We start from the raw sequence: 230,686 nt of genomic DNA on the forward strand, positions 1-230,686 counted from the left end.
TCAGATTTTGACAGTGCTCCGTGCATTGCGAACTGACCACGACATACGTCCGTAAGAACATTCGTGTTCGAAAGACGAAGTCCTATTTCTCATACCTCAGTGTGGCTTTCTTGGTGAGGTATAGGGAAGCGTGCGGCGCTAAAATGTCGCCACAATCATGTGCATGGTCCGCGAAAGCCAGATGGGAACAAACGCAAGAGACGACTTCAGTCAGCCGGTGAAGCAGATGCTCGCGGAGCGTGTCAACTTCCATTGCTCGGTCTGCGATGCGCCAACTCTGGGGCCGAAAACCGGGACGACGGACAAGAGGTTTTCGGTCGGCAAGGCGGCGCACATCAAGGCCGCTGCAAAGAACGGTCCGCGTTACGACAAGAATCAGACACCGGCCGAGCGCAAAGCCATTGAAAATGGTGTGTGGGCCTGCGCCACCTGCGCGGACATCATCGACCGCGACACCGATGCGTATTCGGTGGCAGACTTACTCCGCATCAAGGCGGACGCCGAGTGGGTGGCAAACATAAGAGCGGGAAAACCACCTGGCAGCGAGTTGTCTGCATTGACGAACCCCACTGCAATCATGCGAGCGGTGGACGTGTTTTGCAGTCGGGAGTCGGCGCGTCAGGAGCGAATTGACCCGCGCTTCAAGGTCGGCGTGCGTATGGGAGAGTCGGGTCCCATATACGAGGTCAAGGCAAAGGAGACAGTTGACGCCCAGCTCATAGTCACCGCCGAGGACAAAGAGCGCAAAGTCCAGGCCCTACGCGAATTTTTCAACTATGGCGGTCACTTGGTGCTGGATGGCGCGGACCTTCGGATGGAAGGCTCCCCGCTATTTGAGACGGATGAGGCAGCCGCCACTCGCTGGCAGCTATCGTCAACCCCACGTCCGGTCACGATGACAATTGTGCTAGCGGAGGAGGCAGGCTCGCCGCTGTACATCGAGTTTATCGGTAACGGCACCCAAGGCAACAAAGGCGCGAGGCTCCAAGGTGCGGCGTTCGGCGGAATGCTCACGGCAATCCTGACCGCCGACTACTCGGGCGCTTTAACCGATTTCACGTTTAACATCGATACCCGGCAGTGGGCGAGCAAGCCGGTTCGCCGGCTACCCCATTTCTCCCGTCTGCAGCAGATTGTCCAGCTTCTTGCAGCGCCGACTCAAGTTCGAATCCTATGCATGCATGAAGGCCTCGAGTCTGAATTCGGGACGGGACTTTTCGATGGAAGTGAAACATTTTGGCCACTGCGCGCGCTTTTCGATGAAATCGCGACTATTCGGCGACTTGATGATTTCTTCGACCTAAACCTCGCGTTGCCGGCCGACATCAGCGACGTACTGCTCCTCCAATGCGACATGGCCTGGCTACTCGACTTGATTAACCTCGAAACGTCCACGGAGACCGAAGTCAACTTTCTCGTGGCGTCGTCCAACCAAGCCGTGCCGCTAAAGGCTATTCTCGCAAATCAGGCGCCGCAGGCAATGACGCTCAAACACCGCATCGACCTGGAAATCTACGGCCGTAGCTATGGACCTTTTGGCCTGGAGGTGTCATGCCCAGCAGTCGGGATTCACGTGGTTGGACCGGCGAACATCGAGCAGGGAGTGTCAGTAGAACTGGCGATGCGTGCCGTCGAGGGTAACCACTGGACACCTCGCCTTGTCGATAAGCATCCGGAACCTACGACGGTAAAGCAAGCCCCAGCAGCTACGGGTAGCGTCGCGTAGAATCTCGGCGCTCTGGCGGCGGCTGCGATTTAAGGCTGCCATTGCGTGGGCTCTCAATGTCGGTTGGTCCAGCACAGCCACACCACGTCATGCCACATGCTCATGCTTTAATGAAAACCGAAAACGATTTCCGTTTGCCGGCATAGTCGGTCAATTACCGTAACCGCTGTCCCCGACCGGCGAGACAACCTAAATGTCCATCGCTCTCTTTTACCGGTTTTCCACGGCTGATTCGACCACAGCCCGGGTATCATGGGGGAAGGTTTCTGGCTAGCAAGCGTAGCGGTGGAACTTCCGACTTCAACCTATTAGACTGCACAGGCGTCGGTGAAATGGCCAGCCATACAATTACCGCTTTCGGCCCGGCTTCGAATCCGTGGACGCTAAGTCAGGAAGAATCCGCAAGGCAGGCGATTGCCTCGCTGCGAGGATATATCTATCAGCTTCATGCTTCGGTAGCGGCTTGGATGCGCCTGCCGCCCGATGGTGAGTTGCATCTCGAAGTCGCCGAAGACTACGCACAACTGCTAGCTTCTCCCGACAAGGCCGAGCAGATTCTAAGTGCTGTGCAGGTCAAAGACACTCGCGAGTCGGGCTCCGTCACCCTCAACTCGGCGGACGTCCTGAAAGCCATAGAAACACTATTTTCGCTCCAGGAAAGCAACACGGGGCGCCCCGTATTCTTGACATTCCTCACCACTTCGAAGATTGGCAGGGAACTCAAGGACCCGCTTCCGAGCGGCACCCCGGCACTGGAAGTCTGGTCCACCGGCGCAAAGGGCAGTGACGTTGCAGAACTGCACGATGCGCTTCGAGCACGATTTACCAATGGCAAACTCGCCGAATTTCTTAAAAACTGCTCGATGGAGGAGCTTCGAGGGCGTCTGCTGACTCGTTTGACGTTCGCGTGCGGCGAGCCACCGTGGGAGCAACTTGAAGAAGATGGACGGGACTATCTGGTCAGCATCCGGAGCGAGGTGCGCGCGGAGCCGAACGCTGCTCGAAGAGCATACGATGTATTGTTCGCCGCGCTATATCGACAGGCCCTCAAACCCCAGGCACGGAAGTTAGACCACCAAGCGTTCCTGGCGGCCTTCTGGGAAGCGACAGCCGTGTTGATTCCGTCCCAACAGTTCATAGACCTCACTGACAAGGCTCTCCGCTCGGACGCCGAAGCGGCACTATCCGCGCTACCGGTAACGTCCAGCTCGCTCGATTTCGCCTCGTTAGCCGAGGCCGCTCGAAAATTGCGCGATTACGGTCAGCCACCAACACTACTACCCCTCTTCCCTGACGTTTCATCCCAGGTGCGAGAAGCGCTGGAGAGCCTTTCCGACGTGGACCGATGGGTCGTCAGTCACACCGGTACCAACACGAAACATTCCGCACGACTTAGATTTTCAGAACTATTGCAGCAACGAGAGTTCCATCATCTCGTGTACGCAGGGCCGGGAGCTGGCAAGAGCCACACGCTCTCGTGCATAGCAACGAACCTACTCGGGCAGGTGAACGCGATGGATGCGCTCGCCGGAACATCCGTTAGCGATGGCGCTGGCTTGGAGGGTCGGGAGGCCATTACGAACTATGGTCCTGACGAGTTGATACCTCTTTTACTGCCTATTGGTGGCCTCAAAACCGCCGACGAAGTGCTAGTACAAATCCGGACGCTGCTGCCTGATACCAATCCGGAAGACGTACTACGAAGCCCGCGCATTTGCGTGTTGCTGGATGGCTGGTCGGAGTTCGCAACCGGGGAACATTTTGGCCAGCGCGCGGCTCTCCTTCGTTCACTGGCGGGGGTCCGGGTAATTGCCTGCGCCCGGCATCCCGACCCTAGTGACACATCGTTCAAATGCTGGACACTGGAGCGGCTCGCGTCTGAACAGATTCGCGTCGCCGTCGAGCAGGCTTTTGGCAGTCTTGGGATACTCAGCGATGACCTGGCGGACCTGCTTCGGCTCCCACTCATTTTGTCGCTCTATCTACTGCTTGGAGGGGCAACGTCTGCCCCGGGCGAACTCATCGCCCATTTCCATCGGCATCTCTCGATACACTTGCCAGAGCAATTCGAAGAAGCGCTTTCTGATGCAGTTTCGCTGCTTTCCCTTGCGAGAGAACGGTCGTACAACAAGTTTCTCGCAGCTCTGCGCAAAGCTGCTGCTGCGCGGAAGATAGCCGAACCCCAATCCGTCTTACGGCAACTAGGAACCATCACTCAACGCGGAAGCGTCACGGTCGCAATTCACGACTTGTACTGGAGTTGGCTCTCAGGCGTCGGCTTTCTACGTGCGTCACGGATTGACCAAGCAGCGCGTCAACTGGATACACGTGAGAGCTTAACCCTTGCTCTGCAGTCTGGAGAGTTCGTCGAGGCCACTGTCGTGGCTGAGACTGCGAATACCGACGCTGCCTTGGCCGCGACCTTCGACGCAAGTCTTGGCCGCGCTTCGATGGATTCGTCGCTCTCCGTGATGCTTGACCCGATGTTCCAGCATCCATATCCTGCCGTGCGATGCCGCGCAGCCATCGCTGGTATCCGCTCGAATAGAGCGACATATGTCGGGAAAGGGCTCGATGTTATAGATGAGATATCGGCTGCCAATCTTTACGTCCCCGACCTTGTCGAAGGGCTCGATTTACCGAGCCTGTTTACAAACAGGGCCACGCTTGGCAGTTGGCTCGGTGGTCCTGGTACCCAGACGGTAATCGAGGCGATTGCCACCAACGGTGACGAACGATGGCTGCCGTGGCTTGAGCAGATGGCCCATGGCGGTCGACTGGAGCCAACCGTCGCCCTGGCGGCGGCGTTAGCATGCGGCACGGAAATACCAACGTGGGGGGCTACACATCTGCCCAGCCTCCTTTCACAGTCGCCATGGCTCTTCAGATTTACGAGCGGCCGGGGGGCCAATAAGCAGCTCGCCCTTTGGCTATCGCGGAATTATCCACAATCGCCCGACACCCCATTCGGAGGGTGGTGGCAGAGCAATCGCGTACTTGTCTCCTGCGGCGACGACACGGTGTTCGAGGAGCTGCTTTTGCGCTTTCCTTCGATGACCAACCGCGCTCAGGAACTGCTGGGGATGGCTATACCGGAACTCGGCGACATTTGGGTCGCTCGATTTCAAAGGGTGGCCTTCGCCTCGCCAGGTGCGCAACATCATCATCGCCTCGCCGAGACCCTCAGCCTTGAAATTGACGATAAGACGGCACGTGAGTGGATTGCGCGAGGCTACTATCATACCGGATGGAGAGTCTTGGTTGCCCGGCATGGGACAGAAGTACTACCTGAGCTAATTGCAGAGCTGCCAACGTCTTTCGGGGGACAGTTGCGTTTGCCTGCCCTCGAAGCCATGGCTCTTCTTGGAGATTCACCTGCCACACTCCTAGACCAGCTAAACCTGAGGCTCTTTAACGAACTCAGTCAGCAACTGGGCATCAGACCGAAGGTCGGAGAGTCCCTTATCTTGGTGGCTGCAACGGTGAAACCCCTTGGAATTGCGTGGCTCATCGGTCAATGCCTACGTAACCCGAAGGTCTTCGGGGGATATCACGCAAAACTGGTTCTCGAAGAATACGTAAACTGGACGAAGGAAACCGGGCGGACGCTAACGCTGGGCCCGGAAATGGGGCAGATGTCCTTCGAGCGTTGGTATGCCTCAATACAGTTTGTAACCAATTGGGATAACTACAATTCACCTGAGGCACTTCGACTTGTTCCTGACGTCGCCGTTGAGGCGGTCCTTGGGCCATTCTGCAACGACGATGACAGAGCGGAGAAGATTCTCGGACGCCTCCCCGCTTTGCCGGCATATGACGAGGCACTCTTCGAGAGGATGTTTAAGTCCACGCGGTTGGTGCCTTTGATTCCCAAGGTATTCGCTGACGTATTGAACTTGTTTCCACAAAATCAGATGTTGCGCCTAGCCCAATCGGAGCATATGAAAGAAGACGAGCTGTTCCACTGGCTCAGTGTCGCAACTGACCCATCGTTTCGAGAGACGCATTTCCTTCTAGCAAAGCGAGTCATCTCTGCCCCGCTCAACCTGCACAACATCAGGTTCGTGGCAAACATGCTGCGAAGCTATGCGCGAGAAGTTCTGGTTTCGTTCTTTCAACCGATGCTCTCTCAAGACGGGGTGGCTGAAAGCGATAGCCTGCACTGGCTGCTCCGCGAAGCCGGCAACGCTCGAAGTGAGTTACTCATCGATGAACATGGTAAGTTGCTGCATTAACCGCCCAAGCGTCGTTAGCTACTGGTAGGCACAGTGGCAGGCACGAGCGCTTCGCTACTGCTGAAGGCGCTCTATGAGCTTTGACCAGTAGTACTCGGCAGCACCCGTTTCAGACAACTGGTCTGGAATTCCCCTGCTCATCATATTCATCATCGGCTTCAGGAAAAGCTTTTGGCTATCTTCGCCTACCGTCAGAGCCTCGTTGTAACTGTTCATGTGCGTAGAGACCTGGTCGGAATATGTAATTTCGCCGGAACTGCGCCCGAGCGCACCAAGAGAAATAGTGCACTGCGCGACCGCCTTACCGCCTTTGTAAATGCTAGAGGAGAAGCGGCGAGAGTCAATCCGGTCGAATCGTCCTTTGAAGTCGGGGTGCCGTTCTTCGAGAGCCTGAAGCGAACCTTCGAAGAAGCGGGAAATAAACTCAAATGTCCCGGTCACGAACGTATCACGGTCGAAATCGGAAAACTCCTTCTTAACTCTGAGATTGCTTGAGCGGGGTAGCTGCTCGCGAGTCGAGACGACCGTAGTTGCCGGCGCTACCGGGCGAGCGGAAGCGACGGATGATGCCGCAGTCACTGTCGTACGCCCTACAGCCTTCCGGATGGATTTGGTGATGTCGGCGAATGCTTCATCCTGATTCCCCCAGGAGGTTACTGGGCGTCCGTCAGTCGGCACGGCCATCAGCTTCCCAAACGGTGCGCTGTGCCAGTCACAGGCCCGCAGAATCACAGGGATTACTCTCGCTTCGCCATTCGCATGTCGCTCGAGCGCACGGTGCATCTCTCTTGAATAGCAGTAGTCGGACGCGATGAAGTTCGCGCTTACCAAAAGAAGAACAATGTCCGCTCGTTCCAACTGTTCGGAAATGCTGTCGTCAAGATTCGAACCTGCGACGATGCGGCGGTCATGCCAAGCCTCGATGAGGCCATCGCGCTTCAACATGGAGAGATGGACTTCCAACTGGTCACGAAGTGACTCGTCTACGTGCGAATAGGAGAAAAACAAAGAAGCCATTTCGATGTCCCTGCTTTAAGAGGTTGCGCCCGTGCGCCTATTTTGAGCCGGATTCAAAACATTGATGCGACCTTCGATACCCGAACATCTGTCGACTGTCCCATCACTCTTCGCCCACTTCCCGGACATTTGCTCCCCGCTCGCAAGGTCATTTTCCGATTGCATTCGGGCACGACGGTCGTCGCCCCTGTTCGTTAGTCACACGGCAACGGTCGCACCGCACGCTCGGTCCATGGCTATACCACGTTCATCGAGCGATTCGGAAGACCCGTCGGAGTCGAACGGTATAGCCTGCCCGAACGCATCCGACAGCCGCGCCCCAAGTTCGGGGTGCAGTCGAACCACCTTCGCAATCTTGCCACGCGTGCTCGCCACAGAGGGCATATTCGCCTGAGTTCCGGACGTCAACGCCTGTTTGACCTGATGCACCTGTGCTCTGATTCGGCGGCGCTCTTCCTTTGGCAGTGCCGGGTGAACATTCACTACAAGGCTATTAACCGTTACGCGATGGTTCCGCCGGAGCACCTTGTGCTTCGAGCGCTTTATCGAGTACCCGTATCCCTGAAAACAACCTATTGCTATCCGATTGATGTCGGTCAATTCTTTCTCTGACGTGTCGGCGGTCGTCGAAATGGTCATGTCATCGGTGAGACGGGAGTATCGCCACCCACGCTTTTCAAGCGTCTCAACCAGATTGTGTTCACGCTGCCAGAACACAAGATTGGCAAGGTAACTGCTAGTTCTCGCTCCTTGCGGAAGGAAGTCGTCCTTCGTGGTCAGGCACGTGAGTACTTCTGCAACGTCAGGCGCGAACCGGAAAAAATTCTTCCAAATGTCTCGGACAAGTTCGGCTCTCGTACTAGGAAAGAAGTCCGCGATGTCCAGAGTGATGGCAATGTGTGCACCGGCGTGAATCTCGGCGTTGCGTACGTAGTCTCTCGGATACGCTCTGTCGCGAATGCTTCCCTGGAGATAGAGCGGAAACAGGACCTTATGAAAGAACAACTGGTTAATCCGGCCTTGGACCGCCTTAAGTTGCTTATGCGCGTCCCATGTTACGCGCTCACTTCCATCTTTCTTCGCGACCGCGTTTCTGCGATACATGTTCCCGGCATTCGCAGCCAAGCGGTTCAACTGACGCTCGGTTAAGCCAAGCGCCAGCGCCAGCGTCTTCACGTCCTTAACCGGCGCGAAGTTATATGAGGGCTTGTTCGGGCGGCTGCTCATTTAGCAGTTGGAGAGCGGCGAAAGATAGCTTTTCCTGCAGGTCGACGGGCAAGCCGGAAAGCTCGGTCTGGTCTGCAGCGAGGAAAAACAGAATGCCCGAGGGAATGGCCAACGCTTCCGAGATTCGCTGGATGATGGAGAGGGTTGGGTCCTTCCGCTTGTTCTGCTCGAGCAGCGATAAATACGAAATCGAAATTTCGGCCTTTTCAGCAAGCTGCGCTTGATTGTATCCACGCTGCTTGCGGCAGAGTGCGATGGCGCGGCCTAGATTCATCTCATAGTCCTTTGGAAAAGGTGGTTTGCTGTGTCAACGGGAGTTGAAGAACAGGTGAGCGAGAGCAGCGAGATTAGTCACGATGCTGAGCGCTTGGGCAAGCATGGCTAATGCCCGCTGGCTCACGCGATGTGGTACCTCGACTTCGTCCGTCCTTTCTTGCAGGCAGTCCTCCATTTCTTCGACGACAGCCTTCAACTCTTCACTGACACTGGTGCCTAACTCTTGGTGCTTTTCCTGATGAAGCGCCTTGAGCGCATCGATGCAGGTTTTCAATTGGTCGTACTTCATTGGAGTGTTCTCCGAAAACGGGCACATGCCCAGCTTCCACAAGCAAATAGCCGAACGGAGAGAGTTAGACACCACAAACCACATCCCAACAAAACAGCTTCCTTCAATGCATTGCAAAACCGCGCAACGCTTGCATCGCAGCAAAGGCGCTCATGCGGTTAGCCACTCGCGAACCTCTACCTAACCAGCCAGCCGTAATGACCACGCCATTCGCACTCACGGACCGCGACGAGCGCATCGCGTCCACGGTTTCGGGGATGCAGTGCAGCCAGTACGGCTCGCTTCGGCGGTGACGTGGGAATTGCCCGCTATGCGGGTACCTCGTTCTAACGAACAAAGCAGCACTACCACGCTACAACTTGGGGGAGCGATGAAGTCGACCTGTTAAAGAGCACCGAGGGGCGATACGCCCCTCCAAGATGAAGAATACACCATAATCGTACGACCGCGTTGCATATTTTGACTGTCAGTCAAGTTTCAGCAATGCTGGTCGCTGCGCTGCCTGTTTTGACTCGCCGCCGAAAGCTGAGCGACAGCCAGGAAACAAGCGAGTTGGTGCCATTCGGCATTGTCTATAGGCAATGTCGTCGGGCTGTTGGCGAGAGCCAGGTGCTGAAAATCTCAGATAAGTCTGCGCAGCGTAGACAGGATTAACTGCTCAAAGCATCTTCATAGGAACGCGGACACGATGCAGCAGGCTATTCATAAAAGTTACGCGGTATGGGGCCACGGCATCGAGCAGCAGAATGTTGTTCTCACGCCCGCGAGATGCGCCGCGAGCGGGACGATTACCCAGGACAGGTAATTCACCGAGGTCTTCGGCGTGCCTGGCGTTTTTGACACCGAGGAAGAAGCGCGATATGTCGGGTTGTCGTGGGCCCGTGCATGGGTCGACTCGCAGAGATAGCCGTTTTCAGCGCACTTCATTCGTGCAGCGAAAAACAACACCTCAAGCCTAGTCGGCCTTTCGAGATTTTTAGCTGCCTTGACTCTTCGGCCTCATTCGGTCCGTATAACCCTCCTCGAAGTGCGGCAGCCGAAGCCGATTGCGGCGAGGTGCTGCAGCATTTCACCGGTACGGTGACATGCGGAGAAACAGCATTTAGTTTCTTCGGCCACGGTCGTCTCAATGAGCATATCCAGCGCATGCGGAAAATGCAGGGCCGAGTTGTATCGCGATGCGCTGTCCGTGGAAACCACGGACACGAACTCCCCAAAATCCGCTTCAACTTCCAGCCGGTTGTCGTATTATTTGTTGTCCGGACGGCACAGGACAGACTTCCCATCGATACAAGATGAGCCACGCGAACGCGTGAGAGAGAACCATACTGGGAGCAGAACGCGATGGACTTTGATTTGCGCAAAGCAATCAATGCGATTTCTGACGTAGTTATGAATAGGCCGCCGCCTCTTCGCGAGTTTGACCAAATCTATATGAAGGTTGCTGATATGGTCATTCAAGCGGAATACGTTGCGCGGGTTTTTCACGGCAAAAACGTGGTTTTTGTCGGCGACGGCGACGGAATAGCCCTGTCTGCCGCTCACTTAAAGGCTGCGAAGGTAATCCCGTACGGGCCGAAATCCATCACGTTGCTGGACTTTGATGAGCGTATAGTCAATTCCGTTCGACGATTTGGCGAGAAACTTGCGCCTGAGGTCGCGGTGAACGCATTTCTTTACAACGTGGCCGACCCCCTGCCGCCCGAGCACTTTGGCAAGTACGACGGATTCCACATCAACCCTCCCTGGGGCGCTAGCAATGGCGGCCAAAGCGTGACTGCGTTCTTGGAGCGGGGGAGCGAGGCGACCAGTGAAAAGAGCCTTGGCGTTGTGGTCATCGGGGACGACCCAGACCTTGCATGGACCCAACTTGTACTACGCGACACGCAGGCGCGTGCCCTTCAGCTGGGGTATGTGGTCAGCGAGCTGATGCCGCAACTCCACATGTATCACCTCGACGATGCACCTGACCTCCGTTCCTGCTCGCTGCTTTTCCGGCGCATTGAACCCGCATTAATGGCAAAACAATCTGAGGCGCTTTCGAGCGAGCGGCGCGCCAACTTCTACGGCAAGCTGTCGCCCTTGAAATATCAGTACGTCCGCGATGCTTCGACGTTGAACCGAGGCAAGGCACCTGACCATCTTTACCAGCTTGAGCTGGTTCCGGAGGCGAAGGATGAATGAAGTGCTAGGCGCTGGCGGCCTGATTTTCATGAAGGTAGGTCTCCACGCGCAAGAGACCATCGAAGACATCATCGCCCGTAAGCAGAAGGAATACGACCAAGCCGGCTCCATCTTCTGGGGATACGGTGGCTCGACATGTCATCCGGTATCGATGGTCCAGCCTTTCGGTAAGCAGGTGGAAGCCGCTGGCGGACAGTTGCTCATCGTTATGAATAAGATGAATTCGATGCACGCTGCACCACCCGAGGTGGCGAAAGAGTATTCGGACGACGGGGTTGACTGGAAGCCGGTTCCGAAGGGAATCGAAGTCCGCGGGTCGCGGTTCGCGCTCGTACTCGATGAACTTCGAATCGACGAGTTCGAAGTAGACCTTGGCGAGCTCGAAGTCGGGATTGGTCCGAGTCGGGGACGCAAGGCCACTGACTATATGCGGTTTCAGGTAGACAAAGGTTGCTTCAACTACGTGCCGCGTGAAAACCCCATTGCACCTGAAGAGCGCGTGGTAAAGGAGATTGGCCTAGTCGCACGCGTCAAGGCGCCGTACGCCGTCTTCGTTCGGAATTAAGCGCCGGCCGCCTTGCGCTCAGCGCTCTATGCGTCACCCATCGGGCGGCTTCCATAAGAGGCCGCCCGTTTTGTTGACCATATCGTTGATATACGACTTCAAGCCTTCCCTGACACTATCCGCCGAGGCTACATACGATTTCCCGAACACGTTCGCCAGCGATTTGTCCGCGCCTAAGTTGGCGCGAACCTTTGCCTGAACCGGCTCAACCTCTTGCGCGGTCATCACTTGGAACACCGACTCCAGCGCCATCACGCGACCCTGCAATTTGTCCGCGACCTCTGACTTCATCAAAGCCGAAATTGCGCGTTTGTCACCCGTAACGACAAGGGAGTCTGCATGCGTCGCTGCATAGGCAAAAAGCACTGCCTCTCCTGAATCCAACGATTGAATGCCGGCAAGGCCGTCTACGAGCTCCGGCGCAATCTTATCTTGCGAGATGATGACACACGCTTTCAGGAAGGCTTCGAGGCGGTCTGCAGTCTGTTCGTCTTTGCAGCGCAGTAGCCGATTCTTAGCTGGCAACAGCGAGTATTTTGCCGTCGCAAGAACAGAAACCTGGCTTGGGGCAACCTTGAGTGCATCCAGCGCCTCATCGATGAGGTCATAAGTGGCAAGTTTCAGAAGCACATCGTTGTCGAACAAAATCATTTTGCTCGGCTCACGAAATAGCACCGTTGCTACCAGTCACCCGGACGAGATACTCAAGGCTTTCGCGCGGCAAACGGCCAGCGTCCAAGTGCATCCACATCGCATCGTTGATGACGCTTTGTGCCGGTTCGCGATTGCCATGTAGCAGCTTGAGCGCTGCCATGCCAAGTCCCCAATCACCAGAGCGGTTTGCCAAGTTCAAGACAATGTGTCCTGGGTCCACCTTATTGGCGAGGCCCTCCGTATATGCCGTATCAGCTAGTTCGGCTGCGTTGGCAACCTGCGTTCCTAACGTGTAGGTCGCGTCAGGACGGCCGTTCAATAGTTCGAGAGCAAATCTATCGGCCGCTTGTTCATCATCGTCGGCGTCGGACAACGCATAAGAATCGCTGCCCAATTCTTGGTCAACGAGAATCTCATCTGGTTGGACGTGTCCCAGCGCACAATGCGCGATTTCGTGGGCCAAGATGAACAGTTGCCAGGACCAATATGGCGAATTCTTGGACATCAGGATGACCGGACGAGACTCTGTATGGACGACCATACCGTCCATTTTTGAGATGTCCGGTCCCAGCTCCGCCAGAAACACAACCGGGATGCCATGCGCCCAACTCGTCAAAAGAAGGTTGCGAAGACTGACGTACTTACCAGTGAAGCTCAAGACTTCAACTCTCATCTCTTCTGGAGACGCTGGAAACGGAGCGTGTTGAATCGGACATGCGTACGCGACCATCTCCGCAACGCTCACGGCAATCGATGTCGCGGCAGTGAGGTCCTTCGACTTCGCGCTTACCGACCGTTTGTACTTTGTGTCGAAGTGATGCAATTCTTCTACAGAAGGATTCTGCGAGAACAGGCTGCTGGTACGCAGGTTCAGGCGCTTCGCCAAGATGGTGGCGATTTCGGTCGAGACCGCCTCGTCCTGGAGGACATCCGGGGTCACCCATTCCGGCAGGAGCGAACGCTGAAACCTGACTGGATAACCAGCCGACTCTAGTGCGCCGAATATTCGTTGAATCCGAGGATGTTCAGCCATTGAGCGCTCCTGGGGATGATTTGTTAGTTACCTGCTTGAGATTTCGCAGTAGCTCGAGAAGAGCATCCGCCTGGATATCGCTGCCATCCCATACGTCGATTATGGCATCGCGAAGTTGACGCTCGTACGCAGATGTATGAACTTCGCGTTGTGGCAGCGTCAACCCATAGAATTTGCATAGCTTAGTGAATGACTTTCCCCATCGATACCGCTCTGCTCCGTGTTTGTAGCGTGACACTGATGGCTGGCTAACCCCAGCAGCCCGCGCAATAGCCGACTCACTCCTAGTGTCAGCACCTAGAAGTTGCTTAAGTTGAATAAAAATGTCATTAGGAGTAGCGGCAGCCATCTATTCATTATATTATCCATTTAACTTAAATGCATAGCTCCGTGGTATGATTGCACCCAACGAGGGGAATCGCAATATGGAACAACTACCGGGCAGTTTCTGTTGGACGAAGATGGGCGCCGAGTCAGGCGAGCAACTGCAGCTAATCATTCGACGCAAGGAGTGGGAGCGTTCACTCGGTAACGGACTGTTTTTCTGGGGAATCGGACAATCCTTAGGGGGGAATGCCGACTTGGCGATGCGCGCTGGCGAGACTCTGAAGGTTTTTTTCTCCCCGATGATTAGCAAGGCCAAAGCAATCGATTCTGCACCGGATGAAACCGTCGTCTGGACCGCATTCACGGATGCTTACGGCGAGGAGCACCCGCTACCCGAGCACGCTCTCATCACCAGTCGCGCGAGCCTTCCTTCCGGGAGGCGCAAGGAATTCCATTACGCGTTAGTCTGCCGCTCGCCGACTTCGTTGGCGACGCCGGGTCGACTGTCGGTAGACCCGACTTCAATCTGCAACTTTGCGACGAACAAGCCGCTCGGAGCCTCGCAAGTGACTGCTATCGTTCGAAACAGATGCGAACGAAAAGCCGCGGGTGGAAGAACGTATCCAATAAGCTTTTTTGCCGAACTTGTTCAGCCATATTTCGTTCGGCTATCCGCTCCGCGCGTACTCTCAAATGCCGAAAAGGCGCTCCTCGCGCGGACTACCGAGCGCGGCGCTGAACAAACCTGGCGCGACGTTGTCACTTCTATTCGACAGGCTGGCGTCATGCCGCGAGCGCGAAAGCCCAAAAATCTCGACCTGTTCGAAGCGGCGCTCTAATCGAGCCAGTCTAAATCCGGCAAACGAAGAGCACCTATATACTGTGTTTTTATACAGTATATAGGTGCTCTTTCACGTTGGCAAACTACCTCAGGCGGCTCAGGTTGCACCGAGACGCCTACTGGCTTGGAGCGCTGACTCCGATGCTGCGGCACTCCCGAGCGCCGCAGACCGACTCGCGGGCGCGGCAGCCGACGAGGTATTTCAAAGCGCAAGGCTCATCTGCTGGTTGCAGCCGTCGAGAGGCATCTTCGAGATTTCGGTGATTGCGACGTCTTTTATCTTGCCTGTGACGGCGTACAACCCCACAGTATGCAGCCGTCCACACACGGACGCCTGACGCGCCCAGGAGGTGTGGATGAGGTACCTGCGGAGCGCGGTGGCAGCGCTGAAGTGGGATTACGGCAGCCAGGCCGAGTGTGATGCGGCGTGGCAACCGCGCTGGAACGAAGTTACCCTTTTGCCGTCTTTCGAGAGTCCGGACATGCCTCGATATCTGGTTCCATCATCTGCATTTCAGCTTGCCCTCGAATTGGCGCGTGCGGTTGTTGACGGAAGCCTTCAATTACCGCAGGCCGAACGAGCATTGCGCGATTCCTATCCTGAAATGTCGCCTCGGGCGGCGATGGGCTACATCCGGAGCTACGTTGCAATGCGCCGCGGTGCGAAAAGCTTCGCGACGACTATCGCGGCAAACGCTTGGAAGCTCTATCTCGCGGACATTGCACAAGACGGCGCCGGTCCGCTCTCGGTCGCGTTGGACACGTTTCGGGCCCACGTCTTCTACATCCAGAGCAAAACAAAGGGCCCGGAAGCAGCACTGCACCAAGTGTACGATGAGTTTGTTGGAGTGTTGAAGGGGATGGCTGTCCACGAGACGGTCGTCGAGAATCTGGACGCGGCCGTCCAAAAGTCCTTGGAGTCTCCCGCGGATGAACGTAGAGCGCGTCTCGCCAGTGCGAACAGGCAGCCAGAGAAAGTTGTCGTACTGACCCGCGCATTCAGGCGCAATCCGGACGTCATTGCGGAAGTCCTGCTGCGAGCTGGTGGCACGTGCGAAGGATGCGGACTATCGGCGCCGTTCCAGCGCGTAGACGGGACGCCATACCTGGAGGTGCATCACCGCCTGCGCTTGTCCGGCGGGGGCGAAGATAGCGTCGAGAACGCGATTGCCCTTTGCCCGAACTGTCATCGCGAGCGGCACTGCGGAGTCAAATACGCCAGCGACGTCACGAAGTGAGCGCGAGGCTGCCACGTCGACGGTGGTGTGGCGGGAGAGGTGCTGCAGGGGAGCGAGGCTGAACCTGCGAGAGGAACGGCGTGGGAAAGGGTGAAACCGGGGCCGGAGCCCCGGGCGCCAACGGAGGGGAAGGTCTCCGCGCGTTGGCGGTGTATTTCAGGCGCTGCGGTTTAGTCCTATTAGTTGCCCTTACGCCCCGTCCCGCCTAGGTTTCCGGCTGGTCCGAGGGTCGTAAGGATAACTTTTGCGGCCCCGTTTAAGGATAACTATTAGAACTTGCCAATACACGGCTCGCGCCCCCTCCCCTCACTCCACCGTCACCGACTTAGCCAGATTCCGCGGCTTGTCCACATCCGTCCCTCTCGCACACGCCGTGTGATACGCCAGCAACTGCAGCGGCACCACATGAAGAATCGGCGACAGCAACCCATAATGCTCAGGCATCCGAATCACATGCAGACCTTCGTCATTGACGATCCGCGTATCCGCATCCGCGAACACATAAAGCTGACCACCGCGCGCCCGCACTTCCTGAATATTCGACTTTAGCTTTTCAAGCAGCGCGTCGTTCGGCGCCACCGTCACCACCGGCATTGCCTCGGTCACCAGCGCTAGCGGCCCATGCTTCAACTCACCTGCCGGATAAGCCTCAGCGTGAATATACGAAATCTCCTTGAGCTTCAGCGCACCCTCAAGCGCGATCGGATAGTGCAGCCCACGCCCGAGGAACAGCGCATTTTCCTTGCGTGAAAACTCCTCCGACCAGGCGATGATCTGCGGCTCAAGCGCCAGCACGCTATTGAGCGCCGCCGGCAAGTGACGCAACTGCTTGATGTAATCCGCTTCCTGCGACGCATTCACATGCCCGCGCAGTTTGCCCAGCGTAACCGCCAGCACAAACAACGCCACGAGTTGCGTAGTAAAAGCCTTGGTCGATGCCACACCAATCTCGCGTCCTGCATGCGTGAGGAACGAAAACTCCGTCTGCCGTACCATCGCACTCGTGCCGACGTTGCACACCGCCAGCGTATGCTGATGCCCAAGTGACTGCGCATGCTTCAACGCCGCGAGCGTATCCGCCGTTTCGCCCGACTGCGAGATCACCACCACCAGCGCCTTGGGATTCGGCACCGACTCGCGATAGCGATACTCGCTCGCAATCTCTACCTGGGTCGGAATCTTCGCCACCGATTCCAGCCAGTACTTCGCCGTCAGTCCCGAGTAATAGCTCGTGCCGCACGCGAGAATCAGCAGGCTGTCGATACCCTCAAACACCTTCTGCGCACCGTCACCAAACAGCGCTGCATCGAAGGTCTCAGCTTGAGGAATCGTGTCAGTAATCGCGCGCGGCTGCTCGAAGATTTCCTTCTGCATGAAATGCCGATACGGGCCAAGCTCGACCGCGCCACCATACGCCGCCACCTGACGCACTTCGCGCTGGACAATGTCGCCATCGCGGTCGGCAATTCGCACCTGTTCGAGCGCCAGTTCGCACACGTCGCCTTCCTCGAGGAAGATGAAGCGCTCAGTGCTGCCAGCAAGCGCCAGCGCATCCGAAGCAAGGAAGTTCTCACCATCGCCCAATCCAACGACCAGCGGCGAACCCTGACGCGCACCCACCACCGTATGCGGTTGATCCTTATGCAGCACGGCGATCGCATACGCGCCATGCAACTGCTTCACCGCGGAACGCACCGCAGCGAACAGATCACCCTGATACAGGCTATGCACCAGATGCGCGATCACTTCCGTATCGGTTTGCGAGACGAACTCGTAGCCCTTGCCGCGCAGCATTTCACGCAGTGCTTCATAGTTCTCGATGATGCCGTTGTGAACTAGCGCGAGCGCGTTTCGCGAGAAGATCGGATGAGCGTTGTCCGTGACCGGCGCGCCGTGCGTGGCCCAGCGTGTATGCGCGATCCCCGTGATCCCTTCAAGGTGAGTCTCGCGCACCTGATCGTCGAGATCCGCCACCCGGGCGACGCTACGCGCGCGCAGCGGTTCACCGTTGGCCAGCACGGCGACGCCGCACGAGTCGTAGCCGCGATATTCGAGACGACGCAATCCTTCGATCAGGACGGGGACGATATTACGTTGCGCAACCGCGCCGACAATGCCGCACATAGATTCTGAGTCCTTTGCAGGGGTTCGGTTTCAAGGCGTGCACTGCACGCACGCCGGGTGAGCTTCAGCTTTTCTTTTTGGTCGGGCGTACGAAACCCGTCTTGCTCGTCTGGGTCTTGTCGTTCAGCACCAGCACATTGTCCCCGACGTCTTTCCAGATCGTCGTGCCCGCGGCAATCGTCACGCCGCGGCCGACGCGTACCGGCGCGACAAACTGCGTATCCGAGCCGACAAACACATCGTCCTCGATGAACGTGCGGTGCTTGTTCGCACCGTCGTAATTGCAGGTGATGGTGCCCGCGCCGATGTTCACCCGCGCGCCGACATCCGCGTCGCCGATATAGGTGAGATGCCCCGCCTTCGAGCCATAGCCCAGCACGGCATTCTTCACTTCGACGAAGTTGCCCACATGCGATTCGTCCCGCAGCGTCGCCCCTGGCCGTAGCCGGGCATACGGTCCAAGCCCCACGTTCGCACCGATTTCGGCGCCTTCGATATGCGTGAACGCTTCGACGTGGCTACCCGCACCAATCGTGGCATCGCGGATTACGCAGTTGGGCCCGATCGTCACGTTGTCTGCGAGCGTCACATGCCCTTCGAACACGCAGTTCACGTCGATCGACACATCGCGCCCGCATTCGAGCGTGCCGCGCACGTCGATACGCGCCGGGTCGGCCAGGGTCACGCCCGCTACCAGCAGGGTTTCCGCGACGTTTTGCTGGTGAATCCGCTCCAGCTCGGCCAACTGTTGCTTGCTGTTGACGCCCAGCGTCTCCCACTCTTCATCGGGCTGGGCCGTGACAACCTCAAAACCGGCTTCGGTTGCGCGCTCGACCACATCGGTGAGGTAGTACTCGCCCTGCGCGTTGTCGTTCTTCAGCGCGGCGAGCCACATGCCGAGCTGCGCGGTCGGCGTCACGACAATGCCCGTATTGATTTCGGCGATACGCAGCTGTTCCGGCGTCGCATCCTTCTGCTCGACGATCCGCACCACGCAGCCGGTCTGGTCGCGCACGATGCGACCGTACCCAGTGGGATCGTCGAGCATCACCGTGAGGACGCCGTAGCAGCCCTCGGCGGCACTGTCGACGAGGCGCTTGAGCGTGCTCGCCCGCGTGAGCGGCACGTCACCGTACAGCACCAGCGTCGGCACGCCGGGATCGAGTAGCGGCAAAGCCTGCTTCACGGCGTGCCCTGTGCCGAGCTGCTGTTCCTGGACGGCGAACAGCACATCGGGTGCGGCTACCGCAGCGCGCACGGCTTCACCGCCATGGCCGATCACCACGACGAGGCGGCTGGGCTCGAGCGTACGAGCGGTGTCGATAACGTGAGACAGAAGTGGCCGGCCGGCCAGGGGATGCAGCACCTTGGGCAGCGCGGAACGCATGCGCTTACCGGTGCCTGCCGCCAAAATCACGATGTTCATGGCGTCGGCGAGGGGACGAGTTTGGAGCCGATGATTCTAGCATGCGGCCCATGACAGAGACGCTCGCGGGCGGATTTACTACGGAGGTTCGCAATCCCGGAAGCACGGGGCTTCCGGGGCGTTTAGAGCAACTTCAAAACAATGCGTACTGCTTCACAGATCGTCGAACTGCACGATCGAAATCGGCTTCGATCCGTTGAGCGTCGCGCCCTCGATGGAATCGGTCGAGCACGGCTCTTCGTCGAAGGCGATATCGCCGTGCGGATCGGCTTCGCCCGTCGCGCGCAGGCCGGCGAACGGGAACAGCTTGTGATCCATCAGATGCGACGGCACGATATTCGACAATGCATTGAACATATTCTCGACGCGGCCCGGGAAGCGCTTGTCCCAATCGCGGATCAGCGCCTTCATTTCCGCGCGCTTCAGGTTCGGCTGGCTGCCGCAGAGGTTGCACGGAATGATCGGAAATTCGCGCAACTCCGCGTATTTCTCCAGATCGGTTTCCTTCACGTAGGCGAGCGGCCGGATCACGATGTTCTTGCCGTCATCCGACTGCAGCTTCGGCGGCATGCCCTTCAACTTGCCGCCGTAGAACAGGTTCAGCAGCAGCGTCTGCAGGATGTCGTCACGATGGTGGCCAAGCGCGATCTTGGTGGCGCCCAGCTCACCGGCCACGCGGTACAGGATGCCGCGACGCAGCCGCGAACACAGCGAGCAGGTGGTCTTGCCTTCCGGCACTAGCCGCTTGACGATGCTGTAGGTGTCCTGATTCTCGATATGGAACGGGATGTCCAGCTGCTTCAGATACTCGGGCAGCACGTGTTCCGGGAAGCCCGGCTGCTTCTGGTCGAGATTCACCGCGACGATGTCGAAGTGGATCGGCGCGCGCTCGCGCAGGCGCATCAGCACGTCGAGCATGGCATAGCTGTCTTTGCCGCCCGACAAGCAGACCATCACCTTGTCGCCTTCCTCGATCATGTTGAAATCGCCGATCGCCTGACCGACGAGGCGCGCAAGCCGCTTGAACAGCTTGTTGTTCTCGTACGCCTCTTTCTGCTCGCGGCGCGTAAGCGCAGGCTTGGCTGACCGTTCGGCAGTCGCCGCGGCGCCCGTCGTTTCAGCCGGCGCTGCCTCGCGCGTCGTTTCGGCGCTCAGGATCTCAGGAGCGTTCATGACTCAATCCTCTTTGATGCGGAAGACTTCGATGCCGACGGCATCGCAGTCCGGATACACGTCCGGCTTTTCGGTGGACACGCGGGCCGCGCGCACCTGCGGATGGGCGAGCAGCGCGGTCAGCAGGTCGTCGCAAAGCGTTTCCTGCAGGTGAATGTGACCGCGTTCGACGCGGCGTGCGATGGTAGCGCGCATGAAGTCGTAGTCGACGACTTCGCGCAGTTTGTCCTCGACGGGGGTCGACAGCGCGAGCGGCACGTACAGTTCGACGTTGATCACGACGCGTTGCTCGCCGCGCTTTTCGAAGTCATGCACGCCGATGTTGATGTGCACTTCGTAGTTGCGCAGAAAAAGCCGGCGGCAATCGGCTAGCCGGGGATGCGAAAGAGCGGCAAACATGGTCGTTCCAGTCAAAAAAAGCGTGCAGTACACGCAAGGGGGCACTTCAACGCACCACGGCCCTCAATTAAAGTGTAGAGGTCGTGCGCATTCAGGCGCCCGTCAAAAACATCACGTCACGCGGGGACGGCACGAGGTGCTGACCGCCGTCGACAACCAGCGTCGTCCCGGTCACACCCGCCGCCTCGGCCAGATACAGCGCGGCGGCAACGATATCCTCGGGCCGCGACGCACGGCCGAGCGGGGTGACGCGATGAGCTTCGGCAAAACCTTCCGGCGTCTGATCGCCGGACTGCAGCGTCAGCCCGGGCGCGAGACCCACCACACGCAGTTTCGGCGCCAGCGCCTGGGCGAGCGCGACGGTAGCTGTCTGCAACGCCGCCTTGGACAGCGTGTAGGACAGGTAATCCGGATTCATGTTGTACAGCTTCTGGTCCAGCACATTGATGACGACCGCGCGCTGCGCCTCGTCGCTACGGGCGGCTTCGGGCGTGGCTTCATACAGCATACGCGCCAGCACGAGCGGCGCGCCGACATTCGCGGCCATATGGCTGAGCAGTTGGTCGTAGCCTATGCTCTGGGCGGTATCTTCGTCGAACTGGGACGCATTGTTGACGATACACACTGGCCGCCCAAACGCCGCCATACAGTCGGGCACGAGCCGGGCGACTTCCGCCTCGACGACCAGATCCGCCTGCAGCGCGACCGCCCGGCGGCCGAGCGCGACGATTTCGGCGACCACCTCGTCGGCTTCCGGCTTCGACTTCCCGTAATGGACGGCGACGTCCCAGCCCCGCCCAGCAAAGCCGAGCGCCAGTTCGCGGCCGATCCGCCGGGCAGCGCCGGTGATCAGGACAACACGCGGAACGGCGGACGGACGGCCGAGGACGGCGGAAGTGTCGGAAGGGACGGTCATTTACAATACGGGGATGAATCCGATAGCTCACCAACCCGATAGTTTACCTGCTCCCGGCCCGAGCGCGCTTGCGCAGTCCGAAGCGCTGTCCGCGCAGATCCGCTCGGCGATCGCCGCAGCGGATGGCTGGCTGCCGTTCGACCGCTACATGGAGCAGGCGCTATACGCGCCGGGACTGGGCTACTACGGCGGCGGATCGATCAAATTCGGCCGCCGTCCGGAGGATGGCAGCGACTTCGTGACGGCCCCGGAACTGTCACCGTTGTTCGCCGCGACGCTGGCGCGACCGGTCGCCCAGGCACTAGAGGCAAGCGGCACACGCCACGTGATGGAATTCGGCGCCGGGACGGGCAAACTGGCAGCCGGCCTGCTGAACGCGCTGGAGGAACTAGGCGCCGCCGTCGAAACCTACTCGATCGTGGACCTATCCGGCGAACTGCGTGAACGGCAACGCTCAATGATCGAAGCGCAAGCGCCTGCACTGGCAGCGCGGGTCCGCTGGCTGGATGCGTTACCAGAGCAGTTCGAGGGCGTGGTGATCGGCAACGAAGTGCTGGACGCGATGCCGGTACGGCTCTTCGTTCATACGGATGGCGTGTGGCACGAACGCGGCGTGACGTTACGCAACGACGAGTTCGCTTTCGCCGACCGGCCGGTGAGCGCACAGCAGGATCTCGAGTTTCTGACGGGCCTCGAAGTGGACGACGATTACATCGCAGAGACGCACGAGGCGGCGCGAGCGTTCACGCGGACGATCTGCACGATGCTGACGCGAGGCGCGGCGTTGCTGATCGACTATGGTTTTCCGCGACACGAGTACTACCATGCACAGCGTGCGCAGGGCACGTTGATGTGCCACTACCGGCACCGGGCGCACGGCGATCCGTTTTTGTATCCGGGTTTGCAGGACATCACGGCGCACGTAGAGTTTACGGGCATCGCCGAGGCGGGCGTGGATACGGGAGCTGACTTGCTGGGGTACACATCGCAGGCGCGGTTTCTTCTGAATGCCGGGATTACTGAGGTATTGGGGGAGATTGACCCAGCGGACACGACGCGGTTTTTGCCTGCGGCGAATGCGGTGCAGAAGTTATTGTCCGAGGCGGAGATGGGTGAGTTGTTCAAGGTGATTGCGTTTTCGCGGGGGATCGAGGAGACGCTCGATGCGTTTGCGAGTGGGGATCGGACGCATACTCTTTGACCGCGTTCGTGGTGAATTGCATTTCCGTTAGGGGCTCACGATGATCCGGTGGTTGTTGACTATGTTTATCGCCGTGGCGATTTTGTCGGGCTCCTGGCCGTGGCTCAGGAAGATTGGGATTGGGCGGATGCCCGGGGATGTGACGCTCAGGATGTTTGGGAAGGAGTATCCGTTTCCGTTTATGTCTACTTTGTTGTTGACTATGGTTTTGTCTTTGGTTGTTAAGGTTTTGTAGTGCCCGGGGGGGCTTATTTGCCTGCGCGGCGCTTGTCCTTGTTCTTGCTGCTTTGGCCTTTCCTTGCATTCTTTTTGGTTTGCTTGCGTTGCCCCTGTGCGGGGCGGCACTTACTTTCTTTGCCGCCGCAAAGAAAGTAAGCAAAGAAAGCGGGCTTCCAACCGCTAGCCTTTAGGTGTCCACCACTTAAGCTATCCCGAAGTGGTCCGCGCACGCACCGTGCCCTCGCACCTCCAAACCTAGTGACAAAGCAATCATCCACCCCACTCCGCACTACGTGCGTCGCGGATGGGCCTGCAAGGGAAAGCGTGGGTTGCGCGTGCGAGCTACCCTACATTTCGGAGAAGAGAAAGGTCGCGCAGTATAGTTAGAAATCCTATCTAGCCTCAGAGGTTTCCGCTTTAACCAGTGGAATGACAGACCGATATAGTTAGCATACCTACGAGCTTGCAGAAGGTGTTATGTGCCGCGGCGGGGCGCGCAGCGCGACGCTGGAACGGATGACTGCCTTGTCACAAGCGCGGGTGGTGCGAGGCCACATTGCGTGCGCGGACCACTCTGTGGTGGGCGGCAGTGGGAGACACCTACGAGCTAGCGGTGTGAAGCCCGCTTTCTTTGCTTACTTTCTTTGCGGCGGCAAAGAAAGTAAGTGCCGCCCCGCACAGGGGCGAAGCTAATAGACCACTAACAAAGCAAGGAAAGGCCAACACCATAGTAAAACCACCAAAGCGCCGCGCAGGCAAAAAAAACCCCTACTCCCCAAGAGCAACAGCCACAACCCGAACCCTCTCCCTCTGCACAGCCTCCCTAATAAGCTCAGTCCGATCCCCAACCCCCTTAGCAATAGCCCCAGCATCAACAGCCCGCGCAGCGACAAGAGCGACTCTTAAGCGTTCAGCCTGAGGATAACCCCGAGCCTCAAACCCAAGCCGCCCGCGGGCATCCGACTCACATGCCTGCAAAGCCTCAGCAAACCGCCCAGGTTTCCGAATCGCATCACACCGCTCGAGCAGCCGCACAACCCCAGCAGCACCCGTCTCCATGACCCGATGAATATTCCCATGCTCCCGGGCAACGAGAAGCGCCAGATCCCGACACTCATTCGGCACCCGCAACCGCTCGCACAACGGCTTAAGCAAATCCACACTCCGCCCTTCATGCCCAATATGCCGCGGCAAAACATCCTCAGGCGTCGTCGCCTTCCCCAGATCATGCGTCAACGCAGCAAACCGCACCGCCAACGCATACCCCTGCGCCGCGGCATGATCCACCACCATCATCACATGCACCCCCGTATCCACCTCAGGGTGATAATCCGCCCGCTGCGGCACGCCATACAACGCGTCGATCTCCGGCAAAATCCGGGCAAGCGCCCCGCATTCGCGCAACACCTCGAACATCCGCGATGGCCGCTTCTCCATCAGCCCGCGTGACACCTCCTGCCAGACCCGCTCGGCCACCAGCGCGTCCACCTCACCCGCCTCCACCATCTTGCGCATCAGCGTCATCGTTTCCGGCGCCACCGTGAAATCGGTGAAACGCGCCGCAAAGCGCGCCACCCGCAAGATCCGCACAGGGTCTTCCAGGAACGCATCGCTCACATGCCGAAACACGCGCGCCTGCAAATCCGCCTGACCGTTGAACGGGTCGATCACTGGTCCGGTCAGTACGCCGTCCGGGCGCACTTCGCGTGCCATCGCGTTGATCGTCAGATCGCGTCGCGCCAGGTCCTCTTCGAGCGTTACGTCCGGTGCGTAGAAAAACTGGAAACCGTGGTAGCCAGCCGCTGTCTTGCGTTCGGTGCGCGCAAGCGCGTACTCCTCGTGCGTCTGTGGATGCAGGAACACCGGGAAGTCCTTGCCGACCGGACGGTAGCCCTGCGACACCATCTGCTCCGGCGTCGCGCCCACCACCACGTAGTCGCGGTCCTGGACCGGCACGCCCAGCAACTCGTCGCGAATCGCACCGCCTACTGCGTAGATATTCATTCGGGTATTTCGTAAACAGGGATCACGTGGGTCTCGCGCTGCGCGTCTTCAATCCAGGCGCGCACCGCCGGCTGTTGCGTCACGCGCCGCGCGTACGCCGCCGCTGTGTCGGACAGCGCTGGCTGCCACGTGTTAAAGCGCATCACGACCGGCGCGTACATTGCGTCCGCAATGCCGAACTCGCCGAACAGAAACGGGCCGCCATGACGCTCGATGCAACTGCTCCAGATCGCGTCGACGCGCGCGATATCCGCCAGTGCACTCGGCGTCGCGCCCTTGCCAGCAAACGACGCGCGTATGTTCATCCACATGTTCGAGCGCAGATCGCCAAAGCCCGAATGCATCTCGGCGCTGATGCTGCGCGCCTCGGCACGCTGCGCCGCGTCGCGCGGCCACATCGCGTGCTGCGGAAAGCGCTCGGCGAGCGTCTCGGCAATCGCCAGCGAGTCCCACACCGACAGACCATCGTCGCCCACCAGACAAGGCACTCTGCCCGACGGCGAATGCTCGAGGATCGCCGCCCGCGCGCCGGCTTCAAACAACTCGATACACACCTCGTCGAATGGAATGCCGAAGTGCTTCAGCAACACCCACGGACGCATCGACCACGAGGAATAGTTCTTGTCACCGATCAGAAGTTTCATGCTTCAGGTAAAGGAACAAAAGAAACGTTTAACGCCCCGCGCTCGCGCGGAATGTGTTGAAGCGCGAGCGCAAGGACGCGTCCGTCAGATACACGGGCGCAATCGTCTCGATGGCAGCCGGTTCGATCCCCAACTCCGGCGCGAGCGGGCCGCTCAGCACGCTCGGCACTTTCATCGAATCGAGATTGTCGCGCGAGATCAGTGGCTCACCCGGCGCCATTTCGAAGCTCAACGCCTGCAGCCGCGCCAGCGCGCTCGGCAGCCGCATGATTCGCGCGTGGCGGCCGATCACATCGCCGCAATACTGCACCAGTTGCTCCAGCGTATAGACGGTCGGGCCACCGAGTTCATAAGTGCGGCCGGTGGCGGCATCGAGATCGAGCACGTTGAGAATCGCCTTCGCGACGTCGCCGACAAACACCGGCTGGAACTGCGCGTCCGGCGACGCCAGCGGAATCACCGGGAACACACGTTGCAGGAACGCGAACTGATTGAGGAACCTGTCCTCCGGACCGAATACCACAGAGGGCCGGAAAATCGTCGTCGCCAGCGTCGACGCATGCACCGCCTTTTCCCCGTCACCCTTGGAGCGCAGGTACATACTCGGCCCGTTCGGGTCCGCGCCTAGCGCACTGACATGAATCAGCCGGTGCGCACCCTTGCCTTCGCAGGCGGCTACGATTCTGGTCGGCAACTCGACGTGCATCCTCGCGAACTCGGGACCGTACGGTGTGCCGCGCCCGCCATGCAATGTGCCGACCAGGTTGATCACCGCGTCGGCGCCTTCCAGGAAGCGCGCAAGCTGCACCGGATCGAACACGTCGGCTTCGATCACGTCGATGGGCAACAGGGTGAGGTGACGGGCGTTGTAGCGTCGACGGGTGGCAATGCGCACGTCTTTGCCGAGCTCGACGAGCGCGTTGACAAGATGGCTGCCGATAAAACCGGAGCCACCGATAATCGCAATGGCTTGATGTCGCATTTCCGACTCCCTGGTGGAGCCGCGGCAACGGCTGGAGTGAGGCACCGCCGCGGGACGCGCGGCGGCACGACGCTTACGGCGCGATATAACCTAGACGCGCCTTCAGCGATTGCGGACGGCCTTCAAACAACGCCGCATAGTAGACCGTGTTGGACAGCACGTTCTTGACGTAGTCGCGCGTCTCGGTGAACGGAATCGTCTCCGCGAAGACCGCTCCTTCGACCGGATGCGACAGCCCTTCCCGCCACGCCTTTGGCCGGCCCGGCCCGGCGTTGTAGCCGGCGGTAGCGAGCACGGCGGATGCGTCGAACTGATTGTAGATCATCGAAAGGTAGTTGGTACCGAGCAGGATGTTCGTGTCGATATCGTTCATCTGCTCACGCGAAATCGGGCCCAGACCGATCTTCTTCGCCACCAGTTGCGCGGTGCCCGGCATCAGCTGCATCAGGCCGCTGGCGCCCACTTCGGAGCGCGCATTCATGATGAAGCGCGATTCCTGACGGATCAGACCATACGCCCACTCGACATCCAGACCGTTCGACTGGGCATCGCGCTCGACGATGTCGCGGAACGGCGACAGGTAGCGCAGCGAGAAATCGTGTTCGGTCTTGGTGCGATCCGCGGTGTTGACAGTGCGGTCATACAACTCGATGCGGCGCGCGTATTCCGCAACGGCAAGCAGTTGGCGATCGGACATGGTGCGCAGCGGCCAGTTCCATTCGCGGTTGCCTTCGAGGCGCAAATTGAGCTGATAGAAGCGTTGCGCGAGTGCCAGGCCCGGCGTATTCGCCGCCTGCTGCACTTCGGCGTCGCTCACCGCGGTCTTCGCCGGCACCGTGATCTTCTGGCCCAGTTCTTCCAGCGCGAGTTGCCCGTAGAAGTTATAGCCCGACGAGATCGTGGCGAATTCCTGGTTGGCCTGGTCTGTCTGACCCGCCTCCTTGAGCGCACGAGCGTGCCAGTACACCCACGACGGCTGGCTGCGCAGCGCAGCCGGCATCTGTTCGATCGACCAGCGCACCATCGTCCAGTCACCCGCCAGCAGCGCGCTGCGGGTGCGCCACTCGTAAGCCGGATTCGACAGCAGCGGCGCATTCGCCGACAGCCGGTACCAGTCCACCGCCGTCGACATCTGCTTGGCGGCCGCCTCGTAGGCAATCGTGCCCCAGCCGATCGCACGCTCCGGCGAACTCAGCGACGGCGCCACCGACGCGAAGGTGGCCGCGGCCATGGCCGGGTCGTTGCGCGCCATCCGCGTGATGGCCAGCAAGGCCAGCTGATGCGACTGCGGATCGGGCCCGACGCCGCGCGCCAGCAATAGCGGCGGCGCGCTCGACGCCTGATCGAACAGCGCCGGATCGGGGCGCTGGTTGCCGAGCGCATCGACCAGCTTGTTGCCGGTGTTGGGGTAGTTCTGTTCGTAAGCGAGACGAATCTGCTGCCAGACGTCGTCGGCGCTGAACTGCTGGTTCGTGGCGAGCGCCGTCACCAGGTCGACGCAGCCGTCGCCATACCACTTCGGGTCGACGAGCAGCGCGCGCGCCGCGTCCGCGACGTTCTCACCGTGCGCCGCGCGCGATTCGAGCGCGTAGCACTTGACCTGCGTGTCGTCGTTCAGCACGAAGCGCGCGTATTGCTGGTCGAAGTTGTTCCAGTCGTGGCGCGAACCGAGCACCACCAGGTAGTCGTTGCGCAGCCGGTCGGCGATCGCCTGGCCGTCGTACTTTTGCAGGAACGACAACACCTCGGCGTCCGGCACAGTGAGACTCGGATGTCCGCTCGAATCGAACAGTTGCGGCTTGAGCTGGAAGTACTCCACATAGCCCGGCGCCGGATAATCCGGAATCATCGCCGCCAGTTGCGCTGCGCGCGCAACATCGTTATTGCGCGCCGCTTCGCGCAACTGCACGAAAATCTGATCGTCGTTGGAGAGTTGCGATACCGGTACAGGCTTGACCGCGGAAGCAGTGCTGCACGCGACGAGTGCCGCCGCGGCCAGCGCAAGACCGACCGCGCGATATACTCGAAAGAGGCGTTTTGACATCGTTGTTTCTGGAGCGCGAATTGAGCCAAAGCATAGCACGCAACCCCCTGCCGGAATCGAAAAACGCGCTCCGTAAAATGTTGCTGAAAACACGGCTGGATGCGGCCCTCGAGCCTGCCGCCCAGGAGGCGTTGAGCCGCCGCATGCTCGATACATTGAAACACCATGAACCCGCGTGTGTCGGCTTTTACTGGCCGCTGCCGGGCGAGTTCGACGCGCGTGCGGCGATCGCTATCTGGCTCGTGCTCGGCGCGCATCGTCAGGCGAGCCTGCCCGTCATTACGAACCATGGCGAGGCGCTGCAGTTCCGGGCCTGGGCGCCGGACACACCGATGAAAGTCGGTCATCACCGGATCCCCGAGCCCGACACCGAGCGGGTCGTCACACCCGATCTGCTGTTCGTGCCGTGCGTCGGCTTCGACGTCGAAGGCTACCGGCTCGGCTATGGCGGCGGCTATTACGATCGCACGCTGGCGGCATGGCCCGGCGCGACGCGTCCGGTCACGGTCGGCATAGCCTTTGAAGCCTGCCGCACGGACGCGCTGCAGCACGAAGCCCACGACATCGCGCTGGACCTGATCATCACCGAAGCGACCTGCTATCCGCAGCAGCAACCCAACCCGGCTCAGTAAAAGTCAGATTGGGCAAACCGCCTGAAGCCAGTCAAAGATCGCTAAAGGCCGCCGATTCCAACCGGCCTCACAGCGAAGCCGCCGCCCGCGCCGCCGTGTCGTAAAGGCCCGAGGCGTTGCGCATCAATTGCGCAGCCTCGCCGATCTGCTCATTGGTCAAACCGCTCTCCCTGAGCGTGGCGATCAGGCAGCTTTCGCGCACCTCGCGGTACTTCATGCAGAGGGCACGCCCGGATTCCGTGGCGGAGAAGAACACTTCCTTGCCGGTCTTTTCGCTTTTTACATACCCTCTAGCTACCAGCTTCTTCAATGCGTAGGTGGCAACATGGGTGTCTTCGATGTTCAGCACGAAGCAGATGTCCGCGAGTTTCTTGCGCCGCTCGCGATGGCTCACGTGATGCAGCAGCGACACCTCGATGGCGGTCATATCCTTTTCTCCCGCCGCCGACATGCAACGCACCATCCAGCGGTTGAACGCGTTGCTCGCCATGATGAGCCCGTACTCCAGCTCAGACAACTCCGCGCTAGCTTCAGACACAAGGTGTTCCGAAGAGACGATTTTGGTCGGTTGACGCGACATGACGGGTGCTCTCGATACATGAAAGGAAGTGCTCGAAGTGTACGACGAGCGCCTCATCATGGGTGCCTGGCACAAACGCTTATTGATAAATTGTCGATATCTTATTGATAATGTAGCCTAGTTGTTATGGTTGATGCTCCTGGTGCCGTTATCCAGTCATAGGGCGGTGCGCTTTCACTGCTTCTACCGATTCCAATGTTGCAAGGCTTCCGCTCCAACCCGAATGAATCCGCAATGACGCAACCACGAATCTTCCAGTTCGGCGACGCCGCGCTAGTCTGCGAGGCCCACGCTCCCGCGACGCTCGATTGCCAGCAGCGCGTCTGGGCGGTGGCCGAGGCCGCACGCGGCTGGCCGCATGTGCTCGAGGTCGTACCCGGCATGAACAACCTGACCATCATGTTCGATCCGCTGGAAGCAGACCGCGCCGCACTCACCAGGTTGCTGGAAGCGGCCTGGGACGCCCCGGGTGAGGCGCCTTCCGCCGGCCGCGAGGTCGAGATTCCAGTGCAGTACGGCGGCGAATTCGGCCCTGACCTGCAGGCGGTGGCGAATCACACAGGGCTGTCGGCGAAAGAGGTGGTCGCGCGTCATACGGCCGGCGAATACGTGGTGTTTTTCCTCGGCTTCCAACCCGGCTTCGCCTATATGGGCGGTCTCGAGAAGGCGCTGCACACCCCGCGCCGCTCGTCGCCGCGGGTTGAGGTGCCGGCGGGGTCGGTGGGGATTGGCGGCGAGCAGACCGGCATCTATCCGGCTACATCGCCTGGCGGCTGGCAACTGATCGGCCGCACCTCCGTGCCCCTGTTCGATCCGGCGCGCTCGCCGCCCACCCTGCTGCAACCGGGCGACCGGGTGCGCTTCACCGTGGCGGGGATCACAGCATGATCGACGTGATTCGCGCGGGTCTTCTGACCACGGTTCAGGATCTCGGACGGCATGGCTACCGGCATCTCGGCGTGGCCATGGGCGGCGCGCTCGACCGGCTCTCGCTCGAAGTGGGCAACCGCCTCGTCGGCAACCGGCCCGACGCTGCAGGCCTCGAGGTCACCTTTGGACCGACCGTGCTACGCTTTCCGCGTGCCACCCGGGTCGCGATTACCGGTACCGAGTTCGGCGCCACGCTCGACGGCAAGCCCGTCTATTCATGGTGGAGCCTGCCAGTCCAGGCCGGTCAGGAATTGACGTTGCAAGCGGCCAGGCGCGGCATGCGCGGCTACGTCTGCATCGCCGGCGGAATCGACGTGCTGCCGATGCTTGGCTCGCGCAGCACCGACCTCGCCGGTCATTTCGGCGGCCTCGGTGGCCGCGCATTGCGCGACGGCGACCGGCTGCCGGTCGGCGTGCCCTCGTCACGCGCTGGCGCGAGCTTTAGTCCGCAAGCCCCCGAATTCGGCGTCAAGGCGCCCAGCTGGTGCAAATTCGTGCTGGTTCATGAACCTTTGCGTCGCGGCCGGCATCCATCTGGTGTGGCGTGGGCAGTACCGATTCGCGTGCTGCATGGACCCGAGTACGATCAATTTCCCGCCAGCGCTCACGAGGCGTTCTGGTCGGACGAATGGCTTGTGACGCCCAACAGCAATCGCATGGGCTACCGGCTTTCCGGCACCGAACTCCAGCGCGCGCACAAGACCGATCTGCTGTCGCATGCGGTGATGCCGGGGACGATCCAGGTGCCGCCGAACGGCCAGCCGATCGTGTTACTGAGCGATGCGCAGACCACCGGCGGTTATCCGAAGATCGGCGCGGTCATCCAGGCCGACCTGTGGAAGCTCGCCCAGGTGCGCCTGAACAGCGCGATCCGTTTCATCCCGACGACGCCTCAGGAGGCGCGTCACGCTTTACTCGAAGAACGGGCGTATCTGCGGCAGATCGATGCCGCGATCGCGATGCATGAGGAACGCTGCGCACGCCAGCCGGCGCTGGCAGTGTCGTGAGACCAAGTAGAGGAAATTATGGAAATCGATTTGAATGCCGATCTCGGCGAGGGCTGCGGCTCCGATGAGGCGCTGCTCGACCTCGTCAGTTCGGCCAATATTGCGTGCGGTTGGCACGCGGGCGGCGCCAATGCGATGCATGACTGCGTTCGGTGGGCCGTCGCGAAAGGCGTGTCGATTGGCGCGCATCCGAGCTTCAACGATCCGGAAAACTTCGGCCGCAAGGAAATGGACTTGCCCGCCAACGAGATCTACGCGGGCGTGCTGTACCAGCTCGGCGCGCTCTCGGCGATTGCTCAGGCCGAAGGTGGCCGCATCGCGCACGTCAAGCCGCACGGCGCGCTCTACAACCAGGCCGCGCGCGACCCGAAGATCGCCGACGCGATCGTCTCGGCGGTGCACGATTTCGATCCGTCCGTGGCCGTGTTCGCGCTTGCCAATAGCGGCCTCGTGACGGCCGCCCGCGAAGCAGGCCTCGTCGCCATTGAGGAAGTGTTCGCCGACCGCGGCTATCGCGCCGACGGCTCCCTCGTTCCGCGCAAGGAGCCAGGTGCGCTGCTCGATGACGAAGAGGAAGTGCTCGAACGCACCCTCACGATGGTGCGCGAGCAACGCGTGCAGGCCGTGGATGGCCACTGGGTACCGCTCAATGCACAGACCATCTGCCTGCACGGCGACGGTCCGCATGCGCTGGCGTTTGCGCGTCGCATCCGCAGCGCGCTCGAAAGCGCCGGCATCGAGGTTCACGCGGCCAACGCCGTACGCGCGTGAGCCCGAGCGGCTGAAGCCACAGCGACTGAAGAGTCCGTAACGCCCCGCCTCGTGCGGGGCGTTTGCCAGGCGCAGTACCCACAGCAGTAAATGACAGCAGCAAGTCAGTGACGCCGCCAGCCAGAGCGGCGCACAGCAAGACGGCGCAGGGGATATGCACGCGCCTCCCCACGTTAGCCGCGATCAGCGGCAAGGTTAGCAACCCCGTTTGGAGATCCTGATGCAGACAGCAGTCAACTTATGGCCGCTTATTGGCGTGGCCGTGATCATTGTCGGTTTTGTGTTGCGCTTTAATCCGATGCTGATCGTGGCCGCCGCCGCTATCGTCACCGCGCTGGCCGCGCACTTTCCACCCGAGAAAATCCTTGCCGCCATCGGCACGGGCTTTATCAAGACCCGCAATATCCCCGTGATCCTGCTGCTGCCGTTGGCGGTGATCGGCCTGCTCGAACGGCACGGTCTGCGCGAACGGGCGCAAACGTGGATCGCGGGCATCCGCGCGGCCACGGCCGGACGCCTGCTGATCGTCTATCTGCTGGTGCGCGAACTGACGGCGGCCGTCGGCCTGACCGGTCTCGGCGGTCATCCGCAGATGGTGCGTCCGCTGATCGCGCCGATGACCGAGGGCGCCGCCGAAACCCGCTACGGCAAGCTCACCGACGCAGTGCGCTACCGCCTGCGTGCGTTCGCGGCCGCCACCGACAACGTCGGCCTGTTTTTCGGCGAGGACGTCTTTGTTGCGTTCGGTGCGATCGTGCTGATGACCACTTTCCTGCGCGAGGCCGGCATCGAAGTCGCACCGATGCACGTTGCCGTATGGGGCATCCCCACCGCCATCTGCGCATTCCTGATTCACGGCTTCCGGCTGTATCTGCTCGATCGCAGCCTCGAGCGTGAACTGGGCCGCAACGCAGCGTCGAACGCCGCTGCGCAAACCCCGTCTGCGAAGGGAGACGAGGCATGACACTCACTATCAACTATCTGTTCTGGCTGGTCGGCATCGTGCTGCTGATCGTCGGCGGCATGATCCTCACCGACAAGGAACACCCGCGCCGTTTTAGCAGCGGCGGTTTCTGGATCCTGTACGCGCTGATCTTCCTGATTGGCGACCTGATTCCGCCGTCGATCGTCGGCGTGCTGGTGATCGTGATGGCGCTGGTCGCGGGGTTCGGTGGCGTGACGGCGGCCAAGCCCAAGGTGCTGTCGCCCGAAGCCCGTCAGGCCAGTGCCACGCGCCTCGGCAACAAGCTGTTCATTCCCGCGCTGACGATTCCGGTCGTCACCGTCGTGATCACGCTGGCGGCGAGCTATCTGATCTTCGGCGGCAAGCCCCTGATCGACCCGAAGAATGTCACGCTGATCGGCTTCGGTATTGGCTGCGTGATTGCCCTTGCAGTTGCATGCGTGATGACGCGCGATACGGTCGGCCAGTCGATGAAGGAAGCACGCCGCCTCGTCGATGCGCTCTCGTGGGCCGCGGTCCTGCCGCAGATGCTGGGCATGCTCGGCCTCGTGTTCTCCGACGCGGGCGTCGGCAAGGCCGTCGCGCATGTGACGACGGCCTATATCAACCTCGACTACCGCTTCGTCGCGGTGGCCGTGTACTGCATCGGCATGGCGGTGTTCACGATGGTGATGGGCAACGGCTTCGCCGCTTTCCCGGTGATGACCGGCGGAGTGGGCGTGCCGATTCTGGTCGGCGTGTTCCACGGCAATCCGGCGGTAATGGTTGCGATCGGCATGTTCTCGGGCTACTGCGGCACACTGATGACGCCGATGGCCGCGAACTTCAACATGGTGCCGGTCGCGTTGCTCGAACTGCCGGACAAGAACGCGGTGATCAAGGTGCAGGTGCCCACGGCATTGTCGCTGCTGGTGGTGAATATCCTGTTGCTGAACTACCTGATGTTTCTGTAGGACTCGCCGCGCCCGCGGCTAGGTGAGGTGACTCCGCAAGCGACCTGGCGCGGCAATTTTGCGACAGCAAGATGCCGCGCCAACCCTTGCCGGGACGCCCTGTCGCGGCAAATTAGGATGCGTCTGATCGAACCGGAAGAGCTTGAGACATAAGCTGGTCGATGTTCTCTCATCAACCAGCCGGCGCACGCAACATGCAGGCGCCGACGCTCTCAAGCAGGTTCTCATGGAACAGCATCTCCATCTGGGTGACGCGCGCCACGAAGCGGCTGCACCGACCTACATCGACGCTCTGCTCGCCGCCGCGCTCGATGCCCATCAGGCGGGTCATCTCGATCAGGCCGCACCGTTGTATCAGGAAGCGCTGACAATCAACCCGGTTCACGCCGGCGCGCTGCATTACTTCGGCGTCCTGCATCATCAACGGCGCGATCACGCAGCGGCGGCCGCACTGCTGGATCATGCGCTCGAAATCGAACCTGCCAATGCGGCGTGCTGGAGCAACCGCGGTCTCGTCGCCGCAGCGCTCGGTCGCTACGACGAGGCACAACGATGCTACTGGCAGGCACTGCAACTGCAGCCTGACTTCGCCGACGCACGCAATAACCTCGGCGTTACGCTGCAGGCGCAAGGCGAGCATGAAGCCGCGGTGCGTCAGTATCGCGAGGCCGTGGCGCTCAATCCGTCGCTGGTAGACGCTCACCTGAATCTTGGCACCGCGCTCGCCAAACTCGAGCACTATGACGAAGCGCTCGCATGCTACGAACAGGCCCTCGCGCTCGATCCGTATTCCGCCGACGCTCACTTCAATGCTGGCAACGCGCTGACCGCAAAGGGCAACAGCGCGGCAGCTATTGCGCGCTTTCGACGTGCGATCGAACTGCGACCCGCCTTTGCGCAGGCGCACGTGAATCTGGGCAGTGCGACCGGCAAGCTGGGGAACTACGCCGAGGCTGAGCAGCAGTACCGCCACGCGGTTGCTCTGCAGCCGAACCCGACCAATCTGGTGTGTCTCGGCGGATCGCTCGGTGCGCAAGGACGCCTCGACGAAGAGGAAGTGTTTTATCGCCACGCGCTCGCAATCGATCCCGGCTACGTCGACGCTCATCAGAATCTCGCATGGCTGCTGCTCAAGCGCGGCGACTACAAGCAAGGCTGGGTGGAATTCGCGAAACGTTGGCGCCCGCAAGATTACGCGGCGATCGCAGTGGGCGGCGTGCCGGAATGGCACGGTGAACCGCTCGATGGCCGTAGCGTGCTGCTGGTCGGCGACCAGGGCTTCGGCGATCAGCTGCAGTTTTTGCGTTTCGCGCGCGTGCTTGAAGAGCTTGGCGCCACAGTCGATGTTTGCGTGCGCGAACCGCTAGTGCCGCTTGCGGAGCGCGTGCCGGGAGTCCATCGCGCGTGGAGCGGCAAAGCCGGCGGGCGTTACGACTTCTGGGCGCCGCTGATGAGCGTGCCATCATGCGTTGGCACCGAGATCGCGACGATTCCCGCTGACATGCCGTATGTTTTCGCTGAGCAGACGAAGATCGAAGCGTGGCGTGAGCGCGTAGAAGCGGTGGCTGGCCCGCGTCGCAAGATCGGGCTGGTGTGGGCTGGCAGTCCGACCTTCGGCAATGATCGCTATCGGTCGATGCGCCTCGAAAATTTCGCGCCACTCGGTGAACTGAAGGACATCGCCTGGTTCTCGTTGCAGAAGGGACCGGCTGAAGCGCAGCTCGTCGACGCGCCGGAAACATTCCGGCCGCACAACGTCGCCGCTGACCTGCGCGATTTCACCGAAACCGCCGCGCTGATCATGAACCTGGATCAAGTGATCGCAGTCGATACCGGCGTCGCGCATCTGACGGGCGCATTGGGCAAACCGGTGTGGGTAATGCTGCCAGCGAACTCGGACTGGCGCTGGCTGGAAAATCGCAGCGACTCACCGTGGTATCCGTGCGCGCGGTTGTTCAGGCAAGCAGTGCTGGGGGACTGGACGCCGGTAACGGCAAGTGTGGTTGAAGCGCTGCGATAAACCAGACAAACGATCGCGTCACGTTCGCCTCCTCACCCCGCCTCCACCACAAACCCGTGCTGCCGCAACAACTGCAGCACGCCCTTCGGCCCACCCAGATGCAACGCCCCGATCGCCACGAACACCGGCTTGTTCGGTCCGGCAATCAACAACATCCTCGCAACGAAACGCCGGTTCCGTTCGTACACAATCCTGTTATCAATCGAATCGGACACGCGCTTGTCGCGCGCCAGCACTTCCGACTTGGCCGCCTGCCACGCGGCAATCGCGTCCGCATCGCCCACCTGCCAGAGCCTGTGTAACGTTTGCACATCGGCGAGATTTTCGGCCGGCGTCTGCACCAGGTCCTGCGCCAGCATCTCGCGCTGCTGCGCGGACGACAAACTGGTGAACGAGCGCATCTGTTCCCCAAGCGTCTCGAGACCGACAATCTTGCCGCGCGTGCGCAGATAGACGTTCTGCAACTGCGCCTCGGTACCGTATTCGGTCTGCAGCCCCGCACTCAGGGAATCGTAGGTTTCAACCAGCAGCGAAGCGAGCCACGGCCGCATTCTCTTGATCTCATCGAGCGCCGCCGGGTTGCCGCGCAAGCGGACTTCGAGCTTGTGCCAGAGCGATTCCGGCAAATACTTCGGCAGGCACGCGCTGCGGCACACACCGTACTTCGACACGTCATCCTGCGACACCAGCAGGTCGTCCGGCGACAACTCCAGCGCCAGCGTCGGGGAAGCGGCCAGCGCAGCCAGAATCTGCGGCCGGAACGGCTTGCCCGGCGGATAGTCAGCCGGGTCGCCGACGTGCAGTGTTCCGAGCAGATAGATCGTAGTGGAGCCACGCGTGGCGACGTAGAACGGCATGCGCGCCGGTTGCGCGCGGACCGCGCCGCCGGTCGTCGTACTGGATGCTGGCGGCGGATTAAAACCGGGCAGTGTCGCCCGCGGCTGCCCGGGCGAAGCAGGGGCTGCGGGGACCGGCAGGTTCGGCCGTCCGTTTTGCGCCGGGGAAGTCGCAGCCGCGCCCGCAGCAGATGCCGTGGCGGCCGGCCAAGCAGAAACGAGTGAGACGCCAGCAAGCGTGGCACAACCCAGCAGCCACGCTCGCCAGCGCCGCGCGAAAACGGCGTCACAGCCGCCTCCACGCAGACGGCGCGCAGGACGACGCGCCGCCAACGTTTCAGGCATCCACGTCCCCCACCTCCTCGGCCCGGTGACACGACACCTGACGCCCATCCACTTCGCGCAGCTTCGGTTCTTCACTGCGGCAACGCTCGATCGCATACGGGCAGCGTTGATGGAACGTGCAACCCGAGGGCGGATTGAGCGGCGACGGCATCTCACCTTGCAGCTTGATCTTGATCGTGCGATCCGCCTCGAAGATCGACGGCGTCGCCGACATCAGCGCCCGCGTATACGGATGACGCGGATTCGTAAAGACCCGTTTCTTGTCGCCCAGTTCGACCACGCCGCCGAAGTACATCACCATCACATCGTCGGCGATATGCTCCACCACCGACAGGTTGTGCGAAATAAACACATAGCTGGTCTTGAACTGCTCCTGCAGATCCATGAACAGATTGAGAATCTGCGCCTGGATCGAGACATCGAGCGCGGACACCGGTTCATCGGCCACGACGATCTGCGGATCGAGAATCATCGCGCGCGCAATCGCCACGCGCTGACGCTGGCCACCCGAGAACATATGCGGATAGCGTTTGGCGTGCTCCGGCCGCAGGCCCACCGTGCGCATCATCTGTGCAATACGCTCGGCGCGATCGCTCGCGCTCAACTGCGTATTGATGGCGAGCGGCTCGCCGAGCGTCTGCTCGACGGTCTTGCGCGGATTCAACGACGCAAACGGGTTCTGGAACACCATCTGCACGCGCCGGCGCAATGCCGCGACCTTCGCGTGATCGGCGCCGGCAACGTCTTCACCGTCGATCATCAGTCGGCCGGCGGTCGGTCCTTCGATCATCGTGAGCTGGCGCGCGAGCGTCGACTTGCCGCAACCGGACTCACCGACGACCGCCAGCGTCTTGCCGCGGTCGAGCGAAAACGACACGCCGTTCAACGCCTTCACCGTGCCGCGGCCGAACATGCCGCGCTTCACCGAGTAATGCCGCGCCAGCTGATCGGCAACCAGCACGTGATCGCCCGCCTGACCCGTCGGGCGGCGCGTTTCGGGTACTGCATTCATCGTGCGCCTCCGTGAGTGTGGATGTTGGCGTCGCCGGTGAGGTTCAACGGCTTGATACAGCGTACCCTGGTTACCTCTGTATGACCTTGCAACGGCCCAAGTGCCGGGCGCGCCTTGGTGCAATCGTCGACCACATACTTGCAGCGCGGTGCGAACAGACACCCTTTGGGCCGGTCGTCGCGGCCCGGCACCATTCCCGGCAACGCGGCCAGCCGCACCGCGCCGACATTGTGCTCGGGAATCGCCGCCAGCAGCGCTTCCGTATACGGATGATGAGGCGCGGCAAAAATATCGGGCACCTTGTTGGTCTCGATCACCTCGCCCGCGTACATCACCGCCACGCGCTGCGCGACTTCGGAGACCACAGCAAGATCGTGCGAAATGAGTACGAGCGCCATGCCGCGTTCCTTCTGCAGCTTCACCAGCAGTTCCATGATCTGCGCCTGGATCGTCACGTCGAGCGCGGTGGTCGGCTCGTCGGCGATCAGCAGCTTCGGATTGCAGGCGACCGCCATCGCGATCATCACGCGCTGATTCATCCCGCCCGACATCTGATGCGGAAACGAAGTGATGCGGTTTTTCGCATCGGGGATGCCAACCTGGTCGAGCAGTTCGATCGTCCGCTGATGCAGCGCGGCGCCGCGCAAGCCTTCATGTAGCTTCAGCACTTCCTTGATCTGATAGCCGACCGTGTAGCTCGGATTCAGACTGGTGAGCGCATCCTGGAACACCATCGCGATGTCTTTGCCGATGATCTTGCGGCGCTCCTTCGGCGAGGCATTCAGCAGATCCTTGCCGTCGAAGCGGATCTCGTCGGCGCTGACCTTGCCCGGTGCGTCGATCAGGCCCATCAGCGCCATCATCGTCACGCTCTTGCCCGAGCCCGATTCGCCCACGACGCCGACGACTTCGCCCGGCGCCACGTCCAGGTCGATCCGGTCGACAGCCGGGAGGCCGTTGAAGTTCACCGCGAGATTTCGGATGGTCAGTAAGTTACTCATTTAAGCCATCCGTTTCAGTTTGGGGTCGAGCGCGTCGCGCAGGCCGTCGCCGAGCAGATTGATCGCCAGCACCGAGATCACGATCGACAAGCCAGGCAAGGTCACGATCCACCACGCGTTATCGATGTAATCACGCGCCGACGCCAGCATCGCCCCCCACTCCGCCGCCGGCGGTTGCACGCCGAGGCCGAGAAAGCCGAGCGCGGCGGCATCGAGAATCGCCGACGAAAAGCCGAGTGTAGCCTGCACGATCAGCGGCGCAGTGCAGTTCGGGAGCACTTGCGAGAACATCAACCGGAAGGTGCCGGCGCCCGCCACGCGCGAAGCCGTCACGTACTCCTTCTGCAACTCGCCGAGCGCAGACGCCCGCGTCAGACGCACATAACCCGGCAACGCGACGATCGCGATAGCGAACATCGTATTGAGGAGCCCCGGACCGATGATCGCCACCACCGCCACCGCAAGCAGCAGCGACGGCAGCGCAAGCAGCACGTCCATGATGCGCATGATCGGCGTATCGGCCCATTTCTCGAAAAACGCGGCGATCAAGCCGAGCACGATACCCGGGATCAGCGCCAGCACGACCGAGACGAAGCCGATCCAGAACGACAGGCGCGCACCGTACATCAGGCGGGACAGGATGTCCCGGCCCGCTTCGTCGGTACCGAGAATGAACTTCCAGTTGCCGCCGTCGAGCCAGGCGGGTGGGATCTTCACGTAGTCGCGGTACTGCTCGATCGGGCTGTGCGGGGCGATCAACGGAGCGAAGATCGCCACGAAGATCAGCAACAGCACCACGACACCGGCCGATACCGCGCCGCGGTTGCGCGAAAAGTTTGCCCAGAACTCACGGGCGGCCAGCGCCCGGCCGCTTGGCGGGGTCACTGACTGGGGGACTGTGTTTTGAATGTCTGCCACGGTTTTACCTCGTATGGCGAATGCGCGGATTCAACACGCCGTACAACAGATCGACGATCAGATTCACGACGATCACGAGTGTGGCAATCAGGAGGATACCGCCCTGCACGACGGGATAGTCGCGCCGGCTGATTGCGTCGATCAGCCATTTGCCGATACCCGGCCAGGAGAACAGCGTCTCGGTCAGCACCGCGCCGGCTAGCAGCGTGCCCACCTGCAGGCCGATCACGGTCACCACCGGAATCAACGCATTACGCAGCGCATGCACGACGATCACGCGTCCCGGCGGCAAGCCCTTGGCGCGAGCGGTGCGAATATAGTCCTCGCGCAGCACTTCGAGCATCGACGAGCGCGTCATGCGCGCAACGACCGCCAAAGGAATCGTGCCGAGCACAATGGCCGGCAAAATCAGATGGCTCAACGCCGACTTGAACGAGCCTTCATCGGTGCCTGGCAGCAGTGAATCGATCAACATGAAGCCCGTCACGTGCGGAATGTCGAACTCCACCGCGATGCGGCCCGACACCGGCGTCCAGCCGAGCTTCACCGAAAACAGCATGATAAGAATCAAACCCCACCAGAAGATCGGCATCGAATAGCCGGTCAACGCGGTACCCATCACACCGTGATCGACGGCCGTACCGCGCTTCAGCGCAGCAAACACACCCGCCGGCAGCCCGACGATCAGCGCGAACAGCATGGCGCAGATCGACAGTTCAACGGTGGCGGGAAAGCGCGCGAGGAACTCGTCCATCACGCTGGTGTTGGTGATGATCGACATTCCCAGATCGCCGTGCAGCGCGCGCCCAAGATAGTGGATGTATTGCAGCGGCAAGGGTTCGTCGAGCCCCAGCCGATGCATGGCGGCCGCGTGCATGGCCGGGTCGACACCGCGTTCGCCCATCATTACTTCGATGGGATCGCCGGGTATCAGGTGAATGAGCGCAAACGCAAGGATCGTGATGCCGATGAACGTCGGAATCACCATGCCAATGCGGCGCAAAACGAAGCGGAACATGGTTCGTCCCTATGGTCTTGATGAACGGAAAAACACAACCGGCGACGAGGGCTTGTCACCCCGGTCGCCGGAACATTTCGACCAGTTTTCTAACCAGGCGAAAAGCGGACTGCGTCAGTTTTACAGCAAGCCCTGCGATTTACCTTACGGTTCGTCGCATGGCTCACCTAATAGCTCACGTTATAGCGCACCTTACGTCAAGACTCATTGCACGCCAACACCGTCGAAGCGCACGTAACCGAGCGGCTCGATGCGCATGTCGATCACCTTCTTGCTGACCGGCTGATACACCGTCGAGTGCGCGATCGGCGAGAACGGCAGTTGCTGCGCGAAAATCTGTTGTGCCTGCGTGTAGATCTTCGTGCGCTCGCCCTGATCGATCGTCGTGCGGCCCTTCTGGACCAGATCGTCGAACGGCTTGTAGCACCACTTGCCGAAGTTGTTGCCGTTAATCGCTTCGCAGCCGAGCAACGTGCCGAGCCAGTTGTCCGGATCGCCGTTGTCGCCGGTCCAGCCAATCAGCATCGTGTCGTCCTCACCCGCGTGAGCGCGCTTGATGTACTCGCCCCATTCGTACGTGACGATCTTCGCCCGCACGCCGATCTTGGCCCAGTCCGCCTGGATCATTTCCGACATCAGACGCGCGTTCGGGTTGTACGGACGCTGCACCGGCATCGCCCACAGCGTGATGTCGAAACCGCTCGAGAGACCTGCCTTGGCGAGCAGCGCCTTGGCCTTTTCCGGGTCATACGACTGGCTCGGCAGGTTCTTGTCGTACGACCATTGGGTCGGCGGCATCGGATTCGTGGCCGACTGGCCGGCGCCCTGGTAGACGGAATCGATGATCGCCTTCTTGTTGATCGCCATGTCGAGCGCCTCGCGCACTTCGACCTTGTCGAGCGGCTTGTGCTGAACGTTGTACGACAGGTAACCGAGATTGAAGCCCGGTTGCGACGGCATCGCGAGAGTGGCTTCCGTCTTCAGCGGCGCGATATCGGCCGGACGCGGATAGCTCATCACCTGGCATTCGTCACGCTTCAGTTTCTGCACGCGCACGCCGGCATCCGGCGTGATTGCGAAGATCAGCTTCGAAATCTTCACCTCGTTCGGCTTCCAGTAATCAGGATTGCCGTCGAAGCGAATCGTCGCGTCCTTCGTATAGCTGCGGAAAATGAACGGGCCCGTGCCAACCGGCTTCTGGTTGAGATCAGGGGCCTTGCCGGCCTTGAGCAGCGAATCAGCGTACTCAGCCGACTGGATCGATGCGAACTCCATTGCCATGTTCTGGATGAACGGGGCATTCACTTCCTTCAGCGTGAAACGTACGGTGTACGGATCGACCTTCTCGACCTTCGCGATCAGCTTGTCGAGGCCCATGTCCGTGAAGTACGGAAACTGTGCCGGATACGCCTTGTTGAACGGCATGGTCGGATCGAGCATGCGCGTGAACGTGAAGACGACGTCGTCCGCATTGAACTCGCGGCTCGGTTTGAAGTAAGTGGTGGTCTGGAACTTGACGCCGTGGCGCAGATGGAAGGTGTAGGTCTTGCCGTCGGGCGAGACATCCCAGCTTTCGGCGAGGCCCGGCTCGACCTTGGTGCCGCCGCGCTCGAACTCGACGAGGCGGTTGTAGACGGTGAACGTGTTGGCCGTGAAGTCAGTGCCCGTGGTGTATTGCGCTGGGTCAAAACCCGCAGGGCTGCCTTCTGAGCAGTAGACCAGGGTTTTATTCGGGATCTCGGCACGCGCGACATTGGCGCCCACCATCGATACCGCTGCAGCGGCGACGAGCGTGGTAATCCGCGCGGCGCGCAACAGGTTGTTTTGCTTCATGTTTCCTCCAGGTTCGGGGCTGGCTTACACCAGCGTAGCGCGATCTTACTTGAGCATGCCGTGCGGCAACAAGCGGAGGAAATTCCTTGTGTCCAGAAGCGGAAACACTTGTTAAGTAAAGATTGAGGCCCGTCAAATTCCTGGTCGACGGGCCTCGCGACGCCTCAAGCCGCGCCAAAGGGAAGCAAAAGCGTCTGTCTCCCCCTATTTCAGGCCGACTCCGAGGAATTGGGTCGGGCCGAACGGGTCGATCTTGAAGCCTGTCACGTCTTTCGAGATAGGTTGATAGACGGTGGAGTGGGCAATCGGCGTGAACGGCACCTGGTCCTTGAAGATGACCTGCGCCTCCATGTAGTCCTTGGTGCGCTGCGAGAGATCCGTCGTGCTACGGGCCGCGGTGATCAGGTCATCGAACGGTTTGTAGCACCACTTCGAGAAGTTGCTGCCCTTCACCGAGTCGCAACCCAGCAGGACGCCGAGCCAGTTATCCGGGTCGCCGTAGTCGCCGGTCCAGCCGATCAGGATTGCCTGGTGCTCACCAGCGTGAGCGCGACGGATGTATTCGCCCCACTCGAAGGTGACGATATTCACCTTTACGCCGATCTTCGCCCAGTCGGACTGCAGCATTTCCGCCATCAGGCGCGCGTTGGGGTTGTAGGGGCGTTGCACTGGCATCGCCCACAGCGTCAGGTCGAAGCCGTCCGGGTAGCCGGCCTGTTTGAGCAATGCCTTGGCTTTGTCGACGTCATACGGGGCGTCCTTGAGGCTCTTGTTGTAGCCCCACTGGGTGGGCGGCATCGGATTGGTCGCAATCTGGCCGGCGCCCTGGTACACCGATTCGATGATCGCCTTCTTGTTGATCGACATATCCAGCGCGCGGCGCACCTGCACGTCGTCGAGCGGCTTTTTGGTCGTGTTGTAGCCAAGAATGCCGAGATTGAAGCCCACTTCGCTCGGCATCGCCAGCGAGGAGTCGGCCTTGACTACCGGGATGTCGGCCGGACGCGGATAGGCCATCACCTGGCATTCGCCGCGCTTCAGCTTCTGCAGCCGCACCGCCGGGTCGACGGTGATCGCGAAGATCAGTTTGCTCACCTTCACGATACCGGGCTTCCAGTAGTCCGGATTGCCGTCGAAGCGAATGGTGTCGTCCTTGGTATAGCTGCGGAAGATGAATGGCCCGGTACCCACCGGAAACAGATTGATATCGGAGGCCTTGCCCGCCTTCAGCAGCTGATCGGTATATTCCGCCGACAAAATCGACGCGAACGGCATCGCAATCTGCTGCAGGAACGGCGCGTCCACCGTTTTAAGCGTGAAGCGTACCGTGTACGGGTCGAGCGCCTCGATCTTGTCGACGTTCTTGGCAAGCCCCAGATCGCTGAAGTACGGGAATGGCACCGGGTATGCCTTATGAAACGGCTGGTCAGGATCCAGCATGCGCTGGAAGGTAAACACGACATCGTCCGCGTTGAATTCTCGGGTCGGCTTGAAGAACGAGGTGGTCTGGAACTTCACCCCATGGCGCAGGTGAAACGTGTATTGCAGACCGTCAGCGGAAACGTCCCACTTCTCGGCAAGGCCCGGCTCGATGTCGGTGCCGCCCTGAACGAACTCGACCAGCCGGTTATAGACCGTGTAGGAGCCGGCTGTGAATTCGACGCTGGTGGTGTACTGAGCGGTGTCGAAGCCCGCGGGGCTGCCCTCCGAGCAGAACACGAGGGTTTTATCGGGCAAGGAGGCAGCGGGGGCGGTGAGCGGTGTGAAGCATGCCGTGGCAACGGCCAGGGTTGTCAGGGCGGGCAGGCAATACTGGCGAACTGCGAACAGCATGGATGACACTGTCATGACGTTCTCCGGACTGCAACCGGCTTGGCTGCGCCTCGATCATAGACAGCACAATATTCGGGTTCAATCCTGGGTTCTACCCGCGAGCGTGGGCGTTTAGCACGTGTCTGCGGCAACGCACCAAATGTGGCGGGAACGGACAGGTGAAGAAGGGGGACTGGCGGGAACAGGCGGGAATTGGACCGCGCAGCCAGCTGGCCGCGCGGTGTGAAGCTTGGGCAGTACTAAGCGCCCAGGCGGTCGCAGATGGCCTTGGTGGCCGCTGCGTTGTTGAGCGTGTAGAAATGCAGCCCCGGCACGCGCGCGTCGATCAGACGCTGACACAGGTCCGTGACCACATCGAGCCCGAACGCGCGAATCGCTTCGCGGTCGTCGCCGTAGCTCTCCAGCCGGCGCGCCACCCAGCGCGGCACTTCCGCTCCGCACATCTCGGAGAAGCGCATCAGTTGCGAAAAGTTCGTGATCGGCATGATGCCGGGCACAATCGGCACGTCGACGCCGAGCTTCCGCGCATCGTCCACAAAGCGGAAATACGCATCCGCGTTGAAGAAGTACTGCGTGATCGCCGAATTGGCGCCGGCCTTCACCTTGCGAGCGAAGTTTTCCAGATCGTGACGCGGCGAGCGCGCCTGCGGGTGGTACTCCGGATAACCGGCCACCTCGATCCAGAACCAGTCGCCGAACTCGGCGCGAATGAAACTCACCAGCTCCGACGCATAGCGAAACTCGCCGACCTCGCCCATACCGGACGGCAGGTCGCCGCGCAGCGCGACGATATGGCGAATGCCATGCGAACGGTACTCGGTGAGGATCGCGCGCAGGCTCTCTTTCGACGAGCCGATACACGACAGATGCGGTGCCGCTGCCAGCCCTTCCTTCGCCATATCGACGACGGTATCGAGCGTGCCGCGCTGTGTCGAGCCGCCGGCGCCGAAGGTGACCGAGACGAACTTCGGCTTGAGCGGCGCGAGCTGCGCGCGCGTGGCACGCAGCTTCTCGACACCGTCCGGCGTCTTCGGCGGGAAGAATTCGAATGAAAGTTCGAGCGGATTCATGACTCAGTCGCCGTTCTAGAAGTAAAGCTCACCTCAGCCGAAACTGCGGTTGCCGAGGATAAGCGCGGACAGCAGCCATGAAACGATGCTGTACAGGATCGAGCCGATAAACGCCGACCAGAAGCCCGACACCTCGAAGCCCTTCAGCAGCGATGCACACAGCCAGAAGCACAGTGCGTTGACCACCAGAATGAAGAGGCCGAGCGTGATGATCGTCACGGGCAGCGTCAGCAGGATCAGCACTGGGCGCAGCACGGTGTTGATCAACCCGAGCACCACGGCGACGATCAGCGCGGTGCCGAAGCTGCGGATGTGGATCGAAGGGACGAGGTAAGTGATGATCAGGAGCGCGAGCGCGTTGATCACCCAGGTCAGCAGCACGGTCATGTAGAGCTCCTTCTTGGCTGAAAATCCGGGTTGAGCGGAATGGAACTGGCCGGCCAGGCGATAAAGACGACTTGCCGGTCTGGCGCCGCCTTTACCGCGTGACGCCCGCCAGGTTGCCTGTACGGCGACCGGCGGACTCACGTGCTGTCTGACCTGCCTGTTGCGCTACCGTGCCTGCTTAGTACCGGTAGTGGTTCGGCTTGAACGGACCGTTCTTGTCGACACCGAGGTAGCCCGCCTGCTCGTCCGACAGCACGGTCAGGTTCGCGCCAATGCGCGCCAGATGCAGGCGTGCGACCTTCTCGTCCAGATGCTTCGGCAGCACGTACACCTTGTTCTCGTACTTGCCGCCCTGGGTGAACAGTTCGATCTGCGCGAGCGTCTGGTTGGTGAACGAGTTCGACATCACGAACGACGGGTGGCCGGTGGCACAACCGAGGTTCACGAGGCGGCCTTCAGCCAGCAGGATAACGCGCTTGCCGTCCGGGAAAATGATGTGGTCGACTTGCGGCTTGATGTTTTCCCACTGGTACTGACGGGTCGACGCAATGTCGATTTCCGAGTCGAAGTGGCCGATGTTGCACACGATCGCGTTGTGGCGCATCGCCTTCAGGTGGTCGTGGCCAATCACGTGGTAGTTACCGGTGGCCGTCACGAAGATGTCGGCCTTGTCGGCGGCGTATTCCATCGTCACGACACGGTAGCCTTCCATCGCCGCCTGCAGTGCACAGATCGGATCGATTTCCGTAACCCACACGGTCGCGCCCAGACCGCGCAGCGATTGCGCGCAGCCCTTGCCCACGTCGCCGTAACCTGCGACCAGCGCGATCTTGCCGGCGATCATCACGTCGGTGGCGCGCTTGATACCGTCGACCAGCGATTCGCGGCAGCCATACAGGTTGTCGAACTTCGACTTGGTGACCGAGTCGTTGACGTTGATCGCCGGGAACGGCAGACGGCCTTCCGTTTCCATCTGATACAGACGGTGCACGCCCGTGGTGGTTTCTTCCGTCACGCCCTTGATGTGCTTCAGGCGCGTGGAGTACCACGTCGGATCTGCGTCGAGGTGCGAAGCGATCGACTTGTACAGCGCGACTTCTTCCTCGTTGTTCGGCTTGGCGATGACCGAACGGTCCTTTTCAGCCTTCGAGCCGAGGATCAGCAGCAACGTGGCGTCGCCGCCGTCGTCGAGAATCATGTTGGCGAATTCGCCGTTCGGCCATTCGAAAATGCGGTGCGAGAACTCCCAGTATTCGTCGAGCGATTCGCCCTTGAGCGCGAACACCGGCGTGCCCGATTTGGCGATTGCCGCGGCAGCGTGATCCTGCGTCGAGAAGATGTTGCACGAAGCCCAGCGAACCTCGGCGCCGAGTGCCGTCAGCGTTTCGATCAGCACGGCCGTCTGGATGGTCATGTGCAGCGAACCGGCGATGCGCGCGCCCTTCAGCGGTTGCTGCGCCTTGTACTCTTCACGCGTTTGCATGAGACCGGGCATTTCGGTCTCGGCGATGTTCAGTTCCTTGCGGCCCCAGTCGGCAAGCGACAGGTCGGCAACGACGAATTCCTGGGAATTTTTGGAATCGATGACTGCGGCGTTCATCACGCCCTCCTTTCTAAGAAATTGACTAGAAATTTGACGTGAGCGCGGTTCGATGCGGCGGATGGAACGCGCAGCGCGCATTCAAGCCGTCCGATTGAAAGCCTCCGAGCCTGGCGGGCGGCCAGCGAATGCAGATTCGCGGTACCCGTCGCAACGCTCCTCGAAGACGAACGGCGATTGTAGCAAATAGAGATGGCTTCGGGGTGTCGGTCCGGAAAGCGCGTACGACACGAAGGCAGAGCCTAAGCCGGCGTACCGGCCGGGCCGCTCAGCGAGCGCAGTTGCGCGATGTTTGCTCTGGCGGCCTCGACGAACTGGCCGGACAGCCGGAACGACTCCTCGACATCGGCCGCGACTGGCGCCTGCATGCCAAAGCAAATGCGGAAATAGCGCTCCGCATGGATGCCCTGGTGGTAATGCATCCGCACGCGCCTGGCGTCGCCCAGGCGCCGGTTACCGAACAGTTCGCGCAGGGCCCATGAAAACGCGCCGTCTTCTCCGCCATTGCGGCGGAAAAAGGCGTCCATTGGAAAACCGCCCAGCGCCGCATAGACCGCCCGCCGGATGATCAGGCTGCTCGGCACCGTGTTGCTCAGCGTTGCGGCGTGCTCCGCGAAATCCGGATGCGCGGTGATTTCCGCCGGGAAGCCGGCGTATTCAACGTCGAGCCGGATCGAGGCTTCCGTGGGGTTCTGCTCCAGATAGCCGCTCGCGGCTGCCAACGCGCCGGGGAGATAGTCGTCGTCCGCGTCGATAAAGGCCAGCAAAGGTTGCGTGGCATGTAGCGCGGCCCAGTTGCGTGCCCGCGCGGCGCCGCCGTTCGCTGGCATCTGCAGCAGACCGATGCGCGGATCGCGCTCGCCGTAGTAGCGCGCGATCTCGATCGAGCGATCGGTCGAGCCGTCATCCACGACGATAATCTGCGCCGCTTCGGGCTGGATGACGCAGCTGTCGAGCGTACGGGCGAGGGTCGCCGCCGCGTTGTAGCAGGGAATGATGATCGAAATGGGCAGCATGGCGTTCGGAGAGGACGGCGCGAAGGGGCAAACACAAAGGGAGTTGATGATCATAGCGCCGTCTTGCGCCGATTCATCCTGAAAAGCGGCGGCCGTCCATGTAAGGAAAAACAACGGGGAAATCGCATGCTTATGGCGATTTCCAGCTGACTTCACACGAAAGCCCGCACTGATTGCACCGCAACATAAATATAATGACTCGCACTCGCCATACTCATTCCACATTGGAATTCTGGAGCCTGGAATCGTGGAACTTCGTGCCCTGCGCTATTTCGTCGAAGTCGTGCGCCAGCAAAGTTTTACCGTGGCCGCCGAGCAGATGTTCGTCACCCAGCCAACCATCAGCAAGATGGTGAAGTCGCTGGAAGACGAAATCGGCTCGCCGCTATTGCTGCGCGACGGCCGTCAGATGGTGCTCACTGACGCCGGTCGCATCGTCTATCAGCGCGGCCAGGATGTGCTCGCCGCGCACGCGCAGTTGCAGGCTGAACTCAACGACCTGGACACGCTGGGCCGTGGTGAACTAACTATCGGGATTCCGCCAATGGGCGGATCCCTCTTTACGCCCGCAATCGCCGCCTTCCGGCAGCAATATCCGAAGATCGAGCTGAAACTGTTCGAACAAGGTTCGCGGGCCATCGAAGCGGCACTGATCAATGGCGAGCTCGAACTGGGAGGCGTGCTGCAGCCGGTTGACCCCGAACACATCGACGTGCTTCCAATGACGCGCCAGTTGCTGTGGCTCGTCGCGCGCCGCGGCTCGCGCTGGGACGGCCTGCAACGGGTGCCACTCGCGGGCCTGGCGAGCGAGCCATTCGTCTTCTACGGCGAAAGCCTCGCGCTCAACGACGTCGTGCTGAACGCGTGCCGCGCAGCAGGCTTTGCGCCGACTATCGTCGGGCGCAGCGGCCACTGGGATTTCATGGCGGCGCTCGTGCTGGCAGGCGTCGGCATCGCGCTGTTGCCCGCGCCCTATTGCCGGCGCCTCGACGCGACGCAATTCACCTGCCGCCCAGTGGTCGACCCCGAGATTCCGTGGGAAATGGCGGTCGGCTGGCGGCGCAACGGCTACCTCTCGCACGCCGCGCGCGCATGGCTCGAAGTGGCGCGCGAAATCCTGCCCTCCCAGCCCGGCGACGATCTGATGCATTGGCCCGACATCGGCATCACCGGGCTTGCGCCGACCGACAGCGGGCCGGCCGGCGCCTAGGTTATGGCCTGGGTGATCGCTGGGGTGTCCCCCGGGGCGACCTCCGAGGTGGGTCCCGAGATGATTCCAAGGGTAATCGTCCGGGTTGATGCCAAGGCGAATGCCCGGTCAATACCGTACTTACTGCTGCGCCTCGACGAACTCAATCCGTCGATTCGCAAAGCGGCCACTCTCGGTGTCGTTGCTCGCCACCGGATGCGCATCGCCGTAGCCTTGCGCCGTTAGCGAGTCAGCCGGCACACCGGTCCTGACGAGGAATGCACGAACCGATTCAGCGCGTTTCTTCGACAGCAGCAGATTCTGCTGATCGCCGCCGACGTTGTCCGAATAGCCTGCCACTTCGAGCTTCGCGGCCTTGCCGTTTTGCGAGCAGGCCATCAGCACCTGGGCCGACTGACGCAGATCGTCGACCGCCGACGCCGGCACACGCGCGCTCGCGCTTGTAAAGTTGATCACCTGCAGGTTCAGCACCTTGACCACATCAGCGACGACGCACGAGCTATCCGGCGCGAGCAGATCTTTGATCGCACTACGGAACGATTGCGTTGCGTCGGCCACGGCCTGCTCCGCGTTGAATGCGCCAATCTGATACGACGCACCAAACAGAGACTTCAGGCGCTCGAGCCAGCCGAGCTTCGCGTTGGCTGCTGTGCCGCTCAGTTCGATACGCGCGCCGTCCAGCTTCACTTCCGCGCCGGGTAGCGCCATCAACGGCAGCAACGCGTCGAGATGTGAGAGCCAGTCGGCCGGCTTCGTGTCCGGATCGACAGTGATATTGGCGGCAACGTGGTCGGCGCCGAACTTCTTCGTCAATGCATCGATCAACGCCGCCTTTTCGGCTTCGCTGCCGACCGTCGCCGTCAACGTCGGCTTGCCGGCCGGATCGACCGTGAAGGTCAGTTGACTATCTTTGGTAGGTGCCGGAGCAGCGGCAGGCTGCGACGCCGCGCTTGCGCTCGCGGCGAGCTCCGCTGATGCGGCAGGCGCAGAAGCAGCAGGCGCAGAAGCAACGACATCCGAAGCAGCCACCGTCGACGCCGCGACATCGCTTGCAAGTGCCACAGCCGGAGCCGAGGCAGCGGCAACCACGGAAGCTGCCTGCGAGGTCGAGCCCGTGACGTCCAAAGTCTGCTCATGCTGGCAGCCGCGCAGGAACAGGAACGCCAGCACCGCGGCGAGCGCGGCGAGCAGCCACCACAGCCAACTGTGAGAGCGACGCTCCTCGCGCAAAACAGCGTCGACCGGTACGCGCGGCGCAGCCTGCGGGGCCTGCGTGGTGTGCACCGAAGGATTGACCGGCGCAGCAGGTGCAACCGGATGCTCGATATGCGCCGACACCGCCTTCAGTTGCGGCAGAACGCTGCCCATGAACGTTGCCACACCGCCGAGCCCGAGCGCCGACAACAGTCCGTCATTCAGAAACGGGGCGATAGCGGGCAACTGATGACCGAGCAGCGTCGGCAACTGCCCGACGCTGCCTTGCGCTTCGAGGAAATGACGCTTCAGGACGCCAAGCAGCGTGGCGCCGACGATACCCGTCAAAGCATGCGCAGACTGCGCCGGCACGCCGGTTTGTGCGGCGACTGTATCGCTCACGCCGTCGAGCCGGCGATCGGTCACGCGAGCCAGCAATTGACGGCCGGCACCTTCGAGCAGACTCAAGCCAGCCGTGCTCGCGAGCAATTGCGGCAGTTGTTCGCCGATATGCGCATTGACCTCCGGCGCCATGATCGTGGTGAACAACGAGCGTGCGCCTTCGAGCGTGGCGCCCTTATGCATCAATGCTGCGACGAGTGCAGGAGCAGCGGCGCCGATGACTTTGTCGGTGACGGCCGGTGGCAGCCCGAAGCGCTCCGACAGTTGCCGCACCACGCTGTCAGACAGCGCGGACTGAATCAGTTGAATTACGTTGATACTCATCGACTCGCTTCCTTGAGAGGGCGAACGCGCCACCTGACACGCTCTTTCGCGGCGAGAGTATAGAGGCCTGAAAATCTCAAAAACGAGGCGAGAAGATTAATTACATATCTTTGTAGAAATCCATCAATATTCCTAACTAGCAGTCTGATTTTAAGAGACTCGCCCCGTCATCCGGGCCGCCAGATATTCAGTGAGCGCGTGACGGCGGCGATTCAAACCACCGCCCCGGCGCAGACTCCAACCTGAGTCGACTGTGCGGTGCGGCGCGCGGTCGCGATGAGATCCGCGGCCCGCTCGCCGATCATCACGGTCGGCGCATTGGTGTTGCCGCCAATCAGCGTCGGCATCACCGAGGCGTCCACAATCCGCAATCCCGTCACGCCACGCACGCGCAGCTGCGGGTCGACCACCGAGCCGGCATCGCTGCCCATCCGGCAGGTAGCAACCGGGTGATAAATCGTATCGGCGTGCGCCGCGATGGTTTCAAGCAACTCGGCGCGCGTCTGCCCCACATGCGTGTACAACTCCTTGCCACCGTGCACCGCAAGCGAAGGCGCATCGAGAATCCGCCTCGCCATGTATGCGCCTTCCAGCAATAACTCCAGGTCGCGCGGGTCGCTCAGGAAACGCGGATCGATCACCGGTGCCTCACGCGCATCGGCGCTCGCGAGCGTCACCGTGCCGCGACTATGCGGACGCAGCACGCACACGTGCAGCGAATAGCCGTGCCCCCAGTGCATATGCCGGTTGTGATCGTCGACGAGCGCGGCGCAGAAGTGCAATTGCAGATCGGGACGCTCGAGCGTGGGCCGGCTCTTCAGGAAACCGCCCGCCTCGGCGACATTGCTCGACAGCATGCCCGTACCGTGCCGCATGAAGGTGACGAACTGCGGCAGCATCCGCGCGATGCCGCGCAGCGAAAAGCCGGTTGGCTCGATCGACGCCACGCGCTTGTTGATCGTAAAGTCGACATGGTCGATCAGGTTGCGGCCCACTTGCGGCGCGTCGTGAATCACTGGCACACCGAACGATTGCAGTTGCGCGGCCGGACCGATCCCCGAGCACATCAACAGTTGCGGCGAATTGAACGCGCCCGCTGCGAGCACCACCTCGCCACGCGCTTCGAGCGTCTCGGTACGTCCGCCGCGCACGATTTCCACACCGCTTGCGCGCTTGCCGTCCAAGGTCACGCGCAGCACGGTGGCATCAGCCAGCGTATGCAGATTGCTCCGGTTGCGACCGTAGATATACGCCCGCGCGACGCTGCAGCGTCTGCCGTCGCGCTGCGTGACCTGATAGAAACCGACGCCTTCCTGATCGGCGCCGTTGAAGTCGGTATTGAGCCGATGCCCTGCTTCCAGCGCCGCCTGCACGAAGCGTTGCGAGAACGGATTGCGATAGCGCAGATCGCTGACGGTGAGCGGGCCATCCGCGCCATGCCACGCATCGGCGCCGCGCTCGTTACCCTCCGCACGCCGGAAGTACGGCAGCACATCGTCCCACGCCCAGCCGTCGCAGCCGAGCCGCGCCCATTCGTCGTAATCGAGCGGGTGGCCACGCGTGTAGATCATGGCGTTGATTGCGCTCGAACCGCCGAAGCCGCGCCCGCGCGGTTGATAGCCGCGGCGTCCGGCGAGGGCCGGTTGCGGGGTGGTCTCGTAGCCATAGTTGGTCTTGAGCTTGTTGGGCACAACCGCAGCGACGCCGACCGGCATGTTGACGAACAGATTGCGCTCCGTATGCGGACCTGCTTCGATCAGCGCGATCGTGGCGTCGGGACAGGCGTCCGCGAGCCGTGCCGCCAGCGAACAGCCGCCCGAACCCGCCCCTACGATGATGTAGTCGTATTGCATGCGCTCCTCCTGATGTGGGCCGCGTGCTGCGCGAACCCAAGCAAAGCTGTCTCGTGCACACTTGTCTACGTGTGTTTCCTGCGCATTGTAGGGAGCGTTGCCACGGTGCGGCGGGTTCGCGCCAGAGCGATCCCTCTAAACGAAACGCGCACCGCGACCCTATGATGAAAGGTGCAGCGCCGTGGCGGCCAGGCAGCGCCGGCGGCCCTTGAAGGCCTGCGCTGCAAGTATCCGCGCGGTATTCAAACACCGCGTGATGCGCACTGCCCCACCGGCACGCGGCCCGCATACACTGATAAAACAGCGCCTCCTGATCGAACCCCGGCGCGCATCCGTCAAACGGAGACAGCAGATGGAACGGCATGGCCCCGGAACAACGCACGACGTCACGAATCAGGTTCCGCCGCTGGCGGACTACAACCTATTTACCAGCGATACCGCCCTCGCCGCCGCACTGGAACGCGATGGCGCGTCGTGGCATCACGATGCGCTGCAGCGGCACGGCGCAGCACTGACCACCCCGGATACGCTCGCGCTTGCCGAGCTGGCGAACCGCCACACGCCCGAGCTGCACACCTACAGCCCGCGTGGCGAGCGCATCGACGCGCTGGAATTTCATCCTGCGTGGCACACGCTACTGTCATTGCTGCGGCGTGAAGGACTGCACGCGCTGCCGTTTTCCGATCCACAGCGCGGCGCCATGGCGGCACGCTGCGCCGGCTATTTCCTGCATGCGCAGATCGAGTCCGGGTCGTTGTGTCCGATGACCATGACGTTCGCCAGCATTCCGGTGCTGCAGCGCGAACCCGCGCTGTTCGCGACGCTGCGCGACAAACTCTATGCGCGCGAACACGATCCGCGCGACCTGCCGCTCAGCCAGAAAACCTCGGCGATGATCGGCATGGGCATGACCGAGAAACAAGGCGGCTCGGACGTGCGCAGCAACCAGACGCGCGCTTACGCAACAGGCGGCGGCGCAGGCAGTGGGCGCGGCGGCGAATACCGGTTGGTCGGCCACAAGTGGTTCTTTTCCGCACCGCAATGCGACGCTCACCTGGTACTCGCCCGCACCGACGATCACGAAGGCCTGTCGTGTTTCTTCGTGCCGCGCTTCGCACCGGACGGCAGCAAGAACGCCGTGCAGATCCAGCGCCTGAAAGACAAGCTCGGTAACCGCTCGAACGCCAGCAGCGAAGTCGAATTCCTCGACGCGTACGGCATTCTGATCGGCGAAGAAGGACGGGGCGTACCGACCATCATCGAAATGGCCAACTACACGCGACTCGATTGCGTGATCGGCAGCGCCGCATTGATGCGCGCGGCGCTGGTGCAGGCCATCCACCATGCCCGGCATCGCAGCGCGTTCGGCCGGCATCTGACCGAGCAACCGCTGATGCAAAACGTGCTCGCCGATCTCGCACTGGAATCCGAAGCCGCGACGGTACTGTTCATGCGTTTAGCGCGCGCGTTCGAAGACGCCGCGAGCGCGCCGGAAGAGCGCGCGTGGCGGCGCATCGTCACGCCGGCCGCGAAGTACTGGGTCTGCAAGCGCACGCTGGAATTCACCGGCGAAGCCATGGAAGTCTGGGGCGGCAACGGTTATGTCGAAGAAGGGCCGATGGCACGCTTCTACCGTGAGGCGCCGGTCAATTCGATCTGGGAAGGCTCCGGCAACGTGATGTGCCTCGACGTGTTGCGCGCCATGGAACGCGAGGCCGACGCAGCACAAGCGCTCTTCGCCGCGTGGCACGCGACTGCGCAGGGACACCCGGCGCTCACCGCTGCGCTCGGACGTCTGGCAGCGACGCTCAAGAACGCGCCAGAAACGCGCGAAGCGTCGGCGCGGCGCATCGCCCAGCAGATCGTGCTGATCGCGCAGGCCACGCTGCTCGTGCAACACGCACCGGCGGCCGTGGCCGACGCGTTCATCGCGACACGCCTCGCCGACGGCTGCGGCGAAAGCGGTCGCGTGTACGGCACGCTGCCCGCCACGTTCGATCACGCGGCGATTATCGAGCGGGCGTTTGCCGCGTGATCTGCACACGACGATAACGAATAACCATAAAAGGGAGTGGACATGAAGAACGATCTGCCGGAGATTGCCGCGCTCGAAGCGCTGTTGCGCGAACAGCGCCAGGCGTATCTGCGCGCGCCCTATCCCTCATGGGAAACGCGCGCGGCGCATCTGAAGGCATTGCGGGCGATGCTGCTCGACAACCGCGACGCGCTCGCCGAAGCGATGAACGCGGACTTCGGCAACCGGGCCAAAGAGGAAATCCTGCTCGCGGAATTTCTGCTCCTGAAAGAGGAAATCGACGGCGCGCTGAGGCACGGCAAACGCTGGATGAGATCGCAACGGCGCAGCACCAACAAGTGGCTGTTGCCCGCGCGCGCCAAAGTGATTCCGCAACCGCTCGGCGTGGTCGGCATTATCGTGCCGTGGAACTATCCGATCCTGCTGGCAGGCGGCCCGCTCGTGAGCGCTCTCACAGCCGGCAACCGCGCCATCATCAAGATGTCCGAACTCACGCCGCGCACCTCGGCTTTGTTCGAACAACTGATCGCGCAGACCTTCGCGCATGACCACGTCACCGTGGTCAATGGTGACGCTACGCTCGCTGCCGCCTTCAGCGCGCAGCCGTTCGATCATCTGCTGTTCACCGGTTCGACCAAAGTAGGCCATGAAGTGATGCGCGCGGCCGCCGAGCATCTGACGCCGGTCACGCTCGAACTGGGCGGTAAATCACCCGCCATCGTCGGGCCGCATGCCCGCTTCGACAATGCGGTCGATAACCTCGTCGCCGGCAAGACGATGAATGCCGGACAAACCTGTATCGCGCCGGACTATGTGCTGGTGCCGCGCGGCAAGGAGCAGGCTTTCATCGAGCGGGCGCGGGCGCGCATGAGCGCGATGTATCCGGATTTCTCGCAAAATCGCGACTACACGTCCATCATTTCGGCGCGTCATTTCGAGCGTTTGCAGCGTCTTCTCGACGAAGCGAAAGCCAGCGGTGCGCAACTCCATGCGCTTGCCGACGGCGCCGCGGATCCACTCACACGCCGCTTCCCGCTGATCGCCGTGACGAACGCGCCGGATGAAACCGCGCTGATGCAGGAGGAGATTTTCGGGCCGCTGCTGCCGATCGTCCCGTACGACACGCTCGACGACGCCATCGCCTGGGTCAACGCCCGGCCGCGGCCCTTGGCGCTGTATCTTTACGACGAGGATGCAACGACGATCCGCCGCGTCGAGCAGGAAACCATCGCGGGCGGCATGGCGGTCAACGAAACGCTGATGCAGCTGGCTTGCGAAAGCCTTCCGTTCGGCGGCGTGGGTGCGAGCGGGATGGGCGCGTATCACGGCTACGAAGGCTTTGTGACCTTCTCGAAGATGAAGCCGGTGCTCACCCAGGCGCGCTGGAATACACGCGGGCTGATCGCGCCGCCGTACGGCAAGCGCGTCAATGCGCTGCTCAAGCTGATGCTGCGGCTTTAGCGGCCCTTGACTGCGACCGGCTCAAGCGTAGTGGACGGCTGCTCCGGCTCGTCCGCCACGCCGCTTTCCAGCCGGTGCAGCCACGCCAGCAACTCCGCCACCGCCTGATACAGCTGCGGCGGAATGCGCGAATCGAGATCGACCTGCATCAGCAGCGCCACCATCTCGGGCGCCTCGTGCACATACAGGCCCGCCTCCTTGGCGCGCTGCACGATCATTTCCGCGACGAGGCCGTAGCCCTTCGCGATCATGCGTGGCGCGTGGTCGCCGCCTTGGGCGTCATAGACGAGCGCAGCAGCGCTTTTGCGATTCCTGCGGCTCATCACATGTCCCAGTCGAAATCGGTGTCGGACGTCGTGGTCGGCCATTGCGCGCGTTCGGGACGAGTCTGTCGCGCACCGCGCTGAGGCCACTCCGACCGCTCGGGGCGCTGGGGCCGCTCGGCGGCCCTGGGCCCGCCGCGGCGTGGCGTACCCGCCGCGACCACCTCAGGATCGACGGCCGGCGCAGCACGCGCGTACGCGGAAGCCGCCGCCTGGGCGGCCGCGGCGGCTGCCGCGCCCGAGGCCGCACCCGGCACCCCGCCGCCGATCTCGCGAATCGCCAGCGCACTCAGTTCGATTCCGGCGGCAGCAAGCCGCTCGCGGAAGTTGTCACTTTGCTCGGCGAGCCGAGCCGCGCCCAGGGGGCTCGCCGCGACCCGCGCCGCCAGCCGGTTGCCGGTGAGCGTCAGTTCGGCATCCACCGTGCCGAGCAGCGGCAACGACAGCGTCAGACGCGTGCGCCACGGATAGTCCTCTTCCGCGCCGGCACCGCCGCCGCCGCGCTCCCACTCGTCGCCGTCCTGCTGGATGGTCCAGTCGATTTTCGCGCCCGGCCACGCTTCGCCGCTCCAGCGGAACTGGCCCGTGGCGAGCATATCGAGTTGCTGGCGCACCAGCGGGATGGTCGCCACGTTGACGGCGCCTGCCATCGATTGCGCGGTTTGCGTCGGCGTCTCGCCCAGCTGGGACGCAGCGGCATGCAGCGCAGCGTGCGCCGGTTGACCGGCCAGGTCGGAAAGCGAGTTCGCCAGCACTTCCCCGGCGGCGAAACGCGCGGCCTGTGGCGACTGGATCGACGCCGTGGCGCGCGCGGCGGCACTCGCCTCGGGGCCGTCATTGCCGCTCTGGGTTGCCTGCGTCGAACCGGGGCGGGCCTGCTGCGCCGCGCTCGAGCCCGGCGGCGCGCTTGCGTCGAGATCGGACGCCCAGTCGAGCGGTAATTGCGCGGCGCTATCGAGAAGACGGTTTTGCGGTTCGCTGGCGAGGTCGGCGGGCGAGAGCTGACCCGCCAGCCATTGCGCGAGGTGCGCCTCGTAAAAGAGGCCGCTACCGGCGACGGTCTGTTCGAGCGCCGCCGCGAGCGCTGCCACCGGGAGGTCCCCTGGGGCAACGCTAGTGGCGGCCGTCGTCGCGGAAGCGCTTGCCGGATTGGCGGTGCTGGTGGTGTTGGAGGTCGTGGCGGTGCTTGCCACATTCGCTGCGTTTGCCGCACTGGCCGGGTCGGCCACGCCGGCATCGGCCAATACAATAGCAACAACGGCATCCGCCGTCTGCGCGTCGAGTATTTCGAAGAGCGGCAGTTCGGTTATCTCGGGATCGAGCGCAGGCGCCGCGGGCCAGATCGGCGACTGGCCGAGAATCGCCGGGGTGGCTTCACCGCCGGACAGGACAATCGCGTTGAGAGTCAAAGCCACCGCGGACAGGACAGTCTGCGCAGAGGCAGGCGGCGGCGCCGGCACCTCGGGCGTACCCGGCGTCACCGGCGTATCCGTGCTCAGCGCAGACGCACCCGTTTGCGCTGCATTTGGCGCGCCGGGTGCGATATTGAGCAGACTGTCGACCCGGCTCGCGAGCAGCGAAGCGATGGCCGTGTCGATTCCGTTCATGCCGGTTCCTTTGGAGTACCTACTGGCTGCGCGCGGCTAACGCAGTCAATTTCGCAATCAATTTATCGCAGTCAAAAAAGTTCAGCGTGCGCCGTACAACTCCTTGAGCACGCGGGCCGGACGGCCGGCAAACAGCGCCGACAGCGTCGCCATACGGGGATTCGCGAGATCCCGGATGGCGGCGTCGTCCGCGAGAATCTGGCGGATCAGGTCGTATTTACGTGCGCGTTCCACTTCGTCGAGCTTCACCCCGGTTTCCGCGTCCTTCAACGCGTCGACCATATGCCGGTACTCTTCCTGCAACGGCATCAGATCGGTCCAAAGGGCGCGGCGCGCTGCGGTCAGCATACGTGCGGAGATCGCTGCGATGGCCTCGTAGCGGGCAAAATATTCTGTGTTCGAAGTCATCTCATGCTTTCCGCGGTTGGCTGTGTCGCCATCCGCGCGATCTCCGGGGCAATCCCCATCCAGGCTTCTTCGAGCGTGGCCAGCAAGCCGTCGACTTCGACCAGCATCGCCTCGCTCTTCTTCAAGTTAGCTTCGAACAACCGCCGTGCCATATAGCTGTACAACGCGTGCAGGCGTTGCGCGATCTCACCACCCGCTTCGACGTTAAGCGACTGCTGCAATCCGCCTTCGATAATCCGGATCGCCTTGCTGATCGCCACTCCCCGCTCCGCGATGTTTCCTTGCTGCAGATGCATACGCGCCTGAGAGATTGCCCGCCGGGCCCCCTGGTACAGCAGTACGATCAGACGGTGCGGGCTTGAACCCATCACTCCTGTCTCGACGCCGACACGTGCGTATGCGTTGGCTCCAGCGTGTCCTGGGGAAAACATCGGCGCTCCTCCTTTGCTACGGAAACGGAAAGTATCAGACGGCTGCACGGGGCACTTCGCCACTTGCGGATTGATGCCTGTACCTGGTTATCGGATCGGCAACCGAAAAGCTTTAGGACGCGGTAAGGAGGTTTAAGGCGAATGGCTGCAGGCTTGGGCAGGCACAGACGTAGCCGCGCGGCGCCACCAGCCACGGCCACGAACTTCCGCTCGCGGACCGGGTGCGGTGCAGCGTTTGCCAGACCAGCCGCTACGCTGTCAAACCGACATCTGCATGATGTCGTTGTAGGCGGACACCAGCTTGTTGCGCACCTGCAGGCCGAACTGCAGGCCAAGATTGGCCTTCTGCCCGTCGATCATCACATCGTTCAGCGATACATTGGGTGCGCCGACTTCGAACGCCTTCGCCTCGCCGGCCGCGGTTTTCTGATCGTCGCTGATCTTGTCGATCGACGCCTTGAGCGCCGACGCAAAACCGCCCGAGCTTGCCGCAGCGGGTTGATTCGCCACCGCCTCGGTGCCGCCGGCGGCCTGTGCGGCCATGGCCTGCATTTGCTGCAGCGCCGACGAGAGCGCGTTCACGGACATTGTCATGTTCTCTCCTGAGGAAGGTCGAACGGCATAGCAAATCCTACCGATCTGAGCGAGAGAATATCAGCGGGCCTGGTTCGAAAGCCTCGAAACTGGGGGGGAAACCCTGCTCTATTCGAGCAATCGGGTTCGCCGCGCCTGCGCATAATTCCAATCGTGAAAGTCTCTGTCCGTGCCCCTGCCGACCCCGGCGTGGCAGCGGCGGCAGGACCCAGGCATCCCCGGAGATACCCGACGCATGGATTCGTCAGCCAACTCGTTGATTAACCCCGACGCCCGTATGGGCCTCGCCGGCGCGCAACCGCCAGGCGGCGCCGCACCCGGCGCCAGCCAGCCCGGCGGCGCTGCGGACCTGGGCGGTGGGGGCCTCGGCGGTAACTTTAGCCAGCGCCTGTCCGGCCTGACGCAGATGCGCGGCAATCCGCGTGCACCGCTGATCTTCGCGGTCGCCGTGCTGGTTGCCGTCGTGGTCGGTCTGTGGCTCTGGTCGCGCGCTCCTGACTATAAGGTGCTGTATAGCAACCTGTCGGATCAGGACGGTGGCTCAATCATCACCGCGCTGCAGGCCGCCAACATCCCCTACAAGTTCTCCGACGGCGGTGGCGCGATTCTCGTGCCGTCCGACCAGGTGCATGAAATGCGTCTGCGTCTCGCCTCCCAGGGCCTGCCGAAGAGCGGCTCGGTCGGTTTCGAACTGATGGACAACGAGAAGTTCGGCATCAGCCAGTTTGCCGAGCAGGTCAACTATCAGCGCGCGCTGGAAGGTGAACTCGAACGCACCATCGAATCGGTTTCGAGCGTGAAAACGGCCCGCGTCCATCTGGCTATTCCGAAGCCTTCCGTATTCGTACGCGACAAGGAAGCACCCTCGGCCGCGGTGCTGGTGAATCTGTATCCGGGCCGTATGCTCGACGAAGGCCAGGTCAACGCGATCACCCATATGGTGGCCTCGGCGGTGCCCGAAATGCCGCCGCGCGGCGTGACGATCGTCGACCAGGACGGCAACCTGCTGACCCAGCCGCCTTCCGGCGCAGGTCTGGACGCCACCCAGCTCAAATATGTGCAGCAGATCGAACACAACACGCAGCAGCGCATCGACGCGATCCTGGCTCCGTTGTTCGGCGCCGGCAATGCTCACTCGCAGGTGAGCGCCGACGTCAATTTCTCGCAGGTCGAGCAGACCTCGGAAAACTACGGTCCGAACGCCAATCCGCAGCAGGCCGCGATTCGCAGCCAGCAGACCAGCACCGACACGGAAATGTCGCAAGGCGGCGCCTCCGGTGTGCCCGGCGCCTTGTCGAACCAGCCGCCGCAGCCGGCCTCCGCGCCGATCAACGCGCCGAATGGCGCGAGCGGTGTGACCACGACGCCGGTCAGCGACCGCAAGGATGCGACCACCAACTACGAACTCGACAAGACCGTGCGCCACGTCCAGCAGGCAATGGGCAACATCAAGCGGCTGTCGGTGGCGGTGGTGGTGAACTACCTGCCGGTGGTGGATGCGAAGGGCCACTCGACCATGCAGCCGCTCACCGCCGACAAGCTCGCCCAGGTCAACCAGCTGGTGAAGGATGCGATGGGCTTCGACGCTCAGCGCGGCGACTCGGTGAACGTGGTCAACAGCGCCTTCGAGACCGAGGTCGACCCGAACGCCAATCTGCCGTGGTGGCGCACGCCGGACATGATCGCGCTGGCCAAGCAGCTCGCGACGTACCTGGGCATCGGCGCTGTCGCCCTGTTCCTCTACTTCGTGATGGTCAAGCCGGCCCTGCGCCGCGCCTTCCCGCCGCCCACGCCGGTTACTGCCGCCTCACTGCCCTCGCCGGACGAGCCGATGCTGCTCGACGGCCTGCCGGCTAGCGAGCGCAGCGGCAGCAAGGCGAGCGACGACGACGGCGAATCCGACCTGATGTCGCTCGAGAGCGATAAACACAAATTCGAGCGGAACCTGGAATACGCCCGCAACATTGCGCGCCAGGATCCGAAGATCGTTGCAACCGTCGTTAAGAGCTGGGTGTCCGATGAGCGCTGAAGGCGTAGTGAAAAGCGCGCTCCTCCTGATGTCGATCGGTGAGGAAGAAGCGGCGCAGGTATTCAAGTTTCTGGGGCCGCGCGAGGTCCAGAAGATCGGTGTCGCCATGGCGGCGCTGAAGAACGTGACGCGCGAACAGGTCGACGAAGTGCTGCACGAGTTCGTCCGCGAGGCGGAGCAGCACACCGCACTGTCGCTCGACTCGAGCGACTACATCCGCTCGGTGCTGACCAAGGCGCTCGGCGACGACAAGGCCGGCGCGATCATCGACCGGATCCTGCAGGGCAGCGACACGAGCGGTATCGAAGGCCTCAAGTGGATGGATTCGTCGGCCGTGGCCGAGCTGATCAAGAACGAGCACCCGCAGATCATCGCGACCATCCTCGTCCACCTCGACCGCGATCAGGCTTCCGAAATCGTCGCCTGCTTCAGCGAACGTCTGCGTAACGATGTGCTGCTGCGGATCGCCACGCTCGACGGCATCCAGCCGGCCGCGCTGCGCGAACTGGACGATGTACTGACGGGCCTGCTGTCCGGCAGCGACAACCTCAAGCGCAGCCCGATGGGCGGCATTCGCACCGCAGCGGAAATTCTCAACTTCATGTCGAGCAACCACGAAGAAGGCGTGCTCGAAAACGTCCGCCAGTACGACGCGGAACTCGCGCAGAAGATCGTCGATCAGATGTTCGTGTTCGAGAACCTGCTCGACCTGGAAGACCGCGCGATCCAGTTGCTGCTGAAGGAAGTCGAGTCGGAAGCACTGATTATTTCGCTGAAGGGCGCGCCACCTGCGCTGCGCCAGAAGTTCCTCTCGAACATGTCGCAGCGTGCGGCCGAACTGCTCGCCGAAGACCTCGACGCCCGCGGTCCGGTTCGCGTCTCCGAAGTGGAGACGCAGCAACGCCGCATTTTGCAGATCGTGCGCAACCTGGCAGAAAGTGGTCAGATCGCGATAGGCGGCAAGGCGGAAGATGCATATGTCTGATCAGGATCCCGCGCGCAAAGGCAGCCTCTCGGCCTACCAGCGCTGGGAGATGGCCTCGTTCGACCCGGTGCCGCCGGCACCGCCCGAGGAGCCGGCCGACGACAGCGGCGCCTTCGAAGCGGAGCTGCAGCGCCTGCGCGACGCCGCGCATGCCCAGGGCCTCGCCTCCGGTCACGTGGCCGGGCAGGCGCTCGGCTACCAGGCAGGCTACGATCAGGGTCACGCGCAAGGCTTCACGCAGGGGCAAACCGAAGCGCGCGAAGAAGCCGCGCGCCTTGCCGCCCTGGCGGAAACCTTCAAGGTCGCACTGGACGGCGCGCAACACGAAATTTCGGAGAACCTGGTGGCGCTCGCGCTGGACATCGCGCAGCAGGTGGTACGCCAGCATGTGCAGCATGATCCGGCCGCACTGATTGCCGTAGCCCGCGAAGTCATCGCAGCGGAGCCGGCCTTGACCGGCGCGCCGCACCTGGTAGTGAGCCCGGCGGACCTGCCGGTGGTCGAAGCGTATCTGATGGAAGAACTACAGGCGCGCGGCTGGTCCGTGCGAACCGATCCGGCCGTGGAACGCGGCGGTTGCCGCGCCCACGCCAGCACCGGCGAAGTGGATGCCGGTATCGACACACGCTGGGAGCGGGTTGCTGCCGCCCTCGGCAAGGCAAGCACATGGTAAAGCCGACCATCGAGGAAATCCGCGCCAGCGACCTGACGCCGCTCGAACAGGAGCTGGCGCTGGCCTCGTTCGGCATGCACGCGCTGCCGCCCGAGCCGATGGAGTTGCCGAGTGCGCAGCCCGCGCCGCGGACGGCCGCCCCGCACGATCCTCGCCACGGTCACTCGGCCAGCGCGTTCGCCGCCGCGAGCCGCGATGCCGCGCCGTCTTCAGCGAAAGCCGCGGCTCGCCCTGCGCCGAACCCGGCGCTCGCCAACAACCCGCACATGAACGCCTGGCGTGACCATCTCGATGGACTGCGCGCCCGTAACGCGATTGCGCGGCCAATGCGCGCCTGCGGACGCCTGACACGGGCCGCGGGCCTCGTGCTCGAAGCGGTCGGGCTGCGCCTGTCGGTCGGCGCCGAAGTGATGATCGAACTGCCGCTGGGCAGCTCGCGGCCGATGGCGGAAGCCGAAGTCGTGGGCTTCGCCGGCGACAAGCTGTTCCTGATGCCGACCACCGAAGTGATCGGCCTCCTGCCTGGCGCACGCGTCTATCCGCTGGAAAGCGCACCGATCGCCGATCCGATGGCGGGCGCGAAGCGTCTGCCGGTGGGCTGGGAACTGCTCGGCCGCGTACTCGATGCCTCCGGCCGGCCGCTCGACGGGCTCGGTCCGCTCGGCACGAAAATGGACGCCCCGCTCTCCGCCCCGACCATCAATCCGCTTAACCGCGAGCCGATTCACAAGGTGCTCGACGTCGGCGTGCGCGCGATCAACGCGCTGCTGACGGTGGGCCGCGGCCAGCGCATGGGCCTGTTCGCCGGCTCCGGTGTCGGTAAATCGGTGCTGCTCGGCACGATGGCGCGCTACACCAGCGCCGAGGTAATCGTGATCGGCCTGATCGGCGAACGCGGCCGCGAAGTGAAGGAATTCATCGAACAGATTCTCGGTGAGGATGGCCTCGCGCGCTCGGTGGTGGTGGCCGCGCCAGCGGACGTCTCACCGCTTCTGCGGATGCAGGCCGCTGCCTACTCGACCTCGCTCGCCGAATACTTCCGCGATCAGGGCAAGCACGTGCTGCTGCTGATGGACTCGCTGACCCGCTACGCAATGGCCCAGCGCGAGATCGCCCTGGCGGTCGGCGAACCGCCGGCCACCAAGGGCTATCCGCCGTCCGTGTTCGCCAAGCTGCCGGCGCTCGTCGAGCGCACCGGCAATGGCCCGGCAGGCGGCGGATCGATTACGGCGTTCTACACGGTGCTGACCGAAGGCGACGACCAGCAGGACCCGATCGCCGACTCGGCGCGCGCGATTCTGGACGGCCACATCGTGCTGTCGCGTTCGCTGGCCGAAGCCGGGCACTATCCGGCAATCGACATCGAAGCCTCGATCAGCCGCGCGATGACTGCGCTGATCGACGAGCCGCACCTGGAGAAGACGCGGCTCTTCAAACAGATGCTGTCGCGTTACCAGCGTAACCGCGACCTGATCAATGTGGGCGCCTATTCGACGGGGCGCGACCAGTTACTCGATCGCGCGATCGCACTGTATCCGCGTATTGAAGCGTTTTTGCAACAAGGTTTCCGCGAATGTGCGGAATTTGACGCGAGTCTGAAGAGACTCGATGCGCTGTTTGCCCAAGGAGGCTGACGATGGCGAAACACTTTCCGATCAAGACGCTTATTGGCCTCGCCCAGGACGATGTGGACGCCGCCGCGCAGCGCCTTGGCCGAGCCCAACGTGAGGCAAGTGAAGTGCAGGCGCAGCTCGACGCCTTGGTGCGCTACCGCGACGAATACCACTCCCGCTTCACGACGACCGCCCAAAGCGGGATGCCGGCCGGCAACATGCGCAACTTCCAGGCTTTCATCGATACGCTCGACGCCGCCATCGAACAGCAGCGCAAGCTGTTGAACGCAGCGAACGCGCGCGTCGAAGCGGCGAAGCCGGAGTGGCAGCGTCACAAACAGAAGCTAGGCTCTTACGAAGTACTGCAGGCACGCGGCGAAGCAGCGGAAGCGCAGCAAACGGCGCGCCGTGAACAACGCGATGCAGATGAACACGCCGCGCGCATTCTCAGGATGCGCGCCGAGGGTGCATAACCCGCAAGCGAGCACGACAGCTCGACCGGGAGCAGCCGGAACTTGACCGGATTTACCGGATAGACAGGATCAACCATGTCGCCACTTTCATATATCAGTTCGCTATTCGGCTCGTCGAACAGCACGCCGGGCAGTTCGCCGTCGGACTCTGCGAGCGCGCAACTGTTCTCGCAGACCCTGCAACAGAGCATGGAGGCGCAGACCGAAGCCGCGCAGAACGCAAGCGACGCGCAGAACCAGCCGACGCCGACACCCCCGACACCCTATTCACCGCCGACGCCGTCGGACCCGTCGTATTCCGCGAGCACGCAGAGCGCCTCGCAGCCGGACGCCCAGGCACCGGACAGCGCGGATGACAGCAGCGACAGCACGAGCGACGCAAGCAACACCAGCAATAGTTCGAGCAGCGCCGGCAGCACCGCTAGCGCCGACGGTTCGAGCAGCACAAGCGGCGCCAGCGGTACGAGCGGCAGTTCCAGTACCAGCAATGCCAACGGTGCGAACGGTGCCAACAGCAGCGGCACTAACTCGGCGAGCTCCTCGAGCAACACGCAGCAGGCGAGCGGCAACGGCAACGCGAAGGGCACGACGGCACAGCAGGACAGCGACGGATCGAACGATGCCGCGAGCACGACGACAGCGTCGTCGGTACTGGCGCAGTTGCAGGCACAGCTTCAGGCCAGCGCCAACGCGAGCGCCGGCGGCACGAACACACAGACAACCGGCGACGCCGGCACGACGTTGACGGACGGCACGACCGCGCAGGGCGCGAAAGACAGCGACAAGGCGGACGGCACGCACCACGGCAAGCGCCTGGCCTCGGCAGACGGAAAGACGGCCAACGACGCGCTGCAGGCGGCGCTGGCAGCACTCAACGGCACGCAGGGTGCAGTGCCGGCCCAGGCCACGAACGCCGGCAATGCGACGACGGGCGCAGCGGGATCGAACGACGACACCGACCTGTCGGTGAGCGCCTCGAAGAGCGACAAGAACTCGGCAAGCAACACGCTTCTGGGCGATGCGAAGCTCAAGCAGGGCGACAAGACCGATCCGACTGCGGTCACGACGACGAGCCCGACGGACACAGCGGCCAGGGATGCAGCCGATGCGCTGGCATTGACGGGCATGGCGAACACACAGGACAGCCTGTCGAGTTTGAAGGGCACGGCGGACGCAGCGAACGCGGCGCTGGCCGCGAGCCAGGCTGCGGCGAGCGCATCGACGGCAACGACGGCCACTCAGGGCACGAACCCGGCAACGACCGCGGCGGCCGCGAGCACGTTGGGACCGGAGGTGGGCACGTCGGATTGGGAAGAAGCTTTGGGACAGAAGGTGGTGTTTTTGTCGAACGCACATCAACAGAGTGCTGAGTTGACACTGAACCCGAAGGACCTGGGACCACTTCAGGTGGTGTTGCAGGTTGCCGATAACCATGCACATGCGTTGTTTGTTTCGCAGCATCCGCAGGTACGGGAGGCCGTTGAGGCGGCGTTGCCGAAGTTGCGGGAGGCGATGGAGCAGAACGGTATAGGGTTGGGGAGTGCCTCCGTCACTGATGGGTTTGCCAGGCAGACTGGGCAGCAGGGGCAGTCGTCGGCCAATGGGGCGAGGAATGGCTCTGCCAGTGGGGTTGCCTCCGGCGGGGATGATGACGGAGATTCCACTGCTGTCGCTAATGTTGCCGTTCGGCGGACTGTGGGGCTTGTGGATACGTTTGCTTGATGTTTGGGGTTTGGGTTTGCCTGCGCGGCGCTTTGGTGGTTGTTCTTGCTGCTTTGGCCTTTCCTTGCATTCTTATTGGTCTATTAGCTTCGCCCCTGTGCGGGGCGGCACTTACTTTCTTTGCCGCCGCAAAGAAAGTAAGCAAAGAAAGCGGGCTTGCAACCGCCAGCCTGTAGGTGTCCACCACTGACATGAAGTCGTAGTGGTCCGCGCACGAAATGTGCGCTCGCACCACCCCCGTCAGTGACAAAGCATTCATCCACCCCACTCCGCACGACGTGCGTCGCGGATGGGTCTGCCTGGGAAGGCGGGGCAAGTACCACGGGTGTTGGTTTTTCGGCCGTGGCGGCGCAGTGCGCCTACCGCTGTGCCCCGCAGACGGAAGTTATGCCCGACGGCGGGCGCGTAGCGCAACGCTGGAGCGGATGAGTGCTGTGTCATTAACGGGGGTGGTGCGAGAGCGCAATGCGTGCGCGGACCACTCTGGCTTCATGCCAGCGGGGGACACCTACAGGCTAGCGGTTGCAAGCCCGCTTTCTTTGCTTACTTTCTTTGCGGCGGCAAAGAAAGTAAGTGCCGCCCCGCACAGGGGCATCGCTAATAGACCGATAAGACAGCAAGGAAAGGCCAAAGCAGCAAGAACAACCACCAAAGCGCCGCGCAGGCAAAAAAACACCGCAAAACCACAAACCGAAGGAATACCCCCCAAACCCCCTTCTTTTCGACCCATCGCGCGAAGCGCACCTGAACAACAATTCACCATACCAGCACTGAGGCAAGCAAGCACCCATGGCATCGACGACCGCAAACCAGCAAGGCACTGTTCAGCCGGCCACTCCTGGCCCGATGAAACGCATCATCCTGATCGTGCTGATCGCGCTTATCGCCGCAGGCGCGGCCGCCGGCGGCACATGGTTCTTCATGGCCCATCGGGAAGCCGCCCCCGCTCCAGCTCAAGCCGCCGCAGCGGCACCCGCGGCCCAGGCCGTGCCGGTGTTCTTCCCGCTCGAACCCATGACCGTCAACCTTCAATCAGATGACGGCCAGCAACACTATCTGCGCATCGGTCTCACGCTCAAGCTGAATGACCCCAAGGTCCAGCAACAGCTCACCGACCATATGCCGGAAGTCCGCAGCCGCGTCCTGCTCGCGCTGTCGAACAAACACCCGGACGATCTCGCGCCCCTCGAAGGCAAGCGCGCGCTCGCAACCGAACTCAAGACGCTGATCGAACAGCCGAACGATAAGGGCGCTGCGCCCATCTCGATCGATGACGTGCTGTTCACCGAATTCGTCGTGCAGTGACGCCGCGTAACGCTGCTGCCATCATCAACCGCCAAGGGACGCACGAGGAATAGGAATGGGCCACGAAGAGTTCATGTCCCAGGAGGAGGTCGATGCACTCCTCAAGGGCGTAACCGGCGAGTCCGACTCGGAAGCCGAGCAGTCAGATCGCTCAGGTGTCCGGCCGTACAACATCGCCACGCAGGAACGCATCGTCCGCGGCCGGATGCCCGGCCTCGAAATCATCAACGACCGCTTCGCGCGTCTGTTGCGCGTGGGTATCTTCAACTTCATGCGCCGTACCGCGGAAATTTCCGTCGGCCCGGTGAAGGTGGTGAAGTACAGCGAATTCACGCGCAATCTGCCGATCCCGACCAACCTGAACCTGGTCCACGTGAAGCCGTTGCGCGGCACCTCGCTCTTCGTGTTCGACCCGAATCTGGTGTTCTTCGTGGTCGACAACCTGTTCGGCGGTGACGGGCGCTTCCACACCCGCGTCGAAGGCCGCGATTTCACGGCCACCGAACAGCGCATCATCAGCAAGCTGCTCAACCTCGTGTTCGAGCACTACACGAATTCATGGAAGAGCGTTCGCCAGCTGCAGTTCGAGTTTGTGCGCTCCGAAATGCACACGCAGTTCGCCAACGTCGCGACGCCGAACGAAATCGTCATCGTCACGCAGTTCTCGATCGAGTTCGGCACCACCGGCGGCACGCTGCACATCTGCATGCCGTACTCGATGATCGAGCCGATCCGCGACGTCCTGTCGTCGCCGATCCAGGGTGAAGCTGTCGACGTCGACCGCCGCTGGGTGCGTGTGCTGTCGCAGCAGGTGCAAGCCGCGGAAGTCGAACTGAGTGCCGATCTCGCGCAGATCCCGATCACGTTCGAGCAGATCCTGAACATGCGCAAAGGCGATGTGCTGCCGATCAATATCCCCGAACACATCACCGCGAAGGTGGATGGAGTGCCGGTGATGGAATGCGGCTACGGTATTTTCAATGGTCAATATGCGTTGCGGGTCCAGAAAATGATCAGCGCAGCGGACACGATTAAGGATGGTGGATATGACTGAGCTGAATGCATCGCCGGAGAAGGAATTGCCGGCAAGCGAGGCGCAACTGGCGGGCATGGAAGCCGTCTCCGACGACAATGCGCTCGACGACTGGGCCAGCGCGCTCGCCGAGCAGAACGACAACAGCGCCGTCAACGCGACGACCGCCGGCGTGTTCCAGCCGCTCTCGAAAGTTGAACCGAACACGACGCGCAACGACATCGACATGATCCTGGACATTCCGGTCCAGATGACTGTCGAACTCGGCCGCACCAAGATCGCTATCCGCAACCTGCTGCAACTCGCGCAGGGCTCGGTGGTGGAGCTCGACGGCCTCGCCGGCGAGCCGATGGACGTGCTGGTGAACGGCTGTCTGATCGCGCAGGGTGAAGTCGTGGTCGTCAACGACAAGTTCGGCATCCGCCTGACCGACATCATCACGCCGTCCGAACGCATCCGGAAGCTGAATCGATGAAACGCCTTGCCGGGCGCAGTGCGCGCCTTAGTGGGCGCAACGGTGCGCACCGGCGGTCAGCCAGTCACGCCGGCAACGGCGTCGCGGCACTTGCAGCCGCTCGCGGCTTCGGAAACGCCGCAACTGCCCTCGCCTTTCTCCTGAGCACGCCGCTTGCCCTCGTTCCGGCGAGCGCCGCTGCCGCCGATATGAATGCGGTCAACCATCCCGCCCAGGTCGCCTCCGGCGTCGGCGCGGGCGCGGCGGTGCCGTCGCTCGGGGTCGGCGCGGTGCTGCAAACCGTTCTCGGCCTGCTGGTCGTAATCGGCCTGGTGTTTGCCTGTGCCTGGCTCGCACGCCGCTTCGGCCTGCAACCTGGCAGCCGCGGCGGTCTCGTGAAGACCATCGGCGGCGCCTCGCTGGGCGGCAAGGAGCGCGTCGCGGTCGTCGAGATCGGCGATACATGGCTCGTACTCGGCGCGGCACCCGGCAATGTGCGCCTGCTGCACACCATGCCGGCCGGCTCGGCTGCCGGTGCAGGTGTGGGTTTGAGCACGGCAGCCTCAGGCGATCCGCTGCAGCCAGGCGCTGGCGGCGCACTGCCGGGCACCTTCGGACAACGCTTTCGCGACGCCTTGAAAGGCGAAGTGGGCAAACGTTTCAACCGGCCGAACGGCGGGGATCAGTAAATGCAGTCCAGTCAACAGTCAGCGCGCCGCGAGCACGCAGCCTCGAGCCGCGCATCCGCTCCCAGCCAGCGCAGTTTCCTTTCGACGCTGTTCGCCACGCTGCGGCGCTGCTTCGCGCTCGCGATACCGGTGCTGCCGATCCTGCTGATCGCCATGCCGTCGCTCACCTGCGCGCAGACCGCCGGCCTGCCCGCCTTCAATACCAGCCCGGGGCCGAACGGCGGCACGACCTATTCGCTGAGTGTGCAGACGATGCTGCTGCTCACGATGCTGTCGTTCCTGCCGGCCATGGTGCTGATGATGACGAGCTTCACGCGCATCATCATCGTGCTGTCGCTGCTGCGCCAGGCACTCGGCACCACCACCACGCCGCCTAACCAGGTGCTGGTCGGACTCGCGCTGTTTCTTACGCTGTTCATCATGTCGCCGGTGCTGAACAAGGCCTACACCGACGGTTACAAGCCTTTCTCGGACGGCACGTTGCCGATGGATCAGGCGGTCAACCGCGGCCTCGCGCCGTTCAAGACCTTCATGCTGCGGCAGACGCGCGAATCCGATCTGGCGCTGTTCGCCCGCATTTCGCATGCACCGCCGATGCAGGGTCCCGAAGACGTGCCGTTGCCCCTGCTCGTGCCGGCGTTCGTGACGAGCGAGCTGAAAACCGGCTTCCAGATCGGCTTCACCATCTTCATTCCGTTCCTCATCATCGACATGGTGGTGGCTAGCGTGCTGATGTCGATGGGGATGATGATGGTGTCGCCCGCGACGATCTCGTTGCCGTTCAAGCTGATGCTGTTCGTGCTGGTCGACGGCTGGCAATTGCTGATCGGCTCGCTCGCGCAAAGCTTCAGCTAACCCGGCGCACCCGCCTAACCCTCACCGCTTACGGCCTATTCATCATGACACCCGAATCAGTCATGGCACTGGCGCACCAGGCGATGTACGTCGCCGTGCTGCTGGCCGCACCGCTCCTGCTCGTGGCGCTCGTCGTCGGTCTGGTGATCAGCCTGTTCCAGGCCGCCACGCAGATCAACGAAGCGACGCTGTCGTTCATTCCCAAGCTGCTGGCGATCGCCGTCACGCTCGTGATTGCCGGCCCGTGGATGCTGTCGACCATGCTCGACTATCTGCGCCAGATGCTGACCAACATCCCGACGCTCGCCAACTGAGCCTGCTGAGCCCACTGAACATCAGGCGTCCATCATGTTTTCCGTCACCTATGCGCAGCTGAACACGTGGATGGCCTCGTTTCTGTGGCCGCTCGTGCGCATTCTCGCGTTGGTGGCAACCGCGCCGGTGTTCGGTAACGCAGCGCTCTCGACGCCGGTGAAGATCGGCCTGTCGAGCTTTATCACACTTATCGTCGCGCCGACGCTCGCCCCGCTGCCGCAAGTCACCGTCTTCTCGGCGATGGGCGTGTGGATTATCGTGAACCAGTTCGTGATCGGCGCCGCCCTCGGCCTGACCATGCAGATCGTCTTCACCGCGATTCAAGCGACCGGCGAATTCGTCGGACTCGGCATGGGTCTCGGCTTCGCGACGTTCTTCGATCAGGAGGCGAGCGGCTCGAGCGCGGTGCTCTCGAGTTACATGAACGTCTTCTCGATGCTGGTGTTTTTGGTGCTCGATGGGCACCTGCAGATGATAAGCGCGCTGGTCGTCACCTTCCAGACACTGCCGATCTCAGCTGACCTGCTTGGCTCGGCTGGCTGGCGCACGCTGGCAGGATGGGGCGGGACGATCTTTTCGATGGGGCTGCTGTTGTCGCTGCCGGTGGTCGCTGCACTGCTGATCGCCAACCTCTCGCTCGGCATTCTCAACCGCGCGGCGCCGCAAATCGGCGTATTCCAGATCGGCTTTCCGCTGACGATGCTGGTCGGCATGCTGCTGCTGCAGTTGATGGTACCGAACATGATCCCGTTCTTCGCGCGGATGTTCGATCTGGGGATTGACCAGATGGGGCGGGTGGCGGCGGGGTTGCGGTAGGCGTGGTAGACCCGGTCGCAGGGACCGCGGGTTGTTGACCGGTCTTCTGGACAACTCACCACTATGTAGAAGGCGCGACCGGGTCGCGCCTTTTCTTTTTCGGCTTCGGGATTCTCAAGTCCGCTCTCACGATCGCAAACGACGACGGGATCGCGAACCCGCCTTTGCAAATTTTGACAGTTGCGTATCAACGCTGCCATACATTCACATCTCTTAACGATGGGGATTCTGTATGGCTACTCCTTTGCACCTTTGGTTGAAAGACGACGGCGGCGCGGACATCCGAGGATCCAGCGAAGTCCTCGGAAGGGAGGGAAGCATTGAAGTTCTAAGTCTGACGCACGGCATCCATACACCTTCGGATAGCCACACCGGAATGCTGATGGGCGCGCGTTCACATCATCCGCTGACAATCGAAAAGGAAATAGACCGTGCATCCATTTCGCACGCGTCACCCTGACCTGCCGGTGCCCGGTACCTCGATGCGCGCCTACGGCACGGTCGAAGTTCGATGAAACGGATAATCCTGCGTGTCGCATACGTCATCGCATTTATTGTTGCGTCGGTCTTCGGCGGTTTGTATTTGGGAAGGTTTGTCTTCCGAATGCCATTTTGGGTACCCGACTGGCTGTTTTACCCAGTTCAAGGCGCAGCGGAGACAATCGGCCTGATTCCGCCCGAGGACGGAGAAGATGCCGAAGCGATATGCGGCATCTTGGCACTGATAGCGTGTATTTCAGTGGTTGCGCTTACGTTGCGCCTTGCGTCGATCCTGATCGCGCGTCATGTCCGAAAACGGAGACCTTGAAGTTATGTGTCCCGTTGCGCGCTCACGGCACAGTGGAATACCGATGAAACGCTCAATCCTGCGTGCCACATACGCGGTTGCGCTTATCGCTGCTTCGCTCTACGGCGGTTGGTGGCTAGGCAAATTCATATCGTCGTTTCCATTCGAATTTCCGTTATGGCTTCTAGAGATGATTGAGGCAGGAATGCACGCCGCCGGAGCACCCGATCCACTCGACCCGGAAATCATCGAGATATTTGGCCTTATGACGCTGTTCGTTGCTTGCTGCATAGTCGTCGCAATCGCGCTCGGAATCGCTCTTTTCCTGTTGAGACGATATCTGAAAAAGCACCGTGCGTCGTGAATACAAGGCCGTGCAGAGATGCACGGCTTTTTATTGCCCCAAACAAAAAACGGGAGGCCGCCTAAGCGCCTCCCGCCTTTTACCGAATCGAATCCTTCGCCTACCGCTTACTGATTCAGATACTGGAACAACGACATCTGCTGAACCTGCACGAAAGCTTCCTGCGAGGCCTGCAGTGAGTACTGCGTCTGCGTGTACTTGCTGATAGTCGAAGGCATATCGATCGAAGTCAGGTCATCCAGCGAGTTCGTATTCGCCAGCGTCTGGTTCTGGTTCACAGCCTGCATCGCGGTAATCTGCTGCTCGCGGCCACCCACCGTCGCCTGTACCGACGTGACGTTGTTGATCGAGTTCTGCACCTGGCTCATCCCCGTTGCCAGCGTGTTCTGCAATGCCGCCAAAGCCGTCGTCGTATCCGCCGGCGTCTGCAGCGCCGTGATCATGTTCTGGATCGTCGAGAAGATGTTCGTGCCGCCCTGCGCGGCCGGCACCTGCGTAGCCGGCGCCACGTTGAACGTGTCACCGTCCGCGGGCGTGCCGCTGATAACCACACTCTCGCCGCCCGTTCCCAGCGCGATTGCCGAGCCCGACGTGTAAGGCTGTGCCGTACCCGTCGTCGTTCCCGTACTGTTGGTGTCCGTCACCGTATAGGTGGTCACGCCGCCCGTTACCTGGAAAGCGATCGAGTAAGTGTCGCCGTCCGCCGACGTCGGTCCATTGCTCGTGCTGATCGTGCCGAGCACTCCCGTACCGGTGTTCGCGGACGATGCGTAGGCCACCGGTGTCGCCGTTTCCGGCGTCACGCTCAGGAAAACCGATGCACCCGTGTCGCCGGTCGCGATCGACGTCGTCGACGAAATCTGCGCGCTCGACACCCCGTTGTCGCCGTTGTAGACCACTGCGCCCGCTGAATTCTGCGTGAACGGCTGCGTGGACGACTGGAAGCCGCCAAACAGATAGCCGCCCGATGGCGACGTCGTGTTCGAGAGCGTCACCAGCTGGTTGTTCAACTGCGTCAGCGTCGCGGCAATCCCGCTGCGATCCGTATCGTTGAGCGTGCCACCGCCGGCGCTTTCCAACTGCGTATTCACGCTTTGCAGGGCCTGGATGACGCTCGACAACGTGGAGTCCTCCGACTCCAGCGAGGTCTGCGCCGAACTCTGGTTGGTCGAGTACTGCGACAGGGTCGCGCCCTGCATGCTCAACTGCACGGCCTGAGCTGCGCCAAGCGGATTGGACGCCGGAGTCGTAAGCGCCTGGCCGCTCGAGATTTCCGCGTACAGCTGGGACAGCTCGCTCTGCTGATTGTCCATCGCCTGGACATTCATGCCGAGATATTGGGAAGTAGAGATGCGCATCGTTCAACGCCTCACTGGAAGATGCCGAGAATGGTCTGGAACAGCGTGTCAGCGGTCTGAATGACCTTGCTGTTAGCCTGGTACAGTTGCTGGTACTGCAACAGGTTCGCTGCTTCTTCGTTGATGTTCACACCGGATACCGACTGCTGCGCCGACGTAATCTGCGTCACGAGCGCCGTCTGCGTCGTATTCGAAGCGTTGACCTCATTGGTCGTGTTGCCGATCGTGTTGACGTAGCTCGCGTACGCGTCAGTCAGGGTAGTCGTGCCGCCGTTCAATACCTTTGCCGAAACGATATTCGACATCAGCGTGGCATTGCGGCCGTCGCTTTGCGCACCGACGTTCGACGCGATGGTAAAGGTGTCGAGGTCGCTCGGCGTGCCGCTCAACGTAACCGTGACGCCGTTCATCGAACCGCTGGGCGCCGGCGTGGTCGCGCTATTGATGGTCAGCGTCGCGCCGTCCGCCGGTGTGTACGGCACCACCGTGGAGGTCGACGTAATGTTGACCGTGCTGGGCGGCGTCGTGCCGATGGTCACGACCGAACCCGCCGGAAAGCCGGTCAGGCCGCCCGATGCGGAGCTATAGGTCAGTGTGGTGGTGGAACTGGGCAGCGAATAACCGGCCGCAACCGTTCCTTCCGTAATCGTCGCTGTGCCGGCATTGCTCGAAGTGGCCGTGGCGAGCACCGGCGAGGCCGCGGCAATCGCGGAACCGCTGGTCGTCGCAAGCGCAAAGCTGTCGAGCGCGCCACTGGTCGGCGACACCGAGAACGAATCGCCCGCGTTCATCGTGCCGGTCATCGAGAAGTTCAGGCCGTCGATCGGATTCGCCAGGCTCGAAGCCGTGGCAACGGTCGAACCCGTCGAGTTGTCGGTCAGCGTATAGGTGGAACCGTTATACGAAAGCGTGTAGTTGCCGGTGGTCGGTTGCGTCGCGTCGACAAACGAAACGCTGAGAGACGCGCCGCCCGTGTTGTTCGCATTGGGTGTCGCTTGCGGCGCCGCGACCGAGAACAGTGGCCCCCCGGCCGTGCCGGACAGGTTGAGACCGAGTTCGTTCTGATTGTTGACCTGCGCCGCGAAACTGGTTGCGATCGCACCCAGTTGCGCCTCTGAAGGATCGAGCGTCTGCGTGCGGAACTGGATCAGACCGCCGAGCGTGCCACCTGCATTCTGCATGGTGGTATTCGACAGGTACTGGGTGGTCGCGGCAGTGGGCGTCGTACCGGCAGCGCCCAGGTAGGTAATCGAGTCCTCGGACGAATCCGACGGCGAGGGTGCAGTGCCCAGGTTGTAACTGGTCGACCCGGTGACCAGCGCCTGACCGCTCGGCAGGAATATGCTTTCACCGTTGGAATTCGACACCACCTGCACGCCGACGAGCTGCGACAGGTTGGACACCGCCTCATCGCGCTGGTCGAGCAGCTGGTTAGGCGGCTGGCCGCCCGCGCTGGCAGCGGTGATCTCCTGATTGAGCGAAGCGATCTGCGCGGTGTAGGTGTTGATCTGCGACACCGTGGAGGACAACTGGGTGTTGACGCTCTGGCCCAACGCGTCGTACTCCTGACCGGCCTGGTTGATCTCGCTTGCGAGCGTCTGTGCATCGCTGATGGCAGTGCCCCGCGTAGCGGAGCTCGCTGCGCCGTTTGCGACATTCTGCAAACCGGTGAAAAAGCTGGTGATCGCCGTCGAGATACCCGAGGTCGGGCTGCCGATCATGTTGTTCAGCTGCGCGAGCATCGTGTAGTTGGCGGTCAGCGAGCCGCTGCCCGACTGCGCGTTGTTCAGCTGGGTCGTCAGATACTGGCTGTACGCGCGCGTGACCGTCGAGGTGGCCACGCCCTGCGGAAGATAGCCGGAGCCGGTGTATTCACCGGAGCTTTCCGCATAGACGGGACTTTCGACGTCATAGCCGGGCGTCGTCGAATTGCTGATGTTCTCACTGGTTGTCGTCAACCCCCATTGGGCTGCGTTGAGTCCACTGAGACCGATATTGATTAGGTTGCTGGACATGCGTCATCCTGAAGGGCTGGCAACGCGCCCACCGAGTTGCCAAGACTCTCTGTATATCGGCGCACTGGCGACAAAATTGAGGGGGCAACCCGCATTAAAACGCGTACCGCGAGAAGCGCGGCGGCACGCGAGAAAAATCAGGTTCGCACCAGCGAGCGACGCTTCATTTCAAGCTGGGTAATCAACCGTTGCAACGTGTTCTCGGCGCTGCCCGGCAGCGCCACAAAGCGCATTCCGAGCTGGTAACGCTGGGTGCCGTTCGGCAGGTCTACGGCGCGAAACGACACGAGTTGCAGATCCACCGAGAGCTTGCCCGGCGCACCGAGGCTCAGCTCGCAATCTTCCAGCACACAGCCCATGGGCAGATCCACCACGCGCGTGTCTGTGCTGCGCATGCCGACCCCGCCAAGCGACAGGTCATGCACTTCGAAACGGAAGCGCTCACCGTCGGGCAGCCGGCCCGTACACGTGTAGGGGTCGAGCACCGGCGCGTCGACGCGGAAATACTCGCGACGCTGCACGTAAAACAGCACTTCGGGGAAGTCGGCTTCAAACGCCGGCCGTCCCTCGAAACTGCTCTCGCGCGGCGTTCCTGTGACGAATTCGACGCGCACGCCATCGGGTTGAGCGTGGAAGAGGCAGCGGGGCGCAGCGATCAGGCCGCGGTTCTGGTCGGCGAGCGCGCCCCAGTCGAAGGTAAACGTCCGGCTGGGCACGTTCACGTCGAGAATCCGCGTGACGAGCTGGCCGCCCTTGTATTGCGCGGTCAGAAAATCGCCGCGGTTGACCAGATTGCGTAACTGGACACCGATCTCGAGCGGATTGCGGCGACCGAAATCGTTGCCGGTCTCTGAAGAGCCGTCCGTCTGGCCATTCGTCTCAGTGGTATCCATGGGCTTGCCGATATGCGGGTTCGTACGTGCCCGTGCCCGAGGTCCAGTGCCGGGGCCCGTGACACGTGCGTTGACCGGGAGAAACATGACCCCGGTATTAAGGTCTGACTGAATAGCGGCAGTCTGGACCCAAAGTTTAGGGTAACCGAGGGAAATATTTGGCGCAAACGTTAAACCGGTCACGTCCCACCCCCTTTAGCCACCCGCATCGCCCCGCATGCAGTTCGCATCAATCCGCAAGATCCACCGTGCGGTTCGGCCGGCGGCACTCGCGTACCGGCCGGCCCCACCGTCTTGTTTTGCGACATGGCCCCGTCGCCCTGCATTTCATCCTGCTTGTTACTTTCCAAAGCCGCCTGAACCGCTCAGGCCGCTCAGCTCATCCGGCTCATGATCGACATCAGTTTCTTCGCGTAATGCGGATCGGTCGCGTACCCCGCGCGCTGCATGCCGACGGCAAAACCCGCTGCGTCATGCGAGCCGTTCAGCACCTGCGCATAGCGCGGATTGCCCTTGAGCATTTGCGCATAGTCGGCCATCGCTTCGTCATACGAGTCGTAAGAGCGGAATTTTTCGACGACGCGCTCCGGCCGGCCGTTGCGGTATTCGGTCGTGACGGTGGACACGGTCTTGCCGGTCCAGTCCTTGGTCGCCTTGATGCCGAATACGTTGTGGCTGGTCTCGCCGTTCGCCTTCAGGATCTCGCGCTTGCCCCAGCCCGATTCAAGCGCCGCCTGGCCGATGATGAAACGCGCCGGCACGCCCGTGGTTTCGCTCGCGGCCTGCGCGGAGGCAGCAAGCTTGTCGACGAACGCGTCGACGTTGGTCGTGCCGTCACCGCGCAGCGGCGGCGTCAACGCGCTGTTGCGCGAATAACCGACGCCGCTCGCCAGCGACCCGTTTGCCTGCGCATTGCCGTACGCCTTGGCTAGCGCGTTCAGCGCGGCGCTATTGCCTTCGCCGGCTTCGCCCGTCTGCATGCCCGAGTTGTTCATCAACTGCTTGAGCATCGCGTCGGCCACGCCGATGCCCTTGTTCGACATCTGTTGCGCCATCTGCTCGTCCATCATCGAGGTGAACTGGGCGCCGTCGCGCGAGTCGAGCGGACCGTCCTGCGGCGTCGCATCGCGCATGCTTTTGAGCATCATCGTGATGAAGGTCGCGTCGAACTGCTTGGCGGCCATCTGGACACCCTGCTGCGGCGATGCGGCGGCCTTGGCGCGCAGGCCGTCGAACCCCTGGACGTCGAGCGCAAAGCGCTGCGTCAGATCGGGCGTTCCTGAGGTGGAATCCATCGTCATGGCGGCTCCTTAGATGATTTCAAGTTCGGCGCGCAAGGCCCCTGCTGCCTTCATCGCCTGCAGGATCGACATCAGATCGGCGGGTGTCGCACCCAGCGCGTTGAGCGCCTTTACGACATCGGCCAGATTGGCGCCGGCTTTGACGTATTTCAGCGCGCCGTCGTCCTGCTTCAACTGGATCTGGGACTGCTGGGCAACCACCGTGCGGCCATTCGAGAATGCGCCTGGCTGGCTGACCACGGGTTGTGTGTTGACCACCACCGAGAGATTGCCGTGTGCGACGGCGCAATTCTCGAGCGTCACCATCTGGTTCATCACGATCGAACCAGTGCGCGCATTCAGCACGACCTTCGCAGCGCCCGCCGCCGGCTTCACATCGAGGTCCTCGAGTTGCGCCATGAACGAGACCTGCTGGGCCGGATCGGCCGGAGCGCGCAACTGGATCGTGCGGCCATCGAGCGGTGTGGCGGTGCCCTGGCCAAACGCGTTGTTGACCGCCGACACGATGCGCTGGTTGGTGTCGTAATCCATGTCGTTCAGCTCGAGCTGCATGGTGCCGTCCTGCGTGATGCTGGTCTGCACCGCGCGCTCGACGATCCCGCCGGCGGCGATGCGTCCCGCTGCGAGCTGGTTCACCTGCACGCGGCTGCCGTTCGCGCTGGCGCCCGCGCCGCCCACCGCCAGGTTGCCCTGGGCAAGCGCATAGACGGAGCCGTCAGCGCCCTTCATCGGCGTGAGCAGCAGCGTGCCGCCGCGCAGGCTCTTGGCGTTACCGAGCGACGATACCGTCACGTCGATCGCCTCGCCCGGCCGGGCGAACGGCGGCAGCACCGCCGTCACCATCACCGCGGCGACGTTCTTCAACTGGATGCTGGTCAGTGCCGAGGTGCTGCTGTTCGACGAACCGGCCGACTGGTTGTTGATCGAGATGCCGAGGTTCGCGAGCATGTTCGCGAGCGTTTGCGTCGTGAAAGGAGTCTGGGTGGTCTGGTCGCCCGTACCGTCGAGACCTACGACGAGGCCGTAGCCGATCAGCGGGTTGTCGCGCACGCCCTGGATCGCGACCAGATCCTTCAGCCGTTCGGCGTGGGCCGCGGGTGTGACAGGCGGCAGTGCTCCGCACGCGAGCGCGAACACCAGACAGGCATGGCCAAAACGGCGGAGAGGTCCGAGTTTCATGATCACCACGGCGCCACGTTAAGGAAGAAGCGTTGTAGCCAACCCATGGTCTCTGCCTCGTCGATATAGCCCTTCGCCGAGTATTCGATCTTGGCGTCTGCCACCTGGGTCGAGTACACGGCATTCAGGCCGGAAATCGTATTCGGGTTGACCACGCCTGAGAAACGCACGAACTCGTTACCCTGGTTGATGAGCATCTGCTTTTCGCCGCTCACCTGGAGGTTGCCGTTGGGCAGCACATTGGTCACCGTGACGGTGATCACGCCGCTAAAAGTGTTCGAGGCGTTCGCGCCGCCGGTCCCCGAGAACGTATTGCCGCCCTGGGCACTGAGATTGGCCTTGCCGAACAGACCGGCGAGAAAACTGGCGCTCGTGGTCGAGAACTGGGTGGTCGAACTGCGGTTGGTGTTCGCGCCCGAGGACTTAGTTGCGTTGATGTTTTCCTGAATGACGATGGTCAGGATGTCGCCAATATTGCGCGGCCGCTGGTCTTCGAAAAGCGGCCGTCCGGCGTAGCCCGGATTGAAAATCGAACCCGGCGACTGCGTGTGCGGCGGCACCGGCGGCACCGCGGTCATCGGCTGCTGCACGATGGGCTGCTTCGGTATCTGCGCGCAGCCGGCCAGCGCCAGTGCAAGCACGCTGGCAGTAGCGACGAACGCGCTGCGCGCGTCGCTCTTGACCGGTTTGAGATTGGATTGCGACATCGTATTTGCCTACCGCCTCTGGTTCCGAACCCTTAAATCGACATCTGCGACAGGGTCTGCAACATCTGATCGGACGTGGTGACCGCCTTGCTGTTGATTTCGTACGCGCGCTGGGTCTGGATCATGTTGACCAGTTCCTGCACGACGTTCACGTTCGACGTTTCGACATAACCCTGTTCCAGCGAACCCGAACCGTTCGAACCCGGCGCGCTGATGTTCGGCGTACCCGAGGAACTGGTTTCCGAAAACAGGTTTTCGCCTTGCGCGTCGAGACCGGCCGGGTTGATGAAGGTGGCGAGCTGCATGGTGCCGATCTGCGTCGAGTTCGAGCTGTTGGGCTGCGTGATCGACACCGAACCGTCGCTGCCGATCGTGAGCGAGGTCGCGGTCACCGGCACCGTGATCGCCGGAATGACCGGATAGCCGCTCGAGGTCACCAGCTGGCCCTGCGCATTGGTCTGGAACGAGCCGTCGCGGGTATAGGCGGTCGTGCCGTCCGGCATCTGCACCTGGAAGAAACCGTTGCCGTTGATCGCCACGTCCTTCGAGTTGCCCGTTTGCTGCAGGTTGCCCTGCGTGTACAGACGTTCGGTCGCGACCTGCTGCACGCCGGTGCCGAGCTGGATGCCCGAGGGCACCTGGGTCTGCTGGGTCGAGTCGGCGCCCGGCTGACGCACGGTCTGATAAAGCAGATCTTCGAACACGGCGCGCGAGCCCTTGAAGCCATTGGTGCTGACGTTGGCAAGGTTGTTCGAGATCACGTCCATCTGGGACTGCTGCGCATTCATGCCGGTCGCAGCGATATAAAGTGAGCGGTTCACAGTGTTGGTTCTCCTGGGTGCACGTCTGGCGCGACGCCCGTTAGCTGAAGCTGAGCAACTGGTTGGCGGACTGATCGTTCTGATCGGCGTTTTGGATCATCTTCGTCTGCATGTCGAACTGCCGCGCATTGGTGATCATCGAAACCATTGCGTTGACCGGGCTCACGTTGCTGCCCTCGAGCGATTCGGGTGCCAGCGTGACAGTGGGATCGGCGTCGGCAGGGTTGCCGTCAGCAGTACGGAACATGCCGTCGTCGCCGCGCTTCAATGTGCCCGCTGCGGGCTTCACGAGCTTCAACTGGTCGATGACCGCGATCGCCGTGGCCGGGTCTCCCGGCGCAAGCGCCGAAACCGTGCCGTCCTTGCCGATCGTGATCTGCGAGCCAGGCGGCACCGAGATCGGACCGCCCGTGCCGACTACCGGCAGGTTGGTCGCATTCACCAGCTGGCCGTTCTGGTCGATATGCAGATTGCCGGCACGCGTATAGGCCTCGCCACCGTCGGCGGTCTGCACGCTCAACCAGCCGTCGCCCTGGATCGCGACGTCGAGCGGGTTGCCGGTCTGCTGGATCGGTCCGGGCGTTTCGTCCGCACCCGGTGTCGACGACAACACGAACGTGCGTGTCGTGCTGTCGTTGACTGAGCTGCCGTCGCCGAACGACATCGGTACCGCGCGAAACGTCTCGAGCTGGGCGCGAAACCCGGTGGTCGACGTGTTCGCGAGATTGTTCGCGACAATGGCCTGCTGCTCGAGCGCCTGGGTGGCGCCCGACATCGCGGTATAAATCAGACGGTCGGTCATTCGTTCGGCTCCTGTTGCCCTTACATGTTGATCAGGGTCTGGTCAACGGTCTGCTGCGTCTTGATCGTCTGCGCGTTCGCCTGATAGTCGCGTTGCGCCGTGATCAGGTTGACCAGTTCGTTGGTCAGGTCCACGTTCGAATCTTCCACCGCGCCGCCTTGCAGCGTGCCGTGGTTGGTGCTGCCCGGCGTCGAGATCTGCGCTGCGCCCGACGCGGCGGTCTGTGCGTACTCGTTGTTGCCGAGGTCGACGAGGCCGTTCGGATCGTTGAAGTTGGCGAGCACGACCTGGCCGAGCGAGGCCGTCTGACCGTTCGAATAGTTGCCGGTGAGAATGCCGGTCGTGCCGACCGTGAAGCTCGTCAGCTGGCCGGCGGCAAAGCCGTTCTGCTGCAGGTTGTTCACGCCGTCCGTGCTGCCGTACTGGGTCGTACCGGCAAGATCCAGCGTCAGCGCCTGCGGCGTGCCGGAACCGTCGGTGTTCGGAATCGTGAAGGCGATCGAGTCCGACGCGGTCGTAGACGCGACACTCGTGATGCCGGTCAGCGCGCCGGAGGTGTTGAAACTTGCCGTGCCGACCAGACTTGCCGTGCCGCCTGCGACGCCTGCGTAGACGTCCCATGCGCCGGAGCCGGTCTTGGCGAAGTACATGTTGACCGTCTGCGAGCCGCCCAGCGAGTCGTACACCTGGGTCGAAGTCGAGTAGTTGTAGGTCGACGAGTTGCTTGCGTCGAAAGTGGTTGGGGTCGGCGTAACCGCTACCGTGTCACCGGCTGCTGCCGTACCCGTCAGCGTGACCGTCTGGCCATTGCCCAGCGTAATGGCGGTGCCTGCCGTGTAGGTTCCGCTGCTGTCGTTAGCGGCGTTGTCGGCGTCGGTTACCGTGTACGCCGTCGGGCTCGTAAAGGTAATCGTGTAGTCGTCGTTATTCGATCCAGCCGAAGCGGTCGTAATCGTCGCACCGCTGCTCGCCAGCGTCCCGGTCGTGGTCACATTCACAGCCGGCGTGCCGAGCATCAGCGAATCCTGAGCGTCCAGGTTGAGCTGCGCCGTAATGGTGGTGGTCTGCGTCGGTGCGATGTTGGTAGTCGGCACGGTCAGCGGCACCGTTTGCGCGCTGTTGATGATGCCGCTGGAATTCGCGGCATAGCCCATCAGCTCGAGTCCTTGAGCGTTCACGATATTGCCCGTGTTGCTGAGCTGGAACACGCCGTTGCGCGAATACGTGAGCGAGCCGTTATTCGACATCTGGAAAAAGCCGTTGCCGTTGATGGCGACATCCAGTGCCTGGCCGGTCGTATTGATCGTGCCTTGCGAGAACTGCTGCTGCACTTCGGCGAGCTGCGTGCCGATACCGATCTGGTTGTTCACGGCCGTGGCAACCGAGTTCGCATACATATCGGCGAACACTGCCGTACCGCTCTTGAAGCCGATCGTATCCGAGTTGGCAATGTTGTTGCCGATCACGTCGAGATCGCTCGATGCAGCCCCGAGGCCGCTCAAACCCTGCTGATAACCCATGACGTATTCTCCGTTCCGGGAAATGTCTAAATCTGGTTGAACTGATTGCTTAGAGGACTGCCGCGACCGAAGTCAGGGCGACCGTATTGCCATTCGACAGCACGAGACTCGGTGCGCCGCCGGTACCCTGTACGACGCTTTCCACGGTACCCGGGGTCAGGGTCGTGCCAACGCCTGCAGCACCGTTGATCGTGCCGGTGGCGGTGATCGTGTAGGTGCCCGTCGGCAGTGCGGCACCCGTCGAATCGACCGGGGTCCACGTGACCGGCACGGTGCCGGCCGGTTGCGCGCCCAGATCGAGCGTGTTGACGATCTGGCCTGCCGAGTTCACGACGTTGACCTTCATGTCCGACGCCGCCGAGGCCAGCTGCACGCCGAATTCGGTCGCCTTGCCGGAGGTCACCGAAATGGAATTGCCTGGGGCCAGCACGCTGGAACCGATCAGCAGTGCAGCCTGCGAGGTCTGGCCTGCGTTGAGCTGCGTCGCCAGCGAGCTGAGCGACGTGTTCAACTGGCTGATGCCCGTCACGGTGTCGATCTGCGCGAGCTGCGAGGTCATCTGCGAGCTGTCCATCGGATTGGTCGGATCCTGGTTCTGCATCTGCGTAATCAGCAGCTGCAGGAAGGTGCTTTGCAGATTCGCACCCGAGGTCGCCGAGCTGCTCGAGCTGCTGCTCGACGCACTGCTCGCCGAGCCCGTGCCGTTCATGGTATCGAGCAGCGTCTGCGAGACCTGGGTCCCGCTGCCGCCGATGGTGGTTGAAGTAGTCAAGGAGGCGCTCCTCAGGTTCCGATCGTGAGTGTTTTCAGCATCAACTGCTTCGCTGTGTTCAAGGTTTCGACGTTCGCCTGGTAAGCGCGCGACGCCGAGATCATGTTGACCATTTCTTCCACCGGATCGACGTTCGGCATCGTGACGTAGCCGTTCGCGTCGGCCGCGGGGTTGCCCGGGTCGTAGGTCTGCTTCATCGGCGTCGGATCGTCGACCACGCCGGTCACCTGCACACCGCCCACCTGCTGGCCGGATGCGGTGCGCGCGCCGCCGATCGGGTTGACCGCGAACACGACCTGCTTGGCCTTGTACGGCTGGCCGTCAGGACCCGTCGTGCTGTCGGCGTTCGCCAGGTTCGACGCCGTCACGTTGAGCCGCTGCGATTCGGCCGACATGGCCGAACCGGCGACATTGAAAATATTCATCAGGGATGGCATAGCTTCTCCGACCTCTCCTGCCGGCAGGTTCCGGCTTGATTGTTTCCCGTGGGCGTGGTTTTTAGCGGTTACATCCAGCATGTGCGCCGGTCGTCGCACCGGACTCCATCAGGAGCCCGACGTGATCACCGACAGCATCGATTTGATCTGATTCGAAACTTCCGTCATGGCCGACTCGAAGTGCAGCGAGTTATCGGCGAACTGCACGCGTTCCGCGTCGAGGTCCACCGTGTTGCCGTCGAGCGAGGGTTGAGTCGGAATGCGGTACTGCAACTGGCCGTAGTCGTCACTCGGACCGCCGGTCGCAATCAGGCTGGCCTTGCCGGCCATGTGGCCCGGTTCGGTCGAGGCCATCGTCATGCCGCTCGTCACGCCGGCAGGTTGCGCCATCGCCAGCGTCGAGTTGTTCGATGCGCCGGTGCCGGTGCTGCTGCCGTCCGTCTTTCTCAGAGCGCCCGCGAGCGTCGACGAGAAATCGACGTCACGCGCCTTGTAGTTCGGCGTGTCGGCATTCGCAATGTTCGACGACAGCAGTTCCTGCCGGTAGGAGCGGACATCGAGCGCCTGACGGCCAAAGGCGAATTCGGCATCGAGTTTATCTAGCATGAAAAATCTCCGGATAACGTTCCCGCGTCTGGCGCTCGATCAGGGAGCACAACATCTGCGGCGACCCAAAAGGGCTTTTTGCATGAGATGCATCTTAGGCGGGGCAGGCAAGCGGCAATCTTCTGAATAACCGGGGAAGGTCGCCTCTATTCAACGTTTGCGCCAGGAGCCGCGTCACTAGAATGCAACTCGTACCCTTGCCTCACGCTGGAGATGCACGATGGCCCGATCCACTCCCGATGTGCTGCCGCCGCGGCGCCGCATCGTTGCACGACACACTGCCGCCTGGCTGGTGTGTGCCGTGGCGGGTGCGTGGTGTGCGTCTGCGGCATTGGCCCAGGAGGCCGGCGGCCCGATCGTGATTCCCGGTCCGGGCGAACAGAACCCCGCCGATCTCGCGCGCATGACCGCGCTGGCGACTTCCAGCAATGCCAGCCCGCGGACGATCAACCCGCAGCTCGCGGCGACGCTCGCACCGCCTGCACAGTCTTCGACGCCGCAATCGACCGACCGCTTTACCAGGCTGTCGAACGCGAGCGGTGCCATTGTGATTCCGGGTACCGATGAGGCATCCGCGCCCGGCGCGCCAGATGTTCCGGCGAACACGACGGTCATCCAGCAAGCCAGCCCGGCGAATACGGCCAGCCTTACCCGCGTCAATATGAATCCCGCGCTCGCCGCGAGCCAGGTCGTGCCGGTGGTCGTCACGTCGATGCCGGCGCGTGCGACGTACGGCGCCGCACTGCGGCCCGTGAATGCCGCCCCGGCTGCCGCACCTGTCGGCGTACCGGCCGTGGCACCCGCCGTGACCGCTGCGAGCAGCGTCGAAATCGACAGCCTCGCTTCGCGCGGCGAGCCGCCCGAACTGGGCGCAAGCGCGGCAGGCCGCAATCCGGCGCCTCACGTTGCTGCCGCGCCGGCTCAAACGACACTCCCCGTAAAGAATCAGGCGCAGGCGCTGGCGGAAGCCGCGCAGCGCGCGCAGGCAATTCAGGCGCTGCAACAGGCTCAGGCGGCTCAGGCCGTTCAGGCGCTGCAGCGAGCGCAGACTCCGCAACCGGCGCCCAAGCCGGTGGTGGCCGCCTCCAGGGTTCAACCGGTCCAGACTGCTGCCGCAATTCAGGCATCGCAGCCGGCTCAGGCCAGCCAGCCCGTGCCCGAAGGTCAGGAAGACGGCCAGCTGATCCACACCGCCGCGCTGGACTTTCTCAAACAGCAGGCCAATGGCCTGCCGGGCCAGGTCGAACTGAGCGTTGCCCAGGCTTTCCCGCGCGGGCTTGCCGCCTGCGACACGCTGCAGGCGTTCATGCCGCCCGGCGCGCGCCTGTGGGGCCGCACGACGGTGGCGGTGCGCTGCACGAGTGGCCACCCATGGACGGTCTGGCTGCAGGCGAAAGTCTCGATCCATGCGACTTACTACGTCGCCGCGCGGGCAATGATGCCTGGCGAGGTGATTTCCGACGCCGATCTGGTTCCTCGCGACGGCGACCTGACCCTGCTGCCGGCGTCGATCGTCACCGTGCCGTCACAGGCAGTCGGTTCGGTCACGTTGATGCGCGTGAGTATGGGCTTTCCGCTGCGTCAGGACATGCTGAAGAGCGCCGCCCAGGTGACGGCCGGACAGAGTGTGCGGGTGGTGGCGCAGGGCGACGGCTTCTCGATTTCGTCGGAAGGCAGCGCGCTCAGCAATGCGACGCCAGGGCAACCGGTCAGGGTGAAAACCTCAACCGGGCAGATCCTGATGGGAATCGTGAAGGACAGTTCGACGGTCCAGATCCAGATGTAGATACCCGGGATCTGAACCTGAAAATGGCGCCCGTGACAGTGGCGTTCAAAGGGTTTTGGGGGAAGAAGGCGGCCGGTGGGGCCGTTACAAACGGATACATCGATTGAGCTAAAGTTTGGTTTCTTGAATGCCGTTAAAGGAATCAAATAGTTCAGGAAGCCAATCGTGAAAATCGATTCCACCACCAATAGCATGCCGGACAGTCTGACGGGCAGCGCGGCAACGCGTACCCAGCAGGACAGCTCGGCCCCGGCGGCTTCGACCGCCCAAAGCGCGGCAGCCGCCGCGCAAGCCGCCACCGGCTCGGGTGGCGACGCGAATGTGAGCCTGTCGGGCCTGTCGTCCAGCCTGCGCAGCCTGGCGGCATCGGGTTCGGCAGACATCGACACCGCTCACGTCGAATCGATCAAGCAGGCCATCAAGAACGGCACGCTGACGATCGATCCGGGCAAGATTGCTGACGGCGTGCTCGACACGACGCGCAGTTTGTTGCAAACGAGAGCCCCGGCGACCGGCAATTGAGGTTGGACGCCGCGAGGCGTCACCTTGAAACCCGGCCCGCACGCTTTGTGCGGGCGCCGTGAGAGCGACTTGTGATGAAAGACGCGCTGCTTGCCACTGTGATCGATGAGTACTCGACCATCGAAGAATTCGCTTCTGTTCTGGCTATCGAGCAGAAAGCGCTAACCCAGGTGGAACCGGCCGAGATGTTGCGGCCGGTTGTCGAAAAGAAAACCGAACTGGTCGGCAAGCTGGCCTCGCTCGAGAAGATCCGCGACGCGCAGCTCGCCGAAATGGGTCTGCCGGCCGGATGGAACGGCATCGAGCTAGCCGCCGGGCGCGACCCGAAGCTCGCCGAGCAGTGGTCGTTGCTGCAGCAATCGGTAGAGCGCGCACGCCGCTCCAACAAGACCAACGGTGTGCTGATCCGCACCCGCATGGAATACAACCAGCGCGCCCTCGAGGTGCTGCAGGTGCGTCCGAAAAAGCCCTCGCTGTATGGGCCGGATGGACGAGTGCCAGGGTTCGGCGGCCTGTAATTCCGGACGCTCCCCCGCTCATCGAACTCCAATCCAGTCTGTCCTGAATGCTCGCTGAGTCGGTCTGACCGTTTTCAGACCAACTCAGCGCAGCCTGCCGTTTGGCGCCTGTCCGCCACCTGCGCTTGCCGCACTTTTCCTGCTTTCCTCTCAGCACAAAAAAAGCGCCGTCCCTTTACATCGGGACGGCGCTCATTGCGCTTGAATCATGAGCGGCGGGTAACGGCGGTGAACCGCCGGCCGCCGTGGTGTTACTCCGCTTCAGCCTTGGCCCAGGCCATCTCGCGCAGACGCGTGCGCAGCCGTGCAACCGCCTGGCTATGCAGCTGGCAAACCCGCGATTCGCTAACTTCCATCACCGCACCGATCTCGCGCAGATTCATGCCGCGTTCGTAGTAGAGCGACATCAACAGCTTTTCGCGTTCCGGCAGACGCTCGATCGCTTCGACCAGCGCCGAGCGCAGGCTTTCGTCGAGCAGTGCCGAGAGCGGGTCCGAATGATCGACGCAGTAGCGGTCGAGGAACGGCTCATCGTCGGCGGAGCGATCGAAGTCTTCGTAGTAGATCAGCTGGCTGCCATGCAGGTCCTGCAGCATCGCCTGATACTCGTCGAGCGGCATCTTGAGGTGACCGGCAATTTCCGTCTCGCTCGCCGAACGGCCGAGTGTCTGTTCGACCTGATGCACGGCCGTCTCCACCTCGCGCGAGGTGCGGCGCAGGCTGCGCGGCAGCCAGTCGTTGCTGCGCAACTCGTCGAGCATCGCGCCGCGGATCCGCTGGCTCGCATACGTTTCGAACTGCGCGCCCTGGTCTTCCTTGTAGCGACTCGCAGCATCCAGCAGGCCGATCATGCCGGCCTGAATCAGATCGTCGAGATCGACACTCGCCGGCATCTTCGCTACCAGCTGCAAGCCGAGCCGCCGCACCAGCGGTGCGTATTTGGTCAGAACCTCGGCTTGGGAAATCTTTCCCTGAGCGTTGTACATCGTGCTCCCCTTGTCCGCGCCCCGCCCTTCAGGCGTGCTGCACAGACGGTTGGTCGGCGTGTTGCGCCGCTGTTACTGCCGCCGGCGCCACCCATTGGTGACGTGACGACATCGCTGGCCGCATTGGCCAGTACTGCAATTCGGCGGCGAGGTGCCGATAGTCCCGCGCAGCAGGGGTCGACGGAAACGCGTCGACCACGCAGCGCGACAGTTCGAGCGCCCGGGCCATGCGCGGGTCGGCGGCGATACAGCCCGCGCCTTCCAGCGACACAGTCAGATAACGCCCCGCCACCCCCGCGAGGTTTTCAAAAGCGGTGTGCGCGTCGGTGACGCTATGCACATGGTTCACCAGCACCCGGAACTGCCCGATGCCGTGCGCGTAATGCAGCCGCTTCATGCAGGCATACGCATCGGTAATCGCCTGCGCAGCGACGCGCGTGACGATCAACAGGTCGTGCGCCTGCATCGCCAGCGCAGAGAGCTGGCCGAGCCGGTCGAGTTGCGCATCGATCAACACGATGTCCGCGGGACCGTCCAGCACCACACTCAGTTGCGCCGCCGTGTAGCCTTCGCGATTGCTGCGCGAGGCGCTCAGCACTGAAAAGCCCAGTGCATGACGCGCTACGGCGGCGTCGAGCGATATCTCGCCGCGTACCACGGCGGCGAAGTTGGCCGCCCCCTGTACGCCGCCGAGCATGGCGCCCACCGAGTAATCGCCAAGGCACTCGTCGATCACGAGTACATCCTTGCCCTGCTCCACGAGTGCCGCCGCCAGATTGACGACGGTCGTGGTACATCCGACGCTGGTCGAACCGCCCGTTACCGCCAGCACTCTTGAACCGCTGCGGGCCAGCAGGCGCCGCAGTCCTTCTGCCTGATCCGAGACGACCTTATCCAAAGCGGACCTCGTGCAGTTCGGCCGTCGAGCGTGCTGAGAGCGCCGAAAGCAAGGCCGGAATATCGTCGTCCTGCGGCACGAACGGCGAACTGTCGCGCGGAATGCAGAAAGCGCTTTTGATCAGGAATTTCTTGGTTGCGACGTACAGGTTCTCGGGCACCTTCTGCCCGGTCGAGACGTAATGCACCGGCAGCTTGTAGCGGATCACCGTGTCGAGTACGCCGCCCAGGTTGGTCGCTTCATCGAGCTTGGTGAGGATGCAGCCGGCGAGCGGCTGTTGATCCGGCCCGCGCTGATAGGCCTGCACGACTTCGTTGAGCGTGTCGCCATGGCACGTTGCGTTCAGCAGCAGCAGGCGCTGCACCGGTTGTCCGGCGCGGCACAGCATGGCGATCTGGTCGGAGACGAGGCGGTCGCGCTGGCTCATGCCGATCGTGTCGATCAGCACGATGTGCTTGTTGCGCAGCTCGGCGAGCGCCAGTTGCAGATCGGCGCCGTCCTTCACCGCGTGAACCGAAACGCCGAGGATCTTGCCGAAAATGCGCAGTTGCTCGTGACCGCCGATCCGGTAGCTGTCGGTCGTCAGGAGTGCCACCTTGCTGGCGCCGAAGCGCATCACGCAACGCGCGGCAAGCTTGGCCGTGGTCGTGGTCTTGCCGACACCCGTCGGGCCCATCAGGGCGAACACGCCGCCGCGCTCCATCAGCGCGTCTTCGTTTTCCATGATCGGCAGGTTCGACTCGAGCACGTTGCGCACCCAGTCCATCCCGCCTTCCATGTTGTCGATCTCGGGCGGCAGGTTGTCGACCATCATCTGCACCAGTTGCGCGGAGAAACCGGCGGCGAACAGGTGCTTGGTGAGCGAGGCGCGCGTCGGGCTGCGACGCTGGCGGTCGGCCCACAGGAGACCGGCGAAGTGTTCCTCCATCATGCCGCGCATCGAGGAGAGCTCGCTCATCACCGTTTCGTTGACGACCTGCTCCATGCGAGCCTTGATCGCTTCGGTGACGCTGGCGGTGGTGCCGGCTGCGGCACGTGCGTCGTCCGCCGGAGTGGCCGGGCTCGGCTTCCTGCTAGCGCGGCGCGCGGCGAGTTGTGCAGCTTCGCGGGCCCAGTCGGGCGTGTCGGCGAGGTTCGACGGCTGACGCGTGCCGACCTGGATGTCGACCGGTGCGCCGAGGCCCTTGGCCATCGCGGCGGCCGGTGTCATCGACGAAGGCCGTGCGCTGTAGGCGCCTTGCTGCTTGCCGGCGATATTGCGGGCGTGGTCGATCAGCCAGGGATTCGTTTCCGCTATCGTGCGCGGCGTGGCCGGCGAGAACGGCATAAACTGCGGCGCCGGGACGCCGGCGGCTTTCAGCACGTCGGCGCGGATGTCGTCGCCCGAGCGCGGCATCTGCGGCATCTGCGCCTGCGGTGCGGCTTGCATCGAAGGCGCGCTTTGCGCCGCGTGAGCGGCTTGAGCCTGCGGCGCGAGCGGTGCGGCCTGAGCCGACGAAGCGTACGGCGAGGCCGTGGCCGGCTCTTCCGTTACGGCTGCCTGTGCGGGTGCAGCGGCTTGTGCCGGCGCGTTGCTGGCCGACATGCTCTCCGTGCCGGCTTCCGGGCTTGCGCCGAACACCGACGAAAACACGTCCGGCATGCCGCTCGCGTACGGATTGGACTGCATCATCGGCGTGCTGCGCGGTGCCGGTGCTGCCGGGCTCATCGCAGGGGCCGCGCTGTTTGCGCTGCTGCCGTTATTCGCGCCGTTACGCGCCTTCGGAGCGATTGCCGCGAGCTCGCTATCGGCGAGCGCCACGATCTCGACGGTGCCGTCTTCGATCGTGCGGTTCGACAGCACGACCGCGTCGGGGCCCAACGCCTCACGAACGAGGCGTAGCGCGTCACGACTGGTAGCACCGACAAATTTACGAATGTTCAAGCTGGACCCCCGATGAGGTTGACGGACCGGCGACATACCGCTTTCCATTGAGATCGATTATTGCGAAAGATGTCGAGAGACCATCGCTTGATAAAGACAGGGAAAAGCAGGCAATTCGCGTGATGGGTAGTACGCCGGGGCCGCGCTGCAAGGGTCCCCAAATGAAAACCGGCGCCTGAAGCGCCGGTCTGAAGCGTGAGCGGGTTAGCCTTTCCCGCCTATCAGATTCACCACCTTGACGTTGCGGGTGTCGGGCACCTCCGCATACGACAGCACCTTCAGCTGCGGCAGGTTGCGGCGCAGGAAGCGCGCCAGCATCGGCCGCAACGCGTGCTGCACCAGCAGCACCGGCGCGAGCCCGAGGTTCTGCTGGCGCGTCATGGCCTGTTGCGTCTCGGTCATCAGCGTGTGCGCGAGACCCGGTTCGAGACCAGGGTTTGCCCCAGTCGAAAGCGCCTGCGAGAGCACGCGTTCGAGGTTCGAATCGAGGCCCATCACCTGCATGTCGCCGGTGCCGGGGAACCACTGTTGCGTGATCGCGCGGCCCAGCGCCAGACGCACGGCTGCCGTCAGCTCGTGCGCGTCGGTAACCTTCGGCGTGTGCTCGGACAGCGCTTCTAGGATCGTGCGCAGGTCGCGGATTGGCACACCTTCTTCCAGCAGGTTCTGCAGCACCTTCTGCAGCGTGGTGAGCGAAAGCGCCTTCGGAATCAGATCGTCGACCAGCGACGGCGTGTCCTTCTGCATGCGCTCGATCAGCGCCTGGATTTCGCGGCGGCCGAGCAGCTCGGAGGCGTGCGTGACCACCAGGTGATTCAGGTGCGTCGCGACCACGGTGCTCGAATCCACCACGGTATAGCCGTACACCTGGGCCTGCTCGCGCAGATTGGTGTCGATCCAGATGGCCGGCAGGCCGAACGCAGGATCCTGAGTCGGCGTGCCCGGCAGCGCCGCGCTCACCTGCCCCGGATTGATGGCCAGCCACTGGCCCGGATAGGCCTCGCCGACGCCGACCTCGACGCCCTTCAGCGCAATCCGGTAACCATTGGGGCGCAGTTCCAGGTTGTCGCGGATGTGGATCACCGGCGGCAGGAAGCCGATTTCCTGCGCGAACTTCTTGCGGATGCTCTTGATCCGCTTGAGCAGTTCGCCGTCCGAATTCTTGTCGACGAGCGGAATCAACCGGTAGCCGACTTCGAGACCGAGCGTGTCGATCATCGTCACGTCGTCCCAGCTTGCTTCGGTGTTTTCGGTCGGAGTCAGCGCAGCCGGCGCCACTGTGGCGAGGGCCGCGGTGCTCTTCGCTTCCGTCGCACGCTTCTTCATCATCCGGCCAAGCTGGATCAAACCACCGCCCAGCAGCAGGAAGGCGAAGTGCGGCATGCCCGGGATCAAGCCCATCAGCACCAGAATGCAGCCCGTGATGATCAGCACGCGCGGGTTCGTAAACAGCTGCCCCGTCAGCTGCGTGCCGATGTCTTCGTTGGTGGCCACGCGCGACACGATCACGCCGGCGGCGGTCGAGATCACCAGCGACGGGATCTGCGCGACGAGGCCGTCACCGATGGTCAGCAGCGTGTAGTTCTTGGCGGCGGCGGCGAAGTCCATGTTGTGCTGGACCACGCCGACGATCAGCCCGCCGATGATGTTGATCACCATGATCAGCAGGCCGGCGATCGCATCGCCTCGCACGAACTTGCTGGCGCCGTCCATCGAGCCGTAGAACTCGGCTTCCTGCGCGACTTCGAGGCGGCGGCGGCGCGCCGCGTCTTCGTTGATGATGCCGGCGTTCAGGTCGGCGTCGATCGCCATCTGCTTGCCGGGCATCGCGTCGAGTGTGAAGCGCGCGGACACTTCGGCGATCCGGCCCGCACCCTTGGTGATCACCATGAAGTTGATCACCATCAGGATGATGAACACCACGATCCCGACCGCGAAGTTGCCGCCGACCAGGAACTGGCCAAACGACTCGATCACCTGTCCAGCGGCAGCCGGGCCGGTGTGGCCTTCGAGCAGCACGACCCGGGTGGAGGCCACGTTCAGCGAGAGGCGCAGCAGCGTCGAGAACAGCAGCACGCTCGGGAATGCGGCAAAGTCGAGCGGCTTCATCGTGTACATGCTCACCAGCAACACCATCACGGACAGCGCGATGTTGAAGGTGAACAGCAGATCCAGCAGGAACGGCGGCAACGGCAGGATCATCATGCCGAGGATCATGCAGATCAGCACCGGCCCTGCGAGTGCCCGCAGGTTGGTGTTGCTCAGCGAGTCCGGCCGTCGGGACAGGAAACCGGCGCGTGCGTTCATGCGGAGGCTCCAGATGCCTTGTCGTCTTCGTTAAGCGCTTCGGCGGCTTCCTGATCCGCCTCTTCGTCGGATACCGGACCCTGGTCCAGATCGGCGGGAACTTCGAGTTCGGTCGGGGCAACCGGCACCACGCCGCCTTCGGTCTTGAAGCGGCGCAATTGATAGACCCATGCGAGCACTTCCGCGACCGCGCCATACAACTGGCCCGGAATTTCGCGGTCGAGATCGACGTTGTGATACAGCGCCCGCGCCAGTGGCGGGGCTTCGAGCAGCGGCACGTTGTTCTCCACAGCAAGCTGGCGAATCCGCGCGGCGACGAGGTTCACCCCTTTGGCGACGACGCGCGGCGCGCGCATCTCGCCGTCGCTGTACTGCAGCGCGACCGCGAAGTGCGTCGGGTTGGTTACCACCACGTCAGCCGTCGGTATCTTGGACATCATCCGGCGCCGCGCGGCTGCGCGCTGCTGCGCCCGGATGCGGGCCTTGAGTTGCGGATCGCCTTCGTTTTCGCGGTGTTCGCGCTTCACTTCTTCCTTCGTCATCCGGAGTTTCTTGTGGTAATTCCAGATCTGATACGGGACATCGAGCGCTGCCACGAGGAACATGCCGGCGACCGTCATGCCGCAGCACACGGCGATCAGGTGAGCCGCATTGGCGAGCGCCACGGTGAGCGGCTGGGTCGCGAGCGCGAGGATCTCCTCGCGGCGGTTCCAGACCGAGACGCCTCCGACCCCGCCCACGACGATGGTCTTGGCGAGCGACATGCCGAGCTGGATCGGCCCGTTGATCGAAAAGATCCGGCCAAGGCCGGCCATCGGATCGAGCCGGCTGAATTTGGGTTGGAGCGCTCCTGAGGAGACGTGCCAGCCGCCCAGCGCGAGCGGCGAGAGCAGCGCGGCGCCGCCGGTCAGGGCGAGGATCGGCACCAGCGCACGGAGCGCCTGCATGCCGTCGACACTTGCGCCGATCAGCATGCGCCGGGTTTCGAAGACGCTGTCGTGGTTGAACATGAGCGCGCCGCGCAGCATCGATCCGAGATGATCGCCGATGCTCCCCGACAACGCCCAGACGCCATAGAAACCGGCCGACAGCAAGGCAAACGAGACCAGTTCCCGCGAACGAACGATCTGCCCTTCCTCCCGTGCCTTCTCCAGGCGCCGGGGGGTGGCGTCTTCTGTTTTTTCGAGGTCGCTTTCCCCTGCCACGCAGCTCTCCAGACGGTCGAGGCACCATGCCCAATTCCAGTGAGAGCGATTATTCCTGCAGAACTCAAGCCATGATCGGCGGATAAGGACGGGGAAACGGGGGTATTTCGGGAGATGGAGCGGCGCGGGGGGCCGCTACGGGCGGGAGGGGGAGGGGCCGGGCGAGGAGCCGGGGGGCGCTGCCGCCGAGGGCCGCCCGTTCCGGGGCCGGGAGGCGTGGAACGGGCGGAACGGGGCGCCGTGGACCCTGGATCAGTAGCCGACGTAAGGTGCCTGGCCGCCGCTCGCGGTCTGGTCGATGCCGAAGTACATATAACGGCCGTAGAAGAACGGCAGGCCGATGTCGAAGCTACCCGAGGTGCCGATCTGGCCAGCGAGATCGTTGAAGGCGTAGTTGTTGCCGTTGCTGAACAACGTCGACGCGCTCAGGATCCCGACGTTAGCCGCAGCGGAGACGCCGTTCAGGCCAACCACGGTGACCGTGCGCGTCTGCGCCGTCGAAGGGCAATAGAAGCCGCTGAAATTGCTGCCGCACAACGCCAGGGTGCTGTCGGTGAAGAAGTAAGCGTTCGAGCCGGAATCGAAGAAGGCCGACAGCGTGCTGCCGTTGAACGTGCTGTTGTTAAGGTCACCGAAGGCATCGGTCGTGAAGGTCTTCGCCGCCGCGAGCGCGTTGTTCGACTGCGTGCCGATGCCGAACACCAGCGTACCGGTGGCTGATCCAGCTCCGTTGTTCGAAACGGGCGCCATCTCGACAATCACGCCGTTGTTGTCGGTGGGGAATTTCGTGACCGGGTTCGTCACCTGGTTGGCATTCGGCACCTGAGCGGTCGTGCAGCTCGAGCTTGAGGTCGTACACGCGTAATAGTTGCTGAACTGGGCAAAGGTCGTCGAACTCGCGCAGGTCGCGCCGCAATCGTAAGGTGCGTTGCCAATGCCAAGAATGCCATTGGCGCCAAGCGCGCTGGGAGTGTTCTCTTCGGAGCCGTTGGCACAGCCTGTCGGCACACTGTTGTTCAGGTCACCCAGCACCTGGACCGGAATGCCGGCGGTCGTGGTCTCGCCGCCAATTGTTACGGTTGCCGTGCGTACCGAGCCCCACGAAAAGCCATCCGCGAAATTCGTGCATTCAGCCAGCGTGCCGGACGCACCGCTGGGGATAGCAGCGTCAGGCAGCGCAACGCTCAACACGCCGCTGGCGATCCGCAGCCCATACGAACCGGTATCCACCTGCACATTTGGAATGGTCTGGCAGGTACTCGTCCCGGGCACGCAAACCGTGACGCTCACCGTCGGAATGTTGATGACGTTCGCCACGCCCGTGCTCACCGTGATCGCGGCGGTGTTGGCCGCAGTCGCCGCAACCGGCTGTGCGGTCGGGCTGGCCGGCAACGAGCCGTTATTCGCACTCGACGAACTGGAACTGTTGTTGCTGCCACCGCCTCCGCCACACGCGGCAACCAGCGACACCAACGCGACCGTCACCGCGACCTGCGCCCACCCTCTGAGCTTTGCTGCAAATTGCATGTCTCGTCTCCCGTCCGTCACTGTCAGTGGATGTCGGAACCGCTGACGCCGGCAGGCAGCGCCTGCGGCAGCCATGCATCACCCGAGAATGCGCCCATATGGCCACCGGAATGGACCACCAGGCCGCTCTGCTCGACCGCGACCGGACCGTGGCCGCCGCGCACCGCGCGCACGGCCTCGACACCGGCCAGGTATTGCGGGAAATAAGTACCGAGCAGATTGTTCAGATCAGGCATTTGCGGCCCGTTCCAGCCGAGGCCGAAGACGGTGCCGTCCGCGGCGAGATACTCGCGCACGACTGTGCCGCTGCCGTAGGTCGTCTGACGTACGGTGTATGAAGAACTGCTGCTGGCTGCGGAGGCGGCGCCGGATGCGGCGTGTAGAACGGCGACAGGGGAAACGGTCTGGGAACTGACGGACGCGCCGGCGGGCGGCGTCATCGGACTCCCGCCCAGCGCCGCATGAGCGGACTGAACGGCGGGCACCACGCAGGACAATCCGAGCGCTGTCATGACGACGGCGCGGCGTACACGACTCAGCATAGCCACACTCCTCCCGGTCAACTGCGATACGGCCCGTGCATCGCACGTGCGCTCGCATTTATCCAAGATCATACGGTACCGGGCCACTGCTCCGCAGGAAGGTTTCCTCCAGGGTGCCTGGCCGGGGTATCCGCTATGCGCGATGGCTAGCCGGCAAGAAACCTGCGCCCGGAGTGCGGGACGGTACACGGCGGCGCCGAACGCTGTGGAGCGGGGCGCGTGCCATGTTCGACCGCCGGGAGCCGGCGCGGTTCAGATGTGGAAAGCTGTTCGAAAGCCGTGTCAGAAGCCAAGGCTCGCCAGCAGATCGTCGACTTCGCCTTGATCCTGCATCACGTCGGCCTTGCCTTCCGGGTTGATCTGCGGCCCGTTCAGCAGGTTCTCCGGGCTGCCGGTCGACGAGGGTTCGGCCGCCAGCGCCGCTGCCGTTGCTGCGAACTGCTCGCGCCGTTCAAGCGCGATGTTCTCGATCAGCACGCCGAGCAGTTGCTGCTCGATCAGATACACGACCTCGGTGATCTTCTTGATGACCTGGCCGGTCAGATCCTGGAAGTCCTGCGCCAGCATGATCTCGAGCAGCTGCTGGTTGGTGGCCGTCGTCACCTCGGGCACGCCACGCAGAAAGGTCCGCGTGTCGTTCATCAACGCGCGCACTTCCTCGCGTTCGATCGGCGCCGCATACCATTGCTCCCAACGCGCGTCGAGCACCGCTGCGTCCTGCTGCAACTGCTCCTGCAACGGCTTGGCGACCTCGATCGAGCTCAGCACCTTTTCGGCTGCCTGCTCGGTCATGTTGGCAATGTACTTCAGACGGTCGCGCGCGTCGGGCACCGCTTCGGCGGCGCGCTCGACGTGCTTGTCGATGCCGAGCTCGCGCATCGAGTCGCGCAGTGTGCGCGTCAGTTGCCCGATGCGGGCAAGGATGCGATCGCTTGCAAGGTCGCCGCCGTCTTGCGCTTCGACGGCTGCCGCGTTGGTCGGCTGGTTCACGTCAGCTCCCGGCTTTCGCCATCTTCTCGAGAATCTTGTTGAGCTTCTCGTCGAGGGTTACCGCTGTGAACGGCTTGACCACATAACCGCTCGCGCCGGCCTGCGCCGCCGCGATGATGTTTTCCTTCTTCGACTCGGCCGTCACCATCAGCACCGGCAAATGCGTGAGGCTGGCATCCGCGCGGATCTCCTTGAGCATGGCCAGACCGTCGAGGTTCGGCATGTTCCAGTCGGAGATCACGAAGTCGTACTTGCCGCTACGCAGACGCGCGAGACCCGCCTGGCCATCTTCCGCCTCGTCGACGTTCGAATAGCCCAGCTCCTTCAACAGATTGCGGACGATCCGGCGCATCGTCGGAAAGTCATCTACGACCAGAATCTTCATTCCCTTATCCATTTCAATTCCCTTTCCCTAAACCCAGATGGTGCAGCGAGTGTGTCGACTGGAGTCCGCGTTTCAGCGCTGACTCAGGTCCCATGCAAGACGCCTGCGTTCTGACCCGGCGCGCATCATACCCGCTGGACGCGTTCACCCATTGACGAAAGACGCGCCATGACGCGCCGGCTCATCTCGGGCAGCGAGGTGATTTCGTCGGCAGCGCCGAGTGCGATCGCCTCGCGCGGCATGCCGAACACAATGCAACTCGCTTCGTCCTGCGCAAGCGTATACGCGCCTGCTTTTTTCATCTCCAGCAGTCCAGCCGCACCGTCGCGGCCCATTCCCGTGAGAATCACGCCCACCGCATTCTTGCCGGCGTGCTGCGCAGCGGAGCGGAACAACACGTCGACAGACGGACGGTGCCGATTTACCGGCGGGTCGTCGGAGAGGTGTGCAATATAGTTCGCGCCGCTACGTGCTAGCAACAGGTGAGCGTGACCGGGGGCAATATACGCGTGTCCCGGCAGCACACGTTCGCCGTGCTCTGCCTCTTTAACGGTAATTCTGCACAAGCCATTAAGGCGTTGAGCAAAAGATTTTGTAAACCCTGGCGGCATATGCTGTGCGATCAGCACCGCGGGGGCGTCTGGCGGCAGCGGCACGAGCACTTCGCGGATCGCTTCGGTGCCACCCGTCGAGGCGCCGACGATGATCAGCTTTTCCGTACTCAGCAGCGGGTTGTTGAAGTTCGGCGCCGGCGTCGCAGCCTGGGCACCCGCCGCGTGGCCGGCCGCCGTGCCGGCGTGATGCACCGGAGCGGCCTGGCGCACGCGGGCGCGCGCAGCGGCTCGGACCTTGTCGGCGAGCTTCTCCGAGTAGTCGAGCATGCCGTCGCGGATCCCGACCTTCGGCTTGGTCACGAAATCGACCGCGCCCAGTTCCAGCGCGCGCAGCGTGATTTCGTTGCCGCGCTCGGTCAGCGACGACACCATCACCACTGGCATCGGCCGCAGACGCATCAGCTTCTCGAGGAAGTCGAGACCGTCCATGCGCGGCATTTCAACGTCGAGCGTCAACACGTCCGGGTTGTGCTGCTTGATGAGTTCGCGCGCGACCAGCGGGTCGGGCGCGGTTGCGACGACGGTCATGTCCGGCTGGCCATTGATGATTTCGGTCATCAGGCTACGGATCAGCGCCGAATCGTCGACGCACAATACCTTGATCTTTTGCACAGCTCTCACGCCTCCTCGGCAGTTCTGGCGTTGTTTGAATTATTCGGACGCGGGCTCGCGCCAAATAGCTCGATGCGCGGCTTCGCAGCCGGGGCGCCCGTCCCTGAACCAGCAGCGGCCCTTGCACCAAACAGTTCGATCTTTGGCCGGCCGCCAGCCGGCGCGGCAAACAGTTCGACGCGTTCGCGGGCCTTTGCGAGACGCTCGGCGCGCTGCTCGGAGGTCTGCCGGGCAAGCGCCTGTTCGCGCTCGGCCACCCCGGCTTCCTGCTGCAGGCGCAGTTTTTTCACCATCACCTGGCCGGTGCGCGGCATGAAGGCGACCTTGCGCGGATGGCCGCCTTGCAGATCCTCGGCGGTGATGCGGATTTTTTCGAGCGCCAGATAACGGCGCACGAATTCCGAATTGCGATCGCCGATGTTCATCGTCGTCATGCCGGCCAGCACCGCGGCGCCGCCGAATACCTTGGCTTCGAAACGTTCGCGCCGGCCGCCCGCCTTGATGAGCTCGTTGATGAGCACTTCCATCGCATAGGCGCCGTAACGCATCGAATCCGAGGCGGCCTGGCCGACGTCAGCGCCGTCGTCCGGCAGCATGAAGTGATTCATGCCGCCGATGCCCGCCGTGTGGTCGCGGATGCAGGCGGCCACGCACGAGCCGAGCACGGTAACAAGCACCATGTCGTCGTGGGTCGTATAGAACTCGTTCGGCAACAACTTCACGCCGGGGCGCTGGAAGTGATTGTCGAAGTACAGATTGGTGGCGATCGGCAGGGCGCTACTCATACAGTCACCCCGCTAGTCGACGAGTGAGCCGGTTGGGTCTGGCTGCGTTGGCCGGCGCGCGCTGCGCCGCCGTCGCGGGTCAGTTCGTAAACAGTCTGGCCACGCAGGCGGAATGCCTGGGTCACGTAGGTGAAGTTCTCCGAGTGACCGGCGAACAGCAGGCCACCGCCCTTCATCAGCGGCTCGAAGCGCGACAGCACCTGCGACTGGGTCGGCTTGTCGAAGTAGATCATCACGTTGCGGCAGAAGATCGCATCGAACTGCGAGCGCAAACCGTAGTCGCGGTCGGTCAGGTTCAGCTGCTGGAAACGGATCATCGCGCGCACTTCCGGGCGCACTTTCACCATGCCCGCGTGCGCGCCGGTGCCCTTCAGGAAGAAACGCTTGAGCCGTTCCTGCGAGAGGTGCTTGACCTGATCGAACTGGTACATGCCTGCTTCACCCTTGGCGAGCACCTGGGTGTCGATGTCCGTGGCGAGCACCGTGGCCTGGCGCGCGGCGCTGTCGCCGAGCGCTTCGATTAGCGTCATCGCGATCGAATACGGCTCTTCACCGGTCGAAGCCGCCGAGCACCACACCGACACGGGTCCCTGACGGCGTGCGACGAATTCAGCGAGGATCGGGAAATGGTGCGCCTCGCGAAAGAACGCGGTCAGGTTGGTGGTCAACGCATTGGTGAACGCCTCCCACTCGGCCGGATCGTTCTCCGACTCGAGCAGATCGAGGTATTCGCGGAAGCTGTCGAGACCGCGCGCACGCAAACGACGCGCGAGCCGGCTATACGCCATGTCGCGCTTATGGTCCGACAGCGAAATGCCGGCGCCGCGGTGGATCAGTTCGCGAATGCGAGCGAAATCCGCCGAGGTGAATTCGAAATCACGTCCCGGGTCAGCGGCTTTTGCCGGTTCGACCTTGTCGGGACGAAGCTGTGCGCGCGTTACCATTATCAAAGTTCCTGCCTGCGATACGAAGCGTCGCTCGCGGCCTCAGGGGAATTCCCTGCGGGGCGAGTGATGTGCATCGCGGGGTCGCGCCTGCCCGCGAATGTTTCCTGACCGACGGCTCGAACCACGCCTTGCGAGCGTGCTTCAATGAATCGCCCGTACTGCGGCGAGGAGCCGAAAGCCTGCATAACTAACCATCTTCCCTTAGAACGTTTCCCAATCTGCATCCGGGCCTGCCGCGGATGCGCCTGTTGCGGCCGGCCGTGCTGCGGGCGCCGCGGCGCTGGCCGAGGTCTTCGGCCGGAGAGCGGGTTCGGTACGTGCCGGTGCGCTCGCGCGCGGTGCGTCGTGCTTGATGTCCTGCTTCGCGTCGTGCTTTGTATCGTGCTTCGCGTCGTGTCTGGCTGCCGCTGCCGGCGCATGGCCTGACGCTGCGGCCGCCTTCGGTGCGGCTGCCACAGGTTGAGCTGCCGCGCGCGGCGCGGCTTTGCTGCGTGCCGCAGCAGCGCCGGCGGCGCGTTGTCCGCCTTCCACGCGCCAGCCGCCCACCACGCTGCGCAATTGCCGCGTCTGCTCTTCGAGCGACGCCGCCGCTGCGGCCGCCTGTTCGACGAGCGCTGCATTCTGTTGCGTGACTTCGTCCATCTGCACCACGGCGCGGTTGACCTGTTCGATGCCGGTCGACTGCTCTTCCGACGCCGCGCTGATCTCGCCCATGATGTCGGTCACGCGACGCACGGCCTGGACGATCTCTTCCATCGTCGAGCCTGCGCGGCCCACCAGGGCCGAGCCGCTTTGCACCTTGTCGACCGAGTCGCCGATCAGTTCCTTGATTTCCTTGGCGGCGCTGGCGCTGCGCTGCGCGAGGTTGCGCACTTCGCCGGCCACCACTGCGAAGCCGCGGCCCTGCTCACCCGCGCGAGCTGCTTCCACAGCAGCGTTCAGCGCGAGGATGTTGGTCTGAAAGGCGATCCCTTCGATCACGCTGATGATGTCCACCACCTTGTTCGAGCTGGTGGCGATGTCCTGCATCGTATGCACGACCTGGCCCACTACGTCGCCGCCACGCGTCGCGATGTCCGACGCGTTGACCGCGAGCTGGCTCGCCTGGCGGGCGTTCTCGGCGTTCTGCCGCACGGTGCCCGTCAGTTGCTCCATGCTCGATGCGGTCTGCTGCAACGAAGCGGCCTGCTGCTCGGTGCGCTGCGACAGATCCGTGTTGCCCATGGCAATTTCGCGCGCACCGGTGTCGATCGATTCGGTGCTGCCGTGCACGCCTTTGAGCATCGTCGAGAGGCTGTCCTGCATCTGCTTGATGCCGCGGAACAGGCGTCCGATTTCGTTGGTGCTGGACACCGTTACCGCGTGCGTCAGGTCGCCTGCGGCGATCCGCTCGAAACACTCGGTGGCGTCCATGAGCGGCTGCACGATCAGGCCGCGCAGCGCGATGCGGATCACCACCACCAGCACCAGCGCGAACACGCCCACCGCGATGATCAGCGAGGTCATCAGCGTGACGTTCGACTGCGCCGCCGTCTGCTGATCGGCCGCGCGTTGCTGCAGTGCCTTCACAACCGCCGAGGCGGAGTTGTCGTAGGCGATAAAGAGCGGGCTGATTTTCGTATCGGCAATGGCGTGAAAGGCGGCCTGGTCGCCTGCGTGCAGCGCTGCGAACTCCGGCTCCACGCCGTCGTGCATCACGGTTGCGCGGCGCGCCAGCAGGTCGTCGAGCAAGGCCTGATCGATGCCGGATTTGGGCGCATCGAGAAACGTCTGCCAGCTCTCATTGCCCTTGCCGAGCAGCTCCTGGCCACGGTCCAGTACCTTTTTCGCTTCGTCGGCATTGCCGGCGGCAGTGAGCGTGTTGTACCGGTCGACCGCAACGCGCGAGCGCAACAGATACGACGAGGCATCGTCGAGTGCGTGAATAGCCACCAGATCGCCGCGCGCAATGCCGTCGAGCGACTGGCTGGCGCGGCTGAGCGCGGTCAGGCCGAGCGCGCCGACTACGAGCGTGAGCGCCACCAGAACGATCCCGACCACGGTCAACGAGGTTCGAATCGACCACCTGCTTAGCATCTTGATGCTCCCTAATGTCCCGTCACATGCATGCCGATCGCGGTTATCCGCCGATCGTTTCGATCAAAGCCATTTCGCGGCTGGTCATGAGCTTTTCGATGTCCATCAGGATCAGCATGCGGCCGTCGACCGTACCGAGACCCGTCAGGTATTCAGTGGTCAGCGTCGCGCCGAATTCGGGAGCCGGCATGATCTGGTCCACCTGCAACGTCAGCACGTCCGACACGCCGTCCACCACCATTCCGACCACGCGATGCGCGACGTTCAGGATGATCACCACCGTCTGGTGGTCGTACTCTACGCGGCCCAGATGAAACTTGATGCGCATGTCGACGATCGGCACGATGATGCCGCGCAGATTGATGACGCCCTTGATGAAGTCCGGTGCGTTCGCGATGCGCGTCACGCTGTCATAGCCACGAATTTCCTGCACCTTCAGGATGTCGATGCCGTACTCTTCGGCACCGAGCGTGAAGACGAGAAACTCCTGGCCGCCAGCGTCTGCCTGCAGCGCATCGCGGCGGCTGACGCTCGAATTGATGGATTGGACTTCTGCCACGTTAGCCCCCAAACGGTTGGGATGAAATAAGTTAAGTAAAAAGTTGCCCGAGGTTGCCCGAGGCCTATGCGAGACTCATTGCGCCGTGCGCGTTGCGCGTCTCGCGGTTCAGCGCCGCCACGTCCACGATCAGCGCGACACTGCCGTCGCCGAGAATGGTCGCGGCGGAAATGCCGTGCACCTTGCGGTAATTCGTTTCCAGATTCTTCACGACCACCTGTTGCTGGCCGACCAGTTCGTCGATCAGCATGGCGAAGCGCCGTCCTTCGGTCTGCATGATCGTGACGATGCCTTGGGTCGGCTCCTTCTTGGCGTCTTCCACCGAGAACACTTCGTGCAGCGCGACGAGCGGCAGGTATTCACCGCGCACGCGCACCACGCGTTCGCCGGCGGCCACCGTGTAAATGTCTTCTGCCTGCGGCTGCAGCGACTCCATCACGAAGTTCAGCGGCAGAATGAAAATCTCGTTGCCGACCTTCACCGACATGCCGTCGAGAATCGCCAGCGTGAGCGGCAACACGATGCGCGTGGTGCTGCCCTTGCCTGCCTGCGAGCTGATCTCGACGTGACCGCCCATCGCCTGGATGTTGCGCTTCACCACGTCCATGCCGACGCCGCGGCCCGACACATCGGTCACCTGTTCGGCGGTCGAGAAGCCCGGCAGGAAAATCAGGTTCCAGACTTCGTCGTCGGTCATGCTTTCGCTGACCTGCATGCCCTGCTTGGCCGCCTTGGCGAGAATCTTGTCGCGGCGCAGACCGGCGCCGTCGTCGCTCACTTCGATCACGATGTTGCCGCCGTGATGCGCGGCCGACAGCACCAGCTGGCCGGTCGAATCCTTGCCCGCCGCGCGCCGTGCTTCCACCGTTTCGATACCGTGATCGAGACTGTTGCGCACGAGGTGGGTCAACGGGTCGATGATCCGCTCGATGAGGCTCTTGTCGAGTTCGGTCGCCTGACCGAAGGTGACGAGTTCGACTTCCTTGCCGAGCTTCGCCGCCAGATCGCGCACCAGACGCGGGAAGCGGCTGAACACGTAATCCATCGGCATCATGCGGATGGACATCACCGCTTCCTGCAGATCGCGGGCATTGCGCTCCAGTTGCGCCATGCCGTTGAAGAGACGGTCGTGCAAGGCCGGATCGAAGGTGCTGGTGGTCTCGGCCAGCATGGCCTGGGTGATCACCAGTTCGCCGACCAGGTTGATCAACTGGTCGACCTTCTCGACGCCGACCCGGATCGAACTGCCTTCGGCCGCGGCCGCAGCCGCCGGACGCCCACTCTTGCGGTCGGATTCGCCTGCGCCCGCTGCTGCCGCGGCCGGTGCCGGCGCGGGAGCAGGGGCCGGTGCGACCGCCGCCGGCGTGGGCGCCGGAGCCGCAGCCGGTGCTGCCTGCGCCGGCGCTTCGAACAATCCGTGCGTCGGCGCTGCTGTGCTTGCCTGCGGCGCGGCAACCGGCGCGGGGGCCGGTGCCGGTGCAGGCGCCGGTGCATGCTCCGCAGCGGCAGGCGTTCCAGGTTCGCCTTGCTGCGATTCATCCACCGGTGCTGTGCCGCGGCCAATCGAGATCTGACTGTCGTCGATCACGAAACAGCACACGGCGATGATGTCGTCGGACGTGACATCGGTCTGCAGCCACAGCGTGAAATCGCCGCCCGCCTTGACCTGCCCAACGATATGCCCCAGGTTGCCGAGCTCTTCGGCCAGCAGTTCCTGGTCCTTCTCACCTACACCCCGTAGCGTGATTTTCAGATGCGGGCCGCTGTCTTCGGCGGCGGTCCCGGTTGTTGCTGTTGTTGCTGTTGTTGTTGCGCCGGTCTGGGCCGGTTCAATGCCTGATATCTCGCTCGCCACGTCGACGGCCTGATCGACCACGTGCGACGGCGGCGGGCCGTCATCGGCCTCGACGACTGCCGAAGCCGACACAGCCACTTCCGGTGCTGCCGCAGCGGCCGGTGCCGGCTCGCTCTCGCCGCGGATGCTTTCCGCGTAGAGATGTTCGAGCTTGGCGCAGATCGCTTTCGCCACCGCCGCGTCCGGCTCGGCGCTCGCGCGGTAGTCGGCGAGCTGGCCGGACAGCACGTCCTTGGTCTCGAGGAACGTGTCGATCATGTCCTTGCGCAGCACGAGTTCGTTGTTGCGCGCGCGATCGAGCAGCGATTCGAGGATGTGGGTCGTTTCGGTCAGTGCCGTAAAGCCGAAGGTCGCTGCGCCGCCCTTGATCGAGTGCGCCGCACGGAAAATCGCTGCGAGGTCTTCCGGATCCGGATGGCCAATGTCCAGATTGAGCAGCAACTGCTCCATCTGCGCGAGCAGTTCGTCCGCTTCGTCGAAGAACGTCTGATAGAACTGAGTGATATCGAGTGTCATGCCTGGGTCACCGCGAGAGATCCTGTCTGGGCTTTGGCAGCCGTGCCGCTTGTCTAAAGGCGCTGTTTAAAAAGTTGTGTGGCTCAGGCCTCGCCGGGCTCGGCAAGCGCCGCGACCAGCTCGGTCAACATGTCCGGGTCGAGCGGTTTTTCAATCCAGCCGGTCGCCCCCGCCGCTCGCGCCGCCTCCTTGAAAGGTTCGCCGGATTCCGTCGTAAGGACGAGGATCGGCGTCGCCTGGTAAGCCGGGTTGCCGCGCAGCGCGGCGATCAGATCGAGGCCGGTTCTGCGCGGCATATGCTGGTCCGTCAATACGAGGTCAAACGACATCGCGAGCGCATTCTCGAGGCCCTCTTCGCCGTCCGCGGCGAGCGTCACCTCATAGCCGGCCGTCGTCAGCGTGGCGGAGAGAATCTGCCGCATCGATGCCGAGTCGTCGATTGCCAGAATGTGCCTGATCATTAAATCCTCGCTGCGCTCACTATGAATCGCCTGACTGTGCCGCGGATGCGCGGCGGCACGGACAGGCCATCGTGTCTTTCAATGCGGCGCCACGGTGGGCGCCTTCGGTGCAACCGTCGGCGGTTGCGCAATCTGTTGCAGCAGGGGCGCCTGCCCCGAACCGGCGGCATCGTCCGACAAGGTGGTCGTGGTCGAGTCGTCGTGCATCATGGCGTCCTCGGACTTCTTGTTCAGAACCAGAATGCTGATCCGGCGGTTTTCGGGGTCGAGCGGATCGCTCTTGTTCAGGTTCTGCGACGACGCCATGCCGATCACGCGCATCACCTTCGCTTCGTCCATGCCGCCCGCGATCAGCTCGCGGCGCGAAGCGTTCGCACGGTCCGCCGACAACTCCCAGTTGCTGTAACCCTTCTCGCCGCCGGCGTACTGCACGGCGTCTGTGTGACCTTGCACGACGATGCGGTTCGGCACGTCGTTCAGCGTGTTGCCGATGGCGCGCAGGATGTCGCGCATATACGGCTGGACCTCGTCGCTGGCGGTGTCGAACATCGGCCGCTTCTGCGAGTCGACGATCTCGATGCGCAGCCCCGTCAAGGTCGAATCGATACGGATCTGCTGCTTGAACTGACGCAGCACCGGATTGGCTTCGATCGCGGCCATCAGCTTGACCTGCAGATCGTGCAGGCGGGCCTGCTCCTGGCGCTCGAGTTGCCCCTGCGCCTGGTTCACCGCTTCGTCGTCGCTATGCGCGACGGTATGCTGCGCGCGCGCGGTCGTGCCGTCGCTCTGACGCGTGATGCCCTGCGAGTCGGTCGAAATATCGCGGCCGCCGCCCTTCAGGACGCTCGAATCTTCGGCGCTGCGGTCACCGCCCCACAGCGTGATCTTCAGCGGCTGGTTGAAATAGTCCGCGATACCGCGCAACTGCACCGTGGTCGCCGAACTGAGCAGCCACATCAGCAGGAAGAACGCCATCATCGCGGTCATGAAGTCCGCGTAGGCGAGTTTCCAGGCGCCGCCGTGGTGCCCCGCCTTCTTCGGCGCGGAACGCTTGACGACAATTGCGCGGTCTTTATCCTTGCTCATCGAGTCAGCCCCTGGTCCGCGCGGTTACTTGGCTTTCACGCGGCGCACGTGCTCTTCCAGCTCACTGAACGACGGGCGTTCAGTCGAGAAGAGCACCTTGCGGCCGAATTCGACGGCGATCGCCGGCGCGTAGCCATTCAGGCTCGCGAGGATCGTCACCTTGATGCACTGGAACATCTTGGTCGACTCGGCGACGCGCTGTTCCGCGACGCTCGAGAGCGGCCCGATCAGACCGTACGAAAGCAGAATGCCGAGGAAGGTGCCGACCAGCGCCTGGGCAATCATCTCGCCGAGCACCGCAGGCGGTTTGTCGGCGGAGGCCATGGTGTGCACCACGCCCATCACCGCCGCGACGATGCCGAACGCCGGCATGGCGTCGCCGACCTTGGCAAGTGCATGCGCCGGGGCTTCGCCTTCGGTGTGATGGGTTTCGATTTCCTCGTCCATCAGGCTTTCGATTTCGAAGGCGTTCATGTTGCCGCCGACCATCAGACGCAGGTAGTCGGTCAGGAATTCGATGATGTGCTTGTCGGCGAGGATCTTCGGATACTGCGTGAAGATCGGGCTCTTCGACGGATCGTCGATATCGGCTTCAAGCGTCAGCGTGCCTTCCTTGCGCGCTTTCGCCAGCAGGACGTAGAGGAGCGCCATCAGCTCCATATAGACGTCCTTGTTGTATTTGGACCCCTTGAAGAGGGTCGGAAGCACGCCCAGCGTCGACTTGATGGTTTTCATCCCGTTGCCGAGAACGAACGCGCCGACGCCGGCGCCCCCGATCATCAGCAGTTCGACTGGCTGCATCAGCGCGCCCAAGTGTCCGCCTTCCAGCGCATAACCGCCGAAAACGGACAACAGCGTCACGAGTGTTCCCACGAAAATCAGCACAGCCGAGCCCTCACAAGGAAGCGACGGAGACCGTCGTTAGACTGGTTTACGGCAACCGGGCGGAAAACTTTGGTGGAAAAGCAAGTTGGCGAGGCGGTGTAAACCACAGGCGGGGGGCGCGAGCGCGAGGCGGACGCCTGGGCTGCGATGCAAGCGGGGCGGGCCTGCCCGCCCGCGCCTCAAACTTCCAGTTCAGCGTCCAGTTCGGCGAGCTGGTTCGCGCGTACTTTCGCTTCGGCAACTTTCTTTGTCTTACCGGCGCGGGACGGCGGCTGGCACAGTCCGCAGACAAATCCGTGCTGGGGATCGTGCGCATGGGCGACGAACTGGCCGCCGCAGCGGCAGCACGAGGTCATCTGCAGCATGCCGGAGTCGAAAAAGCGCACCAGAGTCCATGCGCGGGTCAGGCTGAGGACCGGCTCGTCGTCGTGCAGATGGACGTGTTCCTGATACAGCCGGTAGCTCTTGACGATCGACTGGATCGTCTCGCAACCGCCATGGTCCGCCATGAAGCGGTAGATGTTATAGAACAGCGAGGAATGAAAGTTCGGCTGCCAGGTCATGAACCAGTCCGTCGAGAACGGCAGCATGCCCTTGGGCGGCGAAACCCCCTTCAATTCCTTGTAAAGCTTGATCAGCCGGTCGCGTGACAGGCTGGTCTCGGCCTCGAGCAATTGCAGACGCGCGCCGAGTTCGATCAATTCGATCGCCAGGGTAATTTCCCTGACTTCGAGTACTACGCTTTTAGTGGCCATGCGCTGCGCTTCCCGCGTCCTGGTGTTGCTGGTCGGTTTTGCCGCCGTAGAATGCCGGCCTCAGCCGATCTGTTCCACGGGCTGGCTTGCCATCAAGATCGCGGTATGCGCCTGAGCAACGGCGCTGCTGGTCTTGCCCTTGTCCGCAAGTGCGGACAGGACGGCGTGATCGTCGAAGCGAAAGCGGCAGAGAACCTGGCTGGATGCAGCCAGCTTGACGGTCTGTGCCAGAGACAGATTGGCAATCACATCGGCCAACTGATCCGATATACCCATGCGGAACATCCCCATGGGCTTGTCCTCACGCAGCAGACGCTGAGCGAGCAGGAGATAGGAGAGGTTCACTTCTCGTATCTCATTGAGCATGTCACTAGTGGTGCTCATGATTCCCCCGAGTCGATCTGGCTGGTCAGGCCGTTACGGAAACGTTTGCTCGAACGCGCGCACCGCACACCGCACGAACGGCTCGTTTATGGTCTTGCAAGCATTGTGTCTAAATGTAACTGCGACTGAAATCGGACAGACACCCCGTCTGATTGCCGGAATGTTCCATAAATTGTGTAGGAATTTTTCCTACAAAACGCGTAGCGCGGATGGGATGAAAGGTGAGTGACAGCTTTTGGGGATCGATCGGTGCGCGACCCCGCGCGGTTTTTTGCACCGTTACAGGTGCGAGCAAATTATAGATCTTTTTCACGCTGCGGCAACAATCGCTCGCTATTCGCGACGCATCGCGCCGCCTTTCAGGCCGGGGCACAAGGCGCGGCACGGTGCTTGCTGAGGGGTGTCGTGCCGGCTATGCTGCACCCCGGTCTCACCTGTTACGCACGGTGTTTCGCGCTGTAACAACATTAAGCGTTTGAAAAATAACTCGAATTGCGCCGGTCGATCCCGATAATGGCCTTAAGGGATAACCCGATGCAGTGCCGGGTTGCCACCGGGCGGCGGCCTACCGCGTCCGTCCGTCCGAAAGGTATTCGCTCTTCGCCCGATCCGGGCAGATTTTGCGAACGCCGTTACGAACCGCAACTTATGTTGCATGGGCTGGAGTGTTTGCTCTTAAGGGCCGACTCCAGCCGTCACAGGAGAGTACGCATGCGAATCGCACAAATAGCGCCCCTATACGAAGCCGTCCCGCCCAAGTTCTATGGCGGCACTGAGCGCGTCGTGTCGTACCTGACCGAGGCTCTGGTCGAGCTCGGTCACGACGTGACGCTGTTCGCGAGCGGCGATTCGGTCACCTCCGCCAAACTCGAGGCCGCCTGGCCGCGCGCGCTGCGCCTCGACCCGACGGTGCGCGACGCCATGGCGCCGCACGTCCTGCTGATGGAACGGGTGCGCAGCATCGCCCATGAGTTCGACGTACTGCACTTCCACCTCGACTATCTGCCTTTCCCGCTGTTCTCGACGATGGACACGCCGTTCGTGACCACCCTGCACGGCCGTCTCGACCTGCCCGAACTGCAGCCGATCTTCGATACGTTCTCGCAGGCGCCGGTGGTGTCGATTTCGGACTCGCAGCGTCTGCCGCTCAAGCAGGCCAACTGGCTCAACACCATTTACCACGGTCTGCCGGAAAATCTGCTCACGCCGCAGACGCACAAGAAGCCCGAATATCTGGCGTTCCTCGGCCGTATCTGTCCGGAGAAGCGCGTCGATACAGCCATCAAGATCGCTGCACAAAGCGGTCTGCCGCTGAAGATCGCCGCCAAGGTGGATAAGGTCGACCAGGAATACTTCAAGACGGAAATCGAACCGCTGCTGTCGCAGGCACACGTCGAATTCGTCGGTGAGATCAACGAAGCGCAAAAGCCGGAGTTTCTGTCGGGCGCCAAGGCGCTGCTGTTCCCGATCGACTGGTCGGAGCCGTTTGGTCTCGTGATGATCGAATCAATGGCCTGCGGCACGCCGGTGATCGCCTTCAACCGCGGTTCGGTGCCGGAAGTGATCGACCACGGCGTAACCGGCTTCGTGGTTGAGGACGTGCAAGGTGCGGTCGCGGCGCTGCAGCGGCTGGGCGACCTGTCGCGTACGGAAATCCGCGCCCAGTTCGAACGCCGCTTTAGCGCGAAGACAATGGCGCAGAACTATCTCGACGGCTATACGGCGCTTATCGAAGCTGAACGCCGTCCGATGTTGCGCCAGGTAGCCGTAGGCTGAACGGCCTATGCATCTGATGCCGGCTAAATACGCGAAAAACACCGTGTGAATCGTTTGCGCGAGCGGAACCGCGTCGATTAGCCGCTCATCTTCATAAAAGCCGCCTCTCAAAGGCGGCTTTTTTACCGCCCAATTCCAGCACAAATCTGATACATATTTCGCCGCTTAAGCTTCCCGAATGCCATTAACCTTCAGGAAGCTTTCGCCGTGACAATTAACCGCCGCGACTAAACCTGTTCGATCAGAAAGCGTTCGCGATTCTTGCCGGAAATCCACTTGGGCGGCTTGCCTCGTCCGCTCCACGTATTACCGGACTTCGGATCCTGATACTTGGGCGGCAGCGGCGCCTTCTTGGGCGGGCGTCCGCGCCGGGCGGCAACCGCAAAACCCAGGTCCTGGGCAGTCAATCCATACTCGGCAATCTTGCCGCGGATCTCCTCGATTACATTGCCGAGTTCAGTGCGTCGTGCTTCGTCCGCCTGAGCCTGCAGTCTGGCGATCTGCGCCTTAAGTTCTGCATATTGCGACATTTCCCTACTCCCTTTTTGTAGAACTCATTGTGACGCAGACTAGCCGTAATTACCGAATTTCGCAATGGACAGTAATACTCACAATTGAGGTATCGTCTGATAATTATTAAAGAGCGATGAATTGTTAAATCGATTCGGACTTTATCGGTAAATAATCCAAACTGCCTACGGCGACATTGACAATTCTTGACACCCGATTCGCCGATATTTCCCTAGAATTTGGCGCTCGGAGGTGGGTACCCGAATACCCATGTACCGCCTCCAGCAAGTCAAACTTTTTAGGATTCCATATCATGCAGTTGTCAAAGCGCCTCGCTGCCGAGCTGTTCGGCACATTCTGGCTCGTCCTCGGGGGCTGCGGCAGCGCGGTCCTCGCCGCCAATTTCGCCGGTCCGGTCCATGGGCTGGGCATCGGCTTTGTCGGTGTCGCGTTTGCATTCGGCCTCACGGTGCTGACCATGGCCTACGCCATCGGCCATATCTCGGGCTGTCACCTGAATCCGGCGGTGAGCGTCGGCCTGACCGTGGCGGGCCGCTTTCCGGCACGTGACCTCGTACCGTATATCGTTGCCCAGGTGGTCGGCGCCGTACTCGGCGCCTTCGTGCTGTCGTTGATTGCCAGCGGCAAACCGGGCTTCGACCTCGTGTCGAGCGGCTTCGCCAGCAATGGCTACGGCGATCGCTCGCCCGGCCACTACTCGCTGATGGCGGCGTTTATCTGCGAAGTGGTCATGACTGGCTTCTTCCTGTTCGTGATTCTCGGCGCCACCGACAAGCGCGCGCCGGCTGGCTTCGCGCCGATCGCCATCGGACTGTGCCTGACGCTGATCCACCTGATCTCGATTCCAGTCACCAATACCTCGGTCAATCCGGCCCGCTCGACGGGTCCGGCGCTGTTCGTGGGTGGCGCAGCTGTCGACCAGCTCTGGTTGTTCTGGGTCGCGCCGATCCTCGGCGCTGTGATTGCCGGTCTCGTGTATCCGGTTGTCGCGGCAAGCCGTGCGCCGCTCGAGTCGCGCTCTGCGCTGGCGGATTGACGAATCCGTAGCGCCAAAGGGCGAATCTATCTGCAAAGCGGGCGCTGTGGCGCCCGCTTCTGCTTTACGGACGGCCTTACGCACAGGCGGCCCTCAGTGCGAGCGACGCGCGGCAAGGCGTAGCGCCACTGCTAGAATCGTCCGACTTTCACACGGCTCGCAAAGAGGCTCCCGATGAACCGTTCCCGTCGATTCCTGCAAGGCGTCGCATTCTGGCTCGCGGCCTCGTGTGGCACCGCCATGTTGCCCGTCACCGCGCATGCGGCCAGCAGCCAGGCGGCCGGCACCGCCGTTGAAACGCTGGTGTTTGTCCGTCACGGCGAGAAGCCCGCGCAAGGGCTCGGTCAGCTCAATTGCCAAGGTCTTAACCGGGCGCTAGCGTTGCCCGCGGTAATCGCCGCCAAGTTCGGCAAACCTGACGCGATCTTCGCGCCGGATCCGGGCGAGCAGAAAAACGACGGTGGCCATCCTTATTACTATGTGCGCCCGCTGGCCACCATCGAACCCACCGCCATCCAATTCCAGATGCCGGTGCAAACGCCTTATGGCCTGACGCAGATAGACCGGCTCGGCGCCACGCTGATCGATCCGGCATATCGCAACAAGCTGGTGGTGGTGGCATGGGAGCACAAACTGATCGAGAAGCTGGTGCGCCAGATGGTGAGCGCTCATGGCGGCAACGCCGCAGACGTGCCGAAGTGGCACAGCGACGATTTCGACAGTATTTATATCGTGAAGCTCGACTGGCAGGGCGGCTCGCCGCGTGCGAGCTTCCAGCATAGCGAAGAAGGGCTGAATGGGCGGTCTACGGATTGCCCATGCGCGGCGTTGGCGCCCGCGGCGGCTTCAGATGCAGTGCATTAGGCAAGCTCATCGTCCATGGCGAACAGCTTGCGCAGGTGACGAGCGACGCCTGCTTCGAAGTTGTTGCCGATTCGCGGCACGTTCGGCAAGCGTGTGATCAGATCCGGGTTGGCGTTTTTCATCATGAACGGATGGCCAGCGGTTTCGAGCAGGTCGATGTCGTTCATGTTGTCGCCGAAGGCGATACAGCGGCCGGTCTCTACGCCGAGGCGGTCGAGCACGAACTTCAGCGCGCGGCCCTTCGACACGTTCGATGTCATGACCTCAAGGCAATCGGGCAGCGAGTAGGTGACATAGAGGGTGTCGCCGAACTCGCGTTGCAGATTGGCCGCGACCGGTGCGAGATCGGCCGGCTCGCCAATATAGAGCGCCTTTGCAATGCCCTCGCCGTGATGCCGCCGCAGGTCGGTCACTTCGTAGCTAAAGCCCGAATCCTTATGTAGACGCAAAAGTTCTGGCGCGTCCCGGTCGATGAGCCAATCGTGATCTGCAAACAGATTGACGATCACCCGCCCATGCGCGCCCGCGATTTCCGGCTGCACGAGCCGGTGCACGGTGGCGGGCGGAAGATCGTCCCCGTAGATCATGGTGTCGTCCGGCGCATGCACGCGCGCGCCGTTTGACGTGACCAGGTACGGCCGGATGCCCAGCAGATCGCGGATGCCCGCCGCGTCGCGGTAATGGCGGCCGGTTGCAATGATGAATTGCAGGCCGTCCGCCTCCAGCCGCCGAACCGTGGCAACGGTGAATGGGTCGAGTTGATGGTCTCCGTCGAGCAGGGTGCCGTCGAGATCGGTGGCAATGACTTGGTACATGGTGTGAGCAGCCGGCAGCATCGAAGGCGCCATTTTATCGTTGCTTGCGACGCTTTCCCCGGATTAGCCCGCCAGATTCAAACCGAGCCGCGCGGCTTCCTGCTGCGCAAGCTGCCACGCACCGTGCGCCGAATCGCCCAGCGGCGCGCGCAGCCGGGCCTGTAAATGCTGCGGTACGTAGTCGCGCAACGGTTGGCCGAGGCCACCGCACAAGGCCACCGGCAGCTCTCCGGACGCGTCTAGCGCTGTAATCATCTTGCCAATTTCTTCTCCGGCCTCTTTGAGCAGGCGCGCGGCGAAGGGATGGCTGGCATGCGCGATGACGATGGGCGCGAGACTCGCGTAGGCGGTCTGATTGGCGTTGCAAAGCCAGACAATCAGGCCGTCGCGATCTTGCGCGCCCACCCGTTCGAGCAGTGCTTGGGCCAGTTCATCCAGCGGCGCGCGGCCATCCAGCGCCTGCTGCGCGTACACGACTATGCGCAAGCCGAGCCAGGCACCACTTGCCTCATCACCAGACGGGAAGCCGAAACCGCTGGCGATCCGGTACTCGCCGACACCATCTGCCGCGGCAGCCACGCTGCCTGTGCCAAGCGCCACGATGACACCGTGCGCCCCGCCGTGCGCGCCGAGCAGGGTCGTGTAGGCATCGTGTTCCACGGCGAGACCCGCTAGCTTCGGCGCCTGGGCGTGAAACGCAGCAAGCCAGTCGGGGTTGTTGAATCCCGCCAGTCCGCAGCCCAGTACGCAACGCTCCCATTGCGGGGCGACCCCGGCCTGCCGGAAAGCCTCGGTGCAACCTGCCAGGATGGCCTGCCAGGCACGCTCGATACCGAGGCCCAGGCCGGACGGGCCACTAGCCGCCAGAGCCAGTTCGCGGCCGTGGGCGTCACCGAGTACGACACGCGTGCCGCTGCCGCCGCCGTCGACGCCGATCAGAAAGAGGTCTGTATTCATCAAGTGAGTGTGGGTGAAAAGAGTTGCCGAACCGGAATGCCGCATAGCGTGGCAGACCAGCGTGAATCCGGCAACTGGCCGAACGGCCGGCTTGCGATGCGCGGGCGTTCCGCTATGCTGGCAAAGCCCGGACGCGCCGGGATTTCGACACATCAAATGCAGGAGCCGGAACGTGACACAGCGATGCAACTGGGTATCGAGCGAAGCGCTCGCACACTACCACGACATCGAGTGGGGTGTCCCTTCGCGCGACGATCAACATCTCTTTGAAATGCTGGTACTGGAGGGCGCGCAGGCCGGTCTGTCATGGTCCACGATCCTCAACAAACGCAGCGGCTACCGTCGGGGATTCGCCAACTTCGATATCGACAAGGTGGCCCGCTTCACGCCAAAGCATGTCGACGCGCTGGTCGCCGATGAATCGATCGTACGGCATCGCGGCAAGATCGAAGCGGCCATTACCAACGCGCGCGCCGTGCAACAGATCCAGGCGGAACACGGGTCGCTGGCGCAGTTCATCTGGTCTTTCGTTAATGACACGCCCATCCAGAACGAATGGACCTCGTACCAGCACGCGCCGGCCTCAACGGAGATTTCCGACGCGCTGAGCAAGGGACTCAAGCGCTACGGCTGCAAGTTCGTCGGTTCGACGATCTGCTATGCATTTATGCAGGCTGTCGGCATGGTGAACGACCATCAGACCGACTGCGATTGCTACGCCCGCTGCGCCGCCCTCGGCAAAAAGGGGCGCAAGCGGAAGGCCGGCTGAGGCGCATCCGCGAGTTCCGGGGCCGAAGGTACGCCAGGCGCGTCGCCGGTCTCGGATCTGCGCCCCGGCCTCGTGTGGTTTTCGCCACACTTCGGACGCAAAACCCAGCGTCTGCGGGAAAGTCCTGAGCGCGCCCGTGCCGCCCCCTCACAGCCTTACCCAGCTTGGCTTTGCGGGCACTCCACCACCTGCAGATCTCTCGAATCGTGTCAAAATTGCGGACTTGCGCGCTGCACCGCTACGTTTTTACCTGATTCAGTCGTTATAACGATTGAAGGGACAACAACTGCGCTTGAACCACCCATGAATGACCGCTGCGCGTAGACGCAGGGGGAGAACAACCATGAAAAATCCAAACTTCCTGACGTATCAGGAGATATTCGACAAAGCCGTCAGCCATCTTGACGGTCAGGGGCGCGCCGCACTTCTGCCGCGTGGCGGCGGAGCCTATCGGGGTTACTGCGGTGGCTGCCCGGTCGGCAGCTTTATCAAGCCGCGCGACTATATGACGGCAATGGAAGGCATTCCGGTGCGCTATATCGGCAAAACCCCGATCGAAGTGCCTGCCTATATGGATGTCGGAGTGGCCGCACTCAAGAAAGCGCTGCTGCGAGCCCATATCAATATCTTCGACCCCGCCACCATCGACCTGCTAAGTTGCCTACAAAACGTGCACGACGTATTCGGCACGTGGGAATGGCAGGAACGGCTGGTTTCGATTGCCCGTCAGTTCGGCTTGTCCACAGCGCAGCTGAAAACCGCCGCCTGAGCCGCCATAAGGCTTCCCAGAAACATCCTCGGAAGCCTCGCTGGAATTGCTCGCCCAAATACAAAACGGCGGTGTGGCTTCTTGCGAAGCTCACACCGCCGTTCGGCTGTGCTTGAAAAGCGTGCTTAGTGCAGCTTTTTCGGCAGTTGCTGGCTACGCAGGCGCTTGTGCAGGCGCTTCACAGCAGCGGCCTTCTTGCGCTTGCGAGCCGTCGTCGGCTTTTCGTACGATTGGCGTTCACGCAGTTCTGCGATCAGGCCATTCTTTTCGATTGCGCGACGAAAGCGGCGGATCGCCACTTCGAACGGCTCGTTTTCCTTCAGAAGAATCGTCGTCATGTAATTCCTAACTAAATCGCTGGATACGGGTAATTGCGCAGTGGTGTGTGCCACGTACGCGCCGGCCTCCGGTCATTTCGCAACATGGCCAATAACAGGCAAACGAAACCATGAACGAAACGAAAGGCAAAGCGGCCACGGAGGCCGGAAAAGAGAGGTGGGGAGTTCACCACGAAACAGGCAAAGATCTCAATTCACTCCCGATGATATCAGGAAAATACCGTGCCTACCACCATTTTAGCCATTCCGCCAGGCACTTGCGTCATCCAGCAGACGCATGTCCGAGCCGGTCAGCATCAGGTGGACTGACGCCGCAAGGCTCTCGAGTTGTTGCACGGAAGTCGCGCTGGCGATCGGCGCCGTCACGCTGGGACGGGCGATCAGCCATGCCAGCGCCACCGTGGCGGGCGTGGTGCCGTGCTGGTCGGCCACGGTATCGAGCGCATCGAGGATGCGCGTGCCGCGTTCGTTCAGATACTTTTTGATGCCGCCGCCACGCGCGCTTTTCGCCAGGTCCGCGGACGAACGGTACTTGCCCGACAGAAAGCCACTTGCAAGGCTGTAATACACGACCGCACTGAGGTGCTCTTCCAGAATGACCGGTTCGAGATCGGTTTCATAAGCCTCGCGGTCGTACAGATTATATTCGGGCTGAATAATCTGGTATTCCGGCAGACCGTGCTGCCGCGACACCGCCAGCGCCTCGCGGATACGCGCGCCGCTGTAGTTCGACGCCCCGATCACCCGCACCTTGCCGGCCTCGATCAGGCGCTGATAGGCGCCCAGCGTCTCGGCGAGCGGGGTATCGGCCGCGTCCTTATGCGAAAAATACACGTCGATGTAATCGGTTTGCAGACGCCGCAGCGAATCTTCAACGGCCGCCTGGATGTTGCCGGCGCTCAAACCCTTGCGCTCCGGGTGGTTGCCCACCTTCGTAGCCAGCACGATCTGGTCGCGCTTGCCGCTGCGGCGAAACCACTTGCCGAGAATTGTCTCCGACTCCCCGCCCCGATTGCCAGGCACCCAGGCGGAATAAACGTCGGCGGTGTCGATAAAGTCGAGACCGGCGTCGACGAAGGCATCGAGGATCGCGAACGAGGTCGCCTCATCGGCGGTCCAGCCAAATACATTGCCGCCGAACATGACCGGCGCCACCTGCAATTCCGAATTGCCAATCCTGCGTCTTTGCATGATTTCTCCAGGGAATGCGATTTGGAAAGAAAAAGAATACGCCGACTTTTCAACCTCCGTCGTCGGCGCCAACAGCCTGCCAACAGGCCGCTTAAACCGGCTTTCGACCGTCCGGCACCGTAATTCCTGGTAAGACAATTAGGTCCGAGTTGAACAAAGTCCCTCAAGTTTTTTTTTCTCACGCCGACATCCTGCTCAGAGGCGGCCAGCAATGAACGAGTGCACCGCCCATGTCAACGTGGCAGTAACTTTAGGGCAACAGCCTCTTGGGAGATTTTCATGCTCAGCATTAACAGTAATATCAGCTCGCTGGTGGCTCAGGAAAACCTGAACAGCTCGGGCGATGCGCTCCAGCAAGCTATTACTCGCCTCTCGTCGGGTAAGCGTATCAACAGCGCGGCAGATGACGCTGCTGGCCTGGCGATTTCTACAACGCTGCAAACGGCAATCAACGGCCTGAACCAAGGCGTGTCGAATGCAAACGACGGCGTGTCGATGGTGGAAACGGCTTCGACCGGTTTGAGCCAGATCACGCAAAGCCTGCAAACGATCCGCTCGCTCGCCAACGAGGCAGCAGGTGGCTCGCTGTCGTCGACCAACCAGGCAGCCCTGCAACAGGAAGTGGCGCAGCAAGTTGCTGAAGTGAACCGCCTGGCTTCGCAAACGACGTACAACGGTATCAACCTGCTGAACGGTTCGGCTGGCCTGATCAACGTTCAAGTCGGCTCCAACGTCGGGCAGACCGTTGCCCTCGACCTGAGCCAAGGTGTGTCGGCTGCTTCGCTGGGTGGTGGTTTCGTGCAAGCCGGCAACACGCTCGGCACGATCACGGGTCTCGACCTGACCTCGACCGGCGCAGAAAACACCAGCGGTGCTGCTGGCGCGATCACGCAAATCAACGTGGTGTCGAACGGCACGGGCGGCTTCACGTTCACGGACCAGAACAACCAGGCTTTGTCGAGCACGGCTGTTTCGAACCTGTTCGTGACCACGACGTCGAGCAGCGGTATTCAGTCGCTTTCGCTGGCAACCAGCGCCGCCGCAACCAACGGCCTGAGCCTGACCGGCGAAATGACCGGCATTCAGACTGCTGCGGCTGCTTCGTCGTCGACGACGGCGGCTGGCACGGTGTTCGGCACGATTTCGGGCATTGACGTCGATCCGGACACGGGCCTTGACGCTGCAGCTGGCACGGCTAACGCAATCACCTCGGTTACGGTCGAAGCAAACGGCAACGGCGGCATCGAGTTCGTCGACCAGAACGGCAACCAGTTGACGACGGGTGCGACGGCCGGCCTGTTCACCACCAGCGGCACGGGCATCTCGTTCGCCACCACGCCGACCAGCACGTTCGGCAGCACGGCTTCGGGTACGGGTGTCGGCGGCGGTCAAACGTCCGGTACGCTGCTGTACAGCGTCAACGTCAACAACGCACCGACGTCGGTTTCGGCGATCAACATCAGCACGACGCAAGGCGCCAACCTGGCGATGGAAACGGTCGACAACGCACTGGCTACCATCAGCAACATTCAGGCAACGCTGGGTGCAGCACAGAACCGCTTCACCGGCATCTCGACGTCGCAGCAAGATGAGTCCACCGACCTGTCGAGCGCACAATCGCAGATCACCGATGCGGACTTCGCGCAAGAAACGGCTAACCTGAGCAAGGCACAGGTGCTGCAACAAGCGGGTATCTCGGTGCTGGCACAAGCCAACTCCAACCCGCAGCAAGTTCTGAAGCTGCTGCAGTAATCGGTAAGTTAGCAATAGCGTGAGCAGTAGACGCGGGTGAGCCGGTCGTTACACCAACCGGCTCATCCGCGAAAGCATTTGAAACGGGAGGCTTGTCCTCCCGCCTCGCATACGGACCCGACACCTTAGACACGACACCAGTCGCGTGGTCCACGCCACGTACGGAGTTTATTCATGTCAACTATTTCGAGCGCGACGTCTAGCGCATCCGCCGCCGCCTCCGCGGCCCTGGCAGAAGCGGGACAGTCGCTCATTTCCGGTTCGACGGGCAATTCCTCGCTGGATGTCAACTCACTCGTGTCGACACTCGTCAACGCGAAGGTTGCGGGTCAGACAGCAGCGCTGGAAACCGAATCGGCAAACGACACAGCTCAGCTGTCCGCGATCGGATCGCTCTCGGCCGTGTTGTCGGAACTGCAGATCGGTCTCGCGCCGCTCTTCAACGGCTCGCTGCAGTCAAGCTTTACCGCGACCGCTAGCGGCACGGGCATCACGGCAACTGCCGGCACCGGCGCCGCGGCCGGCACATACACAATGATCGTGTCGCAGGTCGCAGCCTCGCAGAGCATGTCGTCAGGCGCCTTCAGCACCGACCAGGCAGCGGCCATGGGCACCGGGACGCTGGCCGTGTCGATCGGCGGCAAGTCGATGAACGTCAATATCACCTCATCGGACGATTCGTTGAGCGGCATCGCTGCCGCCATCAACAGTCAGGCCTCGACCTCGGGCGTCGCCGTCTCGGCCTCCGTCGTCACCGGCTCGAACGGTTCCCACCTGGTGCTCAGTTCGACGGCGACGGGCGCATCGAACGTCATCAACGTCAGCGTCAGCAACGTGTCCGGCGACAATGGGATATCGAGCCTCGGCGTCACGTCGACCGCGGGCAACGACTCGGGTACCTCGTCGTCGATCACCTCCGCGGGCAGCATCGCATGGACCCAGAACACATCAGCAGCAGACGCCGAGTTCACGATCAATGGGACCGCGGCCACTAGCGCCAGCAATTCGATCACGTCGGCCCTGTCCGGTGTGACGATCAATCTGACGGCCGCCGCAGCCGAGTCGGCTAACTCGACGCAAACAATCACCGTCGCAACGGACACGTCGACCCAGATAAGCGATATCGAGAACTTCGTCACGGAGTACAACAACGTCGTAAGCGCCATGTCGTCGCTGTCGTCGTTCTCGTCGGCCGGATCGAGCGCGAACGGGGCACTGGTGGGCGACTCGATGCTCACCACGATCCAGACCACGCTGGGCAATATCGTGAGCGGCACCACCGGGGGCTCGACGCTGGGCGCACTGGGCATTTCGCTGCAATCGGACGGCCAGTTGACGATCGACACGACCACGCTCACCAACGCGGTCACCAACGATCCCGCGCAGGTTGCGTCGGTTTTCAACGGGACGAACGGCATCGCCGAGCAGTTGAACACCAGCATCAACGCGTTCACGGGGACGAACGGCGTTATTGCCGACCGTTCGACCGAGCTCAGCGACGACATGACGAGCGTTCAGACCCAGCAGACGGCGTTGGCGGCTTACACGGCGCAATTGACCTCGCAGTACAACAACGAGTTCACCGCGCTGAACAACCTGATGGCGACGACCAACTCGGATTCGGAATACCTGACCCAGTTGTTCGGCGGTGCTAACAGCGCGGGCGCCATGGCGACCGCAAGCTCGGAGTAAAGGAGCCCTTAAATGACGGCAGAACGCAACGATATGGACCAGACCCAGCTCGTCGAGCGGGTCTACGAACTGACTCTCGCTATCGGCCATGCAGCGAGCCTCGCCGACTGGCAGGAAGCATCGCGTCTGGCCGACGTGCGCTCGCCGTTGTTGATGTCGATCCGCGCACAGCAGACCACGGCTTCGCTCGAACTGATCCGCCGGATCCAGTCTCTCGACAACGCACTGATGCAAGACGCCAGGTCATCGCGAGACGAAATGGAAACGGAATATCACGCGGCGATACAGCGCAGCCGTTCGGCGAGCCAGTATCAACGGATGGCGCTGCTGCGGAGATAGAACAGCCGCTGTTCCTTAGGGTTTTCCATCACAGAATAACAACAACACGCTGTCGTTCAGGCGTGCTCGTTCGCCTCAAGCCCGCTTCGCGCGGGCTTTTTTTCGTCCTCCGTCAGCACGGCTGAAACAGGCGGGACCAGGCGCGAAAAGCGGGCAAATCTGCCCTTTACTCGCCGGATCGCAGAAACCGAAGATCTCTAGACTCTCTACATCAAGATCGCCGTACGACTGTTCGGACGCGCCAGAAAGGGAAACAATGAGTACCGATGTCGACTTGCAGATAGCGGTGGTCCACCATCGAGCAGAGCAGTTCCCGGAAGCGGAACAGCTCTATCGCGCCATCCTCAAGACCCAGCCGAACCATCCGGAGGTGAACCATAACCTCGGGATTCTCGTCGTCCAGCTGAAGCGGCCCGCGGAGGGCCTGCGTTTCCTCGAAACCGCAGTTGCCCTGTGCCCTGAACGGCGCGACTACTGGGCCGCCTATGCCGATGCGCTGGTTCTCGCAGGACAACGCGAGCGGGCAGCTCAGGTGCTTGAATCGGCGCGGGAGCATGGTCTGGTATTCGACGCCATTGCCGCCGCCCCGGAGCAGTCTGGGGGTGAACCGGCCGCCGAACCGATGGATGCGGTCGCAAACGAATTCATTGCGACGCTCGAAACGCTTTCCGCAAAGGGACTCAACGACAGCTTCGAGCAACTCGCGCAACAGATGGTGCAGTTGCTGCCAGAGCACGGCTACGGCTGGAAAACGCTCGCTTATGCGCACCTGCGACGAGGCGATCTCGCCGGGGCACTGTTGCCGCTTACCAGAGCGACTTCCCTCCTGCCGTACGACGACGAACTCAAACGCTACCATCGGGCGGCCGCCGCGATGGAGGAAGGCCTGGCGCTCGACGCGAAGCGGGACTTCGTCAATGCCGGCAAATCCTTGCAGGAAGTACTCGCCGTCTATCCCGATCATCCGGATGCCAATCACAAGCTGGGCGTCATCGCCATCCGGCTGGGGCAAGCCGAGGCTGCTGTGCCTTACCTCGAGCGCGCGTTGGGAAGCGACCCGAACAAGATGCAGTATTGGGCCAATTACGTCGACGCCCTGGTGCAGGCCGGGCAGATGAAGGCGGCCTGGATGGCGTTGCAGATGGGACAGCAGCGAGGGCTGAGCGGCCCTGCAGTGGATCAGCTGATTGCGATCATGACGGCGATGTCGACGACGGGTTCCTACAAGATCCGGCCGACGCAGCCCTCCACGAATGCGGACACGGCTCCGGCTGCAGATGCCGCACCGGAATCCGGACCCACGCCCGAAGCCGCCTCGTCCTCAGCGCCGGAGGCTGTGCCAGACAGAAAAGAACTCGAGGGCTATGCCGCGCTCTACAACACCGGACGCACCGACGAAGCGCTCATCGCCGCGCGAGGACTCGTCAAACGCTATCCCAGCCACGGATTCGGCTGGAAGCTGCTGACCCTGATCCTGTACAGCCTCGGCAAGTACAACGAAACGATGGAATACATGCCCACGGCTCTCAAGCTGTGGCCAGACGACATCGATCTTCTGCAAGCGTCGGCCGCGATCCATGAGTCGAGAGGTAAGCACGTCGAAGCTGAAGCAGCATTGAGAAGCCTGTTAAAGCTGGACCCGAATCATCTGGAAGGGCTTCGCGTGCTGAGCATCGTGCTGATGTCTCTCTCGCGCGTGCTGGAAGCGGAAGAGGTCTGTCTCAAGGCGATGCAGGTAGCGCCGAAATCCGCGCTTGCCCATTGCACGCTCGGCGTGCTCTATATCAAGCTCGGTCGACTCGTCGAAGCGAGCGACTGTTTCCGCCGTGCCATCAAGCTCGATCCGGATCACGATCTTTCGTACAACAATCTGGCGTTCTGTTACACCGCGCGGGAAGATGTCACGCCTGCCGAAGTATTTGCCGAACACATCCGCTTCGGCGACCACTTCGAGCGGCCGCTCAAGCCTCATTGGCCACAGCACGACAATTCGAAAGACCCCGATCGGCAACTTCGGGTCGGCTTTATCTCCGGTGACTTCTGTCACCACGCGGTCGCCAATTTTATCGAGCCGTTACTGATACACCTTTCCAAAGACCCGAGTCTCTCGCTGTACGCGTACTCGAATACGCCGCGACGCGACCATGTCACGGAACGGATTTGCACACTCTTTGGCACCTGGTACGACCTCTTCGGTCAGAAAGACGATTACGTGACGGATCTGATTCGCGGGGATCAGATCGATATCCTTATCGATCTGTCCGGACACACGGCGAATAACAAGCTGCTCACGCTCGCACGCAAGCCAGCGCCCGTTCAGGTCTGCTGGATCGGCTATCCGGGCACAACGGGCCTGAGCGCGGTGGATTACTTCCTCGCCGACCGGTTCTGGGTACCCTCCGAGCAGTTCAGAAACCAGTTCACCGAGAAGATCGTGTATCTTCCCGCGGTCGCGCCGTTTCTGGCGGACCAGATGAGCCCGCCGCCCAACCTGCTGCCGGCGATGTACAAAGGGTATGTCACGTTCGGCAGCTTCAACCGTGTGGACAAGATTCGCCGCGAGGTGATCTCCCTGTGGTCCGAATTGCTTCACGCCGTACCCAACTCCCGGATGATGATCGGCGGTATGCCGGGCGACGGCAGCCGCGGCAAGTTCACCGAATGGTTCGCTGAGGACGGCATTGCGGCTGAGCGCGTCGAGTACCAGGCGCGTGCAAGTGTGCCGGTCTATCTTCAGCAGCATCATCATGTGGATATCTGTCTCGACAGCTTCCCGTACTCTGGCCTCACCACCGTCCTTCACTCGCTATGGATGGGTGTACCGACACTCACAATGCCCGGCCAGACCGTACCCGGTCGCAGCGGACTGACGGCAATGTCTCACGTCGGACTCGAAAACTTCATCGCGACCGACAAGCAGGACTATGTACGCCGCGGTGTCGCGCTGGCCTCGGATGTCGCGGCACTCGCCGTGCTGCGTTCGGGCCTGCGCGCGCGCTGCCAGCAATCGCCGATGTTCCAGCCGCAGATCATCGCCGAAAGTGCCACACGGGCACTGCGTGTGATGTGGCGGCGGTGGTGCGCCGGCCTGCCCGCGGAATCCTTCGACGTGTCCAACGTCTGACGCACGATGATCAAAGTCGCAATCACCGGCGCCACAGGATTTGTCGGCCGACACGTACTCACCGCACTCGCCGCGCATGACATCGAAGTCGTCGCGACAGTTCGAGGCGAGCGCCCGGATACGCCACAGATCCGCAACGTCAGATGGGTGACACTCGACGTCGCGTCGGCGCCGCCCAATGCATTTGAATTGCTTGGGAAGCCTGACGTATTGATTCACCTCGCGTGGGGCGGTCTGCCGAACTATCGCGCGCTGCGTCATTTCGAAGTGGAGCTCCCGGCGCACTATGCATTCCTTCGGCAACTGAGCGCGGCCGGCCTGAAGTCGTTGCTGGTTGCCGGCACGTGCCTCGAATATGGATTGCGCAGCGGCGCACTCAGCGAGACGGACCCGACATCGCCCATCACGCCGTATGGATTCGCCAAAGATGCGCTGCGTCGGCAGCTCGAATATCTGCAGCGCAATGGCGAGTCCAGCTTCGCGCTAACGTGGGCCCGTCTGTTCTTCATGCATGGCGAAGGGCAAGCCGCTACGTCCCTGCTTCCGCAACTCGAGAAAGCCGTTGCGCAAGGTGAAGCAAGCTTCAGGATGTCGGGTGGCGAACAGTTGCGCGACTACCTTCCCGTGAATGAGGTCGCGGCAAAACTGGTCGCACTGGCGCTCAGGCAGCAGAACGTCGGAATCGTCAACGTCTGTTCCGGCACACCGCGTTCCGTGCGCAGCCTCGTCGAGCAATTCCTGCAGGAGCGCCAAGCGAAGATTGCGCTCGAACTCGGCCACTATCCTTACCCTGACTACGAGCCCATGGCTTTCTGGGGCGCGCGAGACAAACTCGAGCGCGCACTGAAGGACTCAGGTACGGCTCAATCGTCATTCTCATCAAGCGAACCAACATGAAAGTCGTGATTCTCGCTGGCGGGCTCGGCTCGCGACTGTCCGAAGAGACGCAGTCCCGGCCCAAGCCGATGGTAACCGTCGGCGACCGGCCGATTCTCTGGCACATCATGAAGATCTACGCCTCACATGGCATGACGGACTTCATCATCTGCTGCGGCTACAAGGGCTATGTCATCAAGGAGTATTTCGCCAACTACTTCCTGCATTCGTCCGACGTCACCTTCGACCTTGCGAACAACAGCATGGAGGTACACCAGCGCTACGCCGAACCATGGCGCGTCACGCTGCTCGACACCGGCGAACACTCGATGACAGGCGGCCGTCTGAAACGCGCATCGCACCTGCTGCGGGACGAGCAGGCGTTCTGCTTTACATACGGCGACGGCGTAGGCGACGTCAACATCACCGAACTGGTGCAGTTCCACAAGCGCCACGGCCGTCTCGCGACCGTGACCGGCGTGCAACCGCCGGGACGTTATGGTGTCCTGCAGTTCGCAGAAGACGAAAACGCCGTAGTCGGCTTCGCGGAAAAGCCGCAGGATGGCTCTTCGTGGATCAACGGCGGCTACTTCGTGGTTTCGCCGCGCGTACTCGACTTCATCGAAGGCGACTCGATGCCCTGGGAAGACAAGCCGATGCAACAACTCGCCTCAGCGGGCGAACTGCAGACGTATCGGCACGACGGCTTCTGGCAACCGATGGATACGCTGCGCGACAAGATGCAACTCGACGCGATCTGGGCGACCGGCAACGCGCCATGGAAGACCTGGTGATGATGACGCCGAGTTTCTGGTCCGGACGCAGGGTCTTCGTGACCGGCCATACCGGATTCAAGGGAAGCTGGCTGTGCCTCTGGTTGCAGCGGCTTGGCGCGCAGGTGACCGGGTTCTCGCTCGATGCGCCGACGCAGCCGTCCCTGTTCGAAGAGGCCGAAGTCGCGCGTGAAATCCAACACATTGTGGGCGACGTGCGCGATGCGGCTGCGCTGCGCAACGCGATACAGCATGCGCGCCCTGAGGTCGTCTTCCACCTCGCCGCGCAGTCGCTGGTCCGGCAATCGTATGCGGACCCGGTCGAAACCTATTCGACGAATGTGATGGGCACCGTCCACGTGCTCGATGCCGCGCGTCATGTCGAGAGCGTGCGCGCCGTGGTCAACGTCACAACGGACAAATGCTACGAGAATCTCGAGACGCGCCGCGCGTATATTGAAAGCGACACGCTCGGCGGCCGCGATCCGTATAGCAACAGCAAGGCCTGCTCGGAACTCGTGACAGCGGCGTTCCGGCAATCGTTTTTCGCACACGGCCACGGCCACAGTGACGGCACTGCAACGCGCGCTGGAATCGCTAGTGCACGGGCCGGCAATGTCATCGGCGGCGGCGATTGGGCAGTCGACCGGCTGGTGCCGGATCTGCTGCGCGCGTTCGACCGTGGCGAACCGGCTATCGTGCGCCGCCCTCACGCAGTGAGGCCGTGGCAGCACGTGCTTGAACCGCTTGCAGGATATCTGGCGCTTGCCGAACGTCTGCATGCTCAGCCTGAGCACTACTCGGGCGCGTGGAATTTCGGGCCGCGTCCCGACGATATGCGAGCCGTCGACGAGATCGCCGAGGCATTGACCTCCGCGCTCGGCGAAGGCGCGAGTTTCGTCGTACAGCAAGAAGCCGACGCTCCGCACGAAGCCGGCCTCCTGCTGCTTGACGCCAGCAAGGCGCGCGGCGAGCTCGGTTGGGAGTCGCTGCTCAAACTGGAAGAAGCGCTCGTCTGGATTGCGCAGTGGCACCGCGCGCGGCAACGCGGCGAAAGCGTGCGACACATCACGCTCGAACAGATCGGGCAATACGAAGCCAGGATCGGCAGGATGACGGCCCATGGGGCCACGTTCGCTGCCGGGTAATTGCGAGGATTGAAGTCTTGAACTGCCGCCACTGTGGTCAACCCCTTACGTTCCCGTTTCTCGATCTCGGCTTCGCACCGCCTTCGAATGCCTATCTGACCGAGGCCGATCTGACGCGGCCGGAACGCTACTATCCGCTCAAGCTTTTTGTCTGCGATGCCTGCTGGCTCGTGCAGACGGAAGATTACGCCGCGCGCGAGGCGCTGTTCGATGCGGACTATGCGTACTTCTCTTCGGTATCGGAAAGCTGGCTGGCGCATGCGCGGCACTACGCTGCGTCGATCACCGAAGAGCTGTCGCTCGGCCGCGACTCGTTTGTGATCGAGGTGGCGTCGAACGACGGCTACCTGTTGCGCAATTTCGTCGCAGCGCAGATCCCTTGTCTGGGCATCGAACCGACCGCGAGTACAGCGGCACGCGCGGAGGAACTCGGCGTTCCGGTGCTACGCGAATTCTTTGGCGAGCAACTGTCGCGTACGTTGGTCGAACGTGGTCAACTGGCGGATCTGATCGTTGGCAACAACGTGTTCGCCCATGTGCCGGATGTCAACGACTTCACCAAGGGTCTGAAGACTGTGCTGAAACCCGGCGGCACCATCACGCTGGAGTTTCCGCATCTCGTCAACCTGATCGACGAAGTGCAGTTCGATACCGTTTATCACGAGCACTTTTCGTATTTTTCGCTGCAGGCCGTCGAACATATTTTCCACGCGGCGGGCCTGCGCGTCTGCCGCGCCGATCAGCTGAAAACGCACGGCGGAAGTCTGCGCGTATTCGGTTGTCATGCTGACGATCCACGCGTGGATGACGTTTCCGTCGAACGCATTCGCGCGCTCGAACAGGAGCGCGGCATCACGCGGCTCGACACCTATCGGGATTTCCAGCAACGCGTCGACGAAGCCAAGAACGGTCTGCTACGCTTTCTGCTCGACTGCAAGGATGCAGGGACCAAAGTCGGCGCCTATGGAGCAGCAGCGAAGGGCAACACGTTCCTCAACTATGCCGGCGTAAAACCGGATCTGCTGCCTTATGTGTGCGATGCGGCACCGTCCAAGCAGGGCAAATTCATGCCCGGCAGCCACATCCCGATCATCTCGCCGGCAGAACTCGCCCGTGCGAAACCGGAAGTGGTATTGATCCTGCCGTGGAATATCTCGGATGAGGTCGTCGCACAACAGAAGCCGGTGCTCGGTTCAGAGGTGCGATTCGCGGTAGCGTTGCCTCGCGTCAGGTATCTGTGACGCGAACGGTGCGGCGGCTTAGCCCGCCGCCTGACCGAATAACGTCTGCACCGTTGGCAGCGCGCGATCCCGATCCGACAGCAGCGTCACCTCGCGTGGCCATGCAATGGCGAGTTGAGGATCATCGAAGGCAACGCCCCGCTCGGCCGCCGGCTTGTAAAAGGCGGTGTGCAGATACAGCAGGCGGCTGTCGGGCTCGAGGCTCTGAAAGCCATGTGCGCATCCTTCCGGAATGAACACGGCCCGGCAATTCTCCGGGGACAATTCCACGGCTTCCCATTGCATAAACGTGGCGCTGTCGGGGCGGAGATCGACGATCACGTCCCACACGCGGCCTTCTACGCACCGAACCCACTTCGCATCCGCGTCGGCACCGTGCTGAAAATGCAATCCCCTCACCGTGCCGGCCAGGGCCGTGTGCGACCAGTTGATCTGTACGATCTGCCGCGCACCGTGAGCCTCTGCGAAATCGTTCGCACAGAATAGCCGCATGAAGCTGCCGCGGGCGTCGCCCCTCGGCGTGCTTTGGGCTACAAATGCGCCCGCTATGGACAGTGCGCTTAACGGGTTATCTGCCATACGTATGGTCTGAAAAAGTGGCCGGGGGTTCGTTCTATCTGTTTCAAGCCACGTGCATGGTGCGGCGATCGCCAGTCACCAGGTTGAGCTGGCCAATGAACTTCTGCTCCCAGACCTTTGCGTCGTAGGTCGCGGTGAGATGCTTCAACAGAAGGTAGCTACCTAGCCGTTCTGCGCAAAACGCCCAGGCGCGCGCCTGGTAACCCGGCCGCTTTCCAGGAAAGCGTGCGAAGCATGCCCGCACGACCGATTCGATCGACGTCATGGTGCGTACCCAGAAATCCATGGGAAAAACGCCCAGCTCGATGCCGCCTACGATGAACACCTCGCCATTAACGAACTTCGGCACATCGACCGGCTGCAGCACGCCGAGTTCCACCGCCTCTGCCGCAAAACGCAGGAAGTCCTGCACGAGGTGAAATTTGTTGTACTGGTTCAGGCATCCGCCTTCGAGCAACGCTGGCCTCACAAGGAGGAAGTCGCGCTCGCCGGGCGCCATGAGTTCGGCAAGCGGCACATCGTCAAGCGCGTGACAGTCCCAGCTATCGCCCACCTGAATAGCCTTGCCAGGTGTCGCGTCGATCCGCGTCGCAGTGACAAATTTCCGGTACTGGCAAATGCCGACATGCCGCGCCTGAATCTGATTTTCGACGATATAGTTTTTCAGCGCGAAGCTGCCGGCGACTCCGCCTAGTTGCGGGTGATACGGTTCCCACTCGGGCGCGAGATCGCGCAGATTGGTCTTACCTGGCCCCTGAGCTCCGCCCAGAGAAAACGTCGAAACATACGAAGGGTACTCAACCGGCTTCGCCACGTGAGTGAAGCAGACATACAGCATATCGTGCGAAGCCCGCAGCGGGGTTTCCAGAAACCCGTCCTTCGCCCGTGCCAGCCGTTTGCCCTCGCACACCTGCAGGACAGCCCCTCGAAGTGCGTAGAAACTGTCCAGCCGACTTTTCTCCGGTGCCGACTGATACTGCACCTTCAGATCGTTGAGAAACACCAGTTGATCGTCATAGGTCCGATAGACGGGATTCGACGAGGGCATCAGATTCGCGTCGTAGGCGCAAACCTTGATGTCTGGACACAATGTCAGCACAAGAGACGCGATCCGCTCGAGGAGCAGCACCTGCATCGCAACCTGCGGGCGATTCGGCACACGCGCACGGAATTGCGCGCGGAACGTGGCGTCGTCGCCTTCGAAAAGGTCGTAGAGCTTTTCCGTGAGCGCAAACCATGTCCGCCAAAAGGACGGCCTGGCGACGAAATAATTGAAATGCACCGTGGAGCGGGAATCCATCGACAGCGTTCGCAGATCAACGTCAAGGCCCACGGCCTGCAGATAGATTTCGGCCGCCTCGACGAGACCCGGGTAAAGACGATTACCCTGCTCGAACACATTCAGATAGCACGCGCTGTCCTGAAGGGATGGCGAAAAGGTGTACACCTCCCCATCAGGATTGCTGCTGATAAATTCATGCACGCCCTGTGCGGTGAGTCCGGTTTTATCGGCGAAGTCCGGCGAAAGGAAACCGTAGAGTTCGTTCTCATCTACGGCGCGGTTCAGGAAGAAATCGCGAATGGCCGAGTACTCGCGCCATTCCGGCTTGAGACTCGCGCTATTGTCCAGTTCGCTGAAACCATGATCCAGCCGTTGACGCTCAGACTCGTCATGGAAGACCTGAAAAATATTCGCGTTCATCTCCACCTGACCGTTCGTCGTCATTGTTGCTCCCCGCAACTCAATCAGCGACCGCTAACTGGAGCTTCCGCCCACGCGTCGCCAGCCCATACCAATCTGCATTCTCCGTAGTATGGCCGAGACCCAGGCGCTGCCAGTCGTCAAACTGACGGCAGATTTGGGTCTAATTTGGGCGATGAGACGAGAACGGGGGTGCTCTCCGATACGCCTTGCTGACGGGCGCAAATCATCGTGGTTCGAGGCCCAGTCGTGCCCGGTCTGGATGTGGCGTACCGGCCCGCGGCGCCCCCCCTACTGGAACGTGGCATTCAACGACAATTCCACGGAATTCCCCTTCGGCCGGTTGCTCACATTGAATTCATTCACCCAGCGCAGCGTCGCGCCGACCGGGGTTTTGCTGATCTTGCCGTTCCACGTGACCATCGGCCCGATGCCCACCGAATGCCCTTCGGCCCCGCCCACGAAGTCCGCGATCCCGCCGCTGTCGTGACCGAACTGCTGGATATAGCCACCCACCACGCCGACACCCCAGCCCGAACCGAAGCGCTTGAGCGCCAGCAGATCGAGCACGCTGATCGGTGCGTTGTGATATTGCGTCTGGTCATTGACGGTGTAGAACTCGACCCCGTAATTCAACGACAGCTCGATGTTCTCTTTCGGCAGCAACCTGGTGTACGCGAAGGTCGGCGTGAACGTCCACGTATTCTGCCCGGCGTTGGCGAGCCGGCTGGTGTTGTACGCCCCGGTGGGCGCATAGATCTGCACGCTCAACGCGATGTGGTCGGTCTTGGTCAGGTGATAACCAGCCACCACCGGAGTAAAGAAGATATCGGCAAACTGCGTGGCGTGGTCATCGGGCAAGCGGCCGTGAAAGGAAGAAACATCGGTGTACTGCAGCGGCACGCCAAACGACGACGCAAAATTCCACCCCCCTGCGGTGATCCCCCAGGTCTTGATCGCGTTCACGATGTTGTACGAGATGTGGTAGTCGAGGCCGGCCGTGACCTTCCCGGCGATCGGCAACGTCTTGCTCGCGCCAAGCGAGCCCTCGTAGTAGATCGAGGTGACCGAGATGATCCAGTCGTCCGTGGGTGGCACGATACCGGCATACGGCGCGATCTGCATGCCGGTGATGGGGCGTCCGACACCGCCTTCAGTCGCCAGCGCCCGCGGTGAAAAAGCCAGGCCGGCGGCGGCGACAGCAAACGCGCCAGCAGAAAACCGCGCGGCAAGATAACCACCGCGAAACACGAGACGACGCTTATTCATGGCGATCCTCACAAATTTCGCCTGACCTCCCGTGGCCAGGACAGTTGCCCGCATCGTTATTGTTTACTTCGTATCCCTTATGTCATTTCCAACTTAAACCCGATCTACTACTGTGCTTCGTGCACAACGCCGGGTGGCGTCCACGTGCCATCCAGCGCCGCCGGTTCCGGCCAATAGGCCCGCACGTAAAGCGAGAAATCTTCGTTGGCCGGCGCTGGCAGCCAGTTGCCTTCCTTGCCGGCGCCCGGCGTCGAACTCTGCACGTAGATCGTCAGCGAGCCGTCGTCGTTGTATTGCAGGTTCTTGTTCTTGGTGCCCAGTGAATAGCGCTTCTGATCGTTCGGCGAGAAGAAGTGATGCGCGTTGTACAGCGTCAAGGACCAGAAGCCCTTGACCGGCGGCAGTTGCCCCTTCGGGAAAGTGACCGTATAGCGCTGCGCGCCGTTGAGGCGCGCGCCGGATGCGTCGGAGTCGGCATAGAAGTATTTCGTCTCGTTGGGCTTGTTGACGAAAATGTTCGACTTCGCCACCGCCGTGCGCGTGAAATAGTCCGTACCGAATTCCGCACCGTTGCTGATGGTGTTCCAGTGCGCAGGCAAAGGCTTGCCGAACGTGTTGAAATTGAAGAGCGGCGCGACCAGCCTGGCGTCCGTCTGCGCAGCCTCGTCCACGATCGCGGACTTGATGGCAGGATCTTTCTGCGCGGCAGCCAGCAGCGCTTTCGCCTGGGCATACAACGCCTCCTCGCCAGGTTGCGGCGGGGTCTGCTCGAGCACCGTCGGCAGTTCGTCCCAGAACTTTGCAGGGTCGACCCATTTGATCTCTTCGGCACTCGCGTCACCCGAGCCGAAGCTCGGCAGCTTCGACCAGTCGGTCACCTTCATCTTGCCGTCGTACTCGCTCAGCGGGTACAGACCCACCTTGCTGATGACCGCCTGAACGGCCACCCGGTCTTCCGGTGTGTCGTCCATGAATACGCGCGGAATGAAGCTGCCCACCGCCGTGCCGGAGCGAAACACCTGGCGGATGCCCTTGGGCACCTGTCCATGCCAGTCAGGCCCGACGAACAGATAGAAGCCCGGCTTCGTACCGTACAGCTTGCCGAGACTGGCGAAGCCATCGGTACGCAAGTCAACGGCCTGATATACCCAGAAGCGCTCGCCGAAATCCGGTACCTGCACCACTACGGGCGTCTGGTTCAGATCGAAGATGGCCGAGCCGTACACCACATCCTGATTCGGACACGCGACGAAGCGCTCCTGCGGCTCGATATAGTCGTGCAGCATCGACAGGTGGTTAGGCGGCGCAACCGGCACGATTCCGCCATTCAGGCCCGACTGCGGCACCTTCTGCATGGCCAGCAGACGGTTGTAGACGTTGACCATCGGCCACGCCCAGAAGTAGGTCTGGCGCGCCACCAGCCGGGCGTAGGCCTCCGAGACGGCATAGCCTGGAACCGGGCCCGGAACTGAGAGCGCGCTTGCAGCCTGCGCCTGCGAACCGCTCGGCGCTCGCGCCAGGATCGGGCTAGCGAGCGACGCCAGCACCGCCGCGGTGACCCACGTTGCAGCTTTCTTATTCATGTCGGGCTCCGACTCGTCCATTTGAGTTCATCGCTTTTGCGGTGCCGGGAATTTCCAGGTACCGTCGAATACCGACGCGTCCGGTCCATAGATGCGCGCAATCACGTTGTAGGCACCCTCGGGAGCGGGCAACCAGTTGGACTCCTTATCAGCACCGGGCGTGGTGTGCTGGACGTAGATATCGAGCGAACCGTCGGGGTTGTATCTGATGCCCTTGGTACGGTCGCCGATCGAATAGCGGTTGATCGGGTTCGCCACCAGATGGCGCCCCGGCAGGTCGTACATCGTCATCGACCAGAAGAACTTCGCCGGCGGCAGGTCTTTCTTGTCGAAGTGGATAAGGTAAGGTTGCGAGCCCAGCAATTGCTCGTGATCGGCATTAACACGTGTGCCGACGTAGACCGCTTCTTCTTTCGTGTTGCCGTAAATGCCCATCCCGGCGGCTACCGCGCGTTTCATGTAATCGCCGTTCAGATCCTGCCGGCTGCCGAAGAGATCGTAAGAGCTGGTCGTGTGTTTCTCGGCGTCGGCCAGCGCCGCTTTGCCGTCGGCGACGCCCTGTTCGATGGCCTCGCGCGTCGCGGCAGGTAGCGCGGCGGGATCGAACGGCTCTCCCGGTGCGATGCCGATCTTCGCGAAGCGCTGCATCAGATCCACTTCAGATGGCGCCGTCGGCTGCGTGAACTGCAGCATGAAATTCAGGTACGAGATGAAATCGATCGAGGTCGCTTTCGCCTCATCCCACTTCGGGAACGTGACCTTCGGCGCGGGCGGCGGTGCGCTCGTATGTTCGAACGCGGAAAGCGGCGTGAGCTGGTATTGCTTCTGGATCGCCTGGACATTCTTCACATCGGCTGGGCCATTCAAGGCAGTGCGGCCCAGGGTGAGGATGATGTCAGTCTCCGAGCGGAACACCTTGTCGATGCCCTTCGGGGTATCGCCGTGCCAGTCGGGGCCTGCAAACAGGTAATGACCCGCGCCGTTGCCCGTGGCCCGCGAGCCGACATAGGCAAAGTTATACGTGAACAGGTCGATCCACTGGAACACATAGTAGCGGTCGTCCTTCACTGCCGGCACCGTCAGCACCCAGGGCTCGCGACGCAGATCGAGCCACGCCCACGAGTACGGCGTGTCGTTGTTCGGCGTGACGATCTCCTTGTTCTCGGGACCGTACGGATGGGAATAGTTGCGGAATTTACCGAAGCCGCCTACGTAAGACTTAGAACCGGGATCGAGTACCTGCTCGTACAGCGTCTGGTAGTTGAACAGCATCGGGTAGGCGTAGATGTACGCATCTTTGGCGATGCCGCGCGCCTCCTCGGGTGATGCGATTATCGTCGCTGCAGCGGTGCTCGCCTGAGCACCGGCGTACTGGTGCGACAGCGTCATGAGCGTCATCCCTGCCGATATCGCGCCAAGGCGCAGGAGCCTGGATATTTTCATGGATAGGCATCTCGCAGAGGAGGTTGGCTACTTGCCGAACGTCAGGTTGATTCCGGCAAAAATCGTCACTTGCGGCAGGCCCGCACCGGAATGGGCGACGGAATACTGCGGTTCGATGAACGCGTTGTAGATGGTCGAACCGCTCTTCCATGCCTTGCCCGCGCCAAGGCCGACGGGGATGTAGTACGTGCCGTGCTGCAGGTCGAAGCTCCAGATACCGGTGGAACGGATGTACCAGCCGCCGGGCAGGTTGAAGATGGCGAACGGCTGCGCAGTAAGCGACTGGGTAGTCGGCCGGCCGCTTTGACCGGCAAACGAGTGTTGCCACTGAACCAGCGCGCCGAGCAGATGCGCGGGGGTCGCATTGACGGCGACCGCTGCCAGACCGCCCTGCCACTTGCCGGTGCCGAGACTGGGGTCGGTGGCCGTGGGCGCGGTGATCAGTGGACCGACGCCAATCTGCACGTCCGATTGCGACAGCAGAAAGATGTCGAACAGGTTGATGTCGCCGAGGCCCGTGTTGTAGCCGCCGGTCGGGTCCGGGCGCGTGCTGATCGGCACCGTGGCGCGGAAAATCTCCGGCACTCCGATCGGTCCGAGCGGCCCCACCGGAACGGTCGGCCGCAGCAGCAGGTCGTTGGTGTGACCGCCGACGCCGAACAGGCTCGGGGTGTAGTAGTCCTGGATGTTGAATGAGGGCGCCAGATTCAGCGGGTTATTGCTCTTGTTGGCGTCGTCTGCCGAAGCCTGCGCATAAGCGCCTGACGAGAATGCCGCCGCCCACAACACCGTACTCGCTGCAAGACATCGCTTCGTGGTCATTGGATTTCCCGGCTTTACGGCAATGGACAAACGAGCGTATCCATTTGCATGACGCAAATAGAAGTCTGACTATTAAATCGGGTAATCGGTTAATGCTGGATCAAGCGCTGATGGCCCCTTCTCACTTGCGCGTGGGGGAATGGCCTGAAAGCCAAAGCACGCCCCGGACGAGTCTCGCGGGGGCCAAAAATAGATGCCATGAGTTGTAGTCAATCACTGTCATCGCCTGAAAATACTAGCAAACGTTTTCAAAAAATATGGAAATAAATTTGTAACACGAACGAAAGCCTGTCTTTCCAGTTTTTATTATGCTTAAAACGGTCAAAACAAATCTCCTTTTGAAATAGCGACATCAATTTCAAGGAATTGATTCGAATATAAAAACAATTTTTCCCGGAGCGTGTCGTGACCCGGCCAGGGCTGGCGAACCAAGGTCTGAACTCGGCGCACAGGTGTCCACCGCCCCCCGGCGCCGGCAAAATACGTGGCAAACCGTTAAATAAACGCGCCGGATGTGCTATCTAGTAGGCGCGAAAAGACTAGCGGCGCACCGAGCGCCGCACGACATCACATACTCACGAGGCTTTCATGATTGGCTTGATGCGCAGATCCTGGATCGGCTTGACCGTCGTCGTTCTCTGCGCGTGCACGACCACGCCCCACACGGGCGGGACGCAAGGGTCGCGTCCCGCCCGCGCGCCTTCCAGCAATTCGACCATGGCATCGTGGAACGATACGCCGGCGGAGCGTTCGATCATCGATTTCGTCACCCGCGTGACGACGCCCGAATCGAAGGATTTCGTGCCGCGCGCCGAGCGGATTGCAGTGTTCAATCTGGACGGCACGCTCTGGGTCGAACAGCCGGCCTCCGTGCAACTCGTCTTCACCTTGCAACAGGTGAAGACGCTTGCGCCGCATCACCCTGAGTGGAAGCGCCAGGAGCCGTTCCGGTCGATTCTGCGCGGTAATCTGAAACCGGTAGCAAGCAGCGGCAACGCCGGCGCGATGAAGCTGCTGGCTGCCACCCACGCGGGTATGACGACGGACAGTTTCGCCTCGATGGTGCACGACTGGTTCGACACCGCGAGCGACCCACGCTTCAACCGGCCCTATACGGCGCTCGCGTATCAGCCGATGGTCGAGTTGCTCGCTTACCTGCGAGCCAATGGCTTCCGAACGTACATCGTCTCGGCCGACAGTGTCGAATTCGTTCGCACGATCTCGCAGAGCATGTACGGCGTGCCGCCTGAAGACGTGATCGGCAGCACGGTTCGTTATCAGTACGGGCTGACGAACGGCACGGCGACACTGACACGGCTCGCGCAGGTCGACACGCTCAACGACGGTGCGATGAAAGCGCAGACCATTCAGGCCGTGATCGGGCGCCGGCCGCTAATGGCGTTCGGCAATGCCGACGGCGACCTGCCGATGCTCGAATGGACCACCTCCGGCAACGGTCCGCGTTTTGCGGCGCTGCTGCATCACACCGACGCGCAGCGCGAATACGCCTACGATCAGACGGCACGCAGCGGGAAGCTGGATAAGGGACTGCAGGAAGCGAATGTGAAGGGCTGGCTGCTGATCGATATGAAGGACGACTGGCGGACCATGTTCAAGGGCGATGCGGACGCGGCGGCAACGGGTAAATGAAGGGACGGTGATGGGCGGCGCCACGCGCCGTACCCTACGCGGTGCCGTACGCAGTGACGCACCGGCGCGCACGCGGCCTGACCTGCCCGCCGCCGCGCCGCGTGCCGGGCGGTTTTTCCAAAGCTCAGCCGCCCATCATCCGCGTTTCATGCGGAACGACCCACGAGCGGTCGAACTCACCTCTCGCGATAGATTGCAGGGCCGCAGCCTCCTTCTCCCCCTGCTTCTTCGCCCCAGCAATCACCGCCTCGACTTCGGCGACCGGGATCGCCAGCACACCGTCTTCATCGCCGACGATGATGTCGCCGGGATGCACGACCATGCCACCCACCGACACCGGCACATTGATCTCACCAGGCCCGTTCTTGTACGGACCGCGGTGTGTCACGCCACGCGCATACACGGGGAAATCGCCCTGCCGAAGCGCGCCGACGTCGCGAATGGCACCGTCGATCACCAGACCTTGAACCCCCAGGCTCTCGGCAAAGCTAGACATGATCTCGCCCATCAGCGCCTGCGAAAGGTCGCCGCCGCCGTCGATCACCAGCACATCGCCCGGCCGGCAAAAATCGAAAGCGCGATGAATCGCGAGGTTGTCGCCACCGCGCGTGCGGACCGTCACTGCGGTTCCAGCCATCGGCTTGGGCCGGTGATAGGGCTGCAGCCCGACTGTGCCGCTCGCGCGCGCCATGTTGTCGCTCAGCAGCGAAACGGCCAGGCCACGCAACGTCTCGAGAATCTGCGGGCTGGCTTGCGGCGCGGATTCGTTGTGGTGCCATCCAATGGGGTTCGTCACAGGAGTCTCCTTTCAGGAAAGCTGGCGTTCGAGTTGACTGGACAGGCGCCCATACACCGCGCGCGCGTTGTCCTCGAAGATGCGTTGCCGGTCCGCGGGCGTGAGCCACGGAATCGCGTCGATATAGCGCCGCGTGTCGTCGTAGTAGTGCCCCGTCTCGGGATCGATGCCCTGCACGGCTCCGATCGTCTCCGAGGCAAACAGGATGTTCCCGACCGGAATCACCTTGGCGAGAAGCTCGGCGCCTGGCTGGTGATAGACGCACGTGTCGAAGAACACGTTTTTCATCAGGTATTCGGTGAGAAGCGGCCGCTTCATGTCCTGAGCAAGGCCGCGATAGCGTCCCCAGTGATACGGAACCGCGCCGCCGCCGTGCGGGATGATGAAGCGCAGCGTCGGGAAATCGGCGAACAGATCGGCGCTCAGCAACTGCATGAAGACGGAGGTATCGCCATTGATGTAGTGCGCGCCCGTAGCGTGAAAATTCGGGTTGCACGATGACGACACGTGAATCATCGCCGGCACGTCGAGCTGAACCATCGCTTCATACAGCGGGTACCACGAGCGGTCGGTCATCGGTAAGCCGTTCCAGTGACCACCCGATGGATCGGGGTTGAGATTGCAGCCGATAAAGCCCAGTTCCTCCACACACCGACGCAACTCGGCGATGCAATTCGCCGGCGCTGCACCGACCGCTTGCGGCAACTGGCAGACACCGACAAAGTTGCGCGGAAACAATCCGCACACGCGATGGATCAGGTCGTTGCATTCCTGCGACCAGCGCGCATTCGCGTCTTCCGTGCCCAGATGGTGGCCCATCCCGGCTGCGCGCGGCGAGAAGATGGTGAGGTCCGTGCCACGTTCGCGCTGAACGCGCAGCTGTCCGCGCTCGATGCTCTCGCGAATCTGTTCATCCGTGATGACCGGACGGGGCGGCACCGACGTACCGTCCTTCAAGGCTGCGATCTGTTTGGCGCGCCATGCTTCGTGCTCGGGCGGCGAGGTGGTGTAATGGCCGTGGCAATCGATGATCATTGCGGTTTTAAGTGTTGCGGCTGATGGGGAGATTTTCGGGGTGCGTGTCGCTGGGCGGCACCGAATCCAGATCGCTTTCACGCGGCGTCACGCGCATCACCAACGCGATGATCGTGGCGATCACGAGAAACGCGGCAATCGTCAGGAGTGCGAGATCGAATTTGCCCGTCGCGTTTCGCACGAGCCCAATGCTCCACGGACCGACCAGGCCGCCGACCTGCGCTACGGTGTTGATCAGCGCGATCGTCGCGGCGCCCGCGGCGCCGGAGCGGAACGACGAGGCGAGACTCCAGAACAGCGGATTACCCGCGTAAATGAAGAGTCCGGTTACGCAAAGCAGTATGTAGGCAATCACCGGATTCGGCGCATAGGCACTGCCGGCGATGGCGAGCGCGCTCATTCCGTACACGAAGGCCAGATGCTTCTTCCGGTCGCCGGTGCGATCGGAGCTACGGCTAATGAGGAAAGTGCCCAGTACGCCAAGGAGCGGCGGGACGGCGGACAGAAAGCCGACTTCGATATTGCTCAGGTGTCCGAGGCTTTTGACGATCTGCGGCAACCACAGGAACAGGCCGTAAATTCCGACGAGCGCGCAGCCGAACAGGCATGCGAGACTCCAGACGCGGATATCCCCGGCCACACGCAGAAAGGAAAAATGCGTCTGTCCGCCGAGCGCTTCGCGCTCCGCTTCCAGCGTGGATTCGAGCCACTGTTTCTGTTCAGGTCTGAGCCACGCCGCCTCGGCGGGGCGCTCGGTCATGATGCGCAGCGTCAGCAGACCGAGCAGCATGGCTGGCACGCCCTCGAGAATGAACATCCACTGCCAGCCGTTGAGCCCGAGAATGCCGTTGCCGTAGGTCATCAGCGTGGTGGAGATGGGACCGCCCAGCACGGCAGAGAACGAGCCGGCAATGATGTATCCGCCCACCGCCCGGGCCCGGTAGCGCACCGGAAACCACTTGGTCAGATACACCGCCACTCCGGGCAGAAAGCCCGCCTCCATGACGCCCAGCAGGAAGCGCAGGATGTAAAAGCTGGAGTCGTTGAAAACAAATGCGGTGGCGGCCGCTACGGCGCCCCAGGTCAGCAGAATGCGCGCTATCCAGCGACGGGCGCCGACGCGATGCAGCAGCAGGTTGCTCGGAACCTCGAGCAGCATGTAGCCGAAGAAAAAGATGCTTCCGGCGAAACCGAACACGGCCGGGCTAAAGCCCAACTGCTTGTTCATGTCGAGCGCGGCGAAGCCGATATTGATCCGGTCCAGGTAGTTGAAGAACATCATCGCAAACAATAGGGGCATCAGCCGCCTATAGACTTTGCGCATGGTCTCCGCTTCGATCGCATCGGTCATCATCGTCTCCATCATGTTTCTGCGCGCCTGTTTATTCAGGCGTCGGTCGAACAACAGTACTACTTTGACGCGAGTCCAATCCCATCATAAGGAACCGGGCCAACGGGCGTCCAAGACGTGTTCCTTATTCTTGTATAAGTCTTTTCTTATAGTGCGACGTTTTCCTTGCTGTCGCACTCGGGCAGGCAATCGAGGAAAGCGCGCAGATGCGGCGAGGTGTCGTCCGTGCGAAAGCGTGCGGTGAGCGTGGTGATCTGCGACGAGACCGGCCCGTCAAGGTGACGATAGACCACGTCGGAGCGGCCATGCCGCGCGACGGATTCACCGATAAAGGTCACGCCGAGTCCTGCGGCAACGAGCGCGATGGCCGTCTGAATCTCGTACGCCCGATAGCCAACCGGCGGCGTAATGCCGGCGTCGCGGTACAACGATTCGACGAACCGCGAGAACTGCGCGTGCGGGTACTTCGGATACAGGATCAGCGGGGTGTCGGCGAGATCGGCGATGCGCACGGTTTCTGATGCGGCCAGCGGATGCTCGGGTGCAAGCGCGACCACTACGCGCTCATGCAGTAGCGGCAACGTTGTACATCCGGGGAGCACGGTGGCCTGTCTGCCGATTCCGATGTGAATCCTCTGATCGCGCAGCGCGTCGCCTTGCTCCTCGGTCAGCATTTCGAAGAGCTTGAGCTCGACCTGGGGATAGGCCTGGTGAAACGCTTTCAGCGCAGGCGGAAGCACGCTGTACATCGTCGAACGCGTGAAGCCGATGCTGAGCCAGCCACGCGACCCAAGGCCAATTTCGCGAGTGCCAAGCGCGACCTGCTCACAGGATGCGAGGATCTGCCGCGCCTCGGTGCATAGATAGCTGCCGGCTTCGGTCAGGCGTAGCGGCCGGCTGCCCCGGTCGACGAGCTGCGCGCCCAGTCGCTCCTCGAGGCTGCGAATCTGCTGGCTCAACGCGGGCTGTGCCACATGCAATCGCTCCGCCGCCCGGCTGAAATTCAACTCCTCCGCGAGGACGACAAAATATTGCAGGGCTCGGAGATTCATGGCGTAGGTATTCCTGTCCGGTTGGTCCGGCCCACGAACGCGGGTGAATGGTGCACCGCGCAACGGGCGGATGATTCTGGCCCAGTTTGGCATAGCGGCTCTTGAACGGTTTGGGCCGCTATGCCCAGAGCGGAGTTCAAATCACCGCCCTCTTGCAAAATGCTACTCTGCGACGTCCTATACCTGCGGCCACGGCTGAACAGGGCCGAACCGCTTCAGCAACTTTGACTACAGTGAAATTCGACACGACGACAGTCCGGCTGATCCTGGCCATCGCGGATGAAGGCAGCATTTCCCGGGCCGCCGACAAACTCAGCCTTGCGGTGGCTGCTGCGTCCCGGCGCGTGTCGGATCTCGAGGCGCAACTGGGCATCAAACTGTTCCAGCGCGTGCCGCATGGCGTTGAGATCACCGAGTCCGGTACCAAGCTGCTGGACTACATCCGGCAGATCGACAACCTCATCGACCGACTTGAAGGCGATGCAGGGGCACTCAACGAAGGGCTCGACGGACGCATTATCATCGGCGCGCCCAAGGCGGTCGTCATCCAGTTTCTTGCTCGTGAGATTGCTGCGATCCAGCGCAAATTCCCGCGCATCTCGCTGAAGGTTGTCGAAGAAAACAGCAAGATCGTGCAACAGCTGCTGCGCGACAAGGTGATCGACGTGGGGATCTACGAGAACAAAAGCGGGTTCCTGGATCTGCCGAAGTTTCCGTACCGGGAGGACCGGCTGGTTTTGGTCTATAGCCGCGCGCATTTCCGGTTTCGTGACGCGCCAGTTAGCATCGACGAGTTTCTCGATTTGCCCGTTGTGAGCCTCGGCAAGGGGTCCGCTGTGTTGTCCGCCGTGCAGCGCGCGTATCGCAGCCGCGGGCGCGAGTTTCCCAACAATTTCACCGTCACCGGCTTCGACACTATGCTGGCGCTTGTGCGCAACGGGCTCGGTGTGGGATTGATGCCACCTGACGTATTGCGCAGTTTTCATCCTGAAGAGGCGCTGGCGTCGGTGGAACTTGTCGGCGACTGGCATCAGCGCAACTACGTTCTGTCCTGTCTCGAAGGGCATGCGCAACAGCAAACCCTGCACAACGTCATGGACGAGCTTCTTCGCAAACCGGCGTAGTGCCACCTCTCCGGTTTCGCGAGGCGCGAAACCAGACATGATTCCCTCATCCTTGCGGCGGCTCCCCCGGTAGGCGACAGTGATCGCATAACGACTACCTGGAGACGAGATGCCATTGCGCGTCCTCATTGCGGCTATCGCCGCTGCCCAAACCTCTTTCTGATCCCTTATTGCAGCTGTGGCTGACGCTATGCGTGCCGCCGGGTTGCTGCTCTGCGCGGCTTTAACGCCGTACCTCCACTGAACTTTTTTCCGAGGAAACATGAGATGACGCAATCGACGCATCTACCGCTGCAAGGCATCCGCGTGCTGGACGTCAGCCAGGTCATGGCGGGACCGTTTTCCTGCATGCTGCTCGCGGACATGGGCGCTGACGTGATCAAGGTGGAACCCCTCGAAGGCGACCAGACGCGCGGCGCGATGGGCTTCAAGATGAAGGGGCCAGACAGCATGGGCTTCCTGAACATGAACCGCAACAAGCGCTCGCTGACGCTGGATCTCAAGAGCGACGAAGGACGCGAGTTCTTCTACGAGCTCGCCAAGACCGCCGACGTGATCGTGGAAAACTACCGGCCAGGTGTCGTGCAGCGGCTGCGCATCGACTACGAGACGATCAGGGAGATCAATCCCAAGATCGTGTACGCCAGCATTTCAGGCTTCGGTCAGAGCGGACCGTGGGCATCGCGACCGGGTTTCGATCTGATGGCGCAGGCCATGTCGGGCGTGATGAGCGTGACCGGCTACAAGGGTGAAAAACCGGTTAAGGCGGGCGTGCCGGTGGCGGACATCGGCTGTGCGCTGTTTGCTGTGTACGGGGTGCTTTCGGCGTACATAGGCGCTCAGAAGACGGGCGTGGGACAGCATATCGACGCCTCACTGTTCGATTCGGTAATGGCGTTCTCAATCTGGGACATGTCGGAATACTGGGGCACCGGTGTGCCGCCGACCCCGCTCGGCACCAGCAACAAGATGAGCGCCCCCTATCAGGCCGTGAAGGCACGCGACGACTACTTCGTGATGGGCGCGACCAACCAGAAACTGTGGAAGAAGCTGTGCGAGTTACTGGAGCGCCCTGATCTTGTCAGTCATCCTGACTATGCGAGCGTGTCGTTACGATTGAAGAATCGCGAGGCGTTGATCGAAGCGCTGGAGCAGGAATTCGGCAAGCGCGACAGCGCGGAGTGGGTCGACGTCATGCTTGCCGCCGGCATTCCGGCCGGCCCGATTCTGTCTTATCCAGAGGCGTTCGAGAGCGAGCACGCCGCGCATCGCCGCATGTGCATGGAGATCGATCATCCGAACGAAGGCAAGGTCAAGAACATCGGGTTTGCCGTCAAGATGCTCGGCACGCCACAGACGGTGCGTCGTCATCCGCCGCTGCTAGGCGAGCACAACGACGAGATCTACGCCGAAATCAACGGGACCAAGCCATGAACGAACCCGTCAGATTGACCGTCCATGAGTCGGGGGCGGCTGAGATTGTGATTGACCGGCCTGAACGGCATAACGCGATGACGATCGCGATGTACGAATCGCTGCTGGCGTTGGTCAGCGAGTGCGAAAGCGACGATGCCGTGCGCTGCATTCTGTTCCGTGGCGCGGGTGGCAAGTCGTTTATTTCGGGCACCGATATCTCGTACTTCAAGGACTTCCGCGATGGACGCGATGGCGTCGCTTATGAGGCGCTTGTCGAGCGGGTCATCGATGCGGTGGAGCGGATCCCGGTCCCTACGGTTGCTGTGATCGATGGGTGGGCCGTGGGCGGCGGCCTCGCGCTGGCGACGGCTTGCGACTTTCGCGTGTGCAGCGGTGCCTCGCGGTTTGGCGCGCCTATCGCCAAGACGCTTTCCAACACGCTGTCGTCGCGCAATATTGCGCGGTTGCACGCGGCTTTTGGCGTGCCCAGGGTCAAGAAGATGTTGATGCTCGCCGACTATCTCTCGGCTGAGGAAGCCTTGGCGTGCGGGTACGTCTATGACGTTTGCGGACAGGATGAACTGGGCAACGCTGCGCATGCGTTAGCGGAGCGGCTCATTGCGTTGTCGCCGGTTACGCAGAAAGCGGTAAAGGAGAGCCTGCGGCGCATTGTCGTCGAACAACGGCTCGATGATGAAGACCTGATCGAAGAGGTTTACGGCAGCGCCCGCTTCAGGGACGCCGTGGTCGCTTTCACCTCGGGCTCAAAGAAATAACGACACGGAAACGTGAGGAGACCGACATGAAACGATTCCAGCTCAAGGCGACCACCACCGTCCTTGTGATGCTGTGCCTGATGTACTTCATCACCTACGTCGACCGCGTCAACATAAGTACCGCTGCCGGGCAGTTCAAGTCTGAACTGGGGCTCAGCAACACGCAGTTGGGCTTCGTCTTTTCGGCGTTTGCGTATCCGTATGTGGTGTTTCAGTTTATCGGCGGGTGGGTTAGCGATCGGTTTGGGGCCAAGCGGACGTTGATCGCCTGCGCTTTGATCTGGGCTGTGGCGACAACGCTGACTGGATTGGCGGGTGGGTTCGGGACACTTGTTGCGGCGCGGTTGCTGTTGGGGCTCGGCGAAGGGGCTACGTTTCCGGCGTCTACGAGTGCGATGGCTTCGTGGGTGACGCGCGACAGACGCGGGTTGGCTCAAGGGATTACTCACTCGTCGGCGCGGTTAGGGAACGCGGTGGCGCCGATGCTCGTGCTCGCGTTGATGACCGCGTTTAACTGGAGGTTTTCGTTTTATCTGCTCGGTGCGCTTAGCGCTGGGTGGTTGGTGCTTTGGTATGTGACTTATACCGAGAAGCCTGGGGATCATCCGCGGATTACTGCGGAGGAAATTAGCAGCTTGCCGCCGCCGACGGTTCGGCCCGCGGAAGTACCAGGGACGTGGTTGCGGTTGTATCGGCGCTTGCTGCCGGTATCTGGGGTCTACTTTTGCTACAACTGGATTCTCTGGTTGATGCTCGACTGGATGCCGCTTTACTTCATGCATAGCTTCCATCTCAACATCAAGAAGGCGGTGCTGTTTACTTCCGGGGTGTTCGTTGCGGGGGTGTTTGGGGATCTGGTGGGTGGGTTGGTCAGCGACCGGTTGCTAAGGCGTACTGGAAATCTGAAGCTGGCGCGCAGTTATATGGTTTCGGTTTGTATGTCGTTGACGGGGTTGTCGTTGCTGCCCGTGCTGCTGATACACGATCCGATGTATTCGCTGGTTTTTCTCGCTGCGGCGATGTTCTTCAATGAGATGAATATCGGGCCTATGTGGGCTGTGCCGATGGATATCGCTTATGACCGGTCTGGGACAGCGAGCGGGATTATGAGTGGGACGGGGTTCACGGCGGCGATTGTTAGTCCGGTTGTGGCGGGGTATCTGGTTGATCGGTTGGGGAGCTGGGATGTGACTTTTTTGCTTTCTATCGGGGTGATGGTTTGTGGGGTGGGGATGACGTTTTTTATGCGGCCGGGGGTGGTGTTTGGGACGCAGCGCAGGAACGCGGGGCGAGTGGAGAGACGTGCTGCGCTGCCGCTTGTGGATGAGTAATGAGAGGGGGGCGATGTGAGTCGCCGCCTTGTTTGGCTGAACCCTGCATACGCTGAAAGGACTTAAAAAAACACTGTCGGGTTCTGAGCACTTGCGCCTGTCTCGCGGCTGTCTATCACGGATATCGCCCGCTCCTGCTATGCCTGAAAGGCATGTCCCCCTGCCCACAAGGTCTTTGTTGCGCCTTCTGCGGAAACCTATAGTCCTTGCACGGCCACCGGTTAAAGGTGGCGCTACAAAGCTCTTTGCCTGATTGCTGGAACCCTCGCAGACGAATGCCGTACTGCCGTCGACGTTTAAAGCGTACGAAGGTGGCTTTCGTCGATCGCTGCGATGGTGCGGAGCCAGGAAGATACTCGTTCTAAAAGTGCTCCGGGCAAAGATAACGGGCAATGAATCGTCAACCGAATCAGTGACGCGATGAATCGCGTACGGACTCCTTAGGAAATGACATGTCTAACTTAGCTCACAAAGTGGCCCTCGTTACCGGCGGTTCACGCGGTATTGGTGCGGCAATTGCGAAACGCCTCGCCGCGGATGGGGCGAGCGTGGCGCTCACATACGCGAAGGACGCGAACGCGGCTTCGGCCGTGGTCAAAGAGATCGAACTCAGCGGCGGGAAGGCTATTGCGATTCAGGCCGACGCTGCTGATGTTAACGCTGTCGAGGCTGCGGTTGAAAAGACCTTTACGACCTTCGGCCGGCTTGATGTGCTGGTGAACAATGCCGGTACAGCCATTCCGAAAACGTTCGAAGACACGACGCTGGAGGAGATGGATAAAGTGATCGACATCAACATCCGCGGCGTATTCGCTACGACCAAGGCTGCGCTGAAGCGTTTGAGTGACGGTGGTCGCATCATCATGATCGGTTCGGCGGTGGGCGAGCGGGCTATTACGCCTGGGTTGGTGCCTTACGCGGCTACCAAAGCGGCTGTCAGGATGTTCACTCAGGCGCTTTCTAGAGAGGTTGGGGGCCGGGGTATTACGGTCAACAACGTTCAACCGGGGCCGATTGATACGGACCTGAATCCCGCTTCGGGCGATTGGGCTGTGCCGCAGAAGGCTGCCACGGCGCTTGATCGATATGGGCGCGCTGAGGAGATTGCTGCGATGGTGGCGTTCGTTGCTGGGCCGGAGGGGTCGTACGTTACCGGGACGAATCTTACGGTCGATGGGGGGATGAATGCTTGAGGTGGGGTAAGTGTTCAATGTCCGGGTTTGGGCAGCGTGATGGCCGTGTGGGCGGGATGGCGAGTCGATGGACCAACGGAGTCGGCTCCTCTCGGCGAGCGACCGCCGACAACACAAGCGGTTATCGAATGCAGCAGCCATTGCAGGCTGCAGTCAACTTATGTGCAAGGCATATTCAGCCCATTGCCATCATTCGATTCGCCTGCGCACACCCGCCCTAAAAACTCTATGATTGTTTGCTCATGCAAGGTCGGCCGCGGCCTCTCGGGCAGAGGGGACGAGCGTGGCAGAATGAATCAGGCGTAATTGCCCGTTATCGACAGGTGTGCGGCGCATTGGCACTCGCGACGGGTTATATCGTTGCAAACGGGTTACGGAGATTACGCAGCACTGGGGAAAGGACGTGAAAGAGGATTCTGATCCATCGTTTTCCCAAGAACTTGCTGGCCTAGCCGAGTGGGATCGAGCTTTTTGGCTCTCGCGCGCGTTCCTCGAAGCGAGTCGATGCTTGTGCGAAAGCATGTCCGAAGGTGGTTTCAGTTCTCAGTATTCCTCGAGTCGAGTCATATTGCACCTAGCTCGCCAAGGCGTTGAGTTGTTCCTGAAAGGAGCGATTGCCGCTGTTTCTGGGCAAGGCTCAGCGCCGAAGACCCACGACTTAAGCAGACTCTTCCTCGACTATCGTCGCCTTTATCCCGAGTTAAGGTTTTCTTTCAAAGTCCCACCCCGCTTCAGCGTCAGCCTAAACTTCGACCTATTTCCGGACGATCAGGAGCGGTTCCATTCGACATTGGATCAGCGCCATAGATATCCCTCGGATCGAAAGGGCAACACGTTTGCCACCAGGGAGGTGTTTGATCCGATAGAGACGTTGAAGGAACTCGAAGAACTTGATCGCGAGTTGAAAGTCTTGGAGTGGGCACGCATTCGACCGCATTTACGTGGCGAACCCGAGATCAAGTAGGAATCGTGTTGCGCGGCCAGCGACTTTGGGTTAACAGGCGAGACGTCGCAGCCATGCGTATCGCAGGGCACAGTGCTGCCGCTGCGGATACGCGGACCGGCACTCTGGTCGTCTCAACACTGGCGTTCCCTGGACGAAAAAATCCCGCAACGCCTTCTCTGGCGGTGATTTTCAGGATTTGAGCGAATTTCAGCGGGAATCGAGATGGTGCGCCCGGCTGGGATCGAATCAGCAACCATTGCCTTCAGAGTTTTACCAGCGCACCACGATCCCCTATAAATCAATGTCTTGCGCAACTTGCAAACTGCAAAACCAAGGCTAAACAAGGTCAATCAAGGCCATCCAAGGCCGCCCCAACTGTATTTTCACTGTACAGACCGTTCGGCAATCAAGACCAGCAACCTGCCCGATCGCATCAAGGTAGCGCTTCACAACGTGTCTTTCGCGCACCCATTCCTGATATCCTTGCGCTATCAACGCACGTTTAACGCAGGCTGGGCCACTTCGATGGGCATCATCTATAAGAATCCGTCTCTCGTGGAAGTGATATGCGAGCTTCATTGGGAACTTACGCCCGTCGCGATTCCGCCTAACATGGGCGTGGACCCGTTCCTAGATGTGATCCGAGCCGACCTGACCCCACGCTTAAATGCGGCAGGATTCGTGAATTCGCAGGAATTGGCGCACCCGCAAGTGCCCCGGCAATTTCTGGCGTGGCAACCGATAGTGCGCTTCGCGCCAGCGCCGGATACATGGCCCAAAATCCAGCTCGGACCAGGCATCTTCACCGTTAACATGGCCGGCCCGAACTACACGGGTTGGCCGGACTTTCAGCCAGCAGTCGATTCAGCCGTCGGAGCACTGATTGAATCGTTCCCCACGCCAGAGAAATTTCTGCGACTCAAATCGTTGCAGCTTAAATATCTCAATGCATTCACTAACAAGCATGACTACCAAACTTACGCACAATTTGCGTCTACATATTTGGGATTGAAATCCGTATTGCCTAGTGCTTTTATTGAACGAATTGGTGTGACGGCGGCTGAAATTTCGACAAACTCGCAAACTAAGCTGCCTATCTCAACGCCAAGTGATTCTTATATAACAGTTCAAGTTTCAGAAGGATTGGTCAATCAAACGCCTGGATGCGTATTGCAGCTCGCAGTCGAGAAGACTTCCAAAACAGAGCCGAAGCAAATAATGCCTTGGTTCCGCGAAGCCAACATTGCTGCGCGCGAAGCATTTCAATCCCTTGCGACACCTCGCCTAATTGAGTTGATGCGCCCTGAGGAGAAGAGATGACTGCGACCACATATAATTCCACGTTTCACCAGACCCGCGCCATCACGTGGCCGTTTTCGTCGTCGACGGATACGACATTAGAAGGATTTCCGGTCATTGAGATAGAGCGACAACCTTCCTCTGCTTACAGTATGCCGATGGGTACTGTGATAGGTGGTTCAATTTTTTCAATGAAAATCGATATTACAAGCTCCGCGACAGGTGCTGAAATAATCGTGGAAACTCGTCCTGCAGACAGAGCGCGCGAGAAACTACTCCTCGAACGACAGATCCTCACTTTCCTCAATCTTGACGGCCTTGAGGACGAGGAAGCGAAGAATCTGCTAACCCAAGCTGTCCCAGAGGCACTCGTGTTCATAGGGGAGCTTCCGCAAGAGATACCGCTACCGAAGGCTACTATCGCTTTCGACGGCATCGTCACGCTGGAATGGCAAGACGGCTTAAAGAGAGCTGCCGCAATGTTCGAAGGTGACGACGATTATGGATACGCATACTTCCGTAACGGAACATACGTTCCTGGAAAGTCCGTTGCGGTCGCAGGAAACGGGATTCCCGAAGACTTGACGAGTTATCTTACTGCCTAATTTTCAAGCGATGGCTGACACTAATACCGAGCATAAGCCGGATGACTCAGAAATTTCGCCCGGGGAGGTTTTCGACGAAGAAGATATCCTCTTAGCAGCGGTGGAGCCAATGAATTGGCAGGATGGCGTATTCAACGGCCAGGCGTTTCAAAAGAAATATCTAAAAGCACGCCAACAATCGGTAGCGAGGCAATGTTATTCGTCGCCCGCGCGGCTGAAATTTTTTGTTTTTGACCAACTTCTTCTTAATAAGCCCGAGCGTAAAGTCAAGGGCACGCAACGCTTCAATAGTCGAGCGCTTAGAGATTTGAAATCGGATGACGGCACGAAACAATTTGTAGTCATCGATGCGCCCCTTGCGGTGAGAAACAAAATCGACTTCGCCCACGCTCACATCGGGTTTACTGATAAAGTCAACCGAGGCGGGAACAGTGCCCAAGCCGCGGCAATCCTAAATCTGCGTGACCTGCTCAAGCGGAGCGGTGGCGTTAAATGGGTATGGTTACAATTTCCGCCGCCACCGCTCATTTATCTGCGTCCGTCCGAGTTTCGACTGGCGCGACACCGGTTGCGCCTTCGGAGAGAAGGCATAGATAAGGAATTTCTGAAAGCAGAGGCAGAACGCCAAAAAGCGGCAGAGGACTCCACAAAGGCGCGTACCTAAGTATTTGCGTTGGCCGGCGTCGAAGTGCGTCTAAACGCATCACTCCTTCGGGCGACGAACCAAGTTGCTAATCGGCGCCGCAAGGCGCTTGTCGCCACGTGGCCCGATGCATTAAAACCACCCAGCCAAGCGATGCCCGCAGGCGCGGAGGGGACTGCAAAAAAGCAGAGCTATTTTTGAGCGATGGTGGCCGGACCCTTCGGACCAACGATACGGTCACGAGCCCTTGAGCGCTACGCCGATCCAGCAACACCGATCACCTTGGTCATCCGACCTCCAGCCAACTTGATGGAGCCAAAGGCCGCAGTGCCTCAAAAACGTCCCCTCCGCTCCCGACGAGGTGACGGGCCGAAATAGGTAGGCTACGGCGCTTCACATTCCGCAGCAGCTGGCGCTTTTTTGGAGAGTTGCAATCCGCGAATGCCGCGACTATCGTGGCCTTGTCTCCTCTCCATATCGCCTGCTGATATGGAATTGCCCGTCCTTGAGGCGGGCGTTTTTTTACAGGCTTTCGTCTGCACCGTCGGGATCCGTTAGAGGGCGCGTGCACAAGTCGCTAACGGTTGTAAGAAAGAGCGCCACGGCCACTGGCTTCTTTAAGCAGAGATCCCAGCCGGGCTGGAGAAAATCCGGTGGTGGCGTGGCTGACTGTCCGAGAATCGGGATATGTGCGAGATCGGGTCGAGCCCGAATCGCGTGGCTTAGGGTCAGCCCGTCCATCAATGGCATTATCCAGTCGGTGACAATGAGGTCGGGCACGTCGTGTTTGAGGCATTCGAGCGCCTCGATGCCATTGCTCGCGCAAGTCACCCTGTATCCTTCGTTGACAAGGATCAGTGACCAGACGGTGAGAAGCTGCGGCTCATCATCCACGAGCAAGATAGAGTACATCTGTGGCCACCGATTGGTCAGTTTTCGTTTTTCGCTGCCGCCACGTTGCGCAAGAAACGGTCCCAAGGAGCGCTCGCCGCCACAGCGTTTGTTTGTCTTCTCGCGAGTACCTTTATGCGAGACGCGTGCAAACATAGGTGCTTACTTTGGGACGCTCGGCACGTGGTAGGGTCGCGAGCGATCAATCGACCAATTCATGCCCTCGCCAGGGGCCCAGGCTCAAGGCAGCATTTTCTCGATGATTGGAAGCAGCATGTCGAGTGAGAGAGGCTTGCGGCAATAGGCGATCACGGGATTGGGCTGTCGCGGTATGTCAACGGCTGCGCTGCAAAGGATTATCGGGATTGACCGCAGGTCCGGATCTGCGAAGAGGGCAGCGCATAGCTCTGGGCCGGACATGACTGGCATCATGCAGTCACTGAGAATGAGGTCCGGCCGGGCCTTGCGGATCAGCTCAAGCGCGACCGCACCGTCGGGCGCTGTCATGACGGCATAGCCGACCTGTTCGAGCAGCAGGCTCCAGATAGTCAGAAGATCGAACTCATCATCCACGACCATGATCGTTTTCATGGCGCGTCAACTGTCGAGCCGGCCAACAATCCCTGCGGCGGCCCCGCGGCCACCGAGCAAACTCGCCGCACCCGGAAAAGCGTCGACAACATCGAGTCCTTTCTCGGTAATGACGAGCTCCCGAAGCGAAGAATCGTGCGCGCTTTCGCGCTGTTTGACCACGGAGATCATTCGATGCAGACCAGTGTCGGTTTCCGCATAGCGCAGCAAAATGAGATTTTCAGTCATGGCCGAGAGACGCATCCCGCGCATAACGGAGGGATCGGAATTGAACGGCACTTCTTCTGTGAGAAGCGTTGTCACCCCTGCGGCGCGTAACTGATGAGTCAATGCGTTGAGGAACAGACCAAACCGGCCAGTGCGCATTGCTGAATCACGAAACCCGTCGATACCGTCAAGCACAAGGCGCGTCGCGCCGGTCTGCTTTACCGTAGCGAGAGCGGTAGCTGCCAGTTCGTCTATTGCCAGTTCAATGGCCGGTTGCCACTGGACGGTCAGCCGCCCGTCGTCGCACGCCGCCTGCAACGGAATTGAAACGGATTCAGCCTTGCCGATGAGCCGTTGCGGCGACTCGTAAAAGCCAAGATAGACGGACTTTTCGCCGCGTTGCGCACCGGCCGATAGAAACTGCAGCCCAAGCAGCGTCTTGCCGATTCCTGATGCGCCCATCAGCGTGGTCGTGGAGCCCTTTATAAACCCTCCGCCGAGCAACTCATCAAGACGTGGAATACCCGATCCGAGGCGCGCCTTGAGATCGGCCGGTCCAGGCTGCTCCGCACATCGTGCTTCCAGCCGTGGAAACATGACATGGCCGCTGTCCGTTATACGAAAAAAATGCTTGCCGAGCATGTGATCGCGAGCACGCATCTTGTGGACTTCAATTTCGCGTGTGCGGCGCATGCCATCGCTGTAACGGTTGAGCTCAATCAGGCCGTCGACGAGCGTATGTTCGGGATGCGGCTCATTACCCGACAAAGGAGCCAGCAGCAACGTCGTACAGTTCATGGCAGCAACCAGCGCGTTCAACTCATGGATGAACTTGGACAGCGAGAGGTCCGTTTCACTGAACTCGCGTGCGCTGCGAAAGCCATCGACGATGAGCAGACCCGGGCGGTACTGGTGGAGGCTCAAGGCAACCTGCTTGAGGAAGCCATCAAGTCCGCCCTGCATAAGCGCGTGATAGCCCGAGACGAAAAACATTTTCTCCGCGACCGCTTTCTCGTCAAAGAAGCTGAGTGCGCTCAAATGCCCGAGGAGTTTGTCGTGCGATTCAGCGATCAAGGTCATATACAGCACCTTCTCGCCCTGGAGGACACGATGGAAGCCGATCTGGCTCGACAGAATTGTCTTGCCCGCGCCAGCCATGCCTTCTATCAGGTACAAAGCGCCGCCGACCAGACCTCCGCCGAGAATGGTATCGAGGCCCGGTACACCCGTTTCGACGTTCGAATGGCGCGACGCTGGAGATGTGTGAGTTGTCATTTTTTGAATCGTCTGCGAAGGTTCAAACAAGGGGCCGCCGCGGAATCAGCAAATCCCCCAATAGAAAGCAAACCGTGTACCTGACTCGCCGCGCCGACAGGAAAGCGCACCCGACAAGGTGCAACGAAATTTTACCTTCTCGGTATCGTTTGTGATGGTCGAAGCATGGAGAGATGGAGCCCGAGTCGTTGGCCCACTGGTGCGTTTTGCGCGCGCAGGTCGAGCATCACGACCGCTTTACATCAAAGCGTGACGGTTGCCTGGACCGACTCAGGGATGGGAAAGGTCGATCAGCTTCAAGGTCGCGGTAACGGTTCGATACGACGCTGGGATTATCGATCGCTTCCGAGCAAGCGGGGACGGCTGGCAAACGCGGATGAATGACGGGCTGTGCGACTGGCTCAAGACGCACCGCGTATGACGCACACCCCACGCCATACGTCAGCGAGTGGGTGTAATTTAGGCGTGGTTCAGGAAAGCAGAAACAGGCAAATTCGCGAGAACCCCTGTCAAAGTTGGTGCGCCCGGCTGGGATCGAACCAGCAACCCCTGCCTTCGGAGGGCAGTACTCTATCCATTGAGCTACGGGCGCATTGACACGAAAAGCGCCGTAAAACCGTGAAACCGGCACCAAATCGAGACCGAGAGGATACCCGGTTTCAGCCGACCCGTCCACCGACCGCCCGGCGCACGCCACGGGCGATCCAGCCCATATCCCCCAGCCCAAACCGCCGATAGGGGTAAACGCCCGCTGAATACCCCCCGCCAGCCCTCGCCGCCGCTGAAACCTTCCGTCTATAATCGCCAGTGGCTATAAAGAATAAGGTCGTTGGCGTCACGCTGTACCGCTCACAATACCCACGGGAGACGAGACAAGCATGAGCGAAGCACCAAATCACGAAGCCCCGATCAAGACACCCGGGCAGCTCATTGCCGCCATCATTGCCGGTTTTGCTATTCCGGTCGTCATCATCGTCCTGCTCGCGATCTACGCGGACAACTGGACGCGCACCGGCGCCGGTACCGACAGTCTCTCCGACGCCGAGGTCAGCGCCCGCATCGCGCCGCTAGCCCAGGTCGACATTCGCGACGCCAACGCGCCGCGCGTCTACAAGACCGGCGAGGAAGTCTACAAGGCGGTCTGCTCGGCCTGTCACGCCACCGGAGCGGCAGGCGCACCGAAGTTCACCAACACCACGGACTGGGCACCGCGCATCGCGCAAGGCTACGACACGCTCGTGCACACCGCCTTGACCGGCACGGGCGCCATGCCCCCCCGCGGCGGCACCAGCCCAGACGACTATAGCGATTTCGAGATTGCCCGCGCCGTCGTCTATATGGCGAACAATTCCGGCGGCAATTTTGCCCAACCGGCGGCCCCGACAGCAGCGCAAGCGGCCTCAGGCGCTGCCGCGGCGGCTGCACCCGCGTCCGGCGCCCCGGCTGACGCCAGCGCAGCAGCGGCGTCCCAGGCAGCGGCCGCGCTTGCCTCGATCGCCAGCGCACCCGCAGCCGCGCCTGGCGGAGACGCGGCGCAAAGCGCGGACGCCTCGCAGGCCGGCAAAGCGCTCTATACGCAGGTTTGCCAGGCGTGTCACGCCGCTGGCGTGCTGAATGCCCCGAAGTTCGGCGACAAAGCGGCATGGGCACCGCGTCTCAAGGACCCGATGGACACGATTTACAACTACGCGCTGCACGGCAAGGGGGCGATGCCGCCTAAGGGCGGATCGAACGCGTCCGATGCCGACGTGAAGGCCGCCGTCGACTACATGGTCAGCGCAGCGAAGTAAGCGGTAACCGGTGCGCGGGCCAGGCGCCAGCTAAACAGCAAGACCCAAAAGAAAAATCCCTGCACCGTGGCAACACGAGCAGAGATTTTTTACGTTCAGGCGCTGACTAGCGCTAAGGCACCGGACGCCATAGGGGCAAAAGCCACGCCTCAAGGCTTCTGCAACAACGCCTTCAAACTCGCCAACCTGTCCTTCGGCGTCATCGGGGCTTCCTCCGCCGTCGGCGGCGGCGCCTCGTCCAGTCCCATCTCTGGAATAAACCGCGACGGCTCGCACACCACCGTCTCCCGCGCGCGCTTTCTCTTCTTGCACCAGTTCAGATGCAAGCTGCGCTGCGCCCGCGTAATCGCCACGTACATCAGCCGGCGCTCTTCCTCGATGCGCGCGTCGTCGATTGGCGCGTCGTCCGAGCCGCCGCGGTGCGGCATGATGCCTTCCTCGACGCCCACCAGAAACACGTGCGGATACTCGAGCCCCTTCGACGCGTGCACCGTCGAAAGCCGCACCGCGTCCGGATCTTCCTCTTTACCTTCGAGCATCGACATCAGCGCCACCGTCTGGATCAGGCCCAGCAGGTTCTTGCCGGTATCCGCGAGACCGTCCGCGTTGTCGTAGCCGGTCGCCTCGGAGCCCGCTTCCGGCTCGGGCTTGGTGCCCTTGCGCTTCAACCACTCCACGAACTCCAGCACGTTCTGCCATTTCGACTGAGCCTGGCGCTCGTCGAACGCGTCGTAAAGGTAGGCCTCGTAGTGGATCGCGTCCATCAGGTCGTTGAGCACCTCGGTGGCCGGATCTTTTTCAGCGCGGTCGGTGAGGCGCTGCATGAAATCGCAGAAGGTGCGCAGCGGCTCGACCTGGCGCACCGACAGCCGCGCCTCGATCCCGCCCATATACACCGCCTCGAACAGCGACACCTTCGCCTGACCCGCGAACGATCCAAGCGCCTCGAGCGTCGTGTTGCCCACGCCGCGCCGCGGCGTAGTAATGGCGCGGATGAAAGCAGGATCGTCGTCGGCGTTGGCGATCAGCCGCAGATACGCGCAGATATCCTTGATCTCGGCCTTGTCGAAGAACGACTGCCCGCCCGACAGTACATACGGAATCCGCTCGCGCCGCAGCACCTGCTCGAAGATCCGCGCCTGGAAATTGCCGCGATACAGGATCGCGTAGTCGCGGAACTGCGCACGCCGTTCGAACTTATGCGCGGACAAGCGAAATACCACGGACTCGGCTTCGTGTTCCTCGTCATTGCAGCCCGTCACGGTGATCGTGTCGCCCATGCCGTGTTCGGACCACAGTTTCTTCTCGAACAGCTTCGGGTTGTTCGCGATCACGTTGTTGGCGGCCGTCAGAATCCGCACCGTCGACCGGTAGTTCTGCTCCAGCTTCACCAGATGCAGCTTCGGAAAATCCTTGCCGAGTTGCGCCAGATTCTCCAGGGTCGCACCGCGCCAGCCGTAGATGGCCTGATCGTCGTCGCCCACCGCCGTGAATGCAGCGCGCGGGCCGGCCAGCTGCTTCAGCAGCTCGTACTGGCACGCATTGGTGTCCTGGTACTCGTCGATCAGCAGATAGCGCAGCTTGTTCTGCCAGCGGTCGCGCACCGCTTCGTTCTTCGCGAAGAGCTCGGCGGGCAGGCGGATCAGATCGTCGAAATCCACCGCCTGGTAAGCGTGCAGCGTAGCGACGTAGTTGCGGTAAACAATCGCCGCCTGGTGCTCGTCCTCGTTCGCCGCAATCGCCACCGCCTCTTCCGGCATGATCAGGCCGTTTTTCCACAGCGAGATGATCGACTGGATCTTGCGGATGAAACCCTTATCCGTCGAGCCGACCTGTTCCTGGATCATGCCGAAGCAGTCGTCCGAATCCATGATCGAGAACTGCGGCTTCAGGCCCACGTGTTCGGCCTCCTGACGCAGAATCTGCACGCCGAGCGAGTGGAAGGTACACACCGTCAACTGATTGACGGGCACCTTGCGGCCTTCCTTGCCGGGCGTGGTCAGCGTCTTGCCCTCGAGCAGCTTGCCGACGCGCTCGCGCATTTCCGCCGCCGCCTTGTTCGTGAAGGTAACGGCCGCGATATGGCGCGGCTCGAAGCCTTTGACTTCGATCAGGTGCGCAATTTTCTGCGTAATCACGCGCGTCTTGCCACTGCCTGCGCCGGCAAGCACAAGACAGGGACCATCGAGGTAGCGCACCGCTTCGTTTTGAGCGGGATTTAGGCCAGCGGACATCGTGTTTGGGCGGGGGGTGTTGCGGGTTGAGGGTGCGGGCAGGGATGCTAACACGAAGCCGGTGACGGCTCGGACATGCCACAATTACAGGCCGCGCGTCGTCGCCGCGGTGGCAAAGCGGCGCGCATTCTTGCAGGAAACTCACATGTCTGCACCGCTGAAAACAGGATTGATGGGTTACGGTTTTGCTGGCGCCACCTTCCACGCGCCGGTGATCGAGCACTGCGGCCGGGCCACGGTCGCTGCGATCGCGACAAGCAAGCCCGAGCCGGCTCGGGCTGACTGTCCGCACGCCAAAGTCGTGCCCGATCTCGATGCGCTGCTCGCGCTCGACGACATCCAATGCGTGGTGATTGCCACGCCAAACGACACCCACTTCGACCTCGCCAAACGCACGCTCGAAGCCGGCAAGCACGTGGTGGTCGACAAACCGGTCACGCTGACGGCCACGGAGGCGCTCACGCTCGCCAACCTGGCGCTGGCGCGAGGCCTCACCTTCGCGCCGTTCCACAACCGTCGCTGGGACGGCGATTTCCTCACCGTTCGCGACCTGCTCGCCAGCGGTGAGCTGGGCCGTATTACCCACTACGAGTCGCATTTCGACCGCTTCCGTCCGGATGTGCGGCCGCGCTGGCGCGAGGAAGCGTCGCGCGGCGGCGGCCTGCTGTTCGATCTCGGGCCGCATCTGATCGACCAGGCGCTGGCGCTCTTCGGCACGCCCGCCACGGTGTCGGCCACCGTCAAAACGCATCGCGATGGCGGGGGCGCCACCGACTACGTTCATCTGCAGCTGGGCTACGCGGATCTCGAAGTCGTGCTGCACGCAACCACCCTCACCGCGCTCGCGCCGCCGCGCTTTGCAATCGACGGCACGCGCGGCAGCTACGTCAAGCGTGAACTCGACACCCAGGAAGATCAGTTGCGAGCAGGTTTGCGCCCGGGTGACGCCGGTTTTGCTGGCGGCAACCCGGCGGGTCTGCTGCGCGTACTGGACGCGAGCAATCAGGAAACTGAACGCGCCCTGCCGACCCGCGACGGCGACTATATCGGCTTCTATCGCTCGTTGGCGGCAGCCATCCTCGATGGCGAGCGTTTCCCGGTTAGTCCTCAGGACGCCGTCGACGTCATGACGATCATCGAACTGGCCGCGCGCAGCGAAGAGGAAGGCCGGCGCCTGCCCTTCGAGCGAATTCGCTGAGATCGCCGCGCAAGTCGCAGCTTACATGCTGACAACCGCTGCTAACAGTTCCGAAAGGGACGGTCCGTTACAATATGTTTCTGAATTCAGGTCATCGTGTGGCTGCGGCTAGCCGTTGCTTCACGATATCGATCTAACCGTCGATCAAGACCACGACGACCGCAGGCAACTGCATGGGACCGGAGTAAGCGCTCAAGCGCTAACTCCGACCAACAAAAGGAGAGTACGCATGCAACGTTTCACCCGTGCGCTGGCAAGTCTGGCACTGGTTTCTTCGCTGGCCGCCTGTGTGGTCCCGCAACAGGCACCGCCCCCGGGACCTAACCCGCACGAAATCGCAGTTCAGCGCCTGAATCAGGTTTACGGCCGTGCCGACAACCTGAGCCGCCGCATCGACAATCACGTCAATCAAGGCTACTACCCGCCCCCGCAAGGTGGCGCGCTGCATCACCGCCTCGACGTGATCCGTCAGGAAGCGCGTGACATGTCTGCCCAGCATGGTGGTGGCCTGTCGGGCGAAGAGCAACGCGTGCTGAACCAGGAACTCGACGGCGCAGCACACGCAATCGGCGAGTAAGCCGCTCAGTCAATCTGTTCAGCAATTCGCTGTGAAAGCACAGGCGCGGGGGTCATTCCCCGCGCTTTTTTTTGGCGCTCGCGCCGCCCGCTGCACCGCCGCATAGCTCTCCAAAGCCTTCATTTGACAAGCCTCGGGGCCTCGCGTACATTCGCCGCACGCGTCGGGAGAGAGCGTTGGCCGCCATGTTTTTTGTGGGCCGCGCCGCCGAAGGGGCACACCCACAAACTCTCAGGCAAAAGGACCGGCTGCGTCGAAGAACCCGTCTGATTCCGGCATCGTCCGGGCTTCATCAGGCACCGGTTTTTTGCACTCTGGAGAGCGGCAGTAGCCACCGGCATCGACCATCGTCGAGCCAGGCAGGCTGCCCACCGAAGGGGCGCGCGCTTCACCGTGATGGCTTGCAGTCACTTGCAAACCCGCACGGCAGCGCAATCTCTCAGGTATCGAGGACAGAGGGGTCATGCATGGCATCGCTCGCAGGCTTTTGGCCGCGAGGAATGAAGCCGCATGGCCTTTTTGTTATCCGTCGAGATTGCCTGAGGCCCTGATGACCGAACTCAAACACACCCCGCTTAACGCCACCCATCGCGCGCTGAAGGCCCGCATGGTCGATTTCGGCGGCTGGGACATGCCCGTCAACTACGGCTCGCAAATCGACGAACACCACGCGGTGCGCACCGACGCCGGTATGTTCGACGTGTCGCACATGTGTGTGGTCGATTTCACCGGTGAGCGCGTCCGCGCGTTCTTCGAACACGCTATCGCCAACAACGTCGGCAAGCTGCAAACGCCGGGCAAAGCGCTCTACACCTGCCTGCTGAACCCAAACGGCGGCGTCATCGACGATCTGATCGTCTATTTCTTCTCCGAAACCCACTTCCGCCTGGTGGTCAATGCTGCCACCGCAGAAAAGGACATCGCCTGGTTCGGCAAGCTCAACGGCGAAGGCAGCTATGGCCTGACCATCACGCCGCGCCGCGATCTGTCGATCGTCGCCGTGCAAGGTCCGAACGCCCGCGAGAAGGTCTGGCAAGTCGCGCCGTCCACCCGTACGTCCACCGAACTCCTCAAGCCGTTTAACGCCGCCATCGTCGAGAACACGCCGTTCGGCGAATTGATGGTTGCCCGCACCGGCTACACCGGCGAAGACGGTTTCGAAATCGTGCTGCCTTCCACGTCCGTCTGCGAGTTCTGGGACGCATTGGTGCGCCAGGGCGTGCGCCCCGCCGGTCTCGGCGCGCGCGACACGCTGCGCCTCGAAGCCGGCATGAACCTGTACGGCCAGGACATGGACGACAATGTCTCGCCGCTTGACGCCGGTCTCGCCTGGACCGTAGATCTGAATTCGCCGCGCGACTTCGTCGGCAAGGCGAAACTTGAAGCGGACGGTTGCCAGTGCGCTTTCGTCGGACTGATCCTGCAAAAGGAAAACGGCAAGGCTGCCGGCGTGCTGCGCGCCCATCAGAAGGTCGTCACGCCGCACGGCGAAGGCGAAATCACCAGCGGCACATTCTCGCCCACCATGCAGGAATCCATCGCCTTCGCACGCGTGCCGAAGGACGTGAAGCCCGGCGATGTCGTCCACGTGCAAATCCGTGACAAAGCCCTTCCCGCAAGCGTGGTAAAACTGCCGTTCGTGCGCAACGGCAAAGTTCTTGCTGCTTAAGCTTTCGTTGCGCGCGCTTCCTCCTTTTTAAGTTTTTACCGTACACACCGCACAGGAGCATCCGATGAGCATCCCGGCCGATCTGAAATACACCGAATCGCACGAATGGGTCCGCACCGAAGCAGACGGCACGCTGACGGTCGGCATTACCGACCACGCGCAAGAAGCGCTCGGCGACATCGTCTTCTTCGAAGTCCAGGAACTGGGCAAAACCGTTAGCGCCGGCGACACCGTCGCCGTCATCGAATCCGTGAAAGCCGCCTCCGATATCTACGCGCCGGTCTCGGGCGAAATCATCGAAGCGAACACGGCTGTCGCCGACACGCCCGACTCCGTCAACAGCACGCCGTATGACAGCTGGCTGTTCAAGATCAAGCCGGCAGCCGATGCGACGCATGACCGCCTGATCGACGCCGACGCGTACAGCAAGTCGATCGGCGAGTAAGTTATTTCAAACCCGCTTTAACCGTCAGGTGCGGCGTCCGACGAACGCGGATGGCCGCGCCGCCAGGAACACCCCATGAAGCTCGAACACCCGGATCGTCTGATGAACCGCACTCCTCTCTCGCTCGCCGCGCTCGAAGTGCATGACGCCTTCGCTGAACGGCATATCGGCCCGGATTCGGCCGACAGCCAGGCGATGCTCGAAGCCCTCGGCTTCGCCTCGCGCGCCGCGCTGATCGACGCCGTGATTCCGAAGACGATCCGCCGCACCGAAACGCTGCCGCTCGGCCCCTTCGCGCAACCGAAGAGCGAGGCCGAAGCGCTCGCTGCGCTGCGTGAGCTGGCCGACAAGAACCAGGTGTTCCGCTCCTATATCGGGCAGGGCTATTACAACGCGCACACCCCGACGGTGATCCTGCGCAACGTACTTGAAAATCCGGCGTGGTACACGGCTTACACGCCGTATCAGCCGGAAATCTCGCAAGGCCGTCTCGAAGCGCTGCTGAACTTCCAGCAGATGATCATCGACCTGACCGGCCTCGCCATCTCCAACGCATCGCTGCTCGACGAGGCCACCGCCGCCGCCGAAGCGATGACGCTGCTGCAACGCGTGGGCAAGCCGAAGTCGAACGTGTTCTACGTCGCCGACGACGTGCTGCCGCAAACCATCGAAGTGGTAAAGACGCGCGCCACACCGGTTGGCATCGAAGTGAAGGTTGGCCCGGCTGCGGATGCCGCGAACGCCAACGCCTTCGGCGTGCTGTTGCAATACCCGGGCGTGAACGGCGATGTGCGCGACTACCGTGCGCTGGCTGAAGCTGTCCACGCTGCCGGCGGCTATGTGGTGGTTGCCGCCGATCTGCTCGCGCTCACGCTGCTCACGCCGCCGGGCGAATGGGGCGCCGACGTGGCTGTCGGCAACACGCAGCGTTTCGGCGTGCCGGTCGGCTTCGGCGGTCCGCACGCGGCGTATCTCGCCGTGCGCGACGAATTCAAGCGGCAAATGCCGGGCCGTCTCGTTGGCGTCACCGTCGACGCACAGGGCAAACCCGCGCTGCGTCTCGCGCTGCAAACGCGCGAACAGCACATCCGCCGCGAAAAGGCGACTTCGAACGTGTGTACCGCGCAGGCGTTGCTCGCGATCATGGCCAGCATGTACGCGGTGTATCACGGCCCGCAAGGTCTGAAGACGATCGCCCAGCGTGTGAATCGCGTCGCCGCGCTGCTCGCGGCCGGTGCGAAAAAGCTCGGCTATACGCTCGTCAACGAAACGTTCTTCGACACGCTCACGTTCGAAACCGGCGCCCGCACCCAGGCGCTGCACGACGCGGCGGTCGCCAAGCGCATCAATCTGCGCCGCGTGAGCGACACGCGCGTCGGCATCTCGCTCGACGAAACCACCAAGCGCAGCGATCTCGCCGATCTGCTGGCCGTGTTCGCGCAAGCGGCGTTCGTAAGCGAAGTGCCGCAAATCGACGCGCTCGACGCCGAACTGCCCGCGGAAAGCAGCGTGCCGGCCGCGCTCGAACGCACCAGCGCGTATCTCACGCACCATGTGTTCAACCGCCATCATTCGGAAACGGAAATGCTGCGCTACCTGCGCAGCCTCTCCGACAAGGACCTCGCGCTCGACCGCTCGATGATCCCGCTCGGCTCCTGCACGATGAAGCTGAACGCGACCTCGGAAATGCTGCCGGTCACGTGGCCTGAGTTCGGTCAGATTCACCCGTTCGCGCCGGCTGAGCAAACTGTCGGCTACCGCGAAATGATCGATCAGCTCGAGCAGATGCTCGTCGCGGCAACCGGTTACGCAGCGGTTTCGCTGCAGCCGAACGCCGGCTCGCAAGGCGAGTACGCGGGTCTGTTGATCATCCACGCTTATCACGCTTCGCGCGGCGAAGGTCATCGCAACGTCTGCCTGATTCCCGCTTCGGCGCACGGCACGAACCCGGCGTCGGCGCAGATGGCCGGCATGCAGGTCGTGGTGGTCGCCTGCGATGCGCAAGGCAACGTCGATATTGAAGACCTGAAGGCGAAAGCCGCGCAACACGCGGACAAGCTGGCTGCGATCATGATCACGTACCCGTCGACGCACGGCGTGTTCGAAGCCAACGTGCGCGAAATCTGCGAGATCGTGCACGCACACGGCGGTCAGGTGTATGTGGACGGCGCCAACATGAACGCAATGGTCGGCCTCACGGCGCCGGGCCAGTTCGGCGGCGACGTCTCGCACCTGAACCTGCACAAGACGTTCTGTATTCCGCACGGCGGTGGCGGCCCAGGCGTCGGTCCGGTGGCAGTCGGCGCGCATCTCGCGAAGTTTCTGCCGAACCAGACGTCGTCGGGTTACGAGCGTGCGCCGCAAGGCATCGGCGCCGTGTCGGGCGCGCCGTACGGCTCCGCTTCGATCCTGCCGATCTCGTGGATGTACATCGCGATGATGGGCGCGAAGAACCTCACGGCTGCGACCGAAACCGCGATTCTCAACGCCAACTACGTCGCCAACAAGCTGGCGCCGCATTATCCGGTGCTGTACTCGGGCCCCGGCGGACTGGTCGCGCACGAATGCATTCTCGACCTGCGCCCGATCAAGGACACCAGCGGCATCACCGTTGACGACGTCGCCAAGCGCCTCGCCGACTACGGCTTCCACGCGCCGACCATGAGCTTCCCGGTGCCGGGCACGCTGATGGTCGAGCCGACCGAATCGGAATCGAAGGAAGAGCTCGACCGTTTCATCGAAGCGATGATTGCGATCCGCGAGGAAATCCGCGCCGTCGAAGATGGCCGCTCGGACCGCGAAGACAATCCGCTCAAGCACGCACCGCACACCGCGGCCGTGGTGATTGCGGACGGCTGGAAGCATGCGTATGCGCGTGAAACCGCTGCGTATCCGTTGCCGTCGCTGATTGCGAGGAAGTACTGGCCGCCGGTTGGCCGTGCAGACAACGTGTATGGCGACCGCAACCTGTTCTGCTCCTGCGTACCCATCGCGGATTACGAGTAACCGCGTCGCATTCGCTGGCTTGAACCGCGCGCCACCTGACGGTGACGCGCGGTCCTGTCGTTCGCGCCCGGGAACGGCTAACATCACACACCAATCAGCCCAACGAAGGAGTGTCGCATGGTGCGAAAGGTGCTAATGATGGAAAGCCCGAGCTATTCACGGCGCATGCCGTCCTGGCAGGCCGCGGGCACGCCGCTCGCGACGCTGCTGCTGGTGTGCGGCGCCGTCATGCTGCCGGTGCGGCACGCCCGCGCAGCGATGAATTTCTGTGCAGCGCCAGCGCTGCAAACCAGCGAACGCACGAATGCCGATCCAGGCGTCAAGGCACTGGTCGCCAACGTGGAAGCGCATCTGAACGATCAGGCGCACGCGGTGGCGACCTTGCATACCGAAGGCACCTTACCGCACGAAGGGATTTACGATCAAAGCGTCGAAGCGGAGAAAGATCTGGACCTCCTGCGTGACGCGGCGCTCGCCTGGCGCGCCACCAGTGACGACCGCTATCTGAAACTGGTCGATCGTCTGCTGTACGCCTGGGTCACGACCTACCAGCCGAGCTTCAACCCGATCGACGAAACCCGTTTCGAAGGCTTGATCCTCGCCTACGACATGACCGCAAGCGCGTTGCCGGTGAAAACGCGTAACGCAGCGATGGCGTTTCTGACGAAGCTTGGAAACGGTTACATCGCGCAGATCGACGCGCAACCGCGCCCGCTAACCGGCTCGTTTCGCAATAACTGGCAGAGCCACCGGGTCAAACTGATTGCGATGGCCGCCTTCACGCTCGACAACCGCAAGATGATCAACGCGGCGCAGCGTCTGTTTGTCGAACATATTGGCGACAACATCGAGCCGGACGGTTCGACGATCGACTTTAAGGAACGCGATGCGCTGCATTACGTGACTTACGATCTGCAGCCGCTCGTGACCGCCGCGCTGGCCGCACGCCGTCACAACCGCAACTGGTTGCCGGAGAAGGCCACCAACGACGCGACGCTGGGCACCGCGCTGAACTGGTTGACGCCCTACGCGTTGGGCACCAAAACGCATGACGAATTTGTGCATTCGGACGTCCCGTTCGATGCGAAGCGTCGCGAAGCCGGCTTGCCCGGCTATTCGGGTGACTGGGATCCGAAGAACGCGGCTGAACTGTTTCACCTCGCGGCGCGTCTCGATGGCCGCTATGCGCCGATCGCGCTGCGGCTCGCGCCGACCCCGCCCGCGTGGCTGGCCGTGTGCCTGCCGCTGCCGGCACGTTAACCCCGTTTTTTATATGCAGGAGCAGTAATGGCAGTCAGTGTGTTCGACCTTTTCAAAATCGGCATTGGTCCGTCCAGTTCGCATACGGTCGGGCCGATGCGCGCGGCGCTGATGTTCGTCCAGGGGCTCGAACGCGACGGACTGCTTGCGGGTACGGCTTCGGTGAAGGTGGATCTGTACGGCTCGCTCGGCGCGACCGGCAAGGGCCACGGCACCGATCGCGGTGTGATGCTCGGCTTGATGGGCGACGCGCCGGATACTGTCAATCCCGATACGATCGCGCAGCGTCTCGAAGCGGTGCGCACTTCGCGCTCTTTGCCGCTGCTTGGCACACACCCGGTGCCGTTCGTGCAGAAGGATCACATTTCTTTCTACCGGCAGGCGCTCGCCGAGCATCCAAACGGATTGAAGCTGCACGCGTTCGATGCTCAAGGTCAGACGCTGCGTGAGGCGACTTACCTGTCCGTCGGCGGTGGCTTTGTGGTCACTGCGGGGGCGCCGAATACCAAGGTGCTGAGTGCGGTCGATCAATTGCCGCATTCATTCCGCAGCGGCAACGAGCTACTAGCGCTGTGCAAGGCGACCGGCAAAAGCATCGCGCAACTGATGTGGGAAAACGAGCGCGTTTGGCATACCGAAGAAGAAACGCGCGCCGGTTTGATGAAGATCTGGGACGTGATGCAGTCGTGCGTGGCGCGCGGTTGCGGCATCGGCAATCCGGATGCGGACGGCAATCTCCCAGGTCCGTTCCAGGTGAAGCGGCGTGCGCCGCAGTTGTATCGCTCCCTGTCGGGAAATCCTGAACTGGCGTTGCGTGATCCGCTGTCGATGGTGGACTGGATCAATCTGTACGCAATTGCCGTCAATGAAGAAAATGCGGCCGGCGGTCGTGTCGTCACTGCGCCGACGAACGGTGCCGCCGGCATCATCCCCGCCGTGCTGCATTACTACACGCGGTTCATGTCCGGCTCGAACCAGCAAGGCGTGATCGACTTTCTGATGACCGCAGCAGCGATCGGCATTCTGTACAAGCTGAATGCGTCGATTTCCGGTGCCGAAGTAGGTTGCCAGGGTGAAGTGGGTGTCGCCTGCTCGATGGCCGCCGGTGCGCTCGCGGCGGTGATGGGCGGCACGCCCGAGCAGGTCGAGAACGCCGCGGAAATTGGCATGGAACATAACCTCGGGCTGACCTGCGATCCGGTTGGCGGCATGGTGCAGATTCCGTGTATCGAACGTAATGCAATGGCGTCGGTGAAGGCGGTCAACGCGGCACGGATGGCATTGCGCGGCGATGGCAGCCACTATGTTTCGCTGGACTCGGTCATCAAGACGATGCGCGAAACCGGCGCGGATATGAAGACCAAGTACAAGGAAACTTCACGCGGCGGGTTGGCGGTGAATATTGTCGAATGCTGATTTGTGGCGGATTCGCTTCGTTCGACCATACGACCAGCAGCGGCTCGGTGACTTCATACAAGTCGTAGCCAACGCATCCCTTACAACGCGCCGCCGCTGCTGTGCTGCGCGGCGTTGCCTTGGCAGCTTGTGCCAATAGCCCGATTAGCGACCCGACATTGCCCTTGCCCTTTCCAGTGACACCGGCCGCCGAGTCGGCGTAAGCTGTCGAAGCCCGTCGGCCCCACGTGGCCGACCAGCCGACCGACGAGATCCGACTGGAGGCTTCACCGCAATGCCGCTGACGAATGTTCCCGCTTCCGCCACCACCACCGGTGCGCGCCTTGTAGTCGATGCCCTGCTGACGCACGGTGTCGAACGTGTTTTCTGTGTGCCGGGCGAGAGCTTTCTCGCCGTGCTCGACTCGCTGCACGACGAGACTGAACGGATCCAGACCGTTGTCTGCCGGCACGAAGCGGCCGCCGCCAATATGGCCGAAGCGGTCGGCAAACTGACCGGTCGTCCCGGCGTGGCAATCGTCACGCGCGGACCCGGCGCGACGCATGCGTCGATTGGCGTGCACACCGCGTTCCAGGACTCGACGCCGATGATCCTGCTGATCGGCCAATGCGCGCGCGAACATCTCGACCGCGAGGCGTTCCAGGAAATCGACTATCGACGCATGTTCGGCCAGATGGCGAAGTGGGTCGCGCAGATCGATGATCCGCGTCGCATTCCGGAGTATCTGAGTCACGCGTTCCATACTGCGACGTCAGGACGGCCAGGGCCTGTCGTGCTGTCGTTGCCGGAAGATGTCTTGAGCGACGCGTGTGCAGTGGTGCCAGGCGCGCCGGCTTATCACCGTGTGGCGGCATCGCCGTCTGCGGCACAGATGGATCAGCTTCGGCAGTTGCTCGAAGGCGCACAGCGGCCGATGGTCATCGCCGGTGGTAGCGGCTGGACATCTGAGGCGAGCGCGGACCTGCAGCGCTTCGTCGAGAACTGGCAGTTGCCGATCGGTCTCGCGTTCCGCTTTCAGGACACGCTCGATAACGAGCATGCGAACTACGCAGGCGATGTGGGACTTGGCATCAATCCCGCGCTGGCCAAGCGCATCGCGGATGCGGATCTGCTGCTCGTGTTTGGCCCGCGAATGGGTGAAGCCACGACCGGCGGATATACGCTGCTGGACATTCCGAAGACCAGGCAGACTTTGGTTCACGTGCATCAGGGCGCGGAGGAATTGGGCCGCGTGTATTCGGCAGATTTGCCGATCGTCTCCGGAATGCCTGAACTCGCGTCACTTCTCGCGGCCCTGCCGCCTCCTTCTTCAAAACCGGCATGGGCGGGAACTGCGGAAGAGGCGCATCGCTCCTACCTCGAGTGGCGAGTGCCGCGGCAGATTCCCGGCGACGTGCAAATGGGCGAGGTGATTCAGCAGCTGCGCGCGCACTTGCCCGAGGACGCCATCGTGACCAACGGCGCAGGCAACTACGCGACGTGGCTGCATCGACACTTCTCATACCGGCATTTCCGTTCGCAGGTCGCACCGACCAGCGGCGCGATGGGCTACGGCGTGCCAGCGGCCATTGCGGCGAAATCGCTCTATCCGCAGCGCACGGTGGTAGCGCTGGCCGGCGACGGCTGCTTCATGATGTCCGCTCAGGAACTGGCGACGGCGATGCAATACGACCTGCACGTTCTGTTCATCGTCGTGAACAACAACCACTTCGGCACGATCCGCATGCACCAGGAGCGGCACTATCCGAACCGCGTGCATGGCACCGGCCTCACCAATCCGGATTTCGCGGCGTTCGCGCGATCTTTCGGCGCACATGGCGAGACAGTGGAACGTACCGAGGATTTCCTGCCGGCGCTCGAGCGTTCGCTCGCGGCGAAACGCGCAGCGGTAATCGAGATTCGCATCCCGCAGGAAGCGAGCACGCCTGGCGCGACTCTGGAGCAGATTCGGGAACAGGGGCGCAAGTTAAGGGGTGAAGGGAAATAGCTGACGTACGAATGACTCTGTCGGCGCGGCCGCTCGACGCTCTCGCGACGACGGCCGCTAGGCCGAGATCACAGCCAACGCGCCGAGCTCCTTCATCAAAGCCGGCTTGCGCCCCTCGATCACATCTATCTGAATCTGATAGATCACGGATTTGATCACTTCGGTCTGATTCATCTCCGTATCTTCAGTCAGCGTCTTGATGTCTTCGGCGATGCGCGGCGTGACCTTTATGGAGAGGCGCCTGCGCGCGGCGCCACGCTGCTCCTTGAAGCGCGCCACGGCTGAGCGATGCGCCCTCATCAACCGCTCCCGAGGATACTCGCCGGAGGCAAACCGATGCAGATACAAGATCATTAAAACCTTGCGAAACTCGGTTGAACTCGCGCTATCGATTGTGTACGCAGCGAGATCAAGCATATCCAGATAAATAGCGGGCAACTGCGCCTCGATGGCCTTCACTTCCTTCTGACGGGTTTCGCGAATAGCCGGCGTGGACTGCGCGGGGATGGCGACTACTTCATCGCACACGTCGCAAACTGAGACGAGGATGTCCTTGACCTCACCCTTGCCGTCACTGAACGGCACATTGCGGCGCGCAAAGGTCGAACTCACGAGCTGCTGACAGCTGTGACAGATCGCCTTGCTCTTCTCGCCTTCTTCATACAGTTTTGTGTTCATGGTCCTGCTCACTGGTGAACGCTTATAAACATGGTGTATGGATCGCCGACGAAGTAAAACTTCACGTACCAGCCACCTGACGCGATGACATGCACATCGATCGACGCGAACCTGTGATGCGGCGACGATACGTATTCAGTGTCATCACTCTTGACGATGACGCGTTCCACTAACTGCGGCGTCACCTCCGCCATAGCAAGAAGGTTTTTGACATCGACGTTACGACGCGACTCATGCTGAAACCTGCCGGACCTAAGCGCGGCGACGACCGCCTGCTTAACCTCGCGATATTTAACTGGTATCGTCAAAAGCACCCCCGAATTATACGACGTTTATCGTATGAAATGTCGATGTGACCGATTTCATACACCATCGCAATTGTTGAGGACTTTTGATCGACCGACGAGTCATCCGGATGGCCAGGCGTGGAGAGACGAACCGGCAACGCCCGTCCGATGGACTCCAGAGTCGCGGCATCCGAACAGACGAGAGGACAGCAATGCTGGCATTGCGGATATTTTTGCGGACACCGTCTGTATGCGCGGCCAGGGTTGTTCGCCGGCCGAATTGCGCCTCGACTATCAACGACCAATTTGCAGACTTTTCTGCATTGAATTGGGATGGCACGCGGGGTAAAAATCTTCAGGAGCTAAATAGGCTCCGCATCGCGGCCTCCTAACGTTTGCAGTCCTGCTGAATCAGGTCGCGCCTCTCAAAACAACCGCAGGGAGGCTAGGTCAATGACAGATCTGCAAGACGCACTGCAAGCCCTACCGGGTCGAGAGGCGTATCACCTCGACGTACCCGGCACAGACAGCGTAGAGACGCTCTCAGTCGTATCTTTCGAGGCCACCGAGAAGATGGGGGAGCCCCGACGCTCCCTGCTCCGAATCATCGGCCCGACCTGACTGCACATGCCTCGCGGTTTTCCGGCTAACTTCATCGAATCCGAAAAATGACCCTCCCCCAAAGCCATCCACCGGCCCCGCAGAACCATCCGGCTATCACTCCGGCTGCGCCCGCGGCTGCACCCCAGTCCGCATCGCCGCTGACCTGGCGCTATCCCTTTCCCGCAAGGGACGGTAAGGAGGCCGCCGATCCGCAGGTGTTTTACAGCGCACTGGGCGCGATGAGTGACGGCGTCTTCCCTCTCGGTGTCAATGGCTTCCCACACGGCGGCGTTCATTTCGGGCCGGCCTCGGCCTCACGTCTGGAGCAGTCCAAAGGCGTGCGCGTGATTGCCGACGGCGATATCGTCGCGTTCAAGCTCGACGATGCGTACCCGCATTTGCTTTTCTCACAGGATCGTCGCTGGTCCATGTATTCGACCGGCTTTGTACTGGTGCGCCACCAGATGACGATGCCGGCTGCACCGGGTAGTAACGCGGCACAGCCCGCCGACGAGACGCTGACATTCTTCAGTCTCTATCTGCACATGGCAGACTGGAGCACCTATCTGTCGGACAGTAAGCTTGTGCGGCCAGGCTGGTGGCCAGGCGTGGACGCGTTCCGTATCGGGGCGAAAGACACGCAGAATGGCAGTGGCGCATCCGGTGCGTTCGTGTACACGGCTCCGACGGTAGGAAAGAACAAAAGCCGGTACATCAAGGGGGAGCGAGTTGGCTTTCTGCCAGAAGGCAGCGAAATCACAATCAGTGAAACGCGTGGGCCGTGGGGGCATATCAAGGAGATCACCGCAGGCAATATGGTTTCGCCCACGAGTGGTGGCGTTTTTGGGTCGGACGACCTGAATGTCCCATGGGTCCATCCAGACGACGACACAACTGGTACAGCACCCGTTACACCTGAAAACGACTGGGGGTGGATCTACCTGCACGATCAGCAGGCCGTGAAAGAGCCGATAGGTGTCGGCACGGTGATTACGCCGTCCGGGACCACGCCGATCCAAGTGAAGGCGGGAACATTGTTGGGCCGGCTTGGGGAATACATCGATTACGAAACCTCGACGCCTTTGCCGCCCGTCCCGAGTCGGCAGTTGCTGCATCTTGAAGTGTTTGCCGACGAAACACTAAAGAGTTTCATCGAAAAAAGTCGCGCACGGGCAACGCAACTGCCGGTAAGTGATCGAACCATCTTTGTTATCCAAGCGGGTGCGAAGCTTGTCGCAAAGCCGACTGACGCCGACCTCTACCTTGGCGCAGCGGTGCAGCTTGCCAAGCTCACCCTTACCTCTACCAGCCCGAAAACTGGGCCCTGGGTTCACGTCCAGCCGTGGATTGATGGTGCAGGTCATGCGCAGCAATACCAGAATCCCGTCTGGATTGCTCGTTCGGGGTTGAGCCGTCTCGATTCTCCGAACGGTCTCCCGGCCTGGAAATCGTTCCCGCTGCAATTGAGCCAGGTGGGTTCACCAGTCAATGCAGATCTGGTGGCATATCCAGGCACGGAGCTTGATTCACTCGGTGATGGAAATGTAGCTGTCGATGACAAGGGAGTAACCTGGTGGCGCCTCGAACTCGGCACGGGTTCGGGACAAACGGCATCGGGTTGGGTTTGTGGTGCGAAGCTGGGCAGTAGTGCAACCCATCCAGGCACACATTGGGAGAGTCCGTGGGCATGGCCGGGCTTTGAAATTGTGGACGCAACAGGGATCAACCTCACCGACGCCTTCAAACGAAATCTTTCGGTCACCGGTTCGGCGAATCCGAAAGAACAGAAAGCATTCGCGCCATCCACTGAGGCGGTAGGCAACAGTGCTCTCCTGTCAAAGCTTGAGCAGACTGTAAGTCGCTTGCCGTCGTCTCGTGGAGTAAAAGATGAACGAGGTAAGGACGGCAGCGTAATTGTGACGGCGGTCAAGTTACGGCAGGCACTTGGACGGCGATGGCTGGCAAGTGATCTGTGCCATGTCATCTTGAAATACGAGAGCGAATGGGGCGGTGGCATGAACCGCTGGGAAGCGCTTACGCCGCTCATGCGTAACGCGGCCGAGAACTGGAAATGCGAGCTGGAGCGGATCAAAAAGCTTCAGTGGTGGGATTCAGTGAAAGATAAGGTGGAAGGTTTTCCGTCCAGCCCAGTGGTGAATCACATACATCCGGTGGCTTTGATTGGGAATTTCTTGCGGTACGGCTTCCGATTCACGCTGGAAATGGTGCAACACATTTTCCCCACAGCGACCGTTGCAACGTTGCAGGTCGTCATAGACGAACTGAATACAAATATTGAATTGTTCAAGCTGGACACATCCCTTAGGCGAGAGCATTTTTTTGCTCAGGTCCGCCGGGAGGCGGGTCCGTCATTGGCGGTCCATGATGGCGAGAGTTTGAACTACCCGCCATCAAGATTGATACAAAAATTCTCGTATTTTCAGCAACATCCTAACGAAGCCGAACAATATGGGCGCACGAGCGCACACTCCGCCGATCAGGAAGCTATCGCGAACCGCGCCTACGGAGGCAGAAACGGCAACGTTCAGAATGGAGATGGGTGGAACTACCGCGGAAGAGGTTTGATACAGATTACTGGGAGAGCGCAATATGGGAAATTTTCAGCGTGGCATCGGCAGAATTCGCATGGATGGCCAAATGAGGCGAATTTAGATTTTCTAGATGATTTCCAATTGGTCGGACAGATCAAATACGCGACAAGGTCAGCGGCTGCCTATTGGGTAGACAACCAAATGTATCAAATTGCGGATGAAGGCACATCAAGCAACGTTGTAGACAATATCACTAAGGTGATAAATCCAGGGCTTTTTTCCCACCGTCTTGGCCAGCCTATTAACGCAGAAAACATGGCCGACATCGTCGATAGACAGAATAATTTTTCCGCCATTCACAGCTGGCAAGGATTGAAGTGATATCTATGAGGAAATCTATTTTTCTTACTTTCATGCTCTGCCTACGCGTCAGTGCGGCGAATGCACAAGTTCAATCTTTGCCAAGCGAAGATTCGCTTTGTCGTGAAGGCGAGGACATTTACTTCAGCTGCCCGCTAGAGAATGGGAAGACAATTTCAGTTTGCGCGAAAAATAACGTCAGCCCGAACCAAGGTTACGTTAGATATGAGTACGGAAATAAAGAAAGCAGTTTCAATTATCCCCTCGAAAATATGCCACCGGGTGATAGATTTGCGATATCTGACGTTTCCGAGGGAAGCATTCATGGCTTACACTTGAAATTTACGCGCGGAATGTACACTTACGTTGTGTCTTCAGTGTGGCCAGGAGAGCTGTATGTGTCCAAACGCGGGAATATTGCTTTTGACAAGGAGTGTCAAGCCTCGCGCTATAAAAGTTTCTCGAATAAAATTTTCGATGGAATAAGGCAGGTAGCGCCCTCCAAGGTTGATTTTCACTGAGTCAAATCATAGAAAGGTGGCAGACGTGAGCCGACGTCACCGGCAGCGCAGACGCATTTTAAAAATTCCACCATTGGAATTTTTCCACCAACCGGGTGGCGGTAAGACTGACGTAGCGAGTGGATACTTTCCCAATATCCGCCCATAGGGCTTGAGCCTGGCGTTTGCCTTTTCGGCAAAAAAATAAAACCCTACGAGCCATGAGAGACCCGTAGGGCACAAAACACCAAGCCAGCCATTCAACGCTTGAAAAATCAACTAAACCGAACCACCCTCAAGCGCCGCGAGGCAAAAAAACTCACTTCCCACCAACACTCTGCAAAGTCGTCCACTTCCCATCAACAACCTTGTAAAGCGTAATCCCACCATTCTTAAGATCACCCTTACCGTCATACTCAAGATGCGCCGCAGTGACAGCCGGCATATCGGTCTTGGCGAGGAACGGCAAATACTTAGCCGGATCGGTCGAATTAGCCTTCTTCATGGCAGCGAACATCGCCATAGCACCATCGTATGCATACGGCGAGTACGTCTGCACATCCTCATTAAAACGCTTCTTATACTTGCTGACATAGTCAGCACCACCAGGCATCTGATCAAGCGGCAGCCCAGCCAGCGAAGCAACAGTCCCATTAGCCGCATCGCCAGCGAGCGACAGGAACGTCGGCGTATGGACCATCTCACCGCCCATGAGCGGAGCCTTGATACCAAGCTCCCGCATCTGCTTGACCATCGGCGCAGCTTGCGAATCCGCACCACCGTAATAGATGAGATCCGGATTAACCGACTTCAACTTGGTCAGAATCGACTTGAAGTCAACAGCCTTGTCATTGGTGAACTCACGATCAACGATCGCCCCACCTGAAGCCTTGGCCGCCTTCTCGAACTGATCAGCCAACCCCTGCCCATAAGCCGTGCGGTCGTCGACAATAGCAATCTTCTTCATGCCAAGATTCTTCACCGCAAACGTCCCGGCAACCGAACCTTGCTGCGTATCGGACGTCATCATGCGGAAAGTCGTCTTGAAGCCTTGTTGCGTGTACTCAGGCGCCGTCGCCATGGCGATTTCGGGGATGCCCGCGTTCGCGTAGATGCGCGAAGCCGGGATCGTCGTGCCCGAGTTGAAGTGGCCGAGCATGCCCTTGATGTTGTCGTCCACCAGCTTCTGCGCGACGGTCGTGCCGGTGCGCGGATCCGCCTGGTCGTCCGCCGAATCGAGAACGAAGCGAACCTGCTTGCCGCCGATCATCGGCTTGCTTGCGTTTTCTTCTTCCACAGCCAGCGTGATGCCGTTCTGGAAGTCCTTGCCGTAGTGGGCCTGTGCGCCCGTCATCGGGCCGGCAAAACCGACCTTCACGTCTTCGACCTGCTGTGCGTGTGCTGTCCCCGCCAGCGACATGGCTGCGACGAGCGCGGCGCCTGCCAGCTGTTTCATCTTGTGTTGCATAGCTTCTCCTTGGTACCAGGTGTGAGTGGAGCGGTTTCGGGGTCGCCGTACCGCTTCCGTTTAATTGAATCGACCGTTAAAGGTTCGCTCAACCGATCGTCATCAAATTCGCATTGCCGCCTGCAGCTGCGGTGTTTACGCTGACCGAACGCTCCGTCAGCAGACGTTCGAGCGCATAGTCCTCTTCGCCGCTTTCCAGCGCGCGAGCCGCCACGCCCTGTACGGAGACGATCGGACCCACCCGCTTGGCCACTTCCTTCACCAGCGAAAGCAGTTCATCGCTGTCGCCTTCGAACAGCACGGCGTCGAACGGCGTGTCGGCGCTCTTCTTCACGCTTGCATAAGGCTTGAGTGCCGCAGGCAGCGCCGACACCAGTTGCTCGCCTGCAGCGCCGTCGAACAGCGCGCGGTTGCCGGTGGCAAGCGCCGCAGCAAACTGCACGCGTGCACCGCTCGCCGTCGACGCCACGCACAACACCGTGCCGCGTGCGCCGAGCGTGTAGGTATTGCGCTCGCCGGTCGGGCCAGGCAGCACCGCCGTGACGCCTGCCAGGCCTTGCGACAGGTAGCCGTCGCAACGCGCCGCCAGCGACGCCTGACGTTCGTTGATCAGCCAGTCACGCAGCGCCGTCAGCGCCGAGGACGGATTGTCGCCGTTTTCCGTCGCCTGCGGGGCGTCGGCGATCAGCGACTGCGCCAGCGTCTTCGGCAGACCGGCCGGACGCGTCGCCAGCAGACGCTGCAGATAAAGCGCGCCGCCTGCCTTCGGACCCGTGCCCGACAGCCCTTCACCGCCGAACGGTTGCACGCCGACCACCGCGCCCACCACGTTGCGGTTCACGTAGATGTTGCCCACATGCGCGCGGCTGATCACATGTGCGATCGTTTCGTCGATACGTGTGTGGATGCCGAGCGTCAGGCCGTAACCGGTCGCGCGGATCTGTTCGAGCAGCCTGTCGAGCGCGTTGCGGCGATAACGCACCACATGCAGCACCGGACCAAACACTTCGCGCTTCAGTTCGTCGATGCTGTCGAGTTCAATCAGCGTCGGCGGCACGAAAGTGCCTTGCGCGCCACCTTCCGGCATCGGCAGTTGCACGACCTTGCGGCCCTTCTCGCGCATCGCCGCAACGTGCGCGTCGATACCGCGCTTCGCATCGACGTCGATCACCGGACCGACATCAATCGACAAACGATCCGGGTTGCCCACCGCGAGCTCGCGCATCGCGCCGGTCAGCATTTCCAGCGTGCGATCGGCCACATCGTCCTGTAGACAAAGAACGCGCAGCGCGGAACAACGTTGACCGGCCGAGTCGAACGCCGAGTTCAGCACATCCGCCACTACCTGCTCGGCGAGCGCCGACGAGTCGACGATCATCGCGTTCTGGCCACCGGTCTCCGCGATCAGCGGAATCGGCTTGCCTTCTGCATCCAGACGGCTCGAAAGCGTCCTGTTGATCAGGCGTGCCACTTCGGTCGAACCGGTGAACATCACCGCTCGCGTGCGGGCATCGGCTACCAGCGCCGCACCGACCGTTTCGCCGTCACCTGGCAGCAGTTGCACCGCGCCTGCCGGCACACCCGCTTCGCGCAGGATACGTACCGCTTGGGCCGCGATCAGCGGAGTCTGTTCGGCCGGCTTCGCCAGCACCGTGTTGCCGGCGGCCAATGCGGCGGCAACCTGACCCATGAAAATCGCCAGCGGGAAGTTCCACGGGCTAATACAGACCACCGGCCCGAGCGGACGATGCGTGTCGTTCGAGAACTCGGTGCGGATCTGCGCCGAGTAGTAGCGCAGGAAGTCAATCGCTTCGCGAATCTCGGCGACGGCGTTCGGCAGCGACTTGCCCGCTTCGCGCACCACCAGGCCCATCAACGTATGCATCTGCGCTTCAAGCAGATCGGCCGCACGCGCGAGGCAATCGGCGCGCGCTTCGACCGGCGTCGCTTGCCAGATCGGCGCGGCGGCTACCGCATTCGACAGCGCCGCGCTCACATGTTCCGACGTGGCTTCGACAACCGTGCCGACGAGATCGCGATGGTCAGCCGGATTGCGTACATCGCGTGCGGTACCCACGGCGATTTCGTTGTCTTCGAGCATGGGGGTCGCGCGCCACGGATGATGCGCACTCGCCAGCAGTGCCGAAGATAAGGACGCCAGACGATGTTCATTCGACAGATCCAGCCCCATCGAATTGACGCGTTCCGCACCATACAGATTGCGCGGCAGCGGGATCTTCGCGTGCGGCGCGCCGAGCGGCACGACCTTCGACGCTTCCTCGACCGGATCGGCCACCAGATCCTTGATCGCCACGTTTTCATCAGCGATGCGGTTCACGAACGACGTATTCGCGCCGTTTTCCAGCAGGCGTCGCACCAGATACGCGAGCAGCGTTTCGTGTGTACCGACCGGTGCATACACGCGGCACGGCCGGTTCAGCTTGTCGCGGCCCGTGACTTCTTCGTACAGCGGCTCGCCCATACCGTGCAAGCACTGGAACTCGTACTGGCCAGGATAGTAGTTCTGCCCCGCGAGGTGATAGATCGCCGAGAGCGTATGCGCGTTGTGCGTGGCAAATTGCGGATACACCGCGTCCGGCGCGCCGAGCAGCTTCTTCGCGCAGGCGACGTACGACACGTCCGTATAGATCTTGCGCGTGTAGACCGGATAGCCTTCGAGGCCGTCCACTTGAGCACGCTTGATTTCGCTATCCCAGTACGCGCCCTTCACGAGACGGACCATGATGCGATGACGGCTGCGGCGCGCCAGATCAATGATGTAATCGATCACGAACGGGCAGCGCTTCTGATATGCCTGCACCACGAAGCCAATGCCGTTCCAGCCCGCCAGTTCCGGATCGAAGCAAAGCGCTTCGAGCAGATCCAGCGAGATTTCGAGGCGATCGGCTTCTTCGGCATCGATGTTCAGGCCGATGTCGTAGCGGCGCGCGAGGATCGCGAGCGAGCGCACGCGCGGCAGCAGTTCGTTCATCGTGCGTTCGTACTGCGAGCGCGCATAGCGCGGGTGCAGCGCCGAGAGCTTGATAGAGATGCCCGGGCCTTCGTAGATGCCGCGTCCGCCGGCCGCCTTGCCGATTGCGTGGATCGCCTGCTCGTACGACGCGTAGTAGCGCTGCGCATCGGCTTCGGTAGTGGCCGCTTCGCCGAGCATGTCGTACGAGTAGCGGAAACCGCGCGCTTCGAATTTGCGGCTGTTGGCGAGCGCCTCGGAGATGTTCTCACCGGTGACGAACTGCTCGCCCATCAAGCGCATCGCCATATCGACGCCCTTGCGGATCAGCGGCTCACCGCCCTTGCCGATCAGCCGCGTGAGCGCCGACGACAGGCCCGTTTCGCTATTGGTCGTCACCAGCTTGCCGGTGATCATCAGCCCCCAGGTGGCAGCGTTGACGAACAGCGACGGCGCCTGGCCGACGTGCGATTTCCAGTCGCCCTTGCTGATCTTGTCGCGAATCAGCGCGTCGCGGGTGGCGCGATCGGGAATCCGCAGCAACGCTTCGGCGAGGCACATCAGCGCCACGCCTTCCTGGCTCGACAGCGAAAACTCGTGAATCAGCCCTTCGACGCCGCCGCCCTTGCTCTTGCCGCGCAGCGTTTCGACGAGCTTGCTCGCCATCGCCTGCACGTCATTGGCGAGGTTTGCCGGCAGACGCGCCTGACCGAGCAGGAACGGCACGCATTCCGGCTCAGGACGCCGGTAGGCCGCTGTAATCGCCGCACGCAACACCGATTGTGGTTGCACGTTCTGCGCAAAATCCAGGAACGGGTGCGACGCCCCATCCTCTTCGGATTCGACGCTCGCGCCATCGGCCAGATCGGCCGAGCCGTGCGCGCCGGACAGCTCAGCGGGCAATTGACCGTGCTCGATCCGTTCGAGGTACGCAAAGATCGCCTGCTTGATCAGCCAGTGCGGAGTGCGTTCGAGACGGGTGGCGGCATCTTTCAGCCGGGTACGCAGGAGGTCGTCGACCTTGACGCCAAGGGTGGTGCTAGCCATGTTTCCTTCGTATGCCAGCCAAGCCGCGCCGGCCAAAGACTAAAAAGTTGGCCGAATCGTACGCCTCCCAATAAAAAGGTGCAACCACGCGGATGGCATGGTTGCACCATTGTCAAAACCTTGTGCGACCGGGGTTCGCGGCAGTTGGCGCACCCGCGAGCGATCCCGGAGCCGGATCGGTACTTTCCCCTATGAAATTCTTTTTTGGCGACCCTTATCGAAACGCAGAATCAGGCCGTTATACAGAACATGATGCGCACAAGCGCACGTAACGGGGTTACGGGGTGTTCGAAATGGAAAAGTGGCTGGTACTGGCAGCAATCTGGAGCATGTGCGCAACGTGCGCATATCTGTTCGTCCGCGGTGCGACGTACTCCGACACGCGCGAAGCAGAGGATGAGCTTGCAGTGATCGACAGCGCGCGCCGCGCGATCGGGAAATAAGCCTTCCCCTTACGCGTTTGGCGCGAACTGGCTGCAGGAGTCGTCCGGCGAGACCAGCTGGTCGTGCAGACGGCAGAGCCGGCTCGTGGCTACGCTCGCCCCAAACCCCGAACTGAATACCACGAGGCCCGGGATGCTCTGCTCAAGCGTGTGTCGATCGTCAGCGCGGTACCGGCAACCAGCACAACTCGGCCGGCGCGCACGCAGTGCGCGCGCCGCAGTCTCGGTCCGCTTCTCCGCAGGACTCGTCATGAGCCCTGCCCCAAGCTATTCCAATACGATGCGAACACGTGCGCGGACAGCGCGTAGCCGATGGCGACATTGACGACGACGCCGGCCGTGAACGCGAGGAACGGCTTGATGCCGGTGGCGGTCAGCAGGCGCAACCGCGTGGTCAACCCGATGCTCAGGAAGCAGAAGATGAAGGCCCAGGTGCGCAGCGCGGTAATCGGCGCAACGAACTCCGGAGTCACCACCTTGCGGTAGTCCGCCAGCGAATAGTGGCTCGCGATCCACGTCACGAGCGCCGACGCAATCACAAAGCCAATCACGAATTTCGGAAAGCGCGCCCAGATCTCGCCCGGGTTTGCCTTCGACTTGACGCCACTTTCCTGGCTCTCCCAACGGGTCGAGGCGACGAACGCCAGCACGAACGCCCAGATGCCGATCCAGATGTCGCGCCCCACCACCTTCATCAGCGTGAACGCCTGCACGGATGCTTCGGGCGCGCCGGCGATAGCGCCGCCAGCTTGCCTGGCCAGGTCGCCATAAGCCTGGGCGGCGGCGATGCCGGCCGCGTCCGCGAATTCAGAGGTGCCGATCCACGCGCCGCCGACCGCCGTCGAAAGCCCGAGCGAGCGCGAGGCGAACGGCAACACGAAGATCATCACGATGGCCCACAGGATCACCAGCGTGATCGCCACCGAAGCCTGTTCGCGTTTGGCGCGCACAGCGCCCGCAATGGCGATGGCCGCCGAAACGCCGCAGACCGCGCCGCCCACGCCCAGCACCGCGGCAAAGCGGCGGTCGAGCCCGAAAGCCCTGGCGACGAAAAAGATCACGAAGAACGTCACCAGCGAAACGATGCTGGCCTGTCCGACCGCAACCGGACCGGCCCACACCAGCAACGTCAACGGCAGCGTCGCGCCGAGCAGCACGATACCCACCTTGATGTAAAACTCGACGCGCAACCCGGCCGAGAACCACTCGGGCAACCCGAACACATTCGAGATCACCAGACCGAGCACTAGCGCAACCAGCGGTGGTTCGAGGTTGTACCTGGAAGCGCTGGCCCATGCGCCGAGCGTGAAAATCAGTATCGAGGCGACGAACAGGATCAGGAACGACGGCAGAAAATGCGCGAGCCGTTGCTTTAAAGCCGCGAGGCTGACGCCGAACAGCACCGCGAACACGACGAACAGCGCGGCATAGTTCGGCAGGTGTTTGAGCAGGTCTTGAGCCGCCAGGGACGGATCCGTCCATTTGACCGGCGCAACCGCGAGCCATTTGATGCTGCTACTCGAGGCAAAGAACCCCCACGCGACGACGATCACCAGCAGGCCGATCCACACGGCCCACCAGTCTTCGGTCGCGAACAGGCCGCCGCCATGTTTGACGTCGTTGTCACGGTTGGAATCGGATCTGGCCGGTGCTGCTGCTGCGCCCGCCGGCAGGCTGTGATTGGTATCGCTCATCGCAAAGCCCCGAGAGTTGAGGTGCGTCGGCGCGGGAGAAGTTGGGATTGTTGTTAAAACTGCGCCGATTCTGGCGAAATATAGTTGAGCGGCTTTCGGAAATGAAACGACCTTTCGCTCTATGAATATGACTGAAAGGGATTTGCACGTCAGCCGGGTCCGGTAGGCCCGACGACGGCGACCTCAGATATCGAGCGGGTCGACCTCGAGATTCCAGCGCAACACGCCCTTCAAGCTGCGCAAGACCGGCTGCCAGGCGCGCAGCGTGGCCTGTAGCGCGCCGCGCGAAGCGCTCTCGATCAGCAATTGCGCGCGGTGCACGTGCATGACCTTGACGATGGTCAGCGGCACGGCGTCGTAGACCGTCACCCGTTCGGCGGAGGGCATTTCCGCCAGCGCCGCAGCGGCTTGCTGGAGGAAAGCGAGCGCCGCTTCGAGCGTGCGGCCTTCGGCGCGCAACAGTGCCTGATAGACAAACGGCGGCAAATGGGCGTCGCGGCGTTCGGCCAGCGTCGAGTTGGCGAAGCCGACGTAGTCGTGCCTCCCCAGCGCGTGATACAGCGCGTGCCGCGGATAGCGCGTCTGCACCAGCACCTCGCCGGGTAGTCCTGCCCGACCGGCGCGGCCGCTCACCTGCATCAGCTGGGCGAATAGGCGCTCGCTGGCGCGGAAGTCGTGCGAGAACAGCGCCGTATCGGCGTTAAGCACGCCCACCAGCGAAACGCGTTGAAAGTCGTGCCCCTTGGCGATCATTTGCGTGCCCACCAGGATGTCGACCTCGCCCGCGTGCACGTCCGAGAACAGCGCCTGCGCGCTGCCTTTGCGGCGCGTGCTGTCAGCGTCGATGCGCAGCACACGCGCCCCGGGCACGGCGCTCGCCAAGGTCTCTTCGACGCGCTGCGTGCCGCGCCCGAGCGGCGCGATGTCCACGTTGCCGCAGTCAGGGCACGAACGTGGAATGCGTGCTTCCCAGCCGCAGTGGTGGCAACGCAGCGCACGCTCCGGCTTGTGCAACACGACGTAGGCGCTACAGCGTGGACAGCCCGCCACCCAGCCGCAGGCGTCGCAGGCCAGTTGTGGCGCGTAGCCGCGGCGGTTGAGAAACACGAGGCTCTGTTCGCCTCGCTCAAGGCGAGTCTTCAGCGCCGCGATCAGCGGCCCGGACAGGCCTTCCACTGACGCCCGGCCACGTCGCCGTTCTTCTTCGAGATCGATCAGCTTGACGGTGGGCAACACCGCCTCGGCGACCGCCCGCCGCGACAGCGTGAGTCGCGTGTAGCGTCCCTGGTCGGCCTGCCACCAGCTTTCCAGCGACGGCGTCGCGGAGCCGAGTACCACCGGCAAATCCAGTTGCTTGGCACGCCAGATGGCCAGATCGCGCGCCGAGTAGCGCAAGCCTTCCTGCTGCTTGTAGGCGGGGTCATGCTCTTCGTCGACGACGATGATCGCCAGCTTCGGCAGCGAGGCGAGCACCGCGAGCCGCGTACCGAGCACGATCCGGGCACGGCCGCTATGTGCCGCGAACCAGTTGCGCGCCCGTTCACCCTCGGCGAGGCCGCTGTGCAACGTGACGATCGAGGTGCCTTCGAGCGCCGCAAAGCGCGCGCGGAACGCGGCTTCGAATTGCGGCGTGAGATTGATTTCGGGCACGAGAACGAGCGCCTGGGCGTCGGGCCGCGCCGCCAGAATCGCGGCAAGCGCGCGCAGATACACCTCGGTCTTGCCGCTGCCGGTCACGCCGTGCAACAGGAACGGTGCGAAGCCGTTAGCGTCGCGAATTGCTTCGACGGCTGCGGCTTGTTCATCGGTCAGGGTGGGCAGCGGCGGTGCGGCCCGCTGCGCCGCGCTGCCCGGCGACGGCGCGAGCAAAGCCAGTGCAGCCGCTTCGGTCACTTCCCGCTCTAGCCAGCCTTCGGCACGCCACGCCTCGAGGGTCGCGGCGGCTTTGGGATGGACGGCGCGGGCGTCGGCGACAAGTAGCGCACCGGCCTCGGCGTCGATAAGCGCCCGCGCCAGTTTTCGTAATGCAGTCGCCCGCGCGGGTAACGCGTCGGGCAGCGCTGCCCGGCCGGCCGGCAACAAACGGTACAGCTCCTGGGGCGCGAGCAGGCGCGCCCAGCGCGACGGATCGCGCAACGCCTGCGGCAAAGCCGGCAATGCGACTTCGCCAAGGCCCCGCTGGTAGTAGTCCGCGGCAAAGGCGGCAAGCGCCAGCCATTCGGCGGACAAGGGCGGACAGGCATCGCATAAGCTGTCCACGGCGCGCAGTTTGTCGGCCGGCACATCGCTGTGAGTGGTCACTTCACAGACTAGCCCGACCACCTGGCGCCTGCCGAACGGCACGCTGACGAGCGTGCCCGGCAGCGGCGGCTCGGCGGCGTCGCAGCGATAGTCGAACAAGGTCGGCAACGGATGATCGAGCGCGACGCGGACAAAAACGGGGCTCACGTAGGATTCAGGATCGCAATTGGGTCGGCGCAGGCACTTCGGTCATCGGACCGATGCCCGACGACGAGTCAGTGAACCGGGAGAAGTTAAAGTAAAACATCACTTCCGGCGCTAAGTTTTGGAATCTACTGAACAATTGGTGTTGGCCCGGATGTCCTGTGGATAACTTTGTTGAGAACTCGCTCTGGAAGGCCCGAAAACCGCGCCGTTGCTACGTTGTGTGGGGTACCGCACACTTCTCCCTGATCCGACGAAACCCTTGCCAGTCAAGGCCCTGATCGGATGCGCACGCAACTTGCAAGCAGATTGCCGCGACTAAACCCTCTACCGCGCCGCAGCGTGATGAATGTGTATAAGTCAAGTCTTGACAACTGCGGAAGCGCCGCCTGACGGCCCAGTTGACACTATTTTTCCCTTAGTCCGAGAGCCCACGTCGCCGCACCGCAACAAATCTGTCACGCGTTTGGCGCGGCTCCCGCTGCTCCGGCAGCGCGAATCGCGCGGCTGTGGCGATGGACTTCATCGACCAGTTCGGCGACGTTTTCCGGCGGCGTGAACTGCGAAATGCCATGACCAAGGTTGAAGACGTGGCCGGGATGATTGCCGAAGCTGTCGAGTACCGCGCGCGCTTCGATACGAATCGCCGAGGGCGGCGCGAACAGCACCGACGGATCGATATTGCCTTGCAGGGCCACCCTACCGCCGACCCGCTCGCGGGCGCGGGCGAGATTCACCGTCCAGTCGAGGCCAACCGCGTCGACGCCGGTGGCCGCAATCTCGTCGAGCCACAAGCCGCCGCCCTTCGTGAAGGTGATGACCGGGACTTTCTCGCCGTCGTGATCGCGTTTGAGCTGGCTCACGACCTGCGCGATGTAGTGCAGTGAGAAACGTTGGTAGATGCCGTCGGCCAATGCTCCGCCCCAGGTGTCGAAAATCATCACCGCTTGCGCGCCGGCTTCGATCTGCGCGTTCAGGTAAGCGGCCACGGACCTGGCGTTCACCTCCAGAATCCGGTGCATCAGATCTGGACGGGCGTACAGCATGGATTTCACTGTGCGGAAGTCGGCCGAGCCGCTGCCTTCGACCATGTAGCAGGCAAGCGTCCACGGGCTGCCGGAAAAGCCGATCAGCGGCACGCGCTGACGGCCTTGCGCATCCGTCAGCGCCTTGCGGATCTCGCTCACCGCGTCGGTCACGTAGCGCAGCGTGGCGCCGATATCCGGCACGGCGAGGCGCGCGACGTCGGCCTCAGTGCGCACAGGATGCGCAAAGCTGGGACCTTCGCCGGCCACGAACTCCAGCCCCAGGCCCATGGCGTCGGGCACCGTGAGAATGTCGGAGAACAGGATGGCCGCGTCGAGCGGATAGCGCTCGAGTGGCTGCAGCGTCACTTCAGTCGCGTACGCCGGGCTCTTCGCGAGGCCAAGAAAACTACCTGCACGAGCGCGCGTCGCGTTGTATTCCGGCAGGTACCGGCCGGCCTGACGCATCAGCCAGATCGGCGTGTAGTCGGTCGGCTGACGCAGCAGCGCGCGCAGGAAGGTGTCGTTGAGAAGGTTATGGGCCACGTTGCGTACGACTGAAGGCAAAGGGGCATTTTACCGGACGCAGCGCGGCCGATCCCGCATCTTCGTTGATCGGGGCAATAACGGTCCGCTATGGCGTTGTCCCGCGACCGGCCGTCCGGCTAATGTTCAAGGGCGGACTGGCAGGCTATGATCAGCGGCCTTATGTGGCAATGACGGGATTCGAGGAGATCCGATGAGAAAGGCAGCATGGATTCTGGCTTTGGCGTTGCTCGCTGGTGCAACCGGGACGGCGAACGCGCAGAGCGCGGCGGGCTCGGCCGCGACGGTTGGCGGCAACAGTACGTCCACAGCACCCTCGCGCCTCGACGAGATTCTCGCGCGCGGTACGCTGCGCGCCTGCACGACCGGCGACTACCGGCCGTACTCCTTCTACAAGGGCGACGGGCAGTTCGAAGGAATCGACATCGACATGACCGAATCGCTCGCGAAATCGCTGGGTGTGAAGGCTGAGTACATCAAAACGTCGTGGTCCAACCTGATGAACGACTTTGTGGCGAAGTGCGATATCGCTGTCGGTGGCGTCTCGCCATCGCTCGAACGGCAAAAGCGCGCGTTTTTCACCCGGCCGTATATGGTCGACGGCAAGACGCCGATCGTGCGCTGCGACGACGTGAACAAATATCAGACCGTCGCCGAGATCGATCAGCCCACGACCCGCGTCATCGTCAACCCCGGTGGTACAAACGAGCGCTTCGCGAGGCAGTTTTTCCCGCACGCGAACCTTACCGTGTATCCAGACAACGTGACGATCTTCAAACAGATCCTCGCCGGCAAGGCGGATGTGATGGTGACTGACGCGTCGGAAACGTTGCTGCAACAGAAACTCAACCCTGGCCTGTGCTCGGTTCACCCTGACAAGCCGTTCCAGTACGGAGAAAAGGCTTGGTTGCTGCCGCGCGGTGACGTGGTGTTCCAGCAATATGTCGACCAATGGTTGCATCTGGCGCAAGCTAGCGGCGAATACCAGGCAATCTCCGATAAGTGGTTGAAGTAGCGCGGTCCAATAAGCGGCGCGCATCGACACAATCCTGTAACCGCGTATCTGCACGTAAGTCGATAGGGAATTGCGCGATTGACACCCTCGGCTGCGCGGTCCGACCCGCGCAACGAGCCGGCCGGATTTGAGCGTGCGCCGCAGCGTTACAGGTGCGTTCATCACGCGGGCGCCAAGGTTAATGGCGCCGAATCGGCCATCTGGCCGCTATCCGGCGGGCGTGGCGCAACCCCGGCCGTGGTTTCATGCGGTGAAGTCTGAATCGGTTGCGCTGCACGGAGCGCCGCGGAAGCATCAATTGAACCCGAGTAATGATGGTCAAAGGCATCGGTAGAAATTACGTTTTAAACAGCTTTCAATGGCAATAAGACCCGCGAAGCCTTATCTGGCGGGCGTTACAACCTGAAACACTTTGTTACCGTCATACCGGACTTATTCGCCCACAATGCTTTTCAACGGTTTCAACACGGATGTGGCTGGGTGCGTGGTGTGAGCGGATACGATGCACTTGCCGGTCGGCGTCACGCCGAAGCCCTGGAAAGGGGCATCCCTGCTGGGGCCGTGGTCGACGCGTAGAGCGTCCACCCAGTCGGTTCCTCCAATGGTCTCCTCGCGCTAACCCCGTAGCGTGTGGTTTTTAGCGGGCTCCAGGCCCGCTTTTTTTTTGTTTAGCCAAACGTTTGCGCGCTGCTCTGGTGAGCTCTGCCCGGGCTGCTGCTAGTCAGGTTTCGCGAACGGTTGCGCCTCCCCCCTCAAACACGGCGGCCCCACGACAACGCGTGGCGCCGCCGTTGTCGTTTCAGGCGGTCTTGTCTTCCCGGATCTTCAACTCCTCGATCATCCGTTCGCGCATCACGAATTTCTGTATCTTGCCGGTGACCGTCATCGGCAGCTCATCGACGAAGCGGATGTATTTCGGCACCTTGTAGTGGGCTATCTGGCCACGGCAAAACTCCCGCACTTCCTCGGCGCTCGCCTGTTCTCCGGCGCGCAGCACGATCCACGCGCACACTTCTTCCCCGTACTTCGCGTCCGGGACGCCAAACACCTGAACGCTCTGGATCTTCGGATGGCGGAACAGAAACTCTTCGATCTCGCGTGGGTAGATGTTCTCGCCGCCGCGAATCAGCATGTCCTTGAGGCGGCCGACGATATTGCAGTAACCGTCGGCGTCGAGCGTCGCCAGATCGCCGGTGTGCATCCAGCCGTCGACGATGCTTTCGTGCGTCTTCGCCTCCTCGCCCCAGTAGCCCTGCATCACCGAGTATCCCTTTGTACATAGCTCGCCGGTTTCGCCGACCGGAACGACGTTGCCCAGCGCGTCGATGATCTTGACTTCGAGATGCGGCTGGATACGCCCCACCGTCGAAGTCCGCTTGTCCAGCGGATCAGTCGTCGAACTCTGGAAAGAAACCGGACTGGTTTCCGTCATGCCGTAGGCGATCGTGATTTCGGCCAGATGCATCTTCGACACGACCTTCTTCATGGTCTCGATCGGGCATGGCGAGCCGGCCATGATGCCGGTCCGCAGACGCGTAAGATCAAAACGCGCGAACTCCGGATGATCCAGTTCTGCGATGAACATGGTGGGAACGCCATGCAACGCCGTGCATCTTTCTTCGGCGACGGCTGCGAGTGTCGCAGCCGGATCGAAGGCTTCACCGGGAAAGACCATGTTCGCGCCGACCGACACGCAGGCCAGCACCGCCAGCACCATGCCGAAGCAGTGATAGAGCGGCACGGGAATGCAAAGGCCGTCCTCTTCCGAGAGCTCCATCGCCATTGCAATATAGCGCGCGTTGTTGACGACGTTGCGGTGCGTGAGCGTGGCTCCCTTCGGGTTGCCGGTCGTGCCGCTGGTGAACTGGATGTTGATTGGATCGTCCGCGGACAAGGTGGCATCGATCGCATCCAGTTTTACGGAGTCGAGCGTGGCGCGGCCCTGCTCGATCACGTCGGAGAAACTCAGCATGCCCGGCGTGCCCTGGTCGCACATGCGGATCACGACACGCAACTCCGGCAAACGCACCGCACGCAGATTGCCGGGAGCGTGCGTGGCAAGTTCGGGCGCCATCTCCTGCAGCATCTGCAGATACATCGACGACTTGAAACGTTCTGCGGCGATGATGGCCTTGCATCCGACCTTGTTTAGCGCGTACTCGAGTTCGGCCAGCCGGTATGCGGGATTGATATTGACCAGCACGGCCCCGATGCGCGCCGTCGCGAATTGCGTGAGTAACCACTCGACCCGGTTCGGCGACCAGATGCCGACACGGTCGCCTTTGCCGATGCCCAGTGCGAGCAAACCGGCTGCGAGCACGTCGACCTCTTGCGCGAAAACCGCCCACGTCCAGCGGATGCCCTGCTCGCGGAACACCACGGCAGGTCGGCCGGCGAAGCGGCGCGCCGTGTCGCGCAGGAATCGTCCGACCGTCGCGTCGCTCAGCGGGATATCGGTCGAACCACGGACGTAGGAGAGCCCGTTCATTGGCTTGATGAGTGCGGCTCGACCTGACGCTTGCGTTGCCATGGCGTTGTCTCCGTGAACGGATGCTCGCTCTGTTATGCACCCCCATCAGGATTGCCGCTGCACGCGGGCCCGAGAGGGTCGGGAAATCTTCCGACGGCCTGGCGGTGTTTCTGCGATTTCTGCGATTTCTGCGAATTGTTGCTGCCGATTGTGCCACCGGGGTATGTCCGCGCGGCATCAAGTGTTACCCGCAGGCAAGCTCGTCGAGTCACGAGCCTGAGCTCGCTTCCCTTGCCGTAAACGTCAATCGCAGTCGAAAAAAAAGCAGCCTCTCGGCTGCTTTTCCTTAATGCGCTTGCGGCTCGCTCAATTCTGACCACGCAACTTGCGCAGACGCTGGATCGCAGCGAGCTGTGCCGTCGCATACGCGAGCTCCGCCTGAGCGGTCGCGTATTCGAGGTTCGAGCCCGTGTTTTGCAGCGCTTCTTCTGCACGCTTGCGCGCGTCTTCGGCCTTAGCTTCGTCAAGATCCTTGCCGCGGATAGCGGTGTCGGCCAGAACCGTCACTGCACCCGGTTGAATCTCAAGAATGCCGCCGGCGACGAACACAAACTCTTCTTCGCCGTTTTCAGCTTCGATGCGCACTGCCCCCGGACGAATCCGCGTGATAAGCGGCGTGTGGCCCGGCAGAATGCCGAGTTCGCCCGCTTCGCCAGGCAGCGCCACGAATTTCGCCTGGCCCGAGAAGATTTCCTCTTCCGCGCTGACGACGTCTACTTTAATGGTTGCCATATCGACTCCTGTGCCGACCAAAGTTAGCGCCTTAGCGCTTACTTCGGTCCCATGCAAAGCTCGACGAGGGTAGCGCCTTGGCGCTCGCTCTCGTCCCATGCAAGGCGGGTTGAGCGTATTACGAGGCGCCGGTTTCGCAAAAGCTACCCTGAAGGTAGTACTTGCGGGCAAACCGGCGCCCGCTTCGTTACACCCGACCGTTACTGGATCTTCTTGGCCTTTTCGAAGGCTTCGTCGATCGTGCCGACCATGTAGAACGCCTGCTCCGGCAAATGATCGCACTCACCGCCCACGATCATCTTGAAGCCGCGGATCGTTTCCTTCAGCGGCACGTACTTGCCCGGCGAGCCCGTGAACACTTCAGCGACGTGGAACGGCTGCGACAGGAAACGCTGGATCTTACGAGCGCGCGCCACGGCGAGCTTGTCTTCCGGCGCCAGTTCGTCCATGCCCAGAATCGCGATAATGTCGCGCAGTTCCTTGTAGCGCTGCAGCGTTTGCTGCACGCCGCGCGTGATCGAGTAGTGCTCTTCGCCGATCACGTTCGGGTCGATCTGACGCGAGGTCGAATCGAGCGGGTCGACTGCCGGGTAGATACCCAGCGAAGCGATGTCACGCGACAACACGACGGTTGCGTCAAGGTGGCCGAAGGTCGTAGCCGGCGACGGGTCGGTCAAGTCATCCGCAGGGACGTACACGGCCTGCACCGACGTGATCGAGCCAGTCTTGGTCGACGTAATACGTTCTTGCAGCTTGCCCATTTCTTCAGCCAGCGTCGGCTGATAGCCCACTGCCGACGGCATACGGCCGAGCAGTGCCGACACTTCGGTACCGGCCAGCGTGAAACGGTAGATGTTGTCGACGAAGAACAGCACGTCCAGACCTTCGTCACGGAAATGCTCAGCCATCGTCAGACCCGTCAGCGCGACGCGCAGACGGTTACCCGGCGGCTCGTTCATCTGGCCGTACACCAGCGCGACCTTGTCGAGAACGTTCGAGTCCTTCATTTCATGATAGAAGTCGTTCCCTTCGCGGGTACGCTCGCCAACACCGGCGAACACGGAGTAACCACCGTGTTCCTTGGCGATGTTGTTGATCAGTTCCATCATGTTCACGGTCTTGCCCACACCGGCGCCACCGAACAGACCCACCTTACCGCCCTTGGCGAACGGGCAGATCAGGTCGATAACCTTGATGCCTGTCTCGAGCAGTTCCGTGGACGGCGACAGTTCTTCGAACGCCGGAGCCTTCTGGTGAATACCGCGCGTCACGTCCGAGTTGATCGGACCGGCTTCGTCGATCGGACGGCCCAGCACGTCCATGATCCGGCCGAGGGTCGGCTTGCCGACCGGCACGCTGATCGGCTTGCCCGTGTTCTTCACCGTCGTACCGCGGCGCAGGCCGTCGGATGCACCCAGACAGATGGTACGAACGACGCCGTCGCCCAGCTGCTGCTGGACTTCGAGAGTCAGTTCCGAACCGTCGAGAATGAGCGCGTCGTAAATCTTCGGCATGTGGTCACGCGGAAATTCCACGTCGATCACCGCGCCGATGCACTGTACGATCTTGCCTTCTACCAAAGCAGTAGTACTCATCGCTTTTCCTTTAGATACTCAATTCTTCACTCGCGCAAAGGCGCAGTTTGTAGCGCTTGCCCTGAGGCGCGCCTGACCGTGATGGTCAGACCGCCGCAGCGCCGCCGACGATTTCCGACAGTTCTTTCGTGATCGCTGCCTGACGGCTCTTGTTGTACACGAGCTGCAGTTCGTTGATGACCGTCTTCGCGTTGTCCGAAGCGGCCTTCATTGCGACCATCCGTGCCGACTGCTCCGACGCCATGTTTTCCGCGACGGCCTGATAGACCAGCGCTTCCACATAACGCACGAGCAACTCGTCCACCACCGCCTGTGCGTCCGGCTCGTAGATGTAGTCCCACGACGTGTTCGGCGTCGTGCCCTCGTCTTCCTTGCGCTCGAACTGGTCTGCCGACAGCGGCAGCAGTTGCTCGATCACGGCTTCCTGCTTCATCGTATTGACGAAGCGCGTGTACGCCAGGTACACCGCCGAGATCTTGCCTTCCGAGTACATGTCGAGCTGCACTTTCACCGCGCCGATCAGCTTCTCGAGGTGCGGCGTGTCGCCCAGCGCCACCACGTTCGACGCGACCTTCGCACGCAGGCGGTTCAGAAAACCGAGGCCCTTGCCGCCGATCGCCGTTGCTTCGATCGTCTTGCCCTGGCCTTCCAGTTCCTTGAACTTCTGCAGTGCGGCGCGCAGCACGTTCGTGTTCATACCACCACACAAACCCTTGTCGGTCGTGACGAGGATCATGCCGGCCGTCTTCGCGCCGTCGTTCGACACCATGAACGGGTGACGATACTCGGGGTTCGAACGGCTCATGTGCGCAGCGATGTCGCGGACCTTGTCGGCGTACGGGCGAGCAGCGCGCATGCGCTCCTGAGCGCGGCGCATCTTCGATGCGGCCACCATCTCCATCGCTTTCGTGATCTTGCGCGTGTTTTGCACGCTCTTGATCTTGCCGCGAATTTCCTTCATTCCAGCCATTGCTTGCTCCTTTGTCGGCCCGAGTTACCGCTTTAGCGGTTACTCGGGTCCCATGCAAAGCTTCGGCCCGAGTCAGCGCTTTAGCGTTACCCGGGTCCCATGCAAAGCGATCGAAGCAGCGCGGGGGCATTCACATGCGGCCCGCGCCGCTTCAAGGTCCGTTTATGCCTTGCGGGTCACTCGCGGATCAATAAGCGCCGGACTTCTTGAAGTCTTTGACGGCCGTATGCAGCAGGCCTTCGTCGTCCTTCGAGAGTTCCTTGGTGTCTTCGATGCGCTTGATCAGGTCAGCGTGCTTCGACTTCAGGTAATCACGCAGGCCCTTTTCGAACGGCAGCACTTGCGCGACTTCCAGATCGTCCAGGTAACCGTTGTTCGCAGCGAACAGCGCGATTGCCAGTTCCCACACCTGCAGCGGCTGGTACTGCGGCTGCTTGAGCAGTTCCGTCACGCGGCGGCCGCGCTCCAGCTGCTTGCGGGTGGCTTCGTCGAGGTCCGATGCGAACTGCGCGAACGCAGCCAGCTCACGATACTGCGCCAGGTCGGTACGGATACCGCCCGACAGCTTCTTCACAACCTTCGTCTGAGCCGCACCGCCCACACGCGACACCGACACGCCGGCGTTAATTGCCGGGCGGATACCTGCGTTGAAGAGGTCGGTTTCCAGGAAGATCTGGCCGTCGGTAATCGAGATCACGTTCGTCGGAACGAAGGCGGTCACGTCGCCTGCCTGCGTTTCAATGACCGGCAGTGCTGTCAGCGAACCGCTCTTGCCCTTCACTTCACCGTTCGTGAACTTCTCGACGTACTCTTCCGAGACGCGAGCCGCACGTTCGAGCAGACGCGAGTGCAGATAGAACACGTCACCCGGGTAAGCTTCGCGGCCCGGCGGACGGCGCAGCAGCAGCGAGATCTGACGGTATGCCCAGGCTTGCTTGGTCAAGTCGTCATAAACGATCAGCGCGTCCTGACCGCGGTCGCGGAAGTATTCGCCCATCGAGCAGCCGGCGTACGGTGCGAGGTATTGCATCGCAGCCGATTCCGAAGCCGAAGCAGCGACCACGATGGTGTATTCCAGCGCGCCGGTTTCTTCGAGCTTGCGGACCACGTTCATGATCGACGAAGCCTTCTGGCCGATCGCGACGTAGATACAGAAGAGGTTCTTGCCCTTCTGGTTGATGATCGCGTCGACAGCCACAGCCGTCTTGCCGCACTGGCGGTCGCCAATGATCAGCTCGCGCTGGCCACGGCCAACCGGCACCATGGCGTCGATCGACTTCAGGCCGGTCTGGACCGGCTCCGACACCGACTTACGCCAGATCACGCCCGGGGCAATCTTTTCGATTGCGTCGGTCTTCTTCGCGTTGATCGGGCCTTTGCCGTCGATCGGGTTGCCGAGTGCATCGACCACGCGGCCGAGCAGTTCCGGACCCACCGGCACTTCGAGAATGCGGCCCGTCGTCTTGACGATGTCGCCTTCCGAAATGTGTTCGTATTCACCCAGAATCACGGCGCCGACCGAGTCGCGCTCGAGGTTCAGCGCGAGACCGTAGGTGTTGCCCGGGAATTCGAGCATTTCGCCCTGCATCACTTCCGACAGGCCGTGAATACGCACGATACCGTCGGTCACGGAGATCACGGTGCCCTGGTTGCGAACGTCTGCGCTCGCTTCAAGGCCCTGGATCCGGCTCTTGATCAGCTCGCTGATCTCAGAGGGATTGAGTTGCATTATTCGCTCCTGATAGTCAATTCTGTTGCGTGCCAGCCGCTTCAGCGCCTTAGGCGCTTCAGGCCGTCAGAGCCGTTTGCATGCTGGCAAGCCGCGCGCGGACCGAGGTATCGAGCACTTCATCGCCGACTGTCACGCGCACACCGCCGATCAGCGACGAGTCGACCTCGACCACCGGCTTCAGCTTGCGCTTGAACTTGCGTTCGAGACTGGCGACGAGTTCATCCAGCTGCGCGCCTTCGAGCGGGAATGCGCTGACGATCAACGCATCAGCCGCTCCTTCGCGCGCGTTCTTCAACTCTTCGAACTGCGTGGCGATTTCCGGCAGCAGCGGCAGACGGTGGTTGTCCACCAGCATTTGCACCAGATTCTTCGCTTGCGCGTTGTCCTTGAGCGGCGACTTGACCGCGGCCAGCAGCAGATCGCTGACCTGGGCGCGGCTTACTTTCGGGCTCGTGGCGATCGACAGCACTTCGGGCAGATGCGCAACCTGTGCCAGCTCCTGCACGAACGTGGACCAGGCGGCGACGTCACCAGCTTCGGCCACGCCAAACAACGCTTCTGCATACGGACGGGCGATGGTTGCAAGTTCGGCCATGATCAGAGCTCGGCTTTCAGTTGATTCAGCAGGTCAGCATGCGCTGCCTGGTCGACTTCGCGCTTCAGGATCTGTTCAGCGCCCTTGACCGCGAGAGCAGCGACTTCGCCGCGCAGCGCTTCGCGCGCCTTGACGACCTGTTGCTCCGCGTCCGCCTTCGCTTGCGCGAGGATACGAGCGGCTTCAGCTTGTGCCTGGGCCTTGATTTCGTCAGCCAGCGTCACTGCGCGCTTTTCGGCGTCAGCAATACGTTGCTGGCCGTCGTTGCGTGCCTGCGCCAGTTCCTGGTCGACGCGCTTGTGCGCGGCTTCCAGTTCTGCCTTGCCCTTCTCAGCAGCAGACAGACCTTCGGCGATCTTCTTCGCGCGCTCGTCGAGGGCGTTGATCAACGGCGGCCACACGAACTTCATCGTGAACCACGCGAGGATCAGGAACACGACCATTTGCGCAAACAGGGTTGCGTTGAGATTCACGGTGTTTCCTTAAACGTTGCTAGTTCGGAAAGTGAAACGGCAAGGCGCTCATCGATTCTGTATTCGATCAGCGCCAAGTGCCCGTTCCGCCCTGCGCCTTCACCAGTTATAGCTCAGGCGCAAACTTCCGAGGAACCTCAGCCTGCCAGCTTCGACAGCAGCGGGTTCGCGAACGCAAACAGCATTGCCACACCAACGCCAATCAGGAACGCCGCGTCGATCAGACCAGCCAGCAGGAACATCTTGGTTTGCAGCGGGTTCATCAGTTCCGGCTGACGAGCGCATGCCTCAATGTACTTGCCGCCCATCAGGCCGATACCGATACAGGCGCCGATTGCACCCAGGCCGATGATGATGCCGATACCGATGGCGGTCAGACCCTGGATGTTGGCGATGAAAGCTTGCATGATCACTCCTTTGTGAAAAGTCTTTTTGGAACTGGTTGGAACTAGGATTTAAAAAACTAAAAAGCTAAGGCAATTCGTTGTTCGACAGCGCAGGTTAGTGCGTGTCGTGTGCCTGGCCGAGGTACACCAGCGTCAGCATCATGAAAATGAACGCCTGCAGCAGCACGATCAGAATGTGGAAGATTGCCCACACGCTGCCGGCGATCACGTGGCCGATGAAGCCAAGCACCGTCGTGTCCGCGCCGAAGCTCCAGATGCTGCCCAAGAGAGCAATCAGCAGGAACAGCAGTTCACCCGCGTACATGTTGCCGAACAGCCGCATGCCGAGGGAAACCGTCTTTGCGACGAACTCGATGATGTTCAGTGCCAGGTTCGGGATCCACAGCAGCGGATGCGCGCCGAACGGAGCGGACAGCAGTTCATGAACGAAGCCGCCGGCGCCCTTGATCTTGAAGTTGTAGTAAATCATCAGCACGAACACGCCGAGCGCGATGCCGATGGTGCCGTTCAGGTCGGCCGTCGGCACGATGCGGTGGTGCGGGATGACTTGCGAGAGACCGAGCCAGCCGATCACGCGGCCCGGCAGGTCGACGGGGATGAAGTCGAGCGAGTTCATCAGGGCAACCCAGACGAACACGAACAGTGCGAGCGGCGCAATGAAGGTGCGGCTGCCGTGGATCATCGACTTGGACTGATCTTCGACCATCTCGACCAGCATCTCGATAGCGCACTGGAAACGACCCGGCACGCCGGCGGTCGCTTTACGTGCAGCGAGATGCAGGATGAAGATCGTGGCCAGACCGCAAACGATCGACCAGAACAGGGTGTCCAGATTCCAGACGTGAATATCGAAAATCGACGTCTGGTGCGCGGTGGAGAAGTTCTGCAAGTGGTGCGCGATGTACTCGGACGGATCCATCGCGCGCGTTCCTTCGCTAGCTGCCATATCGTTAATGCCACCCAAATTGTCGAAAATCAGTTCGGGCTGTTCCCGCCGCAACACTCTATTGCGGGAACACGCCGGCGCAGGTCATGTCATACCCGCGCGCCTTTTTGCCGGCGCCGCGCGCCAGCCAGTATTTTTTGCGTTACTTCACCGCTCACCGCCAGGCAAGCGCGATCCAGTATGTCTTCAATGCAATGAGGTAAGTCACGAGCAGCGGCACCCAGCGTACGTCGTGATACCAGAAAGCGATGGCTACAAACATCGCGATCGTTGTCCCCATCTTGAGCGCTTCGCCGATCATCCAGCTCATGACTGTTTCGGCGCCGCTCAGTGTTCTAAGGCGTGCCGCGAACATCGCGCCCGGCACCCAGCAGATCGCTCCCCCCAGGAACGCGGACAGCGCAGCAGCGCCCGGCGGCTTGTAGAACAGCCACCACACCAGCGTAGCACCCAGGGACAAAACCATTTGCGCCGCCACGACCTTGAACGGCGTGACGCGCGATGGACGACTCACATTCGGACCGAACAGCTTCTCTGCTTCAGCCCGCGTGAGCGGAACGATATTGTTATCTTGCTGCTCGGCATCCCACGCGTCGTCATGCGTAACGTGCTGGCCGGACGTGGCGGAAAACGTGCGTTCTGCGCGGCCTTCGTCGCGCCGATTTTGGGGCGCTTGATTCGACGTTTTAAGCGCCATCGCAGTATTCCGGAAGTCTCGTGCCGCCCGTCAGCTTACGTGAAGATTACGGGGTTGTCGTGCAATTAAATCCGGGCGATTGTAAGCGATAGTTGCAGGCAATTCAAGACTTTAGGCCTTTCAATAAAGCGCGTGAAACGGCCCGCCATGATGCGGGAAATGGCGCTTCGGAGGTAGGACGACTCCAACTGTAAGGCTGTCGGGGGGCCACGAAAAATGCGGCTTGAATTGCGCTGATTGGCGGTGCGTTGGCTAGCATGTGGACGTCATGGCGTCCGTATCAAATATGCAACAGAAGCCAGCCACCTACTGCTCCGGCAGCGAGCCAGAAGGGTATGGCATAGAGATGAAACGGCAGCCACATACCGCGCTGTTTCGACAGACGCACTGCAATCAGATTCGCCAGCGAGCCGATCGCGAAACCGAAGCCGCCTACGCTGACGCCGTACGCGAGCGCACGCCAGTCCTTGGTGAACTCGGCGAGCATGATGGCTGCTGGAACGTTGCTGATGCCTTGCGAGAGAATCGCCCCTGCGGCAAAAGCGCGCAGCGTCGTCGCGAGACCTAGTTGGCCGACGAACTGGTGTACCCATGGCAACGCGGCGACGCTACGCAGCACGATGAACATGAACACGAAGATCAGCAGCAGCAGCCAGTCGATCTTGAGGACGATCTCGCGGCGCCAGAGCAGGAAGCCGGCCATGATGCCCGTCAATCCGATGCCCGCATGATGCGTGTCGGCCAGCAACACGAATGCGACGAACAGCACGGCCGCGACCCCGAGCAAGCGCCGGTCGACGTCATGGGCACCGGCGTCTTTCGACAGATCCAACGCGTTCCCGCGAAAGCTGAACGCCGCCAGCACGTAAAGCATCGCCATCAACGCGGCACACAATGGAGCCAAGGCCGCAACGAAGCCGCCGAAGGAGGCCCCACTGGTCTGCCAGAGAAACAGGTTCTGCGGATTGCCGAGCGGCGTCAGGATAGAACCTGCGTTCACCGACAACGCGATAAAAATCACAAGGCGTTTGAGCGGCAGCGGCGTGAGTTCATGCAGCGACAAGGTGAGCGGCACAACCACAAACAAAGCCACGTCATTGGTCAACAGCGTCGAGAGCGCAGCCGCGAGTCCGATCAGCAAAAACGCCAGACCGCGCTCCGAATGGATGTAATGGACCACGCGGTGCGCCATCCAAATCAGGAATCCTGATAATTCGATGGCCTTGGTCAGGATCAGAAGTCCCGCCAGCGTCAGGACGGTCTGCCAGTCGACGAGCCCCGGCAGCGAAAGCCACGGGCGCGGGTGCAGACACTGCAGCGCGATCAACGCGACGATCAGAACCGATAGAACCGGCTCTTTCGTCGCGAGGGCGATCAGCTTGTGCAGCGGATTGCTACTGGCGGTTTTGGTCGGGCGTTCGGCCGAGGTCAAAGCTATTGATCGCTCACGCGGTCGCGTTGCCGCGCAGGCGGGCAAGAATACCTTCGAGTGCGTCGAGGTCACCGAACTCCACCAGCACCTGGCCGCGTCCCCGGCGGCCGAGCTTGATCTTGACCGTCGAAGCCAGCAGATCCGACAACTCTTCTTCGAGGCGGCGCGTATCGCGGCCACCGTCGTTGTTCGCCTTTGCCTTTACCGCCGGCGCCGCTTTCGTCGTGGTGGTCACCAGTTTCTCGGTCTCACGCACCGACATGCGCTTGTTGACCACCTGGTTGGCCAGCGTGATCTGCGTAGCGGCGTCCACGGCCAGCAACGCGCGGGCGTGGCCCATATCGAGATCGCCGGCGAGCAGCATCGTCTGCACCGGCGCGGCCAGGTTCAACAGACGCAGCAGATTCGACACCGCGCTGCGCGAGCGCCCCACCGACTCAGCCGCCTGCTCGTGCGTAAAGTTGAATTCGTCGAGCAGACGCTGGATGCCCTGCGCTTCTTCCAGCGGATTCAGGTCTTCACGCTGGATATTCTCGATCAGCGCCATCGCGGCGGCGGCCTGATCGGGTACATCGCGCACCAGCACCGGCACTTCGTCCAGACCAGCCAGCCGTGCGGCGCGGAAGCGCCGTTCGCCGGCGATGATTTCGTATTTGTCCGCCGACACCGGGCGCACGAGGATCGGTTGCATCACGCCCTGCGCGCGGATGCTGGCCGCGAGCTCCTGCAGCGCGCCTTCGTCCATGCGCGTACGCGGCTGATACTTGCCGGCCTGCAGCTTGCCGAGCGGCAACACGTTAGGCGCGCCCTCGATCTTCACCGCCTCGGTGATATCCGCACTGCCGCCGAGCAGCGCTTCCAGCCCGCGACCCAATCCCTTCTTTCTTGCTACTGCGTTCATCGTGCTTCCTCGATCAGCTTGGGATGCATGGTCACGCGTCAGATCGCGCGCACCCGTTCAATCATTTCCGCGCCGAATTGCACGTACGCCTGTGCACCGCGCGAGGCCCGGTCGAACACCACACCCGGCAACCCGTAGCTGGGCGCCTCGGCCAGACGCACGTTGCGCGGAATGACGACGTCAAATACCTTGTCGCCGAAATGCGCTTTCAACTGGTCGGAAACCTGTTGTTGCAGCGTGATGCGCGGATCGAACATCACGCGCAGCAGGCCGATCACCTTCAGGTCGCGATTCAGGTTTGCGTGAACCTGCTTGATTGTATTGACGAGGTCCGAGAGCCCTTCGAGCGCGAAGTACTCGCACTGCATCGGGATCACCACGCCGTGCGCCGCACAAAGGCCGTTAAGCGTCAGCAACGACAAGGCCGGCGGACAGTCGATCAGCACGAAGTCGTACTCGTCCTGCACCGGCGCCAACGCGTCCTTTAATTGACGCTCGCGATTTTGCACACTCACCAGTTCGACTTCCGCACCTGCCAGTTCGCGGTTAGCCGGCACGACATCGTACGAAACCGCTTCAGGCCGCACCCGTGCATCTGCGACCGACACTCCGTCCACCAGCACCTCGTAAATGGTATTGGTGCAGGCAGCCTTGTCGACACCGCTACCCATCGTGGCGTTGCCCTGCGGATCCAGATCGATGAGCAGAACACGCTGTCCCTGCGATGCGAGGCTCGCGGCGAGATTGACTGCTGTCGTCGTCTTGCCGACGCCACCCTTCTGGTTCGCAACGCAGAAGATTTTTGCCATCGTTGGTGTGTCCCTTTTTGCTGCCTGGATAAATTGGAATGCGCTTATGTCCGGTTCGCGGGGCTAACCAGCGGGATCCAGTCTCACCTCGACGAGGTGGCGCTCGGCATCGAGCGACGGCACCTTGAGCCGGATGATCTGCTTTGCGTGGGAGCCCGCGGGCAGCCGTTCGATCTCGCCGTCGGGTCGAACACCCTTCATGGCCCAGATCGCGCCCTGCTCCGCTACCAGATGACGGGCCAGTGTAACGAAATCCGCGAGCTCTGCGAATGCGCGCGAGACGATTACATCAAACTTTGCCGGTACTTCCACGCCAGGCTTCAGCGTTTCGACACGGCCGGTCACCACCGACAGGTTGGCGAGCCCGAGCTCCGCTTTGGCCTGAGCCTGGAATGCGGTCTTTTTATGGACGATGTCATTGAGCGTGACGGTCCAGTCAGGCAAGACGATGGCCAGCACGATACCTGGCAGACCGCCGCCGGAGCCGACATCTAGTGCAGAAGATGGGCCGAGCCCGGAAAGGTGCGGCACGATCGAAAGCGAGTCCAGAATGTGCTGGATCAGCATCTGCCGCGGATCGCGGATGGCCGTGAGGTTGTACACGGCGTTCCACTTGGCAAGCAAGGCAACGTAGTCGAGCAGTTTGCCGAGCTGAGCGTCGCTCAGGTCAAGGCCCAGCTCCCTGACGCCCTCGTCAAGCAATGCGGCCAATGCTTCCCTGCTGTCCGCGCCGCCGAACCCCTTCTGCCGTGCCGTCATTGCGTCACCGGCGTGGAGTCGGTGCCGCTATCGGCGGCTCCAGCTGGCTTGGTCGAGCGACGCCCGAGGCCGCGCTTCAGGTGAACCATCAGCAACGAGATCGCCGCTGGCGTGATACCTGAGATGCGCGATGCCTGGCCGATCGTCTCCGGACGGAACTGTGTCAACTTCTGGCGCGCTTCAAATGACAAGCCACGCACTTCGGCATAGTCCAACCCATCGGGCAGACGCGTGTTTTCGTGCGACTCGTTGCGCTCGATTTCCCCAGCCTGACGCTCGATATAACCCTGATATTTGATGCCGATCTCGATCTGCTCCTTGATCTGAGCCAGCAAGACGTCGTCATCGGCAAGGATCTCGGCCGGTGCGCACGCACCTTCGCGCAAGCCGCACACGCCGTCGTATGTCACACCTGGACGGCGCAGCAGATCGGCGAGGCTGTACTCGTGATCGATCGGCTTGCCGAGCAAGGCAGTGGCTTCGTCCGCGGACAGCGTCTTGGGATTCACCCAGGTCGTGCGCAGGCGCTCTGTTTCACGTGAAACAGCCTCGCGTTTGCGGCTGAATGCGTCCCAGCGAGCGTCGTCGACGACGCCCAACTCACGACCAACCTCCGTCAGACGCATATCCGCATTGTCTTCGCGCAGGCTCAGACGATATTCGGCGCGGCTCGTGAACATCCGGTACGGCTCCGACACACCGCGCGTTACCAGATCGTCGACCAGCACGCCGAGGTAAGCCTGATCGCGGCGCGGGCACCACGCGTCCCTGCCCTGCACATGCAGCCCCGCGTTGATACCAGCCAGCAGACCTTGCGCGGCAGCCTCTTCATACCCGGTCGTTCCATTGATCTGACCGGCGAAGAACAGCCCGTTGATAACCTTCGTCTCCAGCGACGCCTTCAGCCCGCGCGGATCAAAATAATCGTACTCGATCGCGTAACCCGGACGCAGGATGTGCGCGTGCTCAAGGCCAACCATCGAACGTACCAGGTCCAGTTGCACGTCAAACGGCAGGCTGGTGGAAATCCCGTTCGGGTAAAACTCGTTGGTCGTCAGACCTTCCGGTTCAAGGAAAATCTGGTGCGATTCTTTCGACGCGAAACGATGAATCTTGTCCTCGATCGACGGGCAATAGCGCGGCCCCACCCCTTCGATGACGCCCGTGTACATTGGCGACCGGTCGAGCCCGCCACGGATGATGTCATGCGTGCGCTCGTTGGTATGCGTCACCCAACACGGTACCTGGCGCGGATGCTGTTCAACGCGGCCAAGGAACGAGAACACCGGCACCGGATCGAGATCGCCCGGTTGCTCTTCGAGCTTCGAAAAATCGATCGTGCGACCATCGATACGCGGCGGCGTACCCGTCTTCAGTCGGCCCTGCGGGAGCTTGAGCTCTTTAAGACGCGCCGATAACGACACCGCCGCCGGATCGCCCGCGCGGCCACCGGTGTAGTTGTTCAAGCCCACATGAATCTTGCCGTCCAGGAACGTCCCAGCCGTCAGCACGACAGCGCGCGAGCGGAAGCGAATTCCGACCTGCGTCACTGCGCCGACTACCCGGTCCCCTTCGACCATCAGGTCGTCCACTGCCTGCTGGAATAGCCAGAGATTCGGCTGGTTCTCGAGCCGATGCCGGATGGCCTGCTTGTAAAGCAGACGGTCGGCCTGGGCGCGCGTAGCCCGCACGGCAGGACCCTTCGATGAATTCAGGATGCGGAACTGGATGCCGCCCTCGTCCGTGGCTGCGGCCATCGCGCCGCCGAGTGCGTCGACTTCCTTCACGAGATGGCCCTTACCAATGCCGCCAATCGACGGATTGCAGCTCATCTGTCCGAGCGTTTCGATGTTGTGCGTCAGCAGGAGCGTCTTGTTGCCCATGCGCGCCGAAGCCAAAGCGGCTTCGGTGCCGGCATGACCGCCGCCAACGACAATTACGTCAAATTCTGTGGGATAAAGCATCGCGGATCTCACGCCGGGACACCGCGTGAACCTTCTAAGGAAAATGTATGGGCGAATTATAGCGGGTTCGCTTTTGGCCCGAATTTCGTCCGAATGGCCAAGGTATAAAAAAAGCGGTGTGTTTCACGTGAAACACACCGCCCGATACCGCTCAAACCATTGATAGGAAACGCTTTAGGCCACTCTCTTCGTCAAACCAAGATACGTTTCGATCACCCGTGGATTCTGAGCCAGATCGGCAGCAGGTCCCTCGATCGCCAGTTCGCCGGTCTCCAACACGTAGCCGTAGTCGGAAATCTGGAGCGCCGCCCGTGCGTTCTGCTCGACCAGCAATATCGCCACACCTGTCTGACGCAACGCGCTGATGATGTGAAAAATCTCCTTCACGATCAGCGGTGCGAGACCGAGGCTAGGTTCGTCCAGCATCAGCAATCCCGGCTTGCCCATCAACGCGCGCCCTACCGCGAGCATCTGCCGCTCGCCACCGGACAAGGTGCCGGCCGCCTGCTTGCGACGCTCCTTCAACCGTGGAAACAAAGTAAAGACGGGCTCAAGCTGATCCAGATAACCGCGTTCGCCCGCCCGCTTGCGCCGGTAGGCGCCCAGCACCAGGTTGTCTTCCACGCTCATCGTCGCAAACAGCTCGCGCTTTTCCGGGACGAGACACATGCCGCGCGCCACCCGCTTTTCGACCGGCACCGCGCTGATATCCTCGTTGTGATAAAGGATCCCGCCCTTCGCGCGACCGCTCACCGGCAGCGCACCCATGATCGCGTTGAGTAACGTCGACTTACCCGCGCCATTCGGACCGATCACTGAAACGATCTGCCCCGGCCGCACCTTGATGCCGATGTCATGCAGCGCTTCGACCTTACCGTAGCGGACCGATACGCCCTCCACGTCCAGAATCGGCACAGCGGAATTCATCATCGTTCTCATCAGTCCACCCCGCCCAGGTACGCTTCGAGCACCGCCGGATCCTTTTGCACATCTTCCGGCAGCCCTTCGGCTATCCGCGTCCCGAACTCCATCACGATCAGCCGATCGGTCAGATTCATGACGAAATCCATGTCATGCTCGACCAGCAGCACGCTCATCCCCTCTGCCTTGAGCTTGCGCAGCAGGTCGGCGAGTTGCTGCTTTTCTTGGTAACGCAGGCCTGCAGCCGGCTCATCGAGTAGCAGCAGCGTGGGATCGCAGCACAGCGCGCGGGCAATTTCGAGAATTCGCTGCTGACCCAGCGCCAGGCTACCCGCCTCGTCATACATATGCTGTTCCAGCCCCACCCGACGGATCTGCTGCGCCGCTTCCGCCATCAGCCGCCCTTCTTCCGCGCCATTCAGCCTGACAACGCTGCGCCACACGCCGGCGTGACCGCGCAGGTGTGCGCCGATCGCCACGTTCTCGAGCACGCTCATACCCGGCAACAGCTTGACGTGCTGAAATGTACGGCCAATTCCGCGTTTGACGATCTGACGTGAGGGGAGAGCATCGATCCGTTCGCCCCGGAAAGTGATCTCACCGCGAGTCGCCCGCAGCGCGCCGGTCACCAGATTGAAGGTGGTCGACTTGCCTGCACCGTTCGGTCCGATCAACCCGATGATTTCACCCGCCTTAACCTCGAAGCTGACATCGTTCACCGCAACTAGTCCACCGAACTCTTTGCGCGCCTTATCCACATTCAGGAGCGTTTCGCCGGCCGCCGGTTTGCTGCGCTGCGGCAATGGCTCCGCCTGCTCTGGCACATGAGCCTGTGGTCCGCGCGGAAACAGGCGCGCCACCAGCGGCCAGACGCCCTGCCGCGCGTGCTGCAGCAGCAACACCATCAGCACACCAAACACGATCACTTCGAAATTGCCGCTTTCGCCCAATAGCTTCGGCAGCAGCGACTGCAAATAGTCCTGCAGGACCGTCAGGATCGCCGCTCCGAGCACCGCTCCCCAAACATGCGAGACGCCACCCACAACCGCCATGAAAAGGAACTCGATGCCGTGGTTCAGGCCGAATGGCGTCGGATTCACCGCACGCTGCAGATGCGCGTAGAGAAAACCGGAGATGGACGCCAGCACGGCGGCATAAATAAAGATCACCACCCGCATCCACGCGGTATTGACGCCCATCGCCTCGGCCATCGCCCCGCCGCCCCGCAGCGCCCGAATCGCCCGTCCCGGGCGGCTATTAAGCAGGTTCTGAACGGAGACGACCGCGCCAAGCACCACCAGCCAGATCAGGTAGTAGATATGCCGCCCCGACTCGAGGCTGATACCGAGCACGTTGAGCGCCGGAATGCCGTTGATGCCGTCGTATTTGCCGAGAATGTCGAGATTGCCAAACAGATAGAACAGCGCTAAACCCCACGCAATCGTACCGAGCGGCAGGAAGTGCCCTGAAAGCCGCATCGTCACCGCACCGAGGATCAGCGCAATCAACGCGGTCAACACCACGCCCACGATCAGCGCGAGCCACGGCGACACGCCGTACTGCGTAGTCAGGAATGCGGTGGCATACGCCCCTACGCCGACAAACGCCGCCTGCCCGAAGCTCGTCATTCCACCAACGCCTGTTAGCAGCACCAGACCGATCGCCACGATCGCATACAGCCCGATGTAGTTGAGCAGCGTCACCCAGTACTCCGGCAGATGTACCGGTTGCGGCAGCACCGGTAGCGCGAAGATCACCACGAGGAACAGCCCGAAGAGCGCGCTGCGCATGATACGTTTCATCGTGTCACTCCTCGTCCTCTTCCGCGTGCGGGCTGGCGAAACTGCGCCACAGCAGCACCGGGATGATCAGCGTGAACACGATGACTTCTTTATAGGCACTCGCCCAGAACGACGAATACGACTCCAGCAGGCCCACCAGCACGGCGCCCGCCGCCGCGAGCGGGTAGCTGACCAGTCCGCCGATGATGGCCCCCACGAAGCCCTTCAGACCGATCAGGAAGCCCGAGTCGTAGTAGATGGTAGTCAGGGGTGCAACGAGGGCGCCGCACAGCGCGCCGAGCCCTGCTGCGAGCGTGAACGCGAGCTTGCCGGCCTGGGTCGTGCCGATGCCGACCAGCCGGGCGCCGACGCGATTGACGGAAGTCGCCCGCAGGGCCTTTCCTGAGATGGAGCGGTCGAAGTACAGATAAAGCGCCGCGATCAACACCAGCGCCGCACCGATCACCCACAAGCTCTGTCCCGAGACCGACAGGCTGCCGACGTTGAAGGTGGCATCCGAGAAAGCATTGGTGCGCGAGCCCTCCGCGCCGAACATCACTAGCCCAAGCCCAACCATCGCAAAATGCACCGCGACCGCAACGATCAGCAACAGCAGTGTCGTGCCTTCGGCGATCGGCTCGAAAGCCAGCCGGTAGACGAACGGTCCCATCGGGATGACGATCAGCAGCGTCAGGGCAATCTGCGCGAGCATCGGCAGCGGTTGTGCGAAGAGTTCGTGCGTCACCGCGTACACCGCGACCGGGAACAACAGATACTTCGCCACAAGCATCGCCAGCGTGCGCATCGCATGGGCGCGCCGCTCCGGATGCCCCACCAGGCCCGCCGTCTCGACCACGAAACACGCCGCGCCCATCGCTATCAGCAGCCAGCAGGTAGCGGGAAACTTCTGCGACTGCACTGCGGCGAGCGTCAGCGCGCCGTACGAGACGAACTCACCCTGTGGGATAAAGATGACCCGCGTGACGGAGAACACCAACACCAGAGCGAGCGCGAGCAGCGCGTAAATCGCCCCGGTGGTGATGCCGTCCTGCGCCAGGATCGCCGCGATAGATAGATCCATACTTCCTCGTCATGAGCCGTCGAAACCTGGATGCTGCGAAGCCCGTCACTCGTTCTGCAGCTTCCACTTGCCGTCGACAATCTCCACGATCACGCGCGCGCGCGTGTCGAGGCCGTTGTGATCGGTCGCCGTGGTATTCATGATGCCGTGCGCGAGCGGCAGTTCCTTGATGTTCGCCAGCGCATCGCGCAACGCCACACGGAACGCTTCAGTGCCCGGCTGCCCCTTCTTCAGCGCTTCGGGAATCGCCCGCTGCAGCATCTGGCCGGCGTCCCATGCATGGCCGCCGAACGTCGATACCGAACCCGCGCCGTAGGCCTTTTCATAGGCATTTTTGTATGCCTCGGACGACTGCTTCACCGGGTTCGAATCGGGCAACTGATCGGCCACCAGGATCGGACCGGCTGGCAGCAGTTCGCCTTCGCAATCCTTGCCGCACACGCGCAGGAAGTCGTTATTGGCAACGCCGTGGGTCTGATAGATAGTGCCCTTGTAGCCACGCTCTTTCAGCGTCCTGGCCGGTAGCGCCGACGGCGTGCCCGCGCCCGCGATCAGCACGACGTCCGGATTGGCGGACATCGTCTTCAGCACCTGGCCGGTCACGGATGCATCGGTGCGGTTGTAGCGCTCATTGGCGACGACCTTCAGATGATGCGCGGCCGCGGCGGTGCTAAACACGTTGTACCAGCTCTCGCCATACGCGTCCGAGAAGCCGATGAAACCCACCGTCTTCACGCCGTGCTTCTCCATATAGCCGGCAAGCGCGTCAGCCATCAGGCTGTCGTTTTGCGGCGTCTTGAAGGCCCACTGGCGCTTTGCATCCATTGGCGCGATGATTTCCGCCGAAGCCGCCAGCGAGATCATCGGCGTCTTGGCCGCCGAGACGACGTCGAGCATCGCCAGCGAATTTGGCGTCGCCGTGGAACCAACAATTGCGTCGACGTGATCTTCATCGATCAGCTTGTGAGTGTTCTGCACGGCCTTGCTGGTGTCGGTCGCATCGTCGAGCACGATGTACTGCACGCTCTTGCCGGCAATTTGCTGCGGCAGTAAAGCGATGGTGTTCTTCTCAGGAATCCCGAGCGATGCGGCCGGACCCGTCGTCGACAAGGTCACGCCGATTTTCACCTGCGCTACGGCCGTGCCCGCGCCGCATACCAACGCAAGCGCGACGGCCGCGCCTACCCACTGCTTCGTTTTTTTCATTGCGAATCTCCGAACGCTTGACGCGCCCATTTGTTATCCGGTTTATCAGCCGAATGCCTGAATCTGTGACCGGTCCAACGTGCCTGCCGTTATTTTCTCTGCCGGTCCCGCCTACGACGATCTGCGATTATGCGCGAGCGACAAAAAAGGCGCGTAACTGCTCGCGCCCTCTCGTTGGTTCAATGGCTAGCATTTAACGCGGCATTCATTCCACGCAATGCCGAATTCATCCTGCTCCGCGCCCAACCGTGCAACTCGCTCGAATGGAATGGGCCAATCTGAATCCCAGCCCGAAGCGCGGTGAATGACGAGTGTAGAGGACACGAGCCGCTTGCGACAAGCGTTGCGCGTGCATCAGCCCGGCGACGAAACACCCAACTGCGGCAGAACCAGCCCACTCGATCAAGCGGAAAATGTGCAAAACTGAATGAGAAAAGCCGCAAGAAAACGCACAGACAAGGCGTAGGACAAATGCGCAAAACGGGTAAATGAATTTCCGAAACCGCAAATAAAAAGCGCTGTTGGATCAATATCCAACAGCGCTTTCGTCTGGGCACTTAGTGCCTCATGTCTCCTCGTTCTCCACCTGCAAATTCGGTGTTCATCAGAACTGCGTGAAGATTAAACAACCGCCCCCATCCGGACAACTAGCATTTACCCTAGTGGTGCATCGCAGCACTGTATTGGGGCACATTTTAAACATTGCGATGCAGCCCTCGCGGCGCAGGCGATTTTGCCTCTTTTACCGATTTGCATCGGACACCGAAGCATCTCGCGATCGCACGTCTGTTACGCGCGCAGCGGGCGAACCCGCGCCACGATCTCACCGACGATGCCACGCCGAAACGCCAGCACGCAGGCGATAAAGATCACGCCCGTCACAATGGTCGCCGACTCGCCCAGCGAATTGAACCACTGCACCCCAGTCGCCGATGCGAGCGCACCGCCGATATCGCCAAGCCGGTCCTCGAGCGCGACGATCAGCGCCGCACCGAGCAGCGGCCCGAACAAGGTGCCCATGCCGCCGACCAGCGTCATCAGAATTACCAGACCCGACATGGTCCAGTACGCGTCGCTCAAGGTTTCGAAACCGAGCACCAGTACCTTCAACGATCCCGCCAGTCCCGCAATCCCCGCCGACAACACGAAGGCCAGCAGCTTGAAGCGATCGGTGTCGTAGCCGAGCGAGACAGCCCGCGGCTCGTTCTCCTTGATCGCTACGAGCACCTGTCCGAAAGGCGAGTGAACGATGCGTACGATCAGCAGGAACATCAGCACCATTACCACCAGGATCACATAGTAAAGCGTGATATCCGACGACAGGCTCAGCAAGCCAAACAGCTTGCCGCGCGGCACGCCCTGCAGGCCATCCTCGCCGTGCGTGAACGGCGCCTGCAGAAACACGAAGTAGACCATCTGCGCGAGTGCGAGCGTCACCATCGCGAAGTAAATGCCCTGCCGGCGGATAGCAAACAGCCCGACGACCAACCCAAGCAGTGTCGCCGCCACCGTGCCAGCGAGCACGCCCACTTCCGGCGGATAACCGAGGGTCTGGATGGCGTAGCCGGTCGTATAACCGGCCATCCCCAGAAACATGGCGTGCCCGAACGACAACAGGCCCGTGTAGCCGATCAGCAGGTTAAAGGCCGCAGCGAACAGCGCGAAGCACAGCACCTTCATCACGAACAACGGATAGACGCCGATGAACGGCACGGCAATCAACGCGAGCAGCAGCAGCCCGTAGAGCGCTTTTCTTTGCATCACTTTTCCTTGCCGAAAAGACCCGCCGGGCGCACCAGCAGAACGAGCGCCATGATGACGAAGACGACCGTCGCCGAGGCTTCCGGGTAGAACACGCGCGTGAACCCTTCGATCACGCCGAGCAGCAAACCGGTGAGAATCGAGCCCATGATCGAACCCATCCCGCCGATCACCACCACCGCGAACACGGTGATGATCATGGGCTGCCCCATCAGCGGCGAGACCTGGATCACAGGTGCGGCGAGCACGCCGGCAAACGCAGCGAGCGCCACGCCGAAGCCGTAGGTGAGCGTGATCATCAACGGCACATTGACGCCGAACGCCTCCACCAGTTTCGGGTTCTCCGTGCCGGCGCGCAGGTAGGCACCGAGGCGCGTCTTTTCGATCACGAACCACGTGGCGAAGCACACCACCAACGAGGCGAGCACCACCCAGGCGCGATAATTCGGCAGGAACATGAAGCCCAGATTGGTCGCGCCCGAGAGCGCGTCAGGCACATCGTACGGTTGGCCCGAAGAACCATAGATGGAGCGGAACACGCCTTCCACCACCAGCGTCAGTCCAAAGGTCAGCAACAGGCCGTACAGATGGTCGAGCTTGTACAGCCAGCGCAACATCGAGCGTTCGATCAGAATGCCGAACGCGCCGACGATCAGCGGTGCGAGCACCAGCATCACCCAGTACGGCAGATTGAAATACGACAGCCCCATCCACGTCAGCATCGCGCCCAGCATGAACAACGCGCCGTGCGCGAAGTTGATCACGTTAAGCAGCCCGAAGATGATCGCAAGACCCAGGCTCAGGATCGCGTAGAACGAGCCGTTCACAAGCCCGAGCAGCAACTGGCTCAGCATCGCCGAGAGCGGAATGCCAAAGATTTCCATTGAACCCCTTAGCCCTTAACCTATCGTCAAGGTGAGATCGAGCTATGCGTGTTTCCGGCGACACGTAGCTCGTACACAGCCTGTCCGCAGCATCGTGAACCGGCCCGTCTGCCGTCCATGCAAAGGACCGGCAAACGGGGTTTCAGCCGAAGCTTATTTCCACAACGCGCAGCGCGTTTCCGCCTTGGTCGTGAACGCCTGATCGCCCGGAATGGTTGCCGTGATCTTGTAGTAGTCCCACGGTTCTTTCGATTCAGCCGGCGTCTTCACTTGCATCAGATACATGTCGTGAATCATGCTGCCGTCTTCACGGATGTAGCCCTTGGCGTAGAAGTCGTCGATCTTGGTCTTCTTCAACTGGGCCATGATCTTGTCCGGATCCGTCGAACCGACCGCCTGCACCGCCTTCAGATAGTTCGTGACGGCCGAGTAATCGGCGGCCTGCAGGCTCGACGGCATCTTCCTGGTCTTGTCAAAGTAACGCTCAGCCCACTTGCGGGTGGTGTCGTTCTTGTTCCAGTACCAGGAGTCGGTCAACACCAGACCTTGAGTCGTCTCGAGTCCGAGACTATGGATATCGTCGATAAAGATCAGCAGCGCCGCGAGCTTCATCGTCTTCGTGATGCCAAACTCCTTCGCGGCCTTGATCGAGTTGACCGTATCGCCACCGGCGTTGGCAAGGCCCAGCACCTGCGCCTTCGATGCCTGCGCCTGCAGCAGGAACGACGAGAAATCCGAAGCCGACAACGGGTGGTGCACGTCGCCGAGCACCTGGCCGCCGTTTGCCTTCACCACGGCCGCAGTCGCCGTCTCCAGCGCCTTGCCGAACGCGTAGTCAGCCGTCAGGAAGAACCACGTCTTGCCACCCTGCTTCGTCACCGCCGCGCCCGTGCCTTTCGCGAGCGCCGTCGTGTCGTACGCGTAGTGAATCGTGTACGGCGTGCATTGCTCGTTGGTCATGGTGTCCGCGCCAGCGCCGACGTTGATATAGACCTTGTGCTTTTCGCCCGCCACCTGGTTCATCGAGAGGCCGGTCGCCGAGTTCGTGCCACCGATCAGCATCTGGACGCCGTCGCGGTCGAACCATTCGCGTGCCCGCGATGCGGCGATATCCGCCTTGTTCTGGTGATCCGCATAGACCAGCTCGATCGGCTTGCCGTTGACCTTGCCGCCGAAGTCGGCGATCGCCATACGGATCGCTTCGAGGCCGCCCGGGCCGTCGATATCTGCGTAGAGGCCGGACATGTCAGTGATATAGCCGATCTTGACCGTGTCGTCGGCAGCTCGCGCGCCGCCCGTCATCACTGCGGCGCTGGCCGCAGCAGCAAAGCAGAACGCTGAAAGTCGCGCGAGGGTTTTCATTTTCATTGGTGTCTCCTTGTTTCCTTGCTTGTGGTTATCAGAGGCAATCGGGCGCTTATCGTTTATACGCCCAGCAGATCGTGCAGCGCCGGCATCTTGCTTTCGAGTTCACCCGCCCCGAAGTGCTCGACGATGCCGCCATGCTCCATCACATAGAAGCGGTCGGCGAGAGGCGCAGCAAAACGGAAATTCTGTTCGACCATCACGATCGTGTAGCCGCGCGCCTTGAGCGTCACGATCATGCGCGCGAGCGCCTGCACGATGACCGGTGCAAGACCCTCGGAGATTTCGTCGAGCAGCAGCAAGCTCGCGCCCGTGCGCAGGATGCGGGCTACAGCGAGCATCTGCTGCTCGCCGCCTGAGAGCCGCGTGCCCTGGCTCATCCGGCGTTCGTGCAGGTTCGGAAACATCGCGTAGATTTCGTCGAGCGACATCACGTGCGCGGCATCGCCGACCATCGGAGGCAGCAGCAGGTTCTCCTCACAGGAGAGGCTCGAAAAGATGCCGCGTTCCTCCGGGCAATAGCCAATGGCGCAGTGCGCGATGCGATGGGTCGGCATATCGATCGTTTCACGACCGCCGACGCGTATCGAACCGGTACGGCGGCCCGTGAGTCCCATGATCGCGCGCAGCGTGGTCGTGCGTCCGGCGCCGTTGCGGCCCAGCAGCGTCACCACTTCGCCGCGGTTCACCGTCAGATCGACGCCATGCAATATATGGGATTCACCATACCAGGCCTGCAAGCCCGCTATCTCCAGCGCGGGCTCCGCAACGGCGAGCTCGCTGACTTCGACATTCTCGCGCTCGGCAATCGTGCTCATGCGTGCGCTCCGGCGAGCGCAGCGTCGGCGCTGCCCATATAAGCCTGCATGACCAGCGGACTCCTGGATACTTCAGCGTACGTGCCTTCGGCGAGCACCTCGCCGCGCTGCAGGACGGTGATCGTATCGGAGATGCCGGCAATCACATTCATGTTGTGTTCGACCATCAGAATGGTGCGGCCGCTCGACACCTTCTTGATCAACGCCGTGACGCGATCGACGTCTTCGTGACCCATGCCCTGCGTGGGTTCGTCGAGTAGCATCAGTTCGGGCTCCATGGCGAGCGTGGTGGCGATTTCGAGGGCGCGTTTGCGTCCATAGGACAACTCGACCGTCAGCACATCGGCGAAATCGGTCAAACCGACCTGGGTCAGCAGATCCATGGCGCGATCATCGAGTTGATGCAGCGAACGCTCGCTTTTCCAGAAATGAAACGCCGTGCCCAGGGCACGCTGCAGACCGATGCGCACGTTCTGCAATGCCGTCAGATGCGGAAACACAGCGGAAATCTGAAACGAGCGGATGATGCCGCGCCGGGCGATCTGTGCGGGCCGTTCGCGCGTGATATCGACGCCGTTGTAGACGATCTGCCCGGCAGTGGGTACGAGAAATTTGGTCAGCAGATTAAAACAGGTGGTTTTGCCGGCACCGTTCGGACCTATCAGCGCATGAATCGAGCCACGGCGTACGCGCAGGTTGACGCCGTTGACGGCGACAAAGCCCTTGAACTCCCTGGTCAGCCCGCGCGTTTCGAGAATCGTATCGCCGAGAATCATGTTCCCTTCCATGCGAAGTAAGGCGAAGCACTACGATCTTCCGCGCCAAAGGCTGCGCGACGTTTTGATGGCGACGACACCCCCGTGCCGATCGTTGGCGTGGTGCACCAATGCGGACGGTAATCCATGGCGCGCGACGCAGCATGGCGTCATTGTCGCGCCAATGATGCACCGCATTCATCGGGATTTGCACTTAGTATGCAATTGCGCGCCGCGGGACCCGCGGCGCGCAACGGGCCTGCCTGTCATGCAATGGACATCGAAGCGGTGGAATTTGTCTGCAATGCCTGCGCCGCAGCGCGTGCACGACGATCCTCGCGAATCATGTCGCTCGCGCGCTCGGCGATCATCAGCGTTGGAGAGTTGGTGTTGCCCGAGGTGATGGTGGGCATCACCGAGGCATCGACTACGCGCAAACCCTCGACTCCGATCACGCGCAGACGCTGGTCGACGACGGCGGCGGGATCGTCCGCGCTACCCATGCGACAGGTGCCGACCGGATGAAAGATCGTCGTACCGACCTTGCCGGCCGCCCGCTGCAGTTCCTCTTCAGTCTGAAACTCAATGCCGGGAAGAATCTCCTGCGGCCGATACGGGGCCAATGCGGGCGCCGCAGCGATACGCCGCGTGAGACGCACGGCATTGGCGGCAACGTGCCGGTCGTAATCCGTGGACAGGTAATTGGGCGCGATCAGCGGCGGCGCATCGGCCTCGGGCGAGGTGATATGAATACTGCCGCGCGAGGTGGGACGCAAATGACACACCGAGGCGGTAAACGCGTTGAAGCGATGCAGGGGCTCACCGAAGCGATCGAGCGAGAGCGGCTGCACGTGATACTCGAGATCGGGCCGCGTGAGCGAGCGGTCTTCCGGGTCCGACTTCGCAAAGGCGCCGAGTTGGGACGGCGCCATTGCCATGGGTCCGCTCTGAAACAGCGCGTACTCCAGACCAATCATGAGCTTGCCCCACCAGTGCGCGGAGGCGGTGTTGAGGGTGCGCACGCCATCGACCTTGTAGGCCATCCGCAATTGCAGATGATCCTGGAGATTCTCACCTACACCGCGCAGGTCATGGACGACGTCGATGCCGAGGTTTTGCAGACGTACGCCATTACCGATACCGGAGAGCTCGAGCAATTGCGGCGAGTTGACGGCGCCAGAACTGAGGATGACTTCACAACGGGCCTTGGCGAAATAATTGGTGTTATCGCCGCGATATTCGACGCCGGTGCAGCGACGCCCATCGAAGACGACGCGTTGCGTCAGCGCACCCGTAATGATGGTGAGATTCGGGCGCTTCAGCGCGGGCCGCAGAAAGGCCTTCGAGGCGTTCCAGCGAACACCGCGCTTCTGGTTCACGTCGAAATAGCCGACGCCGGTGTTGTCACCGCGATTGAAGTCATCGGTGGCAGGGAGACCGGCTTGCTGCGCGGCTTGCGAGAACGTTTCGAGGATTTTCCACTTGAGGCGTTGTTTTTCGACGCGCCACGGGCCGCCGGAGCCGTGCGATTCGTTGGCGCCGCCGTAGTAGTCTTCGCTGCGTCTGAAGATGGGGAGGACGTTGTTCCAGGACCACGAGGGGTCATTGGTGACGCGGGCCCATTCATCGTAGTCTTCGCGCTGGCCGCGCATATAGATCATGCCGTTTATTGAGGAGCTACCGCCCAGGACTCTGCCGCGTGGGTATGAGAGGGTGCGGCCGTTCAGGCCGGGTTCTTCTCGTGTTTTGTAGAGCCAGTCGGTGCGGGGGTTGCCGATGCAGTACAGGTACCCTACCGGGACGTGGATCCAGTGGTAGTCGTCCTTGCCGCCGGCTTCCAGTAGAAGTACTGATATTTCTGGGTCTTCGCTCAGGCGGTTTGCTAGCACGCAGCCGGCTGTGCCGGCGCCTACTATTATGTAGTCGTATTCGCCCTCCTGCGTTCGGGCAGCGCTCTGTTGGGTTGTGGTCATTGCTTTGTCTCCGGATTGCTGCTTTTTGTCTGCTTGGCGTGGTTTGTTTTTTGCCTGCGGCGCCTTGGTTCGTTGGTGTTACTGTGGCGTTGGCCTTTCCTTGCTTTGTTAGTGGTCTATTGGCTTCGCCCCTGTGCGGGGCGGCACTTACTTTCTTTGCCGCCGCAAAGAAAGTAAGCAAAGAAAGCGGGCTTCCAACCGCTAGCTCGTAGGTGTCCACCACTCGTGTGAACACGGAGTGGTCCGCGCACGAAACGTGCGCTCGCACCACACGAGCTCGTGACAAAGGACTCATCCACCCCACTCCGCACTAGGTGCGTTGCGGATGGGTTTACCGAGGAAAGCAGGGGACGTGTGCGCGGGTGTTCGTTTCGCACCCCGCCGTCGCTGCACAATTCCTTGTCCATTCGCTTATCGTGTAACGTCATACTTAGGTATCCAAACACTTTCCGCATTGCCTTGCAAGTCGACGCTCGCACCCCACCCTCGAGGACCCATCCGCCACGCTGCGCGTGGGCGGGATGAATGAGTCCTTTGTCACGGAGGGTGAGCGCACAGAGGCGACGCTAATAGACCACTGACAAAGCAAGGAAAGGCCAACCCCGCAGGAACACGGACCAGCGCCGCACAGGCAACAACAAAACCCAAAGCGTAAGCCCCACCCCGACCAAAATCTAATGAGTAATGCTCAACTGCCGTATAAGCCGCGCTAATATCAGCAGATGGACCTAACCCTGCTACGAGCATTCGTCACTGTCGCCCACGAGGGCAACCTCACGCGTGCAGCGGTGCAACTACACCTAACCCAACCAGCCGTCAGCCTACAGATCAAGCACCTGCAGGAAACGCTAGGCCTGACATTGTTTACCCGTACCTCCCACGGCCTATCATTAACCCGCGACGGCCAGGCGCTTCTCCCCCACGCAGAACGAGCCCTCACCGCCGCCAGCGACGTAGACCGCGCCGCCGCTTCATTACGCCACGAAGTGCGCGGCCGCTTACGCATTGGCACCATCCTCGATCCGGAATTCCTCCGCCTCGGCGGTTTCCTCAAACAACTCGTCGAGACCTGGCCACACATCGAAACAGCGCTGCGCCATGGCATGTCCGGCTGGGTCCTCGAGCAGATCCGTACAGGCGAGCTCGATGTCGGCTACTACATCGGCCAGCCATCGGACGACGAAACGCGTGACAGCGCCATCTTCCACGCCGTCACGCTGACGCACTTCCAGTACCGCGTGCTCGCGCCCGCCGGCTGGAAAGACCGCGTTAAAGGCGCGCGCGACTGGCGCGCGCTCGCCGCCCTGCCGTGGATCTGGACGCCGCCCGCGTCCGCCCATCACCGGCTTCTGTCGCGCCGCTTTGCCGAGGCCGGCGTCAAGCCTGTTAAGGTGGCTGAGGTCGATCAGGAGCCGTCGATGCTCGATCTGGTCAAATCCGGCGTTGGCCTGACCCTCGTGCGCGACGCAACCGCCATCGCCGAGGCCCATGCGCACGCGCTCACCATCGTCGAGGGTGTAACGGTGCCGACCCAGTTGAGCTTCGTCACGCTAGCCACCCGCAAGGACGATCCGGCCATCGCCGCCGCCCTCAAGCTCATCGAGCAGCAATGGGCGATATGAGTCCGGCTCATGACAGCGAGAAGGCTTGCGGCGGCGAATCACATGAATCACCCAAATCACCGCCAACGTAACGCCACGGTCACGCGCTTTTTGCTAGATTCAGGGTTCGCGCACGTTGTCCGCGCAGCGCTTTTGTTTTGAGTTCGTTCGAGTTTGTCCTTCACGGCACGCTTCATCCTGTCCCACCCGAAGCCGCCGAAAATCCATCCTTCCTCAGGAGCCTGACATGGCCCGCAACATCGAAATCAAAGCCCGCGCCCAGCACTTCGATCAACTCAGCGAACGCGCCGCGGAACTGTCGCCCGAGGCTCCGCTGATCTTCCGCCAGCAGGACTTCTTCTACGATGTGCCGCGTGGCCGCCTCAAGCTGCGGCAGTTCGACGACGGCACGCCCGCTGAACTGATCTTCTATCAGCGCGACGACCGCGACGGCCCCAAGGCTTCGTACTACACGCGCAGCCCCGTGACCAATCCGGAAGCCATGCACTCGCTGCTCGCCACGGCATTGACCACACGTGGCATCGTCACCAAGGAACGCCACGTCTACACGATCGGACGTACGCGGATTCACCTCGACCGGGTGGACGGTCTGGGTGACTTTGTCGAGCTGGAAGTGCTCCTCGCGCAGGACGACGAGGAGGAAGACGGGCACGCTGAAGCGCACGAGATGTTTGCGAAGCTAGGGGTGCCGGAGTCGGATCTGGTGGCCGTCGCGTATGTGGATCTGCTCAGCCCGGATAGCGAGCCGCGCAAGGTTGCATAGTCCGTCAGGTGGCCAGCAGGACCGCCCGGCGGGTCACCGCCCGCTGCCTGCCTGGCCGGCGGCGGCCCCCGGCGCCAGATGCCCCAACGGCAACGGCCCGTTGCGCTTGAATGTAGTGAGCACGATATTCGAGCGCACACTGTCCACCCCCGGCACGCGCATCAGCTTCTTCATAACAAACGACGACAGCGCGTTCAGATCGGGCGCAACAATGCGCAGCAGATAATCCGCATCGCCGACCACCGCGTGGCACTCGAGCACCTCGGGCAGCATATCAATCTGCTGCTGGAACTGTTCGACGATCGAGTCGCCGTGATGCTTGAGCTTCAGACTCGTAAACGCGGTCACGCCGAGGCCCAGCTTTTCGGGCCGCAGCACCACGCGATAGCCGTCCACCACGCCCAGCTGCTCGAGACGCTGCAACCGCCGGCCAATCTGCGACGGCGACAGCGGTACCTGCTCGCCGAGTTGTTGATGCGTCGCCCGTCCAAAGCGCTGCAAGACCTCGAGCAACGCGAGATCGAAGTGATCAAGTTCAAGCATGATGATTCCCCGCATCAATATATCGTTTAATGCACGATTATTGCATACATAACTCAATCTATGCTTCGTTCACGCTCTCTATAAGCATTTACCGCACCGCGCATAGCAATGTCTGAGCTGCCTGACACGTGAAGCCGTCGCAACGAGTCCGACCAGCATACCTCTCCTGCGCGGCCGTCACCTCCGCACATGCTCAAACACGCATCGCCCTGCGCCGAGCCTTGATCCGTGAAAAAATAGGCCAATGTCCGCGCAATGCGCGCCGCTCCGATGCGGGCGCGCTACCGGCCGCCAAGACGGTTGCGCTAAGGTGCACCACTGCAGATCAGGAGGTATCCTCATGATTCACAAACTCACTTCCGAAGAGCGTTCCACGCAATTGGGCGAGTTGCGCGGCTGGGTAGCCGTAGCCGGCCGCGACGCGATCCAGCGACAACTCAAGTTTGCCGATTTCAACGAGGCGTTCGGTTTCATGACGCGGGTCGCAATCAAGGCCCAGGAAATGGACCACCACCCGGAGTGGTTCAACGTCTATAACAAGGTGGAGATCACCTTGTCGACGCATGAGGCGAATGGGCTAACGGAACGGGACATTTTGCTGGCCCGTTTTATCGATCAGATCGCCATAGGGGCACAGTAAAACTGGTGGTGAATGTCGTGCATAAAAGTGCGTTTGCAGTACGATGAAAGCGCTTTGCAGGCATTCAGACGCGCAAACCTTCACTTCTACAGGCCATTCTTAAGGCGAACGTAAGAATTCCATGCTTCCCTCGCGGTCTCATCCAAACCTTCCGGTGGTAGCGCGTTCCGACGCTGTACAATCATCAGCGCATACGGCTTGGAGAGCGCGCTTGCCTCCTTGCACAGAACGAGTTCGTCGCCGCTCGAAGGTGAGCGGGCGCGCCAGAAGTTGATCGCGGCTTCCAGTTCGTGGATCGTTATATCGGACATGACTCTCGTGATCGCTCGATGGACGCGCAGGTACGGCGACGCCGCCAGGCACCCTGTGCAGCAGGCGCCCCGGCGAACCGCGTGCCCGAACGCCTAAACCCATTGTACTTGAGCGAAACCCATGCGACTCCTTCTGATCGAAGATGACCGCCCCATCGCACGCGGCATCCAAAGCAGTCTCGAACAAGCCGGCTTCACGGTCGACATGGTCCACGACGGCATTTTCGCCGAACAGGCCCTCACGCAAAACCGTCACGAGCTCGTGATCCTCGATCTGGGCTTGCCTGGCATCGACGGCATGACGTTGCTCTCGCGTTTTCGCCAGAGCAACCGGCATACGCCGGTGATCGTGCTGACCGCGCGCGACGAACTGAACGACCGCGTCCAGGGCCTGAATTCCGGCGCCGACGACTACATGCTGAAACCGTTTGAACCGGCCGAGCTCGAAGCACGCATCCGTGCCGTGATGCGCCGCAGCGGTCCGCACGGCGACATGCCGCGTCCGGAAGTGTCGTTGGGCGGCGTGCGCCTGTCGGGCGTCGATCGCCGCATCTTCAACGACGACAAGCCGCTCGAACTGTCGCCACGCGAATTCGCGGTGCTCGAAATGCTGCTGCTGCGTCATGGCCGCGTGGTCAGCAAAGCGCAGTTGCAGGATCACCTGACGCACTTCGGCGGCGATCTCGGCGACACCGCGATCGAAGTCTACGTGCACCGTGTGCGCAAAAAGCTCGAAAACTGCCGTGTCGAAATCGTCACGGTGCGTGGCTTCGGCTACCTGTTGCAGGAAATCCGTCAGGCCGCATAATGGCCATGAAGGTCCAGGGTCGCCATCGCGGCCCGATGACCTGACGGCGCTGGGCCGGCATGGCGCATCCATCGCGAGGATGCGCGGTTCGCCGTTGCCCAGCGGCTTTCAGCGGCTCACGTGCCGCTCGGCCTCTTTTATCGCGTTCGACCATGCCCCACCCGGCCGCGAATAGCCTGCGTCGCACGCTGCTGCGCCGCCTTGCCGCTCCCCTCTCCCTGCTCGCTCTGATGAGCGGCCTGATCGCTTACTGGCTCGCGTGGCAGTACACGCAGCACGTGGTCGACCGGTCGCTGGCGGACCTCGCCACGGCCATCTCCAGACAAATCCAGATTGCTGGCCCGAATGCGAAGGCGACGGTGCCGCCGCTCGCCCAGGCCATGTTCTCCGATCCTATCGAGCACCTGATCTACCGGATCAGCGACGGCGACACTGAAATCGCCGGCGATGCCAAACTGCCGCTGCAGGGCAAAAGCGTGCGCATCATGCACTACGCCTACGTGTTCGAAACGCAGTATCAAGGCGTCACGATGCGGGTTGCGCAGGTACGCGTCGATCAGCCAACGGGCAACCCGATCGTCATCGAGGTGGGGCAGCCGGTCGAGCACCGCATCGAGATCGCCGCCGAATTCCTGGTTGCCATCATGATGCCGTTGCTGCTGCTGCTGCTCGCCGGCTGGGTAATCGTATGGCGGGTGGTGAACCAGCAGCTCAACCCACTCACCGATCTGGCCGACTCGCTGAACCGGCAGACCCACACGTCGCTCGAGCCGGTTGACGAAACCTACGTGCCGGTCGAAATCCGTCCGCTGACGGGTGCACTGAACGCGCTGCTCGACCGCCTGAAATCCGCACTCGACGCCCAGCGCAAGTTCATCGCTGACGCAGCACATCAGCTGCGCACGCCGCTTACCGCCGTCAAATTGCATGCGGAACAGGCGGCCATCGCCCGCGATCCGCAACACACGTTGGCGGCCGTGCGTGAACTGCGCGCCGCTGCGGACCGTGCGGTGCGTCTGTCGAACCAGTTGTTATCGCTGGCGCGCGCCGAGCCTGGCGAGCAGGCCGCGCGCTTCGTCAACGTCGACATGGCGGCGCTCGCCTTCGACACCGGTGCCGAATGGGTGCCGCGTGCGCTCGCCGTGCACGTCGACCTCGGTTTCCAGCGTCTGGACGACCCCGCCAACGATCGCCCGCTGATCGCGCGCGGCAACCCGGTGCTGCTGCATGAGGTGATTGCCAACCTGCTCGACAACGCGCTGAAGTATGTGCCGCCCTCGCGCTTCGACGGCGGGCGTATCACGGTCACCGTCTCGCAGAGCACCGTCGGCGATGTGCGGATGGCTGAGATCGTCGTCGAAGATAACGGGCCAGGTGTGCCGCTGGTGCAGCAGGCTGATCTCTTCAAACGGTTTTTCCGCGGCGACGGCCAGAGCGAAAATGGAGTCGATAGCGGCGCGGGCCTTGGCCTCGCCATCGTTCACGACATCATGGTGCTGCATCACGGCAGCGTGCATTACGAGGATGCACCGGAAGGCGGGGCCCGCTTTATCGCGCGGATTCCGCTCATTCGCGCCGAAGCAGTGCGCGACACCGAGAACCGGCGCACCAAAAAAATCGGCGCACCAGGCGCCGATCGATCTGTTATTTCGCAGTAGTTTTCTCGCCCTGGATGGCCGCGCCATGGCCGGCCATCCAAAGACTGTGCGCGGGCATTACTTCTTCTTTTTCTTGCCCTTCTTGTCGCTCTTTTCCGGCGGCGCCAGCATGGTGCCACGGCATTTTCGCGCGCCGCACCGGCACTCGTACTCCTTCTGCAGCTTCTTGGTCTGACGTGCGTCGATCACGAGGCCGTAGTCGTAGAACAGTTCTTCGTCGGCCTCGATGTCGCGCAGCGCGTGAACGTACACGTGCCCGTCGATTTCTTCGGCTTCGCAGTTCGGCGCGCACGAGTGGTTGATCCAGCGCGCGCTATTGCCGTCCACCTTGCCGTCGATGACGCCCCCGCCATCCAGCGCGAAGTAAAACGTATGGTTCGGCTCTTTCGGATTGTGTGGATGACGTCGCAAAGCTTCTTTCCACGAGATCCGCTCGCCCTTGTATTCGATCAGGCGCTCGCCGGCCGCAATCGGTTCGACCGCAAACACGCCTTTGCCATGCACTCCAGAACGGCGCACGGCGATCCTGCGTGAACTCATTGAATGAATCCTTGTGAAGAACTTGAGGTGAACATCCCGGCTTTCGTCAGCACCGGCGACACGCCAGCAGCCGGATTTTCCGACGCGAATAGCAAACGCGGCGCCATGCAGGCGCCGCGTCATCTTGCAACGCACTTGCGTCACATCCGGCATCGTACACGCTTGCTATGGCTTCCTTCAACCGTCAAACAAGCATCAGCATGTTGTGCCGGCGACAGATCTAACGCTGTCCGAACGAAATCTCACCAAACAGCGCTTTCTGATCGCGCGGTTGCGAGCGCCAGTATTGCGGCGGCGCTTCGACTGTCGCGCCCAGTTGGGCGGCGGCATGCCACGGCCAGCGCGGGTTGTAGAGCAGTCCGCGAGCCAATGCGATCAGGTCTGCGTCACCTTCTTCGATCAGTTGCTCGGCGTGCAGCGGATCGGTGATGAGACCCACTGCGATCGTGGGGAGGCCCGTAGCCTGCTTCACCGCGCGCGCGAACGGAACCTGATAACCCGGTTCGAGCGGGATCTTCTGCAACGGCGAGACGCCTCCTGACGACACGTCGATCCAGTCGCAACCGCGCTTTTTCAACTCCTGCGCGAAGGCGATCGTGTCATCGAGACTCCAGCCGCCTTCGACCCAGTCGGTTGCGGAAACCCGCACGCCGACCGGCTTGTCGGCCGGAAACGCGGCACGCACGATTTCGAATATCTCCAGCGGAAAGCGCATGCGGTTTTCACGCGAACCGCCATATTCGTCCTGTCGTTGATTGGCGATCGGCGACAGGAACTGATGCAGCAGATAGCCGTGTGCGCCATGCACTTCCAGCGCGTCGATACCAAGACGCGCTGCGCGTCGGGCCGATGCCGCAAACGCCTCGCGAATGCGGTTGAGACCCGGCGTATCGAGCGCGAGCGGCGGTTCCTCGCCTGCTTTGTGCGGCAGCGAAGACGGTGCGTGGGGCAACCACCCGCCCTCGGCAACCGGAATCAGCTGACCGCCGTCCCATGGCGTGTGGCTCGAGGCCTTGCGCCCGGCGTGCGCGAGTTGCATCGCGACCGGGATCGAGGAGTGTTTGCGGATAGCTGCAAGCACCGGCACGAGTGCGGCTTCGGTCGCGTCGTCCCAGAGGCCGAGATCGCCCGGGGTGATGCGGCCATCGGGTTCGACCGCCGTGGCCTCGACGCACAGCATGCCTGCGCCCGATAACGCCATGCTGCCCAGATGGATCATGTGCCATGCGGTCGCCTCGCCGCGCTCGGCGGAGTATTGACACATTGGCGACACAACAATGCGATTAGCAAGTGTCACGCTACGCAGCGTGAGCGGAGAGAAAAGCGCGCTCATGGATTACGCCTTTGGGATTGCGGAAGAGCGAATGAGGATAGCACCGTGCCCGATTCGTTGCTGGACAGCAGTACGTATCCATCAGCCGCGGCACCCGATGCCCGGCCGCTATTGCGCCTGGCACTACGTACGGTTTATGCCTTCTTCTCGACCTGATCGAGCCACTCGCCGAACATCAGGCGCGCGCCCTCTTCCAGGCGCGGACCCAACCGGGCGGTATCGGCACGGAGTTCACGCACATCGATGCCTTCAGAGGCGATTTCCCCGGCATTGCCGATCAGCCAGGGCTCGAAACGGTCGGCCCGGATTTCCGGGTGGCATTGCAGGCCGAGCACATGTTTGCCCCAGCTGAACGCCTGGTTTTCGCAGGCGACTGTGGACGCAAGGTGCGTCGCGCCTGCGGGCAGGTCGAAAGTATCGCCGTGCCAATGAAGCATGGAGGTCAGTGCGCCGTCCAGATGCCGAAGCGGCGACGCGCGTCCGGCTTCCGTCAGCGTGAGCGGCGTCCAGCCAAGTTCGGTCTGAGGTGCGCGGTATACCCGCGCGCCGAGTGCGCGTGCAATCAGTTGCGCGCCAAGGCAAATGCCGAGGGTCGGCAAACCTGCCGCGATACGCTTTTCGATCATCGACAACAGCGGCGTAATGGTCGGATAGCGCGCATCGTCAATGGCGCTGATCGGGCCGCCGAGAATGACCATCAGCGAAGGCGCAACAGGATCCGGCGCCTCGATGCGGGCAAATCCGACATCGAGATAACGCACCGGCCGGCTGCGCTCGCCCAGCACCAGTTCGAGACTGCCCAGATCTTCGAAGTGGACATGGCGAATAGCCAGAACTTCGTGATTCATCGGCACATCTCACCCTCAGTTTGAACAAAAAATAAGTCGTCCGACGGCACAAAACCGGCCAGGCAGGCCGCGTCGAGCGGCTGCCATGACCGGTTTCGCCTTACAGCAGACCCCGCGTTACTGCGCGTAGATCTTCCAGATCTTCTTCTGGGTCGCGACGTCAGCCGTTTCGTGAACGGAGCAATCCAGGCGCACTTCCGTATCCGACATGTTCAGGTCGAGCAGCTTGCAATGATGCGGCGTCTTCTTCGCATTCTTGCTCGGCTCGAAGTGCGTACACGTCAGACACATGCGGTGCGGCGGGATGTCGTCCTGCTCTTCGAGCTGACGAACCGTCTTCAGCAAGGTGCGGTAGAACAGCGCCTGCTCGTCGTCACGCAGTGTACCGACTGCCTTCGACAGGAAGTCCGGCCATTGCGCAGCGCGCTTGGCTGCCGTGCGGCCACGAGCCGTCAGACGTACCGCGAGGGCGCGGCCGTCGTCGAGCGCACGGCGCTTTTCGACCAGTCCCTTGCTTTCCAAAGTGCTGACTGCGTCGCTTGTGGTCGCGGCCGTCAAAGCCGTTTCACGTGCGATCTCGCCCAGACGCATCGGACCCTTGCGTTGCATCAGCAACACCAGAATCTCGCCCTGGGTCGGCGTCAGTCCCGCGCCTTCGGCCCACTCCCATGCCTGGCTTCGCATGGCCGTGCTCAGTCGCAATAGGCTGTGGGTAACTCGCCCGGTTGCCTGCTCTCCGTATACGCCTTCGCTCATAATCTTTCGTTGGTTATTGACAGCATGCCG

204 protein-coding genes, 1 tRNA gene, 2 pseudogenes and 3 riboswitches are annotated in these 230,686 nt (G+C 61.7%); of the genes and pseudogenes, 81 read left to right on the forward strand and 126 right to left on the reverse strand.

The genetic code is table 11. The features are described 5' to 3' along the window. Positions 1 to 163: 163 nt before the first annotated feature. Positions 164 to 1,726, forward strand: a complete 1,563-nt coding sequence (locus BUS06_RS02225) for a hypothetical protein (protein ID WP_167379362.1) — start codon at positions 164 to 166, stop codon at positions 1,724 to 1,726. Between the two features lie 332 nt (positions 1,727 to 2,058). Next, positions 2,059 to 5,961, forward strand: coding sequence for an NACHT domain-containing protein (locus BUS06_RS02230; RefSeq protein ID WP_074262785.1), 3,903 nt, complete (start codon positions 2,059 to 2,061; stop codon positions 5,959 to 5,961). A 54-nt stretch (positions 5,962 to 6,015) separates the two neighbouring features. On the opposite strand, the gene BUS06_RS02235 is transcribed toward BUS06_RS02230, so the two are convergent. The 4 genes from BUS06_RS02235 to BUS06_RS02250 all read right to left on the reverse strand — a co-directional run bounded on the left by BUS06_RS02235 (position 6,016) and on the right by BUS06_RS02250 (position 8,770). Next, positions 6,016 to 6,978: a toll/interleukin-1 receptor domain-containing protein gene (locus tag BUS06_RS02235; RefSeq protein WP_074262786.1), complete on the reverse strand. Its 963-nt coding sequence runs from the start codon at positions 6,976 to 6,978 to the stop codon at positions 6,016 to 6,018. A 198-nt stretch (positions 6,979 to 7,176) separates the two neighbouring features. After that, complete coding sequence (locus BUS06_RS02240; protein ID WP_074262787.1) at positions 7,177 to 8,205, reverse strand: reverse transcriptase family protein; 1,029 nt, start codon at positions 8,203 to 8,205, stop codon at positions 7,177 to 7,179. Beyond that, complete coding sequence (locus tag BUS06_RS02245) at positions 8,174 to 8,479, reverse strand: helix-turn-helix domain-containing protein (RefSeq protein WP_074262788.1); 306 nt, start codon at positions 8,477 to 8,479, stop codon at positions 8,174 to 8,176. The genes BUS06_RS02240 and BUS06_RS02245 overlap by 32 nt, the downstream gene beginning before the upstream one ends. Before the next feature lie 33 nt (positions 8,480 to 8,512). Next, positions 8,513 to 8,770 carry a hypothetical protein gene (locus BUS06_RS02250; RefSeq protein WP_143787444.1) on the reverse strand — a complete coding sequence of 86 codons (258 nt, stop codon included), beginning with the start codon at positions 8,768 to 8,770 and terminating at the stop codon, positions 8,513 to 8,515. A gap of 688 nt (positions 8,771 to 9,458) precedes the next feature. On the opposite strand from BUS06_RS02250, the pseudogene BUS06_RS38110 reads away from it, so the two are divergent. From BUS06_RS38110 to BUS06_RS02265, 3 genes and pseudogenes are all read left to right on the forward strand, one after another. After that, positions 9,459 to 9,677: pseudogene (locus BUS06_RS38110) on the forward strand (hypothetical protein). Between the two features lie 437 nt (positions 9,678 to 10,114). Beyond that, on the forward strand, positions 10,115 to 10,954 hold the full coding sequence (locus tag BUS06_RS02260; RefSeq protein ID WP_074262790.1) for a bis-aminopropyl spermidine synthase family protein: 840 nt from the start codon (positions 10,115 to 10,117) through the stop codon (positions 10,952 to 10,954). Next, entirely contained in the window at positions 10,947 to 11,519 is a 573-nt protein-coding gene (locus tag BUS06_RS02265) for a hypothetical protein (protein WP_074262791.1), read from the forward strand. Before BUS06_RS02260 ends, BUS06_RS02265 begins: the two co-directional genes overlap by 8 nt. Before the next feature lie 33 nt (positions 11,520 to 11,552). Here the strand turns inward: BUS06_RS02265 and BUS06_RS02270 are convergent, their stop codons facing one another. Beyond that, complete coding sequence (locus tag BUS06_RS02270) at positions 11,553 to 12,170, reverse strand: hypothetical protein (protein ID WP_074262792.1); 618 nt, start codon at positions 12,168 to 12,170, stop codon at positions 11,553 to 11,555. A 10-nt stretch (positions 12,171 to 12,180) separates the two neighbouring features. After that, complete coding sequence (locus BUS06_RS02275) at positions 12,181 to 13,206, reverse strand: hypothetical protein (protein ID WP_074262793.1); 1,026 nt, start codon at positions 13,204 to 13,206, stop codon at positions 12,181 to 12,183. A 425-nt stretch (positions 13,207 to 13,631) separates the two neighbouring features. On the opposite strand from BUS06_RS02275, the gene BUS06_RS02285 reads away from it, so the two are divergent. Together BUS06_RS02285 and BUS06_RS02290 are read left to right on the forward strand one after the other, a co-directional pair. After that, entirely contained in the window at positions 13,632 to 14,372 is a 741-nt protein-coding gene (locus BUS06_RS02285; protein ID WP_074262795.1) for a hypothetical protein, read from the forward strand. A gap of 358 nt (positions 14,373 to 14,730) precedes the next feature. Continuing rightward, entirely contained in the window at positions 14,731 to 15,612 is an 882-nt protein-coding gene (locus BUS06_RS02290; RefSeq protein ID WP_074262796.1) for an HNH endonuclease, read from the forward strand. A 306-nt stretch (positions 15,613 to 15,918) separates the two neighbouring features. Here BUS06_RS02290 and glmS read toward each other — a convergent pair whose 3' ends face one another. From glmS to BUS06_RS02315, 5 genes are all read right to left on the reverse strand, one after another. Then, positions 15,919 to 17,736, reverse strand: coding sequence for a glutamine--fructose-6-phosphate transaminase (isomerizing) (gene glmS / locus BUS06_RS02295; RefSeq protein WP_074262797.1), 1,818 nt, complete (start codon positions 17,734 to 17,736; stop codon positions 15,919 to 15,921). 64 nt (positions 17,737 to 17,800) lie between these two features. Next, positions 17,801 to 19,162 carry a bifunctional UDP-N-acetylglucosamine diphosphorylase/glucosamine-1-phosphate N-acetyltransferase GlmU gene (glmU, locus tag BUS06_RS02300; protein ID WP_074262798.1) on the reverse strand — a complete coding sequence of 454 codons (1,362 nt, stop codon included), beginning with the start codon at positions 19,160 to 19,162 and terminating at the stop codon, positions 17,801 to 17,803. A 153-nt stretch (positions 19,163 to 19,315) separates the two neighbouring features. Beyond that, positions 19,316 to 20,335: a tRNA 2-thiocytidine(32) synthetase TtcA gene (gene ttcA / locus BUS06_RS02305; protein ID WP_074262799.1), complete on the reverse strand. Its 1,020-nt coding sequence runs from the start codon at positions 20,333 to 20,335 to the stop codon at positions 19,316 to 19,318. A gap of 3 nt (positions 20,336 to 20,338) precedes the next feature. Further along, the gene (locus BUS06_RS02310; protein WP_074262800.1) at positions 20,339 to 20,734 is read right to left on the reverse strand and encodes a dihydroneopterin aldolase; all 396 of its coding nucleotides are present in this window, start codon (positions 20,732 to 20,734) and stop codon (positions 20,339 to 20,341) included. A gap of 91 nt (positions 20,735 to 20,825) precedes the next feature. Continuing rightward, positions 20,826 to 21,650 (reverse strand): SDR family oxidoreductase, encoded by an 825-nt coding sequence (locus BUS06_RS02315; protein ID WP_074262801.1) that lies wholly within the window; start codon positions 21,648 to 21,650, stop codon positions 20,826 to 20,828. A 13-nt stretch (positions 21,651 to 21,663) separates the two neighbouring features. Here BUS06_RS02315 and BUS06_RS02320 point away from each other — a divergent pair, with 13 nt between their 5' ends. Beyond that, a complete protein-coding gene (locus BUS06_RS02320; RefSeq protein WP_074262802.1) occupies positions 21,664 to 22,851 on the forward strand; it encodes a class I SAM-dependent methyltransferase in 1,188 nt (395 codons plus the stop codon). A gap of 40 nt (positions 22,852 to 22,891) precedes the next feature. Next, positions 22,892 to 23,086, forward strand: coding sequence for a DUF2905 domain-containing protein (locus tag BUS06_RS02325; protein WP_074262803.1), 195 nt, complete (start codon positions 22,892 to 22,894; stop codon positions 23,084 to 23,086). A 752-nt stretch (positions 23,087 to 23,838) separates the two neighbouring features. On the opposite strand, the gene BUS06_RS02330 is transcribed toward BUS06_RS02325, so the two are convergent. From BUS06_RS02330 to BUS06_RS02345, 4 genes are all read right to left on the reverse strand, one after another. Next, on the reverse strand, positions 23,839 to 25,074 hold the full coding sequence (locus BUS06_RS02330; protein ID WP_074262804.1) for a multifunctional CCA addition/repair protein: 1,236 nt from the start codon (positions 25,072 to 25,074) through the stop codon (positions 23,839 to 23,841). Next, complete coding sequence (locus tag BUS06_RS02335) at positions 25,071 to 25,718, reverse strand: glutathione S-transferase family protein (protein WP_074262805.1); 648 nt, start codon at positions 25,716 to 25,718, stop codon at positions 25,071 to 25,073. The genes BUS06_RS02330 and BUS06_RS02335 overlap by 4 nt, the downstream gene beginning before the upstream one ends. A 28-nt stretch (positions 25,719 to 25,746) precedes the next feature. Beyond that, positions 25,747 to 26,700: a complex I NDUFA9 subunit family protein gene (locus BUS06_RS02340; protein ID WP_074262806.1), complete on the reverse strand. Its 954-nt coding sequence runs from the start codon at positions 26,698 to 26,700 to the stop codon at positions 25,747 to 25,749. Positions 26,701 to 26,773: 73 nt separating this feature from the next. Beyond that, positions 26,774 to 28,744, reverse strand: coding sequence for a lytic transglycosylase domain-containing protein (locus BUS06_RS02345; RefSeq protein ID WP_074262807.1), 1,971 nt, complete (start codon positions 28,742 to 28,744; stop codon positions 26,774 to 26,776). Positions 28,745 to 28,821: 77 nt separating this feature from the next. Here BUS06_RS02345 and BUS06_RS02350 point away from each other — a divergent pair, with 77 nt between their 5' ends. Beyond that, positions 28,822 to 29,376, forward strand: a complete 555-nt coding sequence (locus BUS06_RS02350) for a 5-formyltetrahydrofolate cyclo-ligase (protein ID WP_254368721.1) — start codon at positions 28,822 to 28,824, stop codon at positions 29,374 to 29,376. A 67-nt stretch (positions 29,377 to 29,443) separates the two neighbouring features. Here BUS06_RS02350 and BUS06_RS02355 read toward each other — a convergent pair whose 3' ends face one another. After that, positions 29,444 to 29,956: a winged helix DNA-binding protein gene (locus BUS06_RS02355; RefSeq protein WP_074262808.1), complete on the reverse strand. Its 513-nt coding sequence runs from the start codon at positions 29,954 to 29,956 to the stop codon at positions 29,444 to 29,446. A gap of 234 nt (positions 29,957 to 30,190) precedes the next feature. Here BUS06_RS02355 and pxpB point away from each other — a divergent pair, with 234 nt between their 5' ends. The 6 genes from pxpB to BUS06_RS02385 all read left to right on the forward strand — a co-directional run bounded on the left by pxpB (position 30,191) and on the right by BUS06_RS02385 (position 36,601). Further along, on the forward strand, positions 30,191 to 30,844 hold the full coding sequence (gene pxpB / locus BUS06_RS02360; RefSeq protein WP_074262809.1) for a 5-oxoprolinase subunit PxpB: 654 nt from the start codon (positions 30,191 to 30,193) through the stop codon (positions 30,842 to 30,844). Further along, positions 30,841 to 31,893: a 5-oxoprolinase subunit C family protein gene (locus tag BUS06_RS02365; RefSeq protein ID WP_074262810.1), complete on the forward strand. Its 1,053-nt coding sequence runs from the start codon at positions 30,841 to 30,843 to the stop codon at positions 31,891 to 31,893. The genes pxpB and BUS06_RS02365 overlap by 4 nt, the downstream gene beginning before the upstream one ends. An 18-nt stretch (positions 31,894 to 31,911) precedes the next feature. Continuing rightward, positions 31,912 to 32,664 carry a 5-oxoprolinase subunit PxpA gene (gene pxpA, locus BUS06_RS02370; RefSeq protein ID WP_074262811.1) on the forward strand — a complete coding sequence of 251 codons (753 nt, stop codon included), beginning with the start codon at positions 31,912 to 31,914 and terminating at the stop codon, positions 32,662 to 32,664. Positions 32,665 to 32,884: 220 nt separating this feature from the next. Next, positions 32,885 to 33,628 (forward strand): DUF969 domain-containing protein, encoded by a 744-nt coding sequence (locus BUS06_RS02375; protein ID WP_074262812.1) that lies wholly within the window; start codon positions 32,885 to 32,887, stop codon positions 33,626 to 33,628. After that, complete coding sequence (locus BUS06_RS02380) at positions 33,625 to 34,581, forward strand: DUF979 domain-containing protein (RefSeq protein WP_074262813.1); 957 nt, start codon at positions 33,625 to 33,627, stop codon at positions 34,579 to 34,581. The genes BUS06_RS02375 and BUS06_RS02380 overlap by 4 nt, the downstream gene beginning before the upstream one ends. Before the next feature lie 226 nt (positions 34,582 to 34,807). Continuing rightward, positions 34,808 to 36,601: a tetratricopeptide repeat protein gene (locus tag BUS06_RS02385; RefSeq protein ID WP_074262814.1), complete on the forward strand. Its 1,794-nt coding sequence runs from the start codon at positions 34,808 to 34,810 to the stop codon at positions 36,599 to 36,601. A 32-nt stretch (positions 36,602 to 36,633) separates the two neighbouring features. On the opposite strand, the gene BUS06_RS02390 is transcribed toward BUS06_RS02385, so the two are convergent. The 11 genes from BUS06_RS02390 to BUS06_RS02440 form a co-directional block, all read right to left on the reverse strand. Further along, positions 36,634 to 37,782 (reverse strand): TraB/GumN family protein, encoded by a 1,149-nt coding sequence (locus BUS06_RS02390; RefSeq protein WP_074262815.1) that lies wholly within the window; start codon positions 37,780 to 37,782, stop codon positions 36,634 to 36,636. Further along, a complete protein-coding gene (locus BUS06_RS02395; protein WP_074262816.1) occupies positions 37,775 to 38,794 on the reverse strand; it encodes a peptide ABC transporter ATP-binding protein in 1,020 nt (339 codons plus the stop codon). Before BUS06_RS02395 ends, BUS06_RS02390 begins: the two co-directional genes overlap by 8 nt. Beyond that, the gene (locus BUS06_RS02400; RefSeq protein WP_074262817.1) at positions 38,791 to 39,795 is read right to left on the reverse strand and encodes an ABC transporter ATP-binding protein; all 1,005 of its coding nucleotides are present in this window, start codon (positions 39,793 to 39,795) and stop codon (positions 38,791 to 38,793) included. Before BUS06_RS02400 ends, BUS06_RS02395 begins: the two co-directional genes overlap by 4 nt. Beyond that, positions 39,796 to 40,713 carry an ABC transporter permease subunit gene (locus tag BUS06_RS02405; protein WP_074262818.1) on the reverse strand — a complete coding sequence of 306 codons (918 nt, stop codon included), beginning with the start codon at positions 40,711 to 40,713 and terminating at the stop codon, positions 39,796 to 39,798. A gap of 4 nt (positions 40,714 to 40,717) precedes the next feature. Next, positions 40,718 to 41,731: an ABC transporter permease subunit gene (locus BUS06_RS02410; RefSeq protein WP_074262819.1), complete on the reverse strand. Its 1,014-nt coding sequence runs from the start codon at positions 41,729 to 41,731 to the stop codon at positions 40,718 to 40,720. A gap of 204 nt (positions 41,732 to 41,935) precedes the next feature. Then, complete coding sequence (locus tag BUS06_RS02415) at positions 41,936 to 43,564, reverse strand: ABC transporter substrate-binding protein (protein WP_074262820.1); 1,629 nt, start codon at positions 43,562 to 43,564, stop codon at positions 41,936 to 41,938. A 204-nt stretch (positions 43,565 to 43,768) separates the two neighbouring features. After that, entirely contained in the window at positions 43,769 to 45,412 is a 1,644-nt protein-coding gene (locus BUS06_RS02420; protein WP_074262821.1) for an ABC transporter substrate-binding protein, read from the reverse strand. Between the two features lie 224 nt (positions 45,413 to 45,636). Then, on the reverse strand, positions 45,637 to 46,467 hold the full coding sequence (gene metF, locus BUS06_RS02425) for a methylenetetrahydrofolate reductase [NAD(P)H] (protein WP_074262822.1): 831 nt from the start codon (positions 46,465 to 46,467) through the stop codon (positions 45,637 to 45,639). 33 nt (positions 46,468 to 46,500) lie between these two features. Beyond that, positions 46,501 to 46,854 (reverse strand): phage holin family protein, encoded by a 354-nt coding sequence (locus BUS06_RS02430; RefSeq protein ID WP_074262823.1) that lies wholly within the window; start codon positions 46,852 to 46,854, stop codon positions 46,501 to 46,503. Between the two features lie 178 nt (positions 46,855 to 47,032). After that, on the reverse strand, positions 47,033 to 48,454 hold the full coding sequence (ahcY, locus tag BUS06_RS02435) for an adenosylhomocysteinase (protein ID WP_074262824.1): 1,422 nt from the start codon (positions 48,452 to 48,454) through the stop codon (positions 47,033 to 47,035). Between the two features lie 33 nt (positions 48,455 to 48,487). Next, positions 48,488 to 48,622: riboswitch (S-adenosyl-L-homocysteine riboswitch) on the reverse strand. 74 nt (positions 48,623 to 48,696) lie between these two features. Beyond that, positions 48,697 to 49,470 (reverse strand): glycosyltransferase family 2 protein, encoded by a 774-nt coding sequence (locus BUS06_RS02440; RefSeq protein WP_074262825.1) that lies wholly within the window; start codon positions 49,468 to 49,470, stop codon positions 48,697 to 48,699. Between the two features lie 247 nt (positions 49,471 to 49,717). Here BUS06_RS02440 and BUS06_RS02445 point away from each other — a divergent pair, with 247 nt between their 5' ends. Next, positions 49,718 to 50,680, forward strand: coding sequence for a LysR family transcriptional regulator (locus BUS06_RS02445; protein ID WP_074262826.1), 963 nt, complete (start codon positions 49,718 to 49,720; stop codon positions 50,678 to 50,680). 120 nt (positions 50,681 to 50,800) lie between these two features. On the opposite strand, the gene BUS06_RS02450 is transcribed toward BUS06_RS02445, so the two are convergent. Continuing rightward, positions 50,801 to 52,600 (reverse strand): OmpA family protein, encoded by a 1,800-nt coding sequence (locus tag BUS06_RS02450; RefSeq protein WP_074262827.1) that lies wholly within the window; start codon positions 52,598 to 52,600, stop codon positions 50,801 to 50,803. A gap of 212 nt (positions 52,601 to 52,812) precedes the next feature. Continuing rightward, positions 52,813 to 54,453 carry a GMC family oxidoreductase gene (locus tag BUS06_RS02455; protein WP_074262828.1) on the reverse strand — a complete coding sequence of 547 codons (1,641 nt, stop codon included), beginning with the start codon at positions 54,451 to 54,453 and terminating at the stop codon, positions 52,813 to 52,815. A 352-nt stretch (positions 54,454 to 54,805) separates the two neighbouring features. Between BUS06_RS02455 and BUS06_RS02460 the strand changes: the two genes are divergently transcribed. Together BUS06_RS02460 and BUS06_RS02465 are read left to right on the forward strand one after the other, a co-directional pair. Then, on the forward strand, positions 54,806 to 56,488 hold the full coding sequence (locus tag BUS06_RS02460; protein ID WP_074262829.1) for an isovaleryl-CoA dehydrogenase: 1,683 nt from the start codon (positions 54,806 to 54,808) through the stop codon (positions 56,486 to 56,488). 42 nt (positions 56,489 to 56,530) lie between these two features. Next, on the forward strand, positions 56,531 to 57,949 hold the full coding sequence (locus BUS06_RS02465; protein WP_074262830.1) for a coniferyl aldehyde dehydrogenase: 1,419 nt from the start codon (positions 56,531 to 56,533) through the stop codon (positions 57,947 to 57,949). On the opposite strand, the gene BUS06_RS02470 is transcribed toward BUS06_RS02465, so the two are convergent. The 5 genes from BUS06_RS02470 to fliE all read right to left on the reverse strand — a co-directional run bounded on the left by BUS06_RS02470 (position 57,946) and on the right by fliE (position 61,312). Continuing rightward, a complete protein-coding gene (locus tag BUS06_RS02470; RefSeq protein ID WP_074262831.1) occupies positions 57,946 to 58,272 on the reverse strand; it encodes an EscU/YscU/HrcU family type III secretion system export apparatus switch protein in 327 nt (108 codons plus the stop codon). The two genes, BUS06_RS02465 and BUS06_RS02470, sit on opposite strands and share 4 nt — an antisense overlap. Then, on the reverse strand, positions 58,272 to 59,879 hold the full coding sequence (gene fliK, locus BUS06_RS02475) for a flagellar hook-length control protein FliK (protein WP_074262832.1): 1,608 nt from the start codon (positions 59,877 to 59,879) through the stop codon (positions 58,272 to 58,274). The genes BUS06_RS02470 and fliK overlap by 1 nt, the downstream gene beginning before the upstream one ends. Positions 59,880 to 59,960: 81 nt before the next feature. Further along, complete coding sequence (locus BUS06_RS02480; protein ID WP_074262833.1) at positions 59,961 to 60,287, reverse strand: flagellar protein FliT; 327 nt, start codon at positions 60,285 to 60,287, stop codon at positions 59,961 to 59,963. Beyond that, on the reverse strand, positions 60,284 to 60,718 hold the full coding sequence (gene fliS, locus BUS06_RS02485) for a flagellar export chaperone FliS (protein ID WP_074262834.1): 435 nt from the start codon (positions 60,716 to 60,718) through the stop codon (positions 60,284 to 60,286). The genes BUS06_RS02480 and fliS overlap by 4 nt, the downstream gene beginning before the upstream one ends. 258 nt (positions 60,719 to 60,976) lie before the next feature. Beyond that, positions 60,977 to 61,312, reverse strand: a complete 336-nt coding sequence (gene fliE, locus BUS06_RS02490) for a flagellar hook-basal body complex protein FliE (RefSeq protein WP_074262835.1) — start codon at positions 61,310 to 61,312, stop codon at positions 60,977 to 60,979. 235 nt (positions 61,313 to 61,547) lie between these two features. Here fliE and fliF point away from each other — a divergent pair, with 235 nt between their 5' ends. The 6 genes from fliF to BUS06_RS02520 all read left to right on the forward strand — a co-directional run bounded on the left by fliF (position 61,548) and on the right by BUS06_RS02520 (position 68,807). Further along, positions 61,548 to 63,341: a flagellar basal-body MS-ring/collar protein FliF gene (gene fliF / locus BUS06_RS02495; protein ID WP_074262836.1), complete on the forward strand. Its 1,794-nt coding sequence runs from the start codon at positions 61,548 to 61,550 to the stop codon at positions 63,339 to 63,341. Continuing rightward, entirely contained in the window at positions 63,331 to 64,326 is a 996-nt protein-coding gene (gene fliG, locus BUS06_RS02500; RefSeq protein WP_074262837.1) for a flagellar motor switch protein FliG, read from the forward strand. The genes fliF and fliG overlap by 11 nt, the downstream gene beginning before the upstream one ends. Beyond that, positions 64,313 to 64,999: a flagellar assembly protein FliH gene (fliH, locus tag BUS06_RS02505; protein WP_083611334.1), complete on the forward strand. Its 687-nt coding sequence runs from the start codon at positions 64,313 to 64,315 to the stop codon at positions 64,997 to 64,999. The genes fliG and fliH overlap by 14 nt, the downstream gene beginning before the upstream one ends. Further along, positions 64,993 to 66,633 (forward strand): flagellar protein export ATPase FliI, encoded by a 1,641-nt coding sequence (gene fliI, locus BUS06_RS02510; protein WP_074262839.1) that lies wholly within the window; start codon positions 64,993 to 64,995, stop codon positions 66,631 to 66,633. The genes fliH and fliI overlap by 7 nt, the downstream gene beginning before the upstream one ends. A gap of 2 nt (positions 66,634 to 66,635) precedes the next feature. Continuing rightward, on the forward strand, positions 66,636 to 67,085 hold the full coding sequence (gene fliJ / locus BUS06_RS02515; protein ID WP_074262840.1) for a flagellar export protein FliJ: 450 nt from the start codon (positions 66,636 to 66,638) through the stop codon (positions 67,083 to 67,085). A gap of 75 nt (positions 67,086 to 67,160) precedes the next feature. Then, positions 67,161 to 68,807 carry a flagellar hook-length control protein FliK gene (locus BUS06_RS02520; protein ID WP_074262841.1) on the forward strand — a complete coding sequence of 549 codons (1,647 nt, stop codon included), beginning with the start codon at positions 67,161 to 67,163 and terminating at the stop codon, positions 68,805 to 68,807. Positions 68,808 to 69,315: 508 nt separating this feature from the next. Here BUS06_RS02520 and BUS06_RS37295 read toward each other — a convergent pair. Beyond that, complete coding sequence (locus BUS06_RS37295; RefSeq protein ID WP_143787446.1) at positions 69,316 to 69,537, reverse strand: hypothetical protein; 222 nt, start codon at positions 69,535 to 69,537, stop codon at positions 69,316 to 69,318. A 59-nt stretch (positions 69,538 to 69,596) separates the two neighbouring features. Between BUS06_RS37295 and fliL the strand changes: the two genes are divergently transcribed. The 10 genes from fliL to BUS06_RS02570 all read left to right on the forward strand — a co-directional run bounded on the left by fliL (position 69,597) and on the right by BUS06_RS02570 (position 75,425). After that, positions 69,597 to 70,112, forward strand: a complete 516-nt coding sequence (gene fliL, locus BUS06_RS02525) for a flagellar basal body-associated protein FliL (protein ID WP_074262842.1) — start codon at positions 69,597 to 69,599, stop codon at positions 70,110 to 70,112. Between the two features lie 55 nt (positions 70,113 to 70,167). Next, the gene (gene fliM / locus BUS06_RS02530) at positions 70,168 to 71,166 is read left to right on the forward strand and encodes a flagellar motor switch protein FliM (protein WP_074262843.1); all 999 of its coding nucleotides are present in this window, start codon (positions 70,168 to 70,170) and stop codon (positions 71,164 to 71,166) included. Then, entirely contained in the window at positions 71,159 to 71,620 is a 462-nt protein-coding gene (gene fliN / locus BUS06_RS02535; protein WP_074262844.1) for a flagellar motor switch protein FliN, read from the forward strand. The genes fliM and fliN overlap by 8 nt, the downstream gene beginning before the upstream one ends. Then, the gene (gene fliO, locus BUS06_RS02540) at positions 71,617 to 72,288 is read left to right on the forward strand and encodes a flagellar biosynthetic protein FliO (protein WP_254368722.1); all 672 of its coding nucleotides are present in this window, start codon (positions 71,617 to 71,619) and stop codon (positions 72,286 to 72,288) included. Before fliN ends, fliO begins: the two co-directional genes overlap by 4 nt. Next, entirely contained in the window at positions 72,289 to 73,143 is an 855-nt protein-coding gene (gene fliP, locus BUS06_RS02545; protein WP_074262845.1) for a flagellar type III secretion system pore protein FliP, read from the forward strand. Positions 73,144 to 73,187: 44 nt separating this feature from the next. Beyond that, complete coding sequence (fliQ, locus tag BUS06_RS02550; protein WP_074262846.1) at positions 73,188 to 73,457, forward strand: flagellar biosynthesis protein FliQ; 270 nt, start codon at positions 73,188 to 73,190, stop codon at positions 73,455 to 73,457. A gap of 34 nt (positions 73,458 to 73,491) precedes the next feature. After that, complete coding sequence (gene fliR / locus BUS06_RS02555) at positions 73,492 to 74,274, forward strand: flagellar biosynthetic protein FliR (RefSeq protein ID WP_074262847.1); 783 nt, start codon at positions 73,492 to 73,494, stop codon at positions 74,272 to 74,274. 232 nt (positions 74,275 to 74,506) lie between these two features. Next, a complete protein-coding gene (locus tag BUS06_RS02560; RefSeq protein ID WP_254368723.1) occupies positions 74,507 to 74,734 on the forward strand; it encodes a type VI secretion system tube protein Hcp in 228 nt (75 codons plus the stop codon). 51 nt (positions 74,735 to 74,785) lie between these two features. Further along, positions 74,786 to 75,082, forward strand: coding sequence for a hypothetical protein (locus tag BUS06_RS02565; protein ID WP_074262848.1), 297 nt, complete (start codon positions 74,786 to 74,788; stop codon positions 75,080 to 75,082). 43 nt (positions 75,083 to 75,125) lie between these two features. Next, entirely contained in the window at positions 75,126 to 75,425 is a 300-nt protein-coding gene (locus tag BUS06_RS02570; RefSeq protein ID WP_074262849.1) for a hypothetical protein, read from the forward strand. A 107-nt stretch (positions 75,426 to 75,532) separates the two neighbouring features. On the opposite strand, the gene flgL is transcribed toward BUS06_RS02570, so the two are convergent. The 12 genes from flgL to flgB form a co-directional block, all read right to left on the reverse strand. After that, positions 75,533 to 76,783 carry a flagellar hook-associated protein FlgL gene (flgL, locus tag BUS06_RS02575; RefSeq protein ID WP_074262850.1) on the reverse strand — a complete coding sequence of 417 codons (1,251 nt, stop codon included), beginning with the start codon at positions 76,781 to 76,783 and terminating at the stop codon, positions 75,533 to 75,535. 11 nt (positions 76,784 to 76,794) lie between these two features. Then, on the reverse strand, positions 76,795 to 78,798 hold the full coding sequence (flgK, locus tag BUS06_RS02580; RefSeq protein WP_074262851.1) for a flagellar hook-associated protein FlgK: 2,004 nt from the start codon (positions 78,796 to 78,798) through the stop codon (positions 76,795 to 76,797). A 137-nt stretch (positions 78,799 to 78,935) separates the two neighbouring features. Further along, positions 78,936 to 79,691, reverse strand: coding sequence for a flagellar brake protein (locus tag BUS06_RS02585; protein ID WP_074262852.1), 756 nt, complete (start codon positions 79,689 to 79,691; stop codon positions 78,936 to 78,938). 374 nt (positions 79,692 to 80,065) lie between these two features. Further along, a complete protein-coding gene (gene flgJ, locus BUS06_RS02590) occupies positions 80,066 to 80,992 on the reverse strand; it encodes a flagellar assembly peptidoglycan hydrolase FlgJ (RefSeq protein ID WP_074262853.1) in 927 nt (308 codons plus the stop codon). A gap of 9 nt (positions 80,993 to 81,001) precedes the next feature. Further along, positions 81,002 to 82,171, reverse strand: coding sequence for a flagellar basal body P-ring protein FlgI (locus BUS06_RS02595; RefSeq protein WP_074262854.1), 1,170 nt, complete (start codon positions 82,169 to 82,171; stop codon positions 81,002 to 81,004). 2 nt (positions 82,172 to 82,173) lie between these two features. Further along, positions 82,174 to 82,878, reverse strand: a complete 705-nt coding sequence (flgH, locus tag BUS06_RS02600) for a flagellar basal body L-ring protein FlgH (protein WP_074262855.1) — start codon at positions 82,876 to 82,878, stop codon at positions 82,174 to 82,176. Positions 82,879 to 82,910: 32 nt separating this feature from the next. Then, a complete protein-coding gene (gene flgG, locus BUS06_RS02605) occupies positions 82,911 to 83,699 on the reverse strand; it encodes a flagellar basal-body rod protein FlgG (protein ID WP_074262856.1) in 789 nt (262 codons plus the stop codon). A gap of 40 nt (positions 83,700 to 83,739) precedes the next feature. Beyond that, positions 83,740 to 84,501 carry a flagellar basal-body rod protein FlgF gene (gene flgF, locus BUS06_RS02610; protein ID WP_074262857.1) on the reverse strand — a complete coding sequence of 254 codons (762 nt, stop codon included), beginning with the start codon at positions 84,499 to 84,501 and terminating at the stop codon, positions 83,740 to 83,742. Between the two features lie 20 nt (positions 84,502 to 84,521). Continuing rightward, complete coding sequence (locus BUS06_RS02615) at positions 84,522 to 86,021, reverse strand: flagellar hook protein FlgE (RefSeq protein WP_074262858.1); 1,500 nt, start codon at positions 86,019 to 86,021, stop codon at positions 84,522 to 84,524. Between the two features lie 49 nt (positions 86,022 to 86,070). Next, entirely contained in the window at positions 86,071 to 86,793 is a 723-nt protein-coding gene (locus BUS06_RS02620) for a flagellar hook assembly protein FlgD (RefSeq protein ID WP_074262859.1), read from the reverse strand. Between the two features lie 11 nt (positions 86,794 to 86,804). Further along, the gene (gene flgC, locus BUS06_RS02625; RefSeq protein WP_074262860.1) at positions 86,805 to 87,230 is read right to left on the reverse strand and encodes a flagellar basal body rod protein FlgC; all 426 of its coding nucleotides are present in this window, start codon (positions 87,228 to 87,230) and stop codon (positions 86,805 to 86,807) included. Between the two features lie 108 nt (positions 87,231 to 87,338). Next, positions 87,339 to 87,836, reverse strand: a complete 498-nt coding sequence (gene flgB / locus BUS06_RS02630; RefSeq protein WP_074262861.1) for a flagellar basal body rod protein FlgB — start codon at positions 87,834 to 87,836, stop codon at positions 87,339 to 87,341. A 220-nt stretch (positions 87,837 to 88,056) separates the two neighbouring features. Between flgB and flgA the strand changes: the two genes are divergently transcribed. The 3 genes from flgA (at position 88,057) to BUS06_RS02645 (ending at position 90,662) form a co-directional block, all read left to right on the forward strand. Further along, on the forward strand, positions 88,057 to 89,622 hold the full coding sequence (flgA, locus tag BUS06_RS02635; RefSeq protein WP_074262862.1) for a flagellar basal body P-ring formation chaperone FlgA: 1,566 nt from the start codon (positions 88,057 to 88,059) through the stop codon (positions 89,620 to 89,622). A gap of 165 nt (positions 89,623 to 89,787) precedes the next feature. Next, the gene (gene flgM, locus BUS06_RS02640; RefSeq protein ID WP_074262863.1) at positions 89,788 to 90,144 is read left to right on the forward strand and encodes a flagellar biosynthesis anti-sigma factor FlgM; all 357 of its coding nucleotides are present in this window, start codon (positions 89,788 to 89,790) and stop codon (positions 90,142 to 90,144) included. A gap of 74 nt (positions 90,145 to 90,218) precedes the next feature. After that, complete coding sequence (locus BUS06_RS02645; RefSeq protein WP_074262864.1) at positions 90,219 to 90,662, forward strand: flagella synthesis protein FlgN; 444 nt, start codon at positions 90,219 to 90,221, stop codon at positions 90,660 to 90,662. Positions 90,663 to 90,913: 251 nt separating this feature from the next. Here the strand turns inward: BUS06_RS02645 and BUS06_RS02650 are convergent, their stop codons facing one another. The 20 genes from BUS06_RS02650 to flhD form a co-directional block, all read right to left on the reverse strand. After that, entirely contained in the window at positions 90,914 to 91,648 is a 735-nt protein-coding gene (locus tag BUS06_RS02650; RefSeq protein WP_074262865.1) for an RNA polymerase sigma factor FliA, read from the reverse strand. 28 nt (positions 91,649 to 91,676) lie between these two features. Further along, positions 91,677 to 92,546 carry a MinD/ParA family ATP-binding protein gene (locus BUS06_RS02655; RefSeq protein ID WP_074262866.1) on the reverse strand — a complete coding sequence of 290 codons (870 nt, stop codon included), beginning with the start codon at positions 92,544 to 92,546 and terminating at the stop codon, positions 91,677 to 91,679. Beyond that, the gene (gene flhF / locus BUS06_RS02660; RefSeq protein ID WP_074265871.1) at positions 92,539 to 94,470 is read right to left on the reverse strand and encodes a flagellar biosynthesis GTPase FlhF; all 1,932 of its coding nucleotides are present in this window, start codon (positions 94,468 to 94,470) and stop codon (positions 92,539 to 92,541) included. The genes BUS06_RS02655 and flhF overlap by 8 nt, the downstream gene beginning before the upstream one ends. A 204-nt stretch (positions 94,471 to 94,674) precedes the next feature. Continuing rightward, positions 94,675 to 96,777: a flagellar biosynthesis protein FlhA gene (gene flhA, locus BUS06_RS02665; protein ID WP_074262867.1), complete on the reverse strand. Its 2,103-nt coding sequence runs from the start codon at positions 96,775 to 96,777 to the stop codon at positions 94,675 to 94,677. Beyond that, positions 96,774 to 97,982 (reverse strand): flagellar biosynthesis protein FlhB, encoded by a 1,209-nt coding sequence (gene flhB / locus BUS06_RS02670; protein ID WP_074262868.1) that lies wholly within the window; start codon positions 97,980 to 97,982, stop codon positions 96,774 to 96,776. The genes flhA and flhB overlap by 4 nt, the downstream gene beginning before the upstream one ends. A 252-nt stretch (positions 97,983 to 98,234) precedes the next feature. After that, the gene (locus tag BUS06_RS02675) at positions 98,235 to 99,509 is read right to left on the reverse strand and encodes a DUF3443 family protein (RefSeq protein ID WP_074262869.1); all 1,275 of its coding nucleotides are present in this window, start codon (positions 99,507 to 99,509) and stop codon (positions 98,235 to 98,237) included. Positions 99,510 to 99,532: 23 nt separating this feature from the next. After that, complete coding sequence (locus tag BUS06_RS02680) at positions 99,533 to 100,051, reverse strand: DUF2844 domain-containing protein (RefSeq protein WP_074262870.1); 519 nt, start codon at positions 100,049 to 100,051, stop codon at positions 99,533 to 99,535. 282 nt (positions 100,052 to 100,333) lie between these two features. Beyond that, positions 100,334 to 101,041, reverse strand: a complete 708-nt coding sequence (gene cheZ / locus BUS06_RS02685; protein WP_074262871.1) for a protein phosphatase CheZ — start codon at positions 101,039 to 101,041, stop codon at positions 100,334 to 100,336. Position 101,042: 1 nt separating this feature from the next. Continuing rightward, positions 101,043 to 101,438, reverse strand: a complete 396-nt coding sequence (gene cheY, locus BUS06_RS02690; protein ID WP_074262872.1) for a chemotaxis response regulator CheY — start codon at positions 101,436 to 101,438, stop codon at positions 101,043 to 101,045. Positions 101,439 to 101,551: 113 nt separating this feature from the next. Continuing rightward, a complete protein-coding gene (locus tag BUS06_RS02695) occupies positions 101,552 to 102,652 on the reverse strand; it encodes a protein-glutamate methylesterase/protein-glutamine glutaminase (protein WP_074262873.1) in 1,101 nt (366 codons plus the stop codon). 5 nt (positions 102,653 to 102,657) lie between these two features. Next, positions 102,658 to 103,437, reverse strand: coding sequence for a chemoreceptor glutamine deamidase CheD (gene cheD, locus BUS06_RS02700; protein ID WP_074262874.1), 780 nt, complete (start codon positions 103,435 to 103,437; stop codon positions 102,658 to 102,660). Beyond that, positions 103,434 to 104,384 (reverse strand): CheR family methyltransferase, encoded by a 951-nt coding sequence (locus BUS06_RS02705; protein WP_074265872.1) that lies wholly within the window; start codon positions 104,382 to 104,384, stop codon positions 103,434 to 103,436. Before BUS06_RS02705 ends, cheD begins: the two co-directional genes overlap by 4 nt. A gap of 201 nt (positions 104,385 to 104,585) precedes the next feature. Then, the gene (locus BUS06_RS02710) at positions 104,586 to 106,460 is read right to left on the reverse strand and encodes a methyl-accepting chemotaxis protein (RefSeq protein ID WP_074262875.1); all 1,875 of its coding nucleotides are present in this window, start codon (positions 106,458 to 106,460) and stop codon (positions 104,586 to 104,588) included. A 43-nt stretch (positions 106,461 to 106,503) separates the two neighbouring features. Continuing rightward, positions 106,504 to 107,019 carry a chemotaxis protein CheW gene (gene cheW / locus BUS06_RS02715; RefSeq protein WP_074262876.1) on the reverse strand — a complete coding sequence of 172 codons (516 nt, stop codon included), beginning with the start codon at positions 107,017 to 107,019 and terminating at the stop codon, positions 106,504 to 106,506. 64 nt (positions 107,020 to 107,083) lie between these two features. Continuing rightward, the gene (cheA, locus tag BUS06_RS02720; protein ID WP_074262877.1) at positions 107,084 to 109,390 is read right to left on the reverse strand and encodes a chemotaxis protein CheA; all 2,307 of its coding nucleotides are present in this window, start codon (positions 109,388 to 109,390) and stop codon (positions 107,084 to 107,086) included. Between the two features lie 83 nt (positions 109,391 to 109,473). Continuing rightward, positions 109,474 to 109,851, reverse strand: coding sequence for a response regulator (locus BUS06_RS02725; RefSeq protein WP_074262878.1), 378 nt, complete (start codon positions 109,849 to 109,851; stop codon positions 109,474 to 109,476). A gap of 78 nt (positions 109,852 to 109,929) precedes the next feature. Continuing rightward, a complete protein-coding gene (gene motB / locus BUS06_RS02730; RefSeq protein WP_074262879.1) occupies positions 109,930 to 110,937 on the reverse strand; it encodes a flagellar motor protein MotB in 1,008 nt (335 codons plus the stop codon). A gap of 24 nt (positions 110,938 to 110,961) precedes the next feature. After that, positions 110,962 to 111,822: a flagellar motor stator protein MotA gene (gene motA / locus BUS06_RS02735; RefSeq protein WP_074262880.1), complete on the reverse strand. Its 861-nt coding sequence runs from the start codon at positions 111,820 to 111,822 to the stop codon at positions 110,962 to 110,964. Positions 111,823 to 112,001: 179 nt separating this feature from the next. Beyond that, the gene (gene flhC / locus BUS06_RS02740; protein WP_074262881.1) at positions 112,002 to 112,577 is read right to left on the reverse strand and encodes a flagellar transcriptional regulator FlhC; all 576 of its coding nucleotides are present in this window, start codon (positions 112,575 to 112,577) and stop codon (positions 112,002 to 112,004) included. Between the two features lie 60 nt (positions 112,578 to 112,637). Next, on the reverse strand, positions 112,638 to 112,961 hold the full coding sequence (flhD, locus tag BUS06_RS02745; protein ID WP_074262882.1) for a flagellar transcriptional regulator FlhD: 324 nt from the start codon (positions 112,959 to 112,961) through the stop codon (positions 112,638 to 112,640). Positions 112,962 to 113,672: 711 nt separating this feature from the next. Between flhD and BUS06_RS02750 the strand changes: the two genes are divergently transcribed. Then, complete coding sequence (locus BUS06_RS02750; RefSeq protein ID WP_074262883.1) at positions 113,673 to 114,737, forward strand: glycosyltransferase family 4 protein; 1,065 nt, start codon at positions 113,673 to 113,675, stop codon at positions 114,735 to 114,737. Between the two features lie 227 nt (positions 114,738 to 114,964). Here BUS06_RS02750 and BUS06_RS02755 read toward each other — a convergent pair whose 3' ends face one another. Continuing rightward, on the reverse strand, positions 114,965 to 115,267 hold the full coding sequence (locus tag BUS06_RS02755; protein ID WP_074262884.1) for an H-NS histone family protein: 303 nt from the start codon (positions 115,265 to 115,267) through the stop codon (positions 114,965 to 114,967). Positions 115,268 to 115,560: 293 nt separating this feature from the next. On the opposite strand from BUS06_RS02755, the gene aqpZ reads away from it, so the two are divergent. Both aqpZ and BUS06_RS02765 read left to right on the forward strand, forming a co-directional pair. Further along, positions 115,561 to 116,304 carry an aquaporin Z gene (gene aqpZ / locus BUS06_RS02760; RefSeq protein WP_074262885.1) on the forward strand — a complete coding sequence of 248 codons (744 nt, stop codon included), beginning with the start codon at positions 115,561 to 115,563 and terminating at the stop codon, positions 116,302 to 116,304. 174 nt (positions 116,305 to 116,478) lie between these two features. Further along, positions 116,479 to 117,168 (forward strand): histidine phosphatase family protein, encoded by a 690-nt coding sequence (locus BUS06_RS02765; RefSeq protein ID WP_074262886.1) that lies wholly within the window; start codon positions 116,479 to 116,481, stop codon positions 117,166 to 117,168. Here the strand turns inward: BUS06_RS02765 and BUS06_RS02770 are convergent. Both BUS06_RS02770 and BUS06_RS02775 read right to left on the reverse strand, forming a co-directional pair. Next, positions 117,165 to 117,983, reverse strand: coding sequence for a Cof-type HAD-IIB family hydrolase (locus tag BUS06_RS02770; RefSeq protein WP_074265873.1), 819 nt, complete (start codon positions 117,981 to 117,983; stop codon positions 117,165 to 117,167). The two genes, BUS06_RS02765 and BUS06_RS02770, sit on opposite strands and share 4 nt — an antisense overlap. A gap of 63 nt (positions 117,984 to 118,046) precedes the next feature. After that, positions 118,047 to 118,940: a glucosamine kinase nucleotide-binding domain-containing protein gene (locus tag BUS06_RS02775; RefSeq protein WP_074262887.1), complete on the reverse strand. Its 894-nt coding sequence runs from the start codon at positions 118,938 to 118,940 to the stop codon at positions 118,047 to 118,049. A gap of 172 nt (positions 118,941 to 119,112) precedes the next feature. Here BUS06_RS02775 and BUS06_RS02780 point away from each other — a divergent pair, with 172 nt between their 5' ends. Next, complete coding sequence (locus BUS06_RS02780; RefSeq protein WP_074262888.1) at positions 119,113 to 119,709, forward strand: DNA-3-methyladenine glycosylase I; 597 nt, start codon at positions 119,113 to 119,115, stop codon at positions 119,707 to 119,709. 343 nt (positions 119,710 to 120,052) lie between these two features. After that, positions 120,053 to 120,478, forward strand: coding sequence for a hypothetical protein (locus BUS06_RS02785; protein ID WP_074262889.1), 426 nt, complete (start codon positions 120,053 to 120,055; stop codon positions 120,476 to 120,478). A 125-nt stretch (positions 120,479 to 120,603) separates the two neighbouring features. Here BUS06_RS02785 and rpsU read toward each other — a convergent pair whose 3' ends face one another. Together rpsU and BUS06_RS02795 are read right to left on the reverse strand one after the other, a co-directional pair. Beyond that, positions 120,604 to 120,816 carry a 30S ribosomal protein S21 gene (gene rpsU / locus BUS06_RS02790; protein WP_074262890.1) on the reverse strand — a complete coding sequence of 71 codons (213 nt, stop codon included), beginning with the start codon at positions 120,814 to 120,816 and terminating at the stop codon, positions 120,604 to 120,606. 237 nt (positions 120,817 to 121,053) lie between these two features. Beyond that, positions 121,054 to 122,007, reverse strand: coding sequence for an aldo/keto reductase (locus BUS06_RS02795; RefSeq protein WP_074262891.1), 954 nt, complete (start codon positions 122,005 to 122,007; stop codon positions 121,054 to 121,056). A gap of 279 nt (positions 122,008 to 122,286) precedes the next feature. Between BUS06_RS02795 and BUS06_RS02800 the strand changes: the two genes are divergently transcribed. The 8 genes from BUS06_RS02800 (at position 122,287) to BUS06_RS02835 (ending at position 132,952) form a co-directional block, all read left to right on the forward strand. Beyond that, positions 122,287 to 123,759 (forward strand): flagellin N-terminal helical domain-containing protein, encoded by a 1,473-nt coding sequence (locus BUS06_RS02800; protein ID WP_074262892.1) that lies wholly within the window; start codon positions 122,287 to 122,289, stop codon positions 123,757 to 123,759. A 174-nt stretch (positions 123,760 to 123,933) separates the two neighbouring features. Continuing rightward, positions 123,934 to 125,451, forward strand: a complete 1,518-nt coding sequence (gene fliD, locus BUS06_RS02805; protein WP_074262893.1) for a flagellar filament capping protein FliD — start codon at positions 123,934 to 123,936, stop codon at positions 125,449 to 125,451. A 12-nt stretch (positions 125,452 to 125,463) separates the two neighbouring features. Continuing rightward, positions 125,464 to 125,790 carry a flagellar protein FliT gene (gene fliT, locus BUS06_RS02810; RefSeq protein ID WP_254368724.1) on the forward strand — a complete coding sequence of 109 codons (327 nt, stop codon included), beginning with the start codon at positions 125,464 to 125,466 and terminating at the stop codon, positions 125,788 to 125,790. Positions 125,791 to 126,046: 256 nt separating this feature from the next. Further along, entirely contained in the window at positions 126,047 to 128,914 is a 2,868-nt protein-coding gene (locus BUS06_RS02815; RefSeq protein WP_074262894.1) for an O-linked N-acetylglucosamine transferase family protein, read from the forward strand. A 6-nt stretch (positions 128,915 to 128,920) separates the two neighbouring features. Further along, complete coding sequence (locus tag BUS06_RS02820; RefSeq protein ID WP_254368725.1) at positions 128,921 to 129,811, forward strand: NAD-dependent epimerase/dehydratase family protein; 891 nt, start codon at positions 128,921 to 128,923, stop codon at positions 129,809 to 129,811. Then, positions 129,808 to 130,584, forward strand: coding sequence for a glucose-1-phosphate cytidylyltransferase (gene rfbF / locus BUS06_RS02825; RefSeq protein ID WP_074262895.1), 777 nt, complete (start codon positions 129,808 to 129,810; stop codon positions 130,582 to 130,584). Before BUS06_RS02820 ends, rfbF begins: the two co-directional genes overlap by 4 nt. Further along, entirely contained in the window at positions 130,569 to 131,711 is a 1,143-nt protein-coding gene (rfbG, locus tag BUS06_RS02830; protein ID WP_254368727.1) for a CDP-glucose 4,6-dehydratase, read from the forward strand. The genes rfbF and rfbG overlap by 16 nt, the downstream gene beginning before the upstream one ends. Positions 131,712 to 131,728: 17 nt before the next feature. Next, positions 131,729 to 132,952: a class I SAM-dependent methyltransferase gene (locus BUS06_RS02835; RefSeq protein WP_074262896.1), complete on the forward strand. Its 1,224-nt coding sequence runs from the start codon at positions 131,729 to 131,731 to the stop codon at positions 132,950 to 132,952. Between the two features lie 18 nt (positions 132,953 to 132,970). Here BUS06_RS02835 and BUS06_RS02840 read toward each other — a convergent pair whose 3' ends face one another. The 7 genes from BUS06_RS02840 to BUS06_RS38115 form a co-directional block, all read right to left on the reverse strand. After that, positions 132,971 to 133,531 (reverse strand): dTDP-4-dehydrorhamnose 3,5-epimerase family protein, encoded by a 561-nt coding sequence (locus tag BUS06_RS02840; protein WP_074262897.1) that lies wholly within the window; start codon positions 133,529 to 133,531, stop codon positions 132,971 to 132,973. Positions 133,532 to 133,574: 43 nt separating this feature from the next. Continuing rightward, positions 133,575 to 135,257 (reverse strand): hypothetical protein, encoded by a 1,683-nt coding sequence (locus tag BUS06_RS02845; RefSeq protein ID WP_074262898.1) that lies wholly within the window; start codon positions 135,255 to 135,257, stop codon positions 133,575 to 133,577. A 267-nt stretch (positions 135,258 to 135,524) separates the two neighbouring features. Continuing rightward, positions 135,525 to 136,502, reverse strand: coding sequence for a SphA family protein (locus BUS06_RS02850; protein WP_083611335.1), 978 nt, complete (start codon positions 136,500 to 136,502; stop codon positions 135,525 to 135,527). Positions 136,503 to 136,609: 107 nt separating this feature from the next. After that, positions 136,610 to 138,085 (reverse strand): DUF1254 domain-containing protein, encoded by a 1,476-nt coding sequence (locus tag BUS06_RS02855; RefSeq protein ID WP_074265878.1) that lies wholly within the window; start codon positions 138,083 to 138,085, stop codon positions 136,610 to 136,612. 27 nt (positions 138,086 to 138,112) lie between these two features. Continuing rightward, a complete protein-coding gene (locus BUS06_RS02860) occupies positions 138,113 to 139,474 on the reverse strand; it encodes a DUF1254 domain-containing protein (protein WP_074265879.1) in 1,362 nt (453 codons plus the stop codon). An 81-nt stretch (positions 139,475 to 139,555) separates the two neighbouring features. Then, a complete protein-coding gene (locus BUS06_RS02865; RefSeq protein ID WP_074262899.1) occupies positions 139,556 to 140,350 on the reverse strand; it encodes a hypothetical protein in 795 nt (264 codons plus the stop codon). A gap of 575 nt (positions 140,351 to 140,925) precedes the next feature. Beyond that, complete coding sequence (locus BUS06_RS38115; protein WP_254368728.1) at positions 140,926 to 141,069, reverse strand: hypothetical protein; 144 nt, start codon at positions 141,067 to 141,069, stop codon at positions 140,926 to 140,928. Between BUS06_RS38115 and BUS06_RS02870 the strand changes: the two genes are divergently transcribed. Next, a complete protein-coding gene (locus tag BUS06_RS02870; protein ID WP_254368730.1) occupies positions 141,068 to 142,000 on the forward strand; it encodes an HAD family hydrolase in 933 nt (310 codons plus the stop codon). The genes BUS06_RS38115 and BUS06_RS02870 overlap by 2 nt on opposite strands. Before the next feature lie 124 nt (positions 142,001 to 142,124). On the opposite strand, the gene BUS06_RS02875 is transcribed toward BUS06_RS02870, so the two are convergent. From BUS06_RS02875 to BUS06_RS02890, 4 genes are all read right to left on the reverse strand, one after another. Further along, positions 142,125 to 142,796 (reverse strand): RraA family protein, encoded by a 672-nt coding sequence (locus tag BUS06_RS02875; RefSeq protein WP_074262901.1) that lies wholly within the window; start codon positions 142,794 to 142,796, stop codon positions 142,125 to 142,127. A gap of 12 nt (positions 142,797 to 142,808) precedes the next feature. Further along, on the reverse strand, positions 142,809 to 143,831 hold the full coding sequence (locus BUS06_RS02880) for an amidohydrolase family protein (protein ID WP_074262902.1): 1,023 nt from the start codon (positions 143,829 to 143,831) through the stop codon (positions 142,809 to 142,811). 7 nt (positions 143,832 to 143,838) lie between these two features. Continuing rightward, entirely contained in the window at positions 143,839 to 145,182 is a 1,344-nt protein-coding gene (locus BUS06_RS02885; RefSeq protein ID WP_074265880.1) for an MFS transporter, read from the reverse strand. A gap of 146 nt (positions 145,183 to 145,328) precedes the next feature. After that, positions 145,329 to 146,234: a LysR family transcriptional regulator gene (locus tag BUS06_RS02890; RefSeq protein WP_074262903.1), complete on the reverse strand. Its 906-nt coding sequence runs from the start codon at positions 146,232 to 146,234 to the stop codon at positions 145,329 to 145,331. Between the two features lie 233 nt (positions 146,235 to 146,467). On the opposite strand from BUS06_RS02890, the gene BUS06_RS02895 reads away from it, so the two are divergent. The 9 genes from BUS06_RS02895 (at position 146,468) to BUS06_RS02935 (ending at position 155,588) form a co-directional block, all read left to right on the forward strand. Continuing rightward, positions 146,468 to 147,358, forward strand: a complete 891-nt coding sequence (locus BUS06_RS02895) for a LysR family transcriptional regulator (RefSeq protein WP_074262904.1) — start codon at positions 146,468 to 146,470, stop codon at positions 147,356 to 147,358. A gap of 267 nt (positions 147,359 to 147,625) precedes the next feature. After that, positions 147,626 to 148,792: a CaiB/BaiF CoA transferase family protein gene (locus BUS06_RS02900; RefSeq protein WP_074262905.1), complete on the forward strand. Its 1,167-nt coding sequence runs from the start codon at positions 147,626 to 147,628 to the stop codon at positions 148,790 to 148,792. Then, positions 148,789 to 149,550 (forward strand): enoyl-CoA hydratase, encoded by a 762-nt coding sequence (locus BUS06_RS02905; protein ID WP_074262906.1) that lies wholly within the window; start codon positions 148,789 to 148,791, stop codon positions 149,548 to 149,550. Before BUS06_RS02900 ends, BUS06_RS02905 begins: the two co-directional genes overlap by 4 nt. A gap of 26 nt (positions 149,551 to 149,576) precedes the next feature. Then, positions 149,577 to 150,881 carry an MFS transporter gene (locus BUS06_RS02910; RefSeq protein ID WP_074262907.1) on the forward strand — a complete coding sequence of 435 codons (1,305 nt, stop codon included), beginning with the start codon at positions 149,577 to 149,579 and terminating at the stop codon, positions 150,879 to 150,881. A gap of 452 nt (positions 150,882 to 151,333) precedes the next feature. After that, the gene (locus BUS06_RS02915; protein ID WP_074262908.1) at positions 151,334 to 152,074 is read left to right on the forward strand and encodes an SDR family NAD(P)-dependent oxidoreductase; all 741 of its coding nucleotides are present in this window, start codon (positions 151,334 to 151,336) and stop codon (positions 152,072 to 152,074) included. 403 nt (positions 152,075 to 152,477) lie between these two features. After that, positions 152,478 to 153,038, forward strand: coding sequence for a hypothetical protein (locus tag BUS06_RS02920; protein WP_143787449.1), 561 nt, complete (start codon positions 152,478 to 152,480; stop codon positions 153,036 to 153,038). Between the two features lie 297 nt (positions 153,039 to 153,335). Beyond that, the gene (locus BUS06_RS02925) at positions 153,336 to 154,340 is read left to right on the forward strand and encodes a TIGR04255 family protein (RefSeq protein WP_143787450.1); all 1,005 of its coding nucleotides are present in this window, start codon (positions 153,336 to 153,338) and stop codon (positions 154,338 to 154,340) included. Then, the gene (locus BUS06_RS02930) at positions 154,337 to 154,924 is read left to right on the forward strand and encodes a hypothetical protein (RefSeq protein ID WP_074262911.1); all 588 of its coding nucleotides are present in this window, start codon (positions 154,337 to 154,339) and stop codon (positions 154,922 to 154,924) included. Before BUS06_RS02925 ends, BUS06_RS02930 begins: the two co-directional genes overlap by 4 nt. A 10-nt stretch (positions 154,925 to 154,934) precedes the next feature. Next, on the forward strand, positions 154,935 to 155,588 hold the full coding sequence (locus BUS06_RS02935) for a hypothetical protein (RefSeq protein ID WP_074262912.1): 654 nt from the start codon (positions 154,935 to 154,937) through the stop codon (positions 155,586 to 155,588). A gap of 501 nt (positions 155,589 to 156,089) precedes the next feature. On the opposite strand, the gene BUS06_RS02940 is transcribed toward BUS06_RS02935, so the two are convergent. The 3 genes from BUS06_RS02940 to BUS06_RS02950 form a co-directional block, all read right to left on the reverse strand. Further along, on the reverse strand, positions 156,090 to 156,614 hold the full coding sequence (locus tag BUS06_RS02940) for a response regulator (protein WP_254368732.1): 525 nt from the start codon (positions 156,612 to 156,614) through the stop codon (positions 156,090 to 156,092). An 84-nt stretch (positions 156,615 to 156,698) separates the two neighbouring features. Continuing rightward, entirely contained in the window at positions 156,699 to 157,049 is a 351-nt protein-coding gene (locus BUS06_RS02945) for a response regulator (RefSeq protein WP_074262914.1), read from the reverse strand. Between the two features lie 6 nt (positions 157,050 to 157,055). Further along, positions 157,056 to 158,531, reverse strand: a complete 1,476-nt coding sequence (locus tag BUS06_RS02950; RefSeq protein WP_074262915.1) for an ATPase domain-containing protein — start codon at positions 158,529 to 158,531, stop codon at positions 157,056 to 157,058. 256 nt (positions 158,532 to 158,787) lie between these two features. Between BUS06_RS02950 and BUS06_RS02955 the strand changes: the two genes are divergently transcribed. Next, the gene (locus BUS06_RS02955) at positions 158,788 to 158,952 is read left to right on the forward strand and encodes a BrnA antitoxin family protein (protein ID WP_083611336.1); all 165 of its coding nucleotides are present in this window, start codon (positions 158,788 to 158,790) and stop codon (positions 158,950 to 158,952) included. A gap of 95 nt (positions 158,953 to 159,047) precedes the next feature. On the opposite strand, the gene BUS06_RS02960 is transcribed toward BUS06_RS02955, so the two are convergent. Beyond that, a tRNA-Arg gene (locus BUS06_RS02960) sits at positions 159,048 to 159,123 on the reverse strand. A 286-nt stretch (positions 159,124 to 159,409) separates the two neighbouring features. On the opposite strand from BUS06_RS02960, the gene BUS06_RS02965 reads away from it, so the two are divergent. Beyond that, complete coding sequence (locus BUS06_RS02965) at positions 159,410 to 160,321, forward strand: c-type cytochrome (RefSeq protein WP_074262916.1); 912 nt, start codon at positions 159,410 to 159,412, stop codon at positions 160,319 to 160,321. A gap of 149 nt (positions 160,322 to 160,470) precedes the next feature. Here the strand turns inward: BUS06_RS02965 and BUS06_RS02970 are convergent, their stop codons facing one another. Beyond that, positions 160,471 to 162,555 carry a UvrD-helicase domain-containing protein gene (locus tag BUS06_RS02970; RefSeq protein WP_074262917.1) on the reverse strand — a complete coding sequence of 695 codons (2,085 nt, stop codon included), beginning with the start codon at positions 162,553 to 162,555 and terminating at the stop codon, positions 160,471 to 160,473. A 145-nt stretch (positions 162,556 to 162,700) separates the two neighbouring features. Between BUS06_RS02970 and BUS06_RS02975 the strand changes: the two genes are divergently transcribed. From BUS06_RS02975 to BUS06_RS03010, 8 genes are all read left to right on the forward strand, one after another. Continuing rightward, the gene (locus BUS06_RS02975) at positions 162,701 to 163,753 is read left to right on the forward strand and encodes an oxidoreductase (RefSeq protein ID WP_074262918.1); all 1,053 of its coding nucleotides are present in this window, start codon (positions 162,701 to 162,703) and stop codon (positions 163,751 to 163,753) included. A 229-nt stretch (positions 163,754 to 163,982) separates the two neighbouring features. Continuing rightward, positions 163,983 to 164,330: a YdgH/BhsA/McbA family protein gene (locus tag BUS06_RS02980; RefSeq protein WP_074262919.1), complete on the forward strand. Its 348-nt coding sequence runs from the start codon at positions 163,983 to 163,985 to the stop codon at positions 164,328 to 164,330. 154 nt (positions 164,331 to 164,484) lie between these two features. Beyond that, positions 164,485 to 164,588: riboswitch (glycine riboswitch) on the forward strand. Between the two features lie 46 nt (positions 164,589 to 164,634). Continuing rightward, a riboswitch (glycine riboswitch) is annotated at positions 164,635 to 164,796 on the forward strand. A gap of 84 nt (positions 164,797 to 164,880) precedes the next feature. Further along, a complete protein-coding gene (gene gcvT, locus BUS06_RS02985) occupies positions 164,881 to 165,999 on the forward strand; it encodes a glycine cleavage system aminomethyltransferase GcvT (RefSeq protein ID WP_074262920.1) in 1,119 nt (372 codons plus the stop codon). A 64-nt stretch (positions 166,000 to 166,063) separates the two neighbouring features. Continuing rightward, complete coding sequence (gcvH, locus tag BUS06_RS02990; protein WP_074262921.1) at positions 166,064 to 166,444, forward strand: glycine cleavage system protein GcvH; 381 nt, start codon at positions 166,064 to 166,066, stop codon at positions 166,442 to 166,444. A 75-nt stretch (positions 166,445 to 166,519) separates the two neighbouring features. After that, complete coding sequence (gene gcvP, locus BUS06_RS02995) at positions 166,520 to 169,450, forward strand: aminomethyl-transferring glycine dehydrogenase (RefSeq protein WP_074262922.1); 2,931 nt, start codon at positions 166,520 to 166,522, stop codon at positions 169,448 to 169,450. A 165-nt stretch (positions 169,451 to 169,615) separates the two neighbouring features. After that, positions 169,616 to 170,710, forward strand: a complete 1,095-nt coding sequence (locus tag BUS06_RS03000; RefSeq protein ID WP_429407184.1) for an alginate lyase family protein — start codon at positions 169,616 to 169,618, stop codon at positions 170,708 to 170,710. A 27-nt stretch (positions 170,711 to 170,737) separates the two neighbouring features. After that, positions 170,738 to 172,126, forward strand: a complete 1,389-nt coding sequence (locus BUS06_RS03005) for an L-serine ammonia-lyase (RefSeq protein WP_074262924.1) — start codon at positions 170,738 to 170,740, stop codon at positions 172,124 to 172,126. A gap of 274 nt (positions 172,127 to 172,400) precedes the next feature. Next, positions 172,401 to 174,113, forward strand: coding sequence for a thiamine pyrophosphate-binding protein (locus BUS06_RS03010; protein WP_074262925.1), 1,713 nt, complete (start codon positions 172,401 to 172,403; stop codon positions 174,111 to 174,113). 57 nt (positions 174,114 to 174,170) lie between these two features. On the opposite strand, the gene BUS06_RS03015 is transcribed toward BUS06_RS03010, so the two are convergent. Then, the gene (locus BUS06_RS03015) at positions 174,171 to 174,791 is read right to left on the reverse strand and encodes a hypothetical protein (RefSeq protein WP_074262926.1); all 621 of its coding nucleotides are present in this window, start codon (positions 174,789 to 174,791) and stop codon (positions 174,171 to 174,173) included. Positions 174,792 to 174,799: 8 nt separating this feature from the next. After that, positions 174,800 to 175,099, reverse strand: coding sequence for a hypothetical protein (locus BUS06_RS03020; RefSeq protein ID WP_074265881.1), 300 nt, complete (start codon positions 175,097 to 175,099; stop codon positions 174,800 to 174,802). Between the two features lie 432 nt (positions 175,100 to 175,531). On the opposite strand from BUS06_RS03020, the gene BUS06_RS37720 reads away from it, so the two are divergent. From BUS06_RS37720 to BUS06_RS37300, 3 genes are read left to right on the forward strand one after another with little or no spacing between them, the layout of a single operon-like run. Continuing rightward, the gene (locus tag BUS06_RS37720; protein ID WP_167379363.1) at positions 175,532 to 175,699 is read left to right on the forward strand and encodes a hypothetical protein; all 168 of its coding nucleotides are present in this window, start codon (positions 175,532 to 175,534) and stop codon (positions 175,697 to 175,699) included. 47 nt (positions 175,700 to 175,746) lie between these two features. Continuing rightward, positions 175,747 to 178,614 (forward strand): glycoside hydrolase family 19 protein, encoded by a 2,868-nt coding sequence (locus BUS06_RS03025; protein WP_174567498.1) that lies wholly within the window; start codon positions 175,747 to 175,749, stop codon positions 178,612 to 178,614. Positions 178,615 to 178,619: 5 nt separating this feature from the next. Further along, a complete protein-coding gene (locus BUS06_RS37300; protein ID WP_074262927.1) occupies positions 178,620 to 179,114 on the forward strand; it encodes a hypothetical protein in 495 nt (164 codons plus the stop codon). 298 nt (positions 179,115 to 179,412) lie between these two features. Here the strand turns inward: BUS06_RS37300 and BUS06_RS03035 are convergent, their stop codons facing one another. Continuing rightward, on the reverse strand, positions 179,413 to 180,561 hold the full coding sequence (locus BUS06_RS03035) for a branched-chain amino acid ABC transporter substrate-binding protein (RefSeq protein WP_074262928.1): 1,149 nt from the start codon (positions 180,559 to 180,561) through the stop codon (positions 179,413 to 179,415). 88 nt (positions 180,562 to 180,649) lie between these two features. Further along, positions 180,650 to 184,579 (reverse strand): trifunctional transcriptional regulator/proline dehydrogenase/L-glutamate gamma-semialdehyde dehydrogenase, encoded by a 3,930-nt coding sequence (putA, locus tag BUS06_RS03040; protein WP_074262929.1) that lies wholly within the window; start codon positions 184,577 to 184,579, stop codon positions 180,650 to 180,652. A 293-nt stretch (positions 184,580 to 184,872) separates the two neighbouring features. Here putA and BUS06_RS37725 point away from each other — a divergent pair, with 293 nt between their 5' ends. After that, positions 184,873 to 185,022, forward strand: a complete 150-nt coding sequence (locus BUS06_RS37725) for a hypothetical protein (protein WP_166660776.1) — start codon at positions 184,873 to 184,875, stop codon at positions 185,020 to 185,022. 248 nt (positions 185,023 to 185,270) lie between these two features. On the opposite strand, the gene BUS06_RS03050 is transcribed toward BUS06_RS37725, so the two are convergent. From BUS06_RS03050 to hemE, 3 genes are all read right to left on the reverse strand, one after another. After that, complete coding sequence (locus BUS06_RS03050; protein ID WP_074262931.1) at positions 185,271 to 186,716, reverse strand: YeiH family protein; 1,446 nt, start codon at positions 186,714 to 186,716, stop codon at positions 185,271 to 185,273. A 183-nt stretch (positions 186,717 to 186,899) separates the two neighbouring features. Further along, positions 186,900 to 189,164, reverse strand: coding sequence for a primosomal protein N' (locus BUS06_RS03055; RefSeq protein WP_074262932.1), 2,265 nt, complete (start codon positions 189,162 to 189,164; stop codon positions 186,900 to 186,902). A 455-nt stretch (positions 189,165 to 189,619) separates the two neighbouring features. Beyond that, positions 189,620 to 190,732 (reverse strand): uroporphyrinogen decarboxylase, encoded by a 1,113-nt coding sequence (hemE, locus tag BUS06_RS03065; protein WP_074265882.1) that lies wholly within the window; start codon positions 190,730 to 190,732, stop codon positions 189,620 to 189,622. Positions 190,733 to 190,925: 193 nt separating this feature from the next. Here hemE and BUS06_RS03070 point away from each other — a divergent pair, with 193 nt between their 5' ends. Next, entirely contained in the window at positions 190,926 to 191,747 is an 822-nt protein-coding gene (locus BUS06_RS03070; protein WP_074262933.1) for a transporter substrate-binding domain-containing protein, read from the forward strand. Positions 191,748 to 192,546: 799 nt separating this feature from the next. Here the strand turns inward: BUS06_RS03070 and BUS06_RS03075 are convergent. The 25 genes from BUS06_RS03075 to BUS06_RS03195 form a co-directional block, all read right to left on the reverse strand. Further along, on the reverse strand, positions 192,547 to 194,277 hold the full coding sequence (locus BUS06_RS03075; RefSeq protein WP_074262934.1) for an AMP-binding protein: 1,731 nt from the start codon (positions 194,275 to 194,277) through the stop codon (positions 192,547 to 192,549). Between the two features lie 306 nt (positions 194,278 to 194,583). Next, the gene (locus BUS06_RS03080) at positions 194,584 to 195,009 is read right to left on the reverse strand and encodes a F0F1 ATP synthase subunit epsilon (protein ID WP_074262935.1); all 426 of its coding nucleotides are present in this window, start codon (positions 195,007 to 195,009) and stop codon (positions 194,584 to 194,586) included. A 200-nt stretch (positions 195,010 to 195,209) separates the two neighbouring features. Further along, entirely contained in the window at positions 195,210 to 196,604 is a 1,395-nt protein-coding gene (gene atpD / locus BUS06_RS03085) for a F0F1 ATP synthase subunit beta (protein WP_074262936.1), read from the reverse strand. Positions 196,605 to 196,689: 85 nt separating this feature from the next. Further along, entirely contained in the window at positions 196,690 to 197,574 is an 885-nt protein-coding gene (gene atpG / locus BUS06_RS03090) for a F0F1 ATP synthase subunit gamma (protein ID WP_074262937.1), read from the reverse strand. A gap of 187 nt (positions 197,575 to 197,761) precedes the next feature. Then, positions 197,762 to 199,303 carry a F0F1 ATP synthase subunit alpha gene (atpA, locus tag BUS06_RS03095; RefSeq protein WP_074262938.1) on the reverse strand — a complete coding sequence of 514 codons (1,542 nt, stop codon included), beginning with the start codon at positions 199,301 to 199,303 and terminating at the stop codon, positions 197,762 to 197,764. A gap of 58 nt (positions 199,304 to 199,361) precedes the next feature. After that, a complete protein-coding gene (locus tag BUS06_RS03100) occupies positions 199,362 to 199,901 on the reverse strand; it encodes a F0F1 ATP synthase subunit delta (protein ID WP_074262939.1) in 540 nt (179 codons plus the stop codon). Positions 199,902 to 199,903: 2 nt separating this feature from the next. Next, positions 199,904 to 200,374 (reverse strand): F0F1 ATP synthase subunit B, encoded by a 471-nt coding sequence (locus BUS06_RS03105; protein WP_074262940.1) that lies wholly within the window; start codon positions 200,372 to 200,374, stop codon positions 199,904 to 199,906. Between the two features lie 137 nt (positions 200,375 to 200,511). Further along, the gene (atpE, locus tag BUS06_RS03110; RefSeq protein WP_007180033.1) at positions 200,512 to 200,781 is read right to left on the reverse strand and encodes a F0F1 ATP synthase subunit C; all 270 of its coding nucleotides are present in this window, start codon (positions 200,779 to 200,781) and stop codon (positions 200,512 to 200,514) included. 94 nt (positions 200,782 to 200,875) lie between these two features. Continuing rightward, positions 200,876 to 201,727, reverse strand: coding sequence for a F0F1 ATP synthase subunit A (gene atpB / locus BUS06_RS03115; protein ID WP_074265883.1), 852 nt, complete (start codon positions 201,725 to 201,727; stop codon positions 200,876 to 200,878). A gap of 154 nt (positions 201,728 to 201,881) precedes the next feature. Further along, positions 201,882 to 202,424: an ATP synthase subunit I gene (locus tag BUS06_RS03120; RefSeq protein ID WP_074262941.1), complete on the reverse strand. Its 543-nt coding sequence runs from the start codon at positions 202,422 to 202,424 to the stop codon at positions 201,882 to 201,884. A 280-nt stretch (positions 202,425 to 202,704) separates the two neighbouring features. Then, a complete protein-coding gene (locus tag BUS06_RS03125) occupies positions 202,705 to 203,811 on the reverse strand; it encodes an SLC13 family permease (RefSeq protein ID WP_074265884.1) in 1,107 nt (368 codons plus the stop codon). Positions 203,812 to 203,869: 58 nt separating this feature from the next. Beyond that, positions 203,870 to 204,757 (reverse strand): ParB/RepB/Spo0J family partition protein, encoded by an 888-nt coding sequence (locus BUS06_RS03130; protein ID WP_074262942.1) that lies wholly within the window; start codon positions 204,755 to 204,757, stop codon positions 203,870 to 203,872. A gap of 38 nt (positions 204,758 to 204,795) precedes the next feature. Next, positions 204,796 to 205,566 (reverse strand): ParA family protein, encoded by a 771-nt coding sequence (locus tag BUS06_RS03135; RefSeq protein ID WP_074262943.1) that lies wholly within the window; start codon positions 205,564 to 205,566, stop codon positions 204,796 to 204,798. 63 nt (positions 205,567 to 205,629) lie between these two features. Further along, positions 205,630 to 206,325, reverse strand: coding sequence for a 16S rRNA (guanine(527)-N(7))-methyltransferase RsmG (gene rsmG / locus BUS06_RS03140; RefSeq protein ID WP_074262944.1), 696 nt, complete (start codon positions 206,323 to 206,325; stop codon positions 205,630 to 205,632). Beyond that, positions 206,322 to 208,289, reverse strand: coding sequence for a tRNA uridine-5-carboxymethylaminomethyl(34) synthesis enzyme MnmG (mnmG, locus tag BUS06_RS03145; RefSeq protein WP_074262945.1), 1,968 nt, complete (start codon positions 208,287 to 208,289; stop codon positions 206,322 to 206,324). The genes rsmG and mnmG overlap by 4 nt, the downstream gene beginning before the upstream one ends. A 174-nt stretch (positions 208,290 to 208,463) precedes the next feature. Continuing rightward, positions 208,464 to 209,216, reverse strand: a complete 753-nt coding sequence (locus BUS06_RS03150; protein ID WP_174567521.1) for an ABC transporter ATP-binding protein — start codon at positions 209,214 to 209,216, stop codon at positions 208,464 to 208,466. Positions 209,217 to 209,227: 11 nt separating this feature from the next. Then, the gene (locus BUS06_RS03155) at positions 209,228 to 211,012 is read right to left on the reverse strand and encodes a branched-chain amino acid ABC transporter ATP-binding protein/permease (protein ID WP_074262947.1); all 1,785 of its coding nucleotides are present in this window, start codon (positions 211,010 to 211,012) and stop codon (positions 209,228 to 209,230) included. A gap of 4 nt (positions 211,013 to 211,016) precedes the next feature. Further along, complete coding sequence (locus tag BUS06_RS03160; protein ID WP_074262948.1) at positions 211,017 to 212,072, reverse strand: branched-chain amino acid ABC transporter permease; 1,056 nt, start codon at positions 212,070 to 212,072, stop codon at positions 211,017 to 211,019. A gap of 45 nt (positions 212,073 to 212,117) precedes the next feature. Further along, entirely contained in the window at positions 212,118 to 213,278 is a 1,161-nt protein-coding gene (locus BUS06_RS03165) for an ABC transporter substrate-binding protein (RefSeq protein WP_074262949.1), read from the reverse strand. A 789-nt stretch (positions 213,279 to 214,067) separates the two neighbouring features. Further along, positions 214,068 to 215,039, reverse strand: coding sequence for a branched-chain amino acid ABC transporter permease (locus BUS06_RS03170; RefSeq protein ID WP_074262950.1), 972 nt, complete (start codon positions 215,037 to 215,039; stop codon positions 214,068 to 214,070). Further along, entirely contained in the window at positions 215,039 to 215,923 is an 885-nt protein-coding gene (locus tag BUS06_RS03175; RefSeq protein ID WP_074262951.1) for a branched-chain amino acid ABC transporter permease, read from the reverse strand. The genes BUS06_RS03170 and BUS06_RS03175 overlap by 1 nt, the downstream gene beginning before the upstream one ends. 153 nt (positions 215,924 to 216,076) lie before the next feature. Then, positions 216,077 to 217,291 carry an ABC transporter substrate-binding protein gene (locus tag BUS06_RS03180; RefSeq protein WP_074262952.1) on the reverse strand — a complete coding sequence of 405 codons (1,215 nt, stop codon included), beginning with the start codon at positions 217,289 to 217,291 and terminating at the stop codon, positions 216,077 to 216,079. Positions 217,292 to 217,347: 56 nt separating this feature from the next. After that, a complete protein-coding gene (locus BUS06_RS03185) occupies positions 217,348 to 218,106 on the reverse strand; it encodes an ABC transporter ATP-binding protein (protein ID WP_074262953.1) in 759 nt (252 codons plus the stop codon). Next, a complete protein-coding gene (locus BUS06_RS03190) occupies positions 218,103 to 218,882 on the reverse strand; it encodes an ABC transporter ATP-binding protein (protein ID WP_074262954.1) in 780 nt (259 codons plus the stop codon). The genes BUS06_RS03185 and BUS06_RS03190 overlap by 4 nt, the downstream gene beginning before the upstream one ends. 245 nt (positions 218,883 to 219,127) lie before the next feature. Then, entirely contained in the window at positions 219,128 to 220,834 is a 1,707-nt protein-coding gene (locus BUS06_RS03195; RefSeq protein WP_074262955.1) for a GMC family oxidoreductase, read from the reverse strand. Positions 220,835 to 221,556: 722 nt separating this feature from the next. Between BUS06_RS03195 and BUS06_RS03200 the strand changes: the two genes are divergently transcribed. Continuing rightward, positions 221,557 to 222,456, forward strand: coding sequence for a LysR family transcriptional regulator (locus tag BUS06_RS03200; protein ID WP_074262956.1), 900 nt, complete (start codon positions 221,557 to 221,559; stop codon positions 222,454 to 222,456). Positions 222,457 to 222,682: 226 nt separating this feature from the next. Then, positions 222,683 to 223,219, forward strand: coding sequence for a class IV adenylate cyclase (locus BUS06_RS03205; protein WP_074262957.1), 537 nt, complete (start codon positions 222,683 to 222,685; stop codon positions 223,217 to 223,219). A 33-nt stretch (positions 223,220 to 223,252) separates the two neighbouring features. Here the strand turns inward: BUS06_RS03205 and BUS06_RS03210 are convergent, their stop codons facing one another. Then, positions 223,253 to 223,762, reverse strand: a complete 510-nt coding sequence (locus BUS06_RS03210; RefSeq protein ID WP_074265885.1) for an Lrp/AsnC family transcriptional regulator — start codon at positions 223,760 to 223,762, stop codon at positions 223,253 to 223,255. 340 nt (positions 223,763 to 224,102) lie between these two features. Between BUS06_RS03210 and BUS06_RS03215 the strand changes: the two genes are divergently transcribed. After that, a complete protein-coding gene (locus BUS06_RS03215; RefSeq protein WP_074262958.1) occupies positions 224,103 to 224,402 on the forward strand; it encodes a 4a-hydroxytetrahydrobiopterin dehydratase in 300 nt (99 codons plus the stop codon). Positions 224,403 to 224,488: 86 nt separating this feature from the next. Here the strand turns inward: BUS06_RS03215 and BUS06_RS03220 are convergent, their stop codons facing one another. After that, positions 224,489 to 224,713, reverse strand: coding sequence for a DUF3717 domain-containing protein (locus BUS06_RS03220; protein ID WP_074262959.1), 225 nt, complete (start codon positions 224,711 to 224,713; stop codon positions 224,489 to 224,491). A 121-nt stretch (positions 224,714 to 224,834) separates the two neighbouring features. Between BUS06_RS03220 and BUS06_RS03225 the strand changes: the two genes are divergently transcribed. Further along, complete coding sequence (locus BUS06_RS03225; RefSeq protein WP_074262960.1) at positions 224,835 to 225,521, forward strand: response regulator transcription factor; 687 nt, start codon at positions 224,835 to 224,837, stop codon at positions 225,519 to 225,521. 152 nt (positions 225,522 to 225,673) lie between these two features. Then, a pseudogene (locus tag BUS06_RS03230) lies at positions 225,674 to 227,165 on the forward strand (sensor histidine kinase N-terminal domain-containing protein); the annotation flags it as partial. 71 nt (positions 227,166 to 227,236) lie between these two features. Here BUS06_RS03230 and BUS06_RS03235 read toward each other — a convergent pair. The 4 genes from BUS06_RS03235 to BUS06_RS03250 all read right to left on the reverse strand — a co-directional run bounded on the left by BUS06_RS03235 (position 227,237) and on the right by BUS06_RS03250 (position 230,656). Next, positions 227,237 to 227,719: an SET domain-containing protein gene (locus BUS06_RS03235; protein WP_074265886.1), complete on the reverse strand. Its 483-nt coding sequence runs from the start codon at positions 227,717 to 227,719 to the stop codon at positions 227,237 to 227,239. Between the two features lie 220 nt (positions 227,720 to 227,939). Beyond that, a complete protein-coding gene (locus BUS06_RS03240) occupies positions 227,940 to 229,052 on the reverse strand; it encodes an NADH:flavin oxidoreductase/NADH oxidase (protein WP_074262961.1) in 1,113 nt (370 codons plus the stop codon). A 134-nt stretch (positions 229,053 to 229,186) separates the two neighbouring features. Further along, entirely contained in the window at positions 229,187 to 229,900 is a 714-nt protein-coding gene (locus tag BUS06_RS03245; RefSeq protein ID WP_074262962.1) for a glutamine amidotransferase, read from the reverse strand. Positions 229,901 to 230,017: 117 nt separating this feature from the next. After that, positions 230,018 to 230,656: a MarR family winged helix-turn-helix transcriptional regulator gene (locus tag BUS06_RS03250; RefSeq protein ID WP_074262963.1), complete on the reverse strand. Its 639-nt coding sequence runs from the start codon at positions 230,654 to 230,656 to the stop codon at positions 230,018 to 230,020. Positions 230,657 to 230,686: the final 30 nt, after the last annotated feature.

Source organism: Paraburkholderia phenazinium, from assembly GCF_900141745.1.
In the GTDB taxonomy this organism is placed as follows: domain Bacteria; phylum Pseudomonadota; class Gammaproteobacteria; order Burkholderiales; family Burkholderiaceae; genus Paraburkholderia; species Paraburkholderia phenazinium_B.

Excerpts from the sequence above, each read along its gene's own strand:
- BUS06_RS03240 (WP_074262961.1), bottom strand. The coding sequence starts at position 229,052 with ATGAGCGCGCTTTTCTCTCCGCTCACGCTGCGTAGCGTGACACTTGCT.
- BUS06_RS02520 (WP_074262841.1), top strand. The coding sequence starts at position 67,161 with ATGTCGCCACTTTCATATATCAGTTCGCTATTCGGCTCGTCGAACAGC.
- BUS06_RS03160 (WP_074262948.1), bottom strand. The coding sequence starts at position 212,072 with ATGGATCTATCTATCGCGGCGATCCTGGCGCAGGACGGCATCACCACC.
- fliD (WP_074262893.1), top strand. The coding sequence starts at position 123,934 with ATGTCAACTATTTCGAGCGCGACGTCTAGCGCATCCGCCGCCGCCTCC.
- BUS06_RS02820 (WP_254368725.1), top strand. The coding sequence starts at position 128,921 with ATGATCAAAGTCGCAATCACCGGCGCCACAGGATTTGTCGGCCGACAC.
- BUS06_RS02410 (WP_074262819.1), bottom strand. The coding sequence starts at position 41,731 with ATGTTCCGCTTCGTTTTGCGCCGCATTGGCATGGTGATTCCGACGTTC.
- BUS06_RS02470 (WP_074262831.1), bottom strand. The coding sequence starts at position 58,272 with ATGAGCCGCAGGAATCGCAAAAGCGCTGCTGCGCTCGTCTATGACGCC.
- fliI (WP_074262839.1), top strand. The coding sequence starts at position 64,993 with ATGGTAAAGCCGACCATCGAGGAAATCCGCGCCAGCGACCTGACGCCG.
- atpB (WP_074265883.1), bottom strand. The coding sequence starts at position 201,727 with ATGGCAGCTAGCGAAGGAACGCGCGCGATGGATCCGTCCGAGTACATC.
- BUS06_RS02350 (WP_254368721.1), top strand. The coding sequence starts at position 28,822 with ATGTTGCTGAAAACACGGCTGGATGCGGCCCTCGAGCCTGCCGCCCAG.
- BUS06_RS02935 (WP_074262912.1), top strand. The coding sequence starts at position 154,935 with ATGGCTGACACTAATACCGAGCATAAGCCGGATGACTCAGAAATTTCG.
- fliM (WP_074262843.1), top strand. The coding sequence starts at position 70,168 with ATGGGCCACGAAGAGTTCATGTCCCAGGAGGAGGTCGATGCACTCCTC.
- flgF (WP_074262857.1), bottom strand. The coding sequence starts at position 84,501 with ATGACCGACCGTCTGATTTATACCGCGATGTCGGGCGCCACCCAGGCG.
- BUS06_RS02850 (WP_083611335.1), bottom strand. The coding sequence starts at position 136,502 with ATGAATAAGCGTCGTCTCGTGTTTCGCGGTGGTTATCTTGCCGCGCGG.
- BUS06_RS03150 (WP_174567521.1), bottom strand. The coding sequence starts at position 209,216 with ATGAATTCCGCTGTGCCGATTCTGGACGTGGAGGGCGTATCGGTCCGC.
- BUS06_RS02940 (WP_254368732.1), bottom strand. The coding sequence starts at position 156,614 with ATGTTTGCACGCGTCTCGCATAAAGGTACTCGCGAGAAGACAAACAAA.
- aqpZ (WP_074262885.1), top strand. The coding sequence starts at position 115,561 with ATGCAGTTGTCAAAGCGCCTCGCTGCCGAGCTGTTCGGCACATTCTGG.
- BUS06_RS02755 (WP_074262884.1), bottom strand. The coding sequence starts at position 115,267 with ATGTCGCAATATGCAGAACTTAAGGCGCAGATCGCCAGACTGCAGGCT.
- cheD (WP_074262874.1), bottom strand. The coding sequence starts at position 103,437 with ATGAGTAGCGCCCTGCCGATCGCCACCAATCTGTACTTCGACAATCAC.
- BUS06_RS02865 (WP_074262899.1), bottom strand. The coding sequence starts at position 140,350 with ATGACCACGAAGCGATGTCTTGCAGCGAGTACGGTGTTGTGGGCGGCG.
- BUS06_RS02345 (WP_074262807.1), bottom strand. The coding sequence starts at position 28,744 with ATGTCAAAACGCCTCTTTCGAGTATATCGCGCGGTCGGTCTTGCGCTG.
- atpG (WP_074262937.1), bottom strand. The coding sequence starts at position 197,574 with ATGGCTGGAATGAAGGAAATTCGCGGCAAGATCAAGAGCGTGCAAAAC.
- BUS06_RS03120 (WP_074262941.1), bottom strand. The coding sequence starts at position 202,424 with ATGGCGCTTAAAACGTCGAATCAAGCGCCCCAAAATCGGCGCGACGAA.
- atpD (WP_074262936.1), bottom strand. The coding sequence starts at position 196,604 with ATGAGTACTACTGCTTTGGTAGAAGGCAAGATCGTACAGTGCATCGGC.
- putA (WP_074262929.1), bottom strand. The coding sequence starts at position 184,579 with ATGGCTAGCACCACCCTTGGCGTCAAGGTCGACGACCTCCTGCGTACC.
- BUS06_RS03200 (WP_074262956.1), top strand. The coding sequence starts at position 221,557 with ATGGACCTAACCCTGCTACGAGCATTCGTCACTGTCGCCCACGAGGGC.
- BUS06_RS02310 (WP_074262800.1), bottom strand. The coding sequence starts at position 20,734 with ATGTTTGCCGCTCTTTCGCATCCCCGGCTAGCCGATTGCCGCCGGCTT.
- BUS06_RS02320 (WP_074262802.1), top strand. The coding sequence starts at position 21,664 with ATGAATCCGATAGCTCACCAACCCGATAGTTTACCTGCTCCCGGCCCG.
- BUS06_RS02395 (WP_074262816.1), bottom strand. The coding sequence starts at position 38,794 with ATGAATGCAGTACCCGAAACGCGCCGCCCGACGGGTCAGGCGGGCGAT.
- BUS06_RS03180 (WP_074262952.1), bottom strand. The coding sequence starts at position 217,291 with ATGAAAATGAAAACCCTCGCGCGACTTTCAGCGTTCTGCTTTGCTGCT.
- fliS (WP_074262834.1), bottom strand. The coding sequence starts at position 60,718 with ATGTTTTCCCCAGGACACGCTGGAGCCAACGCATACGCACGTGTCGGC.
- BUS06_RS02380 (WP_074262813.1), top strand. The coding sequence starts at position 33,625 with ATGACACTCACTATCAACTATCTGTTCTGGCTGGTCGGCATCGTGCTG.
- pxpA (WP_074262811.1), top strand. The coding sequence starts at position 31,912 with ATGGAAATCGATTTGAATGCCGATCTCGGCGAGGGCTGCGGCTCCGAT.
- BUS06_RS02480 (WP_074262833.1), bottom strand. The coding sequence starts at position 60,287 with ATGACTTCGAACACAGAATATTTTGCCCGCTACGAGGCCATCGCAGCG.
- BUS06_RS02455 (WP_074262828.1), bottom strand. The coding sequence starts at position 54,453 with ATGCAATACGACTACATCATCGTAGGGGCGGGTTCGGGCGGCTGTTCG.
- BUS06_RS03210 (WP_074265885.1), bottom strand. The coding sequence starts at position 223,762 with ATGCTTGAACTTGATCACTTCGATCTCGCGTTGCTCGAGGTCTTGCAG.
- flhC (WP_074262881.1), bottom strand. The coding sequence starts at position 112,577 with ATGGCCACTAAAAGCGTAGTACTCGAAGTCAGGGAAATTACCCTGGCG.
- BUS06_RS02905 (WP_074262906.1), top strand. The coding sequence starts at position 148,789 with ATGAACGAACCCGTCAGATTGACCGTCCATGAGTCGGGGGCGGCTGAG.
- rsmG (WP_074262944.1), bottom strand. The coding sequence starts at position 206,325 with ATGACGGCACGGCAGAAGGGGTTCGGCGGCGCGGACAGCAGGGAAGCA.
- BUS06_RS02260 (WP_074262790.1), top strand. The coding sequence starts at position 10,115 with ATGGACTTTGATTTGCGCAAAGCAATCAATGCGATTTCTGACGTAGTT.
- BUS06_RS02950 (WP_074262915.1), bottom strand. The coding sequence starts at position 158,531 with ATGACAACTCACACATCTCCAGCGTCGCGCCATTCGAACGTCGAAACG.
- BUS06_RS03080 (WP_074262935.1), bottom strand. The coding sequence starts at position 195,009 with ATGGCAACCATTAAAGTAGACGTCGTCAGCGCGGAAGAGGAAATCTTC.
- BUS06_RS03220 (WP_074262959.1), bottom strand. The coding sequence starts at position 224,713 with ATGTCCGATATAACGATCCACGAACTGGAAGCCGCGATCAACTTCTGG.
- gcvP (WP_074262922.1), top strand. The coding sequence starts at position 166,520 with ATGAAGCTCGAACACCCGGATCGTCTGATGAACCGCACTCCTCTCTCG.
- BUS06_RS02565 (WP_074262848.1), top strand. The coding sequence starts at position 74,786 with ATGAAACGGATAATCCTGCGTGTCGCATACGTCATCGCATTTATTGTT.
- flgK (WP_074262851.1), bottom strand. The coding sequence starts at position 78,798 with ATGTCCAGCAACCTAATCAATATCGGTCTCAGTGGACTCAACGCAGCC.
- BUS06_RS03015 (WP_074262926.1), bottom strand. The coding sequence starts at position 174,791 with ATGAACACAAAACTGTATGAAGAAGGCGAGAAGAGCAAGGCGATCTGT.
- BUS06_RS02340 (WP_074262806.1), bottom strand. The coding sequence starts at position 26,700 with ATGCGACATCAAGCCATTGCGATTATCGGTGGCTCCGGTTTTATCGGC.
- flgA (WP_074262862.1), top strand. The coding sequence starts at position 88,057 with ATGGCCCGATCCACTCCCGATGTGCTGCCGCCGCGGCGCCGCATCGTT.
- BUS06_RS02965 (WP_074262916.1), top strand. The coding sequence starts at position 159,410 with ATGAGCGAAGCACCAAATCACGAAGCCCCGATCAAGACACCCGGGCAG.
- BUS06_RS02970 (WP_074262917.1), bottom strand. The coding sequence starts at position 162,555 with ATGTCCGCTGGCCTAAATCCCGCTCAAAACGAAGCGGTGCGCTACCTC.
- BUS06_RS02465 (WP_074262830.1), top strand. The coding sequence starts at position 56,531 with ATGAAGAACGATCTGCCGGAGATTGCCGCGCTCGAAGCGCTGTTGCGC.
- BUS06_RS03000 (WP_429407184.1), top strand. The coding sequence starts at position 169,616 with ATGCCGTCCTGGCAGGCCGCGGGCACGCCGCTCGCGACGCTGCTGCTG.
- rfbG (WP_254368727.1), top strand. The coding sequence starts at position 130,569 with ATGGAAGACCTGGTGATGATGACGCCGAGTTTCTGGTCCGGACGCAGG.
- BUS06_RS02765 (WP_074262886.1), top strand. The coding sequence starts at position 116,479 with ATGAACCGTTCCCGTCGATTCCTGCAAGGCGTCGCATTCTGGCTCGCG.
- BUS06_RS02800 (WP_074262892.1), top strand. The coding sequence starts at position 122,287 with ATGCTCAGCATTAACAGTAATATCAGCTCGCTGGTGGCTCAGGAAAAC.
- BUS06_RS02225 (WP_167379362.1), top strand. The coding sequence starts at position 164 with ATGGTCCGCGAAAGCCAGATGGGAACAAACGCAAGAGACGACTTCAGT.
- BUS06_RS03215 (WP_074262958.1), top strand. The coding sequence starts at position 224,103 with ATGATTCACAAACTCACTTCCGAAGAGCGTTCCACGCAATTGGGCGAG.
- fliP (WP_074262845.1), top strand. The coding sequence starts at position 72,289 with ATGCAGTCCAGTCAACAGTCAGCGCGCCGCGAGCACGCAGCCTCGAGC.
- flhA (WP_074262867.1), bottom strand. The coding sequence starts at position 96,777 with ATGAACGCACGCGCCGGTTTCCTGTCCCGACGGCCGGACTCGCTGAGC.
- BUS06_RS02585 (WP_074262852.1), bottom strand. The coding sequence starts at position 79,691 with ATGGATACCACTGAGACGAATGGCCAGACGGACGGCTCTTCAGAGACC.
- fliJ (WP_074262840.1), top strand. The coding sequence starts at position 66,636 with ATGGCGAAACACTTTCCGATCAAGACGCTTATTGGCCTCGCCCAGGAC.
- BUS06_RS37300 (WP_074262927.1), top strand. The coding sequence starts at position 178,620 with ATGAGGAAATCTATTTTTCTTACTTTCATGCTCTGCCTACGCGTCAGT.
- BUS06_RS03035 (WP_074262928.1), bottom strand. The coding sequence starts at position 180,561 with ATGCAACACAAGATGAAACAGCTGGCAGGCGCCGCGCTCGTCGCAGCC.
- BUS06_RS02880 (WP_074262902.1), bottom strand. The coding sequence starts at position 143,831 with ATGATCATCGATTGCCACGGCCATTACACCACCTCGCCGCCCGAGCAC.
- fliF (WP_074262836.1), top strand. The coding sequence starts at position 61,548 with ATGGATTCGTCAGCCAACTCGTTGATTAACCCCGACGCCCGTATGGGC.
- flgB (WP_074262861.1), bottom strand. The coding sequence starts at position 87,836 with ATGCTAGATAAACTCGATGCCGAATTCGCCTTTGGCCGTCAGGCGCTC.
- metF (WP_074262822.1), bottom strand. The coding sequence starts at position 46,467 with ATGAATCCGCTCGAACTTTCATTCGAATTCTTCCCGCCGAAGACGCCG.
- BUS06_RS02595 (WP_074262854.1), bottom strand. The coding sequence starts at position 82,171 with ATGAAACTCGGACCTCTCCGCCGTTTTGGCCATGCCTGTCTGGTGTTC.
- fliO (WP_254368722.1), top strand. The coding sequence starts at position 71,617 with ATGAAACGCCTTGCCGGGCGCAGTGCGCGCCTTAGTGGGCGCAACGGT.
- flgC (WP_074262860.1), bottom strand. The coding sequence starts at position 87,230 with ATGCCATCCCTGATGAATATTTTCAATGTCGCCGGTTCGGCCATGTCG.
- BUS06_RS02945 (WP_074262914.1), bottom strand. The coding sequence starts at position 157,049 with ATGAAAACGATCATGGTCGTGGATGATGAGTTCGATCTTCTGACTATC.
- BUS06_RS02910 (WP_074262907.1), top strand. The coding sequence starts at position 149,577 with ATGAAACGATTCCAGCTCAAGGCGACCACCACCGTCCTTGTGATGCTG.
- BUS06_RS03100 (WP_074262939.1), bottom strand. The coding sequence starts at position 199,901 with ATGGCCGAACTTGCAACCATCGCCCGTCCGTATGCAGAAGCGTTGTTT.
- BUS06_RS02890 (WP_074262903.1), bottom strand. The coding sequence starts at position 146,234 with ATGAATCTCCGAGCCCTGCAATATTTTGTCGTCCTCGCGGAGGAGTTG.
- gcvH (WP_074262921.1), top strand. The coding sequence starts at position 166,064 with ATGAGCATCCCGGCCGATCTGAAATACACCGAATCGCACGAATGGGTC.
- ttcA (WP_074262799.1), bottom strand. The coding sequence starts at position 20,335 with ATGAACGCTCCTGAGATCCTGAGCGCCGAAACGACGCGCGAGGCAGCG.
- BUS06_RS02245 (WP_074262788.1), bottom strand. The coding sequence starts at position 8,479 with ATGAATCTAGGCCGCGCCATCGCACTCTGCCGCAAGCAGCGTGGATAC.
- BUS06_RS37725 (WP_166660776.1), top strand. The coding sequence starts at position 184,873 with ATGGAAAAGTGGCTGGTACTGGCAGCAATCTGGAGCATGTGCGCAACG.
- BUS06_RS03135 (WP_074262943.1), bottom strand. The coding sequence starts at position 205,566 with ATGGCAAAAATCTTCTGCGTTGCGAACCAGAAGGGTGGCGTCGGCAAG.
- fliL (WP_074262842.1), top strand. The coding sequence starts at position 69,597 with ATGGCATCGACGACCGCAAACCAGCAAGGCACTGTTCAGCCGGCCACT.
- BUS06_RS02420 (WP_074262821.1), bottom strand. The coding sequence starts at position 45,412 with ATGACAGTGTCATCCATGCTGTTCGCAGTTCGCCAGTATTGCCTGCCC.
- motB (WP_074262879.1), bottom strand. The coding sequence starts at position 110,937 with ATGAGCAAGGATAAAGACCGCGCAATTGTCGTCAAGCGTTCCGCGCCG.
- cheY (WP_074262872.1), bottom strand. The coding sequence starts at position 101,438 with ATGGATAAGGGAATGAAGATTCTGGTCGTAGATGACTTTCCGACGATG.
- BUS06_RS02750 (WP_074262883.1), top strand. The coding sequence starts at position 113,673 with ATGCGAATCGCACAAATAGCGCCCCTATACGAAGCCGTCCCGCCCAAG.
- BUS06_RS02240 (WP_074262787.1), bottom strand. The coding sequence starts at position 8,205 with ATGAGCAGCCGCCCGAACAAGCCCTCATATAACTTCGCGCCGGTTAAG.
- BUS06_RS02975 (WP_074262918.1), top strand. The coding sequence starts at position 162,701 with ATGTCTGCACCGCTGAAAACAGGATTGATGGGTTACGGTTTTGCTGGC.
- BUS06_RS02980 (WP_074262919.1), top strand. The coding sequence starts at position 163,983 with ATGCAACGTTTCACCCGTGCGCTGGCAAGTCTGGCACTGGTTTCTTCG.
- pxpB (WP_074262809.1), top strand. The coding sequence starts at position 30,191 with ATGACGCAACCACGAATCTTCCAGTTCGGCGACGCCGCGCTAGTCTGC.
- BUS06_RS02815 (WP_074262894.1), top strand. The coding sequence starts at position 126,047 with ATGAGTACCGATGTCGACTTGCAGATAGCGGTGGTCCACCATCGAGCA.
- BUS06_RS02325 (WP_074262803.1), top strand. The coding sequence starts at position 22,892 with ATGATCCGGTGGTTGTTGACTATGTTTATCGCCGTGGCGATTTTGTCG.
- BUS06_RS03010 (WP_074262925.1), top strand. The coding sequence starts at position 172,401 with ATGCCGCTGACGAATGTTCCCGCTTCCGCCACCACCACCGGTGCGCGC.
- BUS06_RS03235 (WP_074265886.1), bottom strand. The coding sequence starts at position 227,719 with ATGAGTTCACGCAGGATCGCCGTGCGCCGTTCTGGAGTGCATGGCAAA.
- BUS06_RS02375 (WP_074262812.1), top strand. The coding sequence starts at position 32,885 with ATGCAGACAGCAGTCAACTTATGGCCGCTTATTGGCGTGGCCGTGATC.
- BUS06_RS02680 (WP_074262870.1), bottom strand. The coding sequence starts at position 100,051 with ATGCTGAGTCGTGTACGCCGCGCCGTCGTCATGACAGCGCTCGGATTG.
- BUS06_RS02400 (WP_074262817.1), bottom strand. The coding sequence starts at position 39,795 with ATGAGTAACTTACTGACCATCCGAAATCTCGCGGTGAACTTCAACGGC.
- BUS06_RS02855 (WP_074265878.1), bottom strand. The coding sequence starts at position 138,085 with ATGAATAAGAAAGCTGCAACGTGGGTCACCGCGGCGGTGCTGGCGTCG.
- BUS06_RS02885 (WP_074265880.1), bottom strand. The coding sequence starts at position 145,182 with ATGACCGATGCGATCGAAGCGGAGACCATGCGCAAAGTCTATAGGCGG.
- BUS06_RS02900 (WP_074262905.1), top strand. The coding sequence starts at position 147,626 with ATGACGCAATCGACGCATCTACCGCTGCAAGGCATCCGCGTGCTGGAC.
- BUS06_RS02265 (WP_074262791.1), top strand. The coding sequence starts at position 10,947 with ATGAATGAAGTGCTAGGCGCTGGCGGCCTGATTTTCATGAAGGTAGGT.
- BUS06_RS03205 (WP_074262957.1), top strand. The coding sequence starts at position 222,683 with ATGGCCCGCAACATCGAAATCAAAGCCCGCGCCCAGCACTTCGATCAA.
- cheA (WP_074262877.1), bottom strand. The coding sequence starts at position 109,390 with ATGACACTCGATATCACTCAGTTCTATCAGACGTTCTTCGACGAAGCG.
- BUS06_RS02845 (WP_074262898.1), bottom strand. The coding sequence starts at position 135,257 with ATGACGACGAACGGTCAGGTGGAGATGAACGCGAATATTTTTCAGGTC.
- fliT (WP_254368724.1), top strand. The coding sequence starts at position 125,464 with ATGACGGCAGAACGCAACGATATGGACCAGACCCAGCTCGTCGAGCGG.
- BUS06_RS37720 (WP_167379363.1), top strand. The coding sequence starts at position 175,532 with ATGACAGATCTGCAAGACGCACTGCAAGCCCTACCGGGTCGAGAGGCG.
- BUS06_RS02355 (WP_074262808.1), bottom strand. The coding sequence starts at position 29,956 with ATGTCGCGTCAACCGACCAAAATCGTCTCTTCGGAACACCTTGTGTCT.
- BUS06_RS02450 (WP_074262827.1), bottom strand. The coding sequence starts at position 52,600 with ATGAGTATCAACGTAATTCAACTGATTCAGTCCGCGCTGTCTGACAGC.
- atpA (WP_074262938.1), bottom strand. The coding sequence starts at position 199,303 with ATGCAACTCAATCCCTCTGAGATCAGCGAGCTGATCAAGAGCCGGATC.
- BUS06_RS03190 (WP_074262954.1), bottom strand. The coding sequence starts at position 218,882 with ATGATTCTCGGCGATACGATTCTCGAAACGCGCGGGCTGACCAGGGAG.
- BUS06_RS02385 (WP_074262814.1), top strand. The coding sequence starts at position 34,808 with ATGGAACAGCATCTCCATCTGGGTGACGCGCGCCACGAAGCGGCTGCA.
- gcvT (WP_074262920.1), top strand. The coding sequence starts at position 164,881 with ATGACCGAACTCAAACACACCCCGCTTAACGCCACCCATCGCGCGCTG.
- BUS06_RS03185 (WP_074262953.1), bottom strand. The coding sequence starts at position 218,106 with ATGAGCACGATTGCCGAGCGCGAGAATGTCGAAGTCAGCGAGCTCGCC.
- BUS06_RS02615 (WP_074262858.1), bottom strand. The coding sequence starts at position 86,021 with ATGGGTTATCAGCAGGGTTTGAGCGGCCTCGGGGCTGCATCGAGCGAT.
- BUS06_RS03175 (WP_074262951.1), bottom strand. The coding sequence starts at position 215,923 with ATGGAAATCTTTGGCATTCCGCTCTCGGCGATGCTGAGCCAGTTGCTG.
- BUS06_RS02390 (WP_074262815.1), bottom strand. The coding sequence starts at position 37,782 with ATGCCTGAAACGTTGGCGGCGCGTCGTCCTGCGCGCCGTCTGCGTGGA.
- flhD (WP_074262882.1), bottom strand. The coding sequence starts at position 112,961 with ATGAGCACCACTAGTGACATGCTCAATGAGATACGAGAAGTGAACCTC.
- BUS06_RS02430 (WP_074262823.1), bottom strand. The coding sequence starts at position 46,854 with ATGACCGTGCTGCTGACCTGGGTGATCAACGCGCTCGCGCTCCTGATC.
- BUS06_RS02710 (WP_074262875.1), bottom strand. The coding sequence starts at position 106,460 with ATGCTAAGCAGGTGGTCGATTCGAACCTCGTTGACCGTGGTCGGGATC.
- BUS06_RS02285 (WP_074262795.1), top strand. The coding sequence starts at position 13,632 with ATGGAACAACTACCGGGCAGTTTCTGTTGGACGAAGATGGGCGCCGAG.
- BUS06_RS02840 (WP_074262897.1), bottom strand. The coding sequence starts at position 133,531 with ATGGCAGATAACCCGTTAAGCGCACTGTCCATAGCGGGCGCATTTGTA.
- BUS06_RS03170 (WP_074262950.1), bottom strand. The coding sequence starts at position 215,039 with ATGCAAAGAAAAGCGCTCTACGGGCTGCTGCTGCTCGCGTTGATTGCC.
- fliR (WP_074262847.1), top strand. The coding sequence starts at position 73,492 with ATGTTTTCCGTCACCTATGCGCAGCTGAACACGTGGATGGCCTCGTTT.
- atpE (WP_007180033.1), bottom strand. The coding sequence starts at position 200,781 with ATGCAAGCTTTCATCGCCAACATCCAGGGTCTGACCGCCATCGGTATC.
- BUS06_RS02775 (WP_074262887.1), bottom strand. The coding sequence starts at position 118,940 with ATGAATACAGACCTCTTTCTGATCGGCGTCGACGGCGGCGGCAGCGGC.
- flgL (WP_074262850.1), bottom strand. The coding sequence starts at position 76,783 with ATGCGCATCTCTACTTCCCAATATCTCGGCATGAATGTCCAGGCGATG.
- mnmG (WP_074262945.1), bottom strand. The coding sequence starts at position 208,289 with ATGCTTTATCCCACAGAATTTGACGTAATTGTCGTTGGCGGCGGTCAT.
- BUS06_RS02675 (WP_074262869.1), bottom strand. The coding sequence starts at position 99,509 with ATGCAATTTGCAGCAAAGCTCAGAGGGTGGGCGCAGGTCGCGGTGACG.
- flgH (WP_074262855.1), bottom strand. The coding sequence starts at position 82,878 with ATGTCGCAATCCAATCTCAAACCGGTCAAGAGCGACGCGCGCAGCGCG.
- BUS06_RS02335 (WP_074262805.1), bottom strand. The coding sequence starts at position 25,718 with ATGAAACTTCTGATCGGTGACAAGAACTATTCCTCGTGGTCGATGCGT.
- BUS06_RS02275 (WP_074262793.1), bottom strand. The coding sequence starts at position 13,206 with ATGGCTGAACATCCTCGGATTCAACGAATATTCGGCGCACTAGAGTCG.
- BUS06_RS02870 (WP_254368730.1), top strand. The coding sequence starts at position 141,068 with ATGGCATCGTGGAACGATACGCCGGCGGAGCGTTCGATCATCGATTTC.
- BUS06_RS02725 (WP_074262878.1), bottom strand. The coding sequence starts at position 109,851 with ATGATCAGGCACATTCTGGCAATCGACGACTCGGCATCGATGCGGCAG.
- BUS06_RS02330 (WP_074262804.1), bottom strand. The coding sequence starts at position 25,074 with ATGAATATCTACGCAGTAGGCGGTGCGATTCGCGACGAGTTGCTGGGC.
- BUS06_RS02785 (WP_074262889.1), top strand. The coding sequence starts at position 120,053 with ATGAAAAATCCAAACTTCCTGACGTATCAGGAGATATTCGACAAAGCC.
- BUS06_RS03155 (WP_074262947.1), bottom strand. The coding sequence starts at position 211,012 with ATGAAACGTATCATGCGCAGCGCGCTCTTCGGGCTGTTCCTCGTGGTG.
- BUS06_RS37295 (WP_143787446.1), bottom strand. The coding sequence starts at position 69,537 with ATGGGTCGAAAAGAAGGGGGTTTGGGGGGTATTCCTTCGGTTTGTGGT.
- BUS06_RS02460 (WP_074262829.1), top strand. The coding sequence starts at position 54,806 with ATGGAACGGCATGGCCCCGGAACAACGCACGACGTCACGAATCAGGTT.
- BUS06_RS03025 (WP_174567498.1), top strand. The coding sequence starts at position 175,747 with ATGACCCTCCCCCAAAGCCATCCACCGGCCCCGCAGAACCATCCGGCT.
- BUS06_RS02365 (WP_074262810.1), top strand. The coding sequence starts at position 30,841 with ATGATCGACGTGATTCGCGCGGGTCTTCTGACCACGGTTCAGGATCTC.
- BUS06_RS03225 (WP_074262960.1), top strand. The coding sequence starts at position 224,835 with ATGCGACTCCTTCTGATCGAAGATGACCGCCCCATCGCACGCGGCATC.
- rfbF (WP_074262895.1), top strand. The coding sequence starts at position 129,808 with ATGAAAGTCGTGATTCTCGCTGGCGGGCTCGGCTCGCGACTGTCCGAA.
- rpsU (WP_074262890.1), bottom strand. The coding sequence starts at position 120,816 with ATGACGACGATTCTTCTGAAGGAAAACGAGCCGTTCGAAGTGGCGATC.
- fliK (WP_074262832.1), bottom strand. The coding sequence starts at position 59,879 with ATGAACGGAATCGACACGGCCATCGCTTCGCTGCTCGCGAGCCGGGTC.
- BUS06_RS02645 (WP_074262864.1), top strand. The coding sequence starts at position 90,219 with ATGAAAGACGCGCTGCTTGCCACTGTGATCGATGAGTACTCGACCATC.
- BUS06_RS03250 (WP_074262963.1), bottom strand. The coding sequence starts at position 230,656 with ATGAGCGAAGGCGTATACGGAGAGCAGGCAACCGGGCGAGTTACCCAC.
- BUS06_RS03245 (WP_074262962.1), bottom strand. The coding sequence starts at position 229,900 with ATGAATCACGAAGTTCTGGCTATTCGCCATGTCCACTTCGAAGATCTG.
- BUS06_RS03165 (WP_074262949.1), bottom strand. The coding sequence starts at position 213,278 with ATGAAAAAAACGAAGCAGTGGGTAGGCGCGGCCGTCGCGCTTGCGTTG.
- BUS06_RS02650 (WP_074262865.1), bottom strand. The coding sequence starts at position 91,648 with ATGTACAACGCTCAGGGAAAGATTTCCCAAGCCGAGGTTCTGACCAAA.
- BUS06_RS02230 (WP_074262785.1), top strand. The coding sequence starts at position 2,059 with ATGGCCAGCCATACAATTACCGCTTTCGGCCCGGCTTCGAATCCGTGG.
- glmU (WP_074262798.1), bottom strand. The coding sequence starts at position 19,162 with ATGAACATCGTGATTTTGGCGGCAGGCACCGGTAAGCGCATGCGTTCC.
- fliN (WP_074262844.1), top strand. The coding sequence starts at position 71,159 with ATGACTGAGCTGAATGCATCGCCGGAGAAGGAATTGCCGGCAAGCGAG.
- BUS06_RS03050 (WP_074262931.1), bottom strand. The coding sequence starts at position 186,716 with ATGAGCGATACCAATCACAGCCTGCCGGCGGGCGCAGCAGCAGCACCG.
- BUS06_RS02270 (WP_074262792.1), bottom strand. The coding sequence starts at position 12,170 with ATGATTTTGTTCGACAACGATGTGCTTCTGAAACTTGCCACTTATGAC.
- BUS06_RS02795 (WP_074262891.1), bottom strand. The coding sequence starts at position 122,007 with ATGCAAAGACGCAGGATTGGCAATTCGGAATTGCAGGTGGCGCCGGTC.
- ahcY (WP_074262824.1), bottom strand. The coding sequence starts at position 48,454 with ATGAACGCCGCAGTCATCGATTCCAAAAATTCCCAGGAATTCGTCGTT.
- BUS06_RS03075 (WP_074262934.1), bottom strand. The coding sequence starts at position 194,277 with ATGGCAACGCAAGCGTCAGGTCGAGCCGCACTCATCAAGCCAATGAAC.
- fliG (WP_074262837.1), top strand. The coding sequence starts at position 63,331 with ATGAGCGCTGAAGGCGTAGTGAAAAGCGCGCTCCTCCTGATGTCGATC.
- fliQ (WP_074262846.1), top strand. The coding sequence starts at position 73,188 with ATGACACCCGAATCAGTCATGGCACTGGCGCACCAGGCGATGTACGTC.
- flgJ (WP_074262853.1), bottom strand. The coding sequence starts at position 80,992 with ATGACGATGGATTCCACCTCAGGAACGCCCGATCTGACGCAGCGCTTT.
- BUS06_RS02930 (WP_074262911.1), top strand. The coding sequence starts at position 154,337 with ATGACTGCGACCACATATAATTCCACGTTTCACCAGACCCGCGCCATC.
- fliH (WP_083611334.1), top strand. The coding sequence starts at position 64,313 with ATGCATATGTCTGATCAGGATCCCGCGCGCAAAGGCAGCCTCTCGGCC.
- BUS06_RS02415 (WP_074262820.1), bottom strand. The coding sequence starts at position 43,564 with ATGAAGCAAAACAACCTGTTGCGCGCCGCGCGGATTACCACGCTCGTC.
- BUS06_RS02770 (WP_074265873.1), bottom strand. The coding sequence starts at position 117,983 with ATGTACCAAGTCATTGCCACCGATCTCGACGGCACCCTGCTCGACGGA.
- BUS06_RS02315 (WP_074262801.1), bottom strand. The coding sequence starts at position 21,650 with ATGACCGTCCCTTCCGACACTTCCGCCGTCCTCGGCCGTCCGTCCGCC.
- BUS06_RS03130 (WP_074262942.1), bottom strand. The coding sequence starts at position 204,757 with ATGAACGCAGTAGCAAGAAAGAAGGGATTGGGTCGCGGGCTGGAAGCG.
- BUS06_RS02860 (WP_074265879.1), bottom strand. The coding sequence starts at position 139,474 with ATGACGCTGTCGCACCAGTACGCCGGTGCTCAGGCGAGCACCGCTGCA.
- BUS06_RS02560 (WP_254368723.1), top strand. The coding sequence starts at position 74,507 with ATGGCTACTCCTTTGCACCTTTGGTTGAAAGACGACGGCGGCGCGGAC.
- glmS (WP_074262797.1), bottom strand. The coding sequence starts at position 17,736 with ATGTGCGGCATTGTCGGCGCGGTTGCGCAACGTAATATCGTCCCCGTC.
- fliE (WP_074262835.1), bottom strand. The coding sequence starts at position 61,312 with ATGACAATGTCCGTGAACGCGCTCTCGTCGGCGCTGCAGCAAATGCAG.
- BUS06_RS02235 (WP_074262786.1), bottom strand. The coding sequence starts at position 6,978 with ATGGCTTCTTTGTTTTTCTCCTATTCGCACGTAGACGAGTCACTTCGT.
- BUS06_RS03005 (WP_074262924.1), top strand. The coding sequence starts at position 170,738 with ATGGCAGTCAGTGTGTTCGACCTTTTCAAAATCGGCATTGGTCCGTCC.
- BUS06_RS03070 (WP_074262933.1), top strand. The coding sequence starts at position 190,926 with ATGAGAAAGGCAGCATGGATTCTGGCTTTGGCGTTGCTCGCTGGTGCA.
- BUS06_RS02915 (WP_074262908.1), top strand. The coding sequence starts at position 151,334 with ATGTCTAACTTAGCTCACAAAGTGGCCCTCGTTACCGGCGGTTCACGC.
- BUS06_RS02570 (WP_074262849.1), top strand. The coding sequence starts at position 75,126 with ATGAAACGCTCAATCCTGCGTGCCACATACGCGGTTGCGCTTATCGCT.
- BUS06_RS38115 (WP_254368728.1), bottom strand. The coding sequence starts at position 141,069 with ATGGTCGAATTGCTGGAAGGCGCGCGGGCGGGACGCGACCCTTGCGTC.
- BUS06_RS02250 (WP_143787444.1), bottom strand. The coding sequence starts at position 8,770 with ATGAAGTACGACCAATTGAAAACCTGCATCGATGCGCTCAAGGCGCTT.
- BUS06_RS02290 (WP_074262796.1), top strand. The coding sequence starts at position 14,731 with ATGAGGTACCTGCGGAGCGCGGTGGCAGCGCTGAAGTGGGATTACGGC.
- BUS06_RS02440 (WP_074262825.1), bottom strand. The coding sequence starts at position 49,470 with ATGCTGCCCATTTCGATCATCATTCCCTGCTACAACGCGGCGGCGACC.
- BUS06_RS03195 (WP_074262955.1), bottom strand. The coding sequence starts at position 220,834 with ATGACCACAACCCAACAGAGCGCTGCCCGAACGCAGGAGGGCGAATAC.